Annotated in this window: 197 protein-coding genes, 7 tRNA genes, 3 rRNA genes and 5 pseudogenes (2 of these 212 only partly in view); 88 read left to right on the top strand and 124 right to left on the bottom strand. The window is 60.0% G+C overall.

All coding sequences use genetic code 11. The annotated features are described in order from the left end of the window. The 5 genes from pyrG to INS80_RS12850 all read left to right on the top strand — a co-directional run. On the top strand, nt 1-1,282 hold the 3' portion of the coding sequence (gene pyrG / locus INS80_RS12870) for a CTP synthase (RefSeq protein WP_192966020.1). Its footprint begins 362 nt before the window's first position; only the last 1,282 of its 1,644 coding nucleotides appear in the window; the start codon falls outside the window, past its left edge; its stop codon occupies nt 1,280-1,282. Nucleotides 1,283-1,460: 178 nt separating this feature from the next. Then, entirely contained in the window at nt 1,461-1,736 is a 276-nt protein-coding gene (locus tag INS80_RS12865) for a hypothetical protein (RefSeq protein ID WP_192966019.1), read from the top strand. Nucleotides 1,737-1,779: 43 nt separating this feature from the next. Continuing rightward, nucleotides 1,780-2,112 carry a DnaJ family domain-containing protein gene (locus INS80_RS12860; RefSeq protein WP_192966018.1) on the top strand — a complete coding sequence of 111 codons (333 nt, stop codon included), beginning with the start codon at nt 1,780-1,782 and terminating at the stop codon, nt 2,110-2,112. A gap of 91 nt (nt 2,113-2,203) precedes the next feature. Beyond that, on the top strand, nt 2,204-3,106 hold the full coding sequence (locus tag INS80_RS12855) for a fructose bisphosphate aldolase (protein ID WP_192966017.1): 903 nt from the start codon (nt 2,204-2,206) through the stop codon (nt 3,104-3,106). A gap of 125 nt (nt 3,107-3,231) precedes the next feature. Further along, nucleotides 3,232-3,537, top strand: a complete 306-nt coding sequence (locus INS80_RS12850) for a DUF4389 domain-containing protein (RefSeq protein ID WP_192966016.1) — start codon at nt 3,232-3,234, stop codon at nt 3,535-3,537. A gap of 151 nt (nt 3,538-3,688) precedes the next feature. Here INS80_RS12850 and INS80_RS12845 read toward each other — a convergent pair whose 3' ends face one another. After that, a complete protein-coding gene (locus tag INS80_RS12845) occupies nt 3,689-4,987 on the bottom strand; it encodes a ferredoxin reductase family protein (protein ID WP_192966015.1) in 1,299 nt (432 codons plus the stop codon). 44 nt (nt 4,988-5,031) lie between these two features. Beyond that, nucleotides 5,032-5,400: an ArsR/SmtB family transcription factor gene (locus INS80_RS12840; RefSeq protein ID WP_226892618.1), complete on the bottom strand. Its 369-nt coding sequence runs from the start codon at nt 5,398-5,400 to the stop codon at nt 5,032-5,034. A 32-nt stretch (nt 5,401-5,432) separates the two neighbouring features. Between INS80_RS12840 and INS80_RS12835 the strand changes: the two genes are divergently transcribed. Then, a complete protein-coding gene (locus INS80_RS12835) occupies nt 5,433-6,308 on the top strand; it encodes a PhzF family phenazine biosynthesis protein (RefSeq protein ID WP_192966014.1) in 876 nt (291 codons plus the stop codon). Further along, nucleotides 6,305-7,264, top strand: coding sequence for an ornithine cyclodeaminase family protein (locus INS80_RS12830; RefSeq protein ID WP_192966013.1), 960 nt, complete (start codon nt 6,305-6,307; stop codon nt 7,262-7,264). Before INS80_RS12835 ends, INS80_RS12830 begins: the two co-directional genes overlap by 4 nt. Here INS80_RS12830 and INS80_RS12825 read toward each other — a convergent pair. Together INS80_RS12825 and INS80_RS12820 are read right to left on the bottom strand one after the other, a co-directional pair. Beyond that, nucleotides 7,254-8,039, bottom strand: coding sequence for a crotonase/enoyl-CoA hydratase family protein (locus tag INS80_RS12825; protein WP_192966012.1), 786 nt, complete (start codon nt 8,037-8,039; stop codon nt 7,254-7,256). The two genes, INS80_RS12830 and INS80_RS12825, sit on opposite strands and share 11 nt — an antisense overlap. A gap of 83 nt (nt 8,040-8,122) precedes the next feature. Beyond that, nucleotides 8,123-9,205, bottom strand: a complete 1,083-nt coding sequence (locus INS80_RS12820) for an SMP-30/gluconolactonase/LRE family protein (RefSeq protein ID WP_192966011.1) — start codon at nt 9,203-9,205, stop codon at nt 8,123-8,125. A 106-nt stretch (nt 9,206-9,311) separates the two neighbouring features. Here INS80_RS12820 and INS80_RS12815 point away from each other — a divergent pair, with 106 nt between their 5' ends. Then, the gene (locus INS80_RS12815; RefSeq protein ID WP_192966010.1) at nt 9,312-10,421 is read left to right on the top strand and encodes a pyridoxal phosphate-dependent aminotransferase; all 1,110 of its coding nucleotides are present in this window, start codon (nt 9,312-9,314) and stop codon (nt 10,419-10,421) included. A gap of 83 nt (nt 10,422-10,504) precedes the next feature. Further along, nucleotides 10,505-10,723 carry a histidinol phosphate aminotransferase gene (locus INS80_RS12810; RefSeq protein ID WP_192966009.1) on the top strand — a complete coding sequence of 73 codons (219 nt, stop codon included), beginning with the start codon at nt 10,505-10,507 and terminating at the stop codon, nt 10,721-10,723. A 12-nt stretch (nt 10,724-10,735) separates the two neighbouring features. Here INS80_RS12810 and INS80_RS12805 read toward each other — a convergent pair whose 3' ends face one another. Continuing rightward, nucleotides 10,736-11,971, bottom strand: a complete 1,236-nt coding sequence (locus tag INS80_RS12805) for a pyridoxal-phosphate-dependent aminotransferase family protein (protein WP_192966008.1) — start codon at nt 11,969-11,971, stop codon at nt 10,736-10,738. Nucleotides 11,972-12,121: 150 nt separating this feature from the next. On the opposite strand from INS80_RS12805, the gene INS80_RS12800 reads away from it, so the two are divergent. Continuing rightward, the gene (locus tag INS80_RS12800; protein WP_192966007.1) at nt 12,122-13,978 is read left to right on the top strand and encodes an ABC transporter ATP-binding protein; all 1,857 of its coding nucleotides are present in this window, start codon (nt 12,122-12,124) and stop codon (nt 13,976-13,978) included. Here the strand turns inward: INS80_RS12800 and INS80_RS12795 are convergent. Beyond that, complete coding sequence (locus tag INS80_RS12795) at nt 13,959-14,660, bottom strand: TIGR04283 family arsenosugar biosynthesis glycosyltransferase (protein WP_192966006.1); 702 nt, start codon at nt 14,658-14,660, stop codon at nt 13,959-13,961. The two genes, INS80_RS12800 and INS80_RS12795, sit on opposite strands and share 20 nt — an antisense overlap. A 126-nt stretch (nt 14,661-14,786) precedes the next feature. Here INS80_RS12795 and ygfZ point away from each other — a divergent pair, with 126 nt between their 5' ends. Then, nucleotides 14,787-15,527, top strand: coding sequence for a CAF17-like 4Fe-4S cluster assembly/insertion protein YgfZ (gene ygfZ / locus INS80_RS12790; protein WP_192966005.1), 741 nt, complete (start codon nt 14,787-14,789; stop codon nt 15,525-15,527). Nucleotides 15,528-15,667: 140 nt separating this feature from the next. Next, a complete protein-coding gene (locus INS80_RS12785) occupies nt 15,668-16,201 on the top strand; it encodes an invasion associated locus B family protein (RefSeq protein ID WP_192966004.1) in 534 nt (177 codons plus the stop codon). Nucleotides 16,202-16,259: 58 nt separating this feature from the next. Here INS80_RS12785 and efp read toward each other — a convergent pair whose 3' ends face one another. Continuing rightward, nucleotides 16,260-16,823, bottom strand: a complete 564-nt coding sequence (efp, locus tag INS80_RS12780) for an elongation factor P (protein WP_192966003.1) — start codon at nt 16,821-16,823, stop codon at nt 16,260-16,262. Nucleotides 16,824-17,040: 217 nt separating this feature from the next. On the opposite strand from efp, the gene INS80_RS12775 reads away from it, so the two are divergent. Together INS80_RS12775 and INS80_RS12770 are read left to right on the top strand one after the other, a co-directional pair. Further along, the gene (locus INS80_RS12775; RefSeq protein WP_192966002.1) at nt 17,041-17,358 is read left to right on the top strand and encodes a DUF6280 family protein; all 318 of its coding nucleotides are present in this window, start codon (nt 17,041-17,043) and stop codon (nt 17,356-17,358) included. Between the two features lie 202 nt (nt 17,359-17,560). Next, entirely contained in the window at nt 17,561-19,024 is a 1,464-nt protein-coding gene (locus tag INS80_RS12770; protein ID WP_192966001.1) for a cobyric acid synthase, read from the top strand. A gap of 188 nt (nt 19,025-19,212) precedes the next feature. Here INS80_RS12770 and INS80_RS12765 read toward each other — a convergent pair whose 3' ends face one another. The 4 genes from INS80_RS12765 to INS80_RS12750 all read right to left on the bottom strand — a co-directional run bounded on the left by INS80_RS12765 (nt 19,213) and on the right by INS80_RS12750 (nt 23,154). Further along, the gene (locus INS80_RS12765; protein WP_192966000.1) at nt 19,213-20,256 is read right to left on the bottom strand and encodes a hypothetical protein; all 1,044 of its coding nucleotides are present in this window, start codon (nt 20,254-20,256) and stop codon (nt 19,213-19,215) included. 103 nt (nt 20,257-20,359) lie between these two features. Beyond that, nucleotides 20,360-21,778, bottom strand: a complete 1,419-nt coding sequence (locus INS80_RS12760; protein ID WP_192965999.1) for a TolC family outer membrane protein — start codon at nt 21,776-21,778, stop codon at nt 20,360-20,362. A gap of 97 nt (nt 21,779-21,875) precedes the next feature. Further along, complete coding sequence (locus INS80_RS12755) at nt 21,876-22,529, bottom strand: protein-L-isoaspartate O-methyltransferase family protein (protein WP_192965998.1); 654 nt, start codon at nt 22,527-22,529, stop codon at nt 21,876-21,878. Between the two features lie 310 nt (nt 22,530-22,839). Next, nucleotides 22,840-23,154 carry a TraR/DksA family transcriptional regulator gene (locus tag INS80_RS12750; protein WP_192965997.1) on the bottom strand — a complete coding sequence of 105 codons (315 nt, stop codon included), beginning with the start codon at nt 23,152-23,154 and terminating at the stop codon, nt 22,840-22,842. A gap of 191 nt (nt 23,155-23,345) precedes the next feature. Here INS80_RS12750 and INS80_RS12745 point away from each other — a divergent pair, with 191 nt between their 5' ends. After that, entirely contained in the window at nt 23,346-23,483 is a 138-nt protein-coding gene (locus INS80_RS12745; RefSeq protein ID WP_192965996.1) for an entericidin A/B family lipoprotein, read from the top strand. 11 nt (nt 23,484-23,494) lie between these two features. On the opposite strand, the gene INS80_RS12740 is transcribed toward INS80_RS12745, so the two are convergent. From INS80_RS12740 to ribB, 5 genes are all read right to left on the bottom strand, one after another. Further along, entirely contained in the window at nt 23,495-23,680 is a 186-nt protein-coding gene (locus INS80_RS12740; RefSeq protein ID WP_192965995.1) for a CTP synthetase, read from the bottom strand. 277 nt (nt 23,681-23,957) lie between these two features. Then, nucleotides 23,958-24,287: a hypothetical protein gene (locus INS80_RS12735; protein ID WP_192965994.1), complete on the bottom strand. Its 330-nt coding sequence runs from the start codon at nt 24,285-24,287 to the stop codon at nt 23,958-23,960. A gap of 203 nt (nt 24,288-24,490) precedes the next feature. Then, nucleotides 24,491-24,973: a transcription antitermination factor NusB gene (nusB, locus tag INS80_RS12730; RefSeq protein WP_192965993.1), complete on the bottom strand. Its 483-nt coding sequence runs from the start codon at nt 24,971-24,973 to the stop codon at nt 24,491-24,493. Further along, nucleotides 24,970-25,536, bottom strand: coding sequence for a 6,7-dimethyl-8-ribityllumazine synthase (locus INS80_RS12725; protein WP_192965992.1), 567 nt, complete (start codon nt 25,534-25,536; stop codon nt 24,970-24,972). Before INS80_RS12725 ends, nusB begins: the two co-directional genes overlap by 4 nt. 1 nt (nt 25,537) lies before the next feature. Further along, nucleotides 25,538-26,665: a 3,4-dihydroxy-2-butanone-4-phosphate synthase gene (gene ribB / locus INS80_RS12720; RefSeq protein WP_192965991.1), complete on the bottom strand. Its 1,128-nt coding sequence runs from the start codon at nt 26,663-26,665 to the stop codon at nt 25,538-25,540. 167 nt (nt 26,666-26,832) lie between these two features. On the opposite strand from ribB, the gene INS80_RS12715 reads away from it, so the two are divergent. Continuing rightward, nucleotides 26,833-27,900, top strand: coding sequence for a proline racemase family protein (locus tag INS80_RS12715; RefSeq protein ID WP_369411405.1), 1,068 nt, complete (start codon nt 26,833-26,835; stop codon nt 27,898-27,900). 168 nt (nt 27,901-28,068) lie between these two features. On the opposite strand, the gene INS80_RS12710 is transcribed toward INS80_RS12715, so the two are convergent. Together INS80_RS12710 and INS80_RS12705 are read right to left on the bottom strand one after the other, a co-directional pair. Beyond that, a complete protein-coding gene (locus tag INS80_RS12710) occupies nt 28,069-28,590 on the bottom strand; it encodes a hypothetical protein (RefSeq protein ID WP_192965989.1) in 522 nt (173 codons plus the stop codon). Further along, nucleotides 28,587-29,177, bottom strand: a complete 591-nt coding sequence (locus tag INS80_RS12705; RefSeq protein WP_192965988.1) for a riboflavin synthase — start codon at nt 29,175-29,177, stop codon at nt 28,587-28,589. The genes INS80_RS12710 and INS80_RS12705 overlap by 4 nt, the downstream gene beginning before the upstream one ends. 232 nt (nt 29,178-29,409) lie before the next feature. Here INS80_RS12705 and INS80_RS12700 point away from each other — a divergent pair, with 232 nt between their 5' ends. The 3 genes from INS80_RS12700 (at nt 29,410) to INS80_RS12690 (ending at nt 33,970) form a co-directional block, all read left to right on the top strand. Further along, nucleotides 29,410-30,705 (top strand): capsule polysaccharide biogenesis protein, encoded by a 1,296-nt coding sequence (locus tag INS80_RS12700; protein WP_192965987.1) that lies wholly within the window; start codon nt 29,410-29,412, stop codon nt 30,703-30,705. Nucleotides 30,706-30,801: 96 nt separating this feature from the next. Beyond that, nucleotides 30,802-31,932 carry a polysaccharide biosynthesis/export family protein gene (locus INS80_RS12695; RefSeq protein ID WP_192965986.1) on the top strand — a complete coding sequence of 377 codons (1,131 nt, stop codon included), beginning with the start codon at nt 30,802-30,804 and terminating at the stop codon, nt 31,930-31,932. A gap of 19 nt (nt 31,933-31,951) precedes the next feature. Further along, nucleotides 31,952-33,970, top strand: coding sequence for a capsule polysaccharide biogenesis protein (locus tag INS80_RS12690; RefSeq protein ID WP_192965985.1), 2,019 nt, complete (start codon nt 31,952-31,954; stop codon nt 33,968-33,970). Nucleotides 33,971-33,984: 14 nt separating this feature from the next. On the opposite strand, the gene ribD is transcribed toward INS80_RS12690, so the two are convergent. The 6 genes from ribD to INS80_RS12660 form a co-directional block, all read right to left on the bottom strand. Further along, on the bottom strand, nt 33,985-35,061 hold the full coding sequence (gene ribD, locus INS80_RS12685; RefSeq protein WP_192967277.1) for a bifunctional diaminohydroxyphosphoribosylaminopyrimidine deaminase/5-amino-6-(5-phosphoribosylamino)uracil reductase RibD: 1,077 nt from the start codon (nt 35,059-35,061) through the stop codon (nt 33,985-33,987). Nucleotides 35,062-35,105: 44 nt separating this feature from the next. After that, nucleotides 35,106-35,573, bottom strand: a complete 468-nt coding sequence (gene nrdR, locus INS80_RS12680) for a transcriptional regulator NrdR (RefSeq protein WP_192965984.1) — start codon at nt 35,571-35,573, stop codon at nt 35,106-35,108. 113 nt (nt 35,574-35,686) lie between these two features. Then, the gene (locus INS80_RS12675) at nt 35,687-36,112 is read right to left on the bottom strand and encodes a secondary thiamine-phosphate synthase enzyme YjbQ (protein WP_192965983.1); all 426 of its coding nucleotides are present in this window, start codon (nt 36,110-36,112) and stop codon (nt 35,687-35,689) included. A gap of 46 nt (nt 36,113-36,158) precedes the next feature. Next, entirely contained in the window at nt 36,159-36,581 is a 423-nt protein-coding gene (locus INS80_RS12670) for a hypothetical protein (protein WP_192965982.1), read from the bottom strand. 48 nt (nt 36,582-36,629) lie between these two features. After that, nucleotides 36,630-37,037, bottom strand: coding sequence for a hypothetical protein (locus INS80_RS12665; RefSeq protein ID WP_192965981.1), 408 nt, complete (start codon nt 37,035-37,037; stop codon nt 36,630-36,632). A gap of 140 nt (nt 37,038-37,177) precedes the next feature. Further along, nucleotides 37,178-37,474, bottom strand: coding sequence for a hypothetical protein (locus INS80_RS12660; RefSeq protein ID WP_192965980.1), 297 nt, complete (start codon nt 37,472-37,474; stop codon nt 37,178-37,180). Between the two features lie 193 nt (nt 37,475-37,667). On the opposite strand from INS80_RS12660, the gene INS80_RS12655 reads away from it, so the two are divergent. Further along, on the top strand, nt 37,668-39,299 hold the full coding sequence (locus INS80_RS12655; RefSeq protein WP_192965979.1) for a DUF4034 domain-containing protein: 1,632 nt from the start codon (nt 37,668-37,670) through the stop codon (nt 39,297-39,299). Nucleotides 39,300-39,370: 71 nt separating this feature from the next. On the opposite strand, the gene rpoD is transcribed toward INS80_RS12655, so the two are convergent. The 9 genes from rpoD to INS80_RS12610 form a co-directional block, all read right to left on the bottom strand. Then, nucleotides 39,371-41,365 carry an RNA polymerase sigma factor RpoD gene (rpoD, locus tag INS80_RS12650; protein WP_192965978.1) on the bottom strand — a complete coding sequence of 665 codons (1,995 nt, stop codon included), beginning with the start codon at nt 41,363-41,365 and terminating at the stop codon, nt 39,371-39,373. 132 nt (nt 41,366-41,497) lie between these two features. Beyond that, the gene (gene dnaG / locus INS80_RS12645; RefSeq protein ID WP_192965977.1) at nt 41,498-43,486 is read right to left on the bottom strand and encodes a DNA primase; all 1,989 of its coding nucleotides are present in this window, start codon (nt 43,484-43,486) and stop codon (nt 41,498-41,500) included. A gap of 1 nt (nt 43,487) precedes the next feature. Next, entirely contained in the window at nt 43,488-43,850 is a 363-nt protein-coding gene (locus INS80_RS12640; RefSeq protein WP_192965976.1) for a hypothetical protein, read from the bottom strand. Nucleotides 43,851-43,887: 37 nt separating this feature from the next. Then, the gene (locus INS80_RS12635) at nt 43,888-44,433 is read right to left on the bottom strand and encodes a sarcosine oxidase subunit gamma (protein WP_192965975.1); all 546 of its coding nucleotides are present in this window, start codon (nt 44,431-44,433) and stop codon (nt 43,888-43,890) included. After that, nucleotides 44,426-47,371: a sarcosine oxidase subunit alpha family protein gene (locus INS80_RS12630; protein WP_192965974.1), complete on the bottom strand. Its 2,946-nt coding sequence runs from the start codon at nt 47,369-47,371 to the stop codon at nt 44,426-44,428. The genes INS80_RS12635 and INS80_RS12630 overlap by 8 nt, the downstream gene beginning before the upstream one ends. Further along, nucleotides 47,368-47,637 (bottom strand): sarcosine oxidase subunit delta, encoded by a 270-nt coding sequence (locus INS80_RS12625; RefSeq protein ID WP_192965972.1) that lies wholly within the window; start codon nt 47,635-47,637, stop codon nt 47,368-47,370. The genes INS80_RS12630 and INS80_RS12625 overlap by 4 nt, the downstream gene beginning before the upstream one ends. Before the next feature lie 57 nt (nt 47,638-47,694). After that, entirely contained in the window at nt 47,695-48,948 is a 1,254-nt protein-coding gene (locus INS80_RS12620) for a sarcosine oxidase subunit beta family protein (RefSeq protein WP_192965970.1), read from the bottom strand. A gap of 222 nt (nt 48,949-49,170) precedes the next feature. After that, a complete protein-coding gene (locus INS80_RS12615) occupies nt 49,171-49,857 on the bottom strand; it encodes a hypothetical protein (RefSeq protein WP_192965969.1) in 687 nt (228 codons plus the stop codon). A 126-nt stretch (nt 49,858-49,983) separates the two neighbouring features. Beyond that, nucleotides 49,984-51,414, bottom strand: a complete 1,431-nt coding sequence (locus INS80_RS12610; protein WP_192965968.1) for a Glu/Leu/Phe/Val family dehydrogenase — start codon at nt 51,412-51,414, stop codon at nt 49,984-49,986. Between the two features lie 340 nt (nt 51,415-51,754). On the opposite strand from INS80_RS12610, the gene INS80_RS12605 reads away from it, so the two are divergent. The 3 genes from INS80_RS12605 to INS80_RS12595 are packed head-to-tail and all read left to right on the top strand — an operon-like array spanning nt 51,755 to nt 54,534. Beyond that, nucleotides 51,755-53,401, top strand: coding sequence for a TadE/TadG family type IV pilus assembly protein (locus tag INS80_RS12605; protein ID WP_192965967.1), 1,647 nt, complete (start codon nt 51,755-51,757; stop codon nt 53,399-53,401). Continuing rightward, nucleotides 53,398-53,934: a TadE/TadG family type IV pilus assembly protein gene (locus tag INS80_RS12600; RefSeq protein WP_192965966.1), complete on the top strand. Its 537-nt coding sequence runs from the start codon at nt 53,398-53,400 to the stop codon at nt 53,932-53,934. The genes INS80_RS12605 and INS80_RS12600 overlap by 4 nt, the downstream gene beginning before the upstream one ends. 3 nt (nt 53,935-53,937) lie before the next feature. Then, nucleotides 53,938-54,534, top strand: coding sequence for a TadE/TadG family type IV pilus assembly protein (locus INS80_RS12595; RefSeq protein WP_192965965.1), 597 nt, complete (start codon nt 53,938-53,940; stop codon nt 54,532-54,534). Nucleotides 54,535-54,590: 56 nt separating this feature from the next. On the opposite strand, the gene INS80_RS12590 is transcribed toward INS80_RS12595, so the two are convergent. Both INS80_RS12590 and INS80_RS12585 read right to left on the bottom strand, forming a co-directional pair. Next, complete coding sequence (locus INS80_RS12590; protein ID WP_192965964.1) at nt 54,591-55,073, bottom strand: hypothetical protein; 483 nt, start codon at nt 55,071-55,073, stop codon at nt 54,591-54,593. 82 nt (nt 55,074-55,155) lie between these two features. Beyond that, complete coding sequence (locus INS80_RS12585) at nt 55,156-56,112, bottom strand: NAD(P)-dependent oxidoreductase (protein ID WP_192967276.1); 957 nt, start codon at nt 56,110-56,112, stop codon at nt 55,156-55,158. A gap of 248 nt (nt 56,113-56,360) precedes the next feature. On the opposite strand from INS80_RS12585, the gene INS80_RS12580 reads away from it, so the two are divergent. Continuing rightward, nucleotides 56,361-57,272 carry a pirin family protein gene (locus INS80_RS12580; protein WP_192965963.1) on the top strand — a complete coding sequence of 304 codons (912 nt, stop codon included), beginning with the start codon at nt 56,361-56,363 and terminating at the stop codon, nt 57,270-57,272. 49 nt (nt 57,273-57,321) lie between these two features. On the opposite strand, the gene INS80_RS12575 is transcribed toward INS80_RS12580, so the two are convergent. After that, nucleotides 57,322-57,909: a TetR/AcrR family transcriptional regulator gene (locus INS80_RS12575; protein WP_192965962.1), complete on the bottom strand. Its 588-nt coding sequence runs from the start codon at nt 57,907-57,909 to the stop codon at nt 57,322-57,324. Between the two features lie 118 nt (nt 57,910-58,027). Between INS80_RS12575 and INS80_RS12570 the strand changes: the two genes are divergently transcribed. From INS80_RS12570 to INS80_RS12550, 5 genes are all read left to right on the top strand, one after another. After that, nucleotides 58,028-58,291 carry a hypothetical protein gene (locus INS80_RS12570; RefSeq protein ID WP_192965961.1) on the top strand — a complete coding sequence of 88 codons (264 nt, stop codon included), beginning with the start codon at nt 58,028-58,030 and terminating at the stop codon, nt 58,289-58,291. Nucleotides 58,292-58,416: 125 nt separating this feature from the next. Further along, nucleotides 58,417-59,703 (top strand): homoserine dehydrogenase, encoded by a 1,287-nt coding sequence (locus tag INS80_RS12565; protein WP_192965960.1) that lies wholly within the window; start codon nt 58,417-58,419, stop codon nt 59,701-59,703. A 129-nt stretch (nt 59,704-59,832) separates the two neighbouring features. Next, nucleotides 59,833-60,813: a class II fructose-bisphosphatase gene (gene glpX, locus INS80_RS12560; RefSeq protein WP_192965959.1), complete on the top strand. Its 981-nt coding sequence runs from the start codon at nt 59,833-59,835 to the stop codon at nt 60,811-60,813. 103 nt (nt 60,814-60,916) lie between these two features. Further along, a complete protein-coding gene (recJ, locus tag INS80_RS12555) occupies nt 60,917-62,662 on the top strand; it encodes a single-stranded-DNA-specific exonuclease RecJ (RefSeq protein WP_192965958.1) in 1,746 nt (581 codons plus the stop codon). Nucleotides 62,663-62,761: 99 nt separating this feature from the next. Then, nucleotides 62,762-62,836, top strand: a tRNA-Glu gene (locus INS80_RS12550). A 191-nt stretch (nt 62,837-63,027) separates the two neighbouring features. On the opposite strand, the gene INS80_RS12545 is transcribed toward INS80_RS12550, so the two are convergent. The 6 genes from INS80_RS12545 to INS80_RS12520 form a co-directional block, all read right to left on the bottom strand. Continuing rightward, the gene (locus tag INS80_RS12545; protein ID WP_192965957.1) at nt 63,028-64,044 is read right to left on the bottom strand and encodes a site-specific integrase; all 1,017 of its coding nucleotides are present in this window, start codon (nt 64,042-64,044) and stop codon (nt 63,028-63,030) included. Next, a complete protein-coding gene (locus INS80_RS12540; protein WP_192965956.1) occupies nt 64,041-64,244 on the bottom strand; it encodes a hypothetical protein in 204 nt (67 codons plus the stop codon). Before INS80_RS12540 ends, INS80_RS12545 begins: the two co-directional genes overlap by 4 nt. A 317-nt stretch (nt 64,245-64,561) precedes the next feature. Beyond that, nucleotides 64,562-64,987, bottom strand: a complete 426-nt coding sequence (locus INS80_RS12535) for a hypothetical protein (protein ID WP_192965955.1) — start codon at nt 64,985-64,987, stop codon at nt 64,562-64,564. Next, nucleotides 64,980-65,363, bottom strand: coding sequence for a hypothetical protein (locus tag INS80_RS12530; protein WP_192965954.1), 384 nt, complete (start codon nt 65,361-65,363; stop codon nt 64,980-64,982). The genes INS80_RS12535 and INS80_RS12530 overlap by 8 nt, the downstream gene beginning before the upstream one ends. Nucleotides 65,364-65,706: 343 nt before the next feature. Further along, the gene (locus tag INS80_RS12525; protein ID WP_192965953.1) at nt 65,707-67,095 is read right to left on the bottom strand and encodes a site-specific integrase; all 1,389 of its coding nucleotides are present in this window, start codon (nt 67,093-67,095) and stop codon (nt 65,707-65,709) included. After that, nucleotides 67,092-68,846, bottom strand: coding sequence for a site-specific integrase (locus tag INS80_RS12520; protein ID WP_192965952.1), 1,755 nt, complete (start codon nt 68,844-68,846; stop codon nt 67,092-67,094). The genes INS80_RS12525 and INS80_RS12520 overlap by 4 nt, the downstream gene beginning before the upstream one ends. A 65-nt stretch (nt 68,847-68,911) precedes the next feature. Here INS80_RS12520 and INS80_RS12515 point away from each other — a divergent pair, with 65 nt between their 5' ends. Continuing rightward, on the top strand, nt 68,912-69,067 hold the full coding sequence (locus tag INS80_RS12515; protein ID WP_192965951.1) for a hypothetical protein: 156 nt from the start codon (nt 68,912-68,914) through the stop codon (nt 69,065-69,067). Nucleotides 69,068-69,148: 81 nt separating this feature from the next. On the opposite strand, the gene INS80_RS12510 is transcribed toward INS80_RS12515, so the two are convergent. After that, complete coding sequence (locus tag INS80_RS12510) at nt 69,149-69,688, bottom strand: hypothetical protein (RefSeq protein ID WP_192965950.1); 540 nt, start codon at nt 69,686-69,688, stop codon at nt 69,149-69,151. Nucleotides 69,689-69,948: 260 nt separating this feature from the next. Here INS80_RS12510 and INS80_RS12505 point away from each other — a divergent pair. Further along, a pseudogene (locus tag INS80_RS12505) lies at nt 69,949-71,053 on the top strand (IS3 family transposase). Nucleotides 71,054-71,293: 240 nt separating this feature from the next. Here INS80_RS12505 and INS80_RS12500 read toward each other — a convergent pair. Beyond that, nucleotides 71,294-77,368, bottom strand: a complete 6,075-nt coding sequence (locus INS80_RS12500; protein WP_192965949.1) for a DEAD/DEAH box helicase — start codon at nt 77,366-77,368, stop codon at nt 71,294-71,296. A 9-nt stretch (nt 77,369-77,377) separates the two neighbouring features. After that, on the bottom strand, nt 77,378-80,602 hold the full coding sequence (locus INS80_RS12495; RefSeq protein ID WP_226892616.1) for an STY4851/ECs_5259 family protein: 3,225 nt from the start codon (nt 80,600-80,602) through the stop codon (nt 77,378-77,380). A gap of 750 nt (nt 80,603-81,352) precedes the next feature. Here INS80_RS12495 and INS80_RS19335 point away from each other — a divergent pair. From INS80_RS19335 to INS80_RS12465, 7 genes and pseudogenes are all read left to right on the top strand, one after another. Further along, nucleotides 81,353-81,457 (top strand): annotated as a pseudogene (locus tag INS80_RS19335) (hypothetical protein); the annotation flags it as partial. Between the two features lie 153 nt (nt 81,458-81,610). Then, a pseudogene (locus tag INS80_RS19330) lies at nt 81,611-81,883 on the top strand (integrase core domain-containing protein); the annotation flags it as partial. Between the two features lie 103 nt (nt 81,884-81,986). Beyond that, nucleotides 81,987-85,004, top strand: coding sequence for a BPTD_3080 family restriction endonuclease (locus INS80_RS12485; protein WP_192965946.1), 3,018 nt, complete (start codon nt 81,987-81,989; stop codon nt 85,002-85,004). Between the two features lie 133 nt (nt 85,005-85,137). Next, nucleotides 85,138-85,857 carry an NYN domain-containing protein gene (locus INS80_RS12480; protein ID WP_192965945.1) on the top strand — a complete coding sequence of 240 codons (720 nt, stop codon included), beginning with the start codon at nt 85,138-85,140 and terminating at the stop codon, nt 85,855-85,857. Then, the gene (locus INS80_RS12475) at nt 85,854-88,736 is read left to right on the top strand and encodes a site-specific DNA-methyltransferase (protein WP_192965944.1); all 2,883 of its coding nucleotides are present in this window, start codon (nt 85,854-85,856) and stop codon (nt 88,734-88,736) included. The genes INS80_RS12480 and INS80_RS12475 overlap by 4 nt, the downstream gene beginning before the upstream one ends. Before the next feature lie 3 nt (nt 88,737-88,739). Continuing rightward, complete coding sequence (locus INS80_RS19480; protein WP_369411404.1) at nt 88,740-89,063, top strand: DUF4357 domain-containing protein; 324 nt, start codon at nt 88,740-88,742, stop codon at nt 89,061-89,063. Beyond that, nucleotides 89,060-91,045 carry a UvrD-helicase domain-containing protein gene (locus INS80_RS12465; protein WP_192965942.1) on the top strand — a complete coding sequence of 662 codons (1,986 nt, stop codon included), beginning with the start codon at nt 89,060-89,062 and terminating at the stop codon, nt 91,043-91,045. Before INS80_RS19480 ends, INS80_RS12465 begins: the two co-directional genes overlap by 4 nt. Before the next feature lie 770 nt (nt 91,046-91,815). Here the strand turns inward: INS80_RS12465 and INS80_RS12460 are convergent. Further along, complete coding sequence (locus INS80_RS12460; protein WP_192965941.1) at nt 91,816-92,028, bottom strand: hypothetical protein; 213 nt, start codon at nt 92,026-92,028, stop codon at nt 91,816-91,818. Between the two features lie 297 nt (nt 92,029-92,325). Here INS80_RS12460 and INS80_RS19325 point away from each other — a divergent pair. The 3 genes and pseudogenes from INS80_RS19325 to INS80_RS12450 form a co-directional block, all read left to right on the top strand. Further along, nucleotides 92,326-92,462: pseudogene (locus INS80_RS19325) on the top strand (IS5/IS1182 family transposase); the annotation flags it as partial. A 62-nt stretch (nt 92,463-92,524) separates the two neighbouring features. Next, nucleotides 92,525-93,651, top strand: a protein-coding gene (locus tag INS80_RS12455) for an IS3 family transposase (RefSeq protein ID WP_192963700.1) whose coding sequence is annotated in 2 segments (ribosomal slippage) — nt 92,525-92,789 and nt 92,789-93,651 — 1,128 coding nt in all. Because the reading frame shifts where the segments join, the coding sequence is not laid out codon by codon here. 171 nt (nt 93,652-93,822) lie between these two features. Next, nucleotides 93,823-93,897, top strand: a tRNA-Glu gene (locus INS80_RS12450). Between the two features lie 52 nt (nt 93,898-93,949). Here the strand turns inward: INS80_RS12450 and INS80_RS12445 are convergent. From INS80_RS12445 to INS80_RS12410, 8 genes are all read right to left on the bottom strand, one after another. Continuing rightward, nucleotides 93,950-95,026, bottom strand: coding sequence for a protein-glutamate methylesterase/protein-glutamine glutaminase (locus INS80_RS12445; RefSeq protein ID WP_192965940.1), 1,077 nt, complete (start codon nt 95,024-95,026; stop codon nt 93,950-93,952). 4 nt (nt 95,027-95,030) lie between these two features. Then, the gene (locus INS80_RS12440) at nt 95,031-95,888 is read right to left on the bottom strand and encodes a CheR family methyltransferase (RefSeq protein WP_192965939.1); all 858 of its coding nucleotides are present in this window, start codon (nt 95,886-95,888) and stop codon (nt 95,031-95,033) included. A 73-nt stretch (nt 95,889-95,961) separates the two neighbouring features. Then, complete coding sequence (locus INS80_RS12435; RefSeq protein ID WP_192965938.1) at nt 95,962-96,495, bottom strand: chemotaxis protein CheW; 534 nt, start codon at nt 96,493-96,495, stop codon at nt 95,962-95,964. A gap of 19 nt (nt 96,496-96,514) precedes the next feature. Beyond that, nucleotides 96,515-98,713, bottom strand: coding sequence for a HAMP domain-containing methyl-accepting chemotaxis protein (locus INS80_RS12430; protein ID WP_192965937.1), 2,199 nt, complete (start codon nt 98,711-98,713; stop codon nt 96,515-96,517). A 17-nt stretch (nt 98,714-98,730) separates the two neighbouring features. After that, nucleotides 98,731-99,213 carry a chemotaxis protein CheW gene (locus tag INS80_RS12425; RefSeq protein WP_226892614.1) on the bottom strand — a complete coding sequence of 161 codons (483 nt, stop codon included), beginning with the start codon at nt 99,211-99,213 and terminating at the stop codon, nt 98,731-98,733. Nucleotides 99,214-99,222: 9 nt separating this feature from the next. After that, entirely contained in the window at nt 99,223-101,268 is a 2,046-nt protein-coding gene (locus tag INS80_RS12420; RefSeq protein ID WP_192965935.1) for a chemotaxis protein CheA, read from the bottom strand. A gap of 3 nt (nt 101,269-101,271) precedes the next feature. After that, entirely contained in the window at nt 101,272-101,637 is a 366-nt protein-coding gene (locus INS80_RS12415) for a response regulator (protein WP_192965934.1), read from the bottom strand. Next, entirely contained in the window at nt 101,634-101,981 is a 348-nt protein-coding gene (locus tag INS80_RS12410) for a hypothetical protein (protein ID WP_192965933.1), read from the bottom strand. The genes INS80_RS12415 and INS80_RS12410 overlap by 4 nt, the downstream gene beginning before the upstream one ends. A gap of 367 nt (nt 101,982-102,348) precedes the next feature. Here INS80_RS12410 and INS80_RS12405 point away from each other — a divergent pair, with 367 nt between their 5' ends. Then, complete coding sequence (locus tag INS80_RS12405) at nt 102,349-103,761, top strand: hypothetical protein (RefSeq protein ID WP_192965932.1); 1,413 nt, start codon at nt 102,349-102,351, stop codon at nt 103,759-103,761. Between the two features lie 46 nt (nt 103,762-103,807). On the opposite strand, the gene INS80_RS12400 is transcribed toward INS80_RS12405, so the two are convergent. The 14 genes from INS80_RS12400 to INS80_RS12335 form a co-directional block, all read right to left on the bottom strand. Continuing rightward, nucleotides 103,808-105,388 carry an acyl-CoA dehydrogenase family protein gene (locus INS80_RS12400; protein WP_192965931.1) on the bottom strand — a complete coding sequence of 527 codons (1,581 nt, stop codon included), beginning with the start codon at nt 105,386-105,388 and terminating at the stop codon, nt 103,808-103,810. A gap of 3 nt (nt 105,389-105,391) precedes the next feature. Beyond that, nucleotides 105,392-105,856, bottom strand: a complete 465-nt coding sequence (locus INS80_RS12395; protein WP_192965930.1) for a DUF3237 domain-containing protein — start codon at nt 105,854-105,856, stop codon at nt 105,392-105,394. 1 nt (nt 105,857) lies between these two features. Continuing rightward, nucleotides 105,858-106,730 (bottom strand): amidohydrolase family protein, encoded by an 873-nt coding sequence (locus INS80_RS12390; RefSeq protein ID WP_192965929.1) that lies wholly within the window; start codon nt 106,728-106,730, stop codon nt 105,858-105,860. A gap of 13 nt (nt 106,731-106,743) precedes the next feature. Continuing rightward, a complete protein-coding gene (locus tag INS80_RS12385; RefSeq protein ID WP_192965928.1) occupies nt 106,744-108,558 on the bottom strand; it encodes a feruloyl-CoA synthase in 1,815 nt (604 codons plus the stop codon). Between the two features lie 3 nt (nt 108,559-108,561). Further along, nucleotides 108,562-109,044: a MarR family winged helix-turn-helix transcriptional regulator gene (locus INS80_RS12380; RefSeq protein WP_192965927.1), complete on the bottom strand. Its 483-nt coding sequence runs from the start codon at nt 109,042-109,044 to the stop codon at nt 108,562-108,564. Between the two features lie 4 nt (nt 109,045-109,048). Continuing rightward, on the bottom strand, nt 109,049-109,816 hold the full coding sequence (locus INS80_RS12375; protein WP_192965926.1) for a crotonase/enoyl-CoA hydratase family protein: 768 nt from the start codon (nt 109,814-109,816) through the stop codon (nt 109,049-109,051). A 12-nt stretch (nt 109,817-109,828) separates the two neighbouring features. Then, entirely contained in the window at nt 109,829-110,593 is a 765-nt protein-coding gene (locus INS80_RS12370) for an SDR family NAD(P)-dependent oxidoreductase (protein WP_192965925.1), read from the bottom strand. A 173-nt stretch (nt 110,594-110,766) separates the two neighbouring features. After that, a complete protein-coding gene (pdxR, locus tag INS80_RS12365) occupies nt 110,767-112,200 on the bottom strand; it encodes a MocR-like pyridoxine biosynthesis transcription factor PdxR (protein ID WP_226892613.1) in 1,434 nt (477 codons plus the stop codon). 139 nt (nt 112,201-112,339) lie between these two features. Next, nucleotides 112,340-114,394 (bottom strand): molybdopterin-containing oxidoreductase family protein, encoded by a 2,055-nt coding sequence (locus tag INS80_RS12360; RefSeq protein WP_192965924.1) that lies wholly within the window; start codon nt 114,392-114,394, stop codon nt 112,340-112,342. Between the two features lie 286 nt (nt 114,395-114,680). Beyond that, on the bottom strand, nt 114,681-115,691 hold the full coding sequence (locus INS80_RS12355) for a GGDEF domain-containing protein (protein ID WP_192965923.1): 1,011 nt from the start codon (nt 115,689-115,691) through the stop codon (nt 114,681-114,683). Next, nucleotides 115,688-116,275, bottom strand: a complete 588-nt coding sequence (locus INS80_RS12350; RefSeq protein WP_192965922.1) for a heme NO-binding domain-containing protein — start codon at nt 116,273-116,275, stop codon at nt 115,688-115,690. Before INS80_RS12350 ends, INS80_RS12355 begins: the two co-directional genes overlap by 4 nt. 357 nt (nt 116,276-116,632) lie before the next feature. Further along, on the bottom strand, nt 116,633-117,283 hold the full coding sequence (locus INS80_RS19475) for a DUF3726 domain-containing protein (RefSeq protein ID WP_192965921.1): 651 nt from the start codon (nt 117,281-117,283) through the stop codon (nt 116,633-116,635). After that, entirely contained in the window at nt 117,280-118,989 is a 1,710-nt protein-coding gene (locus INS80_RS12340; RefSeq protein WP_192965920.1) for a hypothetical protein, read from the bottom strand. Before INS80_RS12340 ends, INS80_RS19475 begins: the two co-directional genes overlap by 4 nt. A gap of 28 nt (nt 118,990-119,017) precedes the next feature. Beyond that, nucleotides 119,018-119,989: a membrane dipeptidase gene (locus tag INS80_RS12335; RefSeq protein ID WP_192967274.1), complete on the bottom strand. Its 972-nt coding sequence runs from the start codon at nt 119,987-119,989 to the stop codon at nt 119,018-119,020. Between the two features lie 154 nt (nt 119,990-120,143). On the opposite strand from INS80_RS12335, the gene INS80_RS12330 reads away from it, so the two are divergent. Next, nucleotides 120,144-121,040: a LysR family transcriptional regulator gene (locus INS80_RS12330; protein ID WP_192965919.1), complete on the top strand. Its 897-nt coding sequence runs from the start codon at nt 120,144-120,146 to the stop codon at nt 121,038-121,040. Nucleotides 121,041-121,049: 9 nt separating this feature from the next. Here the strand turns inward: INS80_RS12330 and arsB are convergent, their stop codons facing one another. The 8 genes from arsB to INS80_RS12290 form a co-directional block, all read right to left on the bottom strand. Beyond that, the gene (gene arsB, locus INS80_RS12325; protein ID WP_192965918.1) at nt 121,050-122,066 is read right to left on the bottom strand and encodes an ACR3 family arsenite efflux transporter; all 1,017 of its coding nucleotides are present in this window, start codon (nt 122,064-122,066) and stop codon (nt 121,050-121,052) included. Then, nucleotides 122,063-123,328 (bottom strand): organoarsenical effux MFS transporter ArsJ, encoded by a 1,266-nt coding sequence (arsJ, locus tag INS80_RS12320; RefSeq protein WP_192965917.1) that lies wholly within the window; start codon nt 123,326-123,328, stop codon nt 122,063-122,065. The genes arsB and arsJ overlap by 4 nt, the downstream gene beginning before the upstream one ends. After that, nucleotides 123,325-124,323, bottom strand: a complete 999-nt coding sequence (locus INS80_RS12315; protein ID WP_192965916.1) for an ArsJ-associated glyceraldehyde-3-phosphate dehydrogenase — start codon at nt 124,321-124,323, stop codon at nt 123,325-123,327. The genes arsJ and INS80_RS12315 overlap by 4 nt, the downstream gene beginning before the upstream one ends. After that, entirely contained in the window at nt 124,320-125,180 is an 861-nt protein-coding gene (locus INS80_RS12310) for an arsenate reductase/protein-tyrosine-phosphatase family protein (protein WP_192965915.1), read from the bottom strand. Before INS80_RS12310 ends, INS80_RS12315 begins: the two co-directional genes overlap by 4 nt. A 132-nt stretch (nt 125,181-125,312) precedes the next feature. Beyond that, the gene (locus INS80_RS12305) at nt 125,313-126,224 is read right to left on the bottom strand and encodes an MBL fold metallo-hydrolase (protein WP_192965914.1); all 912 of its coding nucleotides are present in this window, start codon (nt 126,222-126,224) and stop codon (nt 125,313-125,315) included. 133 nt (nt 126,225-126,357) lie between these two features. After that, nucleotides 126,358-127,875, bottom strand: a complete 1,518-nt coding sequence (locus tag INS80_RS12300; protein WP_192965913.1) for a tripartite tricarboxylate transporter permease — start codon at nt 127,873-127,875, stop codon at nt 126,358-126,360. 1 nt (nt 127,876) lies between these two features. Continuing rightward, nucleotides 127,877-128,371 carry a tripartite tricarboxylate transporter TctB family protein gene (locus INS80_RS12295; RefSeq protein ID WP_192967273.1) on the bottom strand — a complete coding sequence of 165 codons (495 nt, stop codon included), beginning with the start codon at nt 128,369-128,371 and terminating at the stop codon, nt 127,877-127,879. A gap of 96 nt (nt 128,372-128,467) precedes the next feature. Next, nucleotides 128,468-129,448, bottom strand: coding sequence for a Bug family tripartite tricarboxylate transporter substrate binding protein (locus tag INS80_RS12290; RefSeq protein WP_192965912.1), 981 nt, complete (start codon nt 129,446-129,448; stop codon nt 128,468-128,470). A gap of 118 nt (nt 129,449-129,566) precedes the next feature. Between INS80_RS12290 and INS80_RS12285 the strand changes: the two genes are divergently transcribed. The 3 genes from INS80_RS12285 to INS80_RS12275 are packed head-to-tail and all read left to right on the top strand — an operon-like array spanning nt 129,567 to nt 132,663. Next, nucleotides 129,567-130,232, top strand: coding sequence for a response regulator transcription factor (locus INS80_RS12285; RefSeq protein ID WP_192965911.1), 666 nt, complete (start codon nt 129,567-129,569; stop codon nt 130,230-130,232). Further along, nucleotides 130,229-131,632, top strand: a complete 1,404-nt coding sequence (locus tag INS80_RS12280; RefSeq protein ID WP_192965910.1) for a sensor histidine kinase — start codon at nt 130,229-130,231, stop codon at nt 131,630-131,632. The genes INS80_RS12285 and INS80_RS12280 overlap by 4 nt, the downstream gene beginning before the upstream one ends. Beyond that, complete coding sequence (locus INS80_RS12275) at nt 131,602-132,663, top strand: ABC transporter substrate-binding protein (protein ID WP_192965909.1); 1,062 nt, start codon at nt 131,602-131,604, stop codon at nt 132,661-132,663. Before INS80_RS12280 ends, INS80_RS12275 begins: the two co-directional genes overlap by 31 nt. Here INS80_RS12275 and INS80_RS12270 read toward each other — a convergent pair whose 3' ends face one another. Further along, entirely contained in the window at nt 132,664-133,401 is a 738-nt protein-coding gene (locus tag INS80_RS12270) for an aspartate/glutamate racemase family protein (protein WP_192965908.1), read from the bottom strand. A 78-nt stretch (nt 133,402-133,479) separates the two neighbouring features. Beyond that, nucleotides 133,480-134,385, bottom strand: coding sequence for a LysR family transcriptional regulator (locus tag INS80_RS12265; protein WP_192965907.1), 906 nt, complete (start codon nt 134,383-134,385; stop codon nt 133,480-133,482). Nucleotides 134,386-134,529: 144 nt separating this feature from the next. On the opposite strand from INS80_RS12265, the gene INS80_RS12260 reads away from it, so the two are divergent. From INS80_RS12260 to INS80_RS12240, 5 genes are all read left to right on the top strand, one after another. Then, nucleotides 134,530-135,771, top strand: coding sequence for an NAD(P)/FAD-dependent oxidoreductase (locus INS80_RS12260; RefSeq protein WP_192965906.1), 1,242 nt, complete (start codon nt 134,530-134,532; stop codon nt 135,769-135,771). A gap of 53 nt (nt 135,772-135,824) precedes the next feature. Beyond that, complete coding sequence (locus tag INS80_RS12255; RefSeq protein WP_192965905.1) at nt 135,825-136,805, top strand: TRAP transporter substrate-binding protein; 981 nt, start codon at nt 135,825-135,827, stop codon at nt 136,803-136,805. 92 nt (nt 136,806-136,897) lie between these two features. Continuing rightward, nucleotides 136,898-137,611 carry a TRAP transporter small permease gene (locus INS80_RS12250; protein WP_192965904.1) on the top strand — a complete coding sequence of 238 codons (714 nt, stop codon included), beginning with the start codon at nt 136,898-136,900 and terminating at the stop codon, nt 137,609-137,611. Then, the gene (locus tag INS80_RS12245; RefSeq protein ID WP_192965903.1) at nt 137,608-138,921 is read left to right on the top strand and encodes a TRAP transporter large permease; all 1,314 of its coding nucleotides are present in this window, start codon (nt 137,608-137,610) and stop codon (nt 138,919-138,921) included. The genes INS80_RS12250 and INS80_RS12245 overlap by 4 nt, the downstream gene beginning before the upstream one ends. A gap of 12 nt (nt 138,922-138,933) precedes the next feature. Continuing rightward, complete coding sequence (locus INS80_RS12240; RefSeq protein WP_192965902.1) at nt 138,934-139,887, top strand: hypothetical protein; 954 nt, start codon at nt 138,934-138,936, stop codon at nt 139,885-139,887. A 7-nt stretch (nt 139,888-139,894) separates the two neighbouring features. Here the strand turns inward: INS80_RS12240 and INS80_RS12235 are convergent, their stop codons facing one another. The 3 genes from INS80_RS12235 to INS80_RS12225 all read right to left on the bottom strand — a co-directional run bounded on the left by INS80_RS12235 (nt 139,895) and on the right by INS80_RS12225 (nt 141,424). Further along, entirely contained in the window at nt 139,895-140,461 is a 567-nt protein-coding gene (locus INS80_RS12235) for a lysozyme family protein (protein ID WP_439650941.1), read from the bottom strand. 341 nt (nt 140,462-140,802) lie between these two features. Continuing rightward, on the bottom strand, nt 140,803-141,300 hold the full coding sequence (locus INS80_RS12230; protein WP_192965900.1) for a GNAT family N-acetyltransferase: 498 nt from the start codon (nt 141,298-141,300) through the stop codon (nt 140,803-140,805). Between the two features lie 34 nt (nt 141,301-141,334). Further along, nucleotides 141,335-141,424 (bottom strand) — tRNA-Ser (locus tag INS80_RS12225). Between the two features lie 249 nt (nt 141,425-141,673). Between INS80_RS12225 and INS80_RS12220 the strand changes: the two genes are divergently transcribed. The 8 genes and pseudogenes from INS80_RS12220 to INS80_RS19320 form a co-directional block, all read left to right on the top strand. Beyond that, nucleotides 141,674-142,561, top strand: coding sequence for an SPOR domain-containing protein (locus INS80_RS12220; RefSeq protein WP_192965899.1), 888 nt, complete (start codon nt 141,674-141,676; stop codon nt 142,559-142,561). 121 nt (nt 142,562-142,682) lie between these two features. Next, nucleotides 142,683-143,795: a D-alanyl-D-alanine carboxypeptidase family protein gene (locus tag INS80_RS12215; protein ID WP_192967272.1), complete on the top strand. Its 1,113-nt coding sequence runs from the start codon at nt 142,683-142,685 to the stop codon at nt 143,793-143,795. Further along, complete coding sequence (tmk, locus tag INS80_RS12210) at nt 143,792-144,445, top strand: dTMP kinase (protein WP_192965898.1); 654 nt, start codon at nt 143,792-143,794, stop codon at nt 144,443-144,445. The genes INS80_RS12215 and tmk overlap by 4 nt, the downstream gene beginning before the upstream one ends. Then, nucleotides 144,442-145,560: a DNA polymerase III subunit delta' gene (locus INS80_RS12205; RefSeq protein WP_192965897.1), complete on the top strand. Its 1,119-nt coding sequence runs from the start codon at nt 144,442-144,444 to the stop codon at nt 145,558-145,560. Before tmk ends, INS80_RS12205 begins: the two co-directional genes overlap by 4 nt. A 61-nt stretch (nt 145,561-145,621) precedes the next feature. Next, nucleotides 145,622-146,434 carry a TatD family hydrolase gene (locus tag INS80_RS12200; RefSeq protein WP_192965896.1) on the top strand — a complete coding sequence of 271 codons (813 nt, stop codon included), beginning with the start codon at nt 145,622-145,624 and terminating at the stop codon, nt 146,432-146,434. Next, on the top strand, nt 146,434-147,231 hold the full coding sequence (locus tag INS80_RS12195; protein ID WP_192965895.1) for an MBL fold metallo-hydrolase: 798 nt from the start codon (nt 146,434-146,436) through the stop codon (nt 147,229-147,231). Before INS80_RS12200 ends, INS80_RS12195 begins: the two co-directional genes overlap by 1 nt. 35 nt (nt 147,232-147,266) lie before the next feature. After that, entirely contained in the window at nt 147,267-148,199 is a 933-nt protein-coding gene (locus INS80_RS12190) for an AEC family transporter (protein WP_192965894.1), read from the top strand. A gap of 349 nt (nt 148,200-148,548) precedes the next feature. Next, nucleotides 148,549-148,829: pseudogene (locus INS80_RS19320) on the top strand (transposase); the annotation flags it as partial. A gap of 351 nt (nt 148,830-149,180) precedes the next feature. On the opposite strand, the gene INS80_RS12185 reads toward INS80_RS19320, so the two are convergent. The 10 genes from INS80_RS12185 to INS80_RS12140 all read right to left on the bottom strand — a co-directional run bounded on the left by INS80_RS12185 (nt 149,181) and on the right by INS80_RS12140 (nt 160,212). Further along, nucleotides 149,181-149,255 (bottom strand) — tRNA-Gln (locus INS80_RS12185). 118 nt (nt 149,256-149,373) lie between these two features. Next, a complete protein-coding gene (locus INS80_RS12180) occupies nt 149,374-150,363 on the bottom strand; it encodes an NADPH:quinone reductase (RefSeq protein WP_192965893.1) in 990 nt (329 codons plus the stop codon). Between the two features lie 137 nt (nt 150,364-150,500). Next, a complete protein-coding gene (locus INS80_RS12175) occupies nt 150,501-152,159 on the bottom strand; it encodes a transcriptional regulator (protein WP_192965892.1) in 1,659 nt (552 codons plus the stop codon). A 274-nt stretch (nt 152,160-152,433) separates the two neighbouring features. Beyond that, a complete protein-coding gene (locus INS80_RS12170; protein WP_192965891.1) occupies nt 152,434-153,357 on the bottom strand; it encodes an MBL fold metallo-hydrolase in 924 nt (307 codons plus the stop codon). Between the two features lie 234 nt (nt 153,358-153,591). Then, the gene (locus INS80_RS12165; protein ID WP_192965890.1) at nt 153,592-154,752 is read right to left on the bottom strand and encodes an ABC transporter substrate-binding protein; all 1,161 of its coding nucleotides are present in this window, start codon (nt 154,750-154,752) and stop codon (nt 153,592-153,594) included. Between the two features lie 50 nt (nt 154,753-154,802). Next, nucleotides 154,803-156,698, bottom strand: a complete 1,896-nt coding sequence (locus INS80_RS12160) for an AMP-dependent synthetase/ligase (RefSeq protein WP_192965889.1) — start codon at nt 156,696-156,698, stop codon at nt 154,803-154,805. 11 nt (nt 156,699-156,709) lie between these two features. Then, nucleotides 156,710-157,483 (bottom strand): ABC transporter ATP-binding protein, encoded by a 774-nt coding sequence (locus INS80_RS12155; RefSeq protein ID WP_192965888.1) that lies wholly within the window; start codon nt 157,481-157,483, stop codon nt 156,710-156,712. Next, nucleotides 157,483-158,250 (bottom strand): ABC transporter ATP-binding protein, encoded by a 768-nt coding sequence (locus tag INS80_RS12150; RefSeq protein ID WP_192965887.1) that lies wholly within the window; start codon nt 158,248-158,250, stop codon nt 157,483-157,485. Before INS80_RS12150 ends, INS80_RS12155 begins: the two co-directional genes overlap by 1 nt. Then, nucleotides 158,247-159,332: a branched-chain amino acid ABC transporter permease gene (locus tag INS80_RS12145; protein WP_192965886.1), complete on the bottom strand. Its 1,086-nt coding sequence runs from the start codon at nt 159,330-159,332 to the stop codon at nt 158,247-158,249. The genes INS80_RS12150 and INS80_RS12145 overlap by 4 nt, the downstream gene beginning before the upstream one ends. Before the next feature lie 4 nt (nt 159,333-159,336). Beyond that, on the bottom strand, nt 159,337-160,212 hold the full coding sequence (locus INS80_RS12140; protein WP_192965885.1) for a branched-chain amino acid ABC transporter permease: 876 nt from the start codon (nt 160,210-160,212) through the stop codon (nt 159,337-159,339). A gap of 317 nt (nt 160,213-160,529) precedes the next feature. Here INS80_RS12140 and INS80_RS12135 point away from each other — a divergent pair, with 317 nt between their 5' ends. Next, nucleotides 160,530-161,144 (top strand): TetR/AcrR family transcriptional regulator, encoded by a 615-nt coding sequence (locus tag INS80_RS12135; protein WP_192965884.1) that lies wholly within the window; start codon nt 160,530-160,532, stop codon nt 161,142-161,144. On the opposite strand, the gene pcaQ is transcribed toward INS80_RS12135, so the two are convergent. Next, nucleotides 161,141-162,055, bottom strand: coding sequence for a pca operon transcription factor PcaQ (gene pcaQ, locus INS80_RS12130; protein ID WP_192965883.1), 915 nt, complete (start codon nt 162,053-162,055; stop codon nt 161,141-161,143). The two genes, INS80_RS12135 and pcaQ, sit on opposite strands and share 4 nt — an antisense overlap. 93 nt (nt 162,056-162,148) lie before the next feature. Here pcaQ and pcaC point away from each other — a divergent pair, with 93 nt between their 5' ends. The 4 genes from pcaC to INS80_RS12110 are packed head-to-tail and all read left to right on the top strand — an operon-like array spanning nt 162,149 to nt 164,771. Continuing rightward, nucleotides 162,149-162,553 carry a 4-carboxymuconolactone decarboxylase gene (gene pcaC, locus INS80_RS12125; RefSeq protein WP_192965882.1) on the top strand — a complete coding sequence of 135 codons (405 nt, stop codon included), beginning with the start codon at nt 162,149-162,151 and terminating at the stop codon, nt 162,551-162,553. A 14-nt stretch (nt 162,554-162,567) separates the two neighbouring features. Next, nucleotides 162,568-163,308 carry a protocatechuate 3,4-dioxygenase subunit beta gene (pcaH, locus tag INS80_RS12120; RefSeq protein WP_192965881.1) on the top strand — a complete coding sequence of 247 codons (741 nt, stop codon included), beginning with the start codon at nt 162,568-162,570 and terminating at the stop codon, nt 163,306-163,308. Beyond that, nucleotides 163,308-163,928 (top strand): protocatechuate 3,4-dioxygenase subunit alpha, encoded by a 621-nt coding sequence (gene pcaG / locus INS80_RS12115; RefSeq protein ID WP_192965880.1) that lies wholly within the window; start codon nt 163,308-163,310, stop codon nt 163,926-163,928. Before pcaH ends, pcaG begins: the two co-directional genes overlap by 1 nt. Before the next feature lie 12 nt (nt 163,929-163,940). Next, complete coding sequence (locus INS80_RS12110; protein WP_192965879.1) at nt 163,941-164,771, top strand: 3-oxoadipate:acetyl-CoA acetyltransferase; 831 nt, start codon at nt 163,941-163,943, stop codon at nt 164,769-164,771. A 252-nt stretch (nt 164,772-165,023) separates the two neighbouring features. Here INS80_RS12110 and cueR read toward each other — a convergent pair whose 3' ends face one another. Both cueR and INS80_RS12100 read right to left on the bottom strand, forming a co-directional pair. Further along, nucleotides 165,024-165,428, bottom strand: coding sequence for a Cu(I)-responsive transcriptional regulator (cueR, locus tag INS80_RS12105; protein ID WP_192965878.1), 405 nt, complete (start codon nt 165,426-165,428; stop codon nt 165,024-165,026). Then, a complete protein-coding gene (locus INS80_RS12100; RefSeq protein WP_192965877.1) occupies nt 165,425-167,935 on the bottom strand; it encodes a heavy metal translocating P-type ATPase in 2,511 nt (836 codons plus the stop codon). The genes cueR and INS80_RS12100 overlap by 4 nt, the downstream gene beginning before the upstream one ends. A 324-nt stretch (nt 167,936-168,259) precedes the next feature. On the opposite strand from INS80_RS12100, the gene INS80_RS12095 reads away from it, so the two are divergent. Together INS80_RS12095 and INS80_RS12090 are read left to right on the top strand one after the other, a co-directional pair. Beyond that, entirely contained in the window at nt 168,260-169,375 is a 1,116-nt protein-coding gene (locus INS80_RS12095) for an S-(hydroxymethyl)glutathione dehydrogenase/class III alcohol dehydrogenase (RefSeq protein WP_226892612.1), read from the top strand. 149 nt (nt 169,376-169,524) lie between these two features. Continuing rightward, nucleotides 169,525-170,187, top strand: coding sequence for a GntR family transcriptional regulator (locus INS80_RS12090; RefSeq protein WP_192965876.1), 663 nt, complete (start codon nt 169,525-169,527; stop codon nt 170,185-170,187). A 67-nt stretch (nt 170,188-170,254) separates the two neighbouring features. On the opposite strand, the gene INS80_RS12085 is transcribed toward INS80_RS12090, so the two are convergent. Beyond that, nucleotides 170,255-171,349, bottom strand: a complete 1,095-nt coding sequence (locus INS80_RS12085) for a M24 family metallopeptidase (RefSeq protein ID WP_192965875.1) — start codon at nt 171,347-171,349, stop codon at nt 170,255-170,257. A gap of 367 nt (nt 171,350-171,716) precedes the next feature. On the opposite strand from INS80_RS12085, the gene INS80_RS19315 reads away from it, so the two are divergent. The 5 genes from INS80_RS19315 to INS80_RS12065 all read left to right on the top strand — a co-directional run bounded on the left by INS80_RS19315 (nt 171,717) and on the right by INS80_RS12065 (nt 179,037). Further along, on the top strand, nt 171,717-172,256 hold the full coding sequence (locus INS80_RS19315; RefSeq protein WP_226892611.1) for a BapA/Bap/LapF family prefix-like domain-containing protein: 540 nt from the start codon (nt 171,717-171,719) through the stop codon (nt 172,254-172,256). Then, the gene (locus tag INS80_RS19305) at nt 172,253-173,962 is read left to right on the top strand and encodes an Ig-like domain-containing protein (RefSeq protein WP_369411401.1); all 1,710 of its coding nucleotides are present in this window, start codon (nt 172,253-172,255) and stop codon (nt 173,960-173,962) included. Before INS80_RS19315 ends, INS80_RS19305 begins: the two co-directional genes overlap by 4 nt. A 91-nt stretch (nt 173,963-174,053) precedes the next feature. Then, nucleotides 174,054-175,352: a TolC family protein gene (locus INS80_RS12075; protein ID WP_192965874.1), complete on the top strand. Its 1,299-nt coding sequence runs from the start codon at nt 174,054-174,056 to the stop codon at nt 175,350-175,352. Next, the gene (locus INS80_RS12070; RefSeq protein WP_226892610.1) at nt 175,349-177,868 is read left to right on the top strand and encodes a type I secretion system permease/ATPase; all 2,520 of its coding nucleotides are present in this window, start codon (nt 175,349-175,351) and stop codon (nt 177,866-177,868) included. The genes INS80_RS12075 and INS80_RS12070 overlap by 4 nt, the downstream gene beginning before the upstream one ends. Continuing rightward, nucleotides 177,865-179,037: an HlyD family type I secretion periplasmic adaptor subunit gene (locus INS80_RS12065; protein WP_192965873.1), complete on the top strand. Its 1,173-nt coding sequence runs from the start codon at nt 177,865-177,867 to the stop codon at nt 179,035-179,037. The genes INS80_RS12070 and INS80_RS12065 overlap by 4 nt, the downstream gene beginning before the upstream one ends. 163 nt (nt 179,038-179,200) lie before the next feature. On the opposite strand, the gene INS80_RS12060 is transcribed toward INS80_RS12065, so the two are convergent. The 5 genes from INS80_RS12060 to INS80_RS12040 form a co-directional block, all read right to left on the bottom strand. Then, the gene (locus INS80_RS12060) at nt 179,201-179,914 is read right to left on the bottom strand and encodes a trypsin-like serine peptidase (protein WP_192965872.1); all 714 of its coding nucleotides are present in this window, start codon (nt 179,912-179,914) and stop codon (nt 179,201-179,203) included. A 439-nt stretch (nt 179,915-180,353) separates the two neighbouring features. Beyond that, complete coding sequence (locus tag INS80_RS12055) at nt 180,354-181,463, bottom strand: ABC transporter ATP-binding protein (protein ID WP_192965871.1); 1,110 nt, start codon at nt 181,461-181,463, stop codon at nt 180,354-180,356. Between the two features lie 10 nt (nt 181,464-181,473). Continuing rightward, the gene (locus INS80_RS12050) at nt 181,474-182,361 is read right to left on the bottom strand and encodes a carbohydrate ABC transporter permease (RefSeq protein ID WP_192965870.1); all 888 of its coding nucleotides are present in this window, start codon (nt 182,359-182,361) and stop codon (nt 181,474-181,476) included. Beyond that, entirely contained in the window at nt 182,354-183,226 is an 873-nt protein-coding gene (locus tag INS80_RS12045; protein WP_192967269.1) for a carbohydrate ABC transporter permease, read from the bottom strand. The genes INS80_RS12050 and INS80_RS12045 overlap by 8 nt, the downstream gene beginning before the upstream one ends. 108 nt (nt 183,227-183,334) lie before the next feature. After that, nucleotides 183,335-184,591 carry an ABC transporter substrate-binding protein gene (locus INS80_RS12040; RefSeq protein ID WP_192965869.1) on the bottom strand — a complete coding sequence of 419 codons (1,257 nt, stop codon included), beginning with the start codon at nt 184,589-184,591 and terminating at the stop codon, nt 183,335-183,337. 205 nt (nt 184,592-184,796) lie between these two features. On the opposite strand from INS80_RS12040, the gene INS80_RS12035 reads away from it, so the two are divergent. Then, entirely contained in the window at nt 184,797-185,495 is a 699-nt protein-coding gene (locus tag INS80_RS12035) for a response regulator transcription factor (RefSeq protein WP_192965868.1), read from the top strand. Between the two features lie 3 nt (nt 185,496-185,498). Beyond that, nucleotides 185,499-186,917 (top strand): sensor histidine kinase, encoded by a 1,419-nt coding sequence (locus tag INS80_RS12030; protein ID WP_192965867.1) that lies wholly within the window; start codon nt 185,499-185,501, stop codon nt 186,915-186,917. 153 nt (nt 186,918-187,070) lie between these two features. Here the strand turns inward: INS80_RS12030 and INS80_RS12025 are convergent. From INS80_RS12025 to INS80_RS11990, 8 genes are all read right to left on the bottom strand, one after another. Beyond that, nucleotides 187,071-187,147: transfer RNA gene (locus INS80_RS12025), tRNA-Met, on the bottom strand. A gap of 126 nt (nt 187,148-187,273) precedes the next feature. Beyond that, a 5S ribosomal RNA gene (gene rrf / locus INS80_RS12020) occupies nt 187,274-187,388 on the bottom strand. A 184-nt stretch (nt 187,389-187,572) separates the two neighbouring features. Continuing rightward, nucleotides 187,573-190,398, bottom strand: a 23S ribosomal RNA gene (locus INS80_RS12015). Between the two features lie 647 nt (nt 190,399-191,045). Continuing rightward, nucleotides 191,046-191,122 (bottom strand) — tRNA-Ile (locus tag INS80_RS12010). 131 nt (nt 191,123-191,253) lie between these two features. Beyond that, nucleotides 191,254-191,329, bottom strand: a tRNA-Ala gene (locus INS80_RS12005). A 145-nt stretch (nt 191,330-191,474) separates the two neighbouring features. After that, nucleotides 191,475-192,933 (bottom strand): 16S ribosomal RNA (locus INS80_RS12000). The 16S, 23S and 5S rRNA genes sit together here with 3 tRNA genes alongside, the layout of an rRNA operon. Nucleotides 192,934-193,650: 717 nt before the next feature. Continuing rightward, nucleotides 193,651-195,696, bottom strand: coding sequence for an NADH:flavin oxidoreductase (locus INS80_RS11995; protein ID WP_192965866.1), 2,046 nt, complete (start codon nt 195,694-195,696; stop codon nt 193,651-193,653). A 67-nt stretch (nt 195,697-195,763) separates the two neighbouring features. Beyond that, nucleotides 195,764-197,326, bottom strand: coding sequence for a trimethylamine methyltransferase family protein (locus tag INS80_RS11990; protein ID WP_192965865.1), 1,563 nt, complete (start codon nt 197,324-197,326; stop codon nt 195,764-195,766). Nucleotides 197,327-197,438: 112 nt separating this feature from the next. Here INS80_RS11990 and INS80_RS11985 point away from each other — a divergent pair, with 112 nt between their 5' ends. Next, on the top strand, nt 197,439-198,065 hold the full coding sequence (locus INS80_RS11985) for a TetR/AcrR family transcriptional regulator (RefSeq protein WP_192965864.1): 627 nt from the start codon (nt 197,439-197,441) through the stop codon (nt 198,063-198,065). 51 nt (nt 198,066-198,116) lie between these two features. Here INS80_RS11985 and INS80_RS11980 read toward each other — a convergent pair whose 3' ends face one another. Continuing rightward, nucleotides 198,117-198,995: a LysR family transcriptional regulator gene (locus INS80_RS11980; protein WP_192965863.1), complete on the bottom strand. Its 879-nt coding sequence runs from the start codon at nt 198,993-198,995 to the stop codon at nt 198,117-198,119. Between the two features lie 97 nt (nt 198,996-199,092). Between INS80_RS11980 and INS80_RS11975 the strand changes: the two genes are divergently transcribed. Continuing rightward, on the top strand, nt 199,093-199,374 hold the full coding sequence (locus tag INS80_RS11975; protein ID WP_192965862.1) for a DUF1330 domain-containing protein: 282 nt from the start codon (nt 199,093-199,095) through the stop codon (nt 199,372-199,374). A gap of 128 nt (nt 199,375-199,502) precedes the next feature. Here INS80_RS11975 and fdhF read toward each other — a convergent pair whose 3' ends face one another. The 4 genes from fdhF to INS80_RS11960 form a co-directional block, all read right to left on the bottom strand. After that, nucleotides 199,503-202,277, bottom strand: a complete 2,775-nt coding sequence (fdhF, locus tag INS80_RS11970) for a formate dehydrogenase subunit alpha (protein WP_192965861.1) — start codon at nt 202,275-202,277, stop codon at nt 199,503-199,505. Between the two features lie 3 nt (nt 202,278-202,280). Continuing rightward, the gene (locus tag INS80_RS19405; protein WP_255430527.1) at nt 202,281-202,415 is read right to left on the bottom strand and encodes a hypothetical protein; all 135 of its coding nucleotides are present in this window, start codon (nt 202,413-202,415) and stop codon (nt 202,281-202,283) included. A gap of 2 nt (nt 202,416-202,417) precedes the next feature. Further along, the gene (locus INS80_RS11965; protein WP_192965860.1) at nt 202,418-204,106 is read right to left on the bottom strand and encodes an NAD(P)H-dependent oxidoreductase subunit E; all 1,689 of its coding nucleotides are present in this window, start codon (nt 204,104-204,106) and stop codon (nt 202,418-202,420) included. Between the two features lie 94 nt (nt 204,107-204,200). Then, nucleotides 204,201-205,088, bottom strand: coding sequence for a LysR family transcriptional regulator (locus INS80_RS11960; RefSeq protein WP_192965859.1), 888 nt, complete (start codon nt 205,086-205,088; stop codon nt 204,201-204,203). A gap of 560 nt (nt 205,089-205,648) precedes the next feature. On the opposite strand from INS80_RS11960, the gene INS80_RS11955 reads away from it, so the two are divergent. After that, the gene (locus tag INS80_RS11955) at nt 205,649-206,143 is read left to right on the top strand and encodes a hypothetical protein (RefSeq protein ID WP_226892609.1); all 495 of its coding nucleotides are present in this window, start codon (nt 205,649-205,651) and stop codon (nt 206,141-206,143) included. Nucleotides 206,144-206,186: 43 nt separating this feature from the next. Then, a complete protein-coding gene (locus tag INS80_RS11950; protein WP_226892608.1) occupies nt 206,187-208,016 on the top strand; it encodes a methyl-accepting chemotaxis protein in 1,830 nt (609 codons plus the stop codon). 173 nt (nt 208,017-208,189) lie between these two features. Here the strand turns inward: INS80_RS11950 and dacB are convergent, their stop codons facing one another. Next, nucleotides 208,190-209,683, bottom strand: a complete 1,494-nt coding sequence (dacB, locus tag INS80_RS11945) for a D-alanyl-D-alanine carboxypeptidase/D-alanyl-D-alanine endopeptidase (RefSeq protein ID WP_192965857.1) — start codon at nt 209,681-209,683, stop codon at nt 208,190-208,192. Nucleotides 209,684-209,777: 94 nt separating this feature from the next. Between dacB and INS80_RS11940 the strand changes: the two genes are divergently transcribed. Continuing rightward, on the top strand, nt 209,778-210,605 hold the full coding sequence (locus tag INS80_RS11940) for a DMT family transporter (protein ID WP_226892607.1): 828 nt from the start codon (nt 209,778-209,780) through the stop codon (nt 210,603-210,605). Here the strand turns inward: INS80_RS11940 and INS80_RS11935 are convergent. Next, nucleotides 210,594-211,199, bottom strand: a complete 606-nt coding sequence (locus INS80_RS11935; RefSeq protein WP_192965856.1) for a nicotinate-nucleotide adenylyltransferase — start codon at nt 211,197-211,199, stop codon at nt 210,594-210,596. The genes INS80_RS11940 and INS80_RS11935 overlap by 12 nt on opposite strands. 231 nt (nt 211,200-211,430) lie before the next feature. Here INS80_RS11935 and ettA point away from each other — a divergent pair, with 231 nt between their 5' ends. Together ettA and INS80_RS11925 are read left to right on the top strand one after the other, a co-directional pair. Beyond that, nucleotides 211,431-213,086 carry an energy-dependent translational throttle protein EttA gene (ettA, locus tag INS80_RS11930; protein WP_192965855.1) on the top strand — a complete coding sequence of 552 codons (1,656 nt, stop codon included), beginning with the start codon at nt 211,431-211,433 and terminating at the stop codon, nt 213,084-213,086. A 249-nt stretch (nt 213,087-213,335) separates the two neighbouring features. Next, the gene (locus INS80_RS11925; RefSeq protein WP_192965854.1) at nt 213,336-213,539 is read left to right on the top strand and encodes a hypothetical protein; all 204 of its coding nucleotides are present in this window, start codon (nt 213,336-213,338) and stop codon (nt 213,537-213,539) included. Nucleotides 213,540-213,555: 16 nt separating this feature from the next. On the opposite strand, the gene trxC is transcribed toward INS80_RS11925, so the two are convergent. Beyond that, nucleotides 213,556-213,987 carry a thioredoxin TrxC gene (gene trxC / locus INS80_RS11920; RefSeq protein ID WP_192965853.1) on the bottom strand — a complete coding sequence of 144 codons (432 nt, stop codon included), beginning with the start codon at nt 213,985-213,987 and terminating at the stop codon, nt 213,556-213,558. A 225-nt stretch (nt 213,988-214,212) separates the two neighbouring features. Here trxC and INS80_RS11915 point away from each other — a divergent pair, with 225 nt between their 5' ends. Both INS80_RS11915 and INS80_RS11910 read left to right on the top strand, forming a co-directional pair. After that, nucleotides 214,213-214,764 carry a L,D-transpeptidase gene (locus tag INS80_RS11915; protein ID WP_192965852.1) on the top strand — a complete coding sequence of 184 codons (552 nt, stop codon included), beginning with the start codon at nt 214,213-214,215 and terminating at the stop codon, nt 214,762-214,764. Nucleotides 214,765-214,992: 228 nt separating this feature from the next. Beyond that, complete coding sequence (locus INS80_RS11910; protein ID WP_065272777.1) at nt 214,993-215,199, top strand: cold-shock protein; 207 nt, start codon at nt 214,993-214,995, stop codon at nt 215,197-215,199. Between the two features lie 154 nt (nt 215,200-215,353). On the opposite strand, the gene INS80_RS11905 is transcribed toward INS80_RS11910, so the two are convergent. Further along, complete coding sequence (locus INS80_RS11905) at nt 215,354-216,010, bottom strand: arylesterase (protein ID WP_192965851.1); 657 nt, start codon at nt 216,008-216,010, stop codon at nt 215,354-215,356. A gap of 50 nt (nt 216,011-216,060) precedes the next feature. Between INS80_RS11905 and INS80_RS11900 the strand changes: the two genes are divergently transcribed. Both INS80_RS11900 and INS80_RS11895 read left to right on the top strand, forming a co-directional pair. Further along, nucleotides 216,061-216,768: an ABC transporter ATP-binding protein gene (locus INS80_RS11900; protein WP_192965850.1), complete on the top strand. Its 708-nt coding sequence runs from the start codon at nt 216,061-216,063 to the stop codon at nt 216,766-216,768. Beyond that, complete coding sequence (locus INS80_RS11895; RefSeq protein WP_192965849.1) at nt 216,765-219,293, top strand: ABC transporter permease; 2,529 nt, start codon at nt 216,765-216,767, stop codon at nt 219,291-219,293. Before INS80_RS11900 ends, INS80_RS11895 begins: the two co-directional genes overlap by 4 nt. 33 nt (nt 219,294-219,326) lie before the next feature. Here the strand turns inward: INS80_RS11895 and INS80_RS11890 are convergent, their stop codons facing one another. Then, nucleotides 219,327-219,773 carry an RrF2 family transcriptional regulator gene (locus INS80_RS11890; protein ID WP_192965848.1) on the bottom strand — a complete coding sequence of 149 codons (447 nt, stop codon included), beginning with the start codon at nt 219,771-219,773 and terminating at the stop codon, nt 219,327-219,329. Between the two features lie 111 nt (nt 219,774-219,884). Here INS80_RS11890 and INS80_RS11885 point away from each other — a divergent pair, with 111 nt between their 5' ends. Continuing rightward, a complete protein-coding gene (locus INS80_RS11885; RefSeq protein WP_192965847.1) occupies nt 219,885-220,457 on the top strand; it encodes a gamma-glutamylcyclotransferase family protein in 573 nt (190 codons plus the stop codon). Between the two features lie 5 nt (nt 220,458-220,462). Here the strand turns inward: INS80_RS11885 and INS80_RS11880 are convergent, their stop codons facing one another. Genes INS80_RS11880 through INS80_RS11870 form a run of 3 tightly spaced genes read right to left on the bottom strand, consistent with a single transcriptional unit; the run spans nt 220,463 to nt 223,144 of the window. Further along, nucleotides 220,463-221,110 carry a class I SAM-dependent methyltransferase gene (locus INS80_RS11880; RefSeq protein WP_192965846.1) on the bottom strand — a complete coding sequence of 216 codons (648 nt, stop codon included), beginning with the start codon at nt 221,108-221,110 and terminating at the stop codon, nt 220,463-220,465. A gap of 5 nt (nt 221,111-221,115) precedes the next feature. Next, a complete protein-coding gene (locus INS80_RS11875) occupies nt 221,116-222,333 on the bottom strand; it encodes a BtaA family protein (protein ID WP_192965845.1) in 1,218 nt (405 codons plus the stop codon). A 13-nt stretch (nt 222,334-222,346) separates the two neighbouring features. Continuing rightward, complete coding sequence (locus tag INS80_RS11870) at nt 222,347-223,144, bottom strand: UDP-2,3-diacylglucosamine diphosphatase (protein WP_192965844.1); 798 nt, start codon at nt 223,142-223,144, stop codon at nt 222,347-222,349. Nucleotides 223,145-223,339: 195 nt separating this feature from the next. Between INS80_RS11870 and INS80_RS11865 the strand changes: the two genes are divergently transcribed. Beyond that, nucleotides 223,340-224,530, top strand: a complete 1,191-nt coding sequence (locus INS80_RS11865; RefSeq protein WP_192965843.1) for a DUF2254 domain-containing protein — start codon at nt 223,340-223,342, stop codon at nt 224,528-224,530. Nucleotides 224,531-224,611: 81 nt separating this feature from the next. On the opposite strand, the gene gltX is transcribed toward INS80_RS11865, so the two are convergent. Next, the gene (gene gltX, locus INS80_RS11860) at nt 224,612-225,937 is read right to left on the bottom strand and encodes a glutamate--tRNA ligase (RefSeq protein WP_192965842.1); all 1,326 of its coding nucleotides are present in this window, start codon (nt 225,935-225,937) and stop codon (nt 224,612-224,614) included. A gap of 217 nt (nt 225,938-226,154) precedes the next feature. On the opposite strand from gltX, the gene INS80_RS11855 reads away from it, so the two are divergent. Then, the gene (locus tag INS80_RS11855; protein WP_192965841.1) at nt 226,155-227,087 is read left to right on the top strand and encodes an MBL fold metallo-hydrolase; all 933 of its coding nucleotides are present in this window, start codon (nt 226,155-226,157) and stop codon (nt 227,085-227,087) included. On the opposite strand, the gene INS80_RS11850 is transcribed toward INS80_RS11855, so the two are convergent. After that, complete coding sequence (locus tag INS80_RS11850; RefSeq protein WP_192965840.1) at nt 227,065-228,441, bottom strand: NAD(P)/FAD-dependent oxidoreductase; 1,377 nt, start codon at nt 228,439-228,441, stop codon at nt 227,065-227,067. The two genes, INS80_RS11855 and INS80_RS11850, sit on opposite strands and share 23 nt — an antisense overlap. A 99-nt stretch (nt 228,442-228,540) precedes the next feature. Continuing rightward, nucleotides 228,541-230,199, bottom strand: a complete 1,659-nt coding sequence (locus INS80_RS11845) for an NAD+ synthase (protein ID WP_192965839.1) — start codon at nt 230,197-230,199, stop codon at nt 228,541-228,543. Nucleotides 230,200-230,409: 210 nt separating this feature from the next. Here INS80_RS11845 and INS80_RS11840 point away from each other — a divergent pair, with 210 nt between their 5' ends. Then, nucleotides 230,410-230,686 carry the start of a 2-isopropylmalate synthase gene (locus tag INS80_RS11840; protein WP_192965838.1) on the top strand. The gene runs 1,175 nt beyond the window's last position, so only the first 277 of its 1,452 coding nucleotides appear in the window; its start codon is at nt 230,410-230,412; its stop codon lies off the right edge, out of view.

The following is a 230,686-nucleotide window of genomic DNA, read 5'->3' as shown; positions in this document are numbered from 1 at the left end:
GATCAAGGAGTTCATCTCCATCGGTGAAGATGAGGTCGATTTCATGCTCTGCGAGATCGGCGGTACCGTGGGTGATATCGAGGGCCTCCCCTTCTTTGAAGCCATCCGCCAGTTCAGCCAGGACAAGCCGCGCGGCCAATGTATTTTCATGCACCTGACGTTGCTGCCCTACATCAAGGCCAGCGGAGAGCTGAAAACCAAGCCGACCCAGCATTCGGTCAAGGAGCTGCGCTCAATCGGTCTGGCGCCCGATATCCTGGTCTGCCGCTCCGAAGGGCCGATCCCGCAGAAAGAACGCGAAAAGCTGGCCCTGTTCTGCAATGTGCGCCCCGACAGCGTCATCGCCGCGCAGGATCTGAAGTCCATCTACGAGGCGCCGCTGGCCTACCACCGTGAGGGCATGGATCAGGCGGTTCTGGATGCTTTCGGCATTGCGCCCGCCCCCAAGCCCAACCTCAGCCGCTGGGACGATGTGGCCGACCGCATCTACAACCCCGAAGGCGAGGTGAAGGTGGCCATCGTCGGCAAGTACACCCAGTTGGAAGATGCCTACAAATCCATCGCCGAAGCGCTGACCCACGGCGGTATGGCCAACCGGGTCAAAGTCAAGATCGAATGGGTCGATGCAGAGCTCTTTGACCGCGAGGATGCAACGCCCCACCTGCAGGGCTTTCACGCCATTCTGGTGCCCGGCGGCTTTGGCGAGCGCGGCACCGAGGGCAAGATCAAGGCCGCCCAATATGCGCGTGAGCACAAGGTCCCCTACTTGGGGATCTGCCTTGGTATGCAGATGGCGGTGATCGAGGCGGCGCGCAACGTCGCAGGCATCACCGAAGCGGGATCCGAGGAGTTCGACCATGAGGCGGGCAAGAAACGGTTCGAACCCGTGGTCTACCACCTGAAGGAATGGGTGCAGGGCAACCACAAGGTCAGCCGCAAGGCCGATGACGACAAGGGCGGCACCATGCGTTTGGGCGCCTATGATGCCACGCTCACCGAAGGCTCCAAGGTGGCTGAGGTGTACGGCAGTACTCACATCGAGGAACGCCACCGCCACCGCTATGAGGTGGACATCAAATACAAGGACCAGCTGGAGGCCTGCGGGCTGAAATTCTCTGGCATGTCCCCGGATGGTCGCCTGCCAGAGATCGTGGAATGGTCAGATCACCCCTGGTTCATCGGCGTTCAGTTCCACCCGGAATTGAAATCCAAACCCTTCGCGCCGCATCCCCTGTTCAAGGATTTTGTGCGCGCGGCCAAGGACACCTCGCGTCTCGTCTAAAAGCGGACACGAGGCAAGTTCAAAGCGACGGCAGGCCTTACGGTCTGCCGTTTTGCGTTCTGCCGCGCGCCATGGGTCCAGTCCCTGCTGTTTTCCCCTGTCTCTGATCTTGTGAACCTTTAGGGTGGTCGCGGGTTCACCAGTCGTGAGCCTGGCATTTTGATTTCAGGAGATTCCCATGCGCCCTGCCCTTTTTGCTCTTGCTCTCACGCTGCCCTTTGGCGCCTTTGCCCAGGCCGCCGCAGCCAGCGGTGAAGAGCGGTCAGACCTCTTGCTGCAACTGATCCGCGACAACGGCTGCAAGATGACCACGGCCGAAGCAGACGACATGCTGCCCAAGCATGACTTCACCAAAAGCGAAACCCGAGACATTATCCGGAGCTGGGGCGAACGGGGCATGGTCGAGATGAAAGGCATGGTCATTCAATTCTCGGACAAAGGTTGCAAAGGCTGACCAGAGCCTTGCAGAGCCTGTGAAAAAGGCTCAGTTTGAAGACATGATACGTGCCTTTCGCAACCTGATCGAACGCCAAATCCAGACGGCCTCGGCCCAAGGAAAACTGTCCGGGCTGGAAGGTGAAGGCAAGCCGCTGCCCGATCGCACCGGACAGGAGTTGGTAGACCCCGGCCTTTCGGCAGGCATCCGCATCATGGCCGAAGCAGGCGCCGTGCCAGAAGAATTCAAAATCAAGAAGGAACTCGACCAGGCGCGGACGGACTATGCGTCCCTGTCAGATGAGGCCGAGCGCCGTGCGGCCATGACCCGCATCGCAGATCTTGAAATACGCTACAATATGGCGCGCGATGCCCGAAAATCCTTCTTTCGTTAGCGCAACCGGCTGATCCCGCAGTTGTTTCTGCGCGGAGGCACGATATAGACGATCAAAGATAGTCCAACAGTATTTGCGGAGATCCCTACACATGGCGCAAGAGACGTCCACCCAGCAGGCACAATTCGACCGTATCGCAAACGGCAAAGGCTTTATTGCGGCTCTGGACCAGTCCGGTGGCTCCACTCCGAAGGCACTCGCGCTTTATGGCGTCATGGAAGATGCCTATTCAAACGACGAAGAGATGTTCGGTGAAATCCAGAAAATGCGCGCCCGCATCATCACCGCACCGGATTTCAACAGCGACAAGATCCTTGGTGCTATCCTGTTTGAAAAGACGATGGACAACGCCATCGACGGCATTCAGGTGCCGCAGTACCTGTGGGAGAAGTGCGGGGTGGTCCCCTTCCTCAAGGTCGACAAGGGTCTGGCCGACGAACAGGACGGCGCGCAGATGATGAAGCCGATGCCCGATCTGGACGCGCTTCTTGCGCGTGCGGTTGATGCGGGGATTTTTGGCACCAAGATGCGCTCGGTCATCAAGGACGCCAACGCCGTCGGGATCAAGAACGTGGTCGCGCAGCAATTCGAAGTGGGCAAACAGATTGCAGCTGCCGGTCTGGTGCCGATCATCGAACCCGAAGTGGACATCCACTCCGCCACCAAGGCCGAAGCCGAAGCGATCCTCAAGGCAGAACTAACAGCCGCCCTTGACGCACTGCCTGCAGGCACCAAGGTTGCACTGAAGCTGACCATCCCGAGCGAAGCCGGTCTCTATGATGATCTGGCAGATCACCCCGAAGTTGTGCGCGTTGTGGCACTTTCCGGCGGTTACAGCACCGATGACGCTTGTGAGAAGCTGTCGCAGAACGCCAAGATGATCGCCTCCTTCAGCCGTGCGCTGACAGAGGGTCTGAACGTCGCCATGAGCGATGCAGACTATAACGCTGCACTTGGCGCCAATATCTCCAAGATCTACAACGCCTCTCTGTAAGGTCTGCACATACCATTTCTGGGCCGCGCCTGCGTTCAGGCGTGGCCTTTGTCTTTTTTCTCGGCCAGAGCCTGCCTATATTGCACCCAGCAGATTTGGTACGCGCATTTGGGACAGGACCGATTATGGCACAGGATGACCACAAGATTGATGGCCGTTTGCACGGCGAACAGTTCGAGCCAGAAAGTGCAGAGAGCCTGCTGATGCGGCTCGTCTACATGGTCATCATATGGTTGATGATCCAGTTCGCCCAGACCGTTCTTGGTGTCGTGACCGTGCTGCAATTTCTGGTCATGGCCCTGAACAACAAACAACCAAATGAACGCATTGCTGATTTTGGCACTGATCTTGGCATCTGGGTGGCCAAGGCGGCACGATATCAGACCGCAGCCAGCAATGTGAAACCCTGGCCGTGGACTGATCTGGACTGAGCGATCTGGACTGTCGACCGTTGGCTCCAACGGCGTGCGCGCTACGCGCGATTATCGCAGCACGAAGGCAAAAAGCATCAGGACGATAAGGGCCAAAACCCCTCTGATCGCCAAAGACACCCGGCGGCGCATCGGTCTGTTTTTCATCAGATCAGTCATAATCGAACCTTTCAGACAGGATCCGGTCCGATGGTGCACCGCGCGCAATCAGATGATCCTCGACCGAATCCATCATCGCAGGCGGTCCGCATAGGACAAAGAGCCAGCTGCGAACTTCCTCGGGCTTGAACGAACGATCCAGCAAGGCGCTGTCGATCATGCCGGTCTCTCCTGTCCACCCTTCGGGCGGCTCCGAGAGAACAAAAACCGTATCCTCTGCCTCCAGCTCCTCGCGAAAGACGATCTGTTCTTCGGCTCTGTTGCCATAAAAAATTCGAACCGCGCGAGGATCATCGGTCAGGCGCAAGTGACGCAGGATGCTCAGCATCGGCGCTATGCCAACGCCGCCCGCAATCAGCGCGATCCCAGGCTCAGCCCGTCCTTCGATTGTCAGATTGCCGTAGGGCGCATCAAGATAGACGCGCGTCCCGATCTTGACCTGGTCCAAGCTCCCCGTGAAATCACCCAGCTCTTTAATGACGAAGGACACATCTGGACTGGCACCTGGGGCAGAGCTGATCGAGAACGGGTTTTCATTCAGGGAATAGGACGAATGGCCGATGTTGAGCCAAGCGAACTGCCCAGCCTTGTAGGAGAGGCCCTTATGGCCCTCCGGCGAGACGGTAACGCCCCACTGGCGCGGCGTGAGACGCTCGATTTTCGTGACGCGCCAGGGACGCGCCCGCGCGGGCTCAATGACATAGACCCAGATCAGCGAGCCCACGGCAAGTCCGGTCAATGCAGACCAGAGCCAGATCAACTCCGTCTCTGCACTGTACCTGCCGGCACTTAATGCATGATGCAGCAAAGCGCCTGCGATCAGCACAGCGCCGATCCCGTGCATAAGCCGCCATGTCTCGTACTTATAGTCAAGCTGCGGGCGATAGACCGCAAGAGCCACCAGCGCTGGCAGCAAAACGAAAGCGAGGATCCCGCCAGCCATGGCCGAAATATCGGTACTGACCGTCAGAACCCGCGTCGTGTCCCAAGGCCGCGGGCCTCCGGCAGGAGCCCCACCATAGAGAAAGGGGTGCAACAGGGCAAAGACCAGCGCCGCGCGGGCCATTACTTGATGAAACCGCATGGTCACATCCATGCCAATGCCAGACGACACCTTGCGGAAGCGCCCTGACAGCACGAACTCGATCAAGATCATGGAGAAGGCGAGCATGCCCAACCCGGTCCCAAGTTCGGCCCAGAAGGGGCGCGGCCCACCTCCGAACACCCAGGAAAAGCCTAGAGGCAGAGTTACAACAACAGCGTATAGCAGGAGAAGGAATAGCGATTTCATACTGTCTTCCTGACCCTTCTCCCCACCTCGGTCTTTGATCCTGCTCAACCCATGGAATCAGCCGTCCTGTCCACCTGTGATCCATCCCACAGGCGCGCGGTCTGCTGCAGGACTTCAGCCGCGCGAGAGGGCACCAATTTGTAGAACACCCAGTTCTTGATCTTCTTGCTCTCAACGAGGCCAGCGTCCTGCAAAAGGCGCATGTGATTTGTGACGGTTGGCTGCCTCAAACCGATCTTGTCCGTTATGAAGCCGACACAGACACCATCCTCCACCAAGTCGCCATCCTCCTGTGGTGGGAAATGCCGTTCGGGATCGCTGAGCCAGTGCAGGATCTGCAAGCGGTTTTCATTCGCCAGCACCTTGAGCGCCGCCGCGATTGACATGAGATCAGCAGGAGTATAGTCAACCATCTATATAGAGCCATCACTATGTAGATAGACACATGCCGCAGCCGCGCCTTTCGTACAGTTTCATCCACTGCGACGTCTTCGCATCCCGTCCCTATGCTGGCAACAGTCTTGCGGTCTTTCCCGACAGCACAGGTCTTAGCGCGGCGCAGATGCTGACCATGACTCAGGAGCTTCGCCACTTCGAATCGATCTTCCTGCAAAAGGTTGACGGACGCATCAAAGCGCGCGTCTTTGACCTGTTCGAGGAACTTCCTTTTGCAGGTCATCCCATCATCGGCGCGGCCTGCAGCCTGCACCGGGCCAGTGGCGACGCCGGAACCAAAAACTGGAACTTTGCCTTGCACAGGAATCGCAGGGTGACCGTCACCACCATGGCCCGCGCCGGACGCTACTTTGGCACGCTGGATCAGGGGCGGCCAATCTTCCTTGGCATAGCGTCCGACTGCGCCCGTCAGCAAATTGCCGAGGCCTTCAATCTGGCCCCAACGCAGCTGGCGGATCTGCCACTGGAGGTCATCTCTACCGGGTTGAAATATCTCGTGGTCCCGATGACGGGCGGCTTGGAACAGGCCCGCATCATCAAATCGGATCTTGAGGATCGGCTTAAGGCGCTTGGCGCCGAATTCGCTTATCTCTTTGATGTAGAGCGCTTTGAGGGGCGTCACTGGAACAATGACGGGTTGATGGAAGATGTGGCCACCGGCAGTGCAGCCGGGGTCATCGGCGCATATGCGCTGAAACACGGGCTGGTGCAGCCAAATCGCAGCTTCCCCCTGAAGCAGGGACATTTCATGGAGCGACCGAGTGAGCTGCTGGTGACGCCATTCGGCAGTTCTGACGATGTATCCCATGTCACCGTCGCCGGAGAGGTCTCGTTTGTCGGCTCAGGGGAGCTGGTGGCCCCATGATCCCATTCTACAGCCCTTCGGACATTCGCCCCCACTTGGGCATTGCCGCGCTGATCCCCGCCGCCGAGCAGGCCTTTCGCGCCATTGCAGAGGGAAAGACAACTACCCCAGCCCAAGTGCTACACCCCAGCGAGGTCTCGGACATCCATGTCAAATCGGCAGTGATCGCAGGCAGTCCAATCTTCACGGTCAAAATGGCGGGCTGGTCCGAGCATTTGGCCAACCGGGAGGAACCGCCCTCCAGCGGCATGATCGCTGTCTTTGACAGCCAGACCTGCAAACCGCTTGCGATCCTTCAGGACGATCACCTGATTTCTGACTACCGCACCGCTGCTGCAGGAGCCGTTGTTGCCCGGCTGCTGGTCCCGAACGATGCAAAGACTGCCCTTATCGTCGGCACCGGCAGTCAGGCCAGATTGCAAACCGAAGCGCTGCTTCTGATGCGTTCGATGTCGATGGTTCAGATCTGGGGACGGGACAAAGCAAAGGTGCAAGCGCTGATCAGAACACTCAAGGGCCAGTTCCCAGCAACTGGCTTTGAAGAAGCGACGGATTTGGAGCGGGCCGTCCGTGCTTCTGATGCTATCGTCGCTGCCACTGGCGCGAGAAAGCCGTTGATCCATCCCGATTGGCTGCGCCCCGGTCAGCACATAACCTCGGTCGGCTCGGATGATGCCACCAAATGTGAGATCCATCCCGCCGCCCTGGCCAGTGCGCAGGTCTTTGTGGATTCAAGATCATCCGGGAAAGCCTTCGGAACGCCACGCCAGGCCATCCTCCAAGGCCTGATCCGCACTGAAGATCTGCAAGAACTCGGCACGATCATTGATATCGTTAGGAAACCGCTCCCTGAGCGAACCAGCATCGCCTGCCTCTCTGGCCTAGGCGTGCAGGACCTGACCGCCGTTCAGGCAATCTGGCCCGCCCTAACGGCTCAGAGCCCCCTCAGTCCGTGAACTGAGGCGCGCGTTTCTGCATTTGGGCAGCGATGGCTTCCATCTGGTTGGGCCGACCGATCAGAGCCACCTGCTCGCGGCTTTCCTCCTTAAGAACGGTGGCCTGATCCGCCGTTTCGGCGACATCGATGAGTCGTTTGGCCGCGCGGATCGCTTCTGGGTTCTTGCCAGCGATCTCTGCGGCCAAAGCCTTGGCGCGAGCGAGGGGATCGTCACTCACTTCGGTCAGAAGACCCCAGTCCAGTGCCTGCGGTGCCTCGAAGACCTCTGCCGTATAGGTCAGTCGGCGCAGGATGTCCGAGCGCACAAGCCGCGGCAGCAAAGCCATGCCACCCATGTCAGGAACAATGCCCCATTTCATCTCCATCACCGAGAAGCGGGCGTCCGGCGCAGCTACACGGATGTCAGCGCCTAGCGCCAGCTGCAGTCCGCCGCCGAAACAGACGCCGTTTACTGCCGCAATGACCGGAACAGGCACCTGCCGCCAGGCCATGGCCACAGCCTGAACCTCGTTTGCATCGCCATGGCTGCGCGCCATCAGCCACTGTTCGGGGTCCATTTGCCCCATCTTGGCAAAGCTCATCAGGTCAAGTCCGGCGCAGAACCCCTTTCCCTCTCCCGTCAGCACCACAGCGCGCGCCTTGGAAGCGGCAACCTCCTCGGCCGCAGCGATGATCGCCTTGATCATCTCGTCGTCCAGCGCGTTCATCTTGTCCGCGCGTGTCAGCGTCACATGGGCGATGTGGTCTTTGTATTCGACAGATACCCGTGCCATTTACGGCCCCTCCTGAAGTCCCGTTTGCCGCAGACTGCCCCGGAATGAAGCGGTGATCCAGACTAACGCCGGGGCAGATCCGCTTAACGCTGAATGGGAGGGAGTTCCGCCACCGGCATCCGGGCGAACCCATCGCTATCCAAAGTCATCACATAAAGCTGGTCCCCCACGATCCGCGCACCCGTTGTGATACCAATGCTTCCTGCCGGATCCTGCAGCGTGCGCAGGATGGTGCCATCCGCATCGAACTGCATGACCATCCCGCGGTGGATCGGCGCGGGTCGCACCTTTGGCCCAAGCCGCCAAAGCACCTTGCGCAGGAAGGGATAGGGCATCAGCACCTCGGACGGCACCCGCGGGCTTGCAAAGGCGAGCCAGAAGGTGCCATCCCCCTGCGCCTCCAGATTATCGGGATAGCCCGGCAGATTTCCGAGAAAGAGCTCCTGCGTGCCGGCCTGCGGCCCTTTGAGCCACAGACGATGCACCCGTGCGCGGCCTGTTTCATTGATCAACAGGAAATCCTCATCCGGGGACAGGGCAACGCCATTGGTGTAGACGAACCCGGTCGCGATCTTCTCGACTTTGCCATCCGGGGTCCGGCGCGCAACATAGCCGGTATCGGACTGTTCCCATATGGTCAGAACCGATGTGGGCTTTGTGCCCCCCATGGTTTCGGGATCGAACCGGTCCGAGGAGTTGGAGAAATATATTGTCCCATCACGGGCAACATCCAACTGATTGGCATAGACCACAGGCGTCCCGTCGATTTCGCTCACTAGGGTTTCCAGCGTCCCCGGCCCGCTCCAGCGCAGGATACCGCGAAAACTGTCGGCGATGTACAGATCACCATCCGGCCCTGCCTTCAGACCCAAGGGTCGCCCGCCCAGCGCCTCGACAAGTTCTGGTGCCGCGCCGTCGATCCGATAAAGGTTTCCGGCCAAATCTGTTGTATAGACCGCCCCATCCGGCATCACCGCCAGATCCTCGGGGCCGATGGCACCATCTGGAAGCACCACCTTTTGCGCGGCTTCCAGCGCGTTGTTTTCCTCGAAATCCCCGGTGAACCCGGGCCCCTTCGGCGGATCATAGGATACCGGATCCACCGGCACCGGCCAGAACAACAGATAGGCCAGCCCCACTGCCAGCACCGATAAAACAATTCGCATTGATGAAACTCCCTAAAATCAGCGCCAGTTTGCGCGGGGCACGGCCTCCCTGCAAGCCCTACCAGCCCCCTTGATGACGAGGGGCGCTTCACGCTATCTGCCTGTCATGACCACACCTCGCTACACCCCGCTTGCTCAGTCTTTACCCGCAACCGTGCCTTTCGTAGGACCCGAAACGCAGGAACGCGAACGCGGCGCGCCGTTCATTGCGCGCCTTGGCGCCAATGAAAGCGTCTTTGGTCCCTCTCCAAAGGCCATTGCGGCGATGCAGGCCGAGGCAGGAGAGATCTGGAAGTATGGCGACGCCCAAAGCCACGATCTGCGCATGGCGCTGGCCGACCATCACGGGATCGCGCCCGAAAACATCATAGTGGGCGAAGGGATTGACGGACTGCTGGGGTATCTTGTGCGTCTTCTGATCACGACTGGCGATCATGTTGTAACATCGCTGGGCGCCTATCCGACCTTCAACTATCACGTGGCGGGATTTGGCGGCACGCTCCATACAGTGCCCTATAAGGACGACCACGAAGACCCGGCAGCGCTATTTGCCAAAGCCACCGAGGTGGGCGCGAAGCTCGTGTACCTTGCCAACCCGGACAATCCGATGGGAAGCTGGCACAAAGGCGCCGATATCGTTGCCGCTCTGGATCACCTGCCGGAGGGTTGCCTGCTCTTGCTTGACGAGGCCTATGTGGAATGCGCCCCGGAAGGCACCGCCGCTCCGGTGAACATCAACGACACCCGCGTTATCCGCATGCGCACGTTTTCCAAAGCCTATGGCATGGCGGGCGCCCGCGTGGGCTATGCAATGGCCGAAGCAGAGCTAATTTCTGCCTTCAACAAGGTGCGCAACCACTTTGGTATGAACCGCGCAGCGCAGGCAGGGGCCCTGGCGGCCCTGCTGGATCAACAGTGGCTGGCTCATATCCAGGCTGAGATTGTCACAGCGCGAGCCCGTATCGCCGAAATCGCCACGGAGAATGGCCTTCAGCCCCTCCCTTCGGCCACCAACTTCGTCGCCATCGACTGCGGGCGGGATGGTGTCTTTGCCAAGGCGGTGCTGGACGGGCTTGTGGATCAGGGCGTCTTCGTGCGCATGCCGTTTGCGCCCCCGCAGAACCGCTGCATTCGCGTCAGCTGTGGCCGCCCGGAGGACCTGGACGCCTTTGCCAAAGCGCTGCCCATCGCACTGGAGCGGACGCAGGGCGGCTAGGCCGCGAAGTCTAACCGGGCGTTTTACCTGAAATTCACCGCTTTTGCTTAACCTCGCTCCCATAACGACCGAGGAGCTGCGCCATGCGAAAGTTCAAGGACTACCACGACGACCCTTCCGAGGAGCGGAAGAAAGCGCCAGACCTGTTGGAAGCGACCTTAAGCTTCATCGGCATCAACCTGATGTGGGTCTTCTTTGCCATCTGGGTTCTTTATGGAATGGTGCCGGTGCTGCTACTGGCGCTGTTCATCAACCACATGATCACACGGCTTGAGATCAAGCTCGGACAACGCCAAGCCTGATCCCCTCTCCGGTCAGGCCGCAGGCGTACCCGCCTCTGCGATCACGGCTGCGGCTGCATCCAGTGCACCGGCCCCGTGCGGGATCTCAAGCGCGCCAAGGCCTGCCTCGATACTCCCCAGCATGCCCATAACCATGTGGCCACTCAGATGTCCCATGTGACCGAGACGAAAGAACCCGTGCCATTCGGGGCTGTTTGGCGGCGCCATGCCAAGGCCAATCCCGAGCGTCAGCCCAAGGGTCTGTTCCAGCCACGTACGCAGCTCAGTGGCGCGCGAGCCACCAAGCCGCAGCGCCGTCACGGCATGCGAACGCAAGGACGCGTCGGTGACGTTCATCTCAAGCGGGCCCTCCTGCCCCCAGGCCTCGCACGCGGCCCAGATCGCACGAGCCAGGCGTTCATGGCGGGCCCAGACGTTTTCAACGCCTTCCTCATGGATCATGTCCAGCGAAGCCCTCAGCCCGTAGAGATGGTGCGTTGGCGCGGTGCCCCCGAAGTACTGGTAGAACTCCTGCGGGTTAGCCCGCGGTATCCAGTCCCAGTAGCGGCTGACCCGCGGCATGGCGGCCCGCACCTCTGCCGCCTTGTTGTTGAAGAATACAAATGACACGCCCGCCGGCACCATCAGGCCCTTCTGGCTGCCCGTCACCATGACATCGACACCCCATTCGTCCATCTCAAACCGGTCACAGCCAAGGGACGCGATGCAATCCGCCATCAAGAGGGCCGGATGATCAACCTCATCAAGGGCAGCACGCAGTCCGGGCACATCATTGCGGATCGAGCTGGAGGTATCCACATGCACTGCCAGCACTGCCTTGATCTGGTGGCCATCGTCCGCTTTCAGGCGCTCTGCAATCCGCGGCAAGTCCCAAGGGGCATGGTTGCCAAAGTCAATGACCTCAACTTCGAGGCCCAGCCCCTCGGCCATTTCCGACCAACCGATGGCAAAGCGCCCGGATGAGGGCACCAACACCTTGTCGCCCGGCGCCAACGTATTCGACAGAGCCGCCTCCCAGGCGCCGTGGCCGTTCGATATATAGATCGCCGCGTGATGGGCCGTGCGTGCCACTTTGCGCAAATCCGGGATCAGTGTCGCGGTCATTTCTACCAGTTCACCTGCGTAGATATTCGGCGACGGGCGGTGCATCGCCTGCAGAACGCGATCCGGTATCACCGAAGGGCCAGGGATCGCCAAATAGGGTCGCCCCCCAGCCAGAGTGCCCTTGGAAAGGTCAGTGCCGCTCATGTCGTGGTATCCTTGCAAATCGAGGCCGCATGACGGTCGGCCTCCTCTCAAAATTGCTGTCACCCTACAATTCGGTTATGGAAGGTCAATTCCGGAAATCGAATCCGGTTCGCAAACACCCAGCAGTCACTATAGCCGGAAACTCCCTGCATGAAGAAAGAACACACCTCCTCGCGTGAGTTGATTGTCTGGCTGTGGCGCGGCTATCTGCGCCACTACATGGGCCTTTTGGGCATCGCCGTCATCTTCATGCTGCTCGAAGGCGGCACGGTAGGCGCGCTGAGCTACATGATGCAGCCTATGTTCGATCTGGTGTTTGTGGCCGGAAATAGCGATGCATTGTTCTGGGTCAGCCTTGCCTTTCTGATCATCTTCACCGTCCGCGGGATCACCAGTGTCTGCCAAAAAGTGATCCTGTCGAAGATCTCACAAACCTCTGCTGCGCATATGCGCAAGGACATGCTGGCGCATCTGATCCGGCAGGACCCGGCCTTTCACCAGGTGCATCCGCCCGGCTTTCTGATCCAACGCGTACAAAGTGATGTGGGCGCAATCAGCATGGTCTGGCAAGCGGTTGTCACCGGAGCCGGGCGCGACATGGCCCAGATGATCGCCGTCCTTGGCGTCGCCATCAGCGTTGACTGGCGCTGGACGATCATCATGCTGATCGGCCTGCCGCTCCTGCTGTTGCCGATCTCAGCGCTGCAACGCTATGTCCGCAAAAAGGCCGCTGCGGCACGCGATCTGGGCGCCACACTGGCCACGCGTCTAGATGAGATCTTTCACGGCATCGTACCGATCAAACTCAACAGCCTTGAGCGCTATCAGGCTGATCGCTTCGGCTCGCACATGGATCAGTTTGTGCGCTCCGAAGTGCGTGCGTCTTTCGGCACCGCCTCGATCACCGGTATGATCGATGTCATGGCCGGACTCGGCGTGATGGGCGTTGTTCTTTATGGCGGTCAGGAGATCATCACTGGCGAAAAGACCGTAGGCGAGTTCATGAGCTTCTTTACCGCCATCGGCCTTGCCTTTGATCCGATGCGCCGCCTTGCCGCTATCAGCGGGATCTGGCAAAGCGCTGCTGCATCGATGGAGCGTATCAAGGAGCTGATGGATACGCCGATCAAGCTGCTGCCCCCTGCCACGCCGGAGACTCCGCCCAAAGGCCTTCCCGAGGTGCGCCTGGACCATGTCAGCTTGAACTACGGTGAAGCGCAGATCCTCAAAGACCTGTCCTTGGTCGCCGAAGCGGGCAAGACCACAGCACTGGTCGGTGCATCGGGCGCTGGCAAGTCGACGATTTTTAACTTGCTCACCCGTCTTGTCGACCCGCAGTCAGGCCAAATCACCATCGGCGGGGCCGCTGTGGCTGATCTTGCCTTCGAAGACTTGCGGGGCCTGTTTTCTGTAGTCTCGCAAGAGGCGCTGCTGTTTGACGAGACCCTGCGCGAAAATATCCTTCTGGGCCGTACCGATGTCAGCGAAGAGCGCCTGAAAGAGGTGCTGGACGCCGCCCATGTCTCCGACTTCCTGCCCAAACTGGCCGACGGTCTGGACACATTGGTTGGCCCGCGCGGATCGGCCCTGTCAGGCGGTCAGCGCCAGCGGGTTGTCATTGCCCGTGCGCTGTTGCGGGATACCCCCATCCTGTTGCTGGATGAGGCAACCTCGGCGTTGGATGCACAATCCGAAAAAGTCGTCCAGCAGGCGCTAGACCGCTTGTCCGGCGGGCGGACCACCCTTGTGATCGCGCACCGCCTGTCCACCATTCGCAACGCGGACAAGATCGTCGTTATGGAACGGGGTGAGGTCATGGATCAGGGCACCCATGAAGAGCTGTTGGAGCGCGGCGGCATCTATGCAGATCTCTACCGCTTGCAGTTCAAGGAGGGCAAAACCCTTGTGGACCGTGAAGGGGTGGAAGCTCAGTTGCCCGCACAGAATGCGACCGAGCAGGAGCGAAAAGGAGCCCTGCGGCGTCTCCTCAGCCGTCTTTTGGGCTAGGCGCCTTCCGGTAGGCCTTCGCCAGTTTTTCAGGACTGGTTCCACAGGCGTATCTTGCCAGGATGAACAGATTGGCTGCGCCGCGGCGCAGCCAGCCCTGACGCAGGTACCGGTTGGCCGAGGTATTCGCCAAGGCAGATAGCGCCACAAGCCCCTTCAGGCGCCGCACCAAGGCGACATCCTCCATCAGCGGCTGGTCGGGATAACCGCCCGCCGCCTCATAGTCAGAGCGGCGGATCAAAAGGCCCTGATCTCCGTACGGCAGCCCGAACAGACGTGACCTCATGTTGGCCCACCCGGCGACCCACAGGGCCCCTGCCCCCGCAGCGCGAAACGCTAGACGGAAATGGGCAGGCCTGCCCCGCCCCGCCTCGATGTGGGTCTCCACAACCTCGCTCCAACCCTGCGACAAGCGGGTGTCTGCATGCAGGATGAGCAGCCACTCTCCCCGAGCGGCCTTGCATCCTCGCTGCAACTGGCCGCCGCGCGAGGGTGCGCCGCTCACCACCTCTGCTCCGGCTTCGTCGGCGATGAGACAGGTCTGGTCTGCTGATCCGCCGTCGGTTACGATCAACTCGCGGATCAGCCCTGCGGACAGACCTTCCATGAGCGCCTCAAGGCAGCCCGGCAACTCGTAAGCGCTGTTAACTGTCGGGATCACGACGCTGATCGGAGCGGGCATGGCAAATTCCTGTTCAACTTGGCAGACATTCCTATATCACCGGCCTATATCACGGGCAGGCCTATATGGCTCTCGTGGTCAAGAATACGTCCAATCGCATGCCTGCCGCACCAAAGGAGAACAGACATGAGCGCCCGCACAATTCTATCCCTGACCGGCCCGGATGCCCGTGATTTTCTGCAGGGTCTGGTCACCAACGATGTGCAAAAGCTGGATCAGGGCGGCCTGGTCTATGCCGCGCTTCTAACGCCACAGGGAAAATACCTAGCGGATTTCTTTCTGATTCCTGAAGGGGAAGATATCCTGATTGATGTGGCGGCAGACCTTGCGGATGGCCTTTTGAAACGGCTGAGCATGTATCGCCTCCGCGCCGATGTACAGATTGAGAAAACCGACATTCAGGTGCGGCGGGGCACTGGCGAGGCCCCGCAAGGCGCTTTCACCGACCCCCGCCACCCTAACATGGGCTGGCGACTTTATGGTGAAGAAGGCGGCGATGATGGCAGCGATTGGGAGGCTTTGCGCATCGCCCATTGCATCCCCGAAAGCGGTATCGAGTTGACCCCCGACAGCTACATCCTTGAAGCAGGTTTCGAGGCGCTTAATGGCGTCGATTTCCGAAAAGGCTGCTACGTGGGTCAGGAGGTAACTGCGCGCATGAAACACAAGACGGAGCTGCGCAAGGGGCTGCAGTTGGTTTCTATCGAAGGCTCAGCCCCGGTCGGCACCGAGATCACGGCAGACGGCAAGAGCGTCGGCACCCTTTTCTCACAGCAAGATGACCGTGCAATTGCCTATCTGCGATATGATCGCGCCAAGGGTAAAACCCTGCACGCCGCAGATGCAAAAATAGGCTGGGACGGCTAGTCGAGCCGCGCGCAGCTTTCACTCGACCGACCTTGCACGCCGCGTTTAGGCTCGAAGCGGACAATCAGACCTTAACCTGCTCGAGATAAACCTGCTGGAACACGCGTGAGCCGCGCGACTGCACCATGAAAGGAAGCCCGATGCGTGCCCTGTTTGCTTTTGTCCTTGCCTGCCTGCCTCTGCCGACCGCAGCGCAATACTATTGGGAATACAAGGATTGGCGGGTCTGGGTCGAAGAAGTCGACACCGGAGAGGACCTGCGGCGCACCTGCAGTGCTCGGACCGGCGGCGATGGAGATCCTGTGATCAGCATCGAGATGTCAAATGGCGATGCGGGGCCGCCGGATTTCTATCCTTACCCAAGCATCACCGAACGGGCGCCACGCCATTTTCCAACCCTGATGCAGGACGGGCAACCGGTACGCTTCGTCATCGACACTGGCGCGGTCTTTTCTACAACCGCACAGTCCTGGCTCACCGAAGAAGGGTTGTTCGAGGCATATGCCGCGCTTAACCTTGCCGACAATCTGCCAACACTGCAGGCCATGAAACGCGGCAGCGTTATGGAGATCCGAACCGGTGGACGTACGCTTTACACTGCGTCCCTTGCCGGGTTCACGGCGGCATATGGAAAGATGATGGACAGCTGCGGATACAGCCTGTCGCTCGACTGAACATGAAAACCCCGCGCGAGGCTCGCACGGGGAGCTGGGACGGGCCGACGCTCGCGTATCAGGCGCGTTCGGAGTATTCCATGGTTTCGGTGTTCACCACGATCATCTCGTCCTGACCAACGAAGGGCGGCACCATGACCTTGACCCCGTTGTCCAGAATGGCCGGCTTGAAGGAGTTTGCAGCCGTCTGGCCTTTGACCACCGGCTCGGTCTCGACGATCTTGCAGGTGACTTTTTGCGGCAGCGTCGCATTCAAGGCCTCGGCTTCGTAGAACTCGACGACGATGGTCATGCCGTCCTGCAGGAAGGGACGGCGATCGCCCAGCAGATCCGCAGGCAGTTCGATCTGCTCGTAGGTTTCCGTATCCATGAAGACCAGCATGCCGTCGCTTTCATAAAGGAACTGCTGGTCCTTCTGCTCCAGGCGCACGCGTTCGACCTTGTCAGCGCTGCGGAAGCGTTCGTTCAACTTGGAGCCGTTACGCAGGTTGCGCATTTCGACCTGAGCAAAGGCGCCGCCCTTGCCGGGTTTCACGTGATCGACCTTCACAGCGGCCCACAGACCGCCATTATGCTCCAGAACATTGCCAGGGCGGATTTCGTTACCGTTGATCTTGGGCATCGGAAAATTCCCTCTCGGGTGGTTGATGAACTCTTAACCGCCCCTATATCTGGCGATGAGTAGGCTGGCAAGACAACGATATGTCGTGTGCAAGACCGGAAAGCTATGCGCAATTTGCATGAAAGCTATGCATTTGTGGGCTACCCGAATCGTCACACTTCCGTCATAAGGAGCGTCACGCCGAAATTGCAATAGCAAGAACAACAAAGGAAACGGGATGCGAGATTTCGTTGACGGCACCGCTTACAACAACGAACAGGGCAACCGCGCACGCAAGCTTTTTGCGGCCGTGGTCCTGGCAGCGCTGGATGATGCCATCGCCGACGACAAGAAGTATGGAAACGGCCCCGAGCAGATCGCCCGCTGGGCACGGTCGCGTGACGGACGTGAGGTTCTGTCCTGCGCCGGGATTGACCCGAACGAACGCGTGGTCGCCGGCCTGATGGAATTCGTCGGACGTGGTGTGCGCACCTCTGTCGCGCTGTCGCGCGAGGAAAGTGAGCGCCGCAATGCCGCTCAGGCCGAGGCTGCCTGATCCAAATCGCCGAATTACTTACAGAAAAGCGCGTCCTGGGGGGCGCGTTTTTCTTTTGGAGCGCTCTCCACCCCAAATCAGCTATGGCATGCTCTCTGCTCTGCCAGTCGACCGGCTTTTGCCATCGAATGCAATTGACCTCCCGGCCGGGTCGTTGCAACTGTCTGTCTCGGCATTGGTATCGCCTGTCAGGAGGAATGGGATGGCAGCAAAGGCTTTGATGCTTCAAGGCACCGGCAGCAATGTCGGCAAATCCCTGTTGGTGGCGGGTCTGGCGCGCGCCTATACCCGGCGCGGGCTAAGGGTGGCCCCGTTCAAACCGCAGAACATGTCCAACAACGCCGCCGTCACCCCCGAGGGAGGAGAGATTGGCCGCGCACAGGCCCTGCAGGCGCGCGCTGCCATGCGTGCCCCGCATACAGACATGAACCCCGTCCTCCTGAAGCCCGAGACGGATACAGGCGCCCAGGTTATCGTACAAGGGAAGCGGCGGGGTACCCGCGCGGCGGGATCTTTCATGCGGGACAAATCAGGTCTTCTGGAAGCCGCGCTTGAGAGCTACCACCGCCTCGCAGAAAGTGCTGATCTGGTCCTGATCGAAGGTGCAGGCTCACCGGCAGAAACCAACCTGCGCAAGGGCGACATCGCCAATATGGGGTTTGCCTGCGCGGCAAACGCACCCGTGGTGCTGGTCGGCGACATCCACCGGGGTGGCGTCATAGCCCAGATTGTCGGTACAAAGGCCGTGCTTGATGCGCAGGACCTAGAGCGCATCGTCGGCTTTGCCGTAAATCGGTTTCGCGGCGATCTGAGCCTCTTTGACGGCGGGCGCGATGATATCGTCGAACGCACTGGCTGGCCTTCACTTGGTGTCATCCCCTGGTTCTGGGATGCCTGGAAACTCCCTGCCGAAGACATGATGGATATTGCCTCCCGCAAGGGAGGCGCCTGCAAGGTGGTGGTCCCCCAACTGGAGCGGATGGCCAATTTCGATGATCTCGATCCGCTGGCCGCCGAACCGGATGTCTCCGTCGAGATTATCCCCCCCGGTCGGGCACTTCCGGGCGATGCCGACTTGGTACTCATACCCGGCAGCAAATCCACCATTGGCGATCTCAACTATCTGCGGGCCCAGGGCTGGGACATCGACATCCTCGCCCACCACCGGCGCGGCGGCCATGTGCTGGGGCTGTGCGGCGGCTATCAGATGCTGGGCCAGACCATCGACGACCCCGAAGGCGTGGACGGCCGCCCCGGCAAGGTTGCGGGGCTTGGGCTGCTGGATGTGGAAACCACCATGCAGGGCGACAAGCGCGTCACCCTGACCGAGGCCCGCACTATCGAGGGCGCCCTGCCCATCTCAGGTTATGAAATCCACATGGGGCGCACCACGGGGCCCGATTGCGCGCGGGCCTGGCTCAGCGTTGAAGGTCGGCCAGAAGGGGCCTCATCTGCCAACGGGCGCGTGCGCGGCTCCTATCTGCATGGGTTGTTCAGCTCCGACGTCTTTCGCGCTGCCTTCCTTGCTGATCTAGGCCATGAAAGCCGGACATCTTACGAGGACGGCGTGGATGCAGCGCTTGATGATCTGGCCGCGCATCTCGAAACCTACATGGACCTAGATCAACTCCTTGCCTTGTCGCAAGAGATTCAGGCCCCAGGTTAACGCCATGGCGCAGACCGCCGCGCAGCGCGCAGCGCCGCACCCAACGGGAAAGAGGGGGGGTGAACAACACCTGATCCGGTCTAGGAACCACGCCCAAGCCGAATCGGCATCACCGTTCAAACCAGACCAGTTTTAGTTGGGCCTGTCATCAGACAACTGCTTGCACGTGTCCGGGATGACCGCCGCCCTCAGAGCAAGTCCTGAGCGGCCAGTGCCCGGTGGATTTCACGCCGAACCAGTTTGCGCACATTGCGGGTAATACGTTCCCCAAGCGCGCCTTGCAGCTCTTCCCGAACGATCTCGGCCACCAGTTCCCGAAGACTGTCCTCATCTATGAAGGCATCATCTCCAAACACAGCGTCAAAGGCTTCGTCAGCCACGGCCTCCTCCGCGATGGTGCGGGCCATTTCCTGATCATTATCCGCCAAAGGCTCCGCATCTGCGAAGCCAGCGCGCGCCTCCGTGTCTGTGGCAGCAAAGGTCGCATCCGCATCAAGCGTATCCTGACCCGAATCTTCCGCCGCAGACGCACCGCTATTGACCGTCTCAGACTCCTCCTCGACATGGTCCTCCCAGTGCAGCGTCTGGATATTGGTGCCTGCATAGGGATCGCTTGACAGGCCGTCGGGTTCCCACTGCTGTTTGGACTGCGCGACCTTCGCTTCAAGCTCGGTGATCTTCTGCACAACCGCAGAAACCCGCTCCGAAGCCTGCAAGACCGGCTCCGGTACCTCAGTCGCCGTGGTGTCCTCAGCCTCTTCGCCTTCAGCCCCAGGCACTCCAGCCGCCTGATAGAGCGTGGCCCAAGGGTCTTTCCAAGGGGCTTCCTCCGCGGCGCTCCTTGATGAGTGTTCCGGGGTGTCCCCCGGCTCGAGCTCGATCGTGGCATCAGGATCCGAGACATCACCTTCAAGATCTTCTGCGGCGGGCTGCGACGGCGCGTCAGCGAGGCCTGCCATCTGTGCGCGCTCTGACACCCCGTCCGCAGCTTCTGGGTCGCCCTCTTTCAGGCTCTCCTCGCCTCGGTCACCGGTTTCCGGAATGCGTAACGCAGGGGTCAAAACAAGGCGCGGTGTGCCTCGAGTCTCAGTCGCCACATCACAGGACGCTGAGGCGCTCTCAGGCCGGGGATTTTGGTTCTCGACCTGCGCGTCCCGTGCCTCCTCGCTCACCAGACGGCGGATTGAGGACAGCACATCTTCGATTTCAGCCTGCGTCACGGGTTCTGACATGTCTTTTCAACACCACTCTTGCCAATGACCAAAGTGTAGCCGCCAAAGGGTGGCCACACAACAATTACGGTAAATTTTCAGTTTTACGGTCTCACAGACTGTATCAGTTCCGACCAAGCGCCTTCATGACCCGGTCAAGATCCTTGCTGCGTTGGCTGACATTGGCCGGGGCATCTTTTACCAGATTATAGTAGAGCGTCGGGTCGTAGATCTCTACCGCAAGGCCCAGATGTTCGGCCGTAAGGAGGCCCTGCGCCTGCAGCAACTGATATGCCGCTAGCGCCTGATTGGCGCGGGCCTGTACTCGAGCGGTCTGCGCGTTCAATAGCTCCTGCTCGGCCTGCAGAACGTCCAGCGTGGTGCGGGCGCCCAAAGTTGCTTCTTCACGGATACCGTCAAAGGCCACTTGCGCCGCACGCACCTGCTCGCCGGATGACACAAGGCTTGCCCGCGCCGCCTCAAGCGACACATAGGCCGCAGCCACGGCCTGGGATACAGAACGCTGTGTCGAAATAAGGGCGCCCTTTTCAGCGTCGAGGCGCGCAACATCAGCCCGCCGGGCTGCTGCAAGGCTGCCGCCGCCATAAAGCCGCTGAGAGAGCACGAGGCTGACGCCCGAAGTGTCGGAATCGCGGCCCCCATCAAGGTTGATGGAGTGGCCGGCGTCCGCTCGCAGCCGCAGGCTGGGGCCTAGGTTCTTCGCCGTGCTCGCCGCCGTGTGTTCAGCCGCCTTCACCGCATGTTGCCGTGCCAACAGACTGGGGTGATTTCGCATCGCAACCGACTCAGCAGCTTGGAGCGACGCTACTCGTTGCGGCAGGGGCGGCTGCCCCGCAACCACATTGATCGGAGATCCAACAACCTGCTGATAGGTGGCCTTGGCTTCCAGAAGGTCACCCTGGCTTTGGGTCAGATTGGCACGAGCACCGGCCACGCGGCTTTCGGCAAGGGCAACGTCGGTGCGGGTCACTTCGCCCACTTCGAAACGGTCCTGTGCGGCACGCAGTTCTTCGCGCAACAGACGCAGGTTATTGCTGCGCAGCCGCACAGTGTCCTGCTGCAAAAGCACATTCACATAGGCCTGGACTGCCGAAAACAGAACCTGTTGTTCGATATCCAGAAGGCTTTGACGCGTGGAGAGAACCGTTTCTTGCGCCGCAAGCTGGCTCAGCCGCGAGGCGCCACCATCATACAGTAGCCATTCCAAACTGACACCGGCCTCAAGAGTGTTGGTGTCGGTGTCCGAAAACCCAAACGTCGTCGGGCCACGGTTGTACCGGTGGCTGGCCGTCACGGCGAAATCTACAATCGGACGCAACCTGGCAACGGCAACGGCAACACTTTCGTCGGTGGCCCGCAACAGCGCGCGGTTCTGCTCCAGAAGACCGCTGGTCTTGTAAGCTCCGATCATCGCGTCGGAGAGGTTGTCAGCTTTTGCAGCCTGCGGCGTCGATAGGGCCACCATCATCGCGCCAGCACAAACAAACGTTTTCAGAAACTTCACCGGGGAAATCTTTCGCATCGGTTGCCTTGTCGTTTGCCGCGCCGCCAGCCGCGGGGTGTTCAAATTATGTCTGCGCTCCTGTTCTGGGAGCGCAGTTCTGTTCCTTTCAAAGAGCTCAGAGCGCAAATTCCCGCGCCGCGGCAAAACCGGGTAGAACCGGTGCACCTGCGTTGAACTCAAACCGCCAGGACAGCTGGCCAGCCGTCTTGTAGCCGATTTTCACCTCTCCGAGCGCACCGCTCATGAAAATGACCGCGACCCGTCCGCCTTCACGAAGTTGGTCGAGAAGCGTGGACGGGACATCCTCGGCTCCCCCCTCGATTATGATCACGTCATAGGGACCATGCTCTGCTGCGCCCTCTGACAAGGTACCTACGTGGACGATGGCGTTGTCGGCACCGGCATCCGACAGCTGTGCCTGAGCATCCGCGCCCATTTCCTCGTCCTCTTCAACGCCGATCACCATCTGGGCAACGCGTGCCACGACGGCCGTCGAATAGCCAAGCGCGCAGCCCACATCGAGCACCAGTTCGTCGCTCTGGATATCAAGTGCGTCCAGGATTTTCGCAAGGGTGCGCGGTTCCAAAAGAACACGCCCCTGCCCCAGATCCAGATTCTGGTCTGCATAGGCCGCTTCCCGCTGTGCGTCGGGAACAAAGCTTTCGCGCGGAACCGCCAGCATCGCTTCGATAATTGGATATTTCGTCACATCCGAGGGGCGGACCTGAGTGTCCACCATCATCCGGCGACGTTCGGCGAAGTCAGTCATGTGCTAAACTCGTCTGTTCAGTCATTTGAGACAGGTTGTGCCACATCGCGAAACCCTCGGCAACGGTGGCTGTGCGAAATTGCGCCATAGATGCCGGGAAGCGTCGAATTCTTTTACTCAAAGCCTGTCGAGTTCGCTGCTCATGACCCTTTATCCCCCTGAAACGCGGCGAATAGCCAGTACGCACGGCGCGCACCGTACAAATGCGCTGCCCGCAACACGGCCCACAGCCGCAACAGGATGCCCGGCATGATTTGTTCTTTATGCGCGACAGGCGGGCAAGCCGTAGCATTAGCCTCGCCTTCGGTCGCTATCTGGCGCATTTTTTGCAAAAGGGTGTTGCGGGTATGAGGTCCAGACGCTCGCTGGAGATGGCTTCACCGCAAATCTGGCAATAGCCATAGGATCCATCTTCCAAGCGGCCCAGAGCCGCATCAATCTGGCGCAGTTCGTCCAGTTCTGCCTGACCGAGTCGCTCCAGGACCTCGTCACCTTGACGCTCGGATGAGCGATCTTCCCAGTCTTTTGGCATAGGTGCATCCAACTCATGCTCGACCTCAACAAGATGTGCTGTCAGGGCCGTCCGGCGCGCCTCAAGGGTTTGTTTTCGATTTTCAAACGTCATCTGTCTTTTCCTCCCGAAATCAGTTTTCCAGCGGGTTCTCTCCCAAAGGTGACGATAGTGCTTTGACCTTGGTCAATAAACTCGCAGGAAATGGTGAGGCGTAGCGCTCGCCACCTTACCTCTGGCTGCAAGGCCGAACCAATGCTAGATGCATCCCAAAGGGACCGAAGTGACGCATAACGGAGACCAGAATGCTAAAGTACATCCTGACAGGGATCGCCTTGATGGGACTGACAGCCTGCGAGACCGCCAAAGGGGCAGGTCGTGACATCAACAAAGCAGGCACGGCCATCGAACAGGCGGCCACGGACATACAGAAAAAGCTGTGACCGCCAGACGGTCAGCGATGACTGTACAGCCTGCGCGCCACTAGCCAAGTCACGGGAAAAGCGGTCAGAAAACCAACGGCCGCGGCAAATAGAATTGGTTGCAAGCTATCTTGCCCCAAAACCAGCGCCGCAATAACTGCGCTTCCTGCCAGCGTAGAGCCGATGAACAAATGCAGGATGAATGCCAGACGGAACATGTGAAGCCTCTTTGATTGTCTTGAACGGGTCAGGGCACACATATCCCGAATACAGAGTTTATCATTGATGTGGATCAGGCACAGAAACTTCGACCGACTTAAACCTGCGCAGGCGGTTCACTGGTGCTTTGAGGCTATCATGCGGCCCAACCAAGGCTGACCACCCAGCGCGTCTCGCCCCAGCCGAAACCTTCACGCGCACCTGAAGGTAGGACCAAAACCATCGTCCCACCCACCGGGCATCTGACCGACGGCATAGCTCAACTGACGGGTTTGCTCAGCGCTTCAGCCGAACCTGGCGCTCGCGCACTGCCTCGGCTTTGGCTTCGACGCGGATAGGTTCCAGGTGATGAGAAACCGGCGTTCCGCCGCGCGGTCCGCCTTTCTTCTCGGCCAGGGACATCACCGCAAAGGCAAATTGCACCCCGGCAAATACGATGCCGTTCATGAACCAAAGGATACCGACTGCCAAAAGACCCACGTCAGAGGTGCTGACCAGACCCCAGAGGTTCATCACGTTGAACCACAGAAGCAGCCCGACAAAGATCGCCGCAATCGCAAAGCCCAAGGCCACATTGCGAATATAGAGACGAACGAGCTTTGGCATCGGAAACCCTCCAGTTGATACAAGTTGGATGGTAACACTCAGAAGAATGCGGTCCAGCATAATAAATAGAAAATACATGCAATCGGCGGAATTTGACCTGCCTGCCCTGCACCCATTGGGGAAACTGCGGCTGAAAAAGCAAAAAGACGCGCCGAAGCACGTCTTTTGCGAGCAAAAGGGGAAACCCTCTTGCCGTTCGCAGATCAGAAGGCGTCGGGGCGTGCCTCGCGAGCCATGTGATCCAGCACAGCATTCACGAATTTGGGCTCCTTGCCCTCAGGGAAGAACGCGAATGCCACATCAACAAACTCGTTGATAACCACTTTGACAGGCGTTTCGGCCTCAATCAGCTCAGCGCCAGCCGCGCGGAACAGAGCCCTCAAGGTGGGGTCAATCCGTGCAATCGGCCATTTCGCCACCAGCGCACGATCGGTCATCTGGTCGATCTTCGCCTGATAGTTGACCGCCTCTTCAACCAGCTTGCGGAAAAGCTTGGTGTCGCCTTCGGCGTATTCATCCCCTTCATAGACAGCGCCAAAGCGATGATCCTCGAATTCAACGATCACCTGGTCAAAGGTCTGACCGCTCTGCTCCATCTGGAACAGCGCCTGCACCGCAAAAAGCCGCGCTGCCGATTTCATCTGGGTCTTGCCATTGCCCTTGCGGGCGCCGCCTGAGGTGCTCATGCTGTGGTGGGTCCGTTATCTATGCTGGCCAGATCTTTGCCAGCCAGTTGGATGGCGTCGGAAGGCGCCTTGAAGCCGACTCCCTTGGTCTGGGCGCCCCACTTACGCGTCAGTGCGATCAGATGCAAGGCCGCAGCAGCAGCGCCGCCCCCCTTGTTCTGATCCGCCGGGTCCGCGCGTACCTCGGCCTGGGAACGGTTTTCCACCGTCAGGATGCCGTTGCCGATGCACAGGCCCTGCAACCCCATCAGCTGGATCGCGCGACTGCTGTCGTTGCAGACCGTGTCGTAATGGGTGGTCTCGCCCCGGATCACGCAGCCCAGCGCCACATAGCCGTCAAAGTTCGAGGTCCGGTCCGCAATCGAGATCGCCGTCGGCACCTCCAGCGCGCCGGGCACCTCGACCAGATCCCAGGTACCGCCCACGGCCTCGATCTCGGCCTTGGCACCTGCGACCAGGTTGTCGGCAATGTCTTTGTAGTACGGCGCAACCACGATCAGCAGCTTGACCGGCTTGTCAAAGCTGGGACGCGGCAGGATGTAGTGGCTTTCGTGTCCGGCCATATCACTCTTCCTTCAGAATGGGACGGGTGCCGACGATCGACAGCCCATAGGCATCAAGGCCCACATATTTAGTGGAGGGCGAATCCGTCAGCAGGATCAAATCCTTCAGGCCCAGGTTCGACAGGATCTGCGCGCCGATCCCGGTCTGCTTGATCGTCAATGTGCGCGATCCGTCGTCCTCATAGGCATATAGGGCATTTCGCGGCTGACGGAACAGGGTCACGACCCCGCGCCCCTCGGCTGCAATGATTTCCATCGCACGGGGCAGCTGGCGGGCGGATTTTGGGCCGAGGCCCAGAATATCGGTGGCCTCGTGCAGCGCATGGGTGCGAGCCAGAACCGGCTCGGGCGTGGTGATATCGCCCTTGATCATCACCACATGTTCAACCCCGTGGGTCTGATCGGTGAACAAGCGCATCTCCCATTCGCCGCCGAATTCAGAAGTAACCGTCTCGCAGGAGGTTTCCGTCACCAGGTTGTCGTTGCGCGCGCGATAAGCAATCAGGTCGCTGATGGTGCCGATCTTCTGGCCGTGTTTGGCGGCAAATTCCACTAGATCCGGCAGGCGCGCCATGGTGCCGTCTTCCTTCATGATCTCGCAGATCACGCCCGAAGGATGCAGCCCCGCAAGGCGCGAGATATCGACTGCCGCCTCCGTGTGACCCGCACGCACCAAGACGCCGCCCCGTTTTGCGCGCAGCGGGAAGACATGGCCGGGGGTTGCGATAGCAGCCATGGTGTTCTGCTCGTTGATCGCAGTTGCCACGGTCAGAGCCCGGTCAGCGGCAGAGATGCCGGTCGACACTCCTTCGCGCGCCTCGATCGAGACAGTAAAGGCGGTCTCATGCCGCGAAGAGTTGTTCACTGCCATCATCGGCAGACCAAGGCTGTCGATCCGCTCTGCGGTCATCGGCAGGCAGATCAGCCCGCGCCCGTGGGTCGCCATGAAGTTGATGGCATCGGCATCGGCGAATTGGGCCGGAATCACAAGATCGCCCTCGTTTTCGCGATCCTCATGATCCACGAGGATGAACATGCGTCCCTGGCGGGCCTCTTCGATGATCTCTTCGATCGGGCTGATTGCGTCGCGCAGGCGGGCCTCGACCGGCCCCGGTGTTTCAAAGCTCATGTCCCGGCCTTTCATGCTCCGTTCGGCAAGCGCCAGCGGCTTGCCACGTTGCCAGCGGGATAACGCAGCCAAGCGCCAAAGGCCAGCCCGGTTGGCTCTCTTGAAATCGGAGACGCGACGTTTGCAGATGCGCAAAGGGCTGCTAGCCTTCCGGCATCGGATCAACAGTGAAAGCCAAGCCCATGCGCGCCTCCCGTATCCTGCAAGCCTATGAGGCCCACGCCGAGGGCGAACCCGGCCGTGTGATCACCGGCGGCATGCCGCTGCTGAAGGGTGCCAGCGTGTTTGAGAAAATGCAGGACATGGCCGCCAATCACGATGAGATCCGCCTGATGATGCTGCGCGAGCCACGCGGCAATCCGGGTCTGTGCGGCAATGCGATCGTGCCGCCCTGCCACCCAGAGGCCGACGCGGGCTTCATCATCTTCGAGCAGACCGAATACCCGCCCATGTCCGGCTCCAACACCATCTGCGTGGTGACGGTGCTGCTTGAGAGTGGGATCCTGCCGATGGTGGAACCGGTGACCGAGCTGACACTGGAGGCACCCGCCGGGTTGATCCGGGTGCGGGCCGACTGCCGGGACGGCAAGGTCACACGTGTCAACTTTCGCAACGTGCCCGCCTTCGCCGTGCATCTGGATGCAGAGGTCGAGGTCACGGGCCTCGGCACCGTCAGCGTCGATGTAGCCTGGGGCGGCATGTTCTTCGTTCTGGCCGACGCAGACCGGCTGGGCGTGGATCTGTCGGCAGAGAACGGCAAGGAGATCACCCGCGTCAGCGAAGCCATCCGCCACGCCACGGTCGAACAGCTGCCCGTCAGCCACCCGGAAAACCCTTCGATCACCGGCCCCACGATCACCAATCTCTGGGGCGCGCCCATTACTGCGGGAACCCAGGGGCGCGGCGCCATCACGATCTCGACCGGCCCCTTTGACCCCGCCCGCCCGCAGGAGGCCAGCGGCATCCTCGACCGCTCCCCCTGCGGCACCGGCACCTGTGCCAAGATGGCGGTCCTGCATGCAAAGGGGCAGCTTGACCTGGGGCAGGACTATGTGAATGCAGGCCCGTTGGGCACCACCTTCACCGGTCGCATTGTCGAGGAAACCAAGGTCGGCCCCTACCCGGCCATCGTGCCGACGCTGTCCGGTCAGGGCTGGATCTACGGGCTCTCCAGCTACACGCTGGACCCAAGCGACCCTTTTCCCAAGGGCTATACCGTCGGCGACATGTGGTGATCCGCGCCGCGCCAGCGGCGCGCCCGGCCCAACGCCTTGAGGCTGCATCTTCGATGCTGACTCAGGGGGCGGGAGCACTCCGCCGAGCGGAAGGGAACCGCTTCAGAGGGTGTGATGGCGGAAATACTCACCCGAAGAAAGATAGGCAGCGGCGCCGACGGCTGTGCTTCATTCGCTTTCAAGGGGAGCGTCGCCGATCACCACGACCGCAGCCCCCGGCAGGCCCTGACTGCGGATCAGATCCTGCACACGGGCGCGCATTTCGGACCAGCTTTCGTTGAACTTCGGAGCCGCGCCCGCCGCATCCAGCACCGGGTGCGCGGCCAGAACAGCCTCGGGGGTGTTCGGCCTGTGCACCAGCGCCAGCTTGCTGGAGTTCCTCACCGCCTCCAGTGCGCGCCGCTCGACCGCGGGCATATGGGCGCCATAGGCGATGATGCGCAGCGCGTTGGAGGAAAACAGCAGCCCCGTGACGTCCTGTCCCGAGGTCTGCCGAACGCGGGCATAGGTCTTGTAATCCATCCCCAGCTCTGCCGCCCGTTTGATCCGCATCTGCAGCACCAGCTTCGGGATTGTATTTGGCATCAGACGTTTCTGAGCCTTCTTCCAGGCATGAATGCGCCAGGCGCGCCCGGCCTCCATGCTGGGGCCGTTGTTGTGGCCGATCCCGGCGATACCAGCTCCGCTCATGACCCGGCCTCTGCCAGCCGCGCCACATAGCGGGCCAGGGTGTCGATTTCGAGGTTCACCTGATCGCCCAGCTTCACATCACCCCAGGTGGTCACCTCCTTGGTGTGCGGGATGAAGTTGATGCCGAAATCGCAGCCTTCCACATCGTTGACCGTGAGGGAGGTGCCGTTCAGCGCAACCGACCCTTTCGGCGCGATAAAGCGGGCCAGATCCTTCGGTGCGCGCAGGGTGACGCGGGTGCTGTCTCCCTCATCCTTGATTTCCACCACCTCGGCGACACCATCCACATGGCCCGACACGATATGTCCCCCCAGTTCGTCACCCACCTTCAGTGCACGTTCCAGGTTGACCCGTTTGCCCACGGTCCAGGCGCCGATATTGGTCTTGGAGACGGTCTCTGCCGAGATCTGAACATCATACCAGTCCGCGCCCAGCTCGATCACTGTCAGACAAACCCCATCCGAGGCGATGGAGGCCCCAAGATCGATCCCCGAGGTGTCATAGGCGGTCTTGATGCGCGCGCGCAGGTCGCCCTGCTGCTCCAGTTCGGCGATGGTTCCGACATCAGTGATGATACCTGTAAACATGGTGGCGCGCTCCGTGACCGTTCGTCCTTGCGCCCAGAGGTAGTGCCTGCCCGAGCGCTTCACAAGCCTTCCCCGCACGCTGCACTCAGCAAATGACCTTTGAGCAAGACCGATTGCTCATGGGCCGAGCAGGACATAGTTTCGCCGCAGTGCGCGGTTAAGTAGTCCTTGGGTGGACCAGCCCTTCATTAACCATGTTCAGGTAGCATCCCGCAAAAACCAGAGTCGTCCGATGTCCAGAGCCAACCCAAATCCGCATCGTTGCTTCCTGTTTCTGCAGGGACCGCACGGGCCGTTCTTCAATGGCCTCGGCAAGATGCTGCGTATGGCCGGGTGCTCGGTCTGGCGGGTCGGTTTCAATGAAGGGGACAGCGTGTTCTGGCGGCATCGGTCCAGCTATATTCCCTATCGCGGCAGCCCCGAGGACTGGCCAGATACGCTGGCGCAGATTTGCGACACCCGGGGAGTAACGGATATCGTACTTTACGGCGACACCCGCCCGATCCACGCCGAGGCCGTGCGCCTGGCCAAGGTACGCAACCTCACGGTGCACGTTTTCGAGGAAGGCTACCTGCGGCCCTATTGGGTAACCTACGAACGGGATGGCTCCAATGGCAACTCGCGCCTGATGGAAATGCCCGTGGCGGAGATGCAGACGGCCCTCGAAAGATCAGACATGGAGGCCCCGCTACCCCCCTCCCACTGGGGGGACATGCGCCAGCACGTCTTTTACGGCGCGCTTTATCATTGGTTCGTGATGTTCTGGAACCGTGGCTACAGAAGCTTCCGCCCGCATCGCGCCCTGCCCGTTGCCCGTGAATTCCAGCTTTACCTAAGGCGCCTCTTGCTGATGCCATTTCAGGCGCTTGATCGTCGACTGGCCACCTGGCGGATCCGCAATGGCGGCTTTCCCTATCATCTGGCTCTTTTGCAGCTTGAGCATGACAGCTCCTTTCAGATGCACTCCCCCTTTGACAGTATGAGCGACTTTCTGGAGGAGGTGATCGCAGGCTTCGCCGTCGGCGCCCCACGTCACCATCATCTGGTGGTCAAGGCGCACCCGCTTGAGGACGGCCGGGTGCCCTTGCGCCGGGTTGTGCGTCGTCTGGCCCGCGAGCATGACATCAGTCACCGCATCCACTATGTGCGAGGGGGCAAGCTTGCGCAGCTATTGAACGAGGCTCGCACGGCGATCACCGTCAACTCCACCGCGGGACAGCAGGTCCTTTGGCGCGGCATCCCGCTCAAGGTTTTTGGCCGCGCAGTCTATGACAAGCCCGAGTTTGTTTCGACACAAAGTCTACCAGATTTCTTTGCCACCCCGGCCCGCCCAGACAACCGTGCCTACAAAGACTATCGCCGCTATCTGCTCGAGACATCCCAACTTCCAGGCGGGTATTACTCACAGAAAGGGCGTCGGCAACTGCTTCGGCAAGTGGTCGATATGATGTTGGCTCCGGACGATCCCTACGACGCGCTGAAACGAGGCACAGCGGCGCCGCGGCAACAGTTGCGCGTGGTGAGCTGACACGGCTTTCCAGCAAGACTGGATTTTCATCCTCTGTTAGGCTATGGTTTTCCAAAAAATTGAGGCAGAACAATAATAGGTCGAGGAGACCGAGCAGTGTCACACGTCCCATTCCGCTGGGCGCGCCCCGTCGCGATTCTGGCCGCTCTTACGCTGGCGGCCTCCTGCGGCCTTCCCAAAGTAGGCCCAAACAAACGCCAGATCTTCGCCGGCTCCGTGCAAAAACAAGGCGATGCGTTTATCGTATCTGTCAATGACCGCGTTGCCCGAGCGACTGCCGTGGTCCCTGCACTCGGTTTTTCAGACAGCTTTACATCCGCAGGACGGCTGACCTCCGATACGATCCGCCCCGGCGACGTACTGGGTCTGACCATCTGGGAGAATGTCGATGACGGGCTCCTCGCCGCCGAGGCCAGCAACGCAACCGCGTTGGAAGAGGTTCAGGTGGACAACGCCGGGTTCATCTTCGTGCCATACGCCGGCCGTTTGCGTGCCTCCGGCAACACGCCCGAACAGCTGCGTGAGATGATCACCGAGAAACTGGAAGACCAGACACCAGATCCTCAGGTTCAGGTCCGCCGCCTTGCAGGGGACGGCGCCACCGTCAGTCTGACCGGGGCCGTCACTGGCCAGGGCATCTATCCGATCGAACGCCCCACCCGCACCCTTGCTACCATGCTGGCGCAGGCGGGCGGTGTCACCATTCAGCCCGAAATCGCACAAGTGACCGTTATTCGCGGAACCTCTCAGGGCAAGATCTGGTTCCAGGACCTTTATGATCATCCTGAACTCGATATCGCCCTGCGCGGCGGCGACAGGATCCTGGTCGAAGAAGACACCCGGTCCTTTACCGCGCTTGGCGCCACCAGTGCACAGGCCCGCGTACCCTTTGAAAGTCAGGATCTGTCTGCGCTGGAGGCCATCGCACAGGTCGGTGGCCTGATTTCCACAGCGTCGGATCCGACCGGGGTCTTCATCCTGCGCAACGAGCCCGCCGAGATCGCCAACCAGGTTCTGGGACGCGACGATCTGATCGGCGCGCAGCGCCTGGTCTATGTGCTCGACCTGACGCAACCAAATGGGCTTTTCATCGCTCGGGACTTCGTGATCCGGGACGACGACACCCTTTACGTCACCGAGGCGCCTTACGCCCAGTGGACCAAGACCATCTCGCTGCTGGTCACACCACTTGGCTCGCTCTCCAGCGCCGCCTCGATTGTCGACTGATAGCAAGCGGATGCAAGACATGCCGAATGGCAGCGCCAAAGCCGGGGCCATCAGGTCCCGGCTTTTCGTCTATAACGGCGGGTTCCTGACCCAAAAACGCCTGAGGCGCATTCTGGCGCTGGCAGGCTATGACGTACGGCTCGGCCTGCCCGGCGACGGCGATATGGTCGGGATCTGGGGAAACTCTCCCACCGCTCATCGCGGCCGCGCCGTGGCGCGGGAACGGGGCGCTGATTTGCTTCGGGTGGAGGATGCCTTCTTGCGCTCCGTGCATCCGGGCCGCGCCGGAGAAGCCCCAATGGGCCTCTTGCTGGACAGCTCAGGCGCACACTTCGACCCCTCCACCCCATCGGATCTGGAGCAGCTTCTGGCCACACATCCCTTGGATGACAGCCAAATGATGCGCCGCGCCCGTGACGCCATCGGGCGGCTAATGGATGCGCACCTTAGTAAATACAATGCCTTCCTTCCTGCGGCGCCGGTGCCGGATCCCGGCTATGTTCTGGTGGTGGACCAGGCGCGCGGGGATGCCTCGGTTACAGCGTCTGGCGCCGATGCGGCGCGGTTCCGGGAGATGCTGGTCTTCGCGCAAGAGGAAAACCCGGGTGCGCGCATTATCATCAAGACCCACCCCGAAACCCGCGCCGGTTTCAGGCCCGGTTATTTCGGCCAGAAGGACGCCAATGACAGGATCAGCATTCTAAGCGATCCCGTCTCGCCCTGGCCGCTCTTGGAGGGTGCTGTAGGTGTGTACACCGTCTCATCGCAACTGGGGTTCGAAGCCATCCTGGCAGGTCACAAGCCCCGCGTCTTTGGCATGCCCTTTTACGCCGGATGGGGGCTGACGCAGGACGAATTCCCGCCCCCACGCCGCCACCGCCGCCTGACGCGGGCGCAGCTCTTCACCGGCGCGATGATCCTTTACCCCACCTGGTACGATCCGTTCCGCGACCACCTATGTGAGCTCGAGCACGTCATCGACAATCTGGAAGCCCGCGTGCGCGCATGGCGGCAGGATCGGGTCGGCTGGGCCGCCTCGGGCATGCGCCTGTGGAAGCGAAAGCCCCTGCAGGGCTTCTTTGGCCGCGAGCGGAAAGTGCTGTTCACCGAGGACTCCGAGAAGGCGCGCAAAAGCGGGCGCAACTGGATGGTCTGGGCCTCGAAGGCCGATACATCCCACGCCGGGGCGTTTCGACTAGAGGACGGGTTTCTGCGCTCAAGGGGCCTTGGGGCCGAGCTGGTCCCGCCCATGTCGCTGGTCCTGGACCGGCAGGGCATCTACTACGATCCGCGCCACCCCTCGGATCTTGATGATCTGATTGCAAAGCGCGCGGAGATGAGAGATGCCGAGACGCAGCGTGCCGAACGGCTGATTAAGTCCCTGACGCGCGACAGCATTTCAAAGTACAATCTGGGCGGCGCAATCCTCGAGCTGCCATCCGGCCACCGGATCCTCGTGCCGGGGCAGGTGGAGGATGACGCCTCCATTCTCACTGGCGCAGGCAAGGTGCGCAGCAATCTGGACCTGCTGCGCCGCGTGCGCGCTGAAAACCCGGATGCGGTGATCATCTACAAGCCCCACCCGGACGTCGAGTCAGGCCTGCGCAACGGAGAGGTGCCAGCCGAGATCATCCCAGAAGGTCTGGCCGATGTGGTGGCACGCAATGCCGATCCCATGGCGCTGTTGGATGAGGTGCAGGAGGTCTGGACTATGACCTCGCTCCTGGGGTTTGAGGCGCTCCTGAGAGGGGTAAAGGTCACGGTGCTGGGCACGCCCTTTTATGCTGGCTGGGGGCTGACACGCGACATGATCTCTGCCCCGGCCTGGCGCAAGGCCCGCCCGGGTCTGGCCGGTCTCGCCCATGCGGTGCTGATCGACTACCCAAGGTATCACGATCCGGTCACGGGCCTGCCCTGCCCGGTTGAGGTGGTTGTGGAACGGCTTGCAAAGGGGCAGCAAGCACGGGCGGGCCTGGCCAACCGGAGCCTGTCGAAATTACAGGGCCTCTTTGCCAGCTATGCCCACCTGTGGCGCTGAGCCGGACGCCACCGTTATGCCAGAGCACGCCGCCAACGGTGCAGGATATCACCGCCAATCGGGCGGGTCTCGACCAGTTCGAACCGAGGCGCCTCATCCAGACGCCCGAGGCCAAGCGCTCCAATCGACGGCAGCCCTTCGGCGCCAATGCCGATACCGGCGGTAAAGCCGATCAGCTCATCCACCAGGTCAAAGGCCAGAAGAGAGGCCGCAAGAGCACTGCCCCCTTCGCAGAACACCCGCGTCAGCCCGGCCTGACCAAGCTGCTGCAGAACATCTGAGGCTGATAGCTGAACGCCGTGGCTGGCGCAGGGGATCAGGCGCGCGCCCAGCCCCTCCCAGGCGCGCAGGCGCTCGACATCCGCCCCCTGCCCGTGACAGAGCCAGACCGGAACGTCGTTTGCAGTACGGGCAAGCTGGCTCATTAGGGGCAGGTCCAGATGGCGCGAGGCGATCACCCGCACCGGCTGCCGATGGACACCAAGGTCGCGCACGGTCAGCGACGGATCGTCGGCACGCACCGTGCCCGCCCCGACCATCACCGCATCATGGCTGGCCCGCATGGCATGCACCGCGCGGCGCGCCTCGGGGCCGGTGATCCACTTGCTTTGTCCCGATCCGGTGGCGATGCGACCATCAAAACTGCCCGCCAGTTTCAGCGTCACCAGAGGGCGACCCTGTTCGGTCTTGAGGAAAAACCCGGCATGGTCGCGCGCAGCCTCTTCGGCAAGGACACCGGTTGTGACTTCGATCCCCGCATAGCGCAGCATCTCGAAACCCTGCCCCGAAACCCTTGGGTCGCTGTCTCCGATGGCGGCGACGACACGGGCCACACCCGCATCGATCAGGGCCTGCGCGCAAGGCGGCGTTTCCCCGTGGTGCGAGCAGGGTTCCAGCGTCACATAAGCGGTAGCACCGCGCGCGGTCGCCCCAGCCTGTGCCAGCGCCTCGGTTTCTCCATGCGGGCGCCCGCCGGGCTGGGTCCAGCCCCGGCCCAGAATGCGCCCGTCCTTGACCACCACGCAGCCAACCGCCGGATTGGGCCAGCAGTTGCCCTGCCCGCGCCGCCCCAGCGACAGGGCCAGCGCCATGAACCTCTCGTCCATGGCCTGATCATAGCGTTGCATCGGTCAGATCACTCTTCGGGAGGCGTATTCGGGCGCAGCTCGTGCACGAAGTCTTCGAAATCGTCGGCCGCCTGGAAGTTCTTGTAGACACTGGCAAAGCGCACATAGGCGACAGTGTCGATCCGCGCCAAAGCCTCCATCACGATTTCGCCGATCATCTTGGACGGGATATCCGTCTCGCCCATGCTTTCAAGGCGCCGCACGATGCCGGAAATCATCTGATCGATCCGTTCTGGATCAATCGGGCGCTTCTGCATTGAGATCCGGATCGAACGCTCGAGCTTATCGCGGTCAAAGTCCTCACGCCGCCCGTTGGTCTTGACCACCACCAGATCGCGCAGCTGCACGCGCTCGTAGGTCGTGAAGCGGCCCCCGCAAGCCGGACAGAAACGGCGGCGGCGGATCGAAACATGGTCCTCGGCAGGACGGGAGTCTTTGACCTGAGTATCGATATTTCCGCAAAACGGACAGCGCATCTGCTGGGCCCCTTGTTGATAAATGCCTGTAATCTGCGCGTCATCCGGCGCACTTATCCACAAGTATAGGGGAGCCTCTAGAGTTTGGGTAGAGGTGAAATCAAACCGCTAGATCAAGAGGTTCCCGCAAGATGTGCCGCGACTTTCCGCAGGTGCGGCGCATCACGGTGCTCAAACAGGTATACGCCTTGCCATGTCCCCAGAACTGGCGCCCCGTCCAGAACCGGAATCGAAAGGCTGACCGGCATCATCGCGGCCTTGATATGGGCGGGCATGTCATCTGGTCCTTCGTAGGTATGGCGCAAATAAGACATGGACGAATGGGTGCTGGGCGGCACCAGCCGGGCGAAAAAGGCCCTGAGATCGCCTTGCACCTCGGGATCAGCGTTTTCCTGCACCAGAAGGGAGCAGGAAGTGTGGCGCACGAACAGAGTCAGCAGCCCATCTCGCGCACCTTGGGCCTTCACCCAGCGCCGCAGATCACGGGTAAACTCATAGAGGCCCTGCCCGTCTGTTTCGATCTGGAATTCCGTCTGCATATGGAAACAGATGCCTCAGCGCAGCCCATCCCGCAACAAGATTGACCTAGGGCCGCAGGTAGAACGGGTCGGCGAAGTGATTGTAGCAGTAACTGCGGGCCAAATTGGCACTGATGTTTTCCCCGGGTCGTTTGATCGACAGAGAGTAGCTGCTCGATGTATCCGCCCCCGGCGGCGGAGTCAGGGCGAACTTCACCGATCTTTTCTGGGGGCGATTGACCGACGGGCCAACCCCTTCCCAGATATAGATCCGCTGAGCAGCACCCGTGCGCAATTGCCTGATGGCGAAATCTCCAATGCCGCACCAGTAATCCTGCGGAGAGCTGCCGACCCGGCTGACCACCTCCCAGACCCCTTCCTGAACCGGAAGCACCTCGTGACGGTTCCAGGCCCACCACGCCTGGGCCGCGATGGGCTGCAGGGCAAGTGTGACGACCAACAGCAGGCCTGCACGTTTCGTTCTTGTCATGTCCGACCTCCCGAGAGCTAGTTTTTTGCGGGCTCAGCGCACCCCGTATCAGGGGCGAATTGGCCTTTGATTACAATGAGTGCGCGCCATTTGGACCGACATGGAATCCCCCGCCTTCAAACCCAGCTGGATAATGCTTCTTTCGGCGGGAACATCACGGGCCTTCTCGCGTGATATGGTAAACTGAACGGCTGAGCGTTTTCCAGTCGTCTCGCTGATGCCACGCCCACGGTAGACATAGATCATGTCGCGCCATCCCGCGCCAAGGACTCGGCGTGCATATTCCGAAGCCCCACACCAGAACTCATCCAACGTGCCCGAGCTCCTTGGGACCACTTCAAACACCAGATCGTCGACCGCGTTGACCTTCACCCCGTTGGGCAGGGTAAAGGCCTGTGCGGGCGCGGCAAGCTGCATCATCATGGCGCAGCACATTGTCGGAAGAAAATGTTTCATGGCAATAGCCCCCTGTTCTTGTGAACAGGATAAACCCTGCACAGGCGGAGGCAATGGGATAGCGCCTTCACAAAATCGTAGGTCAGCAAAGACTCGCCGTCAGGCGGATCGTCCCCGCGCCAGGGAACGGTCGACTTGGATCAGGCCGGTCGTGTCGGGAACGGAATAATCTCAGCACTTTTCTGTGCACCTAGCGCCTGCTCCAGAATGGCCAGCACCTCGGGATTCTGGGCGTCACCGCCCTCAGGCCCAAAGGCTTTGCGCGCCTTCGCACGCAGCATCGCGCGGGCTTCTTCCGCGTCGAGGGATTTCAGCTGCTCGCCCTGCTCTTTCATGACGTCAACCATGAACTGGTTGGCCTCGGTCAGGTAGCTGAGATGCAGCAGCTTTTCTTCAAGAGCGGTCAGCGCGGCAGCGGTTCCCTGGGTCACAGACATCATATCCCCCGACATGCGATTTCTTAACAAATAGTTTACGCATGCAGCCCCGAGGGTGCAAGCAAGGGGGGGCGGATTGGTTAACGCAGGGGACCAGAACCTAGAAATCTCAAATCGACACGTCTCAGCCAATATCGTCCCAATATTTCCACAATCTGATCGCAGACTGGGTCATTATGCGAAAGGGAATGAGATGTTGAAATGGGTAGTATTGGTCTCTGCCTGTCTAATCGGCCAAACGGCGCGAGCAGAAGAAAGGACTTTGATTTCCGCGACCCAACTCAGGGATGCCGTATACAACCGGCAAGTGGATCGGGTTGAAACCGAACTAGAGATTGCGCAGAAAGCGTTTGAGGCTGGTGAAATCACAGCTGATGATATGCGCGTCCTTTTCAGCATATTCGCGGTCACCCATCCTGATTTGATTTCATTTGTCGGGAACTGGCAGGAGGCACACCCCGCTTCGCCCTATGCAAAAGTTGCACAGGCCTGGGTGTACTATCGCGCAGGGTGGATCGTTCGTGGGAACAAATCGGCCCGTCAGACCCATCCAGAAGCGATGGAGAAACACCGGCTACTGCATCATGACAGTCTGGAACTTGCGCTTGAGGCCTATGAAGAAAACCCCAAACTGATCCCCGCATCTGACGCGATTGTCCTGTTGGGCAATACGGGCGGAAACAAGCAGAGGTCATTCGAAGTATTCGACCAGACCATGCAGGATGTCCCCAATTGGGGCACCATCGAGAGAGCTTTCACCTTCACCCATCCGGGCTATGGGGGCAGTTACGAGATGGGGCAGGCCATCTGTGAACACTACGCCCCGTTGGCGGAACACGAGCGCAACAACCTCACGCGATACTGCCACATCGCTTTTCTGATTCAACGCAATCCCATTAGAGAGTGGCCGAAGATGGCACTTGCCTTGCTGAAAGAAGAGAATGATCCCGATCTTGACTACCTGGTTTTCATTGCACGCCTGAACAATCATCCCCAGACACTGGAGGACGCGGAGTATCTGCGCGACTACGGTGATAAACACGGCTTCGATACGCTGCGGCGCGCCAGATATTACGACAACAACACCGCAAACCGCTATGGCTTTGCACCGAAGTACTTCGAGATGCTGGAGCGAGAGAAGTTGCGGGCGAAAGAGGCATTGGAACATGACCCCTATTCGCCGGAATTGCTTGATATCCTGTCACAGACATCCACCCGAATAACGAAAACACAGAACGGTTGGCGCTTTGCCCCCGACAAAAACTCACCCAGTCCGGAGCAAGAGATCGACTTTTTAGTGCGCAGAGTTGTGGTTGCTCCCTACAATCCTGAACAGTGGGGCAAGCTGGCGCATGCCTTGGAATCCCTCAGTCGCCGCTCCCATCGAGACGGTCGTGACTTGATCCGCTGGGATGACTTCTATGGCAATGCTGTCTACTACAGCCAGCACGATCCCAAACATCTGGAAACCTTTCTGCACAAGAAAATCACTCAGCTAATGCTCTTTCGGGGAGCACGTGAAGAAGGGATCAAATTCAACGGCTGGGACATTGCCCTGCGCCGTGTAGACGAAGTGAACGATATTATTTGTCCGATCATCCGTGCAGGGCGTCTGTTAGAGTTCATTCGCCCGCAGGAGCCACAAAATAGTGCTTTTGTCGAGCAGTATCAGCCCATTATCGACACTCTTGCACGCGAAGCCACTCAGGCAGGCGATTGCAGACAGGTACTGGATGCCGATATCGAAGCATTGGCGTTTGCCCCCACCGTCATGGACATTGGCGCTCTGCGGAAAACCTTCGCCGATGCTGCATCCACAGAGTAGCCTCTAGGCGCAGGGCCGCCCAACAGCACTTCAGAGCGCGAAAAAAAGGCGCCCCTTGGGGCGCCCTTTGATCACTGGTCCAGGAAGCTGCGCAGCTTGCGGCTGCGGCTGGGGTGCTTGAGCTTCCGCAAAGCCTTGGCCTCGATCTGGCGGATCCGCTCGCGGGTCACGCTGAACTGCTGGCCGACCTCTTCCAGTGTGTGGTCGGTGTTCATCCCGATGCCGAACCGCATACGCAGAACACGCTCCTCGCGCGGGGTGAGGGAGGCCAGCACGCGGGTGGTGGTTTCCTTGAGGTTTTCCTGAATGGCGCTGTCGAGCGGCAGCACAGCATTCTTGTCCTCGATGAAATCGCCCAGCTGGCTGTCTTCCTCGTCCCCGATGGGAGTTTCCAGAGAGATCGGCTCCTTGGCGATCTTCATCACCTTGCGGACCTTCTCAAGCGGCATCTGCAGCTTTTCGGCCAGTTCCTCCGGCGTCGGCTCGCGGCCGATCTCATGCAGCATCTGACGGCCGGTGCGCACCAGCTTGTTGATCGTCTCGATCATATGGACCGGGATACGGATGGTGCGGGCCTGATCCGCAATGGAGCGGGTGATGGCCTGACGAATCCACCATGTGGCATAGGTCGAGAACTTGTAGCCGCGGCGGTATTCGAACTTGTCCACCGCTTTCATGAGGCCGATGTTGCCTTCCTGAATGAGGTCGAGGAACTGCAATCCGCGGTTGGTGTATTTCTTGGCGATCGAGATCACCAGGCGCAGGTTCGCCTCGACCATTTCTTTCTTGGCCTGCCGGGCTTCTTTCTCACCCTTCTGCACCTGTTGCACGATGCGGCGGAATTCGGAGATGTCGAGGCCCACGTACTGGCCGACCTGCGCCATGTCGGCGCGCAACTCTTCGACCTTGTCGGTGGAGCGTTCGATGAACATCTGCCAGCCGCGACCGGGCTTTTCAGACATTTCCGCCAGCCAGTTCGGATCCAACTCGCGGCCGCGGTATTCTTCGACAAACTCACGGCGGTTGATACGGGCCTGGTCGGCCAGTTTCACCATCGCGCTGTCGATCTGCATAACGCGGCGGTTGATGCCATAAAGCTGGTCAATCAGCGCTTCGATCCGGTTGTTGTGAAGGTGCAGACCATTCACCAACTCGACGATTTCAGCGCGCAGCGCCTGATAGGTCTTTTCGTCCTGCTCACTGAATGAGCCGTCTTCATTTAGCGTCGCCGAGATCCGGCTGTCCTGCATCTCGCTCAACTGGGCATAATCCGATGAGATCCGATCAAGGGTCGACAGAACGCGGTCTTTGAGCGCGGCTTCCATCGCCGCCAGCGACATGTTGGCCTGTTCGTCCTCGTCATCGTCATCGTCACTGGCAATCGGGTTGCCATCGGCGTCAAGCTCGGGGCCTTTATCTTCCTTGGCGGGTTTGGCCGCATCAGCAACAGCACCGGTGTCCACGACCGGCTCGCTGACTTCACCATCCTCGTCCATCTGGTTCCCGAATGTGGTCTCGAGATCGATGACATCCCGCAACAGAATATCTTCGGACAAGAGTTCATCGTGCCAGATGGTGATCGCCTGGAAGGTCAACGGGCTTTCGCACAGCCCTGCGATCATGGTGTTGCGACCGGCCTCGATCCGCTTGGCGATTGCGATCTCGCCTTCGCGGCTCAGGAGTTCGACAGAGCCCATCTCCCGCAGGTACATGCGCACCGGATCGTCCGTGCGGTCCAGCTTTTCGGCAGCGGCACCGGCAACAGCGACCTCACGGTTGGAGTCGGTGGTCACAAGTTCGGTCGAGCCCTTGTTCTGCTCTTCCTCCTCGGCCTCTTCATCTTCGATAATGTTGATGCCCATTTCAGACAGCATCGACATCACGTCCTCGATCTGCTCCGAGCTGACCTGATCCGGCGGCAGAACCTGATTGAGCTGATCGTAGGTGATATAGCCCTTCTCACGAGCCTCTGCGATCATCTTCTTGACCTGGGCCTGGCTCATATCCAGCGAGATTTCGGCTTCCTGGTCGTCAGGTTTACGCTCGTCAGTGTCTTTGGCGGCCATTCATTGCTCCTCTAAGAGGCTGGGGCGATTCGGATGTAGCGAATCATTAGCCGGAACTAATGATTCGTCACCCCGTGTTACCCATTTTTCTTTCGCTCTTCCTTATGAAAACACCGATTTCTCTCAGATGTGTCACTTGTTGGAAAAGCCGATTCGGTCCAGGAGGGCACCAAAGGCGTCACGTTCTTCGCGATCCAGTCGCGCGCCGTTCTCGCCCACGTCATACTGTGCCCTGTCTTCATTCTCACTTCTTACGGCCCTATTGCGGGCTTCGGCGGCTTGTTTCAGACGCCAAGTCAGCGCCTCGTCGGCAAGGCCTGAGAGATCCTCCTCCGCCTCTGCCAATTCTGCGTCCAGCCCCCTTAGCGCCTCGAGCTTTGCGAACTCTTCGGCCAGCGTCAGTCGCGCGGCCTCCTCATCGCCTGGTTTGCGCAGACAGGGGACAATTGCCACATGGCGCAGGGCAAAGAGGTTTTCAAGGGCATGGGAGCCAAGAGAGTACTCAATTTCCTCTTTCAGCCGCTCTGGGGCAGAAATGCCATGCATCAGAGCCATGTCCCGCAGCCCCATCAGGTCCGGGTCCGGGCAAAGCATGCGCTCCAGATTGGTCTCGAACTCAGGGATGACCGAAGGCGTTGTGATCACCACAGCAAGGATTACCGCCTCCCGGGCACGGGCCAGAGCAGCTTCATCGGCTGCAGCCAAGAGTGAGCTGCGCGTGGTCTCAAGCGGCACGGGCGCCGCCCCCTGCCCGCGCCAAGGCGCACGGGTGCCATCGCGAAAACCTCCCCCGCCAGCGCGACGCGGCGAAAAACCTCCCTCACGAGGTGGACGATTGCCACGGAACAACTGCCAGCGCAGTTCCTTGATGTCCTCGCCGTAATGTTTGCGGATTGACGGATCCCGGATCAGGCGGATCCGTTCCCGCAGGGCCTTGTCCAGCGCCGCCTTGCGCTCGGGGCTGTCAAAGACCTTTCCTTCGGTTTCGCGCTGCCACAGGAGCTTTACCATGGGTAGGGCCTGATCCAGAACCGCCTGCACGGCTGAGGGACCTTCACTGCGGATCATGTCGTCGGGATCTTTGCCCTCGGGCATGATGGCAAAGCGCAGGGATTTCCCGGCCTCAAGGCGCGGCAGGGCCAGATCGATCAGGCGCATGGCGGCGCGGATCCCGGCCTTGTCCCCATCCAACGCGATGATCGGCTCATCCGACATCCGCCACAGCATCATCAGCTGGTTTTCCGTGATCGCAGTGCCCAGCGGCGCCACGCAGGAGGCAAAGCCGCCCTCGGACAGGGCAATCACATCCATGTACCCTTCGGCCACGATCAGCGGCGTGCCACGCCCCGCTGCCGCGCGGGCCGGACCGTGGTTGTACAGGCTGCGCCCCTTGTCGAAGAGTTCGGTCTCGGGTGAGTTCAGGTATTTGGCGTTGTCATTCGGATCCATCGCCCGCCCGCCAAAGGCGATCGCCCGCCCGCGCGCATCGCGAATCGGGAACATGATGCGGTTGCGGAAGGTGTCATAGGGCTTGCCGCCCTTGTTCGAGGGCTTCGCTAGCCCCGCACCCATGATCAGATCCTCGGGCACGCTCTTGCCGCGCAGGTGATCCCACAGCCCCTGCCAGCCATCGGGGGCAAAGCCGATTTCCCAGCGCTGCAAGGCCTCCCCTGTCAGGCCACGTTTTGCCAGATAGGCGCGTGCGGCGCTGCCACCTTGGGTATTGAGCTGCAGACGGAAGAACTGCACCGCCTGCTCCATCACCTCGGCAAGCTGGCTTCTGCGATCCTGTTTTTCCTGCGCCTTGGGGTCGCGTTTGGGCATTTCCATGCCCGCTTCACCAGCCAGGATCTCCACCGCCTCCATGAAGGGGACATTCTCGGTCTCCTGCACGAACTTCAGGGCATCACCCTTGGCCTGGCAGCCAAAGCAGTAATAGAATCCCTTGCGGTCATCGACGTGGAAACTGGCCGTTTTCTCGTGGTGAAACGGGCAAGGCGCCCAAAGATCGCCCTTGCCCGGATTAGATTTGCGCTGATCCCACATGACCTTGCGCCCGACAACATCAGACAGGCTGATGCGGGTGCGTAATTCGTCAAGGAAACCGGGCGGCAAGGACATGTCAGTTCGATTTCAGCTGTTTGGTCATCGCCTGGATCTGATCCCAGTTTTCAAGGCACTGCTGCTCCAGTATGGCGCCAAGGTCGGCGTTGCGAAGATCGCGGCGCTTCATTGCATAAACATGCTGCGCCAGCTGCGGGATCGCCTTGGAGTATTGTTCGGGCCAGTCCGGGCCGGAGGCGAGAATCACCTCTTCGACCTTTTCCAGCTTCACACGGTCCATCCGTGCGGCCTGAACTGCGGCCATGACCTGCCCTTGGTATTTGCAGCTTTCTTCCTTCTTTTCAGCAGCCTCCAAAGGCGCGGCAAGGAAAACAACCAGAAAGGCTGCCACTGGTGAAATCGCAGGGGCAATGCGGATCATTGATACGCTCCATGAATCAGTCGGTGATCCAAGGAGACTACCCCCGCGCGGCGACGGCTTCCATGGCTGTTTTCAGATCATGCACCAGGGTCTGCGCCAAAGAGCGGAACACCATGATCTGAAAGCCGTTTACCCCGATGCGGGTGATGGAGGCCATCATGTGGCGCAGCTCGGTGCGCGCGGTGTGGCCGCGTTTGAAGGTCTGGCTGCGCAGATCGATGGGGCAAAGGCGGGCAAGAACATCCTCGCACCCTTGCCCTTCAAGGCGCACCACGGCCCAGGCGTCGCTCTGGTCCGTCAGCGCCGCGTATTTCGCTAGCGACGGGTCCGGTGCGGGACCAGCCAGCAGCACCATGTCCCTGCCAAACCAGATCGCGCGATTGCCTGCCTTGCCCGTACTGCGCCCCGGCGCGGGCAGTTTCATGCCATGGGCCGCCTCCAAGGCCGTGCTCAAGACCTTCGCCTGCCCGTTGAAGGGTGCAAGGGTGGTGAGATGGCCCAGATCCTCCTCGCTGAGGGTCAAAGCGCCGACCGAAACGGGAAGCAGCCCAGCGCAGGGACTTTTTGCAATGAGTTCAGCCACGGGCGCGCCCTCCTTCCGGGTCAAAGAACTGCGGCTCGACCACCTCGCACAGGGTATCGATACCGCGCATGTGATCGACCAGACGGATCTGATCGCCAATCCGATCCCGTCCGCCACTGAGGAAGGCCAGCGCGATGGAATGCCCCAGCGTGGGCGAGAAACAGGCCGAGGTCACATAGCCCTGATCAAAGATACGCTCCACCGGCTCCTCCGGGTTAAACAGATGCGCCCCGGCGGTAAGCTGCTTGACGGCGCCGATGGGTTTGAGGCCCACCATCTGCATCCGGTCCTCTGCCATCAGCCCCTCACGCCTAGACATGGGTTTGCCGAAGAAATCCTTCTTCTTCGACATCATGCCCTGCATCCCCAGATCGAATGCAGTCACGGTGCCATTGATCTCGGCATGTGTGATGAAGCCTTTTTCGATGCGGAGCACATTGAGCGCCTCCATCCCGTAAGCGCCACCCCCCATGCCTTCGGCGCGGGAAACCAGCTCGCGGAACAGCGCATCGCCATATCGGGCCGGCACGGCCAGTTCATAGGCTTCCTCGCCACTGAAAGAGATGCGGAACAGCCGCCCCGAAACACCCATGAGCGAGACATCGCCGCAGGCCATGAAAGGCCAGCTCTCGCTGTCGATCTCATCGTCCAACAGAGCATTCAAAAGCACGCGCGCCTTGGGGCCGGCAACCGCGAATTGCGCCCATTGTTCGGTGACCGAGACGATCCGCACATCCCAATCGGGGCGCAGCACCTGGGACACAAATTCCAGATGCGCCATCACCTGACCGGCGGCTGCGGTGGTGGTGGTCATCACGAAATGCTGCTCTCCCAGCCGCGCGGTGGTGCCATCATCCATGACAAAACCATCCTCGCGCAGCATCAGACCATAGCGCGCGCGCGCGACCTTCAGGGTCGAGAACATGTTTGTGTAGACATAATCGAGCAGCTTGCCCGCGTCCGGCCCCTGGATGTCGATCTTGCCGAGGGTCGAGACATCGCACACCCCGACGTGGTTGCGCACATAAGTGACCTCGCGGTCGCAGGACTGGCGCCAGTTGGTCTCTCCGTTTTTCGGGAAATAGGCGGCGCGATACCAGAGGCCCACCTCCAGCTGATGAGCGCCGCGCTCGTCGCTTGCCCTATGCGAGGTCAGGAAGCGCTGCGGCTTGAACCCCTGCTCTGCGGCCCCTGCCCCCATGGCACCGATGCTGACCGGCACGAAGGGCGGGCGGAAGGTGGTGGTGCCGGTTTCGGGAATGCTGCGCCCGGTGGCATCAGCCAGCACCGCCAGGGCGGCGACGTTGGAGTTCTTGCCCTGATCCGTCGCCATGCCTTGGGTGGTGTAGCGCTTCATATGCTCGACCGAGCGGAAGTTCTCCCCGGCGGCCTGTTTCACATCCTTCACCGTCACATCGTTCTGGAAATCGAGCCAGGCGCGCCCCTTGCCCGGCACATCCCAGAGTGGCGAAATCCGGTAGGGATCATTTTCGGCCTCAGGCAGATCGGCGGCAAGGGCTTTCAGACCCAACGCCTCCAAAGCCTCTGCCGCAGCCGCGGCCCCTTCACGCAAGGCACCGGCAGTGGAGAATTCCCCGTTGCAGGCACCTGCCGTGACCATCCCCGGCACGCTTCCGTCCGTGGGCACAAAGGCGGCAATATCACGCCGCCAGGTGGGCCGCGCGTTCAGATGGCAGGTCAGATGCACCGAGGGGTTCCACCCCCCCGACATGGCAAGGCTATCTGTCTGGATTTTCTCTTCGCCCGCGACGGACCGCACGGTGATGCTCTCCAGCCGCTTGCGCCCGCCCGCATCGCAGACCTGCGCGCCCTTGATCACCGGGAAAAGGCCACTTTCTGGCGCGTCATGACGGCTGTCGATCAGGGCCGCAACATGGACACCCGCCTCGGCCAGATCGCGGGCGGTGCGATGGGCATCGTCATTATTGGCAAAGACGGTGACCCGTTCCCCCGGCGCCACGCCCCAGCGATTGAGATAGGCGCGCACCGCACTGGCGGTCATGATCCCCGGACGGTCGTTGTTGCGAAAGGCCACGGGGCGCTCGATGGCGCCTGCCGCCAGCACTGCCCGTTTCGCCGCGATCCGCCAGAAACATTCCCGCGGCAGGTGGCTCTCCTTCAGGGAATGACGGCGAGGCCTGTGATGGGACACACGCTCCAATGCGCCATAGGTGCCCTGGTCATAGGCACCGGTCACGGCCGTGCGGCTCATCAGGCGCACGTTCTCCATTGCCGAAAGCTCTTTCAGAACCTCCGCCACCCAGAGATGGGCGGGCATGCCGTCTACCTCTTCGACCTCGGCCAGAAGACGCCCGCCCATGCGGCTGTCTTCTTCGGCCAGGATCACGTCTGCGCCCGCGCGCGCGGCCACCAGTGCCGCCATCAGACCGGCAGGCCCCGATCCGATCACCAGAAGATCGCAAAAGGCATAGGCCTTTTCATATGCATCCGGATCCGCCGCGCCGCTCAAGCTGCCCAGCCCCGCCGCGCGGCGGATCATCGGCTCGTACAGCTTTTCCCAGAAGGCCGCCGGCCACATGAAAGTCTTGTAGTAGAAGCCCGCGCCGAGGAAAGGCGCGGCCAGATCATTGACCGCCATCACGTCATGCTCGACCGAGGGCCAGCAGTTCTGGCTGCGGGCGCTCAGACCCTCGTACAGTTCTTGCGTGGTGGCGCGGATATTCGGGTCCTGATGCGCGCCGCTGCCGATAGTCACAAGCGCGTTCGGCTCCTCGCTACCTGCGGTCAGGATGCCGCGCGGGCGGTGGTATTTGAAAGAGCGCCCCACCAGGTGCACCCCGTTGGCCAGCAGGGCAGAGGCCAGCGTATCGCCCTCCAAGCCCATCATGTGGCGGCCGTTGAAGGAAAAGGTGACGGGCTTGCCGCCTTCGATCAGTCCTTTGCCGGGCAGTCTCATCGCGAACCTCCAAGCCCTGCATCCGAGGCAAGCGAAACCTCATGGATCTCATGCGTGGCAGTATTGCGCTGCACCTTAAGCCAGGCGCCGCAGCCCATTTCATGATGCCAAAGCTCATCCAATGGGCCAGAGGGGTTTTCTCGCAGGTTCACATAGGCGTGCCAGGCATCTGGATCGGCATCCTCGGCCGGGCGCGGCAATGCTGCACCCCGATAGGTAAACTCGCGGCGATCCCTCTCGCCACATATGGGACAGGTGATCCTCATCTCTGCCGCTCCCCTGCGTTGTCGTTCCTAGGGTGTGTCATGGCCGGGCTTGCCGCCTCAGTGCAGGTTGTGCTGGGCACCGGTCCCCTCCTCGTCCATGAGGCCGACGCCACTGCGGAAGCGGTCCAGCTTGTACCGGGTCGCGGCGCCATGCGGGCGGTCGGTGGCAATAAGGTGGGCGTAGACATTGCCCGAGCCGGGCGTTGCCTTGAAGCCGCCATAGCACCAGCCGCAATTGAGATAGAGCCCATCGATGGGCGAATGGTCGATGATGGGCGATCCATCCGGGGTCATGTCCATGATACCACCCCAGCTGCGCAGGAGCCGCGCCTTGCCCACTGCGGGAACCATCGCCATGCAGGTCTCCATCGTATGCTCCACCATCGGCAGGTTCCCCCGCGCGGCGTAGGAGCTGTAGAAATCAAGATAGCTGCCAAAGACCAGCCCGCCCTTGTCGGACTGGCTGATATAAAGGTGCCCCTCGGCAAAGGTGATCACGTGGTCGATGAGCGGTTTGATACCTTCCGAGACGAAGGCCTGCAGCACGTGGCTTTCGATCGGCAGGGTCAGCCCTGCCATCGCCGCCACCTGCCCCGAGCGCCCCGCCGCCGCCAGCGCCACCTTCTTGGCGCGGATCGGCCCACGCACGGTCTGCACTCCGGTGACGCGGCCATTTTCCACGTCGATTCCGGTCACCTTACAGTTCTGGATAAGGTCGACACCGCGCATGTCGGCACCTCGGGCAAAGCCCCAGGCCACCGCGTCATGACGCGCCGTGCCCGCACGGCGCTGCAGCAGGCCACCCATGATCGGAAAGCGGTTGTTCTCGAAATTGAGGAAAGGCGCCATGCGGCGCACGCCCTCGCGATCCAAAAGCTCCGCGTCATCACCCTGATTGATGATAGAATTGCCGCGGCGCACGATAGCATCGCGCTGCCCGTCGTTGTGAAACAGGTTTATGATCCCGCGCTGGGACATCATCGCGTTGTAGTTCAGCTCCTGCTCAAGGGTCTCCCATAGGCGCAAACTGTGGGAGTAGAACTCGGAGTTGCCGGGCAGATAGTAATTCGCCCGCACGATGGTGGTGTTGCGCCCCACGTTGCCGCCGCCGATATAGCCGCGCTCCAGCACCGCGACATTGGTGATACCGTGTTCGGCCGCCAGGTAATAGGCTGTCGCCAGCCCATGGCCGCCGCCGCCGATGATGATCACGTCATATTCGCGTTTCGGGTCGGGATCGCGCCAATGCGGGCGCCAGCCCTTGTTGCCGGTCAGCCCTTCCTTCAGCACCCGCCAGCCGGAAAACCGCATCTCGAGACCTCCACCTCTCTGTCGTATCTGCAGTTGGCCGGGCCTGTCGCAGATCTTGCAATAGTGCTAGCGGCTTTGCCGGGGCTGTCCTACCCCTTTTCGCGGAAAACCCAACGAAGCCACAGCCAAATCTGGAGGCACTGCACGCAATCTAAGCAGGTATGTCTAGTGCAAAACGCGACCTGTTGTGACGCAAGTTGAATAATAAAATGAGACGGTCCCTCAGTCGACTTCCGACGCGCTGCAATCAGAAAGCGCCTGCTGCAAATGCGTCAGTAATCCCTGCCACTTCTGGTCAAGCGGTTTGCCCTCGGGCGCAAGGCTCTCCACAAGTTCGATCGCATCCTGAGCCTCGCGTTCACAGGCGCGGATTTCGGCTTTGCGTGTCTCTCCGAACAGAACGGCCTGAAGATCGCCCGCGGTAGCAACTTCCGCGCGCAACGCGGGATCGGCAGTTTCGCAGCGATCCAGAAACATGGTCCGTGCGGCCTCTATCCCGGTGGCAGCGCCAGTCCGCGCCAGCATCTGCGTGATCCGGGGATAGGGCGCGCGATCCTGATAGTAGGGCTGCTTGACCATGAACGGCACCGCAACAAAAGGGTTCATCTGCTCGACGTCCGGAAAACAGGCCAGTAGCGTCTGGCGCAGGGCAAGCTGGCTGTGGGCATAGGCGGTGAGTCCCTGCTCATCCGCAAGATCCAGTGTTTCTTTCACCTCGTCGAGGGTCAAGAGAAAGGAAACCGCAAAGGCATAGCCCTCGGCAGCGGCATGAATCAGCAGCGTGCGCCCCTTGCCATCCAGTTGCGTCGGCTGAAGCTGCCCTTGCGCCCGAAGGAACTGAAACTGCGCCAGCAGTTCGGCCTCGGCCCGATCCCACTCCGCCGGAGATCCGCCGGTGCGTTCAGCCATCTGGTAAATGGTGTTGCCAAACCCATTGATAACCTTCAAGCCAGCCGGAAGCTGATCCGCAAAGGAAACGGCGGGCAAAAAGCCCGCCGCTCCAAAAGAGACAACTCTCAACAATCTGAGCATGGGCTAGAGGCCCTTGGCGCGGTAACTGGCGGCAACCTTGTCAATCGAGACCAGATAGGCCGCGGTGCGCAGATCCATCACGTCGTCACGACCATGCCAGACCTCACGCATGGACTGATAGGCGATGCGCATGGTGTCATCGAGCCCCGAGCGCACCAGCTCCAGCTCATCGGCGCCGCGCAGGTATTTCTCCTTGAATCGCGGATCCAGCGTCCAGGTCTTGCCAAGGCTTTCCGACAGCTTCTCCAGCTCATCCACTACCAGCTGGTGGCGTGCCTCTTCCTGGCGGCGCTGCATGCGGCCAAAGCGGATATGGCTAAGGTTCTTTACCCATTCGAAGTAGGACACCGTCACACCGCCCGCGTTGGCATACATATCGGGGATGATCACCGTGCCCTTGTCGCGCAGGATCTCATCCGCGCCCGCCGTCACCGGGCCGTTGGCGGCCTCGATGATCAGCGGCGCCTTGATACGTGCGGCGTTGGACATGTTGATGACGCCCTCCAGCGCCGCCGGGATCAGGATGTCGCACTCCTGCTCCAGCAGCTTGGCCCCGTCGGTGGTATGGGTGGCATCCGGGTAGCCAGCGATGCCGCCGTGCTTGACGATCCAGTTACGCACGGCCTCCACATCCAGCCCCTCTTCGCGGTGTAGGGCACCGTCGCGTTCAATGATGCCTGTGATCAGGGCGCCGTCTTCCTCGCTCAGGAACTTGGCGGCGTGATATCCCACATTGCCTAGGCCCTGCACGATGACACGCTTGCCGTCGAGCTTGCCGGAGAGGCCTGCCTTGGCGATGTCCTCGGGATGTCGGAAGAATTCGCGCAGCGCGTATTGCACGCCGCGACCCGTCGCCTCGACCCGGCCAGCGATACCGCCGGCATTCAGCGGCTTGCCGGTGACACAGGCACGTGCGTTGATGTCGGTGGTGTTCATGCGCGCATATTGGTCGGCGATCCAAGCCATCTCGCGCTCGCCTGTGCCCATGTCGGGCGCAGGCACGTTCTGGCTGGGGTGGATCAGATCGCGCTTGGCCAGCTCATAGGCAAAGCGGCGAGTGATCAGCTCCAGTTCGTGTTCCTCATATTCGCGCGGATCGATACACAAGCCGCCCTTGGAGCCACCAAAGGGCGCTTCGACAAGGGCACATTTATAGGTCATCAGCGCCGCCAGCGCCTCAACTTCGTCCTGGTTGACGCCCAGCGCATATCGGATGCCGCCCTTGACCGGCTCCATATGTTCGGAATGAACAGAACGATAGCCGGTGAACGTGTGGATCTTGCCGCGCAGGCGGACACCAAAACGCACGGTGTAGGTCGCATTGCAGACCCGGATCTTTTCTTCCAGTCCCGGCGGCAGGTCCATGATGGACACCGCTCGATTGAACATCAAATCGACGCTCTCGCGAAAGCTGGGTTCATTGTGGCTGCTCATTTACGTTTCTCCGTGCTTTTCGGGCGACTCAATGTAGGTGTTTACGGCAACTCTATGCATGGAAGTTTAAGACATGCGACCATTTTGACCATTCCATTCCAAAGAATCAGCAAAAGAGCAAAGGGACAGTGATTCGATATCCGTTTGGACCATCATTTATTCCCCCTGCTAAACAATGAAGCCGCACGCCCCCTCATTGGCTAAGACTTTGGTAATAATCGTTAAGGTTTCGCCCCGGCCACGCCCCATTTCCGCCATCTTCCCCAAGCAAACATGAAGACCGGTTGCAGAAGGGCGTAGTCCGCCCTTTGGCATTGCACAGAGCATGGGGGTGTGTTGCATGTGTGCGCATCGCAAGATCGAAAACGGTTCCAGAAAGTCCCTGCTGGCAGCACGGTTTGCCAAGGTGCGTGCATTTGCGCAGGACGACAGTGGCGCAATGGCCGCCCCCACGGTTTTCTTTTTCCTCGCGATGCTGGCTGTGGGGGGCATCGGAATTGACCTGATGCGCATGGAGCGGGATCGCACGATCCTGCAGTACACGCTCGACCGCGCGGTTCTGGCCGCAGCGGACCTTGACCAGCCTCTCGCCCCCGAAGTGGTCGTACAGGATTATCTGACCAAAGCCGGTCTGGAAAAATACTACGAGCCGCCGAAAGTCACCCAAGGTCTGGGCTACAAGAGCGTCGAAAGCACGATCAACACCGATTTCAACTCTCACATGCTCAAGTTTTCGGGCGGCGGCGATCTGCCGATCTATGCCAACTCCCGCGCCGAAGAGACCATCGGCAGCGTCGAGATTTCTCTTGTTCTCGATATTTCCGGCTCCATGAACTCGAACCGGCGGCTTGAGAACCTCAAGATCGCGGCGCACAGCTTCATTGACCAGATCACCCAAAACACCGAGGCCGGCAATGTTTCGATCTCCATCATTCCCTATGCCACGCAGGTGAACGCGGGTGAGTCTCTGCTCAGCAAATACAATGCCGGGTTCGACGATCTGCCCTCCAGCGAATGGAACTACTCGCACTGCGTGAATTTCGTCTATGATCAGTTCGCCAAGACAACGCTGGATCCGGCCGAGCGGTTGGAGCGTACGGCCCATTTCGATCCGTTCACCTACTACCCCTACAATACAAACACGATGCGCCCGGTCTGCCCGACACGGGCTGGATCGGCGATTTTGCCCTTCACCAATGACACGACTGTCCTGCACAACTATATCGACGGCCTGACGGCCTGGGGCAACACGTCGATCGACATTGGAATGAAGTGGGGCTCGGCCCTTCTGGACCCAAGCACGCGCCCGGTGATCAATGCCCTGATCAACGACGGCGAGGTCGACGCTCAGTTTGTCAACCGCCCGACCGAGTACAACAATGGCGATACGCTGAAGATCATCATCTTGATGTCGGATGGCGAAAATACCAACCAGTACTTCCTGAACCCATCGCGGCGCAGCACCATGTCGGACGTCTGGTACAACGCCGAAACAGGGCGTTACTCTGTGTATCATTCAAACGGAACCAAGAGCTACTATTGGCCGCACCGCGATGCATGGTATGATCACCCATACGGAAACGGTACCTACACGACCTGCGGGTACTATTCCTGCACCACCCATGATGAGCCGGGAGAGGCTGTACAGCTGCCATACCACGTGCTGCTGTCGCAAGTCTCGCTCGCTTACAATGCGCGGTTCAACTACGAATTCAGCCCCAGCGCCTGGGCGGATTGGTACCACGCCAGCATGAGCTTCCACAATCGCGTCGCCAAGGACCAACACACCAAGAACATCTGCGACCGTACCAAGGATCAGGGCGTGATCGTTTATAGCGTCGGGTTTGAGGCGCCCCGCAACGGTACGCGTGTGCTGCAGAACTGCGCCAGTTCCCCGGCCCATTTCTTTGACGTGGACGGTCTGGAAATCTCCGAGGCCTTCTCGTCGATCGCCACTTCCATCCGCCAGCTGAGGCTGACCCAATGATCCGCCGCATCCCTACTGCTGTTTCGCGTTTTCGCCGCCAAGACGATGGTGGCGCCACGCTGGAATTCGCCATCATCATCCCGGCCTTCCTGATGATCCTGATGTCCACCGTTGAACTGGGATTGGTCAACATCCGTCAATCTCAGCTGGAGCGGGCTCTGGACCAGACCGTGCGCGAGGTACGTCTGTCCACAGGGGCCAACCTACAACACGACACCATCCGTGACCGTGTCTGCGAGCTTTCGGGATTTATCGACAATTGCGCCACGTCTCTGCGTCTTGAAATGGTCAGCCAGGACCCTTTCAACTGGACCGGCATTGACCCTGAGCCCGATTGCGTGAACCGCATCGAAGACGTGCAGCCTGTTCGCAGCTTCACCAGTGGCCAATCCAATCAGTTGATGCTGATCCGCGCATGTATGAAGTTCAGCCCGATCTTCTCAGATTGGGGCTTGGGCGGAGATCTCGGCAAGGATGCCGACGGTCGCGCAAGCCTCTTCGCGGCATCGGCCTTTGTGCAGGAGCCGAGGTAAACCATGTTCAAAGCCCTGAGACACCGTCTGACGTCATTCTCACGAGACACCGAAGGGTCCGTTTCGGTAGAATTTGCAATCTACACCCCTTTGCTTCTGGGGTTGTTGGCTGCGTTTTACACCTTCTTTGATGCGTTCCGGCAGGAAAGCATCAACTTGAAGGCAGCCTATACCATTTCGGACCTGATCTCCCGCGAGACAAACTACGTCAACAACACCTATCTGGACAGCATGTACACCATGGGCACCCTGCTGTTGCGTGGTGACACGACCTATGACATGCGGGTCTCGGTGGTGCGCTGGGACGAGGCTGATCAAAGCTATTACGTGGACTGGTCCAAGGTCCGCGGTGGCGGGTTCACTGAATGGACAGATGCAACCATCCATCTGGTCAAGGACGATCTGCCCTCGATGCCCGATCAAGAGCGCGTGATCCTGGTAGAAACAAAGAACACGGTGGAACCCGCTTTTCGCGTCGGCCTGCCCACCATGGAAATAACCAACTTCGTCTTCACCCGTCCGCGTTTCGCGCCACAGGTGGTGTTCGTGGACGACACGCCAAACGGCAATAGTCACAGCGACAACGCAATGGGTCTCTGACCCGCCAACCACACTGGTCGTTCGGGGTCACGTCGCAGGACGTGGCCCTTTTCGTATCACTCAAGCCCCAGGTCCCGCTTGGCGATCATGGCAGCCAGGATTTCAGACATCGCCTTGCTGTGAGCGCCGGGTGTGACGCCGCCCACTCCGATGCGTCGGCCCATGCGCCACCACAGGCCGGGAAACCAGGCGCGGGGGCCGGGGGTTTTCCGGCGCATCAGAAAGCCGTTCGATGGCTTGAAGGCGAAAAAGCCGCGGTCGATGGTCTCAATATCGGCGACGCGCGCGATCTCGGTGCCATCGCTACAGCGCAGGACCTCTTCGGTCAGCTCGATCCGATACGCTGTGGCCTGCCACATGCGCACGGCCAGCACGAGCGCACCAAGCCCTACCACCAGCAGAAACACCAGCCAGGCAGCGGAGGGAGGCGTTGAGAAAGCGACATACAACAGGATCACGCCAACGGCCGCCAGCATGCCAACCCCCATAATGCGCCGCGGCGCCGATGCTTCTATCGTTGCCACTACCTCGTCCTTCATGCGCCTGCCTCCTGTCGCGTCGTCTCGCGCGGCATAGCCTGAAACGGCGCCGACGAACAGCCCCGGCGTGGCCCAAAGCTCCCTACTCTGCAGCGAGCTTTCGAATCGTCACCTCATGGCCGCGCTCCTCCGGCTCATCGTCAATCAGCTCGGTCGGGAAGCCATCTGCCAGAACGCTAACGCCTGCGGCCTCTTCGAGCCGCTCGATGATCTGGTCCGATTGCGCCCGTGCACCATAGCGGGCCTGACCGTCCTTCATGATACGGATCACCTCGGGCGACAGCTCAAGCGGCACGTCATTGCGCTCGGCAATTTCCTGAAATAGGCCGACATCCTTCAGCACAAGATCCATGGTGAAATTGACGTCACGATTGCCCGACAGGATCAACTGGCTTTCGGTCTCGTGCACAAAGGATGTGCCCGAGCTGATGCGGATCGCCTCATATGTGACCGCCAGATCGATGCCCGCCGCCTTCATCACCGTGAGCGCTTCACATAAGGTCAAAAGATTAGCCGTCGCTAGGTAGTTGGTCATCACTTTGAGTGTGCTGGCCGTGCCGATCTCACCGGTGTGCAACACCCGCCGCCCCAGAATGGTCAATAGCGGCAGAACCCGATCAAAGCCCGCGCGCGACCCACCAGCAAAGATGGAAATGTTACCGGTATCCGCCCGGTGACATCCACCGGAAACCGGACATTCCATAGCAAGCCCACCGCGCGCCTCAAACGCGGATGCCAGGCGCCGCACCTCAGCTTCGTCGGTGGTCGACATTTCGATCCAGATCTTGCCGTCTGACACATGAGGCAGCATCTCCTGCATTACGGCATCACAAGCCGCTGGCGACGGCAGGCAGGTGATCACGACATCGCAATCTTTCATCATTTCCGCGGGAGAGCCTCCGGCAGCCGCTCCTCGGGCCACAAACCCTGCAACCAGCCCCGCATCAAGATCGTGCACGCTGAGTGTCACACCATTGCGCAGCAGGCTTCCTGCCAGCTTGCCGCCCACATTTCCCAACCCGACAAAGCCGGTTTTCAATCCTGCTTCCACAATGGTGCCCTCACTTTGCTGATGTCCTATCGCTACAAGCTTGCGGGGGTTCCCGGCCCAAAACACCAAAGAAAGCGACAGGCACGGACCGTTCACGACCGAAAAGGCATTCGCACCGGCCATTGGAACCGCCTCCCTTGCGCGTTTTCGCACAATCAGTGTCGGCCTGTGCGTATTTGCCGGGGCGGAAATCCTGCCTATTTCTGTTTCTAGCGTACACGCCAGGAGACAGCAGCATGTCCATCAGACCAATCCTCGAGACCCGCAACGCCATGCCCACGATGGAGGGCGCCGGCGTGAAACTGCATCGCGCCTTCGGTTTTCAGGACCCGAGCGAGCTGGACCCGTTTCTGCTGTTCGACGATTTTCGCAATGAGTTCCCGCAGGACTATCTACGTGGCTTTCCCTGGCACCCGCACCGGGGGATCGAGACGATCACCTATGTACTTTCGGGAACCGTGGAACATGGCGACTCACTCGGCAACACCGGCACACTCGGCGCCGGCGACGTGCAATGGATGACCGCCGGCTCCGGAATCCTGCATCAGGAGATGCCGAAAGGAAACATCAACGGTCAGATGCATGGCTTCCAGCTTTGGGGCAACCTTCCCTCCAGCCAGAAGATGACCGCGCCTCGCTATCAGGATGTTCAAGGCAAGGACATCCCCGAGATCATCGACGACGACGGCACCCGCGTGAAAGTCATCGTGGGTGAGTTTTGGGGAAAAACCGGCCCGGTGGACGGTATCGCTGCCGATCCACAATACCTGGATGTCTATGTGCCGGCCGGTGTGCGCAAGACCTTCAAGATCGATACCTATCGCCGGGCCTTCGCCTATATATTCGAGGGGCAAGGCGCCTTTGTGGACGCCTCGCGCCCACAAGGGGTACTGCTGGAAAAAGAGGTTGCCGGAGAAGAATTGCACATTAGGGATATGTCAGGCGACCGCACCCTGGTGCGCTTTGGCACCGGCGATGAGATCACCGTTCAGGCCGGTCCGGACGGCATTCGTTTTCTGCTGATTTCCGGCGCACCGATCGAGGAACCCGTCGCCTGGCACGGCCCCATTGTGATGAACACCCAGGAAGAGCTGCGCCAGGCCTTTCGGGATTTGAACAACGGCACCTTCATCAAACCAGCGCATTGAGCGCCAGCGTACTCATCTGCCTCCGGCCACGCTGGAGGCAGCTTTCGCGTCAGGCCGAAACGGCCTTGCGCACCATGTCCCAATAGATCGTTTCGACCTCTTCCAGCGACAATCGGCCACCCGCGCGATACCAGGTCATCACCCCGTTCAGCATGGCAATCACCGCCAGCGTGGCGATTTTGGTATCCGGGATCTGGAAAACCCCTTCGGTCACCCCCTGCTTTAGAACGGTTTCCAACGCATTCTCATAGCTGCCGCGCATCGCTTCGATCGTGGCGAAGTTTTCTGCCGTCAGATTGCGCAGTTCCATGTATGCGATAAAAACCGCGTCCGGGCGCTCCATGTGATAGCGGATGTGGAAGCGCACAAAACGCTCCAGCTCGCTCACCGCATTGTCCGTCGTAGGCTGGCTCTTCCAAGCCTCGATCAGATCACTCATGTGGCCCTGCATGAGGCTGAACAACAGGCTCTGCTTGTCAGAGGTGTAGTTGTACAAAGCTCCTGCCTGTACGCCCACATCCGCCGCGATTTGCCGCATGGAGACCGCCGCGAAGCCATGCTGCGCAAACAGCCTCAGCGCCGCTTCGCGAATGCGCGGGCCAGTGATATCGGAATGAGAGCCTTGCGTACGTGCCATGACATCAAGCTAACTGAACATATGTTCAGAAAAAAGCCCTCCTTGTGCGAGAAGAAGCAATTGTGCATCAAGGAGGAGTGCGTCGCCACGCGCCCCCACGGAGCCGAGACCCGTCAAGATGATCCAACGTCATATCCTTAAACCCGCCCTGCTGATCGTGCTGGTCGCCGCAAGCCCCGCCTGCACCCGCGTGCCGGAAATAGAGGATCGCCTGACGCCCGACCTGAAAGGCGCCGATTACCCTGCGTTGCTGCCTCTGGACGAAGGCGTTCCTCCGCTCCCGACTCCGCAAGAACAGAGCGCCGAACTGGAACAACAGCTCGATGCCCGCAGCGCGCGTCTCAAAGCGCGGGCCGAGGCCCTGCGGCGCGCTCAAAACTGACCGGTTTTTGTCATCAAGGCCACCGTCACCCTTCTTTATAAGCGCTGCTCTCGCGCGCAACGTTGCACCGCCGGCCCGAACCCGCTAAGGCGGGGCAAACGAGTTGAGACAAAGGACCTCCCGCCATGACAGAGCCGCTTCGCCTTGGAATTGCAGGTTTGGGCACCGTCGGCGTAGGCGTGGTGAGAATCATTCGCCGCCAGGCCGAACTGCTTGAGGCGCGAACTGGCCGTCCGATCGTGATCACCGCCGTGTCGGCCCGTGATGCAGAGAAGGACCGCGGCGTGTCCCTCTCCTCCTACGCCTGGGAGACAGATCCAGTCTCACTCGCCCGGCGTGACGATGTGGACGTCTTTGTGGAACTGATGGGCGGTCATGAAGGCGCTGCCAAGGAGGCGACCGAAGCCGCTCTGGCGTCGGGCAAGGATGTTGTGACTGCAAACAAAGCACTCTTGGCGATTCACGGACAAGCCTTAGCCGAGCAGGCCGAGGCAGCAGGTCGCGTGATCCGTTTTGAAGCCGCCGTTGCAGGTGGCATTCCAGTGATCAAATCCCTTACTGAGGGCCTTGCAGGGAATGAAATCACACGCGTCATGGGCGTGATGAACGGCACCTGCAACTATATCCTGACCCAGATGGAAGCCTCCGGTCGCGGATATAACGCACTGTTTGAGGAATGCGGGCGCCTTGGTTACTTGGAAGCGGATCCGAACCTGGACGTGGGCGGGATCGATGCCGGTCACAAACTGGCGCTCTTGGCCGCGATCGCCTTTGGCACCAAGCCCGATTTCTGCAATGTCCAGCTCGAAGGTATCCAGCGCATCGCCATCGAAGACATCCGCCATGCGGCGGACATGGGCTTCCGGATCAAACTCCTTGGTGTGGCCCAGAAATCCGCCCGCGGCCTTGAGCAGCGCATGGCGCCCTGCCTCGTGCCTGCGAGTTCTCCGCTTGGTCAGCTTGAAGGCGGCACCAACATGGTCGTGATCGAAGGCGATGCCGTGGATCAAATCGTTCTGCGCGGTCCAGGCGCCGGTGAAGGACCGACCGCCAGCGCCGTCCTTGGCGATATCTGCGATATCGCGCGGGGGTTCCGCATCTCTACTTTCGGCCAGCCAGCGACATCCTTGCAAGAGGCGCCTTCGGCAATTTCTGGCCTGCCCGCTCCCTACTACCTGCGATTGTCACTGCAGGACAAACCGGGCGCGCTGGCAAAAGTTGCCGCGGCCTTGGGTGATGCCGGCGTTTCAATTGACCGGATGCGCCAGTATGGACATTCCGAACCCACGGCCCCGGTCCTTATCGTCACCCATAAATGCACCAGCGCCATGCTCGATGATGCCATTTCCGGCCTGGCGTCCACGGGCGTGGTTGATGGCGCCCCGGTGGCCCTGCGCATTGAAGAACTCTGACGCGCGCGCCATCAAAACAGCGCATGGAGCGACCGCACCCCGGGCGCTTCACGCATCATCCCTTGCCCGCAGCGCCCCGCACGGGGTATCGACAATCAACCGAACCGGATTGACACAGGATTATTGAGTATGACCTCGACCAGCTCTGACGACACCTTTCACGACCGCATGCTATCCCTTGGCCTCGCACGGGTCGCCGAACAGGCTGCGCTTGCCTCTGCCTCTTTGGTGGGACGCGGCGACGAAAAGGCCGCCGATCAGGCAGCGGTAAACGCAATGCGCGAACAGCTGAACCTTCTGGACATTAAGGGCGTCGTGGTCATCGGCGAAGGCGAGCGCGACGAAGCCCCGATGCTGTACATCGGTGAAGAGGTCGGCACCGGCAATGGCCCCGGCGTGGACATCGCGCTTGATCCGCTCGAAGGCACCACGCTGACCGCGAAGGACATGCCCAATGCGCTGACCGTCATCGCCATGGGGCCGCGCGGCTCGATGCTGCATGCACCCGACACCTACATGGACAAGCTCGCCATCGGCCCCGGCTACCCGGAGGGCGTCGTCTCTCTCGACATGTCCCCGCGCGAACGGGTCGAGGCGCTGGCCAAGGCCAAGGGCTGCGCACCGTCGGACATCACCGTCTGCATCCTGGAGCGTCCGCGTCACGAAGCTATGATCGCAGAAGTACGTGAAACCGGCGCCGCAATCCGCCTGATCACCGATGGCGACGTGGCCGGCGTCATGCATTGCGCTGAATCCGAGGTGACCGGAATCGACATGTACATGGGCCAGGGTGGCGCGCCCGAAGGCGTTCTGGCGGCAGCTGCGCTTAAATGCATGGGCGGACAGATCTTTGGCCGCCTCCTGTTCCGCAACGATGACGAAAAGGGCCGCGCCGCCAAGGCCGGCATCACTGACCTGGATCGCATCTATAGCCGCGACGAGATGGTCACGCAGGACGTGATCTTTGCTGCAACAGGTGTAACTGGCGGCTCGCTCCTGCCTGCGATCAAACGCCAGCCGGGCTGGGTTGAGACCACCACGCTGCTGATGCGCTCGAAAACAGGGTCCGTGCGTCGCATGTCCTACCGCACACCGGTTGACGCAGCTTAAGCCGCGCACCGACGGCCTCTTGCCCGCGCTGTGCAGGGAAGCGTAAAAGACAAAATCGGGGCCGGTTCCGCACAGGACCGGCCCTCTTTGGTGGGAGAAACGCGTGAGCTTTCTTGGGGTTGAACAGTCTCTTTCAGGGCGCCGCTGGGTTGGCCCCGGCATAGATCAGGAACGCGCTGCCGAGGCAATGGTGCAACAAACAGGCCTGCCTGCGGCCGTCTGTCAGGTGCTGGCCCGACGCGGCGTTCCAACCCATGAGGCCACAGGGTTCCTGACGCCAGCCCTGAAGGATCTGCTGCCCGATCCCCGCCGCATGAAGGATATGGAGAAAGCCGCCGCGCGGTTCCTGCAGGCCGTCGAGCAGCGCCAGCGCATTGCGATTTTTGCCGACTATGACGTGGACGGGGGCAGCTCTGCCGCCCTCCTGCTGGTCTGGCTGCGCGCCATGGGGCAGGATGCAACGCTTTACATCCCCGACCGCATTGATGAAGGCTACGGGCCGAATGATGCCGCCATGTCGGCGCTCGCCCGCGATCATGATCTGATTGTCTGCGTGGATTGCGGCACGCTTTCGCACGGGCCCATCGCCGCCGCCAAAGATGCCGATGTCATCGTACTGGATCACCACCTCGGCGGGGAAACCCTGCCGGACTGCGTCGCCGTGGTAAACCCGAACCGGCAAGACGAAGAAGGGGACTTGGGCTATTTCTGTGCCGCAGGCGTGGTTTTCCTAATGCTGGTCGAGGTCCGCCGCCAGGCCCGCGACAAGGGACTGGGCCCTGGTCCGGACCTGATGGCGCTGTTGGATCTGGTGGCACTGGCCACCGTAGCTGATGTGGCGCCCCTGATTGGAGCCAACCGGGCCTTGGTGCGTCAGGGATTGAAGGTCATGGCGGCGCGCAAACGGGTGGGGCTCGTGGCGCTGGCCGATATCAGCCGGATGGATTCGGCGCCCTCTACCTATCATCTTGGCTTCCTGCTTGGCCCGCGCGTTAACGCCGGTGGGCGCATCGGCAAGGCGGATCTGGGCGCGCGCCTGCTGGCCACGGACAATCCGCATGAGGCGGCAGCCCTGGCGGAACGGCTCGACCAGCTCAACACCGAACGCCGCGACATCGAGAACGCCGTGCGCGCCGCTGCACTGGAGCAGGCCGAAGCGCGCGGTCTGGACGCCCCGCTGGTCTGGGCGGCGGGAGAAGGCTGGCATCCCGGCGTTGTCGGCATCGTCGCCTCGCGCCTGAAAGAGGCCGCAGGTCGCCCCGCCGTGGTGATCGGCCTTGACGGCGATGAGGGCAAGGGATCGGGCAGATCCGTCAGCGGCATCGACCTTGGCGCTGCCATCCAGCGCCTCGCCAGCGAAGGCCATTTGATCAAGGGTGGCGGGCACAAGATGGCTGCTGGTCTGACCGTGGCGCGCGACAAGCTCGAAGAGGCGATGAGCCGTCTTAGTGATCTATTGGCCAAGCAGGGGGCTGCAGACCTGGGGGCGGCGGATCTGAAACTCGACGGTATGCTGATGCCCGGCGCGGCCACTGTGGACCTGATCGAACAGATCGAGCAGGCTGGCCCATTTGGTGCCGGCGCCCCCGCCCCGCGCTATGCCTTTCCCGATCTTGAAGTGCGCTTTGCCAAACGGGTTGGAGAATCACATCTGAAACTGTCGCTCAGCGATGGCCTTGGCGGTGGGATCGACGCGATTGCATTTGGCGCATTTGACACGGCTATGGGCCCCCGCCTGCTTGAGCACGGTGGCGCAAGGTTCCACTTTGCCGGTCGCCTCGAGGTCAACACCTGGGGCGGTCGCCAAAGCCCACAACTGCGGCTGGAAGACGCCGCTCCGGCCAGTTGAACCGCTGGTTTCGCAGCCCCAAAAGATTCTTTTCCCGGGCGCATTTTTTCGCTTGCGGCGGGCTGCGGGAATAACTAAACACCGCTCACACGATAAAGTGGCCCGTTCGTCTATCGGTTAGGACGCCAGGTTTTCAACCTGGAAAGAGGGGTTCGATTCCCCTACGGGCTGCCACCTCCCCCTGAATTCTCTTTATTTTGTGAGCTTTCGGACAGAAGGTGTCCCACGTTTTTTCTATCGTGGGACACATGCGCATTAAACGGCCTTATCCCGGCGTGCAGCCGCCTGTGCGGCAAGGCGTGCTCGTTCGAACTTCTTCGTGTAGATCTCAGCGGTTTTCACATCGCTACGCGAGAGTAAGGCCATCACTTCATAAACAGACCGCCCTGCTCGGCGATCTCTTCGGCGCGCGCCTTACGGATGCCATGCTGCGACCGAGTGGCTTTCTTTACCGTCTTGCCGGAAGCATCCGTTTCGATGGTACACAGACCGGCTTCGACAATCCATTTTCTCACACGGTTGCCGAGGCTCCCGGGCGATGCGAAAGGTTTGCCCTGTTCCGTGAGCAGGTAAGCGCTTGCGTCTGCAGGAAGCCCCGCAAGCTCAAGCATGAGCTGCCCGCTCATCGGAACCTCCACCGGCTGGGACCCCTTCTTGCCCGGCTGCCAGGAGATGATCTGACCATCGCCCCGAAATACTTCATTGCGCGGTCCGAGAAGATGAGTGTCTCCGATCCGTCCTGCCGTGTCATTGGCAAGCAAGAACCAGCGGCGTGCCATGGTCCCGGGCCCGTGACGCTTCAGGAATGCGGCCTTGTCCTCCGCTGTCCAAGGGACGGCGCCACCTTTGGATACGTGCGAAGTTCTGACTTTGTACACATGGCCGTCGTGGTGAAACCCGCATTCCGAGCCCCACCGGTATGCCGCCCGCAAGGCCTTTAGGCAGGTGGCTGCGGCCCCGGTCCGGATGCCAAAGGAATCCCGGATGTGGGCGAAGGCTTCCTGCGGCATGTTTACCCTAACCGCGCCCATGCGTGCCTTGCGGTTTCGAGTTGGACAATCACAGGCTTGGCGCAGGCCGCGCTCACGGCTCTCCAGCGTCTTCTGGTCAAGATTGCCCGCCTTCACTTGAACTTGCATCCAAGCCACATACCGCTCTCTCAACTCATCCAGCGAGCCTCCAACTGGTTTGGAAACGCGATCCTGGCGCAATTTCTCACCAAACCGAGCGGCGTCGTAGTGCAGCTGAAAATCCGGATGACCCGGCCCGACAGGGATCGTGATCTTTCGGCGTTTCTCGCCCTCGACGCGGACGCGCCAGCGGACGTTGCCAGCGGCGGTTTTTTCCTGGCAGAGACCGGGGAAGTCAAGATCGATCTTCATGCCACGTCCTCCCAGGCCAATGCCGCATCATTTGCCGTCGGGTTCCGGTCAGCGGCCACCACAAGGGAGTCCGCGATCATTATATCCACGTGAAATCCGCCATCTGCATCGACGTGGACTGCCCCCGGTGTGAGGCCAGCCGCCACGATGGCTTTAATGGTGTTGGCAATGGAAGCTTGGGAAGGCTTTGCTGCGGGCATATTCGGCAACTTTCTTTTTTCTCTCGCGGATTGGCGCGAAACGATGGATCGCTTGCGAGCAGCGGACGCCACTCGCAGGCGGGAGCTGGGTCGCCTCCGAAAAACGAGAAATTGTTTGGTTTGATTGGCCGCGAAAAAAGTGCCGTAGCTTGTCGGCGAACCGCTTACAGGCAAAATGTTCTGCGGTGACAGGGACAAAGCCGCGGAGGCTTTTCCGCACCGCTGGGCAGCCCGGCAAGGGAAAGTGTTGCAGCGCTTAAGGACGTGCGAAATTTCTCCCCGCTTGGCTGCCGAGGATTTCCCCTCGGCCAGACGGATTACTGGAGGAGGGCAGCGGCCATCCGGTCAGCATCCATAAGCCGGAGGACGGCCCCGATCCGGTCTGCCAGGGCATTCAATGCCGACTGGAGGGCCCAAAGCGCATCGCCGCGCGCCGTGGTTTCGGTCTCTTGCCAGCCCCCCGAAGTGCAGCATTCATCGTGCACGAACCACCTCCGTGTTTCGCTCTCGATCTCCATGTCGAGGCCTTGGGCGAGACGGCGCAGAGCAGCCACTTGCTGCTTGCAAAAGCATTCCTGCGTCAGCTCCCCGTGGAGCAGGCCGCAGGCGGGCTGCGGCGGGTTCAGCGGGACGCCGCCTGCGGCCACCGCCGCCTCGAAGGCACGCTCAACGGCCCCAGCTGCCTCGAAGGCTCGGATGACAGCCCGCCTGAGCAGGTGTTGATGGTTTTGCGTGTCATCCATTGGTTTCGACCTCCTGTTCCAGGGTCTGCACCGTGCTACCCGGCGCAGCCGTTTGCTCCAGAGCCTCGCTGAGGCCCTCCGTGAGCAGGCAGATCTCGGCGACATAGGGCGCGTCAGGGTCGAGTAACGCGAAGCAGGCTGCCTCCACTCGCTCCATGTCGTGGACGTGCTCCAGAGAGAGCAGCGCATGAAGTGCTTGGGTTTCGCGAAGAATGCGGTGCGTCAGCGGGCGCGGCGAGGCGAGGTCATCGAGCAGGCGCTGCACACGGCGGAGCCAGAAACTGCCTCCGAGCAGAAGTGCCGCATGCTGGATGGATTGATTATGGTCCTGCGCGAACCGGTGCAGCGCCGTGGCTGGCTGGGGGATATCGAACATGGCTGTTCTCCCTGTTTTTTGCTCCGGCGGGAGTGCCGCGAGCTACAAGAGTGACCACCGCTCCTTCTTGGTCACGAGTGCGAAGCGCTTCCGCTTCATCCGGGTAAAAGAGGACCGGCCGCCCTTCCTGCTGCCTTCACGATGACAGGCAACAGGCAGGCCTGCGGGACCTCGGCGTCTTGAGCAGCTTCGAGCCTTCGAAATTCTACCACCCGTCTGCATCAAGGCTGGCCCTGGCCACCCTTTCCAGTTGTGTCTTCAATTCCTTTGATGGCTTCGGAGGGTTCCATTCTGCGCGTCCTCATGCAGAGGGACGTGCAGAAAGGAACTTCTCCGTGTGCCGCTACCTGAACGCGAACAGCGTCGCGTCCGCGTCTTGCGCAACCTCTGCCAGTGCTGCCTGGCCTTTGATCCGACCGGCCTTCTTGACGATGTCATCCTGATAGGTGGCGGCAGTATCGGGGGAACTCTGGCCGCAGGCCGACAACGACAGGTCGGTTCCTGCGGCGCCCAGCTCGACACCAAGAAAGGTGTGCAGGATCGTCCGCGAGATATGCTCGCCGGTCCCAAATACCTTGCGCCAGCAGTCTGAAACGTAATTGTAGCCGACGCTCTCCCCGTCGTTCCGCACGAACAGAGGCCGCCTGGACGCCATGCAGTCTTGGCGCATGGCGTCCAGCCAGGCTCGGTCACACCCGCGGAGGATCAGCGCGTCGATGAACCTGTTCAGCCGCGGATCAACCTCCGCATCATAGAGCTCGCCACTCTTGGAAAGCTTGAGCCGCAGCTCATACGCGCCGTTCCGCCAGACCAGATTCTCGCCAAATCTGATGCGGGTATCAGCCAGGCGCACGGGCAGCACCGAAAACAGCGCCAGGGCAGCAGCACAGTTCCTTTGCGCCTGCTGCGATCTCGGGCACTTCAGGTCGGGAACCTCTCTGAGAAGCTCGTCGGCGCGGGTGATGATCCCCACCGGCGAATATCCTGTTTTCTGCAGCTTGGCGTATTTCTGCTTCGGCTCTTTGCGGGCCGCAGCTTCACTGCGGCGCTTAAGATCAGCCAAGAGATCCAGGACCGGGCGGCCGGCGTCCATGTAGCGGCCGCACGTCGCAAGCGCCGAGAACGCAGCCAGCTGCGTTGCAGCCGCCAATTTCCGTTTCCGCATGTCGGCTGCATACGCTTTCACAGCCTCCGCCGTGAAAGCTTCTGGCAGACCGGCCTTCCGTGCCGAGCAGGCCAACTGGCGCAGCTTCATCCGGTAAGTCGGGACCATCTTCGGTGAGGGTGCCATGAGGCCTGGCCGGTCGATGCCCGCGACCATGTCCGCGAGAGCCTCCTTCCAGCTGTCGGGCAATTCCTCTTCAGGGATCGACACTTTCAGGCGACGCGGCCTGGCCGGCCCCGGCTTGGGCGGCCGTGCGGCAGCCTCCTTCTGCCGGATGGCGTCGGTCAGCACAATGAGTGCAGGCTGCCCCGGTAACACGGTTTTCAGTGCTTTCTTAAGGCTTCGAAGTCGGTTTGCCGACTTGTACCTTTCGTCGAAAGAAAGAAAGTCAGCCACCGTGAGGTCCCAGATCGATGCGAGCGCCTGGCCTTCGACAAAAGCCAGGAAGTCGTCGAGGATGCGCATCTGCGGCGCCGTCACGCGGTCCATGTCCAGCACCCCGGCGAGGGGATCCCAGCGGGGGTGCTTGAGAATGTCTTCGACGGTTCGATAGTCGGGCTTCTTCATGCGTTCAGCCCCGAAAGATCGAGCACGTATTTCTGTACCTCAGAGCGCTGCGTACGCTTGTTCACCCATCCATAATTGCGCCGGGCGGTCCCAACCGTGTCATCGAGCAACCGCTCGAGGAGGTCCCACCTGCCCGGGTTCTTCTGGATAAGCAGGGACGCAAGGCCGTGCCGGAAGTTGTGCGGGGTCATTGGCAGGCCCGCAAGCCGGGTCTCGCGCTTGAACCAATTGAGAAAGGTCTTGTAGTTCAGGCTTCCGTCCGTCCAGATCCCCGGAAAAAGGTAGGGGGACATGTCCGCATCGGGATAAAGGGGGCGGATTTCGCGCATGTACCACTCGATAACCTCGAGACCGTTCAGGTTGCCGCGGGTGATCGGCGCCCAGATCTCGTTTCCATTCTTGGTCAGCTCTGGCGGGATGTCGATCGTGGCGTGGTCTGCCATCCGGCTCGGCAGATGGAAGGTGATCCCGCTCCCGCTAATCTTGAGGCCCAGAGCGTTGCGGACCCGGATCGGCGCGCCGCGCGTTTCAAGCGCGCAGAAGGCCGCGACAGAGCCAATCGCGCGCACGGCCTCAAGTTCGCTCGGAGTGAGCTCGCTACCAGCTTCCGAGCATGCGTCGAGAAACCCTTGCGCCTTGTTGCGAAGCGCAACGTGAAGCGACAGAAAGGTCAGGGACTGCTTCCTCGACCCGAGGAGCATTTCGCAAAAATCCCGCACCTGCGGCGACATCCCCCGCCCCTGCTTCTTGCCGTCATGCAGGAACCGGTTGTTCGCCAGGTGCTGCTTGAGCACGTCCGGCGAAACGCCGTTCCGCGCCATCACGGTGCGCACGGCTTTCATGTAGTCCTGGGCGGTGCGGGCAGAGATCCGCCCCTGCCCCGCCGTGTTTGCTGTCCAGCGGCGGATCACCAGCGTGGCGTTTTCGGGGGTGAGAAGCGCTGCCAGGCGGTCACGGGCGCCAATGGCCGTGCATTCCGCCAGGGTGCTGACGAACTTCCGCAGGGCCGACGTCTTGAACATGATGTCCTTCTCGGAGTTCGCGCCTTCCCAGGTTCCCTCAACAGAATCGAAGCCGCCACGGGTCGCGACTTGAACCCAGGAGCTGATTTCTTCGGCGATGTGTTCCGGCACACCAGGCAGCACGTTCTGGCGCAGCACCGGAGGTCCGCCATACGGGGAGGCCGGCAGGAAAGGCCGGATCGATTGCTCATTGCGGAACTTGTCCAGCCGCCGCAGCGCGGACTGGACGGATTTCCACTCATTCGGGTTCAGATCGGCCCGGACCTCGGCCAGCCATGCCTGGGAGACTTGCTTCGGGCTCTTCCCGTGCTGCCGCGCAAGATCCGCAAGCTTTCGGACCGGGATCAGCCTCGGGTGTGACTGCTTTCGATCACCGGGCTTGCCGACGAGGTGCTCCATGGCCGCAATCAGCAACGACCACTCATCCTGCCGCGCGCGGCGGGCGCGCGCTTCCGCCTGCTGTCCTGAGCAGCCCTTGATCGCGGCGGCAACCTTGCGCCGCCACGCCTTGTACGCCTTATCGGTCTTGAAATGCCGGGGATCGAAGCCCTCAAGCGGGAAACGCCGAGTGAATTCGGCGTGGTCCGCCGGAATCCGTGCCAGCGGTTGGTTCGAATGCAACGCGCCACACCGTTTTACCGGTGTGATGTAATCCTTCTTGCCTTCAGCAATGGTCCAGTCCAACACGTCCTGGAACGTCATCGGGGCGATAGGGTTGAGAAAACTCATAGGGCCTCTTTTTCGTTGTCCGCTAAATGACAAATTGGCCGTTTTCCGAAAAACCGAAGCCGGAAATGACAAATACCCGTTCATTTGCCGGAACCGAAAATCCAGGGGTGTTTGTCATTTTGTCCGCTGAGGATGTCATCTGTCCGTTGATCGGCCAATTGCCTGCCCGGGTGTCATTTTCGCGGAAAGTTGTTGAATTCGCGGGCAAGACAGCACCCTGACGACATACAAAAGAAAACCTCCTTTCCAGGTGCGGAAAGGAGGTAGTCTCTGGAAGGCTGGTCCAGAAATTCAGGTTTGGTTCAATTGGAGGGCGGTGGCGCCAAGAACAGGCTGGCCGCTGAGCCGCGCGGAGTTTTTCTTTGGGTCGACGTCGGTTCCGGCTCGTCCTGAGCGCGGTTTTTTCGCTCCGCCGCAGGGATGAAAACGAGCTTGGACTGCCGCCGCTTGAATGGCACCGGTTCGCCCAGCAGCCACGCCCGGATCTCGCCTTCAAAAAACAAGCGCTTGCGCGGCCCGAGGTTGAGGTGGGCTGGGAAAGACCTGTCACGGTGCTTGCCTTCGCTGCGACGGCGCGTCGTCTTCGGGCTTTCACCAAGCATCACGGCGACCTTCTGCAATTCCAGCAACGGCGTCCTCAGGACCGCAGGATCACGAACAGTGGCGAGGTCAATACCAAGAGCAACCCAGATTCTGATCCAGGGATACCCCCTCCCCCGCTTCGGAACCCCCATCTCTTTCATAAGCCCCGGAATGGCCGCTCGGGATATACTGAAGAATTTGGCGAGGTCGGTGACGCTCCCAAGATCCGCCTTCCAGTCTGGTATGTTCAGTTGTTGCATTTTCTCTCCGTTTTCGGAGAGGAGTTGGGTTCACGACATATTTCCGAAAAAAACGAAAGCTCCATACGATAGGACCCGTCAGGAGCCTACGCGAAGATCACAGTGAGACATGAGCACAAGCGAATCTTATTCGGAAGCGCATCACACATTCTATAGAGTCTGATACTGAGCTGCTGGAATTGACCTGCCACCCGGAAGCTGGACCGGCGGCAGAAAGAATTTCTCCATAATATGCCCGGCAGGCAATGCGGAGACTCCCGATGCGGAAATCACGGTTCAGCGAACACCAGATCGCCTTCATTCTGAAGCAGGTTGATGATGGGTTGAGTGTGCAGGGGTCTGCCGCAAGGCAGGCGTTTCCCAGCCGACCTATTACCGGTGGCGCAAGAAGTACGGTGGGCTGATGCCGTCCGGTTTGAGACGCCTGAGGCTGCTTGAGGAGGAGAATGGCCGCCTGCAGAGGATTGTCGCCGACTTGTCTCTCGACAAGGCAATGCTTCAGGACGTGCTGGCAAAAAAGGTGTAGCGCCTGCGAAAGGTCGACAGCCGGTCGACTATGTCCAGGGTGTGTTTCAGGTCTCGATCCGGCACGGCTGCGAGGTTCTCGGGGCTGAACAAGTCCACCTATTTCTACAAGTCGCGTCGACCGTCGTAGGCAGCATTGCGAAAGCGCATCCGTGAGATCGCCGAGGCGCGGGTGCGCTACGGATACCGGCGGGTTCATAATCTTCTGAGAGGAGAAGGCTGGGAAGTGAACGCCAAGCGGGTCTACCGGCTATATACCGAAGAAGGCTTGCAGATCCGGAGCAAGAGGCCAAAACGCAAGGTTGCCGCAACGCTCCGGGAAGACCGCAGACCGGCGGCATCTTTGAATGAGGTCTGGCAATGGATCTTCTGTCTGATCAGTTTTATGACGGCCGGAAAATCCGGATCCTGACCAGTGTGGATACGTAATCGAAAGTGTCGGCAGCCATTGACATCCGGCCGCGGTACGCAGGTGCAGACGTCGTCAGGACATTGGAGCACGTGGCGCGGGAATATGGTTCTCCTGCTTCTATCCGTGTCGATCAGGGGCTGGAGTTAATCTCCAAGGATCTTGATCTCTGGGCTCATCTGAATGGTGTTGTTCTGGACTTCAGCCGACCGGGGAAGCCCACGGATAACGCCTTTGCTGAGGCGTTCAATGGGACGGTCCGGGCCGAGTGCATTGACCAGAATTGGTTCTTGTCCGTTGAAGATGCCAGGCTAAAATGTGAGGCGTACCGCCACGAGTACAATAATGAACGGCCGCACAGCTCAATCGGCAATGTGACACCGGCAGAGTTCATGAAATCCATCGGGGCAACCTGCCACCCGATGGCTTAGAAACGGAAAAACGCTCACGTCCGTGGTCCAGCGCAGCCCTCAACTCGCGCAGCGGGTGGCCACAACCGGGTCTCAGGTCTTAACAGTGGTTTAGCGTAAACCAAACGCATGTAAGATTTCGGTCGCGCTGTCTGTGTCAGTGTTTAGACATTTGACTTCGCTCAATTGTCACTTTCCGCTGCACCAATCCGTCCCCGGCTTGGAGCTTTAGGAAGCCACCGATGACGTCCGCAGCGAACACTACCATCGCACCCAAATCGGGGACGCGAATCGCCCACCATCTTGAAGGGCCACGTTGAAACGCAGCTCAACAAGCGCCCTCGCTTGCTCCGACGAAGCCTCATCATGAGGAAAGCGCGTAGGGCGTGGGGACGAATCCCGCCATGCGCCAAATCCTTGATCAAGGAAAACTGCGATTTCCGCCCCATCATCGAAGGTTAGGCGGAATGATCTTGCATGGGCGCAACCAGCCTTGTCACGAAGTTTCACTTCGGCGCTCGGGAAGACTGCCGACAAGATTTCACGCCGAACAGCGTCGCTATCCCAGTTATGCCAAAGTAGATACCCAGGCCGTCCGTCTTGGCCAGTAGCCTCCGAGATGATTTCGAATTTCGTTCGATCATCCCGCAGCGGCATGGTGCGCCATGCTTCGAATAGCAACCGCGCGGTGAGCGGGCCTCGAAGATAGCGATCGTTGTAGCTTACATGTGCGATCCGCCGACCTTCGCCGAAGGCTTGCGGACGCAAGTTACGCACGATTTTCCAGAAGCGGTTGCCGAACTGTGAGACGGGCCCATCGAGTTCGGTCATCACGTCCTTATGGGCGGAATTGCCCTCTCCGAACACGGTAACTTTCTGAAGCGACAGCGCAGGAGAGAGTGTTGCGGCTGAGTATGGTCCGAAGAGCAACGGACTCGCCTCCACAGACCCCCATTTACGGTCCACATGCGCAGCATCCGGATCCATGATCATGACAGCGATTTCGGATCCGCTTAATGTCGCGTTAGCCAGTACTGATGCGCCGGCGATTTTGGGCAGGGTTTCGCTGACATGAACAGTCGCATCGCCCCGCGCGGCAAGCCGAACGAGGTCCAGTTTCTGCGACATATCCAGTGATTGAATGTCACTCTTCTTAAATGCGATGGTGACCGGAACGCCGGCGCGCGCCGCCTCCGTGGCAACCCTGAAGCCGGGCCATTCGGCGATGTCCCAGCGCGATGGTGGATCTGTGAGGAACAGCGTCAGACGGCCTATGGCTCCAGAGTTCAACTGCCGACCCAGCCAGTCCGCGAGCGGCTGCATGACCGGCCGGGTCTCCGGGCCGAACACGCGCATCGCTTCCGGCAAATCGAGCCTTGGCAGAATCTCGTCCCGTAATAGTTTCAGTGCGCCACGGCGATCCATAGGGCCGCCGAATTGCAGGTCGCGCCGCAGCACGCATTCAGGGCAGCCGCTGTCGCAGTCTGCCGGACAATCCAGGCGGCGCATCGCGCGTTTCAGCAGACCGGGGAAGTCTTTGTCGGCCTCACTTGCGAAACCGGACCCTCCTGACGCCTTGTCATACAGAAAAACAGAGCTGCGTCGCGCTTCGTCCGGGCGCAGACTGGGCGCGACCGCTATGCCCATGGTTTCGGCATCCACACCAAGGCGCGCCGCGAGCGCTTCGCGCAGGGCAGAAGCAATGGCGGCAGCCTGCGCGCGGCCCTCTTCGGTGTTCGCCAAGGCGTCGAGTTGCAGTTCGAAGACGTCCGTGGTGTATTCGGTGCCGAGCTTGACCCGTCGCCGGATCTTGCGGGCCGCCTCGTCATTGCCTGGACATTTGCCATCGTGTCGCGGATTGTCGCGAAGCCGCTGCAACGGGAAATGATCGCGCATGTCGCCCGGCATCACCATGCTGGCCTCGTCCGTCTCGGCCGCGGCCCTGCCACAAGTAATGCAGATCGCGTATCCGCACCCGTGTTCGCCGGACGCGGTTAGGAGCACATGCCCCTCTCGTGCCGTTCTGTGCCGACCAATTTCAGGGTCGGGCAAGGAGATCCAGTTCTCGGCGCAGGCAGAAACGCGAGGCAGATCAGGGGCCACAAATGCCAGCTGCTCATAGGCGCTGTGCGGTTTTCGGGTGCCCAAGAAGCCGGAAGGCCGGAGCAGTTCCTGCCTTTGCACGGGCGCGGCGCAGCGCGGGCACGTCATTGCGTTTTGCCGGGTCAGGCCGAAGTGGCCGCAGGTTCGGCAAGAGAGAAGAGTGCGAAGATCTTCGACTGCGCTGGGGTCGTTCCTGTTGCCCCAGGTAGGCATGACGCCCTCTGAGCGATGCACCAGCCCGTTGATCACGACTTCACTTCCGGGCGAATATTCCCTGATAGCGATGTCAAGTTGACGGGCTGGGCCAGCCTCTGCGCCGTCCCTTCCGGCATGATCGAAGGTGACAACATCGACAGGGAAACCATAAGACGGGGTGAAACCGCGGCGGGCAAGTTCCATCATCATGAACTCTTCCCGCATGCGTCTCGCGCGCAAACGGTACAATCTGTGTGCCGGCTCGGTTTCCGGATAGGCCGCCTGTGCCTGCAAAAGCTGTTCATACTCGTCGCGCCAATGATCACGCATGCGGACGAAACTATCCTCCGTCCGGGCGACCAGCCCATTATGACCGGCCAGGCAGGTCCCAGTCACAAGCGTGTCTATTGCCCGGGTCACGGGCTCACCGCCGCCCCAATCGCCCTTGAGCGCGAGTAGGAAATCATCCGCGACACTATCGGGCATGAATGGCGCGTCCGGATCGGGCGTCGCCCCCATGAACGAGGCCATATTTTTCTTGACGTTGATCCCGCCGCCTTCCCGCAGGAACAGCCCCAGTAACAGCGCATTGACGTGCCGTTGCACAAGCGTTGCAGAGTCAAGCCGCACCTGAGGCGCGGCAACCTGCGCCTGCAGAAGGCGGGCAGGTTCGCGGAAAATCATGTTGTCAAGCGGCAGGTCCTTGCAAAAGGTGAAGGCCATCGCCCAGGGTTCGCCTCGGCGTCCTGCCCGACCGATACGCTGGCGATAATTGGCAGGTGAGGGTGGAACGTTCGTGTTCACGACCAGGCCGACATCGGGAATATCGACGCCCATCTCCATCGTGGTCGAGCAGTTCAGGACGTTAATTTGGCCTTGCCTGAATTCCTCTTCATAGCCCTGTAAGCTGGATCGGTCGATCTGCGCGGAATGTTCCTGCGCTCGCAGGAAAGGCGTGAACTCGGCCGTGCGGTCGTGAAGACCTGTCCAATGCCCTTGAATTCGCAAGGCTGCGACACGTTCGTCGCTCTCAAGCCAAGTACGGATACTCTTGCGCTCGGACGTCGAAATGCCCTGCGGTCCACCAACTGGCAACTCGGGCATCACGATTTCCCTCGAAGTCTCCGGATCCCCCACCGCGTTCATTGAGATCCCAGCCGGGGCATAGGGCAGAAGTCGCCGGGTGACCGGGCATTCATAGGACGTCTCGACCGGTGCAATCGACGCTCTGGTCATGGCCAGCCGCCAGGCGCCGGCGGCCGCCTGAACGATCGTCCTGCTTTTTCGCAACGTATCCCAGATTGCCGTCAGAACGGCACCCGCGCGTTCGGCGTCGATCCTGCTTTCGCAGTCTCCGCCTGTGAGGCGATAGACGAGCCTTGTGAGGTTCGACCGCGTATTGAGTGCATCCGGAAAAGTTGTCGGGTTCCTCACGCCGTTCACCTCCTGCGGCGGCAATCCTGGTTCAACGACCATCGAGAGGGCACTGCGGGGGGATATCCAGTGCCGGACGTCCACCGGCGTTTCCGGCAATGCAATGGCAAGGGTGGTCCGGAACACGATATCGACAGCGGCGTGCAGCAGATCTGCCCAAATCGCGTCGTCATGACCGACTTCCAGTAGGGCCTCGGGTTGTTTCAGGCGCGCCTGCTCGACAAGTTCAGGAAAAAGCAAGCGCGCCAGGCCCATTGTCTCCGCGTTGTTCTGCAACCGCGGGCGGCGGAATAGCTCGCGATACAGGAAAAGCTCGGCCAGGGCCGTGGGATCCTCGGCAAGGGTGTTGTCGCCCTTGCTGGGACGGTTCCGCCAAACCGGGCAGGCGAAATTCCTAAGCTCCTCATTGGCGGCGAGCCGGGACACCATTTCGGACCATGCGACGGGTTTCAGCCCACCTTCGGCCGCTTTAAGCTCTGCTTGCTTCTCCTCGATGGTGGATTGCAGGCTCGGAACGCTCGCGACAACCTGGCGAAGGCCCGCGATTTCCTCGCGCAGTTTCGCAGCCTTTTCCGCATCCCCCGACCTCTGCTGGACGGAATGGTAAATGATGGCACGCGTGAGTGTGCGTTCCGCCTCTTGCTGGAGCTTGGCGGAAAAGCGCGCCGTGCCCTGTCGGCTGTCGGTAAACGAGAGCAGACGTCGGCCATTGAAGGGGACCGGAGTGTCAGAAGGGTTGGGAGCGGATGCTTCCAAAAGGATCGGCAGGGCGTTTCCCATGAGGAAGGGCGCGCCAAAGCGCTGTGGGCGCACGATGACGCTTTGGTGCGAACTGCGCTCGCAGCAACCCCGTTCCGCTTCCTCGACCAGGGTGACAGGGAGGACACGGTCGCCTTCTTTCGGGCGCTCGAACAGGCATGCATCCGTCAGCCTCAGAAATTCCTGCGCGCCACTACCCGCAGGGCCTATCAAGACGCGCTCTGCCACGGCCGTCCCGGCTTGCGGTGTCTCGTCGCCGTCCTCGGGCTCCACATCAAGGATGTACTCGTCGTCTCGCTCTTGATCCTGCGTTTGCCGGAGTATCCTGTGGGGACCCTCGCTCACGACATCCGCGATCAGCCACGGCGTTCCGCATTCGTCGCAGGCACCAAGCTCGAACACCGAAGCGCCGCAATCGCAATTTTCCCGTTCAGTCAGATACACTTGGCCGAACGGCCAGTCGGCGTCGTCCTCAGCCAGTGCCGCCCCACGCTTCGCGCATCCGGGATCAATGCAGGCCCAGATCCCGCTTTGCGCGCGATGGAACGCATGCAGGCGCCAGGGCGCAAATCTGATGCCAGTCTCCGGATCCTGCGCCTGCGCTGCCGCCTCCATCACGCGCAAAACTCTTGCCGTTTCCCCCGGGGTATCAGGGTCCCGTCCCAGCACTTTGGCCACGTCACGCAAGCCGATGCCGACACCGCGCATCCGGTCCCGAATATCGCGAAGGCGCGGATGGCTCGCCAGGGAGGCCCACAGAGCGCGGCTATTCTCGGGCAGATCATCTGGATCCAGTGCGGTATCGGGGCCGAGCGGGGGCAGATTGGGCACACGCTCCTGTCCCTCAATCACTTCGACCTGGGACTGTTCCAGACCGGCAAGATCGGCCAGAAAACGCTGTAGCGTTCTCCGCGCTTCATCGCCTTCTCCGATCGTTGCAGAGGTGGCGGCAAGCCGGACGTCCTGCGGTCGCACGCCGAACGCCTCTCGCACCCGGCGCAGCAGCAGCGCCATTTCCGCCGCCTGCGCGCCGACATAGCTGTGTGCCTCGTCCAGCACAATCCAGCGTAGCGTGCCTTGCGACTTCTTCAGAATATCCCGATCCTGCGCGCGCATCAGCATGTATTCCAACATGGTGACGTTCGTCACCAGCAGTGATGGCGGATCGGCCCGGAGCGTCTTACGGTCCCGAATCTCGGCCCCACGCCGCTTTGGTCCGGGGATGGTTTCGGGAAGATGGCGATTGTAGAGAGCATAGGACAGCCGGTCAGCGAGCGGCTCCATCCACGCGCCAAGCCGTTCCTTCTGGCTGTCGATCAGCGCATTCAAAGGATAGAGAACGATCGCTTGCACGCCAGTCTGCCCCGGTCGATGCTGGCGCAACAAATCGTTGAGCAGCGGGATCATAAAGCACTCGGTCTTTCCCGATCCGGTGCCACTCGTCACCATGAAGCTCTTGCCCGCTTCGGCGGTCTCCCATGCCCGAAGCTGGTGGGCGTACGGGGCGACATCGAGGCCGCGGCGCGGCCAACGGCGTGAGTTTGGCCTGCCATCGTTGACGTATTCGCGGTCGAGGGCCGCAACCAGATCTTCTTCGAGGAGCTGTCCGGCCAGATCGTCGAGGCAAACGCTTGCACGCTCCCAAATGCGAGCGGCCTCCAGTCCCGGGTCAGTCACAAAGGCTTCGGGACGTCCTGGCTCACCGTGCAGCCTCTGTGAAATCTCCTTTCGCAGCGCGTTCGAGCGCACGCGCCCCTTGCCAACTACCGCATCTGCGGCGCGGTTGTTCACGCGCGCGAGGGCTTCCGCGTATCCCGAATGGTGCAGGGTAGTGTTGTCCTTCATGGTGCGTCCTCAGGATTGCAGCCGATCGTTGAGCCAGGCCATTGCCGCGGGTAACGCGGCTTCAAAGGCGCCTGTGTCTGTGTGAATTGCTTGCAAGAGCTCGATACTCTGACGTGTAGTCGGAGGCGGACGGGTCCCGAATGCGACTTCTGCGACAAACAGCGGGGCGTCGATCAGCCCGCGCAGATCGGGGTCATACTTCGCGAAATCCCGTGGCCGATTGCGCGCATCAAGATCGTAGAGTCGGGGTGCGGTCGTCGCGTTTCGCCGGACGACTTCGTCGGCGTAGTCACGCAGGGCAGCCTCCGGATCTTGCAGGGCCGAAGGCAATTCTCCAAGGCGCTTTGCGAGTTCGACAATGAGAAACGGATCGTTCTCCGGCAACCCCAGCACCACATGCCCAGTGAGGGCCGGGCGCAATCGCACGATGTCGGCGGTGCGCGATGCAATTGCCCTGCGGATTTCTTCGTCGGCTTTGTGTACGAGCGATGGAGACGCCGAAAAAACCTCGCGAAGGGTTGCCACTTGCTGCCTGAAACCTTCGGCCCAATGTTCCGGCCCGACAAATATCCAACGTGGACCGCCGTGCAGCTCAAGCGAGAGCATGTCGTCGAGATCGCTTTCCGAGACACGCATCAATAGGCGAACCGCGGCCTCCGGCACGTCGCAAAGAGCGTGAACCTGGTCCAGCGCCCCTGGCGAAACCCCATGCGCCAGCAACTGGCCGTCCAGCTTGGAGAGCCGCGACAATTCCGTGTCCGCTTCTCGACTTCGGTATCTTGCCGCAAAATGAGCGATACGCGCGTCGCGGCTTGGGGCGTCTGCGCCAATCAGTGCGCTTGGCTGCGGCGTGACGTAGGGGCGCGGAGGTCTCATCGGAACGCCACGCCAGTTTGGGAGAAGGAACCAGCGACCTTCGCCCAATTCGGCAAGATCCTCTATATTGGCCGTCTCCACGCGATCGGGGTGCTCCATGTCTATGGCGACCGCTTGCACGTCTGCGTCGAAGACAAGCGTCTGCTGTCGTCGGGTGAGCAGCTTGCAGCCCTCAAGGCAGGTCTCGCCCAGCACATGCCGAAGCTTCAGCCTCGGCGACTGCAGACCACCGGAGAGAATACGTAACCGTAGTTCACTGTCCGGCCCCCCTGCCACAAGCATCTCTTCCAGAAGTGGCCGGAAGGCGGAGAGAGGTTGCTCGGTCACAATGGGGCGAACGATCACTGGACTGACCCCTGACCGTGCTCCTTCAAGTCGGATCCGCAGTTCTGTTTTGCCGGTTTCGGCGGGGACCACCCGCCAGTTCCGCAACTCCAGCATGGTGATGTCTCTGTCGCGGGCCAAGACCTCGCCTTCCTGGTCCTGGAATTCCCCCCGCGCCCGGGGAAGATCGAGTGTCCAGGCCAAAGGCGCGTCGCCCTTCGGGCTGACAAGGGCAATGCTCAACCGACCACGCAACGTATCGACCGAACTCACGGCTGCCTCGGCGAGGCCCTTGTCATTGACGGCGACCGTCTCGCCATCCGCGATCCGAAGCTTCCAGCCCATGGGTAGCCCATCCAGTCGCAACAGGCGGATTTCGGGATTGCCCGGGTCCACATCCCGGATGGATATCCCAGGTGGGGCTACATTGACGGTGACGCGCGCCCCAACGCCCTCACCTTCTTTCACGGCGATTTCCACCCGTCCGATCATGTCGCCGCGCGGAAGCCCCAGTCGCCAAGGCTTTGACCGGCCAAATCGATGGAACATTTCGCGATGTGAGAGCTTGCGGAAACCGCGTCCTGCCCGACGGTGGAGAATTGTCGGCAGACCTCGATAGACCGGCGTGCCTGTGCGGTCGAGGAGGCGGTATTCAAGCGGCCCGACGACCTGGATCTCTTCTCGATCATCGGCATCTGCCCGGGTCGCGATGGCGGCATTCCATCCGCGCAGAAGCACGCGCCCGCTTCCGGACAATCGCCAAAGCTGTCCTCCCGCGATCTCTCCATCCGGTTTCGCCGTGATGCCTTCCGCCACATCCGGCGTTAAATCCTTGGCGCATAGCAGCCAGATATGAGGATCCTGCGTCTTCAGCGATGCGCTGCCAGCGTAAGACAGGGCTTCAGCCCCTGTCGCGCCGGTTTCTGCGACGCGCCAGAAGGTTGGACTGACGCCAATGTCGATCGCATCTCCCCCGGCAAGTCGCACGCGTGTCAGAAAAGCGCCGTCGGCCATTGCGATGAGCTCCGCGGCCTGCTCCAGAGGAAAGGGGAAACGGGAGGTCCGGCGCGCGCTGATGCGTCGGCACGTCCAGATGTCGCTGCCCCCATCACGATCCAGTGCCAGTAGGAGGTCCGGGACTGCCGAGGCCAGCGGCCCGACAGGACCGAGGCGCAAGCGATGCCTCCCATGCTCCACCCCAGCAATCAACTCCGGCGCAATCTCGGCTTGTTCCTCGACGTCTATCCAGGATGTCCAACACTCCTCTGCGTCTCGCAGCAAGACACGGCAGAAGGGGTCGGTAACAAGTCCGGAGCGGCGGGTTACGGAAACGGCCTCGGACAGCAGGCTGCGTGCTGCGTCACCATCGAGCCGAAGCGGCAAACCTTCCCGCCAATCTGGGTTCACGCGGTCGAGCCACGGCTCAACCTCATGTACGGCGAGCCCTTCCGGCGCAAGAGTGCGAAGCTCCAGAATCTCCATAGCGAAGTCAACAAACAGATTTCGGAACTCCTCGGTGCGATATCCTATCGGCAACCGTCGGCTGCGCCGCGCCGCGAATGCCAAAGCGACATCGCGCGGACACCCAAGCCCCATCCGTGCCAGATCCGCAACCAGGCCGACGAGCGCCGAACGGTATCCGCCCTGCCCGCTTAGGAGTTTAACTGGAATCCCGCCCTCTGCCGCGATGGTGCGCAGATATTGCGTGCCGCCCTCGATCCGCCGCAAAGGTCGGCCGAGATTCTTCAATCCAGCGCGCGTCATGTCGCGCAGATCTGTTTGAGAAAGAGCGATTCCCAAGGGTTCGGTCAGGAATTCCCAAGAAAGGGCGCCGCCGTCATACTCCCGGCGATACCTCTCAGCCGCCCACAGGACAAATGGGGCCGCTGCGGTGCGAAATTTCCGCAACGCCAGCAGATTTCTGATTTCCTGCGCCAATTGCGAATGACCCTCATCCGAAAGGCGGTAGGTGTGTAGAGGTCCGCCGCTTACCGAAAATTTATTAGTATCAAGAGTACCTTGGAAGACTGTCATTGTATTCGCCTCAACTCGGTTGCGCGATCCTTGCGAATGCGGCCGCAGATTGCAAGCAGCAATCTCAGGTTGAGCCGTGGAAGCCCGGACGACGGAAGCGAGACGCAGTGAAGCGTTGTTAGAGGCCGACGATTTGGCTCTGGGAAGAGCTTGGTTAAGCCGGCCACAAGGTTCGTCGTCGGCAGCAAGCATGACAGCGGCAACGTCACGGGGCCGCCGCTCCGGACACCCGGCTATGCATGCCTGTGTCGCAGTTGCGCGACCTGGGATGCCCGGGTTTCAAGACTGCGGCCCGTATGGCGACCGCGCGGGAGTTCTGGCTTCATCGCCCCCCCTGTCCTGCGCTGCCCGTCAGGTACGAACCAGTCACACCCTACAAGAGTAAGGATTGTCAACGGCGGCGCAAAATCCGGCGACGGGGCGGAGCATAAGTCGGCCAGTCTGGGTGTGACTGGCTCCTGGCGAACTCGCTCCCCACATAGCTGTCGGTTGCCAAGGCGCCTTGGTCTGTTAGGACCAAGGCCAGGCTTGGTTCAGGAGTATTGGCGAGCCTTGCTTTGGGCCAGCCGATAGCTGTCGCCGTTGACACCTTGGCCTTCTAAGCTCAGACGGCGTAATTGAGAACTTGAGGCGGCATCCGATCCTGACAGGGCCACGGCGCTATCGACATGAATTCTCGGCGCTTTATGGACCTGTCGCGGAATTGTGCCGCTCCTTTGAACACGTATCGTGTCGCAAAGGAGAACAGACATGGCATCACGACCGAGCCCGGAGTTCCGCGCAGAAGCGGTTCGGGTCGCATTGACGAGCGGGCTTTCCCGCAAGCAGGTTGCCGCTGACTTCGGTGTTGGCTTTTCAACGCTGAGCCGGTGGATCCAGCAGGAACGCAGTGCCGCCCGTGGCCGCCCCGGTGAATACAGTTTACCTCGTGTGCTGCGCTCTGATGCGCGTTTGCGGTTTGTCATCACAACCTCCAATTCGGAACCGTTGCGACGACCGTTTGAATCCGCCCAGTATTGTTCTCACGACTACCAGAAGATCCTGCGTCAGCATGGCTTTGAGGTCTCGATGAGCGGGAAAGGCAACTGCTACGACAACGCAGCGGTCGAAACATTCTTCAAGACCATCAAGGCCGAGTTGATCTGGCGTCGTTCATGGCCGACACGGCGGGCTGCCGAACTGGCAATCTTCGAATACATCAACGGCTTCTACAATCCGCGCCGTAAGCATTCAGCTCTCGGCCGGAAAAGTCCCTTGGCCTTCGAGGCTCAAGCTGCATAAGTGAGAAATCGGAGCGGCATCAATGCGTGACAGGTCCATTACCACTTGAAGCCACGCGCGTGTCTTGATTGATTGATGCTGAGCCAAAACATCCGAGGCGAGCATGTCATTTTTTGAGCATCCTATACTTAATTCTCCTTATCGAGTGCCGGACAGACACTGGGAGTTGGACGGGGATGGGCGACCGACTGACAAAATCGTGCCGTCCCGCCGCAGATCGGATCTGATTTCGGCCATGCCTCAGGCAAAGTCGGTGAAAAGCGGCGCCAAGCAAACAGAGCTATCTTTGAGCGAAGCCGGTCTCGAAGGTCAGGACATGGCCTACAACGTGACCGAGTTCGTTAATGAACTGCGCAGTCAGGTGGACAGTTGGCGCGCGCTTCGCAATCCCAACGATTGGTCTGTATCGCCGGTGACGCAAAAGCTGCTCCAGCACTGGCGTACGCTGCAATCCGATGAAACCCAGACGATCCGGCCGTTCTTCTGCCAACTTGAAGCGGTCGAAACCGCAATCTTTCTCGCCGAGGTTGCGCCGAAAATGGGGGCTCGCGGCAAACGTTTTCGAGAACGCTTGACGGCCGCCAATGCCGAAGCGAACCCCGATTTGTTCCGCGTCGCCATGAAACTCGCCACCGGTGCCGGCAAGACAACGGTCATGGCGATGCTGATCGCTTGGCAGACCCTCAATGCGGTGCGCAGCCCCGGGGCAAAATCATACTCCCGCGGGTTCCTCATCGTGACACCCGGCATCACCATTCGCGATCGCTTGCGTGTTCTTTTGCCCAACGATGCCGAGAACTATTACCGACGGCTCAGCCTTGTGCCTTCCGACATGATGCAGGACATGCAGCGGGCAAAGATCGTGATCACGAACTATCACGCTTTCAAACTGCGCGAGCGGATTCAACTTGCCAAGGGCACAAGATCGGCACTGAAGGGCCATGGCGAGGAACTCACCACGCTCGAGACCGAAGGGCAGATGGTGCAAAGGGTGATGCCCGAACTCATGGGGCTGGGGCCAATCAACGTCATCAATGACGAGGCCCATCACAGCTATCGCGAGCGGACGGCTGCAGAAAAGCCGAAACTGACCGGCGACGAGAGGAAAGAGGCCGAGGAAAACGCAGAAGCCGCGCGTCTATGGATTTCCGGCATTGAAGCGGCCAAGAAAAAGGTCGGCGTTCGCGTGGTCTATGATTTGTCGGCGACCCCGTTTTTCCTGTCGGGATCCGGTTGGGTCGAGGGCACATTGTTTCCCTGGGTGGTGTCCGATTTCTCTCTCATGGATGCTATTGAATGCGGGATCGTCAAGCTTCCCCGCGTGCCAGTAGCCGACAATCTGCCTTCCGGAGAGCACCCCCTTTACCGCAACTTGTGGAAAGCAATCGGGAAGAAGATGCCCAAGAAGGCACGGGGCGCAGCGCGCCCTGACCCGCAAAGCCTTCCGATCCCGCTCAAGACCGCGATCGACGCGCTATATGGCCACTACAAGAAGACTTTTGATCTGTGGCAGTCCGAAGGGATGGGCATCCCGCCGGTCATGATCATCGTGTGCAACAACACGACGAACTCCGAGCTATTGCGCGACTATGTGGCCGGATACGAACGAGAAAACCCGGATGGCACATTGGAAACCGTCCCCGGAAAATGTGCTCTGTTCTCAAACTTTGCAGATGACGGGGAACGCTTGCCACGTCCGCGCACTGTTTTGATCGACAGCGCGACGCTCGAAGCCAGTGGAGATATCGACAAAGGATTCCGAGACGCCCACGCCGACGAAATTGAAGCTTTCCGCCGCGAGCAAGCAGAACGTGGAGGCACTCAAGATCTGACTGATGCCGACATTCTGCGCGAAGTCATGAACACAGTCGGCAAGAAGGGGCGACTGGGCGAGCAGGTTCGCTGCGTTGTCTCGGTTTCCATGCTCACCGAAGGGTGGGACGCCAACAACGTCACCCATATCCTCGGCCTTCGTGCTTTCGGCACACAGTTGATTTGTGAACAGGTAATCGGCCGCGCACTCCGGCGCATGTCTTATGAAGCCGACCCCGAAAATGGCCTGTTCCGCACGGAATATGCCGACATCATGGGGATCGACGGTCTGAACTTCTCGGACCAGCCACGCGTAGCGCCGCCACAGCCCCCCCGCGACGTGATCAATGTCCGCGCGGTTTCACCCGAGCGTGACCATCTGGAAATAACCTTCCCGCGGGTCCAAGGCTACGTCGCAGACCTGCCGTCCGATCGACTCGACGTGGATTTCTCGAAGCTGGAACAATACGTGCTCACCCCTGAAAAGGTCGCGGCAACTGTTGTGACCATGCAGGGTATCGTCGGCGAAAGTGAAAAACTGTCGCTCGACTATCTGAAGACCGCGCGGCTTTCGACCATCGCCTACAACGTCGCCAAGCATATGGTGTTCGAGAAACTCCGCGACGCCAACCAGCAGCCCAAGATCCACCTGATCCCGGCCGCCAAACGCATCGTCATGCAGTGGCTGCAAGAGGGCCATCTTGTCTGCAAGGGCGACACCGTGCCGGCGCAACTGCTCTATCGTGAACTGGCCGACGAGGTGTGCGACCTGATCTTCGGCGCCCTCATCGACTCACCGCGTGGCGACGGCGTTCTGCGGGCGGTGCTCGATCCCTATAACCCGCAAGGCTCCACCTTGGGCGTCAATTTCAACACCTCGGTTGCCACCCGCTACCAGCCGCACCCGGACAAGTCGCACCTCAACTGGATCATCACCGACAGCGACTGGGAGGCGAAGCTGGCCAACAGGATCGAGGACCACCCCAAGGTGCTCGCCTATGCCAAGAACCACAACCTTGGCTTCGAAGTGCCCTACCTGAAAGAAGGCGAACCGCATGTTTACCGCCCCGATTTCCTGATCCGCCTGGACGCACCCGAGCCGACGACACTGGTGATCGAAGTCAAGGGGTTCCGCGGCCATGACGCCATGCTCAAGGCTGAAACCATGCGCTACAAGTGGATCCCGGCCGTGAACCGACTGGGCAGCTTCGGCCGATGGGGCTTTGCCGAACTGCGCGACGTGCATGACTTAGGGCCGGGGCTGGAAGAGGCAATCTGCGACGCTCTGAAACAGTTTGCGACAGCATGAAACAGAATTCGCTCTTGATCAGCTCCGAATTCGGACGTAATTATTGGGGCATCCGCCCCTTGGCAGTAAGCGTGACCCCTCGACATCCAGGGCAACGCCGACCCCTTGGGGCTGTTTCGTTTCAGGGGGCGGCATGAGCAAGGTCGCGATCCTGATCGACGGCGGATATTTCCTGAAACGCCTGCGTTCTGTGCGCCCCAAAACAGACATCAATGATCCGCAGGCCGTCGCCCGCGACATCAGCCGTCTCGTGTCAGCACATCTCCAACACATCAACAAGATCGAACGTCAGCCGCATCCGCGCGCCCTGCTCTACCGGTCGTTCTGGTATGATGCGCGCCCCTATCTCGACAAAGGGCACCGGCCAATCAGTGGCAAGGGCATCGATTATGCCAAAACCGAACAGGCGCAGTTCCACCTTGCCCTGCATGACCAGTTGCGCCGCACCTCGAATATGGCCGTTCGCCTGGGCGAAGTGCGCCGCGACCCTGACAGCCTTTGGGAGTTGAAGCCCGCGGTTCTGCGCGATCTGCTAAAGAAAAACCGTGTATTCGACGACCTGACGGATGACGATTTCCGGCCCACATTCCGCCAGAAGGCCGTCGATATGCGGATCGGTCTCGATATCGCGTCAATCACGCTGAAACGGCAGGCCGAGGCAATCGTTCTCGTAGCAGGTGACAGCGATTTTGTCCCCGCGGCCAAACTGGCTCGCCGCGAGGGCGTAAAATTCATCCTCGATCCGCTTTGGCGCAAGGTCGAAGACGGGCTATTCGAACACATTGACGGGTTGCGCAGCGGCTTTCCCAAACCGGGCCAAAAGCAGCAACCAGCAGGCGAGGCACAGACATGACCGACAAGAAAACCCCGATCGAGCCGATCACCCATGACACCGACCGCGTGAACATTCCCACGCCGGAACTGGCGCCGATGATGGACCCGGACGATGCCCGCCCCATCAAGGTGGCCTATCAGCGCCGCAACCCCGACCTTGACCCGCAGCTGATCTGGCGCGGCAAGGATATCGACGCGGCTGCCGTCACCGCCGATGCGCCCCCCATTTACCTGCAGGAACAGGTGCATCCCAAGGCGATCATCGAGGATCTGCGCGCCGGCAATCCCCGCAATGGCGAGGGCGCGGGTGTCGATCTGTTCGATCATTTCGGGATCACGGACGAGGACCGCGAGGCCGAGGTGGAATTCTACCGCCACCAGCAGAAATGGTCGAACCGGATGATCCTGGGCGACGGGTTGCAGGTGATGGCGTCCTTGGCCGAGCGTGAGGGGCTGAAAGGCCAGGTGCAGGCGATCTATATCGACCCGCCCTATGGCATCAAGTTCAACTCCAACTTCCAGTGGTCCACGCAGTCGCGCGACGTGAAGGACGGCAAGCTGGAGCATCTGACCCGCGAGCCCGAGCAGGTGAAGGCCTTCCGCGACACCTGGCGCGACGGCATCCATTCCTACCTTCAGTATTTGCGCGACCGACTGGTGGTGGCGCGGGAACTGCTGACCGAGAGCGGCTCCTGCTTCGTCCAGATCGGCGACGAGAACGTCCACCGGGTGCGGGCGCTGATGGATGAGGTGTTTGGGGAGGAGCACTTTGTGAGTTCGATATGGTTCAAGAAAAATGCCTATGACGCTTCTGGCGTGCTTTCCAACGTCTTTGACCACATTCTCTGGTTTTCGAAGACATCAGCCCCAAAGATCAGGAACGTGTATGCTTTCCGAACCTTTGAAAATTCAGACACACAGTTCTTCGATAGCGTTCAGCTGGAAAATGGCGAACGCCGTCAGCTTACCAAGCAGGAACGTGAAAAAATCGTCCCACCGCCCGCTGGATCGGAAGTCTTTGCGCGAAACCCTCTAACCTCGGCGGGTTTGTCTCCAACTTCATCCAGTGCGATGAACTTCCAAGGTGAACAGATTCCGTGTGCCGCCAATTCCCATTGGAAGACGACGCCAACGGGCATGGAACGTCTTACCAAGGCAGACCGATTTGCCAAGAAAGGCAATCGTCTTCGGATGGTTCGCTTTATCGCGGACAATCAGATTATCCCTATGGCGAACCTCTGGCAGGATACTGGGGTCGGTGGCTTTGTGGGAGATGACAAAGTTTATGTGGTGCAAACCGATGCCCGGGCGATTCAACGCTGCCTCCTCATGACCACCGACCCCGGCGACCTCGTGCTCGATCCCACCTGCGGCTCCGGCACCACGGCCTATGTGGCCGAGCAATGGGGGCGGCGCTGGATCACCATCGACACCTCACGCGTGGCCCTTGCGCTCGCCCGCGCGCGGATCATGGGGGCGAAATATCCCTTCTACCTGCTCAAGGACTCCCCCGAAGGCCAGAAGAAAGAGGCCGAGATCACCCGCTCTGCCCCTGCGACCCATGCCACCTACAACGACATCCGCCACGGCTTCGTCTACCAGCGCGTCCCCCACATCACGCTGAAATCCATCGCCAACAACACCGAGATCGACGTGATCTGGGACCGGATGCAGCCCGCCGTGGAAGACGCCCGCGAAGCCCTCAACGCCGCCCTCAAGGGCCACCCCACGCCCTTCGAGGTGACGACCGGCGGGCGCAAGGGGCAAGAGATCGACTTCACCGCCCAAGGCGAGGTCGAGATGCCCAGCGGAGAGATGGCCCCGGCAAACGGCTTCATGGAATGGGAAATCCCCCGCGACGCGCCCGACGATTGGCCCGACGCGGCCAAACATGCGCTGGCGCAGTTCTGGGAGGCGCGCATCGCGCGGCAGAAAGAAATCGACGCCTCGATCGCCGCCAAGGCCGATTTCGAATACCTCTATGACAAGCCCTATGAGGACAAGAAGCGCATCCGCGTCGCCGGGCCGTTCACGGTCGAAAGCCTATCGCCCCACCGCACGCAGGCGGTCAACGAATATGGCGAGTTGATCGACGAGCATGATGCCGCCCAAGGAAAGCGCAGTCGCGCGCAGGAGGCCGAGAATTTCCGCGAGTCGATCCTGGAGAACCTCAAGAAAGCCGGAGTGCAGCAATCGGGCAAGGCGGACAAGATCGACTTCACCGCCCTCACCCCCTGGCCTGGTGACTGGCTGGCCGCCGAGGGGCGGTATATGGAGGGCGACACCGAACGCCGCGCCGGCATCTTCATCGGCCCCGAATACGGCACCGTGCAGCGCGCCGATCTGGTCGCCGCCGCGCGCGAGGCCGCCGATGCCGGCTTCGACATCGTGATTGCCTGCGCCTTCAACTTCGACGCCCACACGGCCGAGTTCCGCAAACTGGGCCGCGTGCCGATCCTGCAGGCGCGGATGAACCCCGACCTGCACATGGCCGATGACCTCAAGGCCGGAGGCGGCAACCTGTTCGTGGTCTTCGGCGAGCCGGATATCGAGGTGATCGAGGATGGCGACAAGCTGCGCGTCGAGCTGCGCGGCGTCGATGTGTTCAAACCCCAGACCGGCGAAGTTGTAGCATCAGAGCCGGACGATATCGCCTGCTGGTTTATCGACACCGATTACAACGAAGAAAGCTTCTTCGTCCGCCACGCCTATTTCCCCGGCGCAGACATCCCCTACAAGCAGCTGCGCACCACGCTGAAAGGCGAGATCGACGAAGAAGCCTGGGACAGCCTGAAACGCACCATTTCGCGCCCGTTCTCGCGCCCGAAATCGGGGCGGATCGCGGTGAAGGTGATCAACCATCTGGGGGATGAGGTGATGAAGGTGATGGGGGTTTGAGGGATGACTTGGTTCGTATTTAGACCCGAGAAAGCACAAGCATATGGAAAGCCCACTGACAACAGATTTCTCGTTCGCGCCGGTTCGACCGCAATGGCGGAGGGCTCACCTCGCAAGAAACGAGACAGGCCGTTGCGGGACAAGTTGCTTCGGGATGGCGTTTTATGCGCCGACAAGGATCCCGAACTGTTGAGGTTCACGCGTGACTACGAGTTCACCAGCGCAAGCGCCGCGGCAGGTATAGTCAAGGACGGCAACGCCAGCGGCCCACAACTCTGGAAGGACGAAAAGACAGGTCGAAGCCTCAAGGAGGCTTTTGGCCGATGACCACCCGCATAGCCGACACCTTTACCGACAGCCTCGCCAAGCTGACCGCGCAGGAGCAAAAGGCGGTCAAGACGGCAGCATTTGACCTTCAGATGAACCCCGCCAATCCGGGCCTGCAGATGCACCGCGTCGACCGGGCACGCGATCCGTATTTCTGGACCGCCCGGGTCAACCGCGACATCCGGCTGGTCCTGCACAAAAAAGACGGCGCCACCCTGCTGGCTTGGGTCGGACATCATGACGACGCCTATCGTTGGGCCGAGACGCGCCGCATCGACACCCACCCCCGCACCGGGGCCGCGCAGATCGTCGAGATCCGCGAGACTGTCGAGGAAGTGATCATACAACGCTATGTCGAAGAAGCCGTGCGACTGCCACGCCTCTTCGCGGACGAGTCCGATGACACCCTTTTGTCCTGGGGTGTGCCGGAAGATTGGCTCGATACGGTGCGTGAGGCAACAGAAGAGACGGTTCTGGACATTGCCGGGCACCTTCCCGCCGAAGCCGGGGAAGCCTTGATACAAGCGGCGACGGGCACACGTCCAACGCCGTCCCCCTCCAGCGCAGACCCCTACGCGCACCCCGATGCCGCACGCCGTTTCCGTGTATTCGAGAATGTGGAAGAGTTGCAAGCTGCGCTGGACGCCCCATGGGAAAAATGGTCGGTCTTCCTGCATCCGGCCCAAGTAGAATACGTCACCCGCGACTTCTCAGGCCCCGCACGGGTCGTCGGCTCAGCAGGCACGGGCAAAACGGTGGTCGCGCTGCACCGCGCCGCGCGGCTGGCGGAAGTGCCAGAGAAACGCGTGCTTCTCACGACCTTCAACCGGAAGCTGGCGGATCGATTGCGAGAAAAGCTACCGCTCGTTGCTGGGCTGGATAAGCTTGATCGAGTTTGCGTTGAAGCACTCGGCTCGTTGATACTGCGGCTTCATGTGCAACACTTCGGAAATCACGAACTTGCCGATGAAAGCACGCTGCGCCATTTCCTCGAAGAAGCGGCTGCTTCCTGCAGCGTCCAGGTTGATCCGGACTTCCTTTTTGATGAGTGGTCACTGATCGTCGACGCTTGGGATGTGCCTGACATGGACACCTATCGAGACCTGCCACGGCTTGGGCGCAAGGTACGCATGGCAACCTCGCGACGAGATGCGCTTTGGATGGTGTTCGAAGCCACACGTGAAAGGCTTCAGGCCGAAGGCTACACAACAGAGGCGCAGATGGCGCATGATCTGCGCCGTCATGGGAATTTCCCATTCGATCATGTGGTTGTGGACGAGGCACAAGATATCTCTGTCGCAGAGTTGCTGCTGCTTGGATCCGCACTGGGTGAAGCTAAAAACGGCCTTTTCTTTGCTGGCGACATTGGGCAACGCATTTTCCGCGCACCGTTCCCTTGGTCAGCTGCAGGCGTTTCCATCCGCGGCCGGTCGAGAAGCCTTAAGGTCAACTACCGGACGTCCCACCAAATCCGTGTTCGAAGCGACACTCTGTTACCAGAAATCCTCGTTGAAGCGGACGGCAGTGAAGACAGTCGCACCGGAGTAACATCAGTATTCGACGGTCCGCCGCCGGAAATGGCGGCTTTTTGCGACCGCGATGAAGAGGTTTCGGCGCTCAGGACTTGGCTTGCGGGATTAACAGAACTTGGTGTTCCTTCGGACGAAATCGCAGTCCTTGTGCGTCGGGAGCAACTTAAAGAGCAAATATGCGCTTCCTTGGGGGATAATACCGTAAACACCATGGTCATGCACGATGCAAAAGGTGCCGAATTCAGGGCTGTGGCAATTGTCGCTCTTGATCACGACGTTCTACCTGACGAACGCAGGATCATGGCCGCGCGAGACGAAGCTCAACTCGACGAAGTCATGGCGACTGAAAGGCATTTGCTCTATGTAGCTGCCACACGTGCAAGGGACTATCTTTGGATGTCAGGAGTAACCCCCGTGTCCGAGTTCTTTTCAGACCTTGTGTCAAAGTAGTCGGCGCCTTTCATTCGCTTACGCGACGGCATGCTCCTGACGTGCTTTGACCTAATGGGATGATCTGCCTTGGAGACCGGCACCTAAAACAGCCACTAAAGCGAAAAACGCTCGCACTGAACGTATGAGCTGTTAGCCCCAAGCGAAGCCTACGGTGCGCCGCACCAGCCCCTGAAAGCCGCCGCCTGAAATGAAACCACTACAATAACTTAGCCAGGCGGAAAACGGGTCGAAAAAGCCGCACCACCTCTGATTAACGGGGAGTAGGCTTCAGCACCGCCTCGATTGATAGCTAATCCTTTGGCCGCGCGTAGATCAGCTCGCCCTTGTCATCGCGGCGGACACCCAATCCCAGGTTCCGGCGACCGGCAAAGAAGGCCTCTTCCTCAGGGCCTGGTTCGCCCATAAGCTTGGTGAAGACCTTCCCCCAGGCAGCGTGTTGTTCATCACTTAACTCGCCGGAATCCAGCCTGCCTTCCCGGGGCTTCGGTGACGCGATCCTTTTTTTGCATCCTGCAGTTGCTCCAGCCCCCTTCCGCTCCACTGATTACAGATCAGTCGTTCTCACACGAGGTAGAAGCTGAAACGGCGCACGCGCTTGGACATCCGTTCCCCTGGTCCTATTAGCCCATATCTTCGAGCAAGTGCAGGGCGCGACGCGCACGCGTTTCTCTACATCAAAGTTGGCTTAATCTGGCACCGCGGCCGCATTGCACAGTTGACCGCGATGACGACGGTTAAGCGTGGTCCGATCCTGTCTACGTCGACGATCACTTCTCTGGTGATGGTGGCGAGCATCGTGTTTCCTTCTCAGGACGGCGCTTCAACGCGTCATAGGGCGCATTCGCTATGAAGCGGCGCAGACGCTCCGGATCATGGGGGCGATCACGGCCCGAGATCTTACCAAGGTGGCGCATATACGCGATCACGGCCGCACTGACGATTACAGCAGTGATGGAGAGGATGGCTTCGAAGGTGGTCATGCACTGAGTATAGCACGGGACCGGTCAGTTGGTCCAAAAGGGATCCCGTCGTCGTCTTTAGGCCACCAGTGCACCCTATGGTCGCAACCTAAGATGATGGCGGTACCTTCCTTCTGCGATAAGCGAATACCTTTGGGATGAGCATCGTTTACCATCTGGAATCTGCGTTCTCCAAATTACGGAGCTAAACCACCTCCTGCGACCGGCAGAGGGCTTGTTTTGATGACACGGCGAGGCTCTTTTTCAAAAGCCACCTGACGGGTTTATCTCGTAAAGCCAGCACGGTAACCGGGTTCCATGAGCAGGCCGATACACCCAACTGACAGAGCCAGGCTTTGCCAACCTACAACGCATCGCTAAGGCGCCGAGGTTCGCTAACGATCTGGTTCGAACCCGAGACGACCTGGGAGGCTGCCCCCACTGGTAGGCGTGGCAGCACCTGATCCTCCCCCACTGAAGTGGTCCGCCGTTATGTTTAGGAAAACGGAGGATCAGAATGGCTACGAAGAGACACAAGCCGGAAGAGATTGTCACGAAGCTGCGGCAGGTTGAAGTGCTTGTCGGGCAAGGCATGGCGCGGGCGGATGCGATCCGCGAGGTTCGCATTACTGAGCAGACCTATTATCGCTGGCGCAAGAAATACGGCGGTATGGGAACCGACCAACTCAGGGAACTGAAGCGCCTCCAGAAAGAGAACGAACGGTTGAGAAAAGCCGTCTCGGATCTGACTTTGGACAAGCTGATCCTGGCGGAGGCGGCAAAGGGAAACTTTTGAGCCCCGCTCGCCGCCGTGCCTGCATCGATCACGTTCGCACCCGGTTCCATCTGTCCGAGAGACGCGCCTGCCGTGTCTTGGGTCAGCACCGATCCACGCAGAGGAAGGTGCCGCATGGCCGTGCCGATGAGGAGCGTCTGGTCGCGGACATGGTCGAACTGGCGCGGCAGTATGGCCGTTACGGCTATCGTCGGATCGCGGCTTTGCTGAGAGATGCGGGCTGGGAGGTGAACGACAAGCGGGTCGAGCGCCTATGGCGACGAGAGGGGCTGAAAGTGCCAATGAAGCAACCGAAGAAGGGACGGCTCTGGCTTTATGACGGATCCTGTGTCCGGCTGCGCCCTGAGTATCGCAACCACGTCTGGAGCTATGACTTTGTCCACTGCCGGACGGAGGACGGAAAGGTCTTCCGGACGCTCAACATCTTGGACGAGCACAGTCGGGAATGCTTGGCGATCAAGGTGAAGCGCAAGCTGAACTCGGGTGACGTGATCGATGCCTTGAGCGACCTGTTCATCATGCGGGGTGTGCCGGATTACATCCGGTCTGACAACGGCCCGGAGTTCGTGGCTCAGGCCGTTCAAGATTGGATCAGGGCCGTCGGCGCCAAGACCGCCTACATCGCGCCCGGGTCACCTTGGGAGAACGGCTACTGCGAAAGCCTCAATGCCAGGTTCCGCGATGAACTGCTCAACGGAGAAGTCTTCTACAGCCTTCGGGAAGCGGAAATCCTGATCGAACAATGGAGGAAACACTACAATACCAAACGACCACATAGTGCCTTGGGCTATCGCCCTCCCGCCCCGGAAACCATCATCCCGATGGACCCGAGACCGGTCATGCACTAACAATCAAAACGGACCACTCAGGTGGGGCTGATCAGTGGAGCGCGCCACTCCTGCGGGATGTCATGCCCCTTGAGGGGCGATACCATGTGCGAGTGTTTTCTTCGCAATTGAGCCATAAACACTCTTGCACGCTCCCGACACTATGAGTAAACACCGGCTCAGACAGAGCGTGGCCCGTTCGTCTATCGGTTAGGACGCCAGGTTTTCAACCTGGAAAGAGGGGTTCGATTCCCCTACGGGCTGCCACCTCCCCTTCAGAAAACAACACAACGCGCGGTTTTCTCAGTCGGGTGTTGTTTCATGTCGAGGACAGGCGCCTGATTGCGCTGGCTATTCTGTCCAAATGGATTTCCTCATCAACACCGCCGGCCTTCTTGGCTTCCTTGGGCATTCCATAAACCACGCAACTCTCCTCGTTCTGGCCTATCGTCCGCGCACCCGCCTGCCGCATCTCCAGCAGTCCCTTGGCCCCATCATCCCCCATGCCCGTCATGATAACACCCACAGCATTCTTTCCGGCATAGCGCGCGACGGACCGAAACATCACATCGACGGACGGGCGATGGCGCGAGACCAAAGGACCATCCTTGACCTCCACACTGTAGTGGGCCCCGCTGCGCGATAGCAGTGTATGGCGATTTCCGGGCGCGATCAGGACATGGCCGCGCAACATGCGATCACCCGAACGGGCCTCCCGCACGGTCACATCGCATGTAGCGTCAAGACGACGGGCAAAGGCACCGGTGAAGGTCTCGGGCATATGCTGAACAATGAGGATCGGTGGGCAATCCATAGGCAAACCCTCCAGCACGATACGCAAAGCCTCGGTGCCCCCTGTGGACGCACCAATTGCGATTACCTTTTCCGTAGTACGCGCCATCGCCTTGCTAGGGGGAGCCAGCATGACATCAGCGTTGAGTTTTTCCTGCACCTTCGGACGACGAACGATCTGCAGCTTGGCCTGCGCCGCTGCCTTGACCGTATCGCGCAGGGTCATGCAGGCCTCCTCAAAGAACTCTTTGATCCCAAGTTCTGGCTTCAGCACGATGTCGACTGCCCCGGCATCAAGCGCCTCTGACAGGGTTTCCGACCGGTCCGTTACCAGGGTGGAACAGATCACCACAGGGATCGGCTTCTGCGCCATGAGGCGCCGCAGGAAAGTAATGCCGTCCATGCGTGGCATCTCGACGTCCAAGGTGATGACATCCGGAACCTGCTGCCGGATCCTTTCCGCCGCCACAAACGGATCCGAGGCAACCGCCATGACCTCAAGATCCGGATCGCCGTCGAGTATTTTCTGCATGGTCTGCCTGACGACAGCACTGTCGTCGATAATCAGAACTTTCCATGGGCCGCTTTTTTTCTCAACTGCCATCACGTCAGACCTTCTCGTAAATGGACGGCCGGATCATGCGCAAATAGGGCCTTGGCGAGACAACTTCGGCGTGGCCCGTCATCAATATGCCCCCTTGTCGCATGCGGTCGATGACACCGTTCAAAGCCCGCTGCTGCACCTCTTCGGAAAAGTAGATCAGCACATTGCGCAGGAACACCACGTCAGCTGCGCAATCCTGAAATCCGGACAAGTTGCTGAGGTTTGCCCACTTAAACTCCGCATGTTGCCGCAACTCGGGCACGATCCGGTAATAGGGACGTTTTTCGAGATCCGTTGCCGTGGTTGAGCGCATCAAATAGCGACATCGATGGGCATCACCAAGACCGTCAATCTCGATTTCTTTGTAGGTGGCACCAGCTGCCTTTTTCAGGACGGGCCGCGAGATATCCGTGCCGATCAACTGGTACTTGCGCAATCCGCCCCGCGCACGTGCAGCATCCTCAAGGATCATGGCCGCCGACCAGAGTTCCGCGCCGGTCGAGCAGGCCGCACTCCACACCACCAAAGGGCGTTCGAACCCGGCTCCTGAAGCGCTTAATCGTTGCAGCCCCTCCTTTTGCAGCCATTCATACTGGTGGCATTCGCGAAAGAAACTGGTCGTATGGGTCGTAAGCGCCTCGGTCAGGCATCTGGTTTCGTTGCCGGTCCCATCGGACTCCAGCAACGACATGTAGTCGTCAAAATTATCCATTCCGAGCATACGCAAACGCCGAGACACCCGTAGTTGAAAAAAATCCTGATTGCGCGGATCGATCTGGACCCCGGCGAATGCAAACGCCCGTTCAGCCAGAAAGCGACACTCTTGAGCAGACAACTTCAAGGGCGGGGCCACCATTTTCATGTCGAATATCCAGTCTTATCCGATACTGAGAACCAAGGATCTGCGACGTCCAGCCTTGCCACAGAACCGCAGATCAGCCGAAATCAAACTCACTTTTGTCATCCGAGATGATCAGGAACCGCTCAACCTCAAGGATCAGCGCCAGGCCATCTCCGGATCGTATCATCCCAGTGACACCTTCGCCTTGCCAATCCGCTCCGACTTGTGCGACCGGTTCCACATCTTCATCTGCAACCTCGCGCACCCGCAGAACCTGATCCGCAATCACACCGATGGAAACCGCCTCGGACCCATCGCCCACCTCAAAGACCACAATCCTTGCGTCTTCAGCCGGTTCTGCGGTCATCCCAAGCCGGGATGCCAGATCCACGATGGCGATCCCCTGTTGTCTAAGATCAATCACCCCAACGACATCCGGCGGTGCCTTGGGCAGCGGAAGCATCTCACAGACGACCAGAACTTCTCTCACCGAACGGACATCCACTGCAAAGATGCGCTCCCCCAGCTTGAACATCAGGTATGTGGCAGAGGAGGCCTCCTCCTCTCCTTCACCCTGCCAGCCCCGACTGTCCGCCACGATTTCCCCGCGCAGTGCTTCATTCCGCATCAGAGTTCCCCTTCCACTCTCAGGACGCAGCCTGATGCCGTTCGAACTCTGCATCTGAAAGCTCTTCCGGGCCCAGATCCAGGGCAAAGCCGCCCTCTTCGGCTGGTGCGCGTTCCGGCTGTGGACTTGTCATCGCAGGCCGCGGCGACGAAGGCGGCACGGCGGCGGCCTGAGATCGTGGCTGCAACCCTCTGGTAGCGGCGTCGGCCACGGTCTTTCCAAGATCGAAATAGGAAATCAAGCCACGCAGTTGATCGGATTGGGTCGCAAGAGATTGCGATACAGAAGCCGCCTCTGTGGCTGATGCCGCATTTTGCTGGATCACCGCATCCAGTTCGCGGATGGCAAGGTTGATTTGGTCAGCGCCAACATTCTGCTCACGCGTGGCGGCCGAAATCTCCTGCACCAGGTCCGAAGTGCGCTGGATGCTGGGCAGCAACGACTGCAGCATCTCCCCAGCCCGTTCGCTTACCGATACCGTCTGGCCCGAAAGCTCACCAATCTCTGCGGCGGCCTGCTGGCTGCGTTCCGCAAGTTTGCGCACCTCCGAGGCCACAACCGCAAAGCCTTTGCCGTGGCTTCCTGCCCGGGCCGCTTCGACCGCAGCATTGAGGGCCAGAAGGTCGGTCTGGCGGGCGATTTCCTGGATGATATTGATCTTTTCCGCGATCGTTTTCATGGCGGAAACGGCTTCTGCAACTGCTGCACCACTTTCTGCAGCATCCTTGGACGACTGAACCGCAATCTTTTCGGTCTGAGCCGCGTTGTCCGCAGTTTGGCGGATATTGCCGGTCATCTGCTCCATTGCAGCGCTTGCTTCCTCTGCAGCGGCGGCCTGCTCGGTCGAACCCTGGCTCAGCTGTTCGGCAGTTGCACTCATGGCAAGGCTGCTGTCAGCCACCGCAGCAGAGCTGACCGTCGCGCCCTCCATCACCTCACGCAGCTTGTCGATCATCTTTTCCAAGGCAATGCCGAGCCCGTCATAGTCAGAGCGGCGCGCAACCTTCACGGTCAGGTCCCCATCTGAGATCCGCTCTGCAGCAGTCGCCATTTCGCCGAGCGCATCGTTCATCTTCTTCATTTCGTTCATCAGATTGCCGATTTCGTCACGCGACGTATGAGAAGTGTCTACGCGGCGATCTCCGGCCGCAACTTTTCGCACCAAGGTGATGGCCCTGTCGAGGCCCCGCCCGATCGAAACCGACAGCACAATCGCCGCAGTCAAGCCCACCACTATGGCAATTGCAGCAACGGTCAGAAGCGTATTGCGCGCGGTTGTATAGTGTTCGGCAGAAAGCAGAGTTTCCTGCTGCATCGCATCGAGATTGTGCTGGGCAATGTCCGCCAAGGCTGCCTTGGAAGAGGCGATCAAGGTCATGACAGGCCCTGAAAACAGCTCTGCAGCCCGTCCCGTGGAGTTCGACAGCATCAGCGAAGTGGCTTCGTCGGACGTACCTTCAAACTGCATCAGCGCCTCGACCGCATCCGCAACAGCTGCAGGATCCGCTTGCCGGTTGGTGCGCTGGAACGCCTCCAATGCCGATGCAGCCTTTGCCAGTTGCGTCTTGACCGCTTCAACATGGGCTTCCCGGCGGGTGATGTCATGCGCCAGAAGCGCAGAGAGTTCAGCTACTCTTGCCGCAGCCGCAGCATCCCGCACGACAGTCAAACCACTGAGTCCTCTGGCCGGCTCCGCAGTGGGTGTGCCCCCAGGGAAAGATCGGCTGGTTTCAAGTCGGTCCAGCGCGGCCAGGAAACGCAAATATGCCTCTTGTCCCTCACCTTGTGAGATTGTCATGGCACGCCCCTCATTGTCGGCATGCAGCAGGTCAGAGATTTCCGCTTCCAACTCAACATAGCGCTCCAAAGCGGTATCCAGCGCCCCAAGTTGGGCACGCACCTGATCATCGGAGGTTTCCTGCAATGCGACGCGTTGCGCCCGAAGGCTTTCCAATTTATCTTTGATCTTGCGGTCCAACGCATCCAGTTCTGCGGCGCTACGCAAAATAAGCATCTCGGCTTGGGCAGCTTCGATCTCGATGAACGTTGCCTCCATTTCTGCGGCGATGAGAGCATTCTTGGAAGTCACGTTGACCAAGTGTTCCAGGTCTGAATGTGATCCGGCCAGACGGGTAATCGATACCCAGGCCAAGCCACCCATCAGGATCAGAACGGTGGCAAAGGCACCGATCAATTTTCGTTTGATAGTCAATTGCATGCCAAAGTCTCCAGATGTCAGGCAGCCGCAAAACGATCAGCAGGCGGCGCGAAGGTTGTTTCAGTTTCAAGAAGGATCACCAACTCCTGGCCGTGGCGGATGACACCGCGCAGGCAGTCCTGAGGCCAGGCAGCACCCAAGGGCGGAACCGGCTCAAGCGAGGAGGGATCATATTCAATAACCTGTTCGACACTGTCAGCGTGAAAGGCCAGTTTGTGAGGGACGCCATCGATCACATTCTCAAAGACGATCATGCGGCCGCTCAGATCCTTTTCAGAGTGTGGCAGTCCCAGCCGGTGCCTGATGTCGATCACCGGAACCACAGCGCCACGCACATTGATCAGGCCTGGCGCAAAGGGGCCGGAATTGGGCACCGGAGCCCACGGCTGGGCATCCAGGATCTCGTGCACCCAGCTGACCGAGAGCGCAAATGCCTCCCCGCCCAGGCGAAAGATCAGCAGAAGACCAGAGCTTGTGATGTCCATGTTTTCGTCTTTCATATCCACCTCTCAAGCTGCCTTCCGCGGCCCCTGCCCCCTGCGCGTCTCAGCCCAGCGGATCAGTGTCACGACATCGATGATCAATGCCACCCGGCCATCGCCGAGAATGGTCGCCCCTCCGAGCCCCGGAATGTCGCGGTGGTAAATACTCAGCCCTTTGATGACTGTCTGGCTTTGGCCAAGGATGTCGTCCACAACGAGACCGGCCCGCACCCCGTCGACGCGCACGACAACGACACGGCGCCCCGCTTCGGGACGCGCCTGCTGGCCAAACAGCTCTTCCAGCTCAAGGTAAGGTACGGTTTCATCCCGGATCTGCAGGAGAGAGCGGCCACTCTCCCGCAAGTTTTCTGCCTCGTCCATTTCGACGCATTCCTCGACGGCAGAAAGTGGAATTACATAGACAGAGTCGCCCAACCGAACCCGAAGCCCGTCAATGATTGCCATCGTTACGGGCAATCGCAGCGTGATCCTTGTCCCCTGACCGGCTCTGGACAGGACAGTTATGCTGCCGCCGAGAGCATCAATGGTCGTCTTCACGGCATCCATGCCAACCCCGCGCCCCGACACCGCAGAAACGATCTTGGCGGTTGAAAAGCCCGGTTCAAAAATCAGTTGATGCAGGTCCTGAACGCTAAGCTCCGCGTTCGCATCGATCAATTCACGCTCAACAGCCCTGGCACGGATCGCCTCTGCGTCCAGGCCTTTTCCATTGTCCTCTATCGAAACCAGAATCTCTCCACCTTCCTGGCAGGCCGAGAGCCACACCGTGCCTTGGGCGGGTTTGCCCAGCTCCGTCCTTTCCTGCGCAGTTTCAAGCCCGTGATCGATGGAGTTGCGGATCATGTGCACCAAGGGCTCGCTGATCCGGTCAATCACATTCTTGTCGATCTCCGTTTCCCCGCCTTCAGTCAAAAGGCGCACGTCCTTGCCCAGATCGGCCGAGAGATCCCGCACCACGCGCCGAAACTTGCCGAAAACACTTTCGACCGGAAGCATTCGGATCGAAAGCGTCGCATCACGAAGCCCCATCACCAGGCGCTGCATGTCTTCCACCACGGTTTCCAGTGTCGGGCTCCCCATTTCTTCGGAGACCGCCTCCAGCCGGGCCTGGGCGATAACGAGTTCTCCCAATGCGTCCATCATGTCGTCCAGCCGCGACGACGTGACACGAATACTTTCGGACTTTGCCATGGCTGTTGCCTTTGGCGTTGCAACAGACCGGGCAGCAGGATCCGTTTTCTCAGACGAAACTGCGGGTGCAGGTGAAGCGGCATCGACGCTCGGGGTATTGGCCGTCTCTGCCAATGGCGTCTCGCAACCAAGCTCCTCAACGGACAGATCCGCATCATCGGCGAAGATAAAGACGTCCTCGATCGCTTCGCGCCCCTCAGAGGTCTCCACTTCCAACACCCAGCCGATCAGAGCATCCGTTGGGTCCAGATCCGTCAATCGCGGCACAGCCGAAACGTCCAGCTCAACCGAGGTCGAGCCCAGATCCTCAAGTTCACGCAACAAAAGGTCGGGCCGCATGCCATTGCGCAAGGCATCAACCGCCGGACGGAACCTTACCCGAAATCTAGTCCTGCCAGCCTGTTCCGCCTGACTTGGGGTGCTCTGCACCGGCTCCGTGCCAGTTGCACCTTTAGTTTCCGCCTCGTTTTCGTGCTGACCGGTGAGACCGGTGAGTTGGCTAACGATGCGCATGACATCTTCGGACTCCAACAGAGCTTCGGCTTCGGGACCATCGCCACCGAGATCCAGGAAGGATATCATCAGATCACGAGCCGACAGCGACAGGTCAATTAGATTGCGCTCAACCTCTAGCTGCCCATCTCTAACCAGGTCATAGGCGTTCTCGAAATGGTGGGTGAAGCGTGACAGGGCTGTGTAGCCAAACATGCTTCCCGACCCTTTGACCGTATGCAAGGCACGAAAGATCTCATCGATCCTGGCCGCGCTCACTTCATCTTCAAGCTCAAGGAATAACGTCTCAAGCTCGGCCAGAAGCTCACGCGCTTCAAGAACAAATGCTTCGGTCGCCTGTTCGATCATGATTCAACCCAACAGTTTTTTTGTCACTGCGATCAGCTTTTGGGTATCAAACGGCTTGTTGATCCAACCCGTTGCGCCGGCAGCCTTTCCCTTGGCTTTCATGTCCGGGGAGGATTCGGTTGTCAGCATTACGATTGGAACACCCGCTCCAGCTGCATCCCGCCTCGCATTGGAAATAAAATCAATACCATTCATGACGGGCATGTTGAGATCTGTAATAACAAGATCCGGACGCTCGGAGCGCAGTTTCTGCAACCCATCCGCCCCATTTTCTGCTGCCACCACTCTGAATCCTTGCGGCTCCAGCGTGAAACAAACCATGTCACGCACCGCCTTGCTGTCGTCAATAGTGAGAATTGTTTTGGTCATCTCCCCGACCTTCCTTTTTCAGAATTGCTTCGCTCCATTAACTCGGATGCGATAGGTCCCAGCTCAAATGGAATTCCACGTTCTCGCAGCTCACGCTCACCAGAAAATAAAAGCTGAATCGCAACCTGCGTTGCCGCTGCACTCTCAATCTCCAAGCGGAAAGTCGTTCTTCCACCACCGCCAATTGCCGCCAACAGCGCGGATTGAGCTGCCTTGGCAGAAATTGGACTTAAGTCATGAGATAAAACAAACTCCGAACCTTGATGCATGACACTCCCCGCCTGAACGGATTTGACAACGGAACTGGATGCGGCAAAGAATGCAGTGTCATTATGAAATTTCAATTAATGGAAAAAATACTCGATATTAAAAACTAAACGATTATCTTCACTCTGATTTTAGAAATCTATGGAACAATTTTGAAAGCGCATATCTGTATCGATAAAGCAAAGCAAAATCATGCAACCCGCTCAAAAAACAGACATAAAAATACTACAACCTGAGGCCCCTCTCATTGGCCTTTCGGGCAAAGCTGAAACACTGTCCACGGACGGTACTGGGGCTTTCTCCCGTTTGATAGACTGCCTATCGGAAGTACGTGAGCTTCAAAGCAAAGCCATTGCGGATCTCGACAGCTTTGCAAATCTGGCTGCAGCAGACCCCGGCAACAGCAGCGATCCACTGCAGTGTTTGCTTGCCAGCATCCAGGCCATGCACGCTGCACTTAAAGACTTTTGTGAACGCCACAGTGATTTGGACGCTCGCAACAGCCAAAGCGAGGTGGAGCGGCTGCTTTCAGACATAAACCGGCACAGTCAGACGCTTTCAGTGGTTGCCACTCTGACCAAGACAACCGCCGCTTCGTACGGCACTTCTGCTTTCGTCGAATATGTAGATGATCTCAGCAAGATCGCTCTGGTGATCCGGGAAGCCTCCGAAGCCGTCTTGTCGACGCTGAAAAATCTGGCTGAACGCGAAGCCGCAAGCCTTGCCAGTTGCACCTCGGCGCAGGACCGACTCAGCCAACTGCTTCAGGTCGCTCGGCAAAGGGCAGAACAGATCAATGCCCTCCAGCAGAAAGAGCGAATCGCAGCTGAAGGGATTACCGATACATCGCGCGATCTGGTCAGCAGGACCAACCAGCACATGAACGTTTTTGTGACAGCCGCGCAGTTCTCCGACAGGCTTGCGCAACGACTTGATCATCTTGCGGCCATTCTGAACCGGAAGGGATGCAATCTAGAAGCCCTGGCCGCCGCTCAGGCACGCAGCCTTTCAAAGGATGTGACGACCGTCGCACAAGAAGTCTCCGATACGATGCAGGCTCTGTTGCAGATCTGGCGGGAAGGCACAGCAATCTATTCTGGCGGCACCATTGCGGACTCGATCGAACAGAGCCTCGACACGCGCAGAAAGACCGCGCAGTCCATTGTATCGCGTTTCTCGGAGATACGAGCAGCGCTGCGCTCCACCTTCAAGGATGCCGAAGCACTGCCGGACATGATCGCGGCCGCCAAAGACAACTTTCAGCGGCTGGAAGACAACACCCGCGCAGTGGCTTACTCGGCGATGAACTCCTCGCTGCTGGCATCCCGGTCCAACAAGGCGCGGCATGCAATGTCAGCCCTGTCGTTCGAGGTACGTGACACAGCGCACAAATGTCTGGCCGCTGTCCAGGCAAGCCAGCGAGAGCTTCAAGCGGTTGCTCACAACTCAGCATTTGGCATCCAGGAACTGATGGATACCGGCACCTCCTTGGAGGAGGCAATCACCCTTTACGAAGGCGAGATAGAGAACGGCCAGCAACGACTGACCCAACTAGACGCCTTGCGGAGCGGAGCAGTCTCCGTGACATCAAAGCTTCTGGAGCAGGTGGAAGCCGCGATACAGTGCATGCGCGACGTGGAGCGGATCTCGGACGAACTGTCCGATATGGCGTCCTTGCTGGACCAAACGGCAAATAACACAGACCCACCACATGAAGTTCTGCTGGAGGTCTGGAATTCCTACAGCATGGATGACGAAAGACACGTCCACGAGGCTCTCTACCCCGGTTTGGCGCAGGTCCCGGGTGAGACAGCCGACACGTCTGATGGCGATGATCTGGACGATGTGTTCTTTTGAGCAAGGCACTTGCCCGCATCACTCTCCAGATTAGGCTGGCCTTTGATCAAGCTGCGCTGAGCAGGGCCAGATGCCCTGTGCGCCGCACAGACAGCTGCCTCATTTGCGTCTCGGCAACACGCAGCAGCCGTTGTTGCTGAGAATGATGCTGACAGGCAGCCATGAACCGGCCCCACAACGCCGTAAGAAGCGCATCACGCGTTAGCAGATAAAACTCATGAGCCAATGACATCGGGTCTTCACGGGAAAGCAGCACACGGCGCGCCTCAATCCACTCCCAATGCGCAGCGGCCGCGTCGTCACCTCTCTCGCCCGAAAGGAAGTCAGCAAAGGCATCTGCCGGGCTGCCACTGACGAGGCGGGTTGCCAGCATCCGTTCGTGAATACCGTTGGCCCCCTCATAGATGGATGTGATCCGCGCGTCCCTGTATGTCTGCTCCAGCCGATATTCGCGCAGATATCCGTAGCCGCCGAGCACCTGCATGCCCTGCTCTGCCCCCCGAATACCGGCTTCGGTGCCGCTCACCTTGGCGAGCGGCGTCAGGAACTCCACCAGATCGGGATTGTCGCCCTTCTCCATGGTGACAAAGGACAGATGCGCGATGGCCCGGGCGCCCAGGGCGGCGGCGTCGATCTCATCCAGCATGCGGCGCACATCCGCGTGGCCATCCAGCGTCACCGGTTGTCCGTCCGCATCGCGTCCCTGCTGACGCTCTGCCGCATAAGATGCCGCTACATCATGGGCGCGGGCCGCATGGGCCACACCCTGCAGAGCGACATCGGCACGGGCGTGGTTCATCATGGTGAACATCGCCATAAGCCCCTGCCCCTCGTCGCCGATCAGCTCTGCCTCGGCGCCGTCAAAGACCAGTTGACAGGTGGGAGAGGCATGCAGGCCCATTTTTTCCTCGATCCGGGTGACGGTAATGCCGTTGCGGCTGCCGTTCGCGCGGGTGCAGGGGCACAGGAACAGCGACAGCCCCTTGATCCCGTTATCGGATGTGCGCGCCAGTACCAGATGCAGGATCTTGTCGCTCATGTCCTGATCGCCGCCGGAGATGAAGATCTTCTCACCGCTGATCTGCCAGCTGTCCCCATCGGGTATCGCGCGGCAGCGCACACGGGACAGGTCCGACCCGGCACCGGGTTCCGTGAGGCACATGGTGGCAAGGGTTTCGCCCGAGGCCAGAGATGGCAGGTAGCGCGCCTTTTGCTCGTCAGTGCCAAACCGCAATAGGGTGCGCGCGGCACCGGGGACCAGTCCGGTGACCATCTGCATCGAATGGTTGGCGCCCGAAAAGATCTCTGACGTGATCGCCAGCATCATCGCGCCCATGCCCTGGCCGCCAAATTCCTCGGGGATGGTGAGGCCCGGCCATCCCTGTTCGGCGTATGATTTATAGAGATCCTTGAACCCTGCGGGCATCGTCACGCGGCCCTCTGTCAGGGTGCAGCCCTCAAGATCGCCCGACTCGTCCAGCGGCGCGATCTCGCCCTCGGCAAAGCTTGCGAAATGCCCCGCAATCTCTGATGCGAACTCCGCATCCCAATCGGGTAGTTCTTTTGCTCCTGCCACATGATTCAGTGTGAAAAGGATGTCCTCGACCGGGGCAACAAATGGCTTCACGGGTTACTCCACAGCATAATAGTCGATTTCCACGGCCGAGGCGCGGCGGATACCGGAACAGACAAACAGCATGTGATTGACCCAGGCATAGCGGTCATCGCCCGTTTCCAACCGCGCAGCGGTACGCATGTAGTAGGTGGTGGGATCCACATCCTCGCCCTTGGCCAGCCGCGCGATCACATCCGCAGGGCCATGGCGGCTGCCAACATTGACGATCTCGATCACCGCGCCGTCCTCGGTTTTCACCGCATAGCGCGTATCAAGATGCGCAGCCCCATCGGCGAATACGGTCTGCCAGTCAGCACCAAGGTTCAGCACCTCGCCGGTCAGATCAGGGCCAAGCGCCTTGCCCCCGATGATCGGTATGATGCGTCGCACGCCCGCACGCCCCTGCCCCAGTTCGATCGGGGCGCCGAGATCCACCCGAAGTCGGAAGGCATGGCGCAGCTTGGGTGCGGGGGTCTCCATCTTACTCGACCCCAAGCAGACGCATGGCGTTGCCCTTGATGATGTCTTCGCGCAGGTGGTCCTTGATGGCGATCTTTTCGAAATCCGCGAGCCAGCGTTCCGGCGTGATCATCGGCCAGTCAGAGCCGAACAACACCTTCTTCTTCAGGATCGAATTGCAGTATTTCACAAGGATTTCAGGGAAATACTTGGGCGACCAGCCCGAGAGGTCGATATAGACGTTGGGCTTGTGCTGCGCCACGGCCAGCGCCTCTTCCTGCCAGGGGAAAGAGGGGTGCGCGAGGATGATCTTCATCTCCGGGAAATCCACCGCCACATCATCCATGTACATCGGGTTGGAATACTTCAGCCGCATCCCGTTGCCGCCAGGCATGCCGCTGCCGACACCGGTCTGACCGGTATGGAACAGAGCAATTCCGCCCTCTTCGGCGATGGCTTCATAGAGGTCATAGGCCATGCGGTCATTGGCATAAAACCCCTGCATGGTGGGGTGGAACTTGAAGCCCTTGATGCCAAAATCCTTCATCAGGCGGCGCGCCTCGCGGGCACCCATCTTGCCCTTGTGCGGGTCGATGCTGGCAAAGGGGATCAGCACGTCATCGTTTTCGGCCGCCAGTTCCGCGACTTCCTCGTTCTTGTAGCGGCGATAGCCGGTCTCGCGCTCGGCATCGACCGGAAAGATCACGGCGGCGATGTTCTGTTTGCGATAGTGGGCAGCGGTTTCCGGCACGGTGGGCGGGTGCTGCCAGGGAGCGCCGAAGTAGTTGGCCATAGTCGCCTGCAGTTCGTCATAGCCGTCATCGGCATGGCAGCCGCAGGGTTCTTCGGCATGGGTGTGAATGTCGATCGCGCGGACCTTGGAAAAATCTACCATTCGTTTGTTCCTGTCAGAGTTTCGCAATGCCGCTGGCGGCGTCGTCGTAAAGACGCTCCAGCAGATTAGCGCGGCGCGTCAGCACCTTGCGGAAGTTGAGGTTGCCCTTGGCGGTGATCTCGGCATCCGTGAGGGAGGGCGGTTCGGCCAGCACAATCGCCCGCGCCACCCGCGTGGAAGAGCCGGAAATACGCCCGGCCCGTTCGTTCAGCCGGTGATGGATCTCGAACAGAAGCTGCGGACAGACCAATGCGCCGCCATCTTCTTCCAGAGTGTAACCGGCCTCCTCGATGGCCTCACGATTGGGGAAGATCATCACGCCTATCTCGTTGCGGTCCTGGCCGGTCACCACGAGATCTGCAGCCAGCGGCGCCAGGGTCGAAAGCATCTCGATGCGAAGACCCGCCGCCCGCACCCAAGTGCCGGTCAGAAGCTTGAAGTCCTCGGAGATGCGCCCGTCAAAGCGCATGCCCTTGTTGATGTCCGCCTTGTCAACGAACACCATGGCATCGCCGGTAATAAAATAACCTTCGTCATCAAAGGCATCGGCGGTCTTCTCGGGGTCCTCGAAGTAGCCCGGCATGACGTTCGGTCCCTTGACGCGCATTTCGCAGCGCATGTCATCGTCCGGAATCAATTTCAGGGTCACACCGGTCATCGGCACGCCCACCACGCCAGAACTTTCGGTCGGTTCCTGCTGGATCATGGTGGCAGGCGCGGTTTCCGTCAGCCCCCAGGAGGAGGTCATCAGCGGCACCTCGCCCTTGATCTCCATCGCCATGGCTTCAAAGCCGGTCCAGACCTCCTGCGGCAGGGAAGCGCCGGCGTAAAAGATCATGTCCAGTTCTTCAAAGAACCGCTGGCGCAGGCTCGCGTCCTTTTTCAGGGCCTCCAGCAGCATGGCAAAGCCCATGGGCACGTTGAACACCAGGCTGCCCGTCACCATCGACAGGTTTTCCACGGTGCGATCGAACAGGCCCTTCACCGGTTTGCCGTCGTCGATGTAGAAACTGCCGCCATTGGCCAGCATCATGTTGAAATTATGCGAGCCACCAAAGACGTGGTTCCAGGGCAGCCAGTCAACGATGCGTGGCGGGCGGGCGCGCAGGAACGGCAGACTGTCGGCCAGCTGGGTCTGGTTCACGCACATCATCCGCTGGGTGGTCAGCACCCCCTTGGGATTGGAGGTCGACCCGCTGGTCATCAGGATCTTGGCAACGGTGTCGGGCGTCACCTTGGCAAAGCCTGCATCCACGTCGACGCCAGCATCGCCTTTCAAGAGATCCGCGAAAGGCGTGACAGTGGCGGCGCCGTTGCGGGTTGCGACGATCTCAACCCCCTCCAGCGCGTCCAGTTTCAGCGCCTCGCCATACTGATCGGCATCCACCACATAGGCCATCTTGGGCCGCACCAGTTCAATGGCGTGCCGCAAGCGACCATGGGCGCCGTGGATCAGCGAATACTGTTCGGCCACTGGCACGGTCGGAACACCGGCATATTGCGCGCCCAGCGACAACAGCCCGTGATCGACGCCGTTGCCCGACATGATTAGGATCGGCGTATCCGCCCCCATGCCCCGCGCCAGCAGGGAGGCCGCAATCGCGCGCACCTGCTGAAGGGTCGCGCTGTAGCTTTCCTCGCGCCAGCCTGCGCCGCTTCGTTCGGCCAGAAAAACCCGATCCGGGGCCTCTGAAGCCCAGTGGTGCAGCCAGTCTCCGGTACGATCGGTGACGGGCCCCAGGTCATAGTCCGAGCGTAAGAGGATCGTGCCATCGGCCCGGTCCTCACGGCTTATCGCATGGGGTAGAAAGGTGGACGTCCGTTTCATCACTTATCCTTTCGCCTGGTGTTTCTGGATGACCTCAAGAGCAGCCACGACCGTCTTGCAGGTCTCTTCGTCCAGCCCATCAAGCATCCGTTTTTCGTGGTCTTTCATCGCCGCAAAGGCTTTTTCATAGAGCTGCCGTCCTGCCAGCGTCACCCGCAGTGCATAGGCGCGTCGATCGGTGGGAACACGGTCCCGCACGATCAGGTCGCGCCGCTCCAGCTCGTCGATGACAATCACCAGATTGGGACGTTCCACATCCATGGCATCGGCCAGCTGCGATTGGCGCAGGCCCGGGTTGTCCACAATCAGCGTCAACGCGGTATAGGTCAGCATGCGCAGCTCGAACGGTTTCAGCGTCTGGGTCAGATCCGCCTGCAGCACGTTGAAGGCGCGCTTCATGTGATAGCCAATAAAGCCGCGCAGGGTGGCGTCGCTGACCTCGGCGGCCTGCGACTGCATATCGCTATCGGACACAGCTTTCTTCATCCCATCACCGGAACTTTGGCGCACGCTTTTCAAGGAAGGCACACAGACCTTCCTCGGCATCGGGCGTGGTTTGCGACAGCGCGGCGGCCAGCGATTCCGTGAACAGCCCATCCGCCTGCGACATGTCGTTGATGCGCGCGATGGACTGGATCATCAGATAGTTGGACAGGGGCGCGTTACGGGCAATCTTTCCGGCCAGCGTCCGCGCCAACTCCATCGCCTCGCCTTCGCCCACCGCATAGTGGGCAAGGCCCAGCGCCACGCCGGTTTCGGCGTCATACTTGCGGCCTGTCAGCATCATCTCAGTCATGCGGTCCGCGCCCAGAAGGCGCCCGACCCGCGCGGTGGCACCACCACCCACAAAGATACCGCGCCGCCCCTCGGGCAGTTGGAAGATGGTCGAAGGCTCAGCAATGCGCACATGGGTCGAGGACGCAAGCTCCAAACCACCACCGATTACTGCCCCGAACATGGCCGAGACGACCGCCAGCCCGCCGAACTGGATCTTCTCCATCACCCCATGCCATTGGCGCGAGTGATAAAGGTTCTCTTCGGCCGAGCGGTGCACATGTTCCGACAGATCCAAACCAGAGCAGAAATGCCCGGCGGTGCCGGTTAGGATGACCACGCGCACATCTTTCGGTGGCGCGGAAAAGAACGCATCCAGCGCCTCCAGCAGCTCTTCGCACATGGCGTTGCGCTTGTCCGGACGGTTCATTGTCAGGGTGGCGATACTGTCTTCGATGTCGATCTTCAGAATGGGGTCGCTCATGGGCGAGGTCCTTTAGCGAGGCGGCAGGCGCACGGCGCCGTCCAACCGGATTGTTGTTCCATTGAGGAATGGATTGGTCACGATCTGCTCGGCCAGAAGCGCGTATTCCTCGGGCGCGCCAAGCCGAGCGGGGAACGGGATATTGGCTGTGATCTTGGCCGAGACTTCTTCGGGCAGGCCTTCCATCATCGGGGTCTGGAACAGGCCCGGCGCAATCGCCACGACACGAATGCCGCTCTGTGCAAACTCGCGTGCCGCAGGCAGGCACATGGAGGCAATCGCACCTTTCGAGGCCGCATAGGCCGCCTGCCCTAGCTGACCGTCCTCATAAGCGACGGATGCGGTGTTGATGATCACGCCACGTTCGCCATCGTCCAACGGCTCAAGCTCGGCCATGCGGCGGGCGGCGTGGCTCATCACGTTGTACGTGCCAAACAGATTCACCCGCAGCGTTTTTTCAAATACATCGAAGGACAGCTTGCCCTCACGCCCGACGATCCGCACCGCCATGCCGACGCCAGCGCAGTTGATCGCAATGCGAGGCGCACTGCCAAGCTGACGTATCGCGCTATCCAAGGCTGCGCCCACGGCGCTCTCGTCGCTTACATCCACGTGCAGCGCGATGCCGCCAATCTCACCTGCGACTGCTGTGGCCCGCTCGATGTCGAAATCCAGAACCGCAACCTTGGCTCCTTTGGCCGCAAGATGCCGTGCCGTCGCCGCACCGAGGCCACTGCCCGCGCCTGTGACCAAAGCCACACGTCCATCGATATCCATGATGCCCTCCCAATTGGATAACGATCATCATCGTTATTCCACATATCTATTTGAAATATAGTTATACGAAGTACCTATATTCTGCCAAGCAAATTTTGCTCAGCACCTAACACATTAAAAACAATGATATCTTCGGATTCACACAGGACATAAGCCAGCAAACCCGAACGCTTTCAGCCAGAGGTTTCGTCCAGAATCTGTGCCAAACGCGTCAACCCTAGATCGACCTCCTGCTCATTCATATGACAGCAACCAAGGACAAGGCCGTTCAAACCATCGGCCTTGACGGCGAAACCAGACAATGGCTGCAGCCCCAAGCCCGCCCCCTTGGCGCGAAGACAGATTTCAGCATCATTGAGCCCCGGCCTCAGGTGGAAAACGATCTGCATGCCGGCCCCCTGGTCCAGCGCATGGCCAAATTCGGCGAACTCTGCCGCAAGACGTGACAAGAGATGCTTACGCCGCTCGGCATAGATACGCCGCATCCGCCGCAAATGCCGATAGAACTCTCCACTGTCGATGAAGGCCGCCAAGGCTTGCTGCGGCATCACACTTGCTCGGGAGCCAACACGGTGCAGCCTGTCCTGCAATGCAGGCAACAACGCCTCGGGCGCAATGAGATAACCGATCCGAAGGCGGTTGGAAAAGGTTTTGGAGAAACTGCCGACATAAACCGTCCGGTTCGATCCCTCGAACCCAGCCATAGCCGGGATGGGGCGGCCTGCGTAGCGGAATTCACTGTCATAATCGTCTTCTATGATCCAGGCCTTTGACTTTTGCGCCCAGTCCAGAAACTCAACCCGCCGCCCTGGCGCCATTGCCCCACCAAGCGGAAACTGATGGGAGGGCGTGAGAACAACAGCCCTCAACTCCGCATCGCCCTGCGGCACGCAGGCACCCGATTCATCAACCCACACAGAGGTGCGCAGCAACCCCTGACCTTCGACGATCCGGCGCAAAGGGATGTACCCAGGGTCTTCAAGCCCGATCGCATGCCCCTTTTGGGCGATGGTGCGCAGGCACAAGTCCAGCGCATCCCCTGCCCCGGCCGTGATGATCACCTGATGCGGCCCGACAGACAGCCCGCGCCAATCAGCCACGTAAGATGCAATGGATCGTCTGAGGTCTGCATTGCCCAGAGCCGATCCCCCATCCAGCAGCGCCTCTGGTGCGTTGCGGCAAATCCGGGCCACGCACTGCCCCCACCGCCGATGAGGAAACAGCCGCATATCCGGCTCACCGCCACTGAACGGCAAAGGGCTGCGGGACATGTCTTCGAATGGCGGCTGAGCACGCGGCTGGCATGCGGCGGCGACTTCGACCTCGCCCATTGCGCAGACGTTATAGCCCGCCCCCTGCCGACCGGAAATGTAGCCCTCTGCCTGCATCTGTTCATAGGCAGTCACCACGGTGGAGCGCGCGACCCCCAGTTCGACGGCAAGACTGCGTGTTGCAGGCAGCCGATACCCTTCTGGAAGCTCTCCGGCCACGATCTGTTGACGCAGCGCAGCGCAGATCTGTTCAAACAATGGTGTTGGCTGATCCCGGTCCAGCGTAAAGGCCAAGGCCGACATGCTTTGCTCATGACGCACTGAGGAGTTCGACATCAACCTGACCTTTTCTTGCAGGTGGAGCCGTTCAGCGGCTCTCCTGAGGCCACCTTAGTCACGGATCGCATTCGTCACAATGAACGCTCAGGCAAGTGTGCCGAGGCTGGGCAGAAGCCGGACGTCCCTGAGATGCCAGCTATATCGACGCCCGTCTCAGATCGACGAAGGTCTCATTGTAGCAGGCTCCGTCCGCGATATCCGTGCGCACCACAGACGGAATGAGCACATTGGCCGTCCGGCCCGTCTTGGAGGAAGACAGCCATGTCCCTTTGGGGCTGTAAGCCACGCCCGGGCGCGTCGCGGTGGAAACCTTCAGGACAAGTGTCACCTGCCCTTGGGCATTCCAAACGGTCACGTCCTCCCCGTCCGTGAGCCCCCGCTCCGCAGCATCTTGAGGGTGCACCTCGATGACCTCAGCCCCGGCAGAAAGAGGATGGTCGCCAAAGGTGGCATTGGTGCGCTTGTCCGAACTTGGGGTGATCAGGACCAGAGGCAGATCCTGTGGCGCAGGAGCATAACGTGGCACACCACAGCCATATCGGTCTTCAAGGGTTTGGCTGAAAAGCTCGATCCGCCCCGAGCCTGTGCGCGGCGCAATTGTCTTGCACATGACAAGCGGAGCGCCATCGCCCGCATTCAGTTCGATCGCAGCGTCAACCGGGATGTCGCTGGGCGCGGTCCCGTTGAATACAGGGCTGGATGCATCGAAGGCCTGATCAATCAGCTCAAGATCGCTGTGCTGGAATTCGTCCTCCAGATATCCGAACCGCGCGGCCAGACGGCGAAAGATCTCGGTGTTGGGCAGGCTTTCCCCGACAGGCGCAATCACCGGCGTGGCCCGCTGCAGGTAGTTCTGTCCATATGCACCATAGATATCATCGTATTCAAAATGGCTGGCCGCAGGCAGGATCACATCGCAGAGCGCCATGGAGTCAGTCATCACCACATCCGAGCCGACAACAAAGATCTCCTCCTGCATCAGGGCTTTGATCATCCCCTCCTGATCCGGGTGTGTCGCAACCGGGTTGTGATTGTAGATCATAGCCGCCGCGACAGGAGGCTCCAGATCCCGGTCAAGCATCTTGGCCGCGACATCCACAATGTTGAAGCACCGGGTTCCGGGACGCATCAAATGTGCCCCCTGCAGGCGATCAGACGTTTTGGGCGCTGCTGCCCCGGATTTGGCCACGATCCCAGCCCCGAGCCGCCCATGTTGGCCGGTCAAGGCATTCAGGGCCATGGCAGCACGCAGCCCTGCCCCGCCAGACCGGGTACGTTCGATCCCGTTGCCAAAAGCGCTTGCCAGATTTCTGGCACCAGCGATCCAATCGACAAGCCGCAACACTCCTTCGACCGGGATGCCGCAGATCTGCGCCACGCGTTCCGGCGTATAGGCGCGCGCCGCGCTCATGTAGTCCTCAAAGCCCAGCGTCCATTCTGCAATGAAATCGGCATCCAAGGCGCCGCGCCGCTCCAACTCGGCCGCAAGGCCCAGACCGAGGACGACATCGGTTCCCGGCCTAAGCTGCAGGTGGAGGTCACATTGTTCGGCCAGCTTGATCCGCTTGGGATCGATCACCACGACACGCGCGCCAGCGGCGCGGGCCTGTTTGAGCACGCGCATGAAATGCAGGTTGGAGACGGTGACGTTGTTGCCCCAGACAAGGATCAGGTCGGAGTGGATGACCTGTTCCGGCGGCATGCCGGGAGCCGCACCGAACAGGCTTTCATAGGCGGCACCACGTACGCCGCCGCACAGGGGGCCTCGATCCAGCAGTGTCGCCCCCATCTTGTAGAAAAACCGACGGTCCATTGATGCCCCTGCCAGTTCCCCATGTGGCCCGGCATAGTTGAGCGGCAACACAGACTGGGGACCATGCTGTTCGATCGCACGAGAAAACCCGTCATGCACGAGATCCAGCGCTTCATCCCAGGAGATTTGGGCATAGCTTCCAGCGCCTCTGGCCCCCGTGCGCTTCAGAGGATGGCGCAACCGTGTCTGGCCATGCACATAGTCCGGGAAGCAGCGCGCAACCTTGTTACAAATGACACCCGCGGTGAACGGGTTCACGTCGGAACCTTTGACATCGACAATTCTGTCTCCGCGCACCTTTATGGTCAGGCTACAGGTATCGGGACAATCGAGCGGGCAAACACTTGGATGTGACATAGTTGGCTGGTGGTCGGTCATGGCGTCCTCTGGCGTCGAGTGTTCACCGACCGGATACACCCTTCAATGGGGCGTAAAAAACGTCCAAAAACACACCAAATGACCAGACCAATTTCCAAAGACCGGATAACCGACCTGGGTTATGTCGCAGCAGGCGAGGCATTTTGCACCCGGCAAAATTCTGACTTGGCAACTGCCGAAGGGCTGTCTCCCAATCTGTGAGGGGCAGTGTTCAGGATCGCCAATTTCGGGCATCTACGTGCATCAATGCTCATGGCTGAAATCGCCGACGATGGGCGCTCAGCATTCAGTTGCCTTGAGCCAGAACGTCTTTTTCCATGCCTTTTTGATAGAAGCAATGCCGCGCTCGGCCAGATCCCTTGGCCGCATAAAGTGCAAGGTCCGACTCGTTCATGATTTGCGCCGCTGTGATCGTACCGTCGTGCCAGACAGAAAGTGTTGTCCCGGCGCTTGCCGAAATCTTGCACTGCTTTCCACCATACGGAATGGGGACCTCAAGTTGTGAGATCAATCGCTCTGCCAAGCCATCAAGCTGCCGCGCATCCCGCAGATCGTTGAAAATGAGAACGAATTCATCACCTCCGACACGGGCAACGGTATCAGACTGCCTTGTACAATCGACCATCACACGCGCCACGTGCTGCAAAACCGCATCCCCCGCAGCATGGCCAAGGGTATCATTGACCTGCTTGAAGTAATCGAGATCGAGGTGCATCAGGGCGAAATCCCGACCGCTGTTGATCAGGCGTTCAAGAATATGGTCCATCGCGCGCCGGTTTTTCAATCCGGTCAGTGTATCGGTGAATGCCTGTTCTTCGGCTGCAATTTTTGCCCCCTGCAGACGCAGGTTAAGCTGGCGGGAGGCCTCCATCGCGGCGGACTTTGCCTCAACAAGATAGAGCATCTCGATCGTCAGATCCGTCGGTGAAAAATCAGCGCTGGTCAAATCATAGTCTCGCACGGCCTCAAGAACCGAGATGCCGAACGACATGTTGATGATGGCGCCCTGGCCTTCGGGCAGCGGGACCAGCACACCTTTCAAACTGGTCTGCGGTGTATCGCGAAAATGCAAATGCAGTTTGGACCCGGCGGTATTCACCAGATCCTCCATCGAACGAACCCGCCTTGGACGGGACAGGTCGAACACTCGAAAGAAGCGCCGCCCTTCCCATTTCAAATCGGGTCGCAGTTTTCTGAGTGTCGGACCAACGCGCACGATACGGCCTCGTGGATCCACGATTGCGTACATGGGACAGATATGGTCCGCGATGGCAGCAAGCTGCTGGCCTGTCATCATAACGAATGCGCCCCCAAATCGAAGCTTCGCCCCTCAGCAAAGTCGCGTTCCACAACAGTGATGGAAATCACTTCCGCTCCATCCCGGACGCCGCTGTAATCCAGAATCACAAGATCGCCATAGTCATCGGCCATGGCGCGCAAGATACCGACCATCACGTTTGCATAGCCGGGCAGACCAGGCTGGCAAACAAGTTCAAACTGTCCCGGTGCTTGCTCCAAAAGCTCCAAACCGGGCAAATGCAAATCCGAAACGGCAAGGCGCGCGCGCCCCGGCAAGTCGTCAAGGGAGTGTAGGAATTCGACGTAGTTCACGCCTCCGAACCGCAGCAAACGGCGTAAGGACTCGACCTGAGGGTTAGAGACAAGAAAGGTGCCCATATCTTCAAGCATCTCTGCCAGCGGACGCTTGATGACCATTTCCATGGCCGAAAGCATTTTGTTGGATTGCTCATCCGTATAGATCAACATGGCCTCGAAATCGCGAAAACCGAGACCTGCCTGATCCATGACTTCGTTCCAACGGTCCCCGCCATAGGTACTGGTCACAAAAGCCTGGATCGCCCTGTTGATCAGACCATGCATCTCTTGGCCCCTTTTCCTACCGTGACTCACTAATGGGGCCTTATTGTTAATAAACGCCCAACATGCATTAAATTCATGCGACCGAGGCGGCATCTCTCACCGCCAGGCCGTTGTTGAGACCAGCACATGCGAATAGTGTATCGCATGTAGAACAACCAACGAAAGCGTTCCATTGATAGTCGCAACCATAAAAGCGCCAGTGAACACTTTATCTTTGTGTCAGTGTGACGCAAAAAACCGCAACCGAGGGCTTGGAGGGTGAGATTAGCCTTTTTAAGCTATCCCTTCCGTCGCAGCAGCGTCAACCCATGCGCTGACCTGCCCCAAAGGGCTAAGGCGCTCCGGAAGCGGCCTGCTTTACTGATTGCCCTCATCACATCCAGATCCTGCGCCAAGCATCCGTGATTGGGCTGTGGCAGGCGCAAAGGAGCGATGCGCCAAAGCAGAGAGGCGGTCAAAGCAATCCGCTGAAACACATGCCCGCCGGTGGCGCGCGCGATGCCGCCAGAGACGCCCGCCGAGACGGCACGTCAATGAAACCGCCTGCTCTGACAACAAATCTGTTTGTTTACTGGCCAGACTCAGACATCTGCCGTCTGTGACAGCATGAAGAGCCTGCCAGTCCAGGCTGACGCATTCGCCCAAAATCTCTGCAGTCGCAGCCGCATGTGGAAGCACCAGCACAGGAAAACAGACGTTTTCCATCTCAAGGCCGCCACTCTTTGCCAGTCTTTCCGCAGAATCACAAAGCGCGGGACCAGCAATAAGCGGACACAGACGTCCAGCCTCAGCCCGCCAAGGTGCCTCGAGCGAGACTGGCCCTGCCCTAAGGACAGAGCCGCCTGATAGAGTTTCCAAATACCGCAACAGTGCCTGTGCTCCCGGCAAGTCGAACTCAGCCAACCAACGCGCGGCCTTGCCCGCCTCTTCGGCAAGCCCCCAATGCAACCCGGCGCCCACCGCCGCGCGCCTGCACAGCGCCTCCATTTCATTCAACGAAAGGTTCATTGATGTAACGCCTCCGGATAGATCCAGAACGGGTCACATCGCGCCGCGAGTTCATTCGGATAAGGGGCATTTGAGAACATCGAAATGCGAACCCAGCGGTCCGAACGGGGATCAAAACACGTGGCCCCGAAGAACGACAGCTTGCAGCGCAGCAGATCAATCGGCAGCAAATCTGCCGCAATCGTATTGTCGCGGATCTCTGCATAGGGCGCCCGCTCCAAGATCTGCACCCGGCGCAGAGCATGACGGTGCTCAGGGTGGTGGCATAAGAACTCAGCGACCGTTGCCGCGCCGTCCCAGCCATCCAGCGCAGCATACAAGGTTGCAACATCACGCCCGGGCGCCAGAGGCTGTTCATAGGCTTCAACGGGTTCCTGATGCCGTTCGCCCAAGCGCGGCTCCTGCTTTTCAGCCGAGATATACCAGACACGGGCAGCACTCTCCGGATCATCCCAGTCTATGCATAGCGCCCAATCATAACGCGCCTCTATTGCCAGACGCAGTCGCGCAAGCAGCATGCTGCCGTCGACCGGGCGCAACTCGGGCGCGTGGCTCGCCATTTGATCGGCCAGATCATCCACCAGGTCGCCGAACGGCTCCAGCATCAACGATACGAGCCATTCCTGCCCTTCGACAGAAAGCCGCTCTTCTGCCCATCGGTAAAGCCGGTCCCAAGGTCTTGCACCTTCCAGCACTTCATGGCTCAGGAAATCCGCCATGCTATCGAGGTCGGCCATGAGCGCCACCAGTTTCCGCTCTTGCAAAGCATGTTCGGACCGCCACCGCATGGTTGATGCCCGTGCGGATTCAAAGAGTTCAAGAAACTGGGCGACCTCCAGATCACTTGCCGCCTCTAAAGAGCGAACCCGCTGCAGGGCAGTTTCCCGCGCTGCAATCCAATTGTGAAACAGTTGAGGATGGTTGATCAGGAAGGGAGCCATGCCAAGGCCGGTGGAGTTTCCGATACCAAGGCGCCGGGCCAGATAGGGATCTAGCTGCGCTGCGCGTTTGCCTGCTTTCTCGGCGCGCACATGCGCCATGTGCTGGACAAGGTCCCTGACAAAGGCGCGCGTCAGGTATACTGACAGCATCTCGACCTGAAACGGCGCTGCAAGTTCAGCCCGTTTGGCAATCGCCTCGCGATCAGCCGCGCCGAGCTTCCCGGATCCGTAGACTGCCGTCGTACGCATCAGGTAACCGACCGCGTCAATCTGATCCACGTCAGGCTGGTGCCCTGCAGCAAGGGAAGAAACCACATGTTCCCAAAGGCGCACCGAACGGTTTGCACGAGAGACGGACAACTCCAGCTCCGTTACCCGTCCTGCTTCTTGAAGGGGAACATTCCGGGACAGCCGGGCGATATCCTGCCCAGTTGGCACACCATCAAACAGAGCAAAGGTCGCATCCCAAGCCTGCGCAATAACCCGATCCGAGCGCTTCTCGGGCGGCAGATCATGGGCAAAACAGACAAGCGAATAGCTGCGCTCCGGTCCATGGGCGCAATACACGGCATGGCCGACACCCTGCGCATCAATATCGAAAACAGGGCGGTCAAAGCGCCATGCCTCTGCCGTCAGGCGGCGCAGAAGTATTCGCATGAAGGACAGGCGTGACTGGTGAAAGGCGCCAAGCCTCGAAAGGCGCATCACCTGCTGGGGCGGGCGCAGCGGAATATGTGCCGGTTCGGGTGCACTACTGCTGTCCATCTTGCCTCCGCTCCCTGGTTGTATTCGCTTAGGCCGGGCCAAAGCCCTCTTCAAAGAAACGGTACCAGTTCCCGCCCATGATCGCAGAAACTTCATCGTTGTTCATGCCAACGGAACGCAGCCCGGCCTCGATTTTCGGAAAGTCCCGATTATCCTGAAACCATGTCGGCATCGGCGGAAACCCCGGCGCGCTGGCAGAGCCTTCGCCGTAGTCCATCTCTTTGGTCCAGCGCCCGACCCGCATCCACTCCACAACACTATCTGGCTGATCCTGACACAGGTCCGAGCCGATCCCCAAATGCTCCACTCCAAAACGCTCGGCCGTGCGGGCAACCATGGTGCAGAAGCTATCAAGCGTGCAGTCCGATTTGTCTTTCAGGTGATGTGGGTAAAGTGAGAAGCCAAGCATGCCACCGTTTTGCGTAACGGCGCGGATCACATCATCGCTCTTGTTTCGCAAAGCTGGCATCCAGAAATGGGGATTGGCATGGGTGATGGCGATGGGCCGCGTGGACAGGTCCGCAGCCTCGATGGTGGAACGGTCTGCCGAATGGCTCATGTCGATCACCATGCCGACTCGGTTCATCTCCCGGATCACCTGACGGCCCATGCGGGTGATGCCGCTGTCCTCTGTCTCGTAGCACCCGGCCGCAAGAAGCGACTGGTTGTTATAGCTGAGCTGCATGAAACGCGCACCCAAAGTGTGCAGGATCTCCACCAGCCCGATATCATCTTCAATCGGGGACGGGTTCTGAAAACCGAAGAAAACCGCAGTGCGACCGCTGTCCCGTGCCCGGTCAATATCGCGGGCCGTCGTGCCTTTCAGGATCAGATCGGGATATTGTTCGAACCAGCGGTTCCATTGTTCGAAATTCAGGACTGTTTCGCGAAAGCTCTCATGATACGCGATGGTCACATGCACCGCATCCACGCCGCCTTCGCGCATCTGCCGAAAAATCACTTCAGACCAGTTGGCGTATTGCAGCCCGTCGATCCGCATCATGGCAACACCCCGCGCCCAAGCTGGCTTACGTTCTGGCGCATGAAAACAGCTCTCCTTTTGGCTGGGCGATAGGGGTGCAAGCCAACTATGGACTTGGGGACAAGCTTCACACAAACTCAAAGGACTCAAATCAATTTCAGAAATTCTGAATATGGCGATCAAGATCGAAATGCTGCGCTGTTTTGCTGCCGTCGCCCATGCAGGGACACTTGGTGCGGCGGCACGTCAATTGGGGCGCACACCATCCGCCGTGTCCATGACATTGAAACAGCTGGAGGAACACCTCGGCGAGCCGCTGTTTGAGACTGACCGCAAAAATCGGCTTACCGCACTTGGCGTCTTTGTGCTCGAAGAGGCAGACCGAGAGCTGCAGCACTTTGACTTGACGGTTCGAGCCATGGAGGGCTTTGCCAGCGCCCGAAAAGGCCATGTACGCGTTGCGGCCGTACCCTCGGTTGCGGGCAGCCTTCTACCGCAGGCGATCTCAGAATTTATCGCGCGTTTTCCGGACGTGCGTGTAGAGGTTTGGGATATGGCCTCAGGTGACGTCATCAGCGCGGTGGAGCAGGACCAGGCCGACATCGGGATTGCGACAGGTGGCGAGTCCGCCACCATGGCGCACAGGAGCATTCACTCCGCGGGGTTGATGTCGGATGCCTTTGGCGTGATCTGTTCCAGCGATCATCCCCTCGCCAACCCGGGTGGTCCGCTCCCATGGCAAAGCCTTCTGGATCACAGGCTTATCACCAACCCTCTCTCTGCAGGAATGAGGAGCGAGGAGTCCAAGGCCCTTCACGCCAATGCCCAGGTGCGGGGGCACAATGTCACTTCGATCCTGGCGATGGTGCGCGCAGGGCTTGGATATTCGATCCTGCCCGAGATGACGATGCAGTTGCCCGGCGCATCTGCCCTTGTGTTCCGCCCCTTGGCCGACCCAGAGGCCCGCCGCCATCTCCACCTGATGCACAAGGCAGACCGTCCGCTTTTGCCAGCAGTAAAAGAGCTGTCCCGGCAGATCAGGCGCCTGTCAGCTCCGTTTCAGGGATAAGACCGCAGGTTACGAAGGCCCCGGAAACCGGCTGCGGGTGCGATTGGCGAATGCAACCAGGGACAGCATGACCGGCACCTCGACAAGCACCCCGACCACGGTGGCCAAGGCCGCACCCGAATTCAGCCCGAACAGGGAAATCGCGACGGCTACCGCCAGCTCAAAAAAATTCGACGTTCCAATCAATGCACAAGGAGCTGCTATCCGGTGCGGGACCTTGAGCGCAAAGGCAGCACCATAGGCAATTGCAAATATCCCGTAAGACTGCACAAGGATTGGCACCGCGATCAGGGCAATCACCTCGGGCCGATCCAGAATCACCTGCCCCTGCAGGCCAAACAGTATCATGACGGTCGCGATCAGCCCGATCACCGACCAGGGCTTGATCCGCGCCTGAAACGCTTCGATCTGCGCAAGATTTCCCAGCCTGCGCCGGGTCCAGATCCCAGCCAGCAGCGGCAACAGAACGAAAAGGACCACCGACAGCACCAGCGTCTCCCAGGGGACCTCGATATCGGTGACACCCAAAAGGAAGGCCACGATTGGCGCAAAGGCAAAGATCATCACCACATCGTTGAGCGAAACCTGAAGAAGCGTGTAATTCTCATCCCCGCGCGTCAGCTGCGACCAGACAAAGACCATCGCTGTACAGGGTGCCGCACCCAAGAGGATCAGGCCGGCGATATACTGCTGCGCATCCTGCGGAGACAGTAGGTCCGCAAAAACCACCTCAAAGAACAAAACGCCTAGCGCCGCCATGGAGAAAGGTTTGATCAGCCAGTTGACCGTCAGGGTGATAGCCAACCCCTTTGGCTGCTTCACCGCATCCTTCAGTGCGGCCGGATCAACCCCGACCATCATCGGATAGACCATCGCCCAGATCAAAACGGCGACGACAAGATTTACACGCGCGACTTCAGCCGCCGCGATCATTTCGACCAGCTGAGGCGCCACATTGCCGATCAGGATGCCTGCCGCCATGGCAAGGGCAACCCAGAGGGTCAGGTAGCGTTCAAAGATACTCATGCCGTGGCTTCTGCCCCCTCAACGTGCAACTTGCCCGAAGCAAGCGCCGACAGGCCCACCATAATGGCCGCCGTGCCCAGAACAAGCGCAAGTCCCCCGATCTGGTAGGTGAAACCGGACAGAAGCGTACCAGCAAGACGCCCGCCCGCATTGGCCATATAGTAGAAACCCACATCCATCGTCACCCGCTCGGCCTTGGTGAAGGCGAGGATCAGATAGGAATGCAAGGACGAATTCACTGCAAAAAGCGCGCCAAACGCCAGCAGGCCAAGGACCAGAACCGCCGTCAGCCATGTTTGAGGTGCACCGGCCATCCAAACCGCTAGGGTCAATGCAGCGGGCACCGTAAACAGCGCCAGCGCCCAGCCGCGCGCGGCGCGGATCAAGTCGCTTTCGGGGCGTTGTGCGGCGCCGAGGAGCCAGGGCGCCGAAGCTTGCACCGCGCCATATAGGATGATCCAGACTGCCATGAAGGTGCCGATCATGAAGAATGCCGCGCGGTTGCCCGCCTCTGACCCATCCGACAAGACCGCGTAGAAATAGATCGGGATGCCCACCACGAACCAGACATCGCGGGCGCCGAACAGGAACACCCGCGCCGCCGACAGCCAGTTCACATTGGCGGATTTGGAGAAGACCTCGGAAAACTTCGCGCCCTTGCGCCCCGTGGGCAGCCCCGGCGGCATCAGCATCACGATGGCGGCAAAGACCAGAGCCAGCACCACGGCCATCGCGATGATCGCCCAGGAAAAGCCAAGCGTTGCCAAGAGCGCCGCTCCTATAAGGAACCCCAGCCCCTTTACCGCGTTCTTCGACCCGGTCAGCACCGCCACCCAGCGAAACAGCCCGCCGTTTGCAGATGGCGCCAAGAGCTTCACCGCCGATTTCGATGACATCTTGGCGAGGTCCTTGGCGACGCCCGAAATGCCTTGCACGCACATCACAAAGACGACCGAGGCGCCAATGGCCCAGCTGGGATCTAGCTGCGTCAGCGCCGCCAAGGCCACGATCTGCAGCGCCAGCCCAGCATAAAGCGTCGCCGCCAGACCAAAGCGCGCGGCGATCCAGCCTGCTGACAGATTCGTCACCATGCCGGCGATCTCATAGAGCACAAACAGATAGGCCAGCTGCACCGGGGAGAACCCCAGCGTGTGGAAATGCAAGAGCACCAGCATCCTGAGCGCCCCATCGGTGAGCATGAAGGCCCAGTAGGCCGCCGTCACCGCCATATAGGCCGAAAGACCCTCGGGGCGATGGCTCACAGCGACGCCCCCACCATCAGGGCCACATCGACCAGGCGCCAAGCATAGCCCATTTCGTTGTCATACCAGGCATAGATCTTCACTTGCGTCCCGTTCACCACCATTGTCGAGGGGCCATCCACGATCGAAGAGCGCCGATCATTGGTGTAGTCGGTCGACACCAGCGGACGGGTCTCGTAGCCCAGGATCCCCTCAAGCTCTCCCTCGGCAGCCTCTTTGAACAGGGCGTTGACTTCTTCTGCCGTGGTTTCGCGCTCCACCTCGAGCACACAGTCCGTCAGCGAGGCATTCAGAAGCGGCACCCGCACCGCATGGCCGTTCAGACGCCCGGTTAGCTCCGGGTAGATCAGCGTGATCGCCGTGGCGCTGCCGGTGGTGGTGGGGATCAGCGAATTGAGCGCCGAACGCGCCCGGCGCAGGTCTTTCGCGGGTCGGTCCACGATTGTCTGAGTGTTGGTCACATCGTGGATGGTGGTGATCGATCCATGGCGGATGCGCAGGTTTTCGTGGATCACCTTGACCACCGGCGCGATACAGTTGGTGGTACAGCTCGCCGCAGTCACGATACGATGGCGCGCCGGATCATAGGTGCCCTCGTTGACCCCATAGACGATATTGGCCGCATCGCCGTCCTTCACAGGGGCCGACACAACGACCTTTTTCACGCCCGCCTCGAAATAGGGGGCAAGCTTGGCCTCGGACTTGAACACGCCGGTGCAGTCGATCACCACATCGACACCGTCGAGGGGCAGCTCGGTCAGGTCGGATGTGCCAATGAAGGGCAGACGCATGTCATTGATCGTGACGCTGTCGGCATCATGGGAGAACTCCGCGTCCCAGCGCCCGTGCACCGTATCAAATTCCAAGAGATGCGCATGCATTTCCGGATCGCCCACCGCGTCGTTGATCCATGCGATCTGCGCCCCCCGCTCGAGCAAGGGTTTCAGGGCCAGTTTTCCGATCCGGCCAAGGCCGTTCACTGCATAGGTGGTCATTGGAATGTGTCCTGTGGCTGGCTGGCGATCTCATCCACCGCCCGTTGCAGGGCGATGCGGTCCAGCGTTTCGATGGGAAGGGCGGCAAAGGCCTCGATCCGGCGCTTCAGCGCGCCATAGGCCTGCTGGAAGGCGAGGCTTTTCTCGGCATCGGTGCCTTCGGCCTTCACCGGGTCCGGCATGCCCCAATGGCCGCTGATCGGCTGGCCATCCCAGGCCGGGCATTCTTCGTTGGCGGCCTGATTGCAGACGGTGAAGACGAAATCCATCTGGGGGGCATCCTCTCCGGTGAACTCCGTCGTGTTCTTGGCCCGCAGATGTGCGGTGTCATGACCTTTGGAGCCAAGCACCTCCAGCGCAAAGGGATTCAAATCCGATTGCGGGCGCGTCCCTGCGGAGTAGACATTGAAGCGATCCGACGCGAGATCACGCAACAGGCATTCAGCAAAGATTGAGCGGGCAGAATTGCCCGTGCAGATGAAAAGAACGTTGTATTTCTTCCCGTTAGATATCTGTCCAGTCATAGCAGCCTGTCCCGTGTCAGAGGAGATGGAAACGGGCGCGCAGATCTCGGGGCGCCCGCGGCAACAATCCAGGAAAAGGTAGTCAAAGGTCTGTCGCACCGCTGCCATGTTGATCATGTAAAGCAGCGATGTCCCAACCCGGTGCTGGGTCACCAGCCCGGCCTGCATCAGCGAGGCCAGATAGGCCGACAGGGTGCTGGCCTTCAGATCAAGCACCTCGGCGATTTCACCGGCGGGCAGACGATCCGGGTAGCGGCGCATCAGCAGCCGGAACAGGGCCAATCGCTGTGGATGGCCGAGGGTGGTGAGGCGAGAGGGAATCATTTTTTCCATATTTCATGAATATTCGAAATAATGGGGCTAATACAGTGAAGCTTTTGTAACACTCCCATGACGGTGGCTGATAGAAATACCGCCCCCGAAACGGAGGCGGCAGGTTCGAACATCAAAGCGTGGAGTGCCGGGCTATTCCCACTCCATCTGTTCATAGACGGTTTGCGCATTGCGCCCAGCCAGGCTGTCGAACTGCTCAAGACCCGCAAAGGCGGACTGATCGATCTCCGGCGCTTCCATGATATCGCCGCCCTCTTCGATCAACTCCCCGATCCGGCTGCGCAGGTTCACAAGGTAATCGTAGGTATCGGCGCGGGCCTGCTCCAGCGTTGTGGCGCGGCCATGACCCGGAACCACATGGGTGGGCTCAACGGCGGCCATGGCATCAAAAGCCTGGATCCAGCTTTTGGCATTGGACTGCGGCCCGACGCCCAGGATCCGCTCCACATAGACGATATCGCCTGTGAACATCACGTTCCGCTCTTCCAGCCAGACGAAACTGTCACCCGGCGTATGGGCCTGGCCGCGGTGCATGATCTGGAAAGTCAAACCACCAAGGGACAGCCCATGATCGGTATCAAAGGTGACATCGGCATAGCTTGGCTCGGTCCCGGCCAGTTCATCGCCCATGAGCTGCGAGAGCATCGTCATCTGCATGGACAGGCGGTCCTTTTGATCGGCTACGGCGGGCTCGGAAGCAATCACCGTCGCGCCTTGGGCCTGCCAATAGCCATTGCCCAGCCAGCGGTGATCCTGCCCGCCGGTATCGATCACATGCGTGACCGGCTGATCGGTGATCTGGTCAATGGCGGCATCGATCATCGCCGCGCCCTTCCAGGACCCGCCCGGATCCATCAGCACGACCCCTTCGCGCGTCACCACCACGCCGAAGGTGGCATTATTGCCAAGGTTCTCGGCATTGCGCTGGCTGTGCGGGCCAACCAGAGCCCATACATCCTCTGTGACCTGCTGAACCTGCAGCACATCCGCGACGGACGCCAGCGGCACAGCCGTCAGCACAAGGGTCAGGGAAAGAGATTTCATTTAGTGCCCTCCCGGCATCTGCGCGCATTCACACGCGAGCCTGCCAGAGCTGCCAGTCGCCAGACAGAGGACCATCCGACGCACATAGTATAGACCGACCCCAAAGTGCGATAACCGGGGGCCGGTCCTTTGGTCAGTCCCCGTCCGAGACGCCCACCTGCCTCAACCGGGCGCGCCGGGCACGGTAGCTCGGCAGCAGCACCAGAAGACCAGCCAAAACCAGCAGCGCCAGCGTCATGGGTCGATCCAGCAGGAAGCCCATTCCGTCATAAAGCTGCATCGCGCGGGCAAAGTTGTCCTCCAGCATCGAGCCAAGGATGAAGCCGATCAGCAAGGGCGCCAGCGGGTAGTCTGCAAACCTCAGAAGGGTTGCGCAGACCCCAAGGCCAACAAGGATCAACAACTCGGTCGCGTTGTTCTGCCCGATGTAGGCCCCCATCAGGGTAAAGAACAGGATGAAGGGGATCAGGTAGTTACGCGGCACCGCCAGCACCTTGGCAATATAGGGGATCAGCGGCAGGTTCAGCACCAGAAGAACCAGGTTGCCCACATACATGGAGATGATCACTGCCCAGAAGATTTGCGGCTCGTCGATCATCAGGCGCGGCCCCGGAGAGACATTGAGCGCAATTAGCGCGCCCAGGAGGATCGCCGTGGTACCAGACCCCGGAATGCCCAGGGTCAAGAGTGGAACAAAAGATCCGGTGCAGGCCGCGTTGTTGGCGCTTTCCGGCGCGGCGAGACCTTTGACAGATCCTTTCCCGAATTGCTCTTGCTCTTCCTTGGGCGCAATGTTGCGTTCCACCGCATAGCCAAGGAAGGAGGCAATCGTGGCCCCTGCCCCCGGCAAGACACCAATCAAGAAGCCCTGCACGGACTGACGTCCAATCACCGGAGCAATGGAGCGCGCTTCGTCCTTGGTGATGCGCAGATCCTTGATCTCTTTGCTTCCGCCTTCGGTCTTGGAGCGGCTCGGGTCAAGCACGAGGTACAGCGCTTCGGGCAGGGCGAACATCGCCATGGCCAGCGTGATAAACCCAAAGCCTGACTGAAGGTCCATGATCCCCATGGTAAATCGAGGCATGTTGAAGAGCGCGCCCTCTCCTACCGTGGCCATGATGAGACCCAGGAGCGTCATCAAAAGCGCCTTGACCACCTGCCCCGTCCCCGCAAAAGCCGCGATGGCCGAAAGCCCCACCACCATCAGCGCGAAATACTCGGCCGAATGGAACAGGAGTGCCACGGTCGCCAAAGCTGGGGCAAAGATCATGAGCAGCACCGCGCCTATACTGCCGCCACAGAACGACGAAATCGCTGCTACGGTCAGCGCCTTGCCGGCCTTGCCCTGGCGCGCCAACGGGTAGCCGTCAAAAGAGGTCGCCACGGTCGAGGCCACGCCCGGCGCATTGATCAAGATTGACGAGGTCGAGCCGCCAAAGATCGCACCGTAGTAAACACCGGCCAGAAGGATGAGTGCCGCCGACGGATCGCCGATGGTGATCGCCACCGGGATCATGATCGAGATGATGCTCATCGGGCCAAGCCCCGGCAGCATCCCGATGAAGGTGCCGATCAGGCAGCCGCCAATTACCATCATGAGGTTGGTAAGGGAAAAGGCACTGGACAGGCCAATCATGATACCTTCGAACATGTCAGCCTCCTACGCCAAAGAAGATGGGCCAGGGGCTGAGAAAGATGCCCAGCACCTCTTGCACCAGATACCAGACCCCGCCCGCCGCAATCGCAGCGATGGGCAATAGGACGTGCAGTTTGCGCTCGCCAAGGATGACCGCACCAAGGGTCAGGAAGGCGACCGTCGAAATCAGGAAACCGGCCGGACGCAAAAGCAGCGCATAGGCCACCATCAGCGCCAAAAGTGCGAGTGCCTGGCCAAGATTGTATTCGCCAAGGCGACGGTGATCGATGTCTCCTGCCTTGGGGCCACTGTCCCCCTTTTGTGGCCCCACAAGAAGGATCACCGCGCAGATAGCCGCGAGAACGGACAAAACCTTGGGGAAGGTACTGGGCCAGATGGCATTAAATTTCATGAAAGGCGGAAGGCCTGCGTCCATGGTGAAATAGGCCGCATAGCCATAGGTGAGGCTGATCAAGAGAATGACCAGCGCGATCCATCGGTCAAGCGCCATGCTGTCCTCCGGTGTATGATCTGGAATGGGAAGACGGCTCATCCGGGGCGGATCGATTGATGCCCCGGATGCACCGCTCAGATAGGATACAAGGGCTTAGAGGAACCCGAGTTCCTGCATCAGCGATTTGATGACTTCTTCCTGTTCTGCGAGGAATTTTTCAAAGTCGTCACCGCTGTTATGGATATTGACCCAACCATTGCGGGCGCGAACCTCTTCCCATTCCGGCGTGTCATACATCTTGGCGATGGCCGCCTGATAGGCCGCTTTGCGCTCTTCCGGCAGGCCAGGGGCTGCAAAGAACCCGCGCCAGTTCACGAAACTTGCGTCGATCCCCTGCTCTTTCATGGTCATGGCATCGGCATAGGCCGGCACGCGGTCGTCTGCGGTGACGCCGATGATCTTCACCTCACCCGCGTTGGCGAGGTCGATGGCTTCGGAGAAGCCGGTGGAAAGCGCCGCAATCTCCCCGGACAGCAACGCCGCCATGGCCATGCCGCCGGCATCATAGGGAATGTACTTCACTTGGGTCGGATTCTCGCCCGCCGCCTTCATCACCATGGCCGCGACCAGGTGGTCCATACCGCCGGGCACCGAGCCGCCCCCAATCGCAGTGCCGCGCGGATCTGCCTTGTAGGCGGCGATCAGGTCGCTCATGGAATTGATAGGGCTGTCTTTGCCGACAACGATCGCCGCATAGTCCCCTATGGTGCCCGCCACCATGGTGAGATCGCGGAAGTTGTGCGGAAACACGCCCGTGAGCGAACGGATCACGATCGGCGTTGAATTCACCATCAACGTGCCGTGATTGCTTTCGGCATTCTCGATCAGATAGCCGATGGCCTTGCCACCGCCGCCACCAGACATGTTCTCGAACGACGCGGTTCCAACGAGGCCTGCTTTGGTCAGCGCTTCTCCGGTCCCCCTGGCGGTCCCGTCCCAGCCGCCACCTGCGCCGCCGGGGATGAGGAAGTGAATGCTGTCGAGTTTGCCCTCCTCAGCCATTACAGGCGCGCCAAGAGCAAGGGTCGCTGTCGCCGCGGCCATCAGGGCCCGGCGGGTCAGGGTCAATGTCATCTGTTGTCCTCCCATTTGACAAATGGCGGCTGAGCCGCTCATGACTGAAAAGAACACGCAAAGCTGACACGGACCTGTCACGGACCGATCAAAGGCTGTCAGCCACAGGGAGCAACAGGTGCGGTTTTTGCTGGTAGAAGACAATATGAGCCTCGCGGGCGCCATCAGCGATCGCCTGCAGATGGATGGCCATGTCGTCGACCATGCACCTTGCGCAAAAGATGCCGAGGCGTTTGCCGACACCACGGATTACGATCTGATTTTGCTAGATATTATGCTGCCTGATGGCGATGGACGAAGCTTCCTCAAGGCGCATCGAGCGCGCCAGGGAAAAACACCCGTTATCGTGCTGACCGCCCGCTCTGAGGTTTCGGACCGGGTTGGTGTTCTGGATCTTGGCGCCGACGATTACATCACCAAGCCCTTCGATTTCTCCGAGCTTGAAGCCCGCTGCCGCGCCGTCCTGCGCCGCCATGGCGGCAACAGTTCGAATCAGCAACGGTTCGGGGATCTGGTCTTTGATCCACTGGCCGGAACCCTTTTGGTGGCAGGCCGACCCGTACGCTTGCGCAACAAGGAGCTTCGCCTACTCGAGATCTTTCTCAACGCGCCGGAACGGATCTTTTCCAAAGCAAAGCTGGTCGACAGGCTGTTTTCCTATGACGAAGAGGTTTCAGAAAACGCCATCGAAGTTTACGTGGCGCGCCTGCGCAAGCGGCTGGCAGGATCCGGTGCCGCGATCGTGACCGTGCGCGGTCTTGGCTACAGGATCTCTTTGCAATGACCCTGCCGCACCCTGCATCGGACCTGCGCACCAGCGGCTCCCTCGTGCGGCGCCTGACGTTTCGCCTGTTGCTGAGCGCGGCCTTTCTGGCCCTGGTTCTGTTTCTTGTCGTGCTGATTTTTGTGCGCGACATCTCGCAACGTACCCACGACAGCATCCTCTTCGCCTCCGCAACATCGATCATGGACTCGCTTCGGGTACAGGCAGGGGAAATCACCCTGGACATCCCTTACGCAGCGCTTTCCATGCTGGGCAACGTCAGCGATGACAGGGTGTTCTACAGCGTGCGCAACAACGGAAGGATCCTGACCGGCTATGAGGATCTGCCCGCTCCGGCGCAGCGCCCGATTTCCGGATCACCAGTCTATTCGACCGTGGGTTATCGCGGGACCAGTCTGCGTGTGGTGACACTGGCGCGGCGCCTGTCACTGGACAGCGGTCCGGCCGATATCGAAATCACCGTCGCCCAGACCCGTGAAGGCCAGACCGCGGAACTGGCTCGGCTGACCCGCTGGGCGCTGATGCTTGGAGGCGGCTTTTTCCTGGTTTCCGCGCTCATCGGGATCTGGGCCGCGCAATCCAGCGTGCAGCCGCTTCATGCACTGACCGGTGTGGTGTCTCGCCGCGGGCCAAAAGACCTGCGCCCGGTGCGTCACGCGGTGCCAAGCGAAATGGCGCCGCTTGTCCATTCGCTCAACCGGTTCATTGAGCGGCTGCGGGTCTCGCTGGCGCGATCCGAAGACTTTATCGCCGAAGCGGCGCACCGTGTGCGCACCCCTCTCGCCACTGTCCGAGCGCAGGCCGAAATCACATTGCGGCGCGTGGACAAGACAGAGAACAGGGCATCTTTGCGGGAGATGATCCGGGCCATTGACGAAAGCTCTCGTGCGGCGGGACAGCTTCTGGATCATGCGATGGTCACCTTTCGCACCGACAGCCTGGAGCGCAAACCTGTCGATCTGGACGTTCTGGCCCGTGATCTGGTAGACCGGCTGCGCCCGGTGGCGGATCTCAAGGATATCGATCTGCAATTCTTTTGCGCGGGCGTTTCGGCCATCCCCGGCGACGCCATCCTGATCCAGAACGCAGTGCGCAATATTCTCGACAACGCCATAAAATATGCCCCGTCCGAGACCAGCGTCCTGATTGATGTGCGGCAGGGCCCGCTGGATGTGATCATCTCGGTCACCGACGAGGCCGGTGGATTTCCACCGGGACAGGATACCGCCGCCCTGACGCAGCGCTTTGTGCGCGGCAGCAATGCGGCGGGCACAATCGGCTCTGGACTTGGCCTGACCATCGCACGCGAAGTGGCCGAGGCCCATGGCGGCAGGCTGATCATTGAACCATCAGGCGCGGGAGCAGGCGCATGCGTATCCTTATCCTTTCCGTTGCGCTGATCTGCAGCTTCCTGGCCCTAGCTGCCCCCGCTCGTGCTTTTGAAGTCGAGGAATTCCGCAGGTTCGGCCCGCCGGATGCCCCCGCCTTGCGGGTTCTTTCGACGACCGACACGGATGTGCTCGCGCCGCTGATCGAGAGTTTCCTTGCAGATACGCAAGGGATTGCGATCGAATATACCACCCTCAGCAGCGCCGATCTGATGACCGCCATCACCCATCCTAAGCCAGGGCAGCCGCAGTTTGATATCGCCATCTCCTCGGCGATGGACCTGCAGACCAAACTGGCCAATGACGGCTATACACGCCGCCGTGTGCCTGCGGTGTCAGCTCAGATGCCGGACTGGGCCAGCTGGCGCGGACATGTCTTTGCCTTCTCGCAGGAGCCCGCCGCCCTGCTTCTATCGCGCGCGGCCTTTACCGGGCTGGAGCTGCCCAAGACCCGGCAAGAACTGATCACGCTTCTGCGCCGCCACCCTGACAGGTTCCGCGGGCGGATCGGCACCTATGACATCACCGCCAGCGGGCTTGGATATCTCTTCGCCACGCAAGATGCACGCACGTCCGATTCCTTCTGGCGGCTGATGGAGATCTTTGGCGGCCTTGAAACGCGGCTTTATTGCTGCTCGGGCCAGATGATAGAGGACATCGCCCGCGGAGATCTGGCCATCGCCTACAACGTGCTTGGCAGCTATGCGCTGGCCCGCGCCGACCTGGCCAATCGCATCGTCGTGGTGGAGCCACAGGACTATACAAACATGATGCTGCGCACAGCCGTGATCCTGCAAGACACCGAGCTTGAAAAAGAGGCCGGTGCCTTTGTCGACCATCTCCTCGAAGCCGCTTGGTCCGAGACTCCGGATCCCGCATACCCCTTTGATCGCTACCCGGCTGCATCGGGCAGGCAAGGTGCGCCCTACCGCCCCATCCAACTTGGCCCCGGACTGCTGGTCTATCTGGACAAGCTAAAGCGCACGCGGTTTCTAGCCGAGTGGCGCAGCGCGATTACGCAGGATGAGACAAAGGTGCCGTGATCAAACGTACCGCGGATCGTCCAGATCCAGGTCAAAGCGCCTGGGCTGCAAGCCCGACTGAAACCATGAAATGAAGCTGTAGATCGAGTAGACGGGCAGCCCGGTGACCTTGCGCAAATCCCGCGCATATGGCGCCATGTTGGTGCACTCCAGCACGATCGCGCCCACGTCCGAGTGCTGCCGCATCATCGCTTTTCCGGCATCGATCATATCCAGACGACAGGCTGCGAAATCCATTTCCGGCCTGTCCGCCAGAATCTGGCGTGTCATGCATCGCCCGTCCTGCGTGCCGACAATGGGCGTATCCGCTGGTGCACCCGCGGCCATGAGATGCTCCACTCCAAGCGATGTTGCAGAAATCGTAATTACTCCGCAGCGTTTTCCAGCAGGAAGAAGGGCCTGAACCATCGGCACCTGCATCAAAGAGGACGTGGCAACCGGCACGCCCAGTGCAGACCTGACATCCTCCTGGATCAGGGACAGAAACCCGCAGGTTGTTGTGATCCCATCGCACCCCGCACGCACCAGATCCCGCCCAGCGGCGATGAACCTATCTGTAAGCTCAGCAGGATTGCCTCGCACAACTCGTTCCGGCGTAGCCCCGTCGACAACCCGATACTGCACCGGAAAATCCCAGGTTGCGGCATTGCCCATATCCCCGTGGATGCGCGGAAACTGCGTCTCCAGCATCAAGATGCCAACCGACGCACCATAGACCGTCTTTCCACCCCGTTGCATCTGTCGCTCCTGACTTGGACCATCTTGCGAAACTATGACCGCGAGCCCGGCAGGATCCAAGCCCCCGTGACGATAGTGTCAGTCGGTACTATCTGACGTGTAGGGATCCAGCGCCGTTTTCAAAAGCGCCAGGAACTCCTGCCCAATGGCCGACAGCGGACGCGCGCTGGAGGTGATGACTGCCATCTCCATCATTACAGTCGGCTGAAACGGGCGGGACAAGAACCCGCCCTCCTTGTCAAAATCCAGAATGAACGGGTCGATGACGGCAACCCCCATCCCTTCTTTGACGAAACTCAGGAGGTTCTTGAACAGATGCGCATGGATCCGCGCCCGAAGCGGTACCCCCGCCTGCACAAAAGCCTCCCGCGTGCGGCGGTGCGTCATGTGATCTGGCCCCATGACGATAAACGGCTCTCCCTCAAGCAGTTCGGGCGTCAGAACGTCATGGCGCGCCAAGGGACTGCCCTCGGGCATGGCGATGCGGCACTCCACAGTGACCGGATGCACATCGAGTGCATCATAAAGGAGCGGCATCTCGCAGATCCCGATTTCGAACAGCCCGGACAGGACCCATTCCTGTATCTTGGACGAATACTGCGACTGGAAGGATATGGATAGATCCGGCCGATCACGGGCGAAATCGGCAATCAAACGTGGCATGAACCCAAAAGACATGGAATGCTGCGAGGCCACCTGCAGCTGCCCGGCCTGCTTGTTCTGAAGATCGATAACGGCCTGCGTCACATGATCAAAACCGCGCACCACGGTGTCGATCTCACGAAACAGCAAGGTCGCCTCGGGTGTTGCGGTCAGGCGCCCGCGCACCCGTTCGAACAGCTTGATGTCTGTCTGGCGCTCAAGCTGGTTCAGGAGGTCTGAAATACCGGGCTGCGAAATCCCAAGGCTGGCCGCAGCGCCGGTGACGGTTCCGGTTTCGATCACGGCATGGAAGGCCTGAAGCTGGCGGAATCTGAGGTTCATGAAACAGGCATATCATTTTTTATTATGAACTAGCCATATCTTAGTATTTGAAATGATGCGTAGCGCCATGCATGGTAACCCAAGACCATCACAAGCAAGACCCATGACCAAGATCATCTCCTCTTATCCGATAGGCACCAGAGCATGAGCGGGCGCCACACTGTTATTGTCGGCGCTGGTATAGTCGGCGCCGCAACCGCGATCTGGCTGCGCCGCGCCGGACATGAGGTCACGTTGCTGGACAAGGGCGAACCCGGAATGGGCGCCTCCTATGGCAATGGCTGCATTCTGGCGAGCTGTGCCATCGTGCCTGTGACCACACCTGGGCTGCTGCCCAAGGGGCCGAAATATCTGATGGATCCGAACTTCCCGCTGTTCATGCGCTGGTCTTACGGTCCGAAGCTGCTGCCCTGGCTGATCAAATACCTCTCTCATGCCAATGACGGCGACACCCGGCGGATCTCCAAAGGGTTGAGCCATGTCATCGGCGACAGCGTCGAGCAGCACCAGGCGCTGACGGCGGGGACACCGGCGGCGAAATGGGTGCAGGAAAGCGATTATTGCTTTGCCTATGAAGACCGCGCGGCCTTTGAAGCGGACAAATACGTTTGGGAGCTGCGCCGTGAGGCCGGTTTTGTGCCCGAGCTGATCGAAGGCGGTGAGGTGCAGGAAAAGGAACCCATCCTGGCCCAGAACATGAAGCTGCTCGCGGTGATGAAGAACCACGGTTACATCCTCAACCCCGGCAACTACGTGCGCGATCTTGTTGCGCTGTTGGAGGAGATGGGCGGGCGTTTCGTGCAGGCCGAAGTCAAGGATTTCGACCTGTCCGGCGGGCGCATCACGGCAGTTGATACCGACAAAGGCCGCTTTGAGTGCAATGAAGCGGTACTGGCCACTGGCGTCTGGTCCAAACCCCTGATGCAGAAACTGGGGCTCACTGTGCCGTTGGAGGCTGAACGAGGCTATCACATCATCTTCAAGAACCCGAGCCAGACCCCGAATAATCCTATGATGCTGGCCTCGGGGAAATTCGTTGCGACTGCTATGGATCAGGGGCTACGCTGTGCAGGCGTGGTCGAATTCGGCGGCCTGAGCGAGGTCAAATCCAAGGCACCACTGGCGCTCTTGCGGCGCAAGGTCAGGGAGTGCTTTCCGCAGATGGTCGCGGACAGCGAAGAGGAATGGCTGGGATACCGCCCTGCCCCCACGGACAGCCTGCCGCTGATCGGAGAAGTCGGCAAAACGGGTGTCTTTGCGGCCTTTGGCCATCACCACGTGGGCCTCACCGGCGGCGCCAAGACTGGTCGCATGGTGGCCGACATGATCGCAGGCAGGCCCAGCAATATTGATATGCGTCCCTATGAACCGAACCGGTTCGGCTGAGGCGCCAAGACCATAAGAAACAAAAAACAAACCAACCAAACAGGGAGATCAAAATGATCACGAATTTCACCAGAACTGTTGCCTATTCCCTATCTGCCCTGGCCCTTTCGGCCGCGGCCGTCGCGGCAGAGAAATGGGACATGCCCATGGCCTATGCCGCAACCAACTTCCATTCCGAAATGGGCGTGGTCTTTGCCGACAAGGTGCGCGACTACACCGGTGGTGAGATTGATATCACGGTGCACCCCGGCGGCTCGCTCTTCAAGGGCGGAGAGATCAAGCGCGCAGTGCAGACCGGCCAGGCTCCGATTGGTGAGCGGTTCATGTCCGCCCATGCCAATGAGGCGCCGCTCCTGGGCTGGGACAACCTGCCCTTTGTTGCCACCAGCTATGCCGAGAACGAAAAACTCTGGCATGCTGCCAAGGACAAAGTGAACGCGCAGCTCGCGGACCTCAACCTTGTTGCGCTTTATACATGCCCCTGGCCCGGTCAGGGCTTCTACTTCAAGAAAGAGGTCGGATCATCCGCTGACACCCAAGGTGTGAAATTCCGCTCCTACAACACGGCCACCGCCACCTTTGCCGAAGAGCTGGGCATGATCCCGGTGCAGATTGAGGCCGCAGAACTGAGCCAGGCGCTGGCAACCGGTGTGGCGGAGTCTTTCATCTCCTCGGGCTCCACCGGCTATGACCGCAAGGTCTGGGAACACCTGACCCATTACTACAAGGTCAACGCCTGGCTGCCGCGCAACTACGTGATGGTGAACAAGCAGATCTGGGAAGGTCTGAGCGGCGAAACCCAGGCCGCGATCCAGAAAGCCGCCGATGAGACCGGCGCCGCATGCGCCGCCAAGTCCGAGGAGCTAGCCAACTGGTATTTCGAACAGTTGAGCGCCAATGGCATGGCGGTCACCGATGCAAGCCCGGAGTTCCTGGGCGAGCTAAAAGAGATCGGCACGAAGATGACCGAGGAGTGGCTGGCTTCCGTCGGCGATGACGGCAAGGCGATCCTTGACGCCTATAACGGTAACTGATCGGTCCAACCCAGACGGCCCTGGCCTGCACCAAGCTGGTGGGGCCGTCACTTTCCTGACCTTACTGCATCCGATTTCTGGGGGTGTCGATCTTGCGCGACTGGCAACCATTTCTGGGCCTGCCTTTGTGGCTTTGGCTGTTTGTTCTTCCCTCCTTGCTGGCGATGGCCTGCCTGCTGGCGCCCGGCCCCATGGGGCGGCTCCTGCGCCCCCTGCAACGGGTGACGGACAAGATCTATTTCGGCTCTGGCGTCGTCGCTGCGGGGTTCATGCTGCTGATCCTGCTGTTGATCGTGGCGCAGATGATTGCCCGCTGGAGCAACCTGACCTTTCCCGGCTCCACCGAATATGCTGGCTATGCCATGGCGGCGACCTCTTTCCTGGCGCTGGCGCATGCGCTGACACGCGGCGCACACATTCGGGTGTCGATCTTCCTCAACATCAGCCCGCGCATCGGGCTGGTACTGGATGCCTTTGCCATGTGGGTCGGTGCGCTCACCGCCACTTATTTTGCCCGCTACGCGATCAAGACGAACATCTTTTCCAAGATGCTGAACGACCGCACGCAGGGGCAGGATTTCGTGCCCGAATGGCTGCTGTCCTTCTTTTCAATGTTCGCCACAGCCCCAACGAAATGGGGTGAGCTCTGGGCGAATACCGGCTCTGACTGGGTCTATACGCCGATGTGGCTGCCCCAATTGCCCATGTCCATTGGTACCGTGCTGCTGGCACTGGCCCTGTGGGACTACCTCTGCCGCCTTCTGATAACCCGCCGCGCCAGCATCAATTCGGAGGCCGTCGAATGAGCGAGATCTACGCCACCATTATCTTTCTCTTTGTCCTCTTCGCGCTTTTGGGCAGTTCGGTCTGGATCGGCCTTGCGCTGATGGGCGTCGCCTGGGTGGGGATGGAGCTGTTCACCTCGCGCCCGGCAGGGGATGCGATGATCACCACGATCTGGACTGGTGCCTCCAGCTGGACGCTGACCGCCCTGCCCCTGTTCATCTGGATGGGAGAGATCCTCTATCGAACTCGCCTGTCCGAAGACATGTTCCGCGGGCTGGCTCCTTGGATGCGCTGGCTGCCAGGCGGATTGCTGCACACCAATATCGCGGGCTGCACTATCTTTGCTGCTGTTTCCGGCTCTTCCGCCGCGACGCTGACCACCGTGGGCAAGATGTCGATCCCCGAGCTGCGCAAGCGGGGATACCCTGAATTCATGATCATTGGCACTCTGGCGGGCGCGGCCACGCTGGGCCTGATGATCCCGCCGTCGCTGACGCTGATCGTCTATGGCGTGTCGATCAATGAATCGATCACCAAGCTGTTCATGGCCGGCATCTTGCCGGGTCTCGTTCTGGCCGGGTTGTTCATGGCCTATATCATCGCCTGGCACTACCTCTCAAACGGTGAACGCCCGCAGGAGGAACCGAGGATGACACTCGGGCAGATGCTGGCCGAAAGCCGCTTTTTGATCCCTGTCCTTTTGCTGGTCGCGGTGGTGATCGGATCGATGTACATGGGCTATGCGACGGCGACCGAGGCTGCTGCTGTGGGGGTTCTTGGCTCCATGTCACTGGCTCTGGCGCAAGGCTCGCTGAACTGGAGCACCTTTGCAGCCTCGCTGATGGGGGCAACGCGTACCTCGGCGATGATCGCACTGATTCTGATGGGCGCGTCCTTCCTGTCCCTGGCGATGGGCTTTACCGGCCTGCCACGGGCGCTGGCGGGCTGGATCGACGACATGAACCTTTCGCCGCTGGTGCTGATCGTCGCGCTGACGCTGTTCTACGTAGTGCTGGGGATGTTCCTTGATGGCATCTCTTCGGTGGTGCTGACCATGGCCATTGTCGAGCCGATGATCCGCCAGGCCGGGATCGACGTGATCTGGTTCGGGATCTTCATTGTGGTCGTCGTGGAAATGGCGCAGGTGACGCCCCCTATCGGGTTCAACCTCTTTGTGCTGCAAGGCATGACCCGGCACGAGATTTCCTACATCGCCAAGACCGCCATTCCCATGGTTGGGCTGATGCTGGTGATGGTCGTGATCCTTGTCGCCTGGCCCGAGCTGGCCACCTGGCTACCCGACAACATCCGCGCAGCGCCATCGGGATGATGGACTGAACGCATGCTGATATCGCTCGCCTTCGTGGCCCGGCATGGCCGGGCCGCCTTGGTTCTGGGCCTGTTGGCCGGACTGCTGCTGCCGGATCTGGCCCGGCTCCTGCGACCGTTCATCCCACATCTGGTCGCCCTGCTCCTGTTCCTGACGGCCTTTCGCATCGGTGCGCGCGCCGCGCTTGGAGGGCTGAACGATGGGGTTTCGTCCTTGCGAGCGGTTCTGGTGCTGCAACTGGCGCTGCCACTTGTCGCGCTGTTGCTATTTTGGCTGACCGGTGTCGAAACAACGCACGCCGCCATTGCCATCCTATTGATGCTGAGCGCGCCTTCGGTGACGGGCAGCCCGAACATAACACTGCTTCTTGGACATGCACCGGAGCCCGCCTTTCGCGTGCTGATCCTCGGCACCGCATTAATGCCAGTGACGATCATTCCGATCTTCCTGCTGGCGCCGAGCCTCGGCGGGCTGCAAGAGGTGATCTGGGCCGCCCTGCGCCTTATTGGGGCCATTGGCCTGACGGTGACAGCCGCCTTTGCGCTGCGCCGCCTGACCCTGCCGGATCTGCGCACGGATCAGGTGCAGGCGCTGGACGGGCTTACGACCCTCGCTCTTGCGGTGATTGTCGTGGGGCTGATGTCCGCGCTGGGACCGGCCCTACAGGCGTCGCCTGTGGTGGTCGTCAAATGGATGGCTCTGGTGTTGATCGCCAATCTCGGACTACAAGTTCTGACCTTCCACGTTCTGCGCTGGCGCGGCCACACACATGTCGCCGTGCCCTATGGGGTTGTGTCAGGAAACCGCAACTTTGCATTGTTCCTGATCGCCTTGCCCGCCAGCACCACCGACCCATTGCTGATCTTCCTGGGCTGCTATCAGGTGCCAATGTATCTGACGGCTGTCATTATGCGTCGCCTCTATGCCGCCGGTCAGCCCCAGTCCCCCGTAAGATCAGGCAGTTAACCCAGACTCAGCCCGGAAACAGCCGCGCCATTTCTTCGTCGAACCTGGCCCAGCTCAGCACCGCCTTGTTGCCTGCAAACCCGTGGTAGTAGGATTTCCCGGTGGAGGTCGGCAGCCCCGCCCAGATCTTTGACAGATTGTGCATGAAATCATGGCGGCTCATCTCACCTGCCAGGATTTGGCTCAGTCCGGCCTCTTCCAGCAGCTGATGTGCCAGACGGTCCTGCAACAAGGGAGAAAACCGGTCAGAGCGGCTTGCGCCCACGTGTTTCACCAAGCGACGCAGAGTGGCGGGAATGAATTGATAGCGACCAATCGCATGCTGCTGGCCCGGCGTTTCGTCGATCCACTTGTAGATCTCTCCGATGGTCATCTGCGTGGGCTTCTTCGGAGGCTTGATCGTTGCCGCGTATTGCACCGCGTCATATTGCGCCTTGCCAGCCTCTGCGCTGGCGATGAGCTGCATCAGACGCCTAACCGCATCACCGCCAACCGCTTTTGGCAGGGTACGGAACAGGCTGGTTCCGCTGCGACCCGTGAACAGACTGGCGAGGTTTGCCTGCACGGCTTCCATCTCTGCCTCAAGATCAGGCTGCGCTCGCGCGGCACTGCGGGACCTGGGCGCCGCTTCTACTTTGGCCGGGATGGTTAGCACCGGACGGGAACTCGACGCTCCGCTTTGAAAGAACTGTTGATTGACAATCGAAAACCTCTCAGCCGCGCACAAGGGCGCCGCCGCAAAGGAAACAGACAAGACGGCATACGCCAAGGTATTGCGAACAGGGATCATGGAAACCTTCTGGTTCGATCTTTAGGTCAACCCAACCATGACCGAACAGAATTGATATTTCCTTTAATGGCATTTGAAGGAGCTTTAGTGGTCAGGAGAAACTCCTGTCACACTACACGGCCCTATTATTCGGGATTCTGAAGATCCTTCTGCATCAAGACAAGATCAAGCCATTGGCCCCACTTGCGCCCTACATTCGGCATCCTCCCAACCTCACGAAACCCAATCGCCGCGTGAAAGGCAACAGCCCCTGCGTTGGCGCCACTTACCCCGGCCACCAGAACGCGAATATCATCCGCGCGCGCAACGTCCTCCAGACGGGCCATCAATGCCCGCCCCACCCCCCTGCCCTGAGCTGTAGGCGCCAGCTGTATCGAATGCTCTGCGGTATGCCGGTAGCCCGGACCGGCCCGAAAGGCAGCATAGGTGGCGTATCCGATGACCTGCCCCTTTGCCTCTGCAACGAGAAAGCGCGCCCCGCGTTCAAGCACGGTTGCCAGCCAAGCCTCTGACGACTTTTCTTCGGTTGTGAAGGTGATCAGAGTATCACGGATCATACGCCCGGCAATGTCGGCGATTGCTTGCGCATCCTCGGCACAGGCTTGTCTTATGATATCGCTCATGAATGGCTCCTACCTCGCGCTGCGCTGGAGCCGGTGGCGGGGAGACAGGGATTCGAACCCTGGGAACGCTCTCACGTTCAACGGTTTTCAAGACCGCCGCATTCGACCACTCTGCCACCTCCCCGGTCCGCTGGCGGTTTAGGCCGGGCAAGGCCCGCGCGCAAGGGAAAATCGCGCTTTGCCGCCCTGTGCCTGACAAGAGTGCACGCGGAAACATGCCAATCGCCCCATGATACATACGGATTTACTCGACAGGGTCGGCCACAGGGTTTTCATGGCCGCACACGCAGGCTATCATCCGCAAAAAGCAAAACGACGACCGGGAACCCGGATCGGGGCGGCATGCCAGAATGAGCACAGGCAGGGGAAAATCATGACAAAGGCCAAGTCAATCGGAGCAGCAGGCGCACGGATGTCCGTCGCCGCAGTCAGCCTCTTGTTGCTCGCAGCATGTGAGGACGGCGCGGGTCTGCCTTTTATCCAGAATAAGACGGCAACAGAAGACACTCCCCCGACCTCGAACCGCACTCGCCTTGTCGAGCGCGACGTTGAGGCCCCGGAGGTCTTTCAAGTGACCGAAGCCGGCCTGTGGGACGGACGTCCCTCGTTGGGCGGTGTCTGGGTGGCGCACCCGGATGCGCAGGATCCCGAGCGGGTGATCATTCGCAACGGTGCAAACGGCAAATTCGTGATCGGTGCGCTTTTCCGCCGCGAACGTGAGATCCCGGGCCCCCGCATTCAGGCGTCTTCCGACGCGGCCGCCGCTCTTGGCATGCTGGCAGGCGCCCCAGTTGAGCTACAGGTGACCGCACTGCGCCGCGAGGCAACGCCGGAAGAATCTGCTCCTGAAGAGGCACCACAGGTTGGCGCCGAAGAAGCGGATGCTCCCGCCATCACCATCGACGCTGCCACGCCCAGCGCAGTGTCGGAAACTGCACTGGACCCCATCGCCGGGGCTGCAGCCGCCATAGATGCGCCGGCGTCAGCTCCTACGAAACCGGCCACTGCAAAACCACGTGTCTCGCCCCTGGACAAGCCTTACATCCAGATTGGCATCTTCAGCGTTGAAGCGAATGCCGAACGCACCGCCGGGCAGATGCGAAACGCTGGCATGATTCCAACGGTCTATGAACAGTCCTCCAACGGAAAACCCTTCTGGCGCGTCGTTGTCGGGCCTGCCCAAACAAAGGCAGAGCGTAACAAGCTCCTGAAAGCCGTGAAGGAGGCAGGCTTTTCGGATGCTTATGCCGTAACCAACTGAGGGCGCCCTTCGGAATCCGGCCACCTATAACGAAAACAAGGATGACACAGCAGTGATCGATCTTGTAAAATCCGTCGTCAAAAGCTCCGTTTCAGCAGGGTTCTTTCTGAGCCTGTCCGCCATGTCCGCTGCGGCTTTCGATACCAATGCGCGTGCCGCCTATGTGCTGGACCAAGGCACCGACACGGTGCTGCTGTCAAAGAATGCGGATATACCGCTGCCTCCTGCCTCTATGTCCAAACTAATGACGCTCTATGTGGCTTTCGAAGCGCTGCGGGACGGGCGACTGACCCTGGATGAGCGCCTGCCGGTCAGCGAGCACGCGATGAGCTATGGCGGCTCCACCATGTTCCTTGACACGACCGACCGGGTGCGGGTCGAGGATCTGATCCGCGGCATCATCGTGTTGTCCGGCAACGATGCCTGCGCGGTGATCGCAGAAGCCCTCAGCCCTGATGGCACCGAAGCCGGGTTTGCCCGCTACATGACCAAACGCGCCGCAGAGCTGGGCATGACAAACGCCACCTTCGCGAACTCGAATGGCTGGCCCGCTGCGGGCCACCTCATGTCCATGCAGGATCTGGGCATTCTTGCCAAACACCTGATCGAGGATTTCCCAGAATATTACCCTCTGTTTGCGGAGCGGACGTTCGAATTCGACGGGCGCGCACCATCCAACACGCGCAACCGCAACCCGCTTTTGTCGTTGGGCATCGGCGCAGACGGCCTCAAAACTGGCCATACAAGCGAGGCAGGCTACGGCCTTGTCGGATCCGCCAAACAGGGGGATCGTCGGGTGATCTTTGTAGTCACCGGCCTTGACAGCACCAAGGCCCGCGCAGAGGAGGCCGAAGCCCTCGTTAACTGGTCGTTTCGCCAATTTGCCAAGAAAACCGTCGCCAAGGCCGGTGTCCCGATTGCCGAAGCCGAGGTCTGGCGGGGCGCTGCACGATCGGTAGGGCTGGTCCCCGCCGAAGACCTGGCGGTACTGGTGCCAGCGCTGAACAGCGGCGAGATCAACGCCGAGGTGGTCTACACCGGCCCGGTTGATGCCCCGATCCAAAAGGGGCAGCAACTGGCCGAGCTTGTCTTCCAACCCGATGAGCTGCCAGAAGTACGCCTGCCACTTGTAGCCGCGAATGATGTGGCCGCGGGAGGCTTCCCCGTGAGGGTAAAAACCGCAGCTCAGGTTCTGATCCAGCGCTTCCTCAGCGGCCCCGAGGAGGCGATGTGACCACCAGTCCAAAAACCGGGTTGTTCATCACCTTTGAGGGGATTGACGGCTCTGGGAAATCAACACAGTGCAGGCTGCTGGCCGAGGCGTTGACCGAGGCAGGTCGCGACGTCGTGCTGACACGCGAACCGGGCGGCTCTCCCGGTGCGGAAGACATTCGCCGGATGGTGCTGGAGGGTGACCCCGACAAATGGTCGGCCGAAACCGAAATTCTGTTGTTCACGGCTGCGCGGCGTGACCATCTTGAACGTACCATCAATCCTGCGCTTGCTGCTGGAAAGATCGTTGTCTGCGACCGCTTTGCAGACAGCACCCGCATGTATCAGGGGCTGTCGCGCGGCGATCTGCGCGCCACGGTGGACCGCTTGCACGAAATGATGATTGGCCGCGAGCCGGATTTGACCTTCCTGATCGACATGGACCCGGCCACCGGCCTAGCACGCGCCAAAGGGCGTCAGGGGACAGAGGAACGGTTCGAAGACTTTGGCCTCGCCCTGCAGGAAAAGATGCGGGCGGGTTTCCTGGCGCTGGCGGATGAATTCCAAGGACGGTTCTGCGTTCTGGATGGCAACCGCCCGGTTGAGGTGGTTGCCCGCGATGTTCTGGCCCAGGCGCACGCCAAACTTGCAGCCTCCGGAGCCGCCGCATGAGCAGCGAAGAAGACCTGCCACGCGCAGATCAGGCCGCTGGCGCACCACATCCACGGGAAACGCAGCGTATCTTTGGTCAGGACAAGGCCGAAGCGGATTTTTTGACGGCTTTCAATTCGGATAGGCTGCACCACGGCTGGCTTCTGACCGGGCCCAAAGGAGTAGGCAAGGCAACGCTCGCCTGGCGCATCGCGTGCTTTCTTTTGGCTACTCCCCCTGCCGAAGACGGGCTGTTCGGCGCGCCGCCCCCGGCAACCTCGCTCGACATCAGCCCGGACCATCCGGTGTCGCACCGCCTTCAAGCGCTGGCGGAGCCGGGACTGGCGGCGATCACCCGCAGCTATAACGACAAGGGCAAGCTGCGCGATCAGATCGTGGTTGACGACATCCGCGCGCTGACGAAGTTCTTCGGGCTCTCCGCCACCGATGGCGGGCGCCGGGTGGTGATCGTGGATGCCGCCGATGAGATGAACCCCAGCGCCGCCAATGCGCTCTTGAAGATGCTGGAGGAGCCCCCCGCGCGCACCACCATGTTCCTGATCTCGCATCAGCCCTCGCGCCTGTTGCCGACGATCCGCTCACGCTGCCGCACCCTGCGCCTTGGCCCTTTGAACGCAGAGGACATGCAGGCCGCGCTGATGCAATCGGGGGCGGATCTGCCTGAAAATCCCGATCATCTTGCCGCACTGGCGGCAGGATCCGTGGGCGCGGCGCTGCGCCTCTTGAATCTCGGCGGGCTCAAGACCTACGGCGAGCTGGTGCAGATCCTCGACTCCCTGCCCCGACTTGACCGCCAGCGCGCCCTCGCCCTGGCTGAAACCGCTGCCCAGCGCGGCGGGGCCGAAAAGTTCGAACTGCTCCTGACCCTCGTGGAATTTGCCATGGCGCGCCTTGCCCGCACCGGCGCCACCGGTCAGCCGCCCCAGCCCGAAGCGGCAATGGGCGAAGCGGCGATGCTGACACGGCTGGCGCCCGATCCGCCCAAAGGGCGAGCATGGGCTGACCTGTCGGCCGAAGCAACGGCCCGCGCGCGCCACGGGCAGGCGGTGAACCTTGACCCCGCCGCCCTAGTTCTAGATACGGTTTTCAAGATGCAGGATACCGCGTCGCACTGACCCACCGTTTTCACGGGCTTTGACAGGGGGCTGCGGCGCAAGAAGGCGACGAGAGACAGGCATGAGCAGCAGCACCCTCCCCCAGATCACCGACAGCCACTGCCACCTGGATTTCCCGGATTTCGACGGAGAGTTGGATCAGGTGATTGCCCGCGCCGCAGAGGCCGGTGTGACCCGCATGGTTACCATCTGCACCAAGCTGAAGAATGAACCGGCCGTCCGGGCCATTGCCGAGGCGCACGATCCGGTTTTCTATGCCGCTGGCACCCACCCGATGAGCGCGGCGGATGAGCCGCTGGTCAGTGTTGAAGACCTGGTCGCCCTCGCCAAACACCCGAAATTCGTCGGGATCGGGGAGACGGGCCTTGATTATCACTACACCGCCGACAGCGCCGAGGTTCAGCAGACCTCCCTCCGAACCCATATCGCTGCCGCGCGCGAAACCGGCCTGCCACTGATCATCCACGCCCGCGCTGCCGATGACGATATGGCTCGCATTCTGGCCGAAGAAATGAAGAACGGCAGCTATACCTGCGTTATGCACTGTTTCTCTTCCTCTTCGGAATTGGGAAAGGCTGCGCTTGATCTCGGTTTTTACCTGTCGATGTCCGGCATTGCCGCCTTCCCCAAAAGCCAGGAGCTGCGTGATATCTTTGCCGCTGCCCCCATCGACCGTATCCTGGTCGAAACGGACGCGCCCTATCTTGCACCGCCACCGTTCCGGGGCAAGCGCAATGAGCCCGCCTATACCGCCCATACAGCAAAGGTGGGCGCCGAAGCCTTTGGCATGGATTACGCAGATTTTGCGGCCCGCACCCAGGAAAATTTCGACCGGCTGTTCTGGAAGGCCGCAGAGTACAAGGCGGCCGCGTGATGGCAGAGTTGCGCTACACCATCCTTGGCAGCGGTTCGTCGGGCGGGGTGCCGCGCCTAGGAGGTCATTGGGGCGATTGCGATCCCGACAATCCGCGCAACCGTCGGCGGCGCTGTTCGATGCTGGTAGAGCGTGAGGGGCCGGAAGGCACTACGACGGTGCTGATCGATACCTCCCCCGATATGCGTAGCCAGTTACTGGATGCGGGTGTCGGGCGGCTTGATGCGGTGGTTTACACTCATTCCCATGCCGACCACGTGCATGGCATAGACGATCTGCGGATGATCGTCTTCAACATGCGCGCGCGCATCCCGGTCTATGCGGATGGCGACACGCAGAATGCGCTTTTGTCCCGGTTCGGCTACGCGTTCGTGCAGCCCGAAGGCTCTCCCTACCCGCCTATTCTGGATCTGCGCAACATCGACGGGCCGTTTACCATCGATGGCCCCGGCGGAGAGATTCCCTTCCGTCCCTTCGAGGTCGGGCACGGATCCATGGACGCGCTTGGCTTTCGCATGGGCGGGCTGGCTTATCTGCCGGATGTGGTCGAGATCCCGGACGCGGCCCTACCCGAACTGACGGACCTTGACTACTGGGTAGTGGACGCGCTGCGACGCACGCCCCACCCGACGCATTTCAACATGGATCAAGCGCTAGAGTGGATCGCGCGCATGAAGCCACGCCGCGCCGTTCTGACCAACATGCATATCGACATGGATTACGCCACGGTCGAGGCCGAAACACCCGATCACATCACCCCCGCCTATGACGGCATGGTGATAAGCGTCCCCCTTTAGAGCGGTGCGCCGCAGCCTCCCAGTAGGACCACCCCATGCTGCAAAGCCTGATCGACGTCATCCTTCCCGTCTTCCTGGTTGTCGCCGCAGGCTATGCCGCCACGAGGCAGGGCTATTTCACCCAAGATCATATCGAAGGGCTGATGAAATTCACCCAGAGTTTCGCCATCCCCTGCCTGTTGTTTCGCGCCATTGCCAACCTGGATCTGTCCAGCAGCTTTGACCCCATCCTGCTGATCAGTTTCTACACCGGCGCAGGCGTCTGCTTTCTCATCGGTCTTTTCGGAGCGCGATTTATCTTCAATCGCGACTGGGAGGACAGCGTTGCCATCGGTTTCTGCTGTCTGTTTTCAAACTCGGTCCTTTTGGGATTGCCGATCACCGAGCGCGCATTTGGAGCCGACAACCTGACCGGCAACTATGCCATCATCGCCTTTCATGCGCCGTTCTGCTACGGGATCGGCATAACGGTGATGGAAGTTGTGAAAAACCGTGGTCGCGGAAACGTCCATATGGTGCGCTCCGTGCTGAAAGCCATGTTCAACAACGTGCTGATCCTTGGCATTGCCCTTGGTTTCACCTTCAACCTTGCGGGCCTGTCGGTTCCCGGCGCTCTGGATGATGCACTGCAGCTGTTGATCCGGGCGGCCTTGCCTGCGGCCCTTTTTGCACTTGGTGGCGTTCTGGTCCAATACCGCCCCGAAGGCGATCTGCGCACCATTGCCTTTGTCTGCGTTACCGCGCTGATGGTACACCCTGCCATCGTCTGGGGCTTGGGGACAACACTGGGCCTGAAACAGGATCTGTTCCGCTCAGGCGTTCTCAACGCGGCCATGGCGCCCGGTTTCAACGCCTATATCTTTGCCAACATGTACGGTCGGGCAAAACGCGTGGCCGCCTCTTCGGTTTTGCTCGCAACTGGCGCTTCGATCGTGACAGCTTGGTTCTGGCTGGAGGTCTTGATGTGAGAGGCCGCGCGCAGTCATCCTTGCAAAACAATGATAGATCACCACAAGCACCAGCCTCAGGACACATGCCAAACAGAGGACAGTTACTGCCGGAATGCTGACTACGAAAAGAACCGAGGGCATCTGTGCCACCGGGTTGCCGCGCAACGCCAATTCTTGAACCTTCTGTACATTACCTTGTTCAATTCCATTCAGTGCATTGTAGCTTCAGACAAGCGGAGGCTTGGTCCTTTGCATCGGCGTTTGTTGACCTTCTCCCCTGTATCTGGGCCATTGCGAACTGGAATTTTCCACCTTTGAATGAACAAACGAGTCTTCCCCCGAGGTCCGCGAGCGCGCGGCGCGGCGGATGCTTGACAACCAGGGTCAGCATTGTTCCCGCTGGCAGGCAATCATGTCGGTCTGCGCGAAGATTGGCTGTTTGGCACGCACTCTGAATTAGTGGGGCGAGAAGGCAGAGGTCGACAGCCGCAAGCGGGCGGGCGCTCCAACCGATGTCGCCGACAAGATGAAGGCGCGGGAGCGGGAGAACCGCGTGTCGCGTCAGGCGAACGAGATCCTCCGGAAAGCCTCGGCATACTCTGCGATGTCGGAGTTCGATCATCGGTCGAAGTAATCGTGTCACTTATACGCTGCCCGACAGCGCATACCTGCATGCGCGAAAGGAGACATGCATCGCGAGGAGCATCGGGTCGATCCGATCTACATTCGCCACTGTCTATTGGACCAATGGCGTTTCAATGGCTCATTCCTGCCGATAACCCCTTCAAAGCCGGGGCGATCAAATGCCAAGGGTTCTCCATGTCTGCCTCAAGCCTTTATCCTGAGTAGAGAAGGACGCGTGAACCGAGGAAGCAGGCGATAGCTCATCTCAGATGATCTGACGGGATCAGTCAGCGCACAAAACAACAGGAGCTGCAACCAATTCGGGTTCGAGCCCAAAGGCCAGATTAGATACTAAGTCTGTCAAAGGAGGGCCGATGGCTGGGGTGGTAGGATTCGAACCTACGATACACGGTACCAAAAACCGCTGCCTTACCACTTGGCTACACCCCATCGGTGTTGGGCCTTCTAAAGCGAGTTCGGAGGCGGCGCAAGTGGTTTTTGAAAAATTCTTGCAAGGAAATTCTCGCCTCGCAACAATCTCTGACACCACCTCCTAATTCGTTGAGTTTTATGAGGTTTGCAACAAAACCGCTCCACTCCGCCCGCCTTTCTCCACCGCCTCATGGGCCTTTGCCGCCTGATCCATTGGGAGCACTTCGGCAATCGGCACCGAAAGGCCGCCTTCCGTCAACGCTCGGTGCAAGCGCGTTATCGCAGCCTGTCTTGACGAAGTCGGCAAAAGGTAAATCAGGGCCATTTCCAACGTGACTGCCTTGAACATCAAAGGATAGAACGGCAGTGACGGCTGAATCATTTTGGCAGAACCATAGGCCGTGATCCGCCCATTTGGTGCAATGACTTCGGCATCGATCGCCGCATTCAAGCCAAACTCGACCTCGACAATCAGATCGACAGGACGACCGCCATTCGCGGCCAAGATTTGGGCAGAAAGGTCATCTGCATCATAACTCAGCACAGCATCAGCCCCGGCGGCCGCGACGCGTTCTCGCGCCGAGGCGGAGCAGGTTGCGATGACATGCGCCCCTGCCCATTTTGCCAATTGCACGGCAAGGTAGCCGACTGTCCCTGCTCCGCCCTGGACCAGAACCGTTTTCCCGGCCACATCCCCCGCGGAAAACACCGCATGACAGGCGGTGAGCCCCGGAATGCCAAGTACCGCACCGGTTTCGAGGCTTATTCCCTCCGGCAGTGGGACGGCCTGCTCCTGCGGCAGGCAAATCTCAGTTGCAGCTGTGCCAAAGGCGCGCTGCCATTGGCCGTTCCAGATCCAGACCCTCTGGCCAAGCCGTGCGGGATCCACATCCTCTGCCACTTCGCAGATGACACCTGCCCCATCGCTGTGGGGAATAATGGTCGGGAAAGGCAATTCGCTCACCCCAGCCCGCGCGCCGGCCCGGGCCTTGACGTCAGACGGGTTCACCCCAGAGAAGGATAACGCAACCCGCACTTCTCCCGCAGCGAGAGGCGGCACATCCAGAGTTTCGAGAGAAAGAACCTCTCGCGCGGGACCAAATGCCCGGTAGGTGACTGCCTGCATGACGTAACTCCCTTGCAACTGTAAGGGCCACCCGATGAGGTGCGCCCGATCGGTGCCAAAAGAGCCCCAAGCCCAGGGTTTGTGCAAGCTGTTTAATGCCAGGTCGAACCGAATTGGTTCGACAGGAGCACGCCGACCTAATCAGGGACGCCCGCCTGTCTCAAGGCGTCCGTCCATCGCTCGCCCACCTGACCCAAAGCCACTGCATGCTCCTGACGGTATTTGGCGAGACTAAACGTAGGGATCGCATCCAAGAGGCTTTGAACCACGTCCTTCGCCTCCTGCCGACGGCCAGACATATGCAGCGCTATGGCCTTGGTGCTGAGGCTGCCAGGGTAGGATGCATTTGACTGTAGCGAGCGATCAGCCAGCTCAATAGCGCGTCCGTAGTCACCTGCCGTCAGGTTTGCCAGCGCGGACTCGGCATCAAAGTAATAGCGCTGCGGTCCAAGTGGCGATAGCCGCCGAGCCGCATCCGTGAGCTTCACCGCCTCCTCAGGTCGGTTCTGATACGCGTGGGTTGCCCCCTTCAGCAGCACAGCCAGTGCCTCGTTTGGATTGTCCTTCAACGCAAGATCATATTCACTCTGCGCCAGATCGAAATGGAACAGCAGATGGCTCGAGATCGCGCCTTTCAGAGTGTGCGCAAGAGAAAAGGCCGGATCTGCCTCAAGGGCAGACGTCGCGAGTTGGCTTGCCAGATGGGTGTCCAGTTGTCGGTCGCTGGAGTATCCTTTCTGAACCCGCATGACGTGCCAAAAGCCCATCCATGTCAGCGGCAAAGGATGCTGCGGCTCGCGCGTCAAAAGCACGTTCAGGATCTCTCGGGACTTTTCAAAGGACGCTGGGTTCATCTCCTGCATCAGAGAAATGGCAGCCATCAGGAGAGTATGACCCTCGAGGCTGCTGAGCGGCTTAAAACTTACTAGCCGCACGGCGTCGCCGATCAGGGTCTGACCGATCTGGCGGGTCACATCTCTTAGGGCTTCACTTTGCCCTGTCATGAGATCCGCAAGAGGCCCTTCAAAACTGCGTGACCAGATGACCTTTTCCCGAACGGCTTCGTGCAGTTCAACATCCAGCACCATCTTCTGACCGCGCACGTGAACCACACCAGACACCAGATAGTTTACACCCGCGACAGAGGACACCTCAGCCGAGCGCACACGGGTCGGGTCAAACTGGCGCGACGCCAGGTAAGAGGTTACCGTGAAGGCCTGACTTCGAGCCAGGCAGCGCGACAACTCTTCGGACAACAACGAGCCAAGTGGCGAAGTATCCTCGCCAGGCGCATGCTGCACGAAGGGAAGTACCGCGATCGGCGGCAAGAGATCGTCATAGAGCACACGCCCAGGTGATCCCTTTGACGCCTCCGGCTGCCCGGAGTATTTGGCATCAAAGTCCGCACGCATCTGCGCCAACCAGCTTTCGAACCGGGTTTCGTGCGGCAGCTCAAACCCTTCCATGAATTCTGCATGCGCTTCAGGCTGGATAAATTGAACGCGCTGCAGATCCAACGTTACCCTTTCGCGGTTTGCACTGATGGCCTGAGCCGCCTCGGGGCCAAGATGCCTTTTCAGGGTGGATAATGCTGTCCTTAGACTTGCTTTCGCCTGTTCTGGCTGCGCAAGGCTCCACAGGGTGTGCTCAAGAAAAGCACGTGTTCGAATTCCCGAAGCCGACGTTGACAGCAAAGCCAAGAGCGCTTGGTGCTTTGCTCCCAAGGGGACACTTGTTCCGTCTGAGCGAAAAACTCCAAACGCGCCGAATTGATTCAACCTTATCAAAATACTCATAACCGCTCCCAATCAACCGTGACACAAGGATGAAATTACAGCAATTCAGCGCAAATATGTAGCGAAAAAGCATATTTTTCAAAAATCAAATAAATAAACTCAAAAAGAGAATACATCTCTGGAAAAATAATTACAACCAGAGGGCTAATAGTGGATTTTCCGCCTGTTTTCCGGGCAAGAACCAGGGCCTTCGCACAAAAATCCATCCCTCCGTGCAGGAAGGGGGTGATTTCCGCGCAACACTTCTAAAACCTTAGTTTTGCTTTTTTGAAAGTCAAATCAGAATGAAGCTGTAGGCATCATCGGTGCGAACAACCTGCCCAAGCCCACCTCCGGGCAAGTGATAGCCTATGACTCGAATTTGATCATGCGCAAGTTGATCAAGGAGGCTTACCCGCGTTGAGGCCGCCATATCAGGATTGTGGTCGGTTCCCACATGCCAAGCAGGATGTGCGAAACTGACATGGTGATTGCCAATCGCATCCCCCAGAACCATCACGCTTTCACTTCCCGACCGTAGCTCGAATGACATATGACCCGGCGTGTGACCATGGGTGGCACGCGCGGCAACGCCGGGAAGGATTTCCTCACCGTCTTTGAACCGGGTGATCTGATCCTCCAAGATTTCCATCCGGCGGTAGGCCCCCGCAGCCATGGTGGCGCGCTCTTCCCCGATAGTATCTATCGTTTCAGGGTCGAACCAATAGTCCCATTCCGCCTGGCCAATCATATGTTCGGCATTGGCAAAAAGCGGATCGTCGAAATCATCCAACACCCCCCAAAGATGATCTGGGTGCGCGTGCGTGAAGACAACATGCGTGACGTCCTCGGGGGCGACACCCGCCTCCTCAAGGGCCGCAGGCAGTCGACCGGCACTCTCCTGAAAAGCCGGACCAGATCCAGCATCAAACAGCACCACACGATCACCATCACGCATCAGCGTGATGTTCAGCGGTGGTTCGAGCGGATCCTGAGTAATACCGTGGCGAGAGAGGATCGGGTCGAGCTGTTCATCCGTCAAATCGGGGAACAGAAATCCCTTGGGAAGAAGAAGGTTGCCATCAGACAGGGTCTGGATCGACATATCACCGAGTGTAAGAGCATCCCCCGCCTGCGCATTCGCCCGCGTCAGCGACGGAAAAACTCCTGTTGCAACGGCCCCGGCCGCAACACCCTGCAAAAAATCCCGCCTTTTCATCTGGTTTCGCTCCACCCTGCATCGTTTGCCCATATTAAACCCCGAAGCGTTGCCGACCGGACAAACTACCCAAACCGTAACACATGTTACATTCGCATACATGAATTTATATAGAGCTACTTTCAGCTATGCAAAGGAAATCCGAGAACCCCTCTTCTTCCCTTGCTAGCGCCCCGTAGCAAAAGACCGGCGCGGAACTCCGCACCGGCCACACAATCTCAGATTGAGATTAACTTACTGACGGCTCAGCTCTTTCCACTTGCCGTTCTCGACGATCGAAATGACAATATCGTCAGCCCCCCGATGATCATCCGCGGCATATGTAATCTGCGTATCGGTCAGATCATCGAAATAGGTCAGGCTCTCCATTCCCTTGATAAAGCTTTCATGGGTCAGGTCTTTGCCAGCTGCTTCCAAGGCACGGATCACGGTGTCAGCCGCGGAATAACCAAGCATGGCAAATCCGCCGGCAGGCTGGGAAAATTTCTCTTCATACCCTTTGATAAAGGCGGCCGGAACCGGTTCTTCGGCGCGGGCCAGAAGGCTGACCCAGCCAGAAGCGGCGTACAGACCATCGGTCACCCCGCCCGGCACCGCAGCCACAACATCAAGGAAGCCGGCAGAAGTGTTGAGGAACTTCACGTCGGTCCAGCCGAGTTTCTTGGCGGTGCCAACCACGGTGATGCCTTGGCGTACGCCCAGCGCCAGAGTGACCACGTCGCAGCCCGCCGATTTCAGCTTGGTCAGGGACCCGACAAAGTCCAGCTCGTCCGGCTTGTGCGAGGTTTCCGCCGCATAGGTCAGCCCCAACTCTTCGGAAATGTCCTTGGTGCTTTCCTGGATTTCCTTGCCAAAGTCGGAAGGAATGTACATTGAGCAGACTTCCTTGGAGTCGAACTCCCCGGCCAGATATTTCACACCGACCTGTACCTGGTCATAGTAGCTGGAAAAGCCGATGAACTTGTTATTCATCGGGTCCTGCAGCATCTGGCGCGCGGCCGAAAGCGGGCCTACGTTGGGGATTCCCTTGGGGTCCAGCAGCTTGAAACCCGCCACATTCATTGGTGTGCCCAGCGACAAGAGCATGGCAAAGGCCTTGTCGCGGTTCAAAAGCTTGTTGTAGCCCTGCATCGCACGCGGGATCTGATAGCCGTTGTCCTCGACCACGAATTTGATCTGACGGCCATGAACGCCGCCTGCGGCATTGGCCTCGTCAAAGCGCATGTTGGCGCCATTGACGGCCGGAACACCCACTGCGGCAAAGATACCGCTGAGGTCATTGACCGAGCCGATGACGATTTCCGTATCGGAAACCCCTTGTGTTTCTGCCTGAGCGGCAGTGGCGCCTGCAAGGGCCATTGCCGTAACCGTCAGCGCGGATGTCAGTTTCTTCATTTTCGCTTCCTCCCTGGATATGCGTGCGGCGTCCTTTGTCATGCGCGCCGTCAGTACATGTCGTCGATCAGTGCCTTGTGCTTCTTCTCCACGAAGCTGCGCTTCAGCTTCATCGTCGCGGTCAGCTCGTCGTCCTCGGCCGTGAGCAGAACGTTGATCAGGCGGAAATCCTTGATCTGTTCGACCCGCGCGAACTCCTTGTTGACGGCCTCGACTTCGGCCCCAATCAGCTGCACCACCTCCTCCGCGGCGCAGAGCGACGCAAAGTCGCTGAATGGTATCTTGCGGTCCTGTGCGAATTTCTCAACATTTTCCTGATCGATCATGATCAGGCAGGTGAGATATTTGCGCGCATCCCCGATCACCACCGCATCCGAGATGTAGTGGCTAAACTTCAAACGGCTTTCGATCTCGGCCGGAGTGATATTCTTGCCACCCGCCGTGATGATAATGTCCTTGATACGGCCCGTAATGGTCAGGTTGCCCTTCTCATCGAGCCGCCCCACATCGCCGGTGCGCAGCCAGCCGTCGTCGGTAAAGGTCTCGGCGGTTTTTTCGTTGTTGCGCCAGTAGCCTTGAAAGTTATTGAGGCCCAGGGTCTGGATCTCGCCATCCTCGGCAATGCGCAGCTTGACGCCCGGAACCGCAGGGCCAACCGTGCCGGGGGCGTTGCTCTCGAACGTATTGGTCGTCGAAAGGCCTGCGTTTTCTGTCATGCCGTAGCCTTCGATCAGCGGAACACCGATAGACCAGTACCAGCTCAAAAGCTCGGGCGAGATCGGCGCAGCACCCGTGCCGCCCCGGCGCATCTTGTCCATTCCCAGCATCCGGCGCAGGTTGCGCAGCACCAGAAAATCCCAGATCGCATAGTTTGCCGCCACGCCCGAGGGGACCGGCTTGCCGTGCATGACATATTCAGCCCGCTTGCGACCCGCCTTGATCGCCGCATGAAAGGCCATGCGCCCAATGGGTGTCGCCTCCTGCGCCAGAACCAGCACGCGCGAGTAGATCTTTTCCCAGACCCGCGGCACCGCAAAAAAGGTTGCAGGAGAGACCTCCTGCATATTGTCGAACACGGTTTCCGGGCTTTCGGCAAAGTTCACCGTGCTGGTAGCCGCAAGCGGGAAATAGACCGACACGTTGCGTTCAAGGATGTGACAGAGCGGCAAGAAACACAGTTGCTCGTCATTGCCGGTGAATTCCAGCGCCCGCGCCCCGGCTTCGATTGAGGCCAGGATATTCTCATTGCTGAGCATCGCCCCCTTGGGCATGCCCGTAGTGCCGGAGGTATAGATCAGAAGGGCGGTATCTTCTGGCTTGGTCTTTGCGATCTCGGCCTCATAGGCACCGGGATGCTTAGCCTCATAGGCTTTGCCCAGCTCATAAAGCTCGTCGATGAACAGACATTTCTCATGGTCGAGATCATGCAGCCCTTCGCGTTCATAGATGATGACCTTGGCAAGCCCCGGCACCTGATCAGCGATCTCAAGGTACTTGTCGAGCTGCTCGTCATTTTCCACGAACAGGAACCTGCTGTCGCTGTCGTTGACCAGATATGCCAGCTGCGAAGCGGAGTCGGTCGTGTAGACCCCCGAGGCGATGCCCCCTGCCCCCTGAATGCCCATGTCAGAGTATAGCCACTCGCGCCGGTCCTCGCTGAGGATCGACACCACCTCACCGCGTTTGAGGCCCAACGACATCAGGCCAAGGCCGATCCATTTGGCATGGTTCCAGTAGTCACTCCAGGAATAGGCTTTCCAGATGCCCATATCCTTTTCGCGATGTGCGGTCCGCGACCCCAGCGCAGCGCAGCGCTGCTGGAACAGCTGGGTTATCGTGGTGCAGCCGTCCACCATGACCGGACGCTGCCCCGGATCGGCATTGAACGACACGCCGTTGATGAGCACCTGCGGGTGTGCGGTCTGTCCAAGGTTTTGCATGTTCATCCCTTCCCCCCTTAACGCCAGGTCTTCTTGCGTTTCCAACGCTTCTCGCCGCGCTGACCTTCTTCCTGATGACCCAGGTAGAAGGACTGGATATCCTCGGACTGCATCAGCCGGTCGGCGGTGCCGTCCATCACGATACGGCCGATCTCCATCACATAGCCGATATCGGCCAGCTCGAGCGCGATGCGGGCGTTCTGCTCCACCAGCATCATGGTCACGTGTTCCTCTGCGTTGAGGCGCCGCAGAATGGCGAAGATCTCCTGCACCAGCAGCGGCGAAAGACCGAGGCTCGGCTCATCGAGCAGCATGATCTTGGGCCGCAGCATCAGCCCCCGCCCAATTGCCAGCATTTGCTGCTGACCACCCGAGAGGGTGCCCGCCTCCTGATCACGCCGCTCGGCCAGGATCGGGAAGTAGTCGAACACCATCTCCCGGTCGCGCTCGATCTCGGCCTTGTCCGCGCGGGTATAGGCGCCAAGGCTCAGGTTCTCGTTCACCGTCAAGAGCGGGAAAACCTCGCGCCCTTCTGGCACATGGACGATGCCGCGGCTGACGATCTTGTGCGGCTCTTCGCCCTGGATAGGTGTGCCGCCAAACAGCACCTCGCCCTTTTCAGGATCCATGATGCCCGACACCGTCTTAAGCAGCGTGGACTTCCCGGCGCCATTGGCCCCAAGGACGGTGACGATCTGCCCCTTGTCCACCTTGAGCGAGACGCCCCGGATCGCCATGATCGGCCCGTAAAAGCTTTCAAGGTTTTTGATTTCCAGCAAAGGCTCTCCCATCAGACCGCCCCCGCACCTAGATAGGCCTCGATCACGGCCGGGTTGGATTGCACCTCTGCCGGGGTGCCTTCGGCCAGTTTCGCGCCATCGGCCAGGGCCAGAACGCGGTCGGACACGCCCGACACCAGCCCCATGTCATGTTCGACCATCAACACCGTGATCCCCATCTGTTTGCGGATGTCATCGATCCACCAGCGCATGTCCTGCGTTTCCTCGACCGACAGTCCCGAGGCGGGTTCATCCAGCAGCAAAAGCCGCGGACCAGAGGCGAGCGCCCGGCCCAGTTCCACCACCTTGCGCACGCCGTAAGGCAGGCCGGCGATCATCTTGTTGCGGTAGGGTTGCAGATCGAGGAAGTCGATCACCTCTTCCACTGCCTCGCGGTGGCGGTGCTCTTCGGCGCGCACGCGCGGGGCAAAGAACAGCTCTTCGATGAGGGTGCTCTTGCGGTGACGATGCCGCCCCACCAGCAGGTTCTGCAGCACCGTTGCATGATCGAACAGTTCGATGTTCTGAAAGGTGCGCGCGATGCCAAGGTCGGCAACCTCGTCCGGTTTGCACTCCAGCAGGTTCTGCCCGTCAAAGGTGAACTCCCCCGCGAAGGGCTCGTAAAACCGCGAGATCAGGTTGAAGACGGTGGACTTGCCCGCCCCGTTCGGCCCGACGATGGCATAGACCTCGCCTTCTTCGACCGAAAAGGACAGATCGTTCACGGCCACCACCCCGCCGAATTTCAGCGTCGCGTTCTTGATTTCCAGAAGGCTCATCTCAGACGCTCCGTCTTCAGGTAGGATTTCTGGCGGCGGAACATGTCCTTGCGCGCAAAGGGGAACAGTTCGAACCAGATGCGGATCTTCAGCCAGCGCCCGTAGATGCCCATGGGTTCGAACAGGATGAAGAGGATCAGGATCATCCCGAACACACCCGTCTCCAGCCCCGGAATGGCAACGCCTCCACCGATCAGCCCATCCTTCAGTATCGACAGGCCCTGCGGCAGGAAGGCGACCACAACCGCGCCAAAGAAAGCCCCGTGGATGGAGCCGAGGCCGCCAATGACGATCATCATCAACAGCGTGATGGAGATCACGATCGAGAAGGTCTCGTTGTTGAAGGTGCCCGCGTAGTAGCCCATCAGGGCCCCAGCCCAGCCGGTAATCATGCACGAAAGACCGAAAGCAGTCGCCTTGGTGCGGGCGATATGAACGCCCATGGCGGTGGCCGAAACCTCACTGTCGCGCACCGCTGCAAAGGCTCGACCCAGGGGCGAGCGCAGCAGGTTTCGGTAGAACAGCGTGCATACGATAGTGACGATAAGAACCAGGTAGTAGAACCGCGTCGGCATGGTCCAGCGTTCGATCTCGAACCCGAAGATTGTGATCATCTCCGGGAACTTGCCCGACACGCCGCCGGTCCATGGCTCGAGCAAAACGATGATGTCATCGGCCAGTATCGACAGCGCGATTGTAGCAATCGCGAGGTAAATCCCATGCAGCCGCAGGGCGGGAATGGCGATGATTGCGCCAACCACCCCTGTGATGACTCCCGCCAGCGGGAAAGCAATGATGAAGGGCAGACCCTGCTCGATCAGGATGGTATTGGTATAACAGCCAATCGCCAGAAAGGCCGCGTGTCCCAGGCTCGCCTGCCCTGTCTGACCGGTCAGCAGCATCAGACCCAGCCCCGCAATCGCCCAGATCAGGACATTGGTGACCTCACCAATGTAGAATTCGTTGATCAGGTAGGGAAGTGCAAAGGCCAGCAAGATCAGCGCGCCATAAACACAGGCGGTCCACAGGTCGGGGAACAGGCGGATATCCTGCTCGTAGGTGGTTTTGAAATGAATGCGCATGGGATCAGACCTTCTTCACTCGGACCTGGCTGAACAGGCCATGCGGACGGAAGATCAGCACCGCCAACAAGAGCGCATAAGGAGCGATCTGCGAATAACCTGCTGCAAGGTAGCGCGCCGCGAAAGGTTCGATGACACCCACGATCAGGCCACCAGCGAGCGCTCCGGGAAGCGAGCCAAAGCCGCCGATGACCGCCGCCGCAAAGGCCTTGATCCCCAAGAGCCCCGCATTCGGATCAATCGCGCCCTTGGAGGCAAAGAGGATCCCGGCCACGGCCGCCGTCGCGCCAGCCAGCCCCCAGATCAGCCCCTGCACCCGGCGTACCGGAATGCCCATGAAATAGGCCGCCATCTGGTTCTGACTGGCCGCCTGCATGGCCAGACCCAGCTTGGTGCGCTGGAAGAACTGGTACAGCGACCATGTTAGCAGGAAGGTCACCACGATCACCGCCACATCCGCCATGCCAAGCACCACACCACCCAGCTGCACATCACCCAGCGCCAGTGGGCTTTCCAGCGTCTGCGGCTCATGCCCCCAGATCAGACCGGCCACAAAGCGCAGAACAAAGCCCAGCGCGATGGTCAGGATGACAACCGCGGTCTGACTTTGGCCGAACAGATGACGCAGAATGAAAAAGTCGAGCAGGTAACCAAGTACCGCCATGATCGAAATCGCCAGCGGCGCCGCGATCCAGAATGGCAGATCCATATACTCTGCATTGGTTAGGCCAAGGGTCACAAAGGCCCCCAGCATCATGAAATCGCCCTGGGCGAAATTGACCGCCTCGGTGGCCTTGTAGATCAGCACGAAGCCGAGCGCGATCAGGCCATAAACACAGCCATTCGCAAGCCCGCTGACCAGGAGCTGCAATACTTCCAAATTTTCCTCCCTCCGCCCGAAATGAGCGGCTTCTGACCCGGTCATTGCCGAGCGAAAGCGCCATATTTTTCTGGGGCTCCGCCCCGCCTCCTCAAGCGGCGAAACCCATGGCGTCTAAAAACAGACTACTGAGTATGTTTTTCTTCTGTCAATTGGTAAGACCCAGCGTCAATATGCCAAAAAGCGGCTATATTTTGAGCCTGTGCCACCCTATTGTGCGCGACCGCCCAAGGCGAATGCCCAACACAGCCTTCAAACGGCGGGCAGGCCCGATCAGCCGCTGTGGACAACAAGAAAGACACGGCAGGCATGGCACGATGTTAGAGCAAATCAGCGCCTCAAAGAGCGAAATTCTGGATGCTGCGGCTCATAGTTTCATGACCTTAGGAGCGGATGCCGCCTCGATCGACGATATCGCGGCCAGCCTTGGATCCACCAAGGGCCGGATATATCACCACTTTCCTTCGAAGGGCGCGCTTCTGGCCGCAGTACAGCTGAGGGCAGCGCGCTTTACCTATGGGGCGGTTCAAACGGTGATCGACGACTCGCTTACCCCCGAGATTTGCCTGCATCGTATGGCACAGGCTCATGTCTACGAGGTGCTGCGCTCCCTCCCCTACCACAAGGTGATTCTCCAGACCTTCACCGGCGCCCGTGGCAAAACGCCATCCAAGGCCGCCGAACAGGGCCTGCTGGCACAGGTGCGCGCCGAGCAGCGACAATATACCCAGCTGTTCGCCGCCCAGGTCTCGCGCGGGATGGCAAACGGCACCTTTGCCCCCAGAACGCTGAGGGTCACAGTCGCGGGGTTGATGCTGACGCTGAACTCTCCGGTTTTCTGGTATCAGCCGGGGCGCGGCGACGAACGGAACTTTCGCAAGACCGTGGCGGACGATCTGGCCGATATGGCCCTTGCCAGCCTGCGTGCCTAAGTCCCGCAGATGTCCCGCAGCGCAGAACAGAACCGGGCCGCCGCGGCAGAGAGCTGATGTTCGCTGCGGATGCAAAGGCCAACCGGGCCAAGCGTACTATCCGTGTTGAGCGGCAGCAGCCTGAGCACGCCGTCTTCCAGATCGGCGCGCACCACCCCGTGACTGATGATCCAGATCGCCCTATGACGCAGCGTGAAGCGGCGCCCGAAGGTGGCCGAAACCGTCTCGATCGGAAAACGGGGCAAGGTAAGCCCCTGCTCAAGGAACATGCGGTCCACCATGGGGCGAATGATCGACCCTTCCGAGGGCATCAACACCGGATAGTCCTCAAATGCCGCGGAAGGCAAATGCGGAACACCGGCCAGAGGGTGCCCCTCGGACACGACAGCCACCACACGTTCACGAAATAACGGGTCGAAATCGAGGCCCACCATATGATCCGGCGCAGGAAGACGACCCACCACCACATCAAGATTGCCCCGGCGCAGCTGGTCCAGCAGGTAGCGGTTGTCACCAGAAATCACGGAAAACCGGCTGTGGCTGCCCTCTGCCCGAAGCTGCGCCAGCGCATCCGGCACCACCGTGGCAGAGACTGTCGGCAAGGCGCCAATGGCGACACGTGGTCCCTCGGCCTCATCCAGCCCACGCAGCATGGCAACCCCGTCGCGGGCCAGCGCAAGGCTGCGGCCGGCATGATCGCGAAACATCTCGCCATAGGCGGACAGCCGGATGCCGCGCCCGTGCCGCTCCACCAGCGGCTTGCCGACGACTCCCTCCAGCTCGCGCAGGGTCCGAGTGACCGCAGGTTGCGTCATGCCCAGCGCCTCGGCAGCCTGGGTGACACTTTCCTGGCGGGCCACTTCGACAAAGACCTCCAAATGACGCAGCTTTAGCTCAGCAGACAAACGCATATCATATCCGGCATGAATATATTCAATTCATAGCATTATACAGATCTTTTTTGGTATGCGACAGTGACTTCCATCATGATTGAGGAGGACGGGATGAGCGAGAGCCGCTTTGACCAAGGGATGACCGTGCGCCGCTCGGTGCTGGGTGATGCCCATGTGGACCGCGCCGAGGCCGCCAAGACCGAGCTCGATGAGGCCTTTCAGACCCTGATCACCGAAGGCGCTTGGGGCACTGTCTGGGCGTCAGACGGCATCAGTCGCCGCGAACGCTCGATGCTGACGTTAGCGCTACTGGCAGCAATGGGCAATTTCGAGGAAATCCCGATGCACATCCGCGCCACCGCCCGCACTGGTGCCAGCCGCCAGGATGTGATCGAGGCCTTTCAACACGTCGCGATCTACGCGGGCGTGCCCCGCGCCAATCACGCCCTGAAACTGGCCAAGCAAACCTACGCCGAAATGGACGCCGAAGCCGCTGCCCAAGCACCCAAGGCCTGAGGAGGACCACCACCATGACCAAACCCAATCAGACCATGGCGGAATACTACCAGCGCGACCGTCGCTGGCATCCGCCCGCCTATGCCAAGGACTACAAGACCTCGGTGGCGCGCTCGCCCAAGTTCTCGCTGATCAGCCTTGAGAACACGCCGAGCGAAATCACCGGCCCGCGTTTTGGCCACAACGATATCGCCCCGACAGACAACGATCTGATTTCGAACTATGCGCAGCCCGGTGAAAGCCCCATCGGTGAGCGGATCATCGTACATGGCAGGGTGCTGGACGAAAACGCCCGCCCGGTGCCCAATACGCTGGTAGAGATCTGGCAGGCAAATGCCGGTGGCCGCTATCGCCACAAGAAGGACACCTATCTCGCCCCCATCGACCCCAACTTTGGCGGCTGCGGACGCACCATCACGGATGAGAACGGATACTACTACTTCCGCACCGTGAAACCGGGTGCCTACCCCTGGCGCAACTGGGTCAACGACTGGCGCCCGGCGCATATCCACGTGTCGGTCTTCGGCTCCGCCTTTGCCCAGCGCCTGATCACCCAGCTTTATTTCGAGGGCGATCCGCTCATCAAGACCTGCCCGATCGTGGCAACCATTCCCGACCCGGATGCCATCGAACAGCTGATTGCGCGCCTTGATATGAACGCCACCATTCCACTGGATACCATTGCCTACAAGTTCGACATCGTGCTGCGCGGTCGCCGCTCGACCCTGTTCGAAAACCGTCTGGAGGGGAACTGATGCCACAACAGCTTGATTATCTGAAGGAAACCCCTTCGCAAACCGCTGGTCCCTACGTCCATATCGGACTTGCGCCGGGCGCTGCAGGCTTCCAGATCTACGATCAGGAATTGGGTCAGGACATTGCAGGCCCCAATGCCGCAGGCGAGCGGATCCGGGTCGAGGGTCTCGTGATCGACGGTATCGGGTCTCCGGTGAAGGACGTGCTTCTAGAGGCCTGGCAGGCCAATGCCGCCGGTGTCTATGCCCACCCCGAACACGCCGGTGAGGTCGAAGAGGGCTTTCGCGGATGGGGCCGTGTCATCACCGATTTCGAAACAGGCGAATGGGCGTTCGAGACGGTCAAGCCGGGCCCCGTCATGGGGCGCAATGGCCAGATGATGGCCCCGCACATCAACCTCTGGATCGTAGCGCGCGGCATTAATGTGGGCCTGAACACCCGTCTTTACTTCGAGGACGAGGCGGAGGCCAACTCGACCGATCCGATCATCAACCTGATCGAATGGGAAAAACGTCGCAAAACCTTGATCGCCAAGCGCAGCGAACGGGACGGCCAGACGGTTTATCGTTTTGACATTTGCCTGCAAGGTGAAGATGAAACCGTATTCTTCGACATCTGAGGAGACACAGAGTTGAGCAAACCCTGCATCATCTGCGTGGCCATCACCGGCTCGGTGCCGCGCAAGGAACATAACCCGGCGGTGCCGATCACCATCGAAGAGCAGATCGAAAGCACCCAAGAAGCTTTCGAGGCAGGCGCGACCATCGCCCATTGCCACGTGCGCAACGACGATCAGACGCCGACCTCGGACCCAGAAAAGTTTGGCCGCCTTTTGGAAGGGCTGAACAAACACTGCCCCGGCATGATCGTGCAGCTGTCCACGGGCGGCCGTTCCGGCGCTGGCAAGGAGCGTGGCGGCATGCTGTCCCTGCGTCCTGACATGGCGTCGCTCTCGGTGGGGTCCAACAACTTCCCCACCCGCGTCTACGAGAACCCGCCGGATCTGGTGGATTGGCTCGCCTCAGAAATGCGCACCTATGAGGTCAAGCCCGAGATCGAGGCCTTCGACCTCAGCCATATCCATCAGGCGGTGAAGATGAGCCGTGAAGGCGCCATTCCCGGAAAACTGTACGTACAGTTCGTCATGGGCGTGAAGAACGCGATGCCGGTGGACAAGGAGACCTTCGATTTCTACGTCCAGACGGTGAAGCGCCTTGCGCCCGATGCCGAATGGTGCGGTGCAGGGATCGGCCCCGGTCAAATCGTGCTCAATGAATGGGCCATTGCCGCAGGCGGCCACACCCGCACCGGCCTTGAGGACAACCTGCGCCTTGATCGCAACACAAAGGCGCCGTCCAACGCGGCGCTGGTCAAACGCGCGGTGGAGCTCTGCGAGAAATACGAGCGCCCCGTCGCCACATGGCAGCAGGCGCGCAAGATCCTTGACCTGCGCCCGGCCTGATCAACCAGCACGACCAAGTCCTGAACGGCCCGCCCGAGTTTCGTGGCGGGCCGTTGCGTCATTTTGACCTTTCTGCCCTTGCGATCGTCCTGAGTACACCTACTTAGAGGTTGCGCGCGGCAAGGCGTTTCGAGCCGCTCCTCCCTCGGCGCTGTCTGTGCTCCAGACGAAAGCATGCCATGACCGCGCGCGATCCCTGCCTCTATCCCTACAAACCCGCCAGACCGACGCCCTGTGTCTAGAGGCCCTTTCTCAATCGGGCTGCGCGGGCATCTCCCCGGACAGATCCTTGAGGATCGGGCAATCCGGCCGACTGTCCCCCGCACAGCAGTGTACGAGCTCGGTCAAGGTGTCGCGCATCGCCTGCAGATCAGCGATCTTGGCTTCAATCTTGGCAAGATGTTCCAGCGCCAGTTGTTTCACATCCGCGCTGGCGCGGCTTTCATCCTCGTAAAGCGCCATCAGCATGCGGCAGTCTTCAATGCTGAATCCCAGCGCACGGGCCCGGCCCAGAAAGGCCAGCTTGTGCAGGTCTGCCTCCTCAAAGCAGCGATAGCCATTGGCGCTGCGATGAGGCTTGATGAGGCCGATATCCTCGTAGTAGCGAATGGTCTTGGCGGGCAGTCCAGAGCGGCTCGCCACATCACCGATATTCATGCCTGCGCCTCCTTCATCGCCGTGCGTGCGCTTGCACTGCTCGTTGCACCCTTTTCATGTATGGCCGCTTTCAGCCGGTACAAGCGCAACGCATTGCTGAGCACAAAGACACTGGACAAGGCCATCGCCCCTGCCGCCAGCACCGGCGACAGCATCGGCCCGCCAAAGGGATATAGAACACCCGCGGCGACCGGAATGAGCAAGACGTTGTAGCCAAAGGCCCAGAACAGGTTCTGGCGGATATTGCGCAAAGTTGCCCGGCTGGCGGTCAAGGCGTTCACCACGCCCCGCAGATCGCCGGAGACCAGCACCACATCCGCCGCCTCGATCGCAACATCCGTGCCGGTGCCGATCGCCAAGCCCACATCGGCCGCGGCCAGCGCAGGCGCATCGTTGATGCCATCGCCGACAAAGGCCAGCGCGCCATGGTCCGCACGCAGTGTCTCCAGAGCGGCAACCTTGTCCCCCGGCAGGCAATCCGCCACGACGAGGTCTATGCCCAGATCCTCTGCCACGGCCTGCGCCGTCGCCGCGCCATCGCCGCTGATCATTGCAACCTTCATTCCTTGAGCGTGGAGCGCCCGGATCGCGTCGGCGCTGCCGGATTTCACCGGGTCCGCGACCGAGAGCAAAGCCGCCGCCTGCCCGTCAATGGCGGCAAAGAACACGGTTTCCCCGCGCGCAGCCAGGGCCTCGGCCTGCCCTGCAAGATCGCCAATTTCAATGCCTTCGCGCCCCATCAGGCGGGTGGCACCGATCAGGACCTCGCGTCCCTCCACGCGTGCGCGCAAACCAAAGCCGGGGATCGCCTCGACGCTGTCGGCCGCAGGCAGCCCCTTGCCCGCCGCCGCTACCAGTGCGCGGGCGATGGGATGTTCCGAGGCGGTTTCGGCAGCGCCGACAAGACGCAACACCTGATCGCGGTCGAACCCATCTGCGCAAATCACACCGCGTAAGGCCGGGCGCCCCTCGGTCAGGGTCCCGGTCTTGTCGAGCGCCACCACGCGCACCTCTTCGAGCCGCTGCAGCGCATCGCCTTTGCGGAACAGAACGCCCATCTGAGCCGCCCGTCCAATGCCAACCATGATTGATGTTGGCGTCGCCAGTCCCATGGCACAGGGGCAGGCAATGATGAGGACGGATACCCCGGCCACAAGGGCAAATGGCAGAGCAGGCGATGGGCCGAAGAAGGCCCAGACCAGAACCGTCAGCGCCGCCGCAACCATGACTGCTGGCACGAACCACAGCGTGATACGATCGACCATGCCCTGCACCGGCAGCTTGGCGCCTTGCGCATGTTCCACCATGCGGATGATCTGCGCCAGCACAGTCTGGCCGCCGACCTTCACAGCGCGGAACTCCAGCAGGCTGTTGCCGTTGATCGTACCTGCCGTGACCGGATCACCCTCCGATTTCTGCACTGGAACCGGCTCACCCGTGATCATGCTTTCATCCACATAGGAGCTGCCAGAGACCACCTCGCCATCCACCGCGACCCGCTCGCCCGGGCGCAACCGGATAAGGTCGCCCGGCGCGATGTCATCCACCGCGGTTTCCACCGCCTCTGCACCATTGAAAACAAGGGCCGTCTTGGGCTGCAACCCGATCAGCGCCTTGATGGCTGCGCCGGTGCGCCCCTTGGCACGGGCCTCCAGATAGCGCCCCGCCAGGATCAAGACCACTATGACGGCGGCCGCCTCAAAGTAGACGTTGGCCGTGCCCAAGGGCAGAATCTGTGGCGCAAAGGTCGAAATCACCGAAAAGACATAGGCCGCCGCTGTACCAAGCGCGACCAGGGAGTTCATATCAGGCGCACCGCGAAGAAGGGCCGGAAACCCCTTGCGATAGAACTGTAGGCCCGGACCGGCCAGAACCAGAGTGGTCAGCGCAAATTGCAGATAGTAACTTTGCTGGTGGCCGATCACCTCCATCACCCAAAGGTGGACAGCGGAGATCATATGTCCGCCCATCTCGATCAGAAAGACCGGCAACGCCAAGGCCGCAGCAATCAGGACCTGCAGGCCGAGTGTGCGGATCTCATCGGACTTGCGCTCCGTTTCCAGAGCCGCATCGTCCGCATCATCTCCCCGCAAACGCGCCGGGTATCCGGCCGCCGTTGCTGCGCGCGCCAGATCCGCACCGTGGGTCGCGCCAGTCAGATAGCTCACCTCGGCGCGCTGCGACGCAAGATTAACATCCGCGCTTAATACCCCTGGAACGGCTTTCAAAGCGGCCTCGACACGGCCCACGCAAGAGGCGCAGCTCAGACCTTGGATCTGAAGTGATACCGCGCTTTTGGCGGCAGGGTAGCCGGCTGCCTCCAAAGCCTCTGCAAAGGCCGATGTCGGCACATCCGCCGCCGCCGTAACCTGCCCCTTTGCAGTCGCGAGGTTCACAGAGGCTTTGCGCACGCCCTCAACTCCGGCCAGGGCACGCTCCGCCCGCCCCGCGCATCCGGCGCAGTTCAGCCCCGTTATCTGCAGCGCGAATTCCGTTTCCTCTGTCATGACGAACTCCAAGCCTCTTGTGTATGAGATGAGATATGCACCTTCCAGTCGCAGGAGGGTCAAGAGCTCTCTTGTGATTATTTTGGCCTCCCCAAGCGGGGTGACGGGAAGAGGGCGCGATGCGCCGGTTTCGCACATCGTCTGTGCGTCTGCCCCGATTATGTCTGGACGCAGGATGGTTGCACCGAAAGGGCGGTAAATGTAACGCTTGCTTCCAACAGGAGCCGAAGGGGTGGACACGCAGAACCGCCCCGTCACCGAGGATAGAACCGAGGGACCAACACCGCCGTCTCGGCCGTCAGACAAGAGCGAAGGAAACCAAAAATGATCCGTACCCGTGCTGCAGTAGCCCTTGCGCCAGGCAAACCGCTTGAAATCATGGAGGTGAACCTTGAAGGCCCCAAGGCTGGTGAGGTGCTTGTGGAGATCAAGGCAACCGGTCTGTGCCACACTGATGAATTCACCCGCTCGGGCGATGACCCCGAAGGCATCTTCCCCGCGATTCTGGGTCATGAAGGCGCAGGCGTCGTGGTCGAGGTCGGCGAAGGCGTCACCAGCCTTGAGGTCGGCGATCACGTGATCCCGCTTTACACGCCTGAATGCCGTGAGTGCGAATACTGCCTCAACCCCAAGACCAACCTCTGCCAGTCCATCCGCGCAACGCAAGGCCAAGGGCTTTTGCCCGACGGCACCACGCGCTTTTCAATGCTGGATGGCACCCCGATCCACCACTACATGGGCTGCTCTACTTTCGCCAACCACACCGTTGTACCTGAAATCGCGCTCGCCAAGGTGCGCAAGGACGCGCCCTTCGACAAGATCTGCTACATCGGCTGCGGCGTAACTACCGGCATAGGCGCGGTAATCAACACCGCAAAGGTGGAGATCGGCTCTACCGCCATCGTGTTCGGCCTCGGCGGTATCGGGCTCAACGTAATCCAGGGCTTGCGTCTTGCGGGCGCGGACCAGATCGTGGGTGTCGACCTCAACCCGGGCAAGGTGGAGATGGCGGTGCATTTCGGCATGACCGACTTTGTGAACCCGGCCGAGGTCGAGGGCGATCTGGTTGCGCATCTGGTCGAGCTGACCGGTGGCGGCGCCGATTACACCTTCGATGCAACCGGGAACGTGCAGGTAATGCGCACCGCGCTTGAGGCCGCGCACAAGGGCTGGGGCGAAAGCATCATCATCGGCGTGGCCCCCGCTGGCGCCGAAATCTCCACCCGACCTTTCCAATTGGTGACCGGGCGCAGCTGGCGCGGCACGGCCTTTGGCGGCGCATCGGGCCGCACCGACGTGCCCAAGATCGTGGACTGGTACATGGACGGCAAGATCGAGATCGATCCGATGATTACGCACAAGCTGTCGCTTGATCAGATCAACGAAGGCTTTGATCTGATGCACGAAGGCAAATCGATCCGCGCGGTGGTGGAGTTCTGATCACCGGAGCCCCTAGTTTGAAAGCTCTGGCACCGCAGGCGTCCTGCCTGCGGTGATTTCTTTTCCAAGGCATGACCCTTTGCCCGATCCGCACAAGCTCTGTATAGGAAACGACGGCTCAGCGACTGACTGGTTCACGAGGCACAGGTGTGAAATACCCGACCACTGACATTTCCAAGCGGGACAGCGCGGCAACGATCATCTTCGAGGCCCTGAGAAAGGCCATCATCGAAGGGGATTTAAAAGATGGCGAGCCATTGCGCCAAGAGGAAATAGCGAGGTCCTTCAACACCTCCCGCTTTCCCGTCCGCGAAGCCCTGAACCGTCTTGAACAACAGGGCCTCGTCAGGACGCAGCGCTACAAGGGGGCCGTAGTTGCCACGCTATCCATGCAGGAAGCCGGAGAGGTCTTTGACCTTCGAGCCCGACTGGAGGCCGACGTGATCCGGGCAGCAGTGCCCAATATGTCCACCGAAGTCCTGACCAAGGCACAAGAGTATCTGGATCGGTTTGCTGCCACCGATGACCCCATGCACTGGGGAGGATTGAACCGCAAGTTTCACGGTATTCTCTACAGTGCAAGCGACATGCCCTACCATATACAGGTCATCGAGAACGCTATCGATCGGATCGACCGCTACATCCGCGCGCAACTTGTCATGAGCGGCGGCGTGGCACGCAGCACCGATGAACACCGCGCCATCCTCTCCGCCTGCGAAGCGGGGGATGCTGAAGAAGCCGCGCGCCTGACGTATGCCCATATCCAGGACGCCAAGGCCTCCCTGCAGCGGCAGCTGACCTCCGCCACCTGAAAGTGCGGCGCAACTCCGTTCGGGCACCAGCTCGATCGTTCAAGACGCGCGTTAAATCCTAAAGGCACTAGCCGACAATCATCAGCTCTTTGGGGAAGGTGGTAAGGGTGCGATAGCCGCCTTCGGTAATCAGCACATCATCCTCGATACGCACACCGAATTTTCCCGGACCGTAAAGCCCCGGTTCGTTGGTGTAGACAGTGCCCGCCGGAAGAACCTCGTGATTGCCGCGCATGATATAAGGGGCCTCATGCACGTCGCGGCCCAGCCCGTGCCCAGTCTTGGTGCGGATGCGATCAGCAAAAGGCGACGCCTCCAGCACGCCAGTTACCACATCGTCGATCTCGTGCGCTGTCACGCCCGCCCGAGTGGCCTCCAGCCCAGCCAGGTTGGCGCGCAGAACAGTGTCGTAGACCGCACGTCCCTCTTCGCTGACCGCGCCAACAAACACAGTCCGGGTGATATCAGCGCAAAAGCCATCCTTTCGCGCGCCAAAATCGAACAATAAAGCATCTCCGGACCTGATACGATAATCGGAACGGGCATGCGCGTGCGGGCGCGCCGAATTGTCAGCCGCTGCAACGATAGGCGAAAACGCCAGAGCATCAGCGCCTTCGGCAAACAGGGCCTGAATCAGAGCAGCCTCTACCTCTTTTTCCGTCTGACCAACCTGAACCCCCTGCAGGACGCGATTGAGTGCTCTTTCCGAGATCCGTATTGCTGCCTCAAGCGCAGCGATATCGGACGCAGTCTTGATCATACGCAGACCCGAAATCTTTTGCTCGGCATCCAGGATTTCGAGATCTGGCATCGCTTGCTTCAAAGCATGGTGCACAAAGACGCGCATGACCTGGCCTTCAACGGCCAACCGCCGCATTGGAAAATGTGCAGCAAGCGCCTCAAAGGCCGCAGCATAGCCATCTTGGTCGCGCCAATCAAAAACGGCACCTTGAAACCCGACCAGTTCCCAGGAGCCAAGCTCCAAGTTTGGAACGATCGCCGCAGGCGGCGCCTCTGCCGGAATGACCAACAGGAAAGGGCGTTCATGGCTCATGAAGCTATGCCCCAGCGCACGCGTGAAGTTCGGCCCGGGAACCAGCGCCAGCGCATCCACGTTGAGGCTTGCAGCCAGACGTTGATACTCACCCAGTGCAACTGTCATCGCATGTGCCCTCCAATTGATCTGCCATCCATGATCGCCAATGTCATCGTAAAATCGATCAAAAGCCAATCGCAAATCACTCCATCCAGGCAGTCCGCACAGTTCGAACAGGCCATTAACGTTTTGGTAAGAACTGACACCAAAACGCTACAAGTTTGCTTAAAATTTTAATTTTCGTCCCCATTTTGCCGGTATTCAGGGCGTTTTGCGGCTGTTCTCGCTATGCATTCACTGGACACAAGACTCAAAGTAGTCACAATATGTGACAAATTAAGGCCGCTTAAGACGGCCATTTGAGGCAACAAACAGGCAATGAACCAGGTGAGCGCCCGCAAGCGGCGCAGCCATGCGTATAGGCGAGCAGAACATGAGTACTGTCGGATATATTTCCCGCGGCATGACGGGAACCACCTTTCAGGGCACTATGCCTGAGGGATCTCCCGCTCATCTCGACGTTAGTCGAGCCAAAGACATTTCCCTCAATCTCGAGCCCTCTGAGGTCGAAAGCTACGCACGACGTGGCGCGGATCTTCACATTGTTCTGGCCAACGGCGAGACCTTGGTTCTGGACAATTATTTCGCTTTCTCGACGACCGGCGGAAAAAACTTATTCCTCAGTGCGAATGGCGATTTCATCGAAGTCGTGCTTGAGGACAAAGCGGACGGCATGCTCTTTGCCAGCTATGAAACGCTGGACCTGACCGGCAAATGGAGCAGCTATGACGATCTGGTCTTTCTGAATGTAGACCGAATCGAACCTGTGATTGCGCCACTGGCCGCTCCCCTTTTGGGTGGCTTTGGGGCCGCAGGCGCCGCAGCAGCCGGACTGGTTGGCACGGCCGTCGTTCTGAATGACGATGACGGATCCCCCCCACGCCTGACACCACAGCACCGGTTGCAGATGTGACCAGCGGCACTCAGTCGACGGGTGACCTTGTTAATGCTGCCGATCACTCCGCAGGCCCCGTGATCACAGGCACCGGAGAACCTGGCGCCAGCCTTGATGTACTGATCAACGGCGTGACACAAAGCACGACTGTAAACCCGGATGGCACATGGTCGGTCACCTTTGCCCCGGCCGACATCCCGACTGGCGAATACGAAACCCCGGTCCTGATCACGACCACCGATGCAGCAGGCAATAGCAACAGCTACAACGACGTTCTGGAAGTCGATACGATCGCGCCGCCTATCGCCATCAACACCGTCGAAGGCGACGATATCGTCAATCTCACTGAGGCATCCGACGGCGTTACGCTGTCTGGCACCGGAGAGGCTGGAGCCTCAATGACCGTTGAGTTTCAGGGCCATACACGATCAACCACCGTGGCAAATGACGGCACCTGGTCAATCAGCTATGCTGCCGGGCAGATCACTGGTGGCACCTACGACAGCACGATTGTCATGACCTCTACCGATGCGGCGGGCAACAGTTCCACAGAAAGCCACACGGTACGGATCGATACCGAAACCGCGGTCACCGTAAACACCGGCCAGGTGGGCGGAGACGATATAGTCAATGCCACAGAACGTAGCGGCGGCATTGATCTGACGGGCACCGCAGAGCCGGGATCGTCAGTATCGGTACAACTGGGCTCCGTGACCCGAACCGCCTCGGTTGACGGTCAAGGCAACTGGACCGCAAGCTTTTCTGCCGCGGACATTCCCACAGGCAGCTACGACGCAACTGTCACTGTCCAAGCGACAGATTCTGTTGGAAACATGGCGACCACGTCTCATACTTTGGAAGTTGACACGGAAGTCACGCCTCTCACTGCTCAGTCCAGCCAAACCGCCGACGATGTGATCAACGTGGCCGAGCGCCAAGCCGGTGTAACCCTTACAGGCACCGTCGAACAGGGATCCGGTGTTGCGGTTACCGTCGGCAGCGTGACCCGTACGGCCAGCGTCGATTCCTCGGGCAACTGGAGCGTGACCTTTGCCGAAACGGACATCCCCGGCGGCGAATATGCAACCAGTGCCACGATCGTGGCAACGGACGCCGCAGGCAACACCCGCTCCATCACGGAAACCTTCTCTGTCGACACCGAGTATACGACCCCGGACGTGGACTCGGTTACGTTTTCCAGCGGCGATGTGCGCCGGATCAGCGCCGAGGGTGTCACCGACAGCTATTCCGTGAGTGCCTTGGAGAGCGGGGGGACGATCACCACCCCGGCAGCAACAGTGGCGCAGGACCCGGTCTTTGGGACCGAGTTCACCTTCTCCACACCGGTGCCTGATGGAACACACCTTATGGTCACAAGTGAAGACACCGCCGGCAATGCCTCCAGCACACTGGTCATTCTGGAGGACAACGCCGTCAACAGCGGCACAATGGATCACGCAGGACTGTCCCAGTTCAATGTGGATGCACTGAACCTGGACTATGCAGCCGATGTGTCTCTCAACCTTACTGAGGCGGACATAAAGGCCCTGTCGGGCAATTCGGATACGCTCACGGTGCACGGCGGCGCGGATGATACCCTGACCGTCACCGGGGCTGCCGCTGCGGGCACACAGCTCGTGGATGGCCAGATCTACAACGTCTATACCGTCGGCACTGACGGAACGACGCTGCTGGTGGATCAGGACGTCAACGTTCTCATCTAAAGACGATACCGGCGAAGCCCTTTCAGGCAGGGCCGTCGGACCCCAAGACAAAAAGCCGAAAAGGCACGCGAGAAGAAGGGCAAGGGGCAGTATGCACTTGGGACGATCCGCTATGGTGATGGCGCTGCTTTGCGGCCTGTCTGCCTGTGCAGAACAATCACCGTTTCTGACGAAGAATAGCGACGGATCCGTCTCTCGCACTGCGAGCAGCTTTGAGCAAAACGATAGCGAAGCCGCCTCCCCGATCATAGCGGCGCTCCTTGAGCGCCGCTCGTTGCTTGAGGAAGGAAGCATCTACCGCGAGGTGGGCGAAGCTGCGATTTCTGCCTCTGCCCGCGCATCCGAGGCCGAGTTGATCAGCGCAAAGCTGCGCGCCGAGGCGAAAGCAAAGAACTGGCTGCCCACCATCGGCCCCTCTGTGAGCCTCACGGATCTTGGCGATCTGGTGGCAGGAATCCTGGTCGAGCAGATCCTGTTCGACAACGGTCGTCGCAAGGCCGAACGCGAATTTGCGGCCGCCGATGTGGAAGTGGCCGCCGTGAACCTGTCGATTGACATGAACACGCGGGTACAAACCGCCGTGGGTCTTTATTCCGCCGGCCTGCGCGGCGATGAAAAGGCCGCCTATCTGGGCCGGGCCATCAATCAGATGAGCGAGTTCCGGCGCATTGTCAGCGGGCGTGTCGAAGGTGGCCTCAACGATCAGTCGGACCTCAATGTGGTGGATAGCAAGATCTCAGGGCTGCGCACCGCCAAGGCGACTGCGGCAGACTCCGCCGCCACGGCCCGCGCCGAACTGCAGGCGATGACCGGCCAGCGTTTCCCTGACAAACCGCAGCGTATGGATCTGGGCACCCCGCCGCAGCAGACCTCCTTTCTGGAGGTCATGAAATCCCAGGCAGAAGCTGAGCGCACCATCGCCGAGGCCAAGGCAGGACGCGCGGGCCTTCTGCCGCAGGTGGCCGCTGCCGGCAATGCGACAAGCGATGGATCCGGCGCGGGGCTTACCCTTGATCTGGCAACGCCTTTGGGCCTTGGCACCCCGGCCGCGCTGCAAGCGCTGGAAGCCTCCAAGGAAGCCGCCCGCCGCACCATTGGCGAAGCTGAAGAGGAGGCGCGGCGCACCTATTCGCGCCAGATGCAGCGCCTGGCCTCCTACATTCGACAGGAAAGCGAAACAGCCGCCCTCGCCCGTGCAAGCCGCGAAACCTACGAATTGTTCAAGTCGCAGTACGAGGCCGGTCAGCGCCCTGTGATGGAAGTGGTGTCCATCTACGAAGAGCTGATCCGCCGCGAACAGGCACATATTGATGCAAAATACGAGGTTATCCTGATCCAGCTTGAGCTGTCGCGGGATATGGGCCTTTTAGCAGATGGGAATAAGATATGATCAGGTTCCCCGGAAAATTCAGGAAACCCGGCAAACCGCAGGACGGCGCTCAAACGGCACAGGCGGTGCCGGTCGTGGAAGCCCCGGACAGTGGCAACGTGGCCGCCTTCGCGCCCCCTCCCCCGTTGAACCCGGTTGCCTTTGAACCCGTATCGCCCCCCCTTGCAGCCTCCGGCCCGCTCGAAGATGCATCCCAGCCACAGGAGCAGCCCCCGGTTCAGGAACCCGTCGTTGATATCTCCGGCTACGCGCAACATCAGCAGGCCGCACTGCAGCCAGAGCATACGGCCGCGCCAGACAGTGCAGCGCCAGAATCCAGCGAGACGGAAATCCTGCCCCTGAGCACAGTACCGCAGGTGGACGAAGCGCCCCACCACCAGCCCCAACTGGACGAGGCCGCCCTTGCCAGGGCCACTGAGGATCGCATCCAGCATCGTGCAGAGTTGATCGCAACCCTTGCAGCACTAAAGGGGTCGCAAACCCAGGCCAGCGACATCGCAACATTCCTGTGGAAGAACGCCAAGGGCGACACAGCGCCCAAGAGTATCGCCAAGGCGCTGCGCTCCACCGGGCTCAAGGCCAAACTCCGCAAAACCAAAACTCTCTCCGCCGAGATCTGGCCTGCCCTTGCCATGATGCAGGGTGGTCAATGCGTTCTGGTGCTTGAACAGAATGACGACACGCTGTTCGTATATGACACCACCTGCCCCGACAACCGCGCCGAAGTGCCGCTGGAAGAGTTTCAACCCTATTTCAAAGGCCTGACCCTGGGGGCACGGACACCGCTGTCGCAGATGTCTGCTCGCCATACACCGCAACTCGACACGGCGCATTGGTTCTGGGGAGAGTTTACGAAGTATCGCCGCCAGGTGGGCGAGATCATGCTCGGCTCTCTGGTGGCCAATGTTCTTGCGGTTGCCGTCGCGCTGTTTTCGCTTCAGGTCTATGATCGGGTGGTTCCGCATCAGTCCCATGCAACCCTCTGGGTACTGGCCATCGGCGCCTTCCTGGCCATCACGCTGGAGGCCTGCCTCAAGGTGGCCCGCGCCCGTCTGACCGACAGCGCAGGCCGCCAGATCGAGCTGACCGTGCAGCACAGCCTGATGCGCCGCCTGATCGGCATGCGGTCGGACAAGAAGCCGCTGCCGCCCTCCGGGCTTTTTGCGGCAATGCGGGATTTCGGCTCGGTGCGCGAGTTCTTTACCTCGTCCACCCTGTCCACGCTGGCCGATATTCCCTTTATCGCCGTGTTCTTGCTGCTGGTCGCCTCGATCGCGGGTCCCATCGTCTGGGTTCTGGTTGCAGGCGGCGTTCTGATGCTGCTACCCGCGTACTTCCTGCAAAAGCGCATGATCGCCCTGACCCGCCAGACCCAAGGGGCCAACGCCAAGGCGGGGCGCCTTTTGCACGAAACCCTGAGCGAGCTGGACACGGTCAAGACCCAGCGCGGCGAGGATCGCGTATTGCGACTTTGGGATGAGCTGAACATTCTTGCCTCCCATTCCTCGACCGAGCAGCGCCGCCTCTCCAGCGCCCTGACCTACTGGTCGCAGGGGGTTCAGCAAGCAACTTATATATGCGCGGTGGTGTTTGGCACGTTTATGGTCTTTGCGGGTGAATTCACCGTCGGAACCATAATCGCAACCGGCATTCTGACCAGCCGTACTCTGGCGCCGCTCACGCAATTCGCCGGGACCCTGGCGCGTTGGAGCAACGTCAAGGCCGCATTGGAAGCGCTGGATGCGATTGCCGATGCCCCGCAGGACAAGGAATCCTCCCGCAGCTATCTGCGCCGCGACAGCCTGGCCGGGCGGTTCGATCTGCGCGAAGTGGTCTTCCGCTACGATGCCGATGCCGCACCGACACTAGATGTGCCTGCCGTTGCCATTTTGCCCGGCCAGAAGGTCGCTGTGCTTGGCGTCAATGGATCTGGAAAATCGACGCTTCTGAAACTTCTCTCCGGTCTTTACGCCCCTGAAAAAGGGCGCGTCATGCTGGATGGCACCGATATGGCCCAAATCGACCCCCGCGACCTGCGCCGCCATATCGGCTACCTCAGCCAGGAGGTGCGCCTGATGACCGGCACCCTGCGCGACAACCTGAACCTTGGCCAGCTGGAGCGCAGCGACACCCGCCTGATGGAGGCTCTGGAGTTTGCCGGTCTCGGCGCCTTTGTGCGCGGTCACCACAAGGGGCTGGACCTTGAGATCGCCGATGGCGGCAGCGGTCTGTCGATCGGCCAGCGCCAGTCCATCGGCTGGGCGCGGCTTTGGCTGCAGAACCCATCCATCGTGCTGCTGGATGAACCCACGGCGGCGCTGGATCAGACGCTGGAACGTACCATGGTCAGCCGTCTGGAAAGCTGGCTTGAAGGGCGCACCGCAGTTATCGCAACCCACCGGATGCCGATCCTGTCGCTCACAAACCGCACCCTGATACTGCAGTCGGGCCGCATGGTGGTGGACGGGCCGCGCGATCAGGTTCTGGCCCATCTTGCAGCGGGAGAGAAGAAATGACCGCGATCACGGATTTCGACTTTACCGACGAGACACGCGGCTCGGGGCGCATAATCTATCTGGTCGCCGCCTCTGTCGTCACGTTTATTGCTTGGGCGGCCTTTGCCTCGGTCGATGAAATCGTGCGCGGTGATGGCGAGGTTGTCTCCTCCTCTCGCGCACAGATCGTCCAGAACCTTGAAGGTGGTATTTTGGCGGAACTCTTTGTCCGGCAAGGCGATACGGTTCAGGCCGGGCAGGTTCTGGGGCGTCTGCAGGACACCAAATTCCGCGCGGCTTCGGATGAGCTGCAGGAACAGATCGACGCCCTGGAGATCAAGCAATACCGGCTTGAGGCGGAAATGAGCGGCGCTTTTGAGTTCGAGGTCCCTGCCCAGCTTGCACAGCGTTCTGGCGAGATCCTTGCCTCTGAGCGCACTTTGCTGAAGGCCCGCCAAACCGACTTTCACAGCCGCCGCGACAGCGCCCGCACGATCATGACGCAGCTCAATGACGAACTGGAAAACCTGCAAAAGCTCTACAAGAGCAATATTGTTGCAATGACAGAGGTCAACAAGGCGCAGAAGGCCGCGACTGATGCGGCGGCAAAATACACCGAACTCGGCACCCAGAACGAATTGGACTTGGCCGAAGAGTATTCAAAGGCCCTGCGCGAGCTGGCTTCCCTGCGTCAGGAGCTGCGCCTCGCCACTGATCAGCTCAACCGCACGATCATCACGGCGCCGATGAGCGGTATCGTCAACAGTCTGGCGGTCACGACCATCGGCGGTGTGGTACGCCCCGGCGAAGAAATCTTTGAGATCATCCCCTTGGGTGAAGAACTGTTCGTTGAGGCCCGAGTCAATCCAAAGGACATCGCCAGCGTCGAGCCCGGCCAGGAGGCCACGATAAAGCTGTCGGCCTATGATTACACGATCTATGGTGCGCTCAAGGGCACGGTGGATTTCGTCTCGGCCGACACCTTTGAGGATGAGCGCAATCCAAGAGCCGAGCCCTTTTACCGGGTGACTGTGCGCGTGGATCGGTCTGGGTTCACAGAGCGTCAACAGTCGATAGAAATCCGCCCTGGCATGCGGGCAACCGCAGAGCTCAAAACCGGCTCCAAGACCGTTCTAAACTACCTTTTGAAACCGCTTTACAAGTCGCGAGAAGCTTTCCGCGAACCTTAGGTTCAGGACAGGCTTGAGCCCATCTGATGTCTGGTGAAGGAGCTTCTCTCTTTCAGACCGCCGGTCAATAGGCGATCACCACAGTGCTGTGACGCTGGGATGCCTTATGTCCGTGACGCGGGTGGCGCGCAAACGATCTTTTCGCACCAGACGGCAGACAGCGTTAGCCCGCGCTTTGCATCAAGGCACGCAGCGTTCCATCCAGAACCGACCCCAAAGACACGCGCCGCGTGCCGATCGCGGCTTTTGAGGAGATCACAGAAACCAAGCGCGGTGCATGACCGGCTGTGGCTTCGATCACGGGCGACCCTGATGCACCATAGTCCACCCGGCAAGAGGTCACCAAAGTATGGTTCTGTTTGGCAAGCACCTGGCAACCGCGCTGCAGGCTCGGCCGGGTGGAGCGGTTGTGCGAGTATGAGACAACATCGACAATGTCGCCGCGCGCAGCCTGCCAGGACAGGCTAAGGGGACGGATTTCACTACTGCTTATCGGCGTCGATAGGCGCAGCACCGCAATATCCGTTCCGATCTGTGCAATGCCGCCATTCCCGTATCGGTACTCCGGATGCACGACGGCCTTGCTTACCGTCCGAGACGCCTTCACTGTCCGTCCATTCAACCCAGCTTCGAACTTGATCCGCGATGGGTCCACTCTGCGCCCGGTTGCCGGATCAAACAGGCAATGGGCCGCAGTCAGAACGAGGTTCTGAGCAATCAATGAACCAGTGCACATGTTGCGCCCGGCGATGTTTAGTCGGCCAACGGCCTCCCATCCCGGCATCGAGTTGACGCTAAGACGGTTCTCGTCCGCCTTCGCGCCGCCGGGCAGGCCAAACGACAGGCATGCCGCTGCCAATACAGCTCTTAGTCTCATCGTCATCCACTCCACTTTCCACACACCTACCCTCGTTGAGGGCTGCGGCTGGAATGGGGCTCAATGTTGCCTAGAGCGGACGAATTGATGGACAGAATGTGACGTAGTAAACAAAATCATAACCCCCCGGTTAATCCCTGCGCAGGATGCCCGAAACATTAGGAAAAGACTAACAATGCCCGCCACTTTTCGTTAATTTTTCCTCAAAACACTGAAAAAAATGACGGAAATGGGTAGGCAGAGCCCCCCGAATGAGTGGTTCGCCGGAAACCTTCCATCAACATTTGGGCAAAACGGGGCTGAATTCTCGGGGAATGTGGCGAATCTTGGCCACAGAACTCTGTCAGGCGACAAAAGTCATGCGAACACCCAGCAGTTTGATGCCCCAGTCCATTAACATTTGATACCTGGAGCAACAGGTCGGGCAATTACGCAAGGCTTACCCCACACGCCTGCCGGTTTGCGCGTCAAACAGAACGCCCCGGTCCATGCTGATGGAAAACTCCATGGTGCCTTCAAGAAGCTTGGCATAGCCAGATGTGCCGCGAGCCAGGACCTCTTTGCCGTTCCAGGTCAGCACACACAGGGTGTCGGCTCCGGTGGCTTCGGTCACATCAATCTCTGCAGAGATCACCTGCCCTGCAGCACCATTTCCCTGGCTGATCATTTCAGGGCGCAGTCCCAACACCAGTTTTTGTCCCATCCGCGCCTCCAGTTGCTGAACATGGGCACTCAGGTCGAGCAACACGGGACGCTCTGCGCCATCGGCACGGACGGTGATTTCAGCAACAGGCCCCTGATCCGACGGCTGAGGCACGATGTCGATGAAGTTCATCGGCGGCGATCCCACGAGGCCCGCAACGAACATATTCGCGGGCTGTTCGTAGATTTCTGCAGGGGAGGCGAGCTGCTGGACTTCACCGTCCTTGAGGATGGCAATGCGGTCCGCAAGCGTCAGCGCCTCGATCTGGTCGTGGGTGACATAGACCATCGTGGCATTGAGGCGCTTGTGCAGGCGCTTGATCTCGGTGCGCATCTCGAGGCGCAGCTTGGCGTCCAGATTGCTGAGCGGCTCGTCAAACAGGAACACCTCAGGATCGCGCACCAATGCGCGCCCCATGGCCACCCTTTGACGCTGCCCGCCCGACAGCTGGCTCGGCTTGCGATCCAGCAGGTGATCCATCTGCAGCATCTTTGCGACCTCAAGCACCCGCTTCTGCCGCTCTGCCTTGGGCATGCCGCGCATCTCCAGACCAAAGGCGATGTTCTGCGCCACCGTCATGGTCGGGTAAAGCGCATAGGACTGGAACACCATGGCGATGTCGCGGTCCTTTGGGTGCACATCGTTGACCACGCGCCCCCCAATGCTGATTTCGCCCTCGGTCACGCTTTCCAGGCCCGCAATCATATTGAGAAGCGTGGATTTCCCGCAGCCAGAGGCACCCAGCAGTACCAGGAACTCGCCATCGCGTAGGTCGATAGAGACGCCTTTCAGGACCTCGACCTGCCCGTAGCGTTTCACTGCGTTGTTGATTGTCAGAGAAGCCATCTGCCTGTCCTCATCCTTTGACCGAGCCAACGGTAAGCCCGCGCACGAAATAGCGGCCCGCGACGATGTAAACGAAAAGCGTGGGCGCTGCGGTGATCAAAGCCGCCGCCATGTCCACATTGTATTGTTTGACCCCGGTGGTGGTGTTCACCAGGTTGTTCAGCGCCACGGTCACGGGCTGCGCCCCGCCGGTGGTAAAGCTGGCGCCGAAAAGGAAGTCGTTCCAGATCTGGGTGAACTGCCAGATCACCGAGACCACAATGATGGGCGGCGACAGGGGCAGAATGATCCTCCAGAAGATCGTGAAGAACCCCGCCCCGTCGATGGTGGCCGCGCGCACCAGCTCATCCGGGATGGTGACATAGTAGTTGCGGAAGAACAGCGTGGTGAAGGCAAGGCCATAGACCGAATGCACCAGGATCAGCCCGTAGACCGTGTTGGTGATGCCCAGCTTCCCCAGCGTCTGCGCCATCGGCAGGATCACCACCTGAAAGGGTACGAAACAGCCGAAGAGGATCAGCGCAAAGACCAGGTTCGCGCCACGGAAACGGAATTTGGTGAGGGCAAAACCGGTGAGCGCCCCCAGAAGGGTCGAGATCACCACCGCAGGCAGCGCCATGCGCACCGAGTTCCAGAAATAGGGCTCAAGCCCCGTGCACTCGACCCCGATGCAGGCTTCGCTCCAGGCATGGCGCCAGGCGGCAAAGTTCAATTCGTGCGGTAGGGCCAACAACGATCCGCTCCGGATTTCCTCCAGATCCTTCATCGAGGTTCCGACCACCACATAGGCGGGCAAAAGGAACCACAGGGCAAAGAGGATCAGAACGGCCCATAGCAACAGCCGCAAAAGGATCTGGCTGCCAGAGTTGGACGGGGACATGGGAGAGGTCTCAGACATGTTTCTTGCCCCTCAGTTCGGAGTAAAGATAGGGCACCATGATCGCGGCGACCGTCGCCAGCATCACCATGGCCGATGCCGCGCCGACGCCGATCTCGTTGCGGCGGAAGGTCATTTCATACATGAAATTGGCCGGCAGGGTTGAGGCATATCCAGGCCCGCCCCCGGTCAGGGCCACCACAAGGTCAAAGCTCTTGATCGCAAGGTGGGCCAGGATCACCACCGCGCTCATGAAAACGGGGCGCATCGAGGGCAGGATGATGCGCAGGTAGATCTGCCAGGGCGAAGCGCCATCCAGGCTTGCCGCCTTGATGATGTCCTGATCGACGCTGCGCAAGGCCGACAGGAACAGCGCCATCACGAACCCCGCGCTTTGCCAGACGGCGGCCATGACCAGCGCATAGACTGCAAGGTTTTCATCCACAGTCCAGCCAAAGCGGAATGTCTCCCAGCCCCAGCTGCGCACCACGGTTTCCAAGCCCAGCGAGGGATTCATGATCCACTTCCAGGCGGTACCGGTGATGATGAAGGAGATCGCCATCGGATAAAGGTAGATGGTGCGGATAAAGCCTTCGGCGCGGATCTTTTGATCCAAAAGCACCGCCAGCAGGCAGCCGATCACGATGGCAACAAGGATGAACAGCACCCCAAAGACAAACAGGTTGTCGATCGCCACCGACCAGCGATCCATCTGAAACAGGCGCTCGTACTGGCGAAATCCAGTGAAGGTGTAGTTGGGCAGCATCTTGGACTTGGTCAGCGACATGTAGCCAGTCCAAAGGATAAAACCGTAGACGAAGAACAGGATGGCCGCGAACCCCGGTGCCACAACGATCTGCGGCAAGAGGCGGGCCAGACGGTCCATCAGGGTGACAGGGGGACGGGTCACGGCGGATCTGCTTTCGATGGATTGCGTGGGTTTGCACGGTCCCCGTTCAAAAGGGACCGCGCTTCTAGAAAGCCATGGATGGGCTTACATGGCCAGTTTGATCGCCTTGACCAGCTTTTCGGTCGCTTCGGTCGAGGACATGTCCGAGTTGAAGTGTGCGGTCACCACGTCGATGAAGGCACCGCGCACCGCGCCGGCCTGAGCGATCTCATGCGCCATGGACCCCATCAGCGTACCGCCGTCGGCCGCCGAGACCATGTCATCCATGGATTTGATCGCGCAGGCGTCAAATTCGGCCCGCGGCACATCGGTGCGCGCCGGGATAGATCCTTTGAACAGGTTGAAGGTCTCCTGGAATTCTGTGCCGAGGATCAACTCGGCCAACAGCGCCTGCCCTTGAACGTTGTCGTCGCCCTTGACGTTGAACATGGCAAAGCTGTCGGAGTTCAGAATATAGCCGCCATCCGAGGGCGTCGAAGCGCAAATGTAATCCTTGCCCGGTTCCAGACCCGCTGCCGCGAATTCGCCCTTGGCCCAGTCGCCCATGATCTGCATCGCTGCCTCGCCGCGCATCACCATGGCGGTGGCAAGGTTCCAGTCACGGCCGGGGAAGTCCGGGTCCACATAGCCGCGCATCTTGCGCATCTGATCAAACACCTTGACCATCGTGTCAGATCCCAGCGCGTCCATGTCGAGATCGACCAGCGCCTTTTGGTAAAAATCAATACCGCCGACGCCCAGCACCACGGTTTCAAACACCGTCGCGTCCTGCCAGGGCTGCCCGCCATGGGCCAGCGGGATGATGCCAGCGGCCTTCAGCTTCTCTGCGGTTGCGTTGAATTCGTCCCAGGTGGTTGGCACATCGGCGCCGACCTTGGCAAGTACTGCGGGATTGGCCCAGATCCAGTCGACCCGATGCACGTTGACCGGCACCGCCACATACTGGCCGTCATGTTTGACGATGTTCTGAATGGTTTCGGGCAGCACCTTGTCCCAGTTTTGCGCGGCGGCCACCTCGCTCAGATCGCCAAGTGCACCTGCCTCGGCCCATTCCTGAATGTTCGGCCCCTTGATCTGCACTGCAGCAGGCGGATCTCCCGCCAGCACCCGCGCGCGCAGAACCGCCGCCTGCGCATCACCGCCGCCCCCTGCGACAGGAGCATCGACCCACATACCACCACGGGCCTTAAATGCCTCTTGAAGAGCCTGAACCGCCTTGGCCTCACCACCAGAGGTCCAGTAGTGCAGCACTTCGGCCTTGGGGTCCGCTACGGCAGGGGTGGCAACAGCAACGGCCAGCATAGAGGCAGCGCCAAGCAGCGCTTTTGCAACTTTATTCATGATATCCTCCCAGATCTTGCCTGTCTCCTCAGGCATCATGGAGGGCATTCTACCGGGAATTGCGTTTTACTGGTTCACTCATTTTGTTGCGATTTGTTGCGTTCTCGGCCATGCTCCGAGGCCGAGCGAAACAAAGTGATACATTGCCCCGCCCTCTCTGCCCACTGCGGCGAGGCCAGACCCAGTCAAAGGACAAAACGCCTCCGTGCCCCGAGTGCATATCGTCGAAGACGACAGCGAGATTTCGGATCTTCTGTCCACCTATCTGTCGGGCCGGGGGTTCGACTGCCAGGTGTCCCCGTCAAGTGAGGACGCGAAAACCCATGGCCCTGAGCATTTTGACATCTTTGTCGTGGACGTGATGCTTCCAGGTGAAGATGGGTTGTCCTTTTGTCGTTGGCTACGCGAAAGCTCTGAGGTCCCGGTGATCATCCTATCGGCGGTGAAGGGCGACACCGAGCGTATCATCGGGCTGGAACTTGGCGCTGACGACTACCTTGAAAAGCCTTTCAACCCGCGCGAACTGCTGGCCCGCATGAATGCGCAGTTGCGGCGCACCAAAGCACAAGAGGCACGCAAGATGCCGACGGGACCGATCCACTTCTCCGGTTGGACGCTGGATTTCGCGCGCCAGAAACTGCACAGCCCGGCAGGGGTGCTGGTGCCGCTCAGCTCCACCGAATATCGTTTGATCACAGCTCTGATCAGCAGCTTGCCAGACCCTCTGGCGCGGGAGGTCATTGCCCGTGAAATATTTGGCGTTGAACTCGGCCCCGAGGACCGCAGGGTGGATATTTTGGTCAGCCGCCTGCGCAAGAAGCTATTCGCTGCCGACCAAGAGGCGGATTTCATTAAGACTGTACGCAACCAGGGGTACCAGTTCTGTGCGCCGGTCGGGACTTAGAGCATGGGTCTGAACGCCCTCATGCTGCTGGGGCTTAAAAAACTGCCCGCGTCCTTGGCACAGCGCCTACCTTTGCTGGTGGTGCTGTCGTTTCTCGCTGGCAGCCTTGTTACCGGCTGGACCCTGCATCGCATATTTGACCGCCGCTCGGCGCTGCTGATTGCCGAAACCTCAGGACCCGCTCTGCTGCAAATCATCCGAGCGGCCCGCCAGCCCAATGTCGCCGCGTCCGGCACACTCCCCCCTTACAGTTGGCAAGTGACACCCAGCGGTTTTGCCGCCGAAGCCACCCACACGGTGCCCCTCATACTGATCCTAGATGATGAGCGGTTGCGGGCCGCAGCCGTATTTGACGCGCCCCCTAAAAGGCCAGATGCGTTGCGGGCATCGCAGGGGCCACAATCGCCCGAACGTCGGCTTGGCGATTTGTCTCGCGCCATAGCCCGGCAGGACAGCGGCGCACGCCTGTCGATCTTTCAGACCGACGGAAACGTTTTATCAATCACCGCCTCCACCCTCTGGCGCAACCGCCTGGAAGAGACCAAGGTTGCGCTGATCGGGCTTGCAGCTTTTCTTATGGGCATGGCGGCGATCGTGCCGCTGGCAATCAACCTCGCTGCGCCGTTCCGCCTGCTCGCGCGGCGGGGAACGGCGCAGTTACCTCCTCTCGCCTCTCTCGAGGCGGTCCGGGTGCGCGACCGCATCGAACACCTCAAGGAACGCTTTGCCAACGAACAGTCCCAGAAAGCCCAAGGGCTTGCTGCGATATCGCATGATCTGCGCACGCCGGTCACCCGCCTCAGGCTGCGCAGCGAACTGCTTGACGATGCGCAGCTTCACGGCAAGTTCAATTCCGACCTGGACGAGATTTCACGCATTATCGATGGTGCCCTTGACCTGCTGAGCATCCGTCAACAAAGCGAACAAGCCCACAGCTTTGCACTGACAAGCCTAGTGGAGAGCCTCGTGGATGACTACCGAGACACGGGCCGCAACGTCACCTTTCTAGGGCAGCGTCCGTTGCAAGTGTCCGCCGCCCCCACCCTCTTTTCAGGCAGCACACCCATACAGCTTGAAACACCCGGTCAAAGCATGATGAGCGGACAGCCTGACAAACTCCGGCGCGCGCTCAGCAATCTGATCGACAACGGGCTGACCCATGGCAGCAAGGTCGTCGTCAGCCTGCGCACCTCCAACTCGAACACCCTTGAGGTGCTGGTCGAAGACGACGGCCCCGGCATTCCAGCCGACCGCATCGATGCCATGCTGCGACCCTTTGCACGCGGCCACACAGGCGGCAGCGGTGTCGGTCTGGGGCTTTCGATAGCGCATGAGATCGCAGAGCTGCACGGCGGATATGTTACGCTCGCGAACAGCGACACTGGTTTGGTGGCCCGGCTACGGCTCCAACGCGGCCTCTAGGATCAAGTGACGTGCTCCCATCGGCTGGACCGGTTTGATTGTCGGTGCATCGGCGGCCTCTGATCCATTAGTGCGATGCTTTCTGGCGCGGTTGGAAAATAGCCTAATGCGCCGGTTGTGGTGCTATCGAACTGGTATGATTTTTCGGATATTTGGTTGCGGGAGCAGGATTTGAACCTGCGACCTTCAGGTTATGAGCCTGACGAGCTACCTGGCTGCTCCATCCCGCGGCAGTTTGTCTGTCCTACCGCTTTGCTACTTGAGGACTTTGTTTTGTCGTTGAACCGATGTTTTTTCGGATCAAGTAGCGTGCGTTTTTTTTCGGTTAGAGAGTTTTTTGTTTTGGTATTTACTAGGTTTGGCGGTGACCTACTCTCCCAGGGCTTAAGCCCAAGTACCATTGGCGCGACGGCACTTAACTTCCGGGTTCGGGATGGGACCGGGTGTTTTGCTCGTGCTATGACCACCAAACCGAGTAAATACCAAAAGCCTTCGGCTTTTGGTATTGGCGGCAGGCAGGGTATTTGCAAAGCAAATGCCCGTTGCCGCACCCCCGTTATGTCACGGGGCGGTTTTCCAAAAGCGGAAGGTCAATCAACGTGTTGTCCAAGTGTTTGTGTATGCGTTTTTGGTTTTTGGCTGTCTTTTACTGGATCAGATCAAGCCAATCGGGCGATTAGTACCGGTCAACTGAATGCATTGCTGCACTTACATCTCCGGCCTATTGACGTGGTGGTCTTCCACGGCCCTCAGGGATACCTTGTTTTGAGGGGGGCTTCCCGCTTAGATGCCTTCAGCGGTTATCCTGTCCGATCATAGCTACCCTGCACTACCGTTGGCACGATAACAGGTCCACCAGTGGATCGTTCACCCCGGTCCTCTCGTACTAGGGGCAACTCCTCTCAAGTATCCTACACCCACGGCAGATAGGGACCGAACTGTCTCACGACGTTCTAAACCCAGCTCACGTACCTCTTTAAACGGCGAACAGCCGTACCCTTGGGACCTGCTCCAGCCCCAGGATGAGATGAGCCGACATCGAGGTGCCAAACACTGCCGTCGATATGGACTCTTGGGCAGTATCAGCCTGTTATCCCCGGCGTACCTTTTATCCGTTGAGCGATGGCCCTTCCACTCGGGACCACCGGATCACTATGGCCGACTTTCGTCTCTGCTCGACTTGTCAGTCTCGCAGTCAGGCTGGCTTCTGCCATTGCACTCAACGAGCGATTTCCGACCGCTCTGAGCCAACCTTCGCGCGCCTCCGTTACGCTTTAGGAGGCGACCGCCCCAGTCAAACTACCCGCCACGCAGGGTCCCGGATCCGGATAACGGACCGCGGTTAGACATCAAGAGTGCGAAGGGTGGTATCTCAAGGGAGGCTCCACCGGAACTGGCGTTCCGGTTTCGATGCCTACCACCTATCCTGCACATCACAATCCTGATGCCAGTGCGAAGCTGTAGTAAAGGTGCACGGGGTCTTTCCGTCTAACCGCGGGAAGCCTGCATCTTGACAGGCAATTCAATTTCGCTGAGTCGATGTTGGAGACAGCGGGGAAGTCGTTACGCCATTCGTGCAGGTCGGAACTTACCCGACAAGGAATTTCGCTACCTTAGGACCGTTATAGTTACGGCCGCCGTTTACCTGGGCTTCAATTCGGAGCTCTCACCCCTCCTTTTAACCTTCAGGCACCGGGCAGGCGTCAGACCCTATACGTCGTCTTGCGACTTCGCAGAGCCCTGTGTTTTTAATAAACAGTCGCCACCCCCTGGTTTGTGCCCCCGGATCCAAGTTGCCTTGAACCCGGGCCTCCTTCTCGCGAACTTACGGAGGTATTTTGCCGAGTTCCTTCAACATCGTTCTCTCAAGCGCCTTGGTATTCTCTACCAGTCCACCTGTGTCGGTTTAGGGTACGGTCTGATGGAGGGCTATTTCCAGGGACTGCTCAGCAGCCCAACCAATCCGATAAGGCTGAACTACAGTCGCAATCCGTCACATCCTCCTGGCCCAGGAATATTAACCTGGTTCCCATCGCCTACGCCTTTCGGCCTCGGCTTAGGGGCCGGCTTACCCTGCTCAGATTAGCTTTAAGCAGGAACCCTTGGACTTTCGGCGAGAGTGTCTCTCACACTCTTTGTCGCTACTCATGTCATCATTCTCGCTAGTGATCTCTCCACGGGATCGCTCACGCGCCCGCTTCATCGAAAGCCTCTTGTCTCCAATCTTCCCGAAGGAAGTAAGGAGACATGAGACTATGTCACACTACGCTCTGCTACCATGCACAAAGTGCATCCTCGGCTTCGGCTCATGGCTTGAGCCCCGTTACATCTTCGCCGCAGGACAACTTATTTAGACCAGTGAGCTGTTACGCTATCTTTAAAGGATGGCTGCTTCTAAGCCAACCTCCTGGTTGTTTTGGTCGTCCCACCTGCTTTCCCACTTAGCCATGAATTAGGGGCCTTAGCCGGAGGTCAGGGTTGTTTCCCTCTCCACTACGGACGTTAGCATCCGCAGTGTGTCTGCCATCTAGTACTCCGGGTATTCGGAGTTTGGTTAGGATCAGTAAGCCTGTGGGGCCCCATTACCCATCCAGTGCTCTACCCCCCGGGGTATTCGGATGACGCTCTACCTAAATAGATTTCGCAGAGAACCAGCTATCTCCGAGTTTGATTGGCCTTTCACCCCTAGGCACAACTCATCCCGACCTTTTTCAACAGGTGTGGGTTCGGCCCTCCAGTAAGTGTTACCTTACCTTCAGCCTGGTCATGCCTAGATCACTCGGTTTCGGGTCTGATCCCACGAACTCATGCGCCCTATTAAGACTCGCTTTCGCTGCGCCTACACCTAACGGCTTAAGCTTGCTCGTGAGACCAAGTCGATGACCCATTATACAAAAGGTACGCTGTCAGCCCTCAAGGGGCCTCCAACTGATTGTAGGCGTTCGGTTTCAGGTACTGTTTCACTCCCCTCGTCGGGGTGCTTTTCACCTTTCCCTCACGGTACTGGTTCGCTATCGGTCAGTAAGGAGTACTTAGCCTTCGAAGGTGGTCCTCCGATCTTCAGACAGGATTTCACGTGTCCCGCCCTACTTAATACGTCCGTCAAAGCTTCCTATACGGGGCTGTCACCCGCTATGGCCACGCTTCCCAACGTGTTCTAGTCACTCATCCGGCTCGGCTGGTCCCCGTTCGCTCGCCGCTACTAGGGGAGTATCAATTGATGTCCTTTCCTCCGGGTACTTAGATGTTTCAGTTCCCCGGGTTTGCTCTTAAAACCCTATGTATTCAGGTCTTAAGTACCTGGTTCAGCAAGATATTGAGTACCGAAGTAACAATATCGAACTGTCAGGTGGGTTCCCCCATTCGGAAATCCGTGTATCAAAGCCTATTCTCGGCTCCACACAGCTTATCGCAGAGTATCACGTCCTTCATCGCCTCTTACTGCCAAGGCATTCACCAAACGCCCTTCTCGCGCTTGATCTGATCCAGAAAGAGACAGCCATGCCCGAAGGCATTTCGTCGTGATGCGGAAGCTGGTTATCAACCACATCTTCTGTTTCTGAACCAAAAAGCATACTTTCCCGCGCTTTCTTAATGTCCTACCGCTTCGCTACTTGAGGACCTGAGGCCCTAAGAGCTGGCGGAGCGTTCAGGATGTCGGTCCTGAACCTTAAGAAAGCACAATGCATGATCGGGTAGATCATGCGGGTTAGTGTACTTGACTTGGACAACTACTGTCGTTTCAGGCAGGCAAACATCCGGGCGTCTGAGGAAACATGACGGATCCGGTTGCTGTCGGCAAAGCAAGCTCTGCGTCACCTATCTGAGGTCTGTCCCACACTCGGGACGACCAACAGTGTTGTTGATATTTCTCTCTAAACGATGTCAATTCGCTGCATTTTCAGGGAAAATGTCAGCAGCTGCACTTTCATCGAAAGTGTCAGCAAGTCCGATTGGACGTTTGAACGCTTCCGCAGAAGCCCTCAAAGGTCAAATCGAACCCTTTGTTCTGTTGGATGACTTGGTTGATATAGCGGCCCCGCTGTCGTGAGCTTCGCTGTGCGAAGCCACTGTCGCTTACCACCAAGGGGCACTGTTGTTCCTGCCTTTTGCTTGCAAAAGGCAGGGTGGTGGGTCGAGGAGGACTTGAACCTCCGACCTCACGCTTATCAGGCGTGCGCTCTAACCACCTGAGCTACCGACCCAGCGTGTTTTGCCCCCGGCAAAACCGCGTCGCCCCGGCAGGGTACTCCGAAGGAATGTCCCGAGAGGGGCCAGCGCTCCTGAAGTCCGGCGCGCCGTCGGCCCAAAGTGGTTGTAACAAGGGCCGTATGCTTGGTGGAGCCTAGGAGGATCGAACTCCTGACCTCCTGAATGCAAATCAGGCGCTCTCCCAGCTGAGCTAAGGCCCCTTGCTGAACCTCAATCCTGAGGCTCTGTCTTTCTGAAGAGATATGAGGACGGCTCGGTCCTGATGTTGATGCGCTTTGTTTGCGCATCTTCTGCTAAGTGATGCACGAGAAAGAGCAAGCTCTGTTCTGCTAGCATCATCCTTAGAAAGGAGGTGATCCAGCCGCAGGTTCCCCTACGGCTACCTTGTTACGACTTCACCCCAGTCGCTGAGCTCACCGTGGTCCGCTGCCTCAAAAGTTAGCGCACGGCCTTCGGGTAAACCCAACTCCCATGGTGTGACGGGCGGTGTGTACAAGGCCCGGGAACGTATTCACCGCGTCATGCTGTTACGCGATTACTAGCGATTCCGACTTCATGGGGTCGAGTTGCAGACCCCAATCCGAACTGAGACATCTTTTGGGGATTAACCCACTGTAGATGCCATTGTAGCACGTGTGTAGCCCAACCCGTAAGGGCCATGAGGACTTGACGTCATCCACACCTTCCTCCCGCTTATCACGGGCAGTTTCCCTAGAGTGCCCAGCCGAACTGCTGGCAACTAAGGATGTGGGTTGCGCTCGTTGCCGGACTTAACCGAACATCTCACGACACGAGCTGACGACAGCCATGCAGCACCTGTCACTCGGTCACCGAAGTGAAAGACCCATCTCTGGGACGGTCCGAGGATGTCAAGGGTTGGTAAGGTTCTGCGCGTTGCTTCGAATTAAACCACATGCTCCACCGCTTGTGCGGGCCCCCGTCAATTCCTTTGAGTTTTAATCTTGCGACCGTACTCCCCAGGCGGAATGCTTAATCCGTTAGGTGTGTCACCGAATAGCATGCTACCCGACGACTGGCATTCATCGTTTACGGTGTGGACTACCAGGGTATCTAATCCTGTTTGCTCCCCACACTTTCGCACCTCAGCGTCAGTATCGAGCCAGTGAGCCGCCTTCGCCACTGGTGTTCCTCCGAATATCTACGAATTTCACCTCTACACTCGGAATTCCACTCACCTCTCTCGAACTCAAGACTACCAGTATCAAAGGCAGTTCCGGGTTGAGCCCCGGGATTTCACCCCTGACTTAATAGTCCGCCTACGCGCGCTTTACGCCCAGTAATTCCGAACAACGCTAACCCCCTCCGTATTACCGCGGCTGCTGGCACGGAGTTAGCCGGGGTTTCTTTACCAGGTACTGTCATTATCATCCCTGGCGAAAGAGCTTTACGACCCTAGGGCCTTCATCACTCACGCGGCATGGCTGGATCAGGGTTGCCCCCATTGTCCAAGATTCCCCACTGCTGCCTCCCGTAGGAGTCTGGGCCGTGTCTCAGTCCCAGTGTTGCTGATCATCCTCTAAAACCAGCTATAGATCGTAGACTTGGTAGGCCGTTACCCCACCAACTATCTAATCTAACGCGGGCCGATCCAAATCCGATAAATCTTTCCCCCGAAGGGCGTATAAGGTATTACTCACCGTTTCCAGTGGCTATTCCTTAGATCTGGGCACGTTCCCACGCGTTACTAACCCGTCCGCCGCTCACTCCGAAGAGTGCGCTCGACTTGCATGTGTTAGGCCTGCCGCCAGCGTTCGTTCTGAGCCAGGATCAAACTCTCAAGTTGAAACGCTGTTGCCAGCGTATCCTTGACGTTCGAACCTCTGCACATCTTGAATGTCCTACCGCTTCGCTACTTGAGGACGGGCCCCAAACAGCACGGCTTCGAACCCGGCTAGGAACTCGAAACGAACATTCATCATTCTCTGTCTGTCTGTGCTTCAGTACCAAAGGCACCGAAGAACCGAACAAGACAGTGAAGCTGACACTCTATTATCGGAACCTAAATCCCTAAGAGCGCGATATACAGACGTTGATCCATCGAAATGAACCAAACCGCCCACATATCTCTTCAGTCATCCAAATTGTCAAAGAGCAAACACCCGAAACCCAGGAACCAAGAGGCCCAAACAAGACCGTATCGCTAATAAACTAGCGCTACCGCCCCATCCTATTCCGAATGCCCCAGTCTCTCCTGAGCGTCCCCAACCGCGCCTCAGCGCCGCCGGTGAAGGGGGTTCTATGCCCAACAACAAATACCCGCAACCCAAAAATCAAAGAAAATGAAAGAAAATGCTCATATTGAATAATTACAGTTACTTAACACCCACCTCTTGGCTCTTTTGATCGGTTCCAGAGGACCATTGAGGCGCGTTTTGAAGCCGAAAAGTCAGCCGGGGCTCCGCAGCAAAAGTCTTCCACCGACTTACCCCAAGAGATATCCACAGGATGCCCAGCTCGACACTGGAGTTTCTTTGAATCACCCCGCACTCTTCCCTCAACTTCAGAGGTCCTTCATCAGACGCAGCGCATCATAGATTGCCGCATGGGTGTTGCGGGCCGAGACAGCATCGCCGATCCGAAACAGCTGGAAGACGCTGTCTGAGTTGCGGGTTACCTGCTGCGGCTCGCCAGCAATCAGAGCCTCGTGGTCCACCTCACCGTGATTGCGGCTGAGCGGCTTCAGATCGAAGTAGAGATCGTCCAGCGGCAGGGTACCGTAATTTACCACCACCTGATCGTAGTCGGCGGTATAGCGGTGATCGCTGTAATCGGTGCCGATGGTGGCGGTCAGCACATTGCCGTTGCGCGCCACATTGAGCAAGCGGCGGGTCACGGTAAAGCGGACATCCTTGTCCTGCAGGCTGCGCATGTAGGGCACCAGGTTCATCGCCATGATGTCCGGGGCAAAAACACGATCCGGGGTCATCACCTCAACCGTGCTGCCTGCGGCGGCGGCGACCTCAGCCGCCATGAGGCCGGGATGATCACCGCTTTCGTCATAGATCAGCACGTTTTGCGCAGGCTTCACGTCGCCCGAGATCAGATCCCAGGCCGAAACCACGTTGGCGGCCTCTTCCTTGGCCTCGAACAGGTGGCCATTGGGAAGGCCGCCAGTGGCGACAATCACCACATCGGGATTGAGCGCGGTCACATCACCCGCCTCGGCCCAGGTGTTGAAATGGAAGGTCACATCGCGGGCCGCGCATTGGGCCATGCGCCAGTCTATGATGCCGATCATCTCGCGGCGCCTCGGGCTTTGCGCAGTCAGGCGTACCTGCCCGCCGGGATCACCGGCGGCCTCAAACACCGTCACTTCGTGGCCGCGCTCGGCGGCAACCCGTGCCGCCTCAAGGCCCGCCGGGCCTGCCCCGACGATCACGACCTTCTTGCGGGTCTGCGCTGGCGTGATCTCATGCGGCATGGTCAGCTCACGCCCCGTTGCGGGGTTGTGGATGCATAAAGCATCGCCCGCCTGATAGATCCGGTCCAGACAATAGGTGGCACCTACGCAGGGGCGGATATCATCCTCGCGTCCCTCCATTATCTTTTTCACCACATGGGGATCGGCCATATGGGCGCGGGTCATACCCACCATATCCAATAGCCCCGAAGCAACCGCATGGCGGGCGGTCGCCACATCTGGGATACGCGCGGCATGGAACGTTGGCATGCCGGTGGCCTGTTTCACAGCTCCGGCAAAATCCAAGTGAGGCGCTGCAGCCATGCCCTGCACCGGGATCACGTCGGTCATCGCGGGATCGGTATGGATGCGGCCCCGGATCACATTGAGGAAATCCACCATGCCTGTTGCCGACAGCCGCTTGGAGATCTCGAGCCCCTCTTCCGGAGTGATGCCGCCCGCCTGATCCTCATCCGCCGTGTAGCGCAGGCCGACGATGAAGTCTTCTCCGACCCGGTCGCGCACCGCCTGCAATACGTCGAGCGGCAGCTTCATACGGCTTTCCAGGGTCGCCCCACCATAGGGTCCGTCAAGATCATTGGTCAGCGGCGACCAGAACTGATCGAGAAGATGCCCATAGACCTGCAATTCGATCCCGTCCATCCCGCCTGCCTTCATGCGCTCGGCCGCATCGGCGAAATCGGTGATGATGCGCTCGATGTCCCAATCCTCGGCCAGTTTCGGAAAGGCGCGGTGCGCAGGTTCCCGGTGCCGGGTCGAGCTGACCGAGGGCAGCCAGTCGCCCTTGTTCCAGGTGGTCCGGCGGCCCAGATGAGTGAGCTGGATCATCACGGCGGCGCCATGGTCATGCACCCGGTCGGTCAGTGCCTTGATCCAGGGCACCACCTCGTCCGTGTAGGCCAGAACGTTGTTGAACACCGGCGGGCTGTCCTTGGAGACCGCCGCCGAGCCTGCCGTCATGGTCAGCGCAACGCCCGCCTTGGCCCGTTCGGCGTGATAGGCGGCATAGCGTTCCTTTGGCATGCCGTCCTCCGGGTAGGCAGGCTCATGGCTGGTGGTCATGATCCGGTTGCGCAGGGTGAGGTGTTTCAGCTTGTAGGGCTGCAAAAGCGGATCGTTAGACATCTGGCTCTCTCCTGCCGGGCGTGAATTATAGGTGATGGTGGAACAAATCGGGGATCAAAAGAAGGGGTCAGTACCAGGCATCGGCCACTTCGCCCTTCTTGCGGGCGATGAAATCTTTCAGCGCCTCATCCACGCCTTCATCCAGCGCCGGTGCCTCATAGGCGGCAAGCTGCGCCTTCCAGCGGGCATTGGCGCGGGTGGCAGCGTCGATCCCGCCCTTTTCATCCCAGGTTTCCCAAGGCTGGTGGTCGTCCACGGCGCTATCCCAATAGGCGGTCTGATAGTGGCGCAGGGTGTGCTGGGTGGAGAACAGATGCTCGCCCGGCCCGCCTTCGGCGAGGGCGTCAAAGCCCAGCGTGTCCTCATTGACCTCGAACCCCTTGAGGTAGGCGTGCAGCGCGCCGCAGAGGTCAGTATCAAGAATGAACTTCTCATAGGACATCGACAAAAGCCCATCGAGAAAGCCCGCCGAATGCAGGATGTAATTCGCGCCGCACTGCACCGCAGACATCATCGACATCATCGACTGCTGCATCGCCTGCGCATCCGGCAGTTTCGAGGTGGAGAAATTCCCCGCACAGCGCAGCGGCAGGTTCAGCCGCTGTGCCAGCTGCCCCATGGCCAGAGAGGCCAGCGCCGGTTCCGGCGTGCCAAATGTGGGCGAGCCGGAACGCAGCGACATCGAGCTGATGAATGAGGCCAGAACGCAAGGCGCCCCGGGGCGCACCAGCTGGGTAATCGCGCAGGAGACCATGCTTTCGGCAAGGCACTGCGCCAGAGATCCTGCCATGGTCAGCGGCGCCACCGCCCCGCCCAGAAGGAACGGCAGATGGATCGAACCCTGCCCCGCCGCCGCATAGGCGCGAATCCCGCGCGAGGTGATCCCGTCGATCACCAAGGGCGATGTGGTGTTGAAATTGCCCATGATGACGCAGTTCTGGTCGACGAAATCCGCACCGAAAAGAATGCGGCACATCTCGATACTGTCCTCGGCGCGCTCGGGCGCGGTGATCGACCCCAGAAAGGCCCGGTCACTATAGCGGATATGGGCATAGACCATATCGAGATGCCGCTTGTTCACCGCGATATCGGTCGGCTCGCAGATGGTGCCACCGGAATGGTGCAGATTGGGGCTCATCTGCGCCAGTTTCACGAAGTTCTCGAAATCTTCGATGGTGCCGTAGCGCCGCCCCTTGTCCAGATCCATCACGAAGGGCGACCCATAAGAGGGCGCCAGCACCATGGCATCGCCGCCGATTTCAACCGTGTTGGCCGGGTTACGGGCGTGCTGAGTGAACCGCGCTGGCGCGGTTCTCAGGATCTGGCGGATCATGCCCGGCGCAAACTTCAGGTTCCAGCTGTCCTTTGTCAGCTCACTCACCTCGGCGCCCGCGGCACGAAACAGGGCAACGGTTTCGGGATCCTCGCGGAACTCGATCCCGATCTCGGACAGGATGCGCTCCGCCGTGGCCTCGATCTGCGCAAGACTGTCTTCGGACAGGATCTCGTAGGTCGGGATCTTGCGGCTGATGAAGGGGACGCGCAGATGATCGTTCTGTCCGGCCTCGCCAGTGCGCTGCGCGCCGCGGCGCCCCCGCCTGCCCCGCGGTTTATCTGCCAGATCTACCATCTCGCGCCCTCCATGATGTTGCCGAATGAGATTCTTGACACAAGTGTCGATTTTGCCATCATGACCGTCAACTACGAATACGTCATCTAGATGTCGCTGATAGGCAAAGCCCATGACCGACCGCCAAAGGATCCAGGATCCCTCCCGCCAGACCACCAGCGAAGAGGCCTGGCTCACCGCCGCCTACGAGGTGCTCACCGCGCAAGGGGTAGAGGCGGTAAAGATCATGCCCTTGGCCAAACGGCTTGGCGTCTCGCGCACCAGTTTCTACTGGCATTTCAAGGACCGAGAGGCGCTCTTGGAAGCGATGATCCGCTACTGGGAAGACAAGAACACCGGCACCTTGGTGGCCCGCACCGAGGCCTATGCCGAAAACGTGTTTGAAGCGGTGTTCAACCTCTTTGATTGCTGGCTGGACCCGGATCTGTTCGATTCAAGGCTGGATCTGGCCATTCGCAACTGGGCACGCAGCGATCCTGCCCTACAGGCGCGGCTCGACCAAGCCGACGCGCGGCGCCAGCGCGCGATGACGGACATGCTGACCCGGTTCGGCTATGACGCGGAAGAGGCCGAGATCCGGGCGCTGACCATGATCTACACCCAGATCGGCTATATCTCGATGCAAATCCACGAAGATGAAGCCAAACGCCTCGCCCGGATGCCCGCCTATATGGAGGTCTTCACCGGCAAGCGGCCCGCGCAATCGGACATCGACCGGTTCATGGCGCGCCATCGCTGACCGCTGCATCAGGAGACCGGGTCTGACACAAAGGAAATATGCTGCGAAGTTTCAGGACAGGCAGGTAAACACGGACGTGTTGCTGCGGAACCAGGGCTCCAGAACATCTTTCATCGCCGTCACCTTGGCCGAGCCTTGCAGATCGCGGTGGCTCAGCAGCCAGATCGGTGCATAGGGCTGCAGCGCCAGATGCCGCAAGGGCACCAACTCAGGGTAGGCCCGCGACAGAAAGACCGGCATCCGCAGCGCGCCCATTCCGGCCTGAGCTGCAGCAATCATGCTGGGCATGTCATCAAGCCGCGCCCGGACCCGGATATCGGGATGGACCTTGCGCGCGGCAACGGGTGGCGCCTCATGACCAGAGTACAGCACCCAGTCCAGGGGAGCCTTCGGAGCCTCGGCAGCGGCCTTGGCAATTTCCGGCAGTGCAAAAAAGCCGCTCACCTGCTCGACAAGTTTTCGACCGACGAGGCTCTCTTGCGGGGTCCGACTGATCCTGAGCGCCAGATCCGCCTCGCGACGGGCCAGATCCAGAACGCCATTCGACGCCCGCACGGTCAGCGCCACCTGCGGATGCCGCGCCGTGAACTCCGCCAGCAGCGGGGCCAGCAAGGTCTGGATAAGCAAGGGCGGTGCCGTCAGGCTCAGGGGGCCGCTCAGTTCCTGCGCTTTACCCGAAAGGCGGCGCAGCGCGGCCTGTTCCTCGGCCTCCATACGGCGTGCAGCCTCCACAATCTCCAGCGCCTCTTCCGTTGCATGATACCCTTCAGGTCGACGCTCAAACAGCGGGCGGCCCAGCGCGTCCTCGGCGCGGCGGATCCGCCGAGCCACCGTGGTGTAGGTCAGACCCAGCTCTGCCCCTGCTGCGGCGAGGCTGCCGCCCCGAACAAGGGCCAGCACGGTCTGCATATCATCCCAGCTGATCTTCATGCGTGCGTTTTCGCATATCGGATGTCCACATTCACGCGTTTTCTGGTGGCCCTCTGTTTGGCAATCAAAGCAGGCAACACCACCAGAGGAGGCCACCATGGTCTATGCCTACGTCAATCTCAGCGTCACCGATGAGACCACATTCGCCGCCTACCGGGAGCGGGCAGGCGCCGCCCTCGCCAAACACGGCGCACGGGTCGTCATATCCACTCCCGCCCAAAGCGTGATCGAAGGCAACCGCGATGCGACCGGGCGCGGCATCATCCTGGAATTCGACACCAGGGAAGCCGCGCTTGGCTGGATCAATGATCCCGACCTGCAAGAGGTGCACGCCCTGCGCCGCAGCTCGGGAAACAGCGCGATCACGCTGCTGGCCTGATCCCCCTTGCCCGCGCAGCGCCACTCGGCACCCCCGAGGCGCTGCCGCGCCGCGCATCGCGCGGCGCCACCAAAAGCACGGGCGCGGAGAATCCTGCTCCGCGCCCGCTTTCTCACGTGAATATGGGCTTACTCTGCCGCGATCTGACTGTCGGCCTTGTCGACCCGCACTGCCGAGAACTTGAACTCTGGGATCTTCCCGTAGGGATCCAGCGCCGGGTTGGTCAGGATATTTGCCGCTGCCTCCACATAGGCAAAGGGTACAAAGACCATGTCTTCGGAAACGGCCCGGTCCGCACGCGCCATGATCTCGATCGAGCCCCGACGGGTGGTGAGACGCACCATTTCGCCCGGCTCCACCCCCATCTTGCGCAGTGTTTTCGGGTGAAGCGAGCAGTTCGCCTCCGGTTCCACCGCGTCCAAAACCCGCGACCTCCGCGTCATCGATCCAGTGTGCCAGTGCTCCAGCTGTCGCCCGGTCGTCATGATCATCGGGAACTCCACATCCGGCGCCTCATCCGGCGGGATCACGGCAGCAGGCGTAAAGCGCGCGCGACCTTCTGCGCGCGGGAAGCCATCGCCAAAAACCACCGCCTGCCCCGGATCCTCCGGCGACAGCGACGGGTAGGTCACAGTTTCATGCTCCAGCCGCTCCCAGGTGATATTGTCGAGCGAGGGCATATTGAGCTTCATCTCGGCAAAAACCTCCGAGACATCCGTGTACACCCAGGGCAGCCCGACCCGCTGCGCCAGCTCAACGGTGATGCGCCAGTCCTCGCGCGCATCGCCCGGCGGCGGCACCGCAGGGCGCACCCGCTGCACCTGCCGGTTGGTGTTGGAGACCGTGCCGTTCTTTTCATAAAGGGCTGATGCGGGCAGGATGATATCGGCAAAATTCGCCGTCTCGGTCAGGAAGATATCCTGCACAATCATCAGGTCCAGCTTGGCAAAAGCTTCGCGCGCGTGGTCGGCGTCGGGGTCTGACATGGCCGGGTTTTCGCCCTGGATATACATGCCCTTGATATTGCCCGCATAAACCTGATCGACGATCTCGGTCACGGTGAGGCCCTTCTCGCTGGAGAAATCCCCGCCGCCCCAGACATCGGTAAAGCTTTTGCGCACATCGTCTGACGTCACGGTCTGATAATCCGGCAGGAACATCGGAATAAGGCCCGCGTCCGAAGCACCCTGCACGTTGTTCTGCCCGCGCAAGGGGTGCAGCCCGGCACCGGGCTTGCCCACGTTTCCGGTCATGAGCGCAAGGGAAATCAGGCAGCGGGAATTGTCCGTGCCGTGAATATGCTGACTGACCCCCATGCCCCAGAAGATCATTCCCGCCTTGGCCCCTGCAAATATGCGCGCAACGCGGCGCAGCTGCTCAGGCTCGATACCGCAGATCGGGCTCATCGCCTCTGGCGTGAACTGGCGCAGATGCTCTTTTTCGGCCTCCCAGTTCTCGGTCCAGCGGTGGATATACTGGCTGTCGTAAAGCTCTTCCTCGACGATCACGTTCATGATCGCGTTCAGCATCGCCACATCGGCGCCGGGGCGGAATTGCAGCATCTCGGCGGCATGGCGTTTGAGGCCAACCCCGCGCGGGTCCATCACGATCAGCTTGCCGCCGCGCTTGGCGAATTGCTTGAAATAGGTGGCGGCGACCGGGTGGTTTTCCACTGGGTTGGCGCCGATCACGATGGCCACATCGGCGTTTTCGATCTCGTTGAAGGTCGCGGTCACCGCGCCCGAGCCGACGTTCTCGATCAGCGCCGCCACGGATGAGGCATGACACAGCCGCGTGCAGTGATCGACGTTGTTGTGGCCGAACCCCTGCCGGATGAACTTCTGGAACAGATAGGCCTCTTCATTGGTGCATTTGGCCGATCCAAAACCGGCCACGCTGCGCGGATCTTCATCGCGCAAGTTCCGCAGACCCTTGGCGGCCAGATCCAGCGCCTCGTCCCAGGTCGCCTCGCGGAAATGGGTCCCCAGATTGCCCGGATCCACGTTCAGCCCTTTGGGCGGAGCATCTTCGCGGCGGATCAGCGGTTTGGTCAGCCGGTGCGGGTGGTGGATATAGTCGAACCCGAACCGCCCCTTGACGCAAAGCCGCCCCTCGTTGGCCGGGCCATTGATCCCTTCGACATATTTGACCTTGCCGTCCTTCACCTTGAGGGAAACCTTGCAGCCCACCCCGCAGAAAGGGCAGACGCTTTCGGTCTCGGAGTCAAAATCCTTGCTATCGCCCTGCTGGGCATCATCCATCACGCTCGCAGGCATAAGCGCACCCGTGGGGCAGGCCTGCACGCATTCGCCGCAGGCCACACAGAAGGACGCGCCCATCGGATCAGCGATATCAAAGGTCGGATAGGCATCATGCCCGCGCCCCGCCATGCCGATTACATCGTTGACCTGCACTTCGCGGCAGGCCCGCACACACAGGCCACAGGAAATACAGGCGTCGAGGTTCACGCTCATCGCGACATGGCTGTCATCCAAAAGGGGGATACGGCCCTCTTCCAGCTTGGGGAAACGCGACTCCGAAACCCCGTTGAGCTCGGCCATATCCCACAGATGCGCGGACTTGTCGTGCGCCGCCTCTGGCGCGGGTTGGTCGGCGACCAACAGTTCCATCACCATCTTGCGGGCGTTTGTGGCGCGGGCGTTGTTGGTGGTGACCACCATGCCTTCGCTCGGCTCCCGAATGCAGGAGGCCGCCAGCGTGCGCTCGCCCTCGATTTCGACCATGCAGGCGCGGCAGTTGCCGTCGGGGCGATAGCCCGGTGCCGGTTTGTGGCACAGGTGCGGGATTTTGAGGCCCCGGCCATTGGCAACTTCCCAGATGGTCATGCCCGCCTCGGCGGTAACCTCTTCGCCATCAAGGGTGAAGGTGATTTGCTTCGACATGGCTCAGATCTCCTCGGCTGGCGAAGACGCGCCAAGGGCAGCGCTTGACCCGGGGTGGGCGTGAAGCGCCCGCCCATGGGGGCGGGTCGGGCGCTGCCCGGCGGTACCCGCCGGGCGGAACATCAACTGAAGGATCATGCTCAGATCTCCTCCGGGAAATGTTTCATCGTCAGGCGGATCGGGTTGGGCGCTGCCTGACCCAGACCGCAGATGGAGGCATCGACCATGGTCTGGCTCAGCTCCTCCAGCAGGCCCTGATCCCACTTCGGCGCCTGCATCAGCTTGACCGCCTTTTCGCAGCCCACCCGGCAGGGGGTACACTGGCCGCAGCTTTCATCCTCGAAAAACCGCAGCATGTTGAGCGCCGCATCCCGCGCGCTGTCCTGATCCGACAGAACCACCACGGCGGCCGAGCCGATGAATGTACCATGCGGCTGCAGCGTGTCGAAATCGAGCGGTATGTCATCCATATGCGCTGGCAGCAGCCCCGAGGACGGCCCGCCCGGCTGGTAGGCCTTCAAGCTGTGCCCGTCGAGCATACCGCCCGCAGCCTCGATAATGTCGCGAATGGTCGATCCTGCAGGCAGCAGATGCACGCCGGGGTTTTTGACCCGGCCCGACACCGAGTAATTACGCAGTCCCTTGCGACCGTTCTTTTCCACCGTGTTGAGCACCTCGGGGCCAAAGCGGCAGATGCGCGCCACCCAATATAGTGTCTCGACGTTGTGGACGAGCGTCGGCTGACCGAAGATCCCGACCTGCGCCACAAAGGGCGGGCGGTGGCGCGGCTCTCCACGCTTGCCCTCGATGCTTTCGATCATCGCGCTTTCTTCGCCGCAGATATAGGCCCCTGCCCCGCGCCGCAGATCGATATAGCCTGTCTCGACGATCCCGGCGGCCTCAAGCGCGGCGATCTCGCGGCGCAGGATCTCCAGCACCGCAGGGTATTCGTCGCGCATGTAGATGAAGGCCTTCTCGGCCTCCACCGCCCAGGCGGCGATCAGCATGCCTTCGAGGAACATATGCGGCTCGCGCTCAAGGTGATGACGGTCCTTGAAAGTGCCCGGCTCGCCCTCATCGCCGTTGACGGCCAGATAGCGCGGGCCGGGATTGGCGCGCACAAAACCCCATTTCTTGCCCGAAGGGAAACCCGCGCCGCCAAGGCCACGCAGACCCGCCTCAAGCACCTTGTCCTGCACCGCTTCCCAATCGCCACCCGTACGCAGGGCGGCAAGGCTTCGGTAGCCGCCATCGGCTACGTATTCTGCGTATGTCTGATAATCCGGTATCTGCGGGTGCACCTCGCCCGCATGGATCGCGGCAATGGTCTTTTCCGCGGTCGCATGATCGATGTGATTGTGGCCGATCTCCAGAACCGGCGCGGTATCGCAGCGGCCCATGCAGGGCGCGCGCAAAACGCGCACCTCCGCCGGATCGAGACCATCTTCGAGCGCCTGCTTCAGCTGTTGGGCGCCCGCCAGCTCGCAAGAGAGGCTGTCACAGACCCGGATGGTCAACGCGGGCGGCGGTGTCTCACCTTCGCGCACCACATCGAAATGGGCATAGAAACTGGCAACCTCATAAACTTCGGCCTGCGACAGGCGCATTTCCTCGGCCAGGGCGCGGATGTGGGCGGCGCTGAGGTGGCCGTGGGCATCCTGAATGAGATGCAGAAACTCGATCAGGAGATCGCGGTTGCGCGGCCTGTCCCCCAAAAGCGTCAGGACGTCGCTATGTGCCTGATCGTCGAGTTGACGCCCCTTCGGCGTCCTGCGCCCCTTGCCCTTGCCGGATTTCCAGATGCCCTTGCTATTGTCCAACGGTGCCACGCCGATCTCCACTTCGCTGGTGCCATGCCCCTAGGGCTGCCATCAGCAATGCGTATCGTCAAATCGCAAAATACGAAGGCACAATAGCGAAGACTTATCGCATGAAACCGTCAACCACCCCTCGCAGCGCGCGCACCGTACTCAGGTCAGCCTGTCGCTGCATGGTCGCAAGGCAAATCGGTCGTGACTGGTCCGGCGCGACAAGCCTAAACGTGCAAGTCCCCTCGAGAGGTCCCAAAGCCTCAACCAGCGCCTCTGGGAGAATGGTGGCCAACTGCCCCTCGCGCGCCATCACGATGGACGACATGAAGCCGTTCGATTCCATGACAACCGTAGGCTTCAGGTCTTGTTCAGCAAAGATCCAATCGAGGATGCGCCGGTTCTGCATGGATTGATCCAGAAGCCCCAGCGGCAATTGCGCGGCTTCGGACCAGGTGATGTCACCATCGTTTTCGCCAACAAGAGCTGGCGCGGCCAGCAAGACATATCGCTCCTCATAGAGCGGCTCCCGCACGACCAGGCTCTGCTCGATTGAATCCCGATAGGTCAAACCGGCATCGATGGCGCCTTCCAGCAAACGTTGCTGGATCGCGGTAGAAGACATCACGTTGATGCGTGCCAGGACATGCGGGTGAGCCTGGCGCAGCCGGGTCACAAGTCTTGCCGCGAAACTGGCGGCGGTCGGAACCACCCCAAGATCCAAAGTCCCGGTCAACTGACCGCGTGCGGCAGCGAGCTCCTGCTCAAGAGCCTTAGCCTCCTCCAGCAAACCGCGACCGCGGGTCACAAGGAGCTCTCCTTCGCCGGTGAACCCCAGAAAGCGGTTCCCTCGACGCACAATGGAGAACCCCAAACGGTCCTCAAGGTTTCGAATACGCATCGAAAACGCCGGTTGCGACATGCCGCAGTCTTCGGCGGCCTTGGCAAAGTGCTGATGTCGGGCGAGCGACGTCAGCAGTTGTAGATCTCTTAGTTCCAGCATGGCACGACACTAGAGGGTTGCAGGCTCTCGCTGCAATACAGCAAAACGCGTCGTCCCCGAACATCTGCCTGCCGATAGTGCCGCTGCAGGAATGGGAACCCGAAGGATCAGACTGGCTCTTCCGTCAACACCTATCGTGCAAACTGGGGGTAAAATGACGGCAAAAACTACAGACAATTTTACGGGCCTTGCCGTTTTTGCAGCCCCAGCAGCCACAAAAACTCAAGAAAACAAGGCCGCATGTGAGCCCCAGAAGACGCAGATGGCCGCCAATTATTTCAGCATAATATCAGAACGTTGAGTGTGTTCCAAAGGGATCGAGCTGCAAAGAAGATTACGTAAGGGAATCCAGCAGTCGTCAAAGAGGCCGAACGTGCGCTCTACCAGAAAGGCGGTCGAGGGGCGACGTTAATGCATCCGTAAAGGCTTGCTCATAGCGTGGACGTTGGTCTGCATCCCGACCTCGTAACGCAAAGAGTACACTTATGAAAACGTTAACCTGTTCTGCCCTGTTCACCCTTGTTCTGTCCCCTGTTTGGGCAAGCGACTATGAGCCAAGTATGAGAGCATATCTGGAAAGCAACATCCGCAGCTGGGCCGCATCGCCGGTGCTGGTGGATGCCATAAACGGGCAAAATGCCCGTACGTCCGGCTATTCTCAGGCCGAAATCGACGCTTTGGACAGCGCCTGGCGCAATGAAGTTGGCACCGCAGCAACGCCGACACTGACACCGGTATTGGAAAACGCAGCCGCTGATTTCCTGCGTGAGCAGGTCAAGCAGTCCCGAGGTCGCATCACCGAGGTATTCGTCATGGACGCCCAGGGCCTGAACGTCGCGGCCTCGGCGGCGACATCGGACATGTGGCAGGGCGATGAGGCCAAGTTCCAACAGACCTACCCCGTCGGTCCAGATGCTGCACACTTCGGGGACGTTGAGATGGATGCGTCAACACAGACGTATCAGGCTCAGATCTCACTCACAATTGTGGATCCTGCAACCGGCGCTCCGATCGGGGCAATGACGGTGGCTGTTGACGCTGAATCGCTGATGTAGTCCCGCGCATTCCACGCACTTCAAAAGATCGAAAGGTGCACAAATGAAAGTCCGTCTACCCACGATATCCTTGTTCAAAGGCATGTCGGTGTTCATGAAATGCTGCCTGCTGATTGCAGTCACCACACTCGTGGTGGCTGGATCGCTGACCTACAAAAACGACGCAACCTTCCGGGCCGCTGTCGAAAAAGGTGTTCAAACGCTAGGCAACGGCGTCACCATCACAGTGGCAGCCCGCAGCGGTGGCGCGATCCGGTTCGGTGACTCTGAACGGCTCGCCGCTGACATCCAGAAGATCATCGATCTGTCCGAGGGCCGCGCCCTTTCAGGCATTGCAGTGAACAAGGACGGCAAGGTGGTTGCCACAGCAGGTGAGATCAGCGAAGCTGACCTTGCCACGCTGGCAGAACTGGCTCTCGCTTCGGCGCAGTCTGGACAGACCGAGGTTTCACCAGATGGCTACTTCGTCGCGGCCCCGGCTGCCGCTGGCGCGGACGGCTCGGTCATCGTCGGATCGGTCGCCATGATCTGGTCGCCAGATGTTGCTTTTGCAGAGGCTGCATTTGACGAACTGATGTCTCTGGTCTTCGCGGTGGCTGCCTTCGTCATCATGTGCACCCTTTCGGTCTTTGCACTCCGCTCGATCCTGTCGCGCCCGCTCAATGACGTGACCCACTCCATCGATGTCATCGCGGATGGCGACTATGACACCGAGGTAAACCAGTTGCATCGAAAGGATGAGATCGGAAAAATTGCCAAGACGCTAGACCATCTCAAGGACCAGCTTTCCGCCGCGCGCGACATCGAAGAGCAGAACAAGGCTGCTCAAGCCAGCCAGAAAAAGGTTGTTGAAAGCCTCAATGTCGCCCTGCAAAGCCTGTCTGACGGCGATCTGACCAACAAACTCGACACGCCTTTTGCGCCGGAATACGAAAGCCTGCGCCAGAACTACAACACGGCGGTAGCGAAAATGGTCGGCATTATCGACGCCGTGATTGAGAACTCGTCCCGTATCCGTGATAATTCGGAAGAGATCAGCCAGTCCTCCAGCGACCTGTCTCAGCGCACCGAAAGCCAGGCAGCGACTCTTGAGGAGACGGCTGCAGCAATGGAAGAGCTCACCGTCAGTGTCCGCTCTGCAGCCGATGGCGCCAAGGAAGTCGAAAGCATCGTTTCCGAAGCAAAATCCACCGCCGAGCAAAGCGGCAAGGTCGTGACCGACGCCGTGAATGCCATGTCGGAAATCGAAAGCTCCTCGGAGCAGATTTCGCAGATCATCTCGGTCATCGACGACATCTCTTTCCAGACCAACCTCTTGGCGCTGAACGCCGGTGTCGAAGCGGCCCGTGCAGGCGAAGCAGGGCGCGGTTTCGCGGTCGTAGCTTCGGAAGTACGTGCCCTTGCACAGCGCTCGTCCGATGCCGCTCAGGAGATCAAAGGGTTGATCGCAGAAAGTACCCAGCACGTTAACAAGGGCGTTGATCTTGTCGGCAAGGCCGGGGACGAGTTGAAGAAGATTATCGACCGCGTCGGCACCATTTCCGGCCACATATCTGAGATCGCTGGCGGCGCACGTGAGCAGTCGACCACCCTGGCCGAGATCAACACCGGTGTGACGCAGCTGGACCAGGTGACCCAACACAACGCTGCCATGGTTGAAGAAGCCACGGCTGCGGCCCAGATCCTGCGCAACGATGCGAACGAGCTGTCACGTCAGGTATCGGTGTTCAACACGGGCGGTGGGCGCACGAATGTGGCCAGCATTTCGGCGAAACCGGCACCTGCCGCGCACCCGCCAATGGGCAGCGAGGATGACGACTTCTTCGCAGACGACGCCCCCACCAAGGCCGCCGTCGGTTGGGAAGACTTTTGAAACCTAGACCCCAGGTTTAGATCGTAGACGGACTTTCAGCGCGCCGCCTGTCAAGGCGGCGCGTTTCCTTGTCGGCACTGAGGGTCTGCCGGACCACTGCCAAAGGAATTCGCCCCCACCTCCATTCAAGACGGTGAGGGTACTATCCACGAGGGCAAAATTCCGGCAGTCCATCAACTGCCGTAGATCTGTCCCCAGCGTTCGATCAGTTTTTGCTGAAGCACTTTGGCGCGTCGGTTCCAGCTGCGCGCGCCCGGCGGGCGCTCGCGATCCGCGCGCTTGATTCGTGCCCGCGCCTTGCTGTCCGCTGCGAAGATCGCAAAGGCCAGTTCGGTACCATCCGTGGCCGTCAGAAAACCACCAAGCCCGGACACAAAATTGAGCGTACCTGTCTTCGCCACGACCTTGATCGGGTGAGCTTTCATGACCCGCCCATTGCTGTCTCGCATGCGGAAAGGTTTGAGCAGAGTTTTGAGCTGCCCTTGCCGATGTGCGGCAATGAGAACCGCAACCATATCGTTCGGAGTCATGCGGGAGGCATCTCCAAGGCCGGAATGATCCACCAGACGACTGTTCTTTACTCCATAGGTCCGTGCCGCCCAAGCCGTCATCTGCGCAGCTGATGTCTTCAGCGATGCGGGGCGCCCGCTTAGGGCCGCCGTAGCAGACATACCGATCATTTCAGCCATCAGATTGTTGGAATATTTCAGCATCGCTTTTAGCATCACGCGCAAGGGCGGGCTTTGATGATGCGCCAAGAGCCGAGCCTGCGGCATCCTGCCCGTGACCTTGGCCTTGCGTAGCACGATCCCCTGCGCCCGCGCCATGGTGCGAAACACATCGCCCGCATAGTGGCCCGGATGGCGCACCGGCAGCCAGCGTGAGCCGCCCTGCCCAAGAGCCTGACTGGCGACACTCCAGCTATCCACGTCCCCCTCGTCGGCATATGTATAAACCGGAAGCGCGCGGTTCTTGACCGTCATCCTCGCCATGCTGACTTCGGGGCGGTACTTTTCTGTGCGAGCGTCCATGCTGATGGACCAGCCCTTTGAGGCACGCTTCCACTGGAAGTGAACTCGGTTGAAGTTCAGCGCAATTCCAGAAATCGCCGGGCTGTATCCCACATGGTCCGGCTGGCCCGGATCAATCGTCGAAAGGCTGGCAAGTGCGCCATCCCAAACCTTGAAATCGCCGCGCACCTCACGCACGCCAGCCTCTTTCAAGGACCGCGCCAGTAGTGCAAGGTGATCGGTGTTCAGCGTCGGATCCCCACCGCCAGCGAGGATCAGATCTCCGTGCAGAATTCCGCCGCGCAGATCTCCATCGGCAAGAACCTGAGTTGAAAATCTGTGCTCGGCACCCAGCACATCCAGCGCATAAAGAGCCGTCAGAGCCTTGGCCACGCTGGCCGGTGGCAGTGCAACCTCACCGCCCTCGGCCTCAAGGCTCTTGCCTGTTTCCACATTTGCAACCGCACAAGCGATCTTGCCTTTCAGACCCGATCCCGCAAGCAGTGCATCCAGATCCGCTACAGCGCCGCCCCGCATGGCTGCCGTCCGCGCAACGGGGCGCAGAGAGACTGCGGGCGCATTTGCCGAAACAAGTGAGGCAGAGGACCCTGCCAACGCCGCCAAACCGGCCCGTAGGAAATGTCGTCGTGAGAACATGTCTGTCAGTATCTATTAAAATTGCTGCCAAACGGCAAACGCAGGACGTTTTTTGCGTTTCGCAACTTCCGCCCGCCTGCTACCGCTGGCCCCCATGTTGCAAGCAGTCATTATCATGTTCATCGCCATGTCAATGATCCCGGCCGGCGACTTATGCGGGAAACTCTTGACAAGCAGCGGCTTGGCCACACCGGGTTTCGTTGCATGGTCCCGGTTTGCCATCGGCGCAGTGCTGGTGCTGCCCTTTGCCCCAAGAGGCTGCCTGCAGCTCTTGAAGGATTGGCGGATCTGGCTGCGCGCCAGTTTTATCACCGGCGGAATCCTGTCGATCCAGACCGCGCTGCAGACCGAGGCCATCGCCGATGTCTTTGCCGCCTTCTTCATCGGACCGGTGATCAGCTACGTGCTGTCGGTCACCCTGCTGCGCGAAAGCACCACCCCCTTGCGCGCGCTGTTGATGGGCGCGGGCTTCTGCGGCGTGCTTCTGGTGGTGCGACCCGGCTTTGGCGGCTCGGCCAATCTGATGTACGCGGTTCTGGCCGGCTGTTTTTACGGCTGCTTTCTCACTGCCTCCCGCTGGCTCGCACATGTGGGGAAACCGGTCGAGCTGAGCTTTACGCAATTGCTGCTCAGCGCGCTGTTCCTGCTGCCGCTTGGACTTGCGAACCTGCCCGAGGCGACGCTGTCCACCACGGCACTCACCTTCGGCAGTGCCGCCTTTTCGATGCTGGGTAATCTGCTACTGCTCTATGCCTATAGCCGGGCCGAAGCCTCGCGCCTGGCGCCCACCGTCTATTTCCAGCTGATCGCAGCCGTCGCCCTGGGCTGGGCCGTCTTCGGACAGTTGCCGGATCTTCTGACCTGGGCGGGGCTATTGGTGGTGATCAGTGCAGGCATCGCCTCGGCCAGCCTACGCCGCTGACCAGTCGCCACGCGCGCGGATCTCGGTCGAGCTGGCCTCGACCATGGGCACGTTGAGGAAACACCAGGCTGGCGCATCTGCCCGCGCCAGAAGATGGCTTTCAGTGCTTTTCAGCCGATACTGCCCATAGATCCGTGCCGCAGGCGACAGCCGCGCCGAGATGCGATCGCCGGGGCGCGCCAAGACCCCCACCGGCACCGTCTCAAGGATTTCGCGCCAATCCTTCCAGCGGTGAAAATGGGTGAGGTTATCCGCCCCCATCAGCCAGACAAAGCGCACGCCGGGATAGCGCGCCCGCAAATGCCGCAGGGTTTCCGCCGTATAGCGCGTGCCCAGGCGCGCCTCGATATCGCTGATCCCGATCCGCGGATGCCGCATCATCTCCCGCGCCGCCTGCATCCGCCGCTCCAGCGTCGCCGGGGTGCGCGATTTCAGCGGATTGCCGGGGGTGACCAGCCAGAGCATCCGATCCAGCCCGAACCGTTTCAGCGCCGCCAGGCTGATCTCAACATGCCCCCGGTGCGGCGGATCAAAAGAGCCGCCCAGCAGCCCCACGCTCATGCCGGGACGCAGATATGGATAACCGCATGTCATGGACGACTTGATGCACATAGTTTTGCGGGAAGATCAATTGGCGGGAACCAAGGGCAGCACACAGACCGGTGCACGAGGGGTGTACGCATGGTGCACAAGGGGTGCACGGTTAGCACCCCCTGAAATACGCCGTTCCTGCATCCTCGCGACGCTCCGCCTAGGCGATTGCTCCTGCCCGGCCCTTGGGCTATCACACCGGGCAGCAGATTTCCCCCATTACGGAGCAGTCACATGGCCGCCTATCAGTACGTCTACCACATGCAGGGTGTCTCCAAGACCTACCCCGGTGGCAAGAAATGCTTTGAAAACATCCACCTGTCCTTCCTGCCCGGCGTGAAGATCGGTGTCGTCGGCGTCAACGGCGCCGGTAAGTCGACCCTTTTGCGCATCATGGCCGGGATCGACAAGGATTTCACCGGCGAGGCCTGGGCCGCAGAAGGCGCAAAAGTGGGCTACCTGCCGCAGGAGCCGCAGCTGGACGAAAGCCTCACCGTGCGTGAAAACGTCATGCTCGGTGTCGCGGAAAAGAAAGAGATTCTAGACCGTTACAACGAATTGGCGATGAATTACTCGGACGAGACAGCCGAGGAAATGGCCAAGCTGCAGGACGAGATCGACGCCCAGAACCTCTGGGATCTGGACAGCCAGATCGATGTCTCGATGGAGGCGCTGCGCTGCCCGCCGGACGATGCAGACGTAAAGACCCTCTCGGGTGGTGAAAAGCGCCGCGTGGCGCTCTGCAAGCTGCTGCTTGAGGCGCCTGACATGCTGCTGCTCGACGAACCGACCAACCACCTCGATGCCGAAACCATCGCCTGGCTGCAGCAGCATCTGATTGATTACAAAGGCACAATCCTTTGCGTGACTCACGACCGTTACTTCCTTGACGATATCACCAGTTGGATCCTTGAACTGGATCGTGGCTCGGGCATCCCGTACGAGGGCAACTATTCCAGCTGGTTGGAGCAGAAGGCCAAACGGCTGGAGCAGGAAGCCCGCGAGGACAAGTCCAAGCAGAAAACGCTGGAGCGCGAACTGGAATGGATGCGTCAGGGTCAAAAGGCCCGCCAGGCCAAATCCAAGGCCCGTATCGCCGCCTATAACGAGATGGCAAACCAGTCCGAACGCGAAAAGGTCGGTCGCGCCCAGATCGTGATCCCGAACGGTCCGCGCCTGGGGTCGAAGGTGATCGAGGTCAATGGCCTCAGCAAACACTATGGCGACAAGCAGTTGATCGAAAACCTTTCTTTCTCGCTGCCGCCCGGTGGTATCGTCGGCGTAATCGGCCCCAACGGCGCAGGTAAATCGACCCTGTTCAAGATGCTGACCGGTCAGGAACAGCCCGATGAAGGCAGCGTCGAATACGGCGACACGGTGAAACTGTCTTATGTCGACCAGTCGCGCGATGATCTGAACGATGGTGACACCGTCTGGGAGGCGATCTCTGGCGGCGCCGAGATCATCGAACTGGGCGATGCACAGGTCAACTCCCGCGCCTATTGTTCCTCCTTCAACTTCAAGGGCGGCGATCAGCAGAAAAAGCTGAATCTCCTGTCAGGCGGTGAGCGCAACCGCGTCCACATGGCGCGCCTGCTGAAAGAAGGCGGCAACGTGCTGCTTCTGGACGAGCCGACCAACGATCTGGACGTGGAAACCCTGCGCGCGCTGGAAGACGCGCTGGTGGATTTCGCGGGCTGCGCGGTGGTCATCTCGCACGACCGTTTCTTCCTTGACCGGATCTGTACCCACATCCTAGCCTTTGAGGGCGACGCCCATGTAGAGTGGTTCGAGGGCAACTTTGAAGACTATGAGGAAGACAAGAAACGTCGCCTCGGCGCAGACGCACTGGAACCGAAGCGCCTGAAACATAAGAAATTTGTGAGATAGCGTCAGAGCAGATCCACAGGTTACCACGGCCCGTGCCCCACCTCGCGACAGGTTAGGCGCGGGCCATTTTGTTTGTCGTACCTTGGCGTGAGAAAGGCTGCTCCAGATCCAAATTCCCCTTAATCCTCACACCCGCTCAGGTAGCTGGCTCGGATTTAAACAAAATCTTAAGGATTAATCACTGTAGTGGGAGAACGGATTACATGTAGGTTGCAAGAACCACCGCATCGGTACACGGGAGGAGACAACATGGCTGGAGTTTTGCTGGGAACGGTGACTGGGTTCTTCTCGGCAATATACAGCCTTGTGATACTCGACCTTTCCGTGTTGATGAGCCTGCTGATCTATTCAGGCGTAGGCGTCGCAACGGCAATTCTCGTCATAGCTGCGATGCTCATTCGCTCCCATGACGAAGCTCAGGCGGACCACGAAGACACCTCAGTCAAAGCGTGATCGCCTGCTTGACGCGTCAGGCAGAGCTTTTTACCCATCCCACGATCTGATTTTCCCGCAAGGCACCCGACTGGCGCCTTGTTTCTTGTCCGCGTTCGAAGGCGACTATGGTCGGGATTCCGCGAATCTGGTAGCGCGCGCCAGTTGACTGGTGATCTTGTGTGTTGAGTTTCACCAGACGCGCCTGACCTTGCAGTTTCCCAGAGGCCTTTGAGAATTCGGGCGCCATCATCCGGCAGGGGCCGCACCACGGCGCCCAAAAATCGACAATCAATGGAAGATCATCGTTCTTTGCCGCCTTCTGGAGGATGGCAGGGTCAATGTCTCTTGGCGCCTTGGGTAGCAGCCCCTCACCACAGGTTCCGCATTTGGCGCCTGCTGTTAGCTTTTCATCCGGCACCCGGTTCAGTTGGCCGCAGGACAGGCAAGTCAGTTTTTTCGCGCCCATGGCGTGCTCCTCCTAATTGGGCGCAGCCATCCGCACCCAAGACACATTCCGAATTCCATATAGGTGCTACAGAAAATGCCGCAAGCCCTACAAAGACCAGTCCACACTTTGCAGATCATGTCATTGTGATCACCCACTAAACACTTACCCCCCATGCCCCATTGACGCACCTTTCCTGCCCTATCACACTGACATTGAAAGAAACTCCTTGTGAATGAGGCCAATATGATTTCACGCCGCCTGTTTTTGGCGACATCCGCTGCAGCAGCCGCTCTTCCCGGTGTTGGCGCTGCCAAGGCAGACTTCGACCCGACCCCGCAAATGGTTCGGATCCGCAAGGAATTCGAGCCGGGGCAGATCCTTGTCCTGCCGCGCTCTTATTATCTTTACTACGTCACCGAGCCGCGCAAGGCGATGCGCTATGGCGTGGGTGTCGGGCGAGCGGGGCTTGAGTTCACCGGGCAAGCCGTGATCGGAGCCAAGAAGGAATGGCCCACTTGGCGCCCGACGCAAGAGATGATCGAGCGCAGCCCGCGCACCTATGCTCGTTTTGCCGGGAACAAGTACATCCAGCCAGGCGGGCCGGACAACCCCCTGGGCGCGCGGGCGCTTTATCTGTTCCAAAACGGAGTAGACACCTACTACCGCATCCATGGCACCAACCAGCCCGATACCATCGGACATTCAGTGTCAAACGGCTGCATTCGACTGCGAAACGAACATGTGGAAGATCTCTACGACCGAGTGCCCTTGGGCACGGTCGTGACGGTTCTTTAGGCCCGACAAAGCCACGAGAGGCGTATTTTCGCCACACAAGACTGCGCGCTTCGGAAAACAGGGACGCGTTTTCCTTGCGTCAAAGGGGCAGCATGTCCGATGCTGTCATAGCGACGTTACGCGAATGACATTACTGTTCCCCTAAAGGCACGGTCGTGACCATCTGCAGATGCGGCCGCCTGACCGCGCGAGCGGTTAGACTGAGACTAGACTTTAGGAGTACAGACGATGGCCACAGGCACCGTCAAATGGTTCAACACAACCAAAGGCTATGGCTTTATTGCCCCCGATGCGGGCGGGAAAGACGTATTTGTTCACATTTCCGCAGTTGAGCGGTCCGGCCTGACCGGCCTCGCCGACAACCAAAAAGTGTCCTACGAACTGCAACCGGGCCGCGATGGCCGCGAGTCGGCAGTAGACCTGCAACTGCTCTGACGACATTCTCCCATTAGACTGACGGGCGTCTGACAGCCCCCCGACTGCATCTTGGGGCTGTCTTTGTCGTGGCGAGATGGGTCGCACCACGATGGCATTGAAGACAGACGTGCAGTCTCTGCGTCGCCTTGTCAGATCCGCGCCCCAGACGGCATCAGTCTTTTGCGCGCTCTACCAACTCCAGAGCAAGCGGACCAAGGGCGGCGACGTTCAGCCTTACGCCTTCAGGATTGGGGTGGATGTCATCATCCTGCATGAACTGCTGCGCCTCAGCCGGATCACCACCGACCTCCTTTGAAATCCCGGCAAAGGCATCGGGGTGCAAGAGCGCTCCGTATTCTTTGGCCAAAGCGGGATAGACCGCATCAAAGGCCGCCCGATAATCGGGCCCGTAGTTGTTGGGTGCCTTCATACCGATCAGCAGCACCTCAACGCCGTTTTCCTGCGCCGCGTCAAGAATCTTGGACAGGTTCGATTTCATCTCTGACGCCGAAAGGCCACGCAGCAGGTCGTTCCCACCCAGAAGCACGATCAACCCGTCCGGGTCATCGGCCAGTGTCCAGTCAATTCGCGCTGCGCCCCCTGCGCTTGTGTCCCCCGAAACGCCGGCATTGGCGATCTCCACTTCAGCGCCATTTTCCTGCAGCCAGGCCTCAAGCTGTGGCACAAAACCATCTTCCTGATGCAAACCATACCCCTGCACCAGGCTATCGCCCAGTGCCGTAATCCGCACAGGATCTGACCAGGCTGGCGAAACCGCAGCCAAAGTCACGCTGATCGAAACTCCAATTCCCGCCCATACCTTGCGCATCGCTGCAATCGCTCCATATCCCAAGTAACGCTTTCAACAGGCACGGCTTCATGACAGATCACACCCGCCCCGTTCTCCACCTATCAGATGCGTCTTTGACCCTGAATGGCAATACCGGCCCGGTCCGTATCCTTCAGGGCATATCACTGGATGTGCAAAAAGGTGAGACTCTTGGAATGATCGGGGCGTCTGGGTCCGGCAAGTCGTCGCTGTTGATGCTCATGGGCGGTTTGGAGCAAGCCACGGGCGGCACCATCCGCGCCCTCGGTCAGGATCTCACCGCGATGAATGAGGACGCGCTCGCCCGTTTCCGCCGCGCCCATATGGGGGTGGTGTTCCAGAACTTTCACCTGATCCCGGCCATGACCGCCCTCGAAAACGTGGCAACCCCGCTTGAACTGTCCGGCGAGAGCGATGCCTTTGATCGCGCGCAGGCAGAGCTTGATGCGGTTGGGCTTGGGCACCGCTCGGGTCACTATCCCGCGCAGCTCTCGGGCGGTGAGCAGCAGCGCGTCGCTCTTGCCCGCGCCCTTGCCCCCCGCCCCGAAATCCTGCTAGCCGATGAGCCGACCGGCAATCTGGACGAGGCCAACGGCGCAGCGGTTATGGACCTGCTGTTTGGCCTGCGCGACCGCTATGGCGCAACGCTGGTGATGGTCACCCACGCGCCGGAACTGGCTGCGCGCTGTGACCGGGTTGTGCGCCTGCGCGATGGCCGCCTGATGGAAAACAGCGCCGCACAAGAGGCTGCCGAATGAGCCTTGCGAACGATTTGTCACTGGCATGGCGTTTTGCCCTCCGGGAGCTGCGCAGCGGCCTCAAGGGCTTTCGTATCTTCATTGCCTGCCTCGCTTTGGGTGTCGGGGTGATTGCTGCAATCGGGTCGATCCGGGCTTCGATCGAGGCCGGCCTCTCCCGCGAGGGGGCCACGATGCTGGGCGGCGATGCGGAGATGTCCTTCACCTACCGCTTTGCCAATGAGGAGGAACGCGCCTGGATGGAAGGGGTTTCTGATCGCGTCTCAGAGGTGGTTGATTTCCGCTCCATGGCCGTAGTCGGCGACGAACGCGCGCTAACGCAGGTGAAGGCAATTGATGACCTCTATCCGTTGACCGGGGAACTGCGCCTTTCGCCTGATATACCGCTCGCGGCTGCGCTCTCCGGGTCGGAAGGGGTACCAGGAGGCCTCATGGAGCGGGTTCTGGCGGATCGTCTCGGGTTGTCCCCTGGCGACACCTTCCGCCTTGGGACGCAGGATTTCCGCCTGATGGCACTGATCGAGAACGAACCAGACGCGGCCGCAGCCGGTTTCACGCTTGGCCCCCGCACAATTGTTGCAACGCAAGCCCTGACCGAGTCAGGCCTTCTGGAGCCGGGAACCCTCTATTCTTCTGACTATCGCTTAGACCTGCCAGAGGGCACAAACCTGACGCAGCTTCAATCTGCCGCCGAGGCCATGTTTGCCGAGAGCGGCATGCGCTGGAAGGATGCCCGCAACGGTGCCCCCGGCATCACCTCCTTCGTGGAGCGTCTGGGCGGCTTTCTGGTACTGGTGGGCCTGTCCGGGCTGGCCGTGGGCGGTGTGGGCGTTTCAGCCGCCGTGCGCGCCTTTCTGGCAGGCAAGACCGAGACCATCGCCACCCTGCGCACCCTTGGCGCCGAACGGCAGGTGATCTTCCTGACCTATTTCCTTCAGATCGGAGTTCTGGCCCTTGTGGGCATTGCCATCGGCATGGCGATTGGCGGTTTTGGCCCCGTGCTTGTCGGGCCGCTGATTGCAGCGCAACTGCCCTTTCCGGCGATCTTTTCGGTCTATCCCGGCGCCCTGGGCGAGGCTGCACTCTATGGCATTTTGACCGCTTTCATCTTTGCACTCTGGCCGCTGGCGCGAGCCGAGCGGATCCGTGCCGCCGCCCTGTTCCGCGACGCCTTCGCGGCGGGCAGCCTGCTGCCCGCCCCGCGCTACCTTGTGGCAACGGCCATTGCCCTGGCGCTGCTTGTTGGCGCTGCAGCCCTGTTCAGCGGCTCGGTAGAACTCACACTCTGGACGGCGGCGGGGCTTGGCGGCGCGCTTGTTATTCTCATGCTGGCAGCGCTGGTGCTTGGCCTAATGGCCCGGCGCGGTGCCGGCATCGCGCGAGGCCACCCTTCGCTGAGATGGGCTCTGGCGGCTATCGGCACGTCCCGCGACGGCGCCGTTCCCGCGGTTCTGGCGCTTGGTCTGGGCCTGACGGTTCTGGCCGCAATCGGCCAGATCGACGGCAATATGCGCCGCGCCATCACCGGCACCCTGCCCGACGTGGCACCCTCCTACTTCTTCGTGGACATCCAGCGAGACCAGATGCCCAGCTTTCTTGAGCGGGTAGAAAACGACCCTGCCGTCAGCCGCATCGAAAGCGCGCCAATGCTGCGCGGCGTGGTGACCCAGATCAACGGACGCCCAGCGCGCGAAGTCGCCGGGGATCACTGGGTCGTGCGCGGGGATCGCGGCCTGACCTATGCAGGCGCCAAACCCGACAATACCCAAGTCACGGCTGGCACATGGTGGGATGAAGACTACAGCGGCCCTCCGCAGATCAGCCTTGCCGAGGAAGAAGCTGGAGAGCTGGGCATCACCCTTGGCGACACAATGACTGTGAACGTGCTGGGCCGCGACATCACCGCAACGGTGACCAGCTTGCGCTCGGTAGATTTTTCCACCGCGGGAATGGGCTTTGTCATTGCGATGAACGAGAACGCTTTGGCAGCTGCTCCACACAGCTATATCGCGACCGTCTACGCCGAGGCGGAGGCCGAAGCGCAGATCCTGCGGGATCTGGCGCAGGAAATGCCCAACATCACAGCCATCCGAGTGCGCGACGCAGTCGATCGTGTCTCTGACATCCTGCGGCAACTGGCGGCGGCAACCTCCTATGGCGCAGCGGCAACCCTGCTGACCGGGTTTCTGGTACTGCTGGGCACCGCAGCCGCCGGTGAGCCTGCCCGCCGTTATGAGGCGGCACTTCTAAAGACCCTTGGCGCCCCACGCAGCCAAATCCTCAGCAGCTTTGCGCTCAGGTCTATCATCCTGGGAGCAGGTGCAGGGATGGTTGCCCTTCTAGCAGGAATTGCGGGCGCCTGGGCGGTAAACTCTTACGTCTTTGAAACCAGCTACACCATTATCTGGCCTAATGTGCTGGCAGTGGTGGGTGGTGGGGTGCTGACCACGCTTCTGGCAGGGCTTGCCTTTGCCCTGCGGCCCCTGGCGGCGCGCCCGGCCAGGATCCTGCGGGCAAGGGATTGAGGCGGCAGATCGCGCGTAAAGCAAGCTCAATCATCAGCGTGTACAACCCACCGGTTGCAAGATCTGCAGCAGGGCTGCATTGTCGCAAACAAGGGAAGACAGTGTCAGATCATCAAGGGAGGCATAAAAGGCTTCCGCTGCAGCAGCCAATGCCTGTTTGAGACGGCAGGCATCCACCAAAGGGCAGGTGTTGTCCACGTCCGCAAAGCACTCGACCATCGGCAAGCTGCCTTCCAGATCGCGAAAAACATCCCCGATGCGGATCTCTCCAGCAGCGCGCCCCAAGCTCATGCCGCCATTGCGCCCCCGCTGTGTGTTGAGATAACCAAGCTGGCTCAACTGGTTGATAACCTGGGCCAAGTGGTTCTCAGAGATATTGCAGCATTCTGCAGTCTCTGTTTTTGTCACCAGCCGATCTGCATTTGCCGCGCAGTACATCAGCAATCGGACGGCGATGTTTGTCCGCTTGGTAATTCGCATGTTCAAGTCACCCCCAAAAACATGCAAATCACAGTATATTAAACCTTCGACGGCGGTTTGATATGAATCAAGCCAGACCAATCCGTTGTTCAGATACCTTCTGAGGACCCCATGAAAGCTCCCTACTTCTTTGGCTACGGCAGCCTGGTGAATACGGCTACGCATGACTACCACGACCCACGGCCTGCGCGCCTGTCGGGATGGCGCCGCACTTGGGCACACACTGACCTGCGCGAGGTCGCCTTTCTGACCGCGACCCCGGCACCTGGCCACACAATCGCAGGGTTGATCGCTGCTGTGCCCGGCGCAGATTGGGATGCACTCGATCAACGGGAATACGCCTATGACCGTCTGCCTGCCTCCCAAGCCGTGGATCACGATCTGCCCGGTGCACCCGAGATCTCGGTTTATGCCGTTCCACAGACACGCCAAAGCCCCGGCTCAGAACGCCATCCCATTCTGCTGAGCTATCTTGATGTGGTCCTGCAGGGCTATTTGAACGTCTTTGGCGAAAACGGAGCAGTCGCCTTTATGCAGACAACAGACGGCTGGGAAGCGCCAATCTTGGATGATCGCTCAGCCCCAATCTATCCGCGTCACCAGACCATAAGCACCAAAGAGCGTGCCCTGTTTGACGCATTGATCGACGAGGTCGGCGCCCGCAGGGTCCCTTTGCAACAATAGAGCCCTCACCGCGGACGACGCAGCACGCCGTATTGGGCATACCCACGATACAGGCTCTCGTAGTGCACAGTGCCGCCTGTTTCTGCTGCGATTATGTCCAGCGCCCTGTGCAGCAACAGTCGCGGGTGGACATGGAACTTGGTCAACCACTGTTGTAGGGCGGCTCCAAACCACGTCGGCCAACCGCTCTGATCCGAAAAATCCACCACGTGCAGTTCTCCGCCGCGGTCCAGATGCGCGGCGGTCGTGCGCAAGGCTTGCTCCCAATCGGGCATCATTGAAATCCCATAGGAAATAAAGATCCGATCGAATGCCTCTCTCTGAAAGTGCTTTGACGCATCAAAATCGCAGGCATCAGCCCGGGCAAGCTGCACGTGATTGGTCAGTTTGACACGGGCCGTGCGCAGCATCTCGGATGAGATATCAAGACCATAAAAGGTGCATCCGGGATACTTGCGTGCGGCCATCTGCAGGTTGCGGCCCGTGCCGCAAGCAACCTCCAGCACATGCGCCCCCTCCCTTGGCGCCAACCTCTCAATCAGCCGGTCCCGCCCGAACAAATAGTATTTGCGCGTGAGATCATAGATCAGCCGCTGGTGGCGATAGGTTTCATCCATCAAGTTGGCGTGGGCTTCGGAATTGCCGTTCAGCATCCTGACTAATCCTTTCGCCTGTAGATGTGGAATGCGCCGTAGATGGCCGAACGATCCTGCGCGGTTCCTTGGGTCGCCCCTTCGGCATCATAGGTCCACTGGTTCAACAGCTCAGGCCGCACCCGCCCCGGCAAGATGTCATGACGACCGCCGGTGCGGAAAATCACCTGCGCGCCCGGCGCGGCGGTTCTGGTGATCTCCGTCCAAAGCGCATTCAGCCGCACATCGTTCATCCAATCCTGCGCATCCAGCAGCACATAAGCATGCGTGGAGCGCGCTCGCACGCCCTGCAGATAGTCGGTCAGAGGCCTGTTGACGATCTGTCCTCTAACTGCGGCTTGGCGCAAAGCCTCGAATTTCTCCGCCTGCAGATAGGGCGGCAGGGCGCCATCCGGTGCTGGATCATAACAGCGCGCGAAAGCCTGCCAAGCAAAGTAATTCTCGCGGATCGGGAAGTCGCAAGTCAGCTTGCGCACGCGCTCGCGCAGGACGGGAAGGACATCTCCGCCGCCATCCTCGGCCAGCTTGTCATATTGCGCAGGAGGTATGCCAAGGCCGAAGAGCGCAGCGCGAAACCCGGCCAGCTTGCGCACCAGCCACATATCAAACAGGGGCGCGATCTCCTGGTCGAAAAACGCCCGCTGCTCTGCCAGCGTGCGGGCCGCCAGGAGCGGTGCAAAATCCACTCCGCCAATCCGCGCCAACACATGCACCGCTCCCAGGAACCGGCCCAAGAGCCCATGGCGGTAGAATCCTCTCTCAAACAGCGCGATCCGGCGGCGAAACGGCTGGCGCGCCTCCCAGAATGCGCGAGTCTCGGCGTCCAGTTCGGGGCGAATATAGCGCCGGTAGAGCGCCATGTTGCTGGCCATGTCTGCACGGGCAAAGAATTGATAGAAGGCCGCATGATCCGGCAGGCCGCGCGCCGCCGCAAGCTTGAGCCGTCCCAGCGCGACATGGGCCGGCGACAGATCAACTGCCGTAACCGAGGCTGGTCCAGCGGTCAGATAGGACATCAAGTTGCAGCTGCCCGAGGCGATGCAGACAAGGTGGTCGCCTCGTTTGATCTGCAAGGCCTCCATGTCCACAACCGGGTCTTCCCAGATTTGCGGATAAACCAGCCCCGTAAAAAGCCGGGAGAACAGACGCTCTAGCCGTCCGGTGGTCGCATCGCTATCTTGCAGCACGGCGTCATTCAGCCGGGCCTGGACGGTGGTACTCATCTGCTTTCCCTTTTCATGCGTTCTGAAGCGGTTTTTCCTTGCGCCGCGCCCGGCGTGAGCGATGGCGAGAGCGGCGTTCGGCCCGCGCCCAGTCGATCAAGGTGAGACGGCCGTCGTCCATTTCGACAACGGCTGTGCAGCTCTCCACCCAATCGCCCGTGTTCACGTAGGAAATCTCATCGATGTCCCGAATAGCCGCACTGTGGATATGGCCACAGATCACACCGTCATAGCCTCCGCGCCGGGCTTCAGCGGTAAGGACACTCTCATATTCACTGATAAAGTTGACGGCCTGTTTGACCTGATGCTTGGCCCATTTCGAAAGCGACCAATACTGCCCGCCCCACAGATGCCGCAGACGGTTGATGCGGGTGTTAAGCCACAGCATGAAGTCATAGGTCCGATCGCCCAGATGGGCGAGCCATTTTGCGTGTACCACAACGCTGTCGAACTGATCGCCGTGCGTGACCAAGTACCGTTTGCCATCCGCCGCGATGAAATCAGCCGTCTTCACGACTTCGATCCCGCCGAAATGCGTGCCAAGGTAAGAACGCAGGAATTCATCATGATTTCCAGGGATCAGATGGACCCGCGCCCCGTCATGGGCCTTTGCGAGGATCGCCTGCACCACGTCATTGTGAGCCTGCGGCCACAGGAACCCCTTGCGGCGGATCCGCCAGGCATCGATGATGTCGCCAACCAGATAATAGTTGTCCGCGTCGTTGCGACGTAGGAAGTCCAGCAACAGCTCGGCCTGGCAGCCCGGAGTCCCGAGGTGAATGTCCGAAAGAAAGATGGTGCGGTATTTCATCCTGCGCGCCCACGCCAGTGCATCCTGCCGCACCAGTAGTGCAGTTCATTGACAGTAGCATGACGCTACTCGGCCGACTGAAGCTGGCGTAACCTTGGATGTCCTGAGCAGGAAGGCAGCCCTCGAGCACGGTTTCCCAGTGCAGGAAAACACCATCATCGACAGGATCGCCATGCAGAGGATAGAACCGGAGGTATGATTTCAAAAACGCTCCTTTATTTCCAACGGATCACCCGACAACTCTGGATCAGAGTGGTGTTGATTTCACTCTGCTCATTGCTTGCGCTGGTGTTGGCTCCGCTGCTGACCCCGGTTCTGCCCGAGAGCCTCAGCCTGCGTTTTGGGCGCGAGGCCGTGCTGCCCATCCTGACGATTCTGGCCTCGGGCATGCTGGCGGTGACGACCTTTTCGCTCAACGTCATGGTCAGCGCCTATCGCACGGCCTCCTCCATGGCGACACCCCGCGTCTATCGTCTGCTACTGGAGGACACAGTAACGCAAAGCGTTCTGGCGACATTCGTGGGCGGATTTGTCTATTCGCTTAGCGCAATAATCCTGTTTCGAGCCAACTTCTACGCAGCGGAATCTGCCATTGTCGTTTTTGGCATCACCATCTTTGTCGTGATTTTGATCGTGATCGCGATCCTGCGCTGGATCGACCATTTGTCCGGGCTGGGCAGTATGGATCATACGCTCCGCATGATCGAAACCCGCGCCCGTACCAGTCTCCTTCAGCTGGCCAAGCGCCCCTGCCTTGGCGGGCAGCAGGCCGAAAGCGATGCATGCCCCGATGAGGCCAAGCCGATCCCGGCAGGACGCAGCGGCTTTGTCCGATTTATCGACATGGCGCAACTGAATGAGTTGGCCAAAGGTCGTGATGCACATATCACCCTGCATCGCCGCCCCGGTGATTTCGTGCTCCGAGGACGCCCGATTGCTTGGGCGGAAGGACTGGATGAGGCAGGGTGTACGGACCTTTCATCTGCCTTTGAGATCGGCGATGTGCGCAGTTTCGATCAGGATCCTCGCTTTGGCCTGACGCTTTTGGCCGAAACCGCTCAGAAAGCCCTTTCTCCGGGCGTGAATGATCCGGGCACAGCGATCGAGGTGATGGGTCGGCTCGAACGTTTGCTATGGGAAACACTGGACACATCCACAGACAAAAAGAAGTGCAGGTTCGAAAATGTCAGCCTCGTCCCGGTGGAACCGCACAGCCTTTTGAACAATAGTTTTGCCCCAATTGCACAAAGCGGCGCGGAGGACCCTCTCGTGATGGATTGGATGGACAAGGCGCTGAGCGCCTTGGCGCAACATCCAAACGACGATTTGGCCAATGCCGCCGAAAGGCTGCGCGCGGAGTTGTTTACTGAGACGACAAAGCGCTAGCCCACCTGGCCCGAAAAAACGGCCCGCAGGCGGCGGACCGTTCTCTTGAATGCTGCCTTGGTCGAAAGATGGCCTGCAGTATCAGCCCTTAGCGCGGACCTTTTCCATCAAAGCCAGAAGCGCGCTCATGTCGGGACCGCGTTCCATGCCGGTCACAGCCTTGCGCAGCGGCATGAACAGGGATTTTCCCTTGCGGCCCGTGGCCTCTTTGACGGCTGCAGTCCAGCTGCCCCAGGTCGTCGCATCATATGGGCCATCGGGAAGCATTGTCATTGCCTCGGCGATAAACTCCCCGTCCTCGTCAGCGATCAGCGGCTCAGCCCCATCCCGGCACAGCGCCCACCAGCCCTCAAGATCTTTGAGCGTGGTGATGTTTTCCTTGGCCACATTCCAGAATGCCGCCTGCTTGTCCGCCGGAACGCCCAGGTCCTCGACCTGCGCCTGCACCGCCTCGAGCGGCAATGTCTGCAGGTAGCGGCCGGTCAGCGGGAACAGATCCTGCACATCAAACTTCGTCGGCGCCGCGCCGAAGCGACCGATGTCAAAGCCCTCAATCAGCTCCCCCATGTCAGAGCGCAGCTCAACCGGATCGGACGAGCCAAGACGCGCCATCAGACTAAGCAGCGCCATCGGCTGCACGCCCTGTTCCCGAAGATCGCGCAACGCAAGCGTACCAAGGCGCTTGGACAGAGCCTCGCCCTGAGGGCCCGTCAGCAGGGAATGGTGGGCGAAGTCGGGGACCGACCCACCAAGCGCCTCAATGATCTGGATCTGGGTCGCGGTATTTGTCACATGGTCCGATCCGCGCACCACATGTGTGACGCCAAATTCCGTGTCATCGACAACCGAGGCCAGCGTGTAGAGGAACTGCCCATCGCCCCGGATCAGCACCGGGTCCGACACGGAGGCCGCATCAATCGAGATATCCCCAAGGATGCCATCGGCCCATTCGATGCGTTCGTGATCCAACTTGAAGCGCCACACCCCATCGCCGCGCTCGGCGCGCAAGGCCGCCTTCTGATCATCGGACAGATCCAAAGCGGCCCGGTCATAGACCGGCGGCTTGCCCATATTCAGCTGTTTCTTGCGTTTGAGGTCCAGTTCGGTGGGCGTTTCAAAGGCTTCGTAGAACCGCCCGATCCCGCGCAGCTTGTCGGCGGCCGCGTGATAGCGATCCAGCCGTTCCGACTGGCGCTCTACCCGGTCCCACTGCAACCCCAGCCACTCCAGATCCTGCTTGATCGCATCGACATATTCTTCCTTCGACCGCTCAGGATCGGTATCATCGATACGCAGAATGAAGGTGCCGCCTGCCTTGCGGGCGATCAGGTAATTCATCAGCGCGGTGCGCAGGTTGCCAACGTGGATGTAACCAGTGGGCGAGGGAGCAAAACGGGTGGTGGTCATGAATGGTCTCCTGTTGCCCTGCCCTTCTCACACAAGAGCCGTTTTGTCCAGATTTCCAAGCCATACCGCTCAACCTCTGACCACAAGACCGGGACCTCGCCTCACGTTTTCGTGATCGAAACCCTCCTTTTACTTGCAACACCGCGGGACGCCCTATCTGAGCGCCAAGACAAACAAGCAAATTATTGATCACTGCAGACAGAGAGGAGACACAGAAATGACCATCAGACTATCCAGACGCGCAGCCCTGACCGGGGCTGCAGCCTTGCCACTCGCCGCCTCCGCCGCGCCTGCGCTGGCAGACGGGCATGCCGCAAAAGCCCCCGCAAGCCACACCCGCAGTTTCAAGCTTGGTGATTTCACCGTGACCACCCTGCTGGATGGCAGCCTGCCGCGAGACGGCGCGAAAGAGATCTTTGGCGGCGGTGCAACGGACGAGGAATTTGCCGAGGTCTCCGCTCAGAACTTCATTCCTGCGGACATGGCGCAGTTCTTCTTTACGCCAACGCTGGTCGATACCGGCAGCGAAAAGGTACTGTTTGACACCGGTCTTGGACAGGGCGGCATCCAGAAGGCGCTGGCTGAGGCCGGTGTGACCCCCGATCAGATCGACGTGGTTGTTCTTACTCACATGCACCCTGACCATATTGGCGGCATGACCACCGATGGCGCGGCGACCTTTGCCAATGCACGCTACGTGACGGGGCGCGCCGAATATGACTTCTGGTCCAAGATGGAGGCCGGAAACCGGGTTGGCGATCTGGTGGCGCAGAAAGTGACCCCCATGGCCGAGAAAATGTCATTTATCGAAGATGGCGGCGAGGTTGCGTCGGGCATTTCCGCCATGGCCGCCTTTGGCCATACCCCCGGACACATGACCTACATGCTCGACAGCGGCGGGCAGCAGCTGGTGTTGACGGCGGATCTGGCCAACCACTACGTCTGGTCCTTTGCGCATCCCGAATGGGAAGTGCGCTTTGACATGGACAAAGAGGCTGCCACAGCATCGCGTCGTCGCGTTATGGATATGCTGGCCGCAAGCCGTACGCCGATGATCGGCTACCACATGCCCTTCCCGGCAGCCGGTTTTGTCGAGACACGCGGCGAAGGCTACCGCTTTGTCCCAGTCAGCTATCAGATGATGGGCTAAGAGGCACCTTGGCTGCATTGACGCTCTCAGGCGTGGGCTTCACCGCCCGCGCCTTTTTTGTGAAACGGTCCAGCGCAAAGGGACGCGGATCGACAATCGGCGCATCGCCGGTGACAAGATCCGCCGTGAGCCGACCGGCTGCGGGGCCGATGCCAAAGCCATGACCGGAATACCCCGTAGAGACGAACAGGCCCGGCAGGTCATCTACCTGCGAAATCACAGGGATGGCATCGGGTGTTACGTCGATCATGCCGCCCCAGCTTTGCACAACATCGGCGCCTTGCAGGATGGGAAATGCCTTCTGCGCCGCCCCCCAACTGTTGCGAATGGCCTTCTGCGAGGGCTCGGGATCCAGCACACGGCAAGCCTCGAACGGAGTGTGCTGATCCGGTTGCCAGCGTCTGCTCTGCGCTGCCTCAATGCGCCAGCGCTCGGACAGACGGAACCGCAGAGAGCGCCACTCGTCCAGAAACGCAGGCAGGAACCTAATTGCCAGACGGAAGCTGTCGGGAACGAGGTCCACCACGTTCTCTGTGCCATCGGCAATGGAATAGCCGCCGTCCGCCCGTTTGCGCAGGGCAAAGCCTTTAGCCCACATGGCAACCTCTGGGCCATCCTGCACAGCCGATGTCCGCAGAACCGAGTTCAACACCTTCATCTGCGGCAGCCAGATCCCAGCATTTCCAAGGAAAAGCCGCGACCAGGCCCCGCCAGCAACCACAACGGCGGAACACCCGACCCGCCCGCGTTCTGTCATTACGCCACTGATCTTTCCGGCCTCGGTCTCGACACTGCGCACCGCGCATTCGGTCATCACCTTTGCACCGGCGGCCCGCGCCGCGCTGGCAATCGCATGAGTGGCCAGTTGCGGCTCGGCCCGGCCATCCAAAGGCGTATGAAGCGCGGCAATGGTTCCGGTCTGGTGTCTCGGCATTAACTCGGCCAGCTGCTCTCCACGCACCATCTGCGCAGGCGCATCAAAGGGGGCCATATGCTGCGCCCAAGCTTCCAAGCCCGCCGTGGCCTTCTCCGTCTCGGCGGTGAAAAGGATGCCCGCGCGGGTGTATCCGGTGGGATGGCCGGTACGCGCCTCAAGCTCCTCCCAGATCTCATGCGCCTTGGCCATCAGCGGCAGCTCGCGCGGGTCCCGCTGTGACATGCGCACCCAGCCCCAGTTACGCGAGCTTTGCTCGGCGCCGATCTGGCCCTTTTCGCACAAAAGAACGGAATAACCACGCTCTGCGAGTTCAAGAGCGGTCGTGGCGCCGATGATTCCCCCGCCGATGACGACCGCATCGACACGTTTGGGCAGGGCAAGATCAGCTTGGAAATGGGGCAGCTTAGGTCCAGGCATGAGAGGTTAATGCCGCGCCGCACCTGCGCGGTCCATAGGTCAAAATGGCCTTATCGCGCGCAGGGGTTCAGCTGTGGTTTTTTGGCGTCAGCCGACCCGTCAGCTGGGATCGCGCCAGCGGTTCGCGATAGGGTAACGGCGATCCATCCAAAAGGCGCGAGGTGTCAGGCGCGTTCCCGGAGCGGACTGGAAGCGTTTGTATTCACTAATATAAATCAAGTGCTCCACCCGCTTTGCAACATCACGGTCAAACCCGGCGGCCTCGCAATCGGCGATCGAGCCTTCTTCATCGACGAGGATCGTGAGCAGCGCATCCAGCTCGGGGTAATCAGGCAAGCTGTCGCTGTCTTTTTGATCTTCACGCAGTTCGGCACTCGGGGGTTTATCGATTACATTGGGGCGGATCACTTCACCCGCAGGCCCCATCATCCACGGGCGGTGATTGGCATTGCGCCAGCGGCAGGTTTCAAAGACACGGGTCTTGTAGAGATCCTTGATCGGATTGTAGCCGCCATTCATGTCGCCATAGATGGTGGCATAGCCCACTGCGACCTCGGACTTGTTGCCAGTGGTCAGCAGCATCTCGCCAAACTTGTTGGACATTGCCATCAACAGAAGGCCACGCAGGCGGGACTGGATGTTTTCCTCTGTGATATCCGCATCGCGCCCTTCGAACAGAGGGGCGAGCGTGTTGGTGATCGCCGCGCGCCCCTCGCTTATCGGCACATAGTCATAGCGCACGCCCAGCGCCTTGGCGACGGCTTCAGCATCCTCAAGGGATTCTGCGCTGGTGTATTCCGAAGGCAGCATAACGCAGCGTACATTGTCGGCTCCCAAGGCATCGACGGCAATGGTCGCAACAATCGCTGAATCCACCCCGCCAGACAGCCCCAGCATAGCCTTCTTGAACCCGGTCTTGCGCATGTAGTCGCGCAAGGATTCGACCATGGCGCGGTAGTCCTGCTCCCACGCATCCGGCAGATGGGCCTTTTCACCTTCCACTGCGCGCCAGCCTTCGGATGTGCGCTCCAGATCCAGCTGGGTGATCGCCTCGTCGAAAAGCGGCATCTGCACGACCAGAGCACCGCCAGGGTTCAATACGAAACTGCCCCCATCAAAAACCTGATCGTCCTGCCCGCCGACCATATTGAGGTATATCACCGGCAGTTCGGTCTCGATGCAGCGCGCCACCATCATATTGTAGCGCACATCCATCTTGCCGCGGAAATAGGGCGAGCCATTGGGGATCAGCAGGAACTCGGCGCCGGTTTCGGCCAGAGTTTCCGCGACATCCTCATGCCAGCCGTCCTCGCAGACCGGGCTTCCGATGCGGGTGTCACCAATCGCATAAGGCCCGCCCAGCGGCCCGGCATCAAAGACGCGCACCTCGTCAAAGACGGTTTCATTCGGCAGGTGGTGCTTCAGGATGCGCGAAGCGATCCGCCCCTCTTTCAGGATCAGATAGGCGTTGTAGAGCTTGCCATCTTCGGCCCAGGGCGCCCCCACCGCCAGCGCCGGACCATCAGCACAGTCCACCGCCAGCTGTTCCGCAGCCGCCATGGCGGCGCGATGAAAGGCGGGCTTCATCACCAGATCCTGGGTGTTGTACCCCGTGAGGAACATCTCCGGCAGGGCCACCAGTTGCGCACCGGCTTTGCGCCCCTCTTCCCAAGCCTCGCGAGCCTTGGCCGCATTGCCCGGAATGTCGCCCACCGTGGGGTTCAACTGCGCCAGAGTGATACGGAACCGGTCTGCCATGTTGATCGCGCCCTTCGCAAAATCTGTTACAAGCCGTTTATCAGATCCGGAGCCAAGGGAAAGAGTGGCCCGAGCAAAAGACATTGCGACAGGGCGGAGTGTCGCATAGTTTCCAAGCACAGATGCTAAGATAGCAGACGCTCCGCGTCGACTGACACCGCGCCCCGCCACCTGTAATCGGGGCAGAACCAAAGGGCAGGCACAAGTTTGATGACCCGTTTCGGCACCGCACTCGTTTTTTCGACGTCTTTAGCATTGATTTCGCCGGGGCTGGTCAGTCCGGTCAGGGCGCAGGACAACCAGGTCATGACCACTCAGGACGAGATTGGCGGCGTCTATGAGGGGACCTTTCGTGGCGGCCTGCAGCACGGGATCGGCACCTACAAACTGCCCAGTGGCTACGAATACTCAGGCGAATGGGTTGATGGAGAAATCCGCGGCCAGGGCGTCGCGCGCTATCCCAATGGCGCGGTTTATGAGGGTGAGT

The organism is Phycobacter azelaicus (assembly GCF_014884385.1).
Lineage (GTDB): Bacteria > Pseudomonadota > Alphaproteobacteria > Rhodobacterales > Rhodobacteraceae > Phycobacter > Phycobacter azelaicus.
Note: the sequence above shows the minus strand (reverse complement) of the source record. Positions and strands in the feature narration are given on the sequence as shown.

Bases quoted from the DNA above. Each gene is read 5' to 3' on its own strand.
- pcaG (WP_192965880.1), top strand. From the start codon at position 163,308: ATGCCACAACAGCTTGATTATCTGAAGGAAACCCCTTCGCAAACCGCT.
- INS80_RS12840 (WP_226892618.1), bottom strand. From the start codon at position 5,400: ATGGTTGACTATACTCCTGCTGATCTCATGTCAATCGCGGCGGCGCTC.
- INS80_RS12270 (WP_192965908.1), bottom strand. From the start codon at position 133,401: ATGCAACGGGGTGGAAAGACGGTCTATGGTGCGTCGGTTGGCATCTTG.
- INS80_RS11900 (WP_192965850.1), top strand. From the start codon at position 216,061: ATGACAGATCACACCCGCCCCGTTCTCCACCTATCAGATGCGTCTTTG.
- INS80_RS12670 (WP_192965982.1), bottom strand. From the start codon at position 36,581: ATGACAAGAACGAAACGTGCAGGCCTGCTGTTGGTCGTCACACTTGCC.
- INS80_RS12545 (WP_192965957.1), bottom strand. From the start codon at position 64,044: ATGAAGATCGATCTTGACTTCCCCGGTCTCTGCCAGGAAAAAACCGCC.
- INS80_RS11995 (WP_192965866.1), bottom strand. From the start codon at position 195,696: ATGTCTAACGATCCGCTTTTGCAGCCCTACAAGCTGAAACACCTCACC.
- INS80_RS12445 (WP_192965940.1), bottom strand. From the start codon at position 95,026: ATGGCAGTTGAGAAAAAAAGCGGCCCATGGAAAGTTCTGATTATCGAC.
- dacB (WP_192965857.1), bottom strand. From the start codon at position 209,683: ATGTTCTCACGACGACATTTCCTACGGGCCGGTTTGGCGGCGTTGGCA.
- INS80_RS12595 (WP_192965965.1), top strand. From the start codon at position 53,938: ATGTTCAAAGCCCTGAGACACCGTCTGACGTCATTCTCACGAGACACC.
- INS80_RS12430 (WP_192965937.1), bottom strand. From the start codon at position 98,713: ATGCAATTGACTATCAAACGAAAATTGATCGGTGCCTTTGCCACCGTT.
- INS80_RS11870 (WP_192965844.1), bottom strand. From the start codon at position 223,144: ATGAAATACCGCACCATCTTTCTTTCGGACATTCACCTCGGGACTCCG.
- INS80_RS12525 (WP_192965953.1), bottom strand. From the start codon at position 67,095: ATGAAGAAGCCCGACTATCGAACCGTCGAAGACATTCTCAAGCACCCC.
- INS80_RS12755 (WP_192965998.1), bottom strand. From the start codon at position 22,529: ATGACTGACTTCGCCGAACGTCGCCGGATGATGGTGGACACTCAGGTC.
- INS80_RS12395 (WP_192965930.1), bottom strand. From the start codon at position 105,856: ATGGAGACCCCCGCACCCAAGCTGCGCCATGCCTTCCGACTTCGGGTG.
- INS80_RS12055 (WP_192965871.1), bottom strand. From the start codon at position 181,463: ATGGCTTCTCTGACAATCAACAACGCAGTGAAACGCTACGGGCAGGTC.
- INS80_RS12500 (WP_192965949.1), bottom strand. From the start codon at position 77,368: ATGAAGGACAACACTACCCTGCACCATTCGGGATACGCGGAAGCCCTC.
- INS80_RS11880 (WP_192965846.1), bottom strand. From the start codon at position 221,110: ATGCTGAACGGCAATTCCGAAGCCCACGCCAACTTGATGGATGAAACC.
- INS80_RS12085 (WP_192965875.1), bottom strand. From the start codon at position 171,349: ATGACAGTTGCACTGGGTGAGTATCAACGTCTGGCTGCAAGCCTCAAC.
- INS80_RS12535 (WP_192965955.1), bottom strand. From the start codon at position 64,987: ATGGATGACACGCAAAACCATCAACACCTGCTCAGGCGGGCTGTCATC.
- INS80_RS11980 (WP_192965863.1), bottom strand. From the start codon at position 198,995: ATGAAGATCAGCTGGGATGATATGCAGACCGTGCTGGCCCTTGTTCGG.
- INS80_RS12570 (WP_192965961.1), top strand. From the start codon at position 58,028: ATGATCCAACGTCATATCCTTAAACCCGCCCTGCTGATCGTGCTGGTC.
- INS80_RS12820 (WP_192966011.1), bottom strand. From the start codon at position 9,205: ATGCGAATTGTTTTATCGGTGCTGGCAGTGGGGCTGGCCTATCTGTTG.
- INS80_RS12165 (WP_192965890.1), bottom strand. From the start codon at position 154,752: ATGAAGAAACTGACATCCGCGCTGACGGTTACGGCAATGGCCCTTGCA.
- INS80_RS12245 (WP_192965903.1), top strand. From the start codon at position 137,608: ATGAGCGAGATCTACGCCACCATTATCTTTCTCTTTGTCCTCTTCGCG.
- INS80_RS11950 (WP_226892608.1), top strand. From the start codon at position 206,187: ATGAAAGTCCGTCTACCCACGATATCCTTGTTCAAAGGCATGTCGGTG.
- INS80_RS12255 (WP_192965905.1), top strand. From the start codon at position 135,825: ATGATCACGAATTTCACCAGAACTGTTGCCTATTCCCTATCTGCCCTG.
- INS80_RS12615 (WP_192965969.1), bottom strand. From the start codon at position 49,857: ATGGCTGAACGCACCGGCGGATCTCCGGCGGAGTGGGATCGGGCCGAG.
- gltX (WP_192965842.1), bottom strand. From the start codon at position 225,937: ATGACCACCACCCGTTTTGCTCCCTCGCCCACTGGTTACATCCACGTT.
- INS80_RS12775 (WP_192966002.1), top strand. From the start codon at position 17,041: ATGCGAGATTTCGTTGACGGCACCGCTTACAACAACGAACAGGGCAAC.
- INS80_RS12145 (WP_192965886.1), bottom strand. From the start codon at position 159,332: ATGCGCATTCATTTCAAAACCACCTACGAGCAGGATATCCGCCTGTTC.
- INS80_RS12435 (WP_192965938.1), bottom strand. From the start codon at position 96,495: ATGCGGAATGAAGCACTGCGCGGGGAAATCGTGGCGGACAGTCGGGGC.
- INS80_RS11895 (WP_192965849.1), top strand. From the start codon at position 216,765: ATGAGCCTTGCGAACGATTTGTCACTGGCATGGCGTTTTGCCCTCCGG.
- INS80_RS12520 (WP_192965952.1), bottom strand. From the start codon at position 68,846: ATGAGTTTTCTCAACCCTATCGCCCCGATGACGTTCCAGGACGTGTTG.
- fdhF (WP_192965861.1), bottom strand. From the start codon at position 202,277: ATGTCGAAGCAAATCACCTTCACCCTTGATGGCGAAGAGGTTACCGCC.
- pdxR (WP_226892613.1), bottom strand. From the start codon at position 112,200: ATGTCGAACTCCTCAGTGCGTCATGAGCAAAGCATGTCGGCCTTGGCC.
- INS80_RS12205 (WP_192965897.1), top strand. From the start codon at position 144,442: ATGAGCAGCGAAGAAGACCTGCCACGCGCAGATCAGGCCGCTGGCGCA.
- INS80_RS12620 (WP_192965970.1), bottom strand. From the start codon at position 48,948: ATGCGGTTTTCCGGCTGGCGGGTGCTGAAGGAAGGGCTGACCGGCAAC.
- INS80_RS11940 (WP_226892607.1), top strand. From the start codon at position 209,778: ATGTTGCAAGCAGTCATTATCATGTTCATCGCCATGTCAATGATCCCG.
- INS80_RS12765 (WP_192966000.1), bottom strand. From the start codon at position 20,256: ATGTCAGAACCCGTGACGCAGGCTGAAATCGAAGATGTGCTGTCCTCA.
- INS80_RS12030 (WP_192965867.1), top strand. From the start codon at position 185,499: ATGGGTCTGAACGCCCTCATGCTGCTGGGGCTTAAAAAACTGCCCGCG.
- INS80_RS19480 (WP_369411404.1), top strand. From the start codon at position 88,740: ATGACTTGGTTCGTATTTAGACCCGAGAAAGCACAAGCATATGGAAAG.
- INS80_RS12230 (WP_192965900.1), bottom strand. From the start codon at position 141,300: ATGAGCGATATCATAAGACAAGCCTGTGCCGAGGATGCGCAAGCAATC.
- INS80_RS12610 (WP_192965968.1), bottom strand. From the start codon at position 51,414: ATGAGCAGCCACAATGAACCCAGCTTTCGCGAGAGCGTCGATTTGATG.
- pcaQ (WP_192965883.1), bottom strand. From the start codon at position 162,055: ATGCGTTTGTCTGCTGAGCTAAAGCTGCGTCATTTGGAGGTCTTTGTC.
- INS80_RS11865 (WP_192965843.1), top strand. From the start codon at position 223,340: ATGATTTCAAAAACGCTCCTTTATTTCCAACGGATCACCCGACAACTC.
- INS80_RS12340 (WP_192965920.1), bottom strand. From the start codon at position 118,989: ATGGACAGCAGTAGTGCACCCGAACCGGCACATATTCCGCTGCGCCCG.
- INS80_RS12575 (WP_192965962.1), bottom strand. From the start codon at position 57,909: ATGGCACGTACGCAAGGCTCTCATTCCGATATCACTGGCCCGCGCATT.
- INS80_RS12605 (WP_192965967.1), top strand. From the start codon at position 51,755: ATGTGTGCGCATCGCAAGATCGAAAACGGTTCCAGAAAGTCCCTGCTG.
- INS80_RS12200 (WP_192965896.1), top strand. From the start codon at position 145,622: ATGAGCAGCAGCACCCTCCCCCAGATCACCGACAGCCACTGCCACCTG.
- INS80_RS11955 (WP_226892609.1), top strand. From the start codon at position 205,649: ATGAGAGCATATCTGGAAAGCAACATCCGCAGCTGGGCCGCATCGCCG.
- INS80_RS11845 (WP_192965839.1), bottom strand. From the start codon at position 230,199: ATGGCAGACCGGTTCCGTATCACTCTGGCGCAGTTGAACCCCACGGTG.
- ribD (WP_192967277.1), bottom strand. From the start codon at position 35,061: ATGGCGCTGGCCCTGTCGCTGGGGCGGCGCGGGCAGGGCAACTGCTGG.
- INS80_RS12380 (WP_192965927.1), bottom strand. From the start codon at position 109,044: ATGAAGAAAGCTGTGTCCGATAGCGATATGCAGTCGCAGGCCGCCGAG.
- INS80_RS11875 (WP_192965845.1), bottom strand. From the start codon at position 222,333: ATGAGTACCACCGTCCAGGCCCGGCTGAATGACGCCGTGCTGCAAGAT.
- INS80_RS12665 (WP_192965981.1), bottom strand. From the start codon at position 37,037: ATGAAACATTTTCTTCCGACAATGTGCTGCGCCATGATGATGCAGCTT.
- cueR (WP_192965878.1), bottom strand. From the start codon at position 165,428: ATGAATATCGGTGATGTGGCGAGCCGCTCTGGACTGCCCGCCAAGACC.
- INS80_RS12215 (WP_192967272.1), top strand. From the start codon at position 142,683: ATGTCCGCTGCGGCTTTCGATACCAATGCGCGTGCCGCCTATGTGCTG.
- INS80_RS12095 (WP_226892612.1), top strand. From the start codon at position 168,260: ATGATCCGTACCCGTGCTGCAGTAGCCCTTGCGCCAGGCAAACCGCTT.
- INS80_RS12725 (WP_192965992.1), bottom strand. From the start codon at position 25,536: ATGGCCGGACACGAAAGCCACTACATCCTGCCGCGTCCCAGCTTTGAC.
- INS80_RS12330 (WP_192965919.1), top strand. From the start codon at position 120,144: ATGGCGATCAAGATCGAAATGCTGCGCTGTTTTGCTGCCGTCGCCCAT.
- INS80_RS12360 (WP_192965924.1), bottom strand. From the start codon at position 114,394: ATGACCGACCACCAGCCAACTATGTCACATCCAAGTGTTTGCCCGCTC.
- INS80_RS12760 (WP_192965999.1), bottom strand. From the start codon at position 21,778: ATGCGAAAGATTTCCCCGGTGAAGTTTCTGAAAACGTTTGTTTGTGCT.
- INS80_RS12310 (WP_192965915.1), bottom strand. From the start codon at position 125,180: ATGGAAAAAATGATTCCCTCTCGCCTCACCACCCTCGGCCATCCACAG.
- INS80_RS12690 (WP_192965985.1), top strand. From the start codon at position 31,952: ATGCCGAATGGCAGCGCCAAAGCCGGGGCCATCAGGTCCCGGCTTTTC.
- INS80_RS12295 (WP_192967273.1), bottom strand. From the start codon at position 128,371: ATGGCGCTTGACCGATGGATCGCGCTGGTCATTCTCTTGATCAGCCTC.
- INS80_RS11960 (WP_192965859.1), bottom strand. From the start codon at position 205,088: ATGCTGGAACTAAGAGATCTACAACTGCTGACGTCGCTCGCCCGACAT.
- INS80_RS12300 (WP_192965913.1), bottom strand. From the start codon at position 127,875: ATGTTCGAAGGTATCATGATTGGCCTGTCCAGTGCCTTTTCCCTTACC.
- INS80_RS12460 (WP_192965941.1), bottom strand. From the start codon at position 92,028: ATGACCACCTTCGAAGCCATCCTCTCCATCACTGCTGTAATCGTCAGT.
- INS80_RS12385 (WP_192965928.1), bottom strand. From the start codon at position 108,558: ATGAAACGGACGTCCACCTTTCTACCCCATGCGATAAGCCGTGAGGAC.
- INS80_RS12835 (WP_192966014.1), top strand. From the start codon at position 5,433: ATGCCGCAGCCGCGCCTTTCGTACAGTTTCATCCACTGCGACGTCTTC.
- INS80_RS12530 (WP_192965954.1), bottom strand. From the start codon at position 65,363: ATGTTCGATATCCCCCAGCCAGCCACGGCGCTGCACCGGTTCGCGCAG.
- INS80_RS12805 (WP_192966008.1), bottom strand. From the start codon at position 11,971: ATGAGCGGCACTGACCTTTCCAAGGGCACTCTGGCTGGGGGGCGACCC.
- dnaG (WP_192965977.1), bottom strand. From the start codon at position 43,486: ATGTCCTTGCCGCCCGGTTTCCTTGACGAATTACGCACCCGCATCAGC.
- nusB (WP_192965993.1), bottom strand. From the start codon at position 24,973: ATGAGCACCTCAGGCGGCGCCCGCAAGGGCAATGGCAAGACCCAGATG.
- INS80_RS12305 (WP_192965914.1), bottom strand. From the start codon at position 126,224: ATGAAATCTCTTTCCCTGACCCTTGTGCTGACGGCTGTGCCGCTGGCG.
- INS80_RS12060 (WP_192965872.1), bottom strand. From the start codon at position 179,914: ATGAGACTAAGAGCTGTATTGGCAGCGGCATGCCTGTCGTTTGGCCTG.
- INS80_RS11935 (WP_192965856.1), bottom strand. From the start codon at position 211,199: ATGACATGCGGTTATCCATATCTGCGTCCCGGCATGAGCGTGGGGCTG.
- efp (WP_192966003.1), bottom strand. From the start codon at position 16,823: ATGCCCAAGATCAACGGTAACGAAATCCGCCCTGGCAATGTTCTGGAG.
- INS80_RS11975 (WP_192965862.1), top strand. From the start codon at position 199,093: ATGGTCTATGCCTACGTCAATCTCAGCGTCACCGATGAGACCACATTC.
- INS80_RS12480 (WP_192965945.1), top strand. From the start codon at position 85,138: ATGAGCAAGGTCGCGATCCTGATCGACGGCGGATATTTCCTGAAACGC.
- INS80_RS12810 (WP_192966009.1), top strand. From the start codon at position 10,505: ATGCGAAAGTTCAAGGACTACCACGACGACCCTTCCGAGGAGCGGAAG.
- INS80_RS12660 (WP_192965980.1), bottom strand. From the start codon at position 37,474: ATGTCTGTGACCCAGGGAACCGCTGCCGCGCTGACCGCTCTTGAAGAA.
- INS80_RS11910 (WP_065272777.1), top strand. From the start codon at position 214,993: ATGGCCACAGGCACCGTCAAATGGTTCAACACAACCAAAGGCTATGGC.
- INS80_RS12260 (WP_192965906.1), top strand. From the start codon at position 134,530: ATGAGCGGGCGCCACACTGTTATTGTCGGCGCTGGTATAGTCGGCGCC.
- INS80_RS19475 (WP_192965921.1), bottom strand. From the start codon at position 117,283: ATGAACCTTTCGTTGAATGAAATGGAGGCGCTGTGCAGGCGCGCGGCG.
- INS80_RS12565 (WP_192965960.1), top strand. From the start codon at position 58,417: ATGACAGAGCCGCTTCGCCTTGGAATTGCAGGTTTGGGCACCGTCGGC.
- INS80_RS12040 (WP_192965869.1), bottom strand. From the start codon at position 184,591: ATGAATAAAGTTGCAAAAGCGCTGCTTGGCGCTGCCTCTATGCTGGCC.
- INS80_RS12280 (WP_192965910.1), top strand. From the start codon at position 130,229: ATGACCCTGCCGCACCCTGCATCGGACCTGCGCACCAGCGGCTCCCTC.
- INS80_RS12735 (WP_192965994.1), bottom strand. From the start codon at position 24,287: ATGCCAAAGCTCGTTCGTCTCTATATTCGCAATGTGGCCTTGGGCTTT.
- pcaC (WP_192965882.1), top strand. From the start codon at position 162,149: ATGAGCGAGAGCCGCTTTGACCAAGGGATGACCGTGCGCCGCTCGGTG.
- INS80_RS11855 (WP_192965841.1), top strand. From the start codon at position 226,155: ATGACCATCAGACTATCCAGACGCGCAGCCCTGACCGGGGCTGCAGCC.
- INS80_RS12075 (WP_192965874.1), top strand. From the start codon at position 174,054: ATGCACTTGGGACGATCCGCTATGGTGATGGCGCTGCTTTGCGGCCTG.
- INS80_RS12700 (WP_192965987.1), top strand. From the start codon at position 29,410: ATGTCCAGAGCCAACCCAAATCCGCATCGTTGCTTCCTGTTTCTGCAG.
- INS80_RS12510 (WP_192965950.1), bottom strand. From the start codon at position 69,688: ATGCAACAACTGAACATACCAGACTGGAAGGCGGATCTTGGGAGCGTC.
- ettA (WP_192965855.1), top strand. From the start codon at position 211,431: ATGGCCGCCTATCAGTACGTCTACCACATGCAGGGTGTCTCCAAGACC.
- INS80_RS12070 (WP_226892610.1), top strand. From the start codon at position 175,349: ATGATCAGGTTCCCCGGAAAATTCAGGAAACCCGGCAAACCGCAGGAC.
- INS80_RS12355 (WP_192965923.1), bottom strand. From the start codon at position 115,691: ATGATGACAGGCCAGCAGCTTGCTGCCATCGCGGACCATATCTGTCCC.
- INS80_RS12425 (WP_226892614.1), bottom strand. From the start codon at position 99,213: ATGAAAGACGAAAACATGGACATCACAAGCTCTGGTCTTCTGCTGATC.
- INS80_RS12135 (WP_192965884.1), top strand. From the start codon at position 160,530: ATGTTAGAGCAAATCAGCGCCTCAAAGAGCGAAATTCTGGATGCTGCG.
- pcaH (WP_192965881.1), top strand. From the start codon at position 162,568: ATGACCAAACCCAATCAGACCATGGCGGAATACTACCAGCGCGACCGT.
- INS80_RS12745 (WP_192965996.1), top strand. From the start codon at position 23,346: ATGCTAAAGTACATCCTGACAGGGATCGCCTTGATGGGACTGACAGCC.
- INS80_RS12335 (WP_192967274.1), bottom strand. From the start codon at position 119,989: ATGCGGATCGACGGGCTGCAATACGCCAACTGGTCTGAAGTGATTTTT.
- nrdR (WP_192965984.1), bottom strand. From the start codon at position 35,573: ATGCGCTGTCCGTTTTGCGGAAATATCGATACTCAGGTCAAAGACTCC.
- INS80_RS12150 (WP_192965887.1), bottom strand. From the start codon at position 158,250: ATGAGCCTTCTGGAAATCAAGAACGCGACGCTGAAATTCGGCGGGGTG.
- INS80_RS12485 (WP_192965946.1), top strand. From the start codon at position 81,987: ATGTCATTTTTTGAGCATCCTATACTTAATTCTCCTTATCGAGTGCCG.
- INS80_RS12195 (WP_192965895.1), top strand. From the start codon at position 146,434: ATGGCAGAGTTGCGCTACACCATCCTTGGCAGCGGTTCGTCGGGCGGG.
- ygfZ (WP_192966005.1), top strand. From the start codon at position 14,787: ATGAGCGCCCGCACAATTCTATCCCTGACCGGCCCGGATGCCCGTGAT.
- INS80_RS12415 (WP_192965934.1), bottom strand. From the start codon at position 101,637: ATGACCAAAACAATTCTCACTATTGACGACAGCAAGGCGGTGCGTGAC.
- INS80_RS12795 (WP_192966006.1), bottom strand. From the start codon at position 14,660: ATGCCCGCTCCGATCAGCGTCGTGATCCCGACAGTTAACAGCGCTTAC.
- INS80_RS19315 (WP_226892611.1), top strand. From the start codon at position 171,717: ATGAGTACTGTCGGATATATTTCCCGCGGCATGACGGGAACCACCTTT.
- INS80_RS12675 (WP_192965983.1), bottom strand. From the start codon at position 36,112: ATGCAGACGGAATTCCAGATCGAAACAGACGGGCAGGGCCTCTATGAG.
- INS80_RS12740 (WP_192965995.1), bottom strand. From the start codon at position 23,680: ATGTTCCGTCTGGCATTCATCCTGCATTTGTTCATCGGCTCTACGCTG.
- INS80_RS11850 (WP_192965840.1), bottom strand. From the start codon at position 228,441: ATGCCTGGACCTAAGCTGCCCCATTTCCAAGCTGATCTTGCCCTGCCC.
- INS80_RS12370 (WP_192965925.1), bottom strand. From the start codon at position 110,593: ATGGATATCGATGGACGTGTGGCTTTGGTCACAGGCGCGGGCAGTGGC.
- INS80_RS12655 (WP_192965979.1), top strand. From the start codon at position 37,668: ATGTTGAAATGGGTAGTATTGGTCTCTGCCTGTCTAATCGGCCAAACG.
- INS80_RS12065 (WP_192965873.1), top strand. From the start codon at position 177,865: ATGACCGCGATCACGGATTTCGACTTTACCGACGAGACACGCGGCTCG.
- INS80_RS12815 (WP_192966010.1), top strand. From the start codon at position 9,312: ATGACCACACCTCGCTACACCCCGCTTGCTCAGTCTTTACCCGCAACC.
- INS80_RS12220 (WP_192965899.1), top strand. From the start codon at position 141,674: ATGACAAAGGCCAAGTCAATCGGAGCAGCAGGCGCACGGATGTCCGTC.
- INS80_RS12630 (WP_192965974.1), bottom strand. From the start codon at position 47,371: ATGAGACTGCCCGGCAAAGGACTGATCGAAGGCGGCAAGCCCGTCACC.
- INS80_RS12420 (WP_192965935.1), bottom strand. From the start codon at position 101,268: ATGATCGAACAGGCGACCGAAGCATTTGTTCTTGAAGCGCGTGAGCTT.
- INS80_RS11985 (WP_192965864.1), top strand. From the start codon at position 197,439: ATGACCGACCGCCAAAGGATCCAGGATCCCTCCCGCCAGACCACCAGC.
- INS80_RS19405 (WP_255430527.1), bottom strand. From the start codon at position 202,415: ATGATCCTTCAGTTGATGTTCCGCCCGGCGGGTACCGCCGGGCAGCGC.
- INS80_RS11915 (WP_192965852.1), top strand. From the start codon at position 214,213: ATGATTTCACGCCGCCTGTTTTTGGCGACATCCGCTGCAGCAGCCGCT.
- INS80_RS12830 (WP_192966013.1), top strand. From the start codon at position 6,305: ATGATCCCATTCTACAGCCCTTCGGACATTCGCCCCCACTTGGGCATT.
- INS80_RS12160 (WP_192965889.1), bottom strand. From the start codon at position 156,698: ATGAACATGCAAAACCTTGGACAGACCGCACACCCGCAGGTGCTCATC.
- ribB (WP_192965991.1), bottom strand. From the start codon at position 26,665: ATGAGCTTTGAAACACCGGGGCCGGTCGAGGCCCGCCTGCGCGACGCA.
- INS80_RS12275 (WP_192965909.1), top strand. From the start codon at position 131,602: ATGCGTATCCTTATCCTTTCCGTTGCGCTGATCTGCAGCTTCCTGGCC.
- INS80_RS12390 (WP_192965929.1), bottom strand. From the start codon at position 106,730: ATGGTAGATTTTTCCAAGGTCCGCGCGATCGACATTCACACCCATGCC.
- INS80_RS12770 (WP_192966001.1), top strand. From the start codon at position 17,561: ATGGCAGCAAAGGCTTTGATGCTTCAAGGCACCGGCAGCAATGTCGGC.
- INS80_RS12855 (WP_192966017.1), top strand. From the start codon at position 2,204: ATGGCGCAAGAGACGTCCACCCAGCAGGCACAATTCGACCGTATCGCA.
- arsB (WP_192965918.1), bottom strand. From the start codon at position 122,066: ATGAGTATCTTTGAACGCTACCTGACCCTCTGGGTTGCCCTTGCCATG.
- INS80_RS12865 (WP_192966019.1), top strand. From the start codon at position 1,461: ATGCGCCCTGCCCTTTTTGCTCTTGCTCTCACGCTGCCCTTTGGCGCC.
- INS80_RS12050 (WP_192965870.1), bottom strand. From the start codon at position 182,361: ATGTCTGAGACCTCTCCCATGTCCCCGTCCAACTCTGGCAGCCAGATC.
- INS80_RS12845 (WP_192966015.1), bottom strand. From the start codon at position 4,987: ATGAAATCGCTATTCCTTCTCCTGCTATACGCTGTTGTTGTAACTCTG.
- INS80_RS12315 (WP_192965916.1), bottom strand. From the start codon at position 124,323: ATGACCACCTATGCAGTGAACGGCCTTGGCCGGATCGGAAAACTGGCC.
- INS80_RS11885 (WP_192965847.1), top strand. From the start codon at position 219,885: ATGAAAGCTCCCTACTTCTTTGGCTACGGCAGCCTGGTGAATACGGCT.
- INS80_RS12290 (WP_192965912.1), bottom strand. From the start codon at position 129,448: ATGACATTGACCCTGACCCGCCGGGCCCTGATGGCCGCGGCGACAGCG.
- INS80_RS12440 (WP_192965939.1), bottom strand. From the start codon at position 95,888: ATGAAAATGGTGGCCCCGCCCTTGAAGTTGTCTGCTCAAGAGTGTCGC.
- INS80_RS12170 (WP_192965891.1), bottom strand. From the start codon at position 153,357: ATGAAAAGGCGGGATTTTTTGCAGGGTGTTGCGGCCGGGGCCGTTGCA.
- INS80_RS12265 (WP_192965907.1), bottom strand. From the start codon at position 134,385: ATGAACCTCAGATTCCGCCAGCTTCAGGCCTTCCATGCCGTGATCGAA.
- INS80_RS12235 (WP_439650941.1), bottom strand. From the start codon at position 140,461: ATGGAAGCCGTGCAGGCAAACCTCGCCAGTCTGTTCACGGGTCGCAGC.
- INS80_RS12465 (WP_192965942.1), top strand. From the start codon at position 89,060: ATGACCACCCGCATAGCCGACACCTTTACCGACAGCCTCGCCAAGCTG.
- INS80_RS12825 (WP_192966012.1), bottom strand. From the start codon at position 8,039: ATGGCACGGGTATCTGTCGAATACAAAGACCACATCGCCCATGTGACG.
- INS80_RS12800 (WP_192966007.1), top strand. From the start codon at position 12,122: ATGAAGAAAGAACACACCTCCTCGCGTGAGTTGATTGTCTGGCTGTGG.
- INS80_RS12515 (WP_192965951.1), top strand. From the start codon at position 68,912: ATGACAAATACCCGTTCATTTGCCGGAACCGAAAATCCAGGGGTGTTT.
- glpX (WP_192965959.1), top strand. From the start codon at position 59,833: ATGACCTCGACCAGCTCTGACGACACCTTTCACGACCGCATGCTATCC.
- trxC (WP_192965853.1), bottom strand. From the start codon at position 213,987: ATGGGCGCGAAAAAACTGACTTGCCTGTCCTGCGGCCAACTGAACCGG.
- INS80_RS12045 (WP_192967269.1), bottom strand. From the start codon at position 183,226: ATGGACCGTCTGGCCCGCCTCTTGCCGCAGATCGTTGTGGCACCGGGG.
- INS80_RS12540 (WP_192965956.1), bottom strand. From the start codon at position 64,244: ATGCCCGCAGCAAAGCCTTCCCAAGCTTCCATTGCCAACACCATTAAA.
- INS80_RS12475 (WP_192965944.1), top strand. From the start codon at position 85,854: ATGACCGACAAGAAAACCCCGATCGAGCCGATCACCCATGACACCGAC.
- INS80_RS12590 (WP_192965964.1), bottom strand. From the start codon at position 55,073: ATGAAGGACGAGGTAGTGGCAACGATAGAAGCATCGGCGCCGCGGCGC.
- INS80_RS11905 (WP_192965851.1), bottom strand. From the start codon at position 216,010: ATGCGCAAGGTATGGGCGGGAATTGGAGTTTCGATCAGCGTGACTTTG.
- INS80_RS12600 (WP_192965966.1), top strand. From the start codon at position 53,398: ATGATCCGCCGCATCCCTACTGCTGTTTCGCGTTTTCGCCGCCAAGAC.
- INS80_RS12190 (WP_192965894.1), top strand. From the start codon at position 147,267: ATGCTGCAAAGCCTGATCGACGTCATCCTTCCCGTCTTCCTGGTTGTC.
- INS80_RS12640 (WP_192965976.1), bottom strand. From the start codon at position 43,850: ATGATCCGCATTGCCCCTGCGATTTCACCAGTGGCAGCCTTTCTGGTT.
- INS80_RS12860 (WP_192966018.1), top strand. From the start codon at position 1,780: ATGATACGTGCCTTTCGCAACCTGATCGAACGCCAAATCCAGACGGCC.
- INS80_RS12750 (WP_192965997.1), bottom strand. From the start codon at position 23,154: ATGACGTTTGAAAATCGAAAACAAACCCTTGAGGCGCGCCGGACGGCC.
- INS80_RS12580 (WP_192965963.1), top strand. From the start codon at position 56,361: ATGTCCATCAGACCAATCCTCGAGACCCGCAACGCCATGCCCACGATG.
- INS80_RS11990 (WP_192965865.1), bottom strand. From the start codon at position 197,326: ATGGTAGATCTGGCAGATAAACCGCGGGGCAGGCGGGGGCGCCGCGGC.
- INS80_RS12155 (WP_192965888.1), bottom strand. From the start codon at position 157,483: ATGGGAGAGCCTTTGCTGGAAATCAAAAACCTTGAAAGCTTTTACGGG.
- rpoD (WP_192965978.1), bottom strand. From the start codon at position 41,365: ATGGCCGCCAAAGACACTGACGAGCGTAAACCTGACGACCAGGAAGCC.
- INS80_RS12785 (WP_192966004.1), top strand. From the start codon at position 15,668: ATGCGTGCCCTGTTTGCTTTTGTCCTTGCCTGCCTGCCTCTGCCGACC.
- INS80_RS12850 (WP_192966016.1), top strand. From the start codon at position 3,232: ATGGCACAGGATGACCACAAGATTGATGGCCGTTTGCACGGCGAACAG.
- INS80_RS12710 (WP_192965989.1), bottom strand. From the start codon at position 28,590: ATGAGCGGAGCTGGTATCGCCGGGATCGGCCACAACAACGGCCCCAGC.
- INS80_RS12405 (WP_192965932.1), top strand. From the start codon at position 102,349: ATGCACGCTGCACTTAAAGACTTTTGTGAACGCCACAGTGATTTGGAC.
- INS80_RS12180 (WP_192965893.1), bottom strand. From the start codon at position 150,363: ATGCAGGCAGTCACCTACCGGGCATTTGGTCCCGCGCGAGAGGTTCTT.
- INS80_RS12625 (WP_192965972.1), bottom strand. From the start codon at position 47,637: ATGAGGATCACCTGTCCCATATGTGGCGAGAGGGATCGCCGCGAGTTT.
- INS80_RS12240 (WP_192965902.1), top strand. From the start codon at position 138,934: ATGCTGATATCGCTCGCCTTCGTGGCCCGGCATGGCCGGGCCGCCTTG.
- INS80_RS12705 (WP_192965988.1), bottom strand. From the start codon at position 29,177: ATGTTTACAGGTATCATCACTGATGTCGGAACCATCGCCGAACTGGAG.
- INS80_RS12375 (WP_192965926.1), bottom strand. From the start codon at position 109,816: ATGAGCGACCCCATTCTGAAGATCGACATCGAAGACAGTATCGCCACC.
- INS80_RS11890 (WP_192965848.1), bottom strand. From the start codon at position 219,773: ATGCGAATTACCAAGCGGACAAACATCGCCGTCCGATTGCTGATGTAC.
- INS80_RS11925 (WP_192965854.1), top strand. From the start codon at position 213,336: ATGGCTGGAGTTTTGCTGGGAACGGTGACTGGGTTCTTCTCGGCAATA.
- INS80_RS12175 (WP_192965892.1), bottom strand. From the start codon at position 152,159: ATGAGTATTTTGATAAGGTTGAATCAATTCGGCGCGTTTGGAGTTTTT.
- INS80_RS12495 (WP_226892616.1), bottom strand. From the start codon at position 80,602: ATGACAGTCTTCCAAGGTACTCTTGATACTAATAAATTTTCGGTAAGC.
- INS80_RS12100 (WP_192965877.1), bottom strand. From the start codon at position 167,935: ATGACAGAGGAAACGGAATTCGCGCTGCAGATAACGGGGCTGAACTGC.
- INS80_RS12350 (WP_192965922.1), bottom strand. From the start codon at position 116,275: ATGCATGGTCTGATCAACAGGGCGATCCAGGCTTTTGTGACCAGTACC.